This window comes from Actinokineospora bangkokensis (genome assembly GCF_001940455.1).
GTDB classification, from domain to species: Bacteria; Actinomycetota; Actinomycetes; order Mycobacteriales; family Pseudonocardiaceae; genus Actinokineospora; species Actinokineospora bangkokensis.
Genome location: NZ_MKQR01000007.1, coordinates 23378 through 254063 on the forward strand (window position 1 = coordinate 23378; position 230686 = coordinate 254063).

214 protein-coding genes and 1 riboswitch (1 of these 215 only partly in view) are annotated in these 230686 nt (G+C 74.3%); of the genes, 153 read left to right on the forward strand and 61 right to left on the reverse strand.

Features of this window, described 5'->3' with window-relative positions; genetic code table 11:
* The 5 genes from BJP25_RS04430 to BJP25_RS04450 form a co-directional block, all read right to left on the reverse strand.
* A partial coding sequence (locus BJP25_RS04430; RefSeq protein WP_075973494.1) for an MFS transporter occupies positions 1–1269 on the reverse strand: 1269 nt, incomplete at its 3' end.
* Positions 1266–2768, reverse strand: coding sequence for a GMC family oxidoreductase (locus BJP25_RS04435; RefSeq protein WP_075973495.1), 1503 nt, complete (start codon positions 2766–2768; stop codon positions 1266–1268). The genes BJP25_RS04430 and BJP25_RS04435, both read right to left, overlap by 4 nt.
* Before the next feature lie 228 nt (positions 2769–2996).
* A complete protein-coding gene (locus tag BJP25_RS04440; RefSeq protein ID WP_075973496.1) occupies positions 2997–4217 on the reverse strand; it encodes a beta-ketoacyl-[acyl-carrier-protein] synthase family protein in 1221 nt (406 codons plus the stop codon).
* Positions 4214–4474: a phosphopantetheine-binding protein gene (locus BJP25_RS04445; protein WP_198943342.1), complete on the reverse strand. Its 261-nt coding sequence runs from the start codon at positions 4472–4474 to the stop codon at positions 4214–4216. The genes BJP25_RS04440 and BJP25_RS04445 overlap by 4 nt, the downstream gene beginning before the upstream one ends.
* The gene (locus BJP25_RS04450; protein WP_075973498.1) at positions 4471–5502 is read right to left on the reverse strand and encodes a beta-ketoacyl-ACP synthase III; all 1032 of its coding nucleotides are present in this window, start codon (positions 5500–5502) and stop codon (positions 4471–4473) included. The genes BJP25_RS04445 and BJP25_RS04450 overlap by 4 nt, the downstream gene beginning before the upstream one ends.
* 179 nt (positions 5503–5681) lie before the next feature.
* Here BJP25_RS04450 and BJP25_RS04455 point away from each other — a divergent pair, with 179 nt between their 5' ends.
* Positions 5682–6197, forward strand: coding sequence for a MaoC family dehydratase (locus BJP25_RS04455; RefSeq protein ID WP_075973499.1), 516 nt, complete (start codon positions 5682–5684; stop codon positions 6195–6197).
* Positions 6198–6484: 287 nt separating this feature from the next.
* Here the strand turns inward: BJP25_RS04455 and BJP25_RS04460 are convergent, their stop codons facing one another.
* Entirely contained in the window at positions 6485–7282 is a 798-nt protein-coding gene (locus BJP25_RS04460) for an AfsR/SARP family transcriptional regulator (protein WP_075973500.1), read from the reverse strand.
* Positions 7283–7749: 467 nt separating this feature from the next.
* On the opposite strand from BJP25_RS04460, the gene BJP25_RS04465 reads away from it, so the two are divergent.
* From BJP25_RS04465 to BJP25_RS04500, 8 genes are read left to right on the forward strand one after another with little or no spacing between them, the layout of a single operon-like run.
* Entirely contained in the window at positions 7750–8604 is an 855-nt protein-coding gene (locus BJP25_RS04465) for a DUF5829 family protein (RefSeq protein WP_143218879.1), read from the forward strand.
* Positions 8605–8649: 45 nt separating this feature from the next.
* Entirely contained in the window at positions 8650–13698 is a 5049-nt protein-coding gene (locus BJP25_RS04470; RefSeq protein WP_075973502.1) for a non-ribosomal peptide synthetase, read from the forward strand.
* Entirely contained in the window at positions 13695–18119 is a 4425-nt protein-coding gene (locus BJP25_RS04475) for a MupA/Atu3671 family FMN-dependent luciferase-like monooxygenase (protein ID WP_075973503.1), read from the forward strand. The genes BJP25_RS04470 and BJP25_RS04475 overlap by 4 nt, the downstream gene beginning before the upstream one ends.
* Positions 18116–22324, forward strand: a complete 4209-nt coding sequence (locus BJP25_RS04480) for a type I polyketide synthase (RefSeq protein WP_075973504.1) — start codon at positions 18116–18118, stop codon at positions 22322–22324. The genes BJP25_RS04475 and BJP25_RS04480 overlap by 4 nt, the downstream gene beginning before the upstream one ends.
* Positions 22325–22327: 3 nt before the next feature.
* Positions 22328–23569 (forward strand): metal-dependent hydrolase family protein, encoded by a 1242-nt coding sequence (locus BJP25_RS04485; RefSeq protein ID WP_075973505.1) that lies wholly within the window; start codon positions 22328–22330, stop codon positions 23567–23569.
* Between the two features lie 32 nt (positions 23570–23601).
* The gene (locus BJP25_RS04490; protein ID WP_084793753.1) at positions 23602–23784 is read left to right on the forward strand and encodes an MbtH family protein; all 183 of its coding nucleotides are present in this window, start codon (positions 23602–23604) and stop codon (positions 23782–23784) included.
* Positions 23781–24371, forward strand: coding sequence for an NADPH-dependent FMN reductase (locus tag BJP25_RS04495; protein ID WP_075973507.1), 591 nt, complete (start codon positions 23781–23783; stop codon positions 24369–24371). The genes BJP25_RS04490 and BJP25_RS04495 overlap by 4 nt, the downstream gene beginning before the upstream one ends.
* Positions 24368–25999 (forward strand): acyl-CoA carboxylase subunit beta, encoded by a 1632-nt coding sequence (locus tag BJP25_RS04500; protein WP_084793681.1) that lies wholly within the window; start codon positions 24368–24370, stop codon positions 25997–25999. The genes BJP25_RS04495 and BJP25_RS04500 overlap by 4 nt, the downstream gene beginning before the upstream one ends.
* 467 nt (positions 26000–26466) lie before the next feature.
* Here the strand turns inward: BJP25_RS04500 and BJP25_RS04505 are convergent, their stop codons facing one another.
* Complete coding sequence (locus tag BJP25_RS04505; RefSeq protein ID WP_084793682.1) at positions 26467–29478, reverse strand: helix-turn-helix transcriptional regulator; 3012 nt, start codon at positions 29476–29478, stop codon at positions 26467–26469.
* Positions 29479–29808: 330 nt separating this feature from the next.
* Here BJP25_RS04505 and BJP25_RS04510 point away from each other — a divergent pair, with 330 nt between their 5' ends.
* Genes BJP25_RS04510 through BJP25_RS04520 form a run of 3 tightly spaced genes read left to right on the forward strand, consistent with a single transcriptional unit; the run spans position 29809 to position 33156 of the window.
* Positions 29809–30891, forward strand: a complete 1083-nt coding sequence (locus BJP25_RS04510) for a ferritin-like domain-containing protein (RefSeq protein WP_198943343.1) — start codon at positions 29809–29811, stop codon at positions 30889–30891.
* Positions 30892–30934: 43 nt separating this feature from the next.
* Positions 30935–32425 carry a DHA2 family efflux MFS transporter permease subunit gene (locus BJP25_RS04515; protein WP_075973509.1) on the forward strand — a complete coding sequence of 497 codons (1491 nt, stop codon included), beginning with the start codon at positions 30935–30937 and terminating at the stop codon, positions 32423–32425.
* Between the two features lie 2 nt (positions 32426–32427).
* Positions 32428–33156 (forward strand): SDR family NAD(P)-dependent oxidoreductase, encoded by a 729-nt coding sequence (locus tag BJP25_RS04520; protein WP_075973510.1) that lies wholly within the window; start codon positions 32428–32430, stop codon positions 33154–33156.
* Between the two features lie 96 nt (positions 33157–33252).
* Here BJP25_RS04520 and BJP25_RS04525 read toward each other — a convergent pair whose 3' ends face one another.
* Positions 33253–34149, reverse strand: coding sequence for a proline iminopeptidase-family hydrolase (locus BJP25_RS04525; RefSeq protein ID WP_075973511.1), 897 nt, complete (start codon positions 34147–34149; stop codon positions 33253–33255).
* Between the two features lie 121 nt (positions 34150–34270).
* Here BJP25_RS04525 and BJP25_RS04530 point away from each other — a divergent pair, with 121 nt between their 5' ends.
* A complete protein-coding gene (locus BJP25_RS04530; protein WP_075973512.1) occupies positions 34271–34726 on the forward strand; it encodes an acyl-CoA thioesterase in 456 nt (151 codons plus the stop codon).
* 224 nt (positions 34727–34950) lie between these two features.
* On the opposite strand, the gene BJP25_RS36070 is transcribed toward BJP25_RS04530, so the two are convergent.
* On the reverse strand, positions 34951–36132 hold the full coding sequence (locus BJP25_RS36070) for a helix-turn-helix domain-containing protein (RefSeq protein ID WP_075973513.1): 1182 nt from the start codon (positions 36130–36132) through the stop codon (positions 34951–34953).
* A 128-nt stretch (positions 36133–36260) separates the two neighbouring features.
* Between BJP25_RS36070 and BJP25_RS36075 the strand changes: the two genes are divergently transcribed.
* A complete protein-coding gene (locus BJP25_RS36075; protein ID WP_269844519.1) occupies positions 36261–36392 on the forward strand; it encodes a hypothetical protein in 132 nt (43 codons plus the stop codon).
* A gap of 10 nt (positions 36393–36402) precedes the next feature.
* Here BJP25_RS36075 and BJP25_RS04540 read toward each other — a convergent pair whose 3' ends face one another.
* Positions 36403–36918, reverse strand: a complete 516-nt coding sequence (locus BJP25_RS04540; protein ID WP_075973514.1) for a CGNR zinc finger domain-containing protein — start codon at positions 36916–36918, stop codon at positions 36403–36405.
* Between the two features lie 61 nt (positions 36919–36979).
* Between BJP25_RS04540 and BJP25_RS04545 the strand changes: the two genes are divergently transcribed.
* The 19 genes from BJP25_RS04545 (at position 36980) to BJP25_RS04630 (ending at position 52847) form a co-directional block, all read left to right on the forward strand.
* Complete coding sequence (locus tag BJP25_RS04545; RefSeq protein WP_075973515.1) at positions 36980–38281, forward strand: MATE family efflux transporter; 1302 nt, start codon at positions 36980–36982, stop codon at positions 38279–38281.
* 104 nt (positions 38282–38385) lie between these two features.
* Positions 38386–39750 carry an MFS transporter gene (locus BJP25_RS04550; protein ID WP_075973516.1) on the forward strand — a complete coding sequence of 455 codons (1365 nt, stop codon included), beginning with the start codon at positions 38386–38388 and terminating at the stop codon, positions 39748–39750.
* A 267-nt stretch (positions 39751–40017) separates the two neighbouring features.
* A complete protein-coding gene (truB, locus tag BJP25_RS04555; protein WP_075973517.1) occupies positions 40018–40890 on the forward strand; it encodes a tRNA pseudouridine(55) synthase TruB in 873 nt (290 codons plus the stop codon).
* Between the two features lie 52 nt (positions 40891–40942).
* On the forward strand, positions 40943–41887 hold the full coding sequence (locus BJP25_RS04560) for a bifunctional riboflavin kinase/FAD synthetase (RefSeq protein ID WP_075973518.1): 945 nt from the start codon (positions 40943–40945) through the stop codon (positions 41885–41887).
* A gap of 150 nt (positions 41888–42037) precedes the next feature.
* On the forward strand, positions 42038–42508 hold the full coding sequence (locus BJP25_RS04565; protein ID WP_075973519.1) for a transcriptional regulator: 471 nt from the start codon (positions 42038–42040) through the stop codon (positions 42506–42508).
* Complete coding sequence (locus BJP25_RS04570; protein ID WP_075973520.1) at positions 42505–43017, forward strand: 2'-5' RNA ligase family protein; 513 nt, start codon at positions 42505–42507, stop codon at positions 43015–43017. Before BJP25_RS04565 ends, BJP25_RS04570 begins: the two co-directional genes overlap by 4 nt.
* 132 nt (positions 43018–43149) lie before the next feature.
* Positions 43150–43419 (forward strand): 30S ribosomal protein S15, encoded by a 270-nt coding sequence (gene rpsO / locus BJP25_RS04575; RefSeq protein WP_075973521.1) that lies wholly within the window; start codon positions 43150–43152, stop codon positions 43417–43419.
* A 276-nt stretch (positions 43420–43695) separates the two neighbouring features.
* Positions 43696–45957: a polyribonucleotide nucleotidyltransferase gene (locus BJP25_RS04580; protein WP_075973522.1), complete on the forward strand. Its 2262-nt coding sequence runs from the start codon at positions 43696–43698 to the stop codon at positions 45955–45957.
* Positions 45958–46031: 74 nt separating this feature from the next.
* The gene (locus BJP25_RS04585; RefSeq protein WP_075974062.1) at positions 46032–47366 is read left to right on the forward strand and encodes a M16 family metallopeptidase; all 1335 of its coding nucleotides are present in this window, start codon (positions 46032–46034) and stop codon (positions 47364–47366) included.
* A gap of 41 nt (positions 47367–47407) precedes the next feature.
* Entirely contained in the window at positions 47408–48166 is a 759-nt protein-coding gene (gene dapB / locus BJP25_RS04590; RefSeq protein WP_269844520.1) for a 4-hydroxy-tetrahydrodipicolinate reductase, read from the forward strand.
* Positions 48167–48185: 19 nt separating this feature from the next.
* A complete protein-coding gene (locus BJP25_RS04595) occupies positions 48186–48626 on the forward strand; it encodes a tetratricopeptide repeat protein (RefSeq protein ID WP_075973523.1) in 441 nt (146 codons plus the stop codon).
* On the forward strand, positions 48623–49312 hold the full coding sequence (locus BJP25_RS04600; protein ID WP_075973524.1) for an alpha/beta fold hydrolase: 690 nt from the start codon (positions 48623–48625) through the stop codon (positions 49310–49312). Before BJP25_RS04595 ends, BJP25_RS04600 begins: the two co-directional genes overlap by 4 nt.
* A gap of 47 nt (positions 49313–49359) precedes the next feature.
* A complete protein-coding gene (locus BJP25_RS04605) occupies positions 49360–49848 on the forward strand; it encodes a GyrI-like domain-containing protein (RefSeq protein WP_075973525.1) in 489 nt (162 codons plus the stop codon).
* A 93-nt stretch (positions 49849–49941) separates the two neighbouring features.
* The gene (locus BJP25_RS33995) at positions 49942–50109 is read left to right on the forward strand and encodes a hypothetical protein (protein ID WP_158075597.1); all 168 of its coding nucleotides are present in this window, start codon (positions 49942–49944) and stop codon (positions 50107–50109) included.
* 354 nt (positions 50110–50463) lie between these two features.
* Positions 50464–50889 carry an RlpA-like double-psi beta-barrel domain-containing protein gene (locus BJP25_RS34000; RefSeq protein ID WP_075973526.1) on the forward strand — a complete coding sequence of 142 codons (426 nt, stop codon included), beginning with the start codon at positions 50464–50466 and terminating at the stop codon, positions 50887–50889.
* Between the two features lie 2 nt (positions 50890–50891).
* On the forward strand, positions 50892–51497 hold the full coding sequence (locus tag BJP25_RS04615) for a cell wall protein (protein ID WP_233157912.1): 606 nt from the start codon (positions 50892–50894) through the stop codon (positions 51495–51497).
* An 11-nt stretch (positions 51498–51508) separates the two neighbouring features.
* Positions 51509–52342 carry a MauE/DoxX family redox-associated membrane protein gene (locus BJP25_RS04620; protein ID WP_084793685.1) on the forward strand — a complete coding sequence of 278 codons (834 nt, stop codon included), beginning with the start codon at positions 51509–51511 and terminating at the stop codon, positions 52340–52342.
* 15 nt (positions 52343–52357) lie between these two features.
* Positions 52358–52567 (forward strand): DUF2277 family protein, encoded by a 210-nt coding sequence (locus BJP25_RS04625; RefSeq protein ID WP_075973527.1) that lies wholly within the window; start codon positions 52358–52360, stop codon positions 52565–52567.
* Between the two features lie 85 nt (positions 52568–52652).
* A complete protein-coding gene (locus BJP25_RS04630; protein ID WP_075973528.1) occupies positions 52653–52847 on the forward strand; it encodes a DUF397 domain-containing protein in 195 nt (64 codons plus the stop codon).
* Here BJP25_RS04630 and BJP25_RS04635 read toward each other — a convergent pair.
* From BJP25_RS04635 to BJP25_RS04645, 3 genes are all read right to left on the reverse strand, one after another.
* The gene (locus BJP25_RS04635; protein ID WP_075974066.1) at positions 52815–53339 is read right to left on the reverse strand and encodes a YqaA family protein; all 525 of its coding nucleotides are present in this window, start codon (positions 53337–53339) and stop codon (positions 52815–52817) included. The two genes, BJP25_RS04630 and BJP25_RS04635, sit on opposite strands and share 33 nt — an antisense overlap.
* A 158-nt stretch (positions 53340–53497) precedes the next feature.
* Entirely contained in the window at positions 53498–54052 is a 555-nt protein-coding gene (locus BJP25_RS04640) for an EF-hand domain-containing protein (protein ID WP_075974067.1), read from the reverse strand.
* A gap of 114 nt (positions 54053–54166) precedes the next feature.
* Complete coding sequence (locus BJP25_RS04645) at positions 54167–54724, reverse strand: GNAT family N-acetyltransferase (protein ID WP_075974068.1); 558 nt, start codon at positions 54722–54724, stop codon at positions 54167–54169.
* A 77-nt stretch (positions 54725–54801) separates the two neighbouring features.
* Here BJP25_RS04645 and BJP25_RS04650 point away from each other — a divergent pair, with 77 nt between their 5' ends.
* The 9 genes from BJP25_RS04650 to BJP25_RS04690 all read left to right on the forward strand — a co-directional run bounded on the left by BJP25_RS04650 (position 54802) and on the right by BJP25_RS04690 (position 63979).
* A complete protein-coding gene (locus BJP25_RS04650) occupies positions 54802–56007 on the forward strand; it encodes a winged helix-turn-helix domain-containing protein (RefSeq protein ID WP_143218924.1) in 1206 nt (401 codons plus the stop codon).
* 90 nt (positions 56008–56097) lie between these two features.
* Entirely contained in the window at positions 56098–56673 is a 576-nt protein-coding gene (locus tag BJP25_RS04655; RefSeq protein ID WP_075973529.1) for a toxin-antitoxin system HicB family antitoxin, read from the forward strand.
* The gene (locus BJP25_RS34005; protein WP_075973530.1) at positions 56670–57545 is read left to right on the forward strand and encodes a DUF4097 family beta strand repeat-containing protein; all 876 of its coding nucleotides are present in this window, start codon (positions 56670–56672) and stop codon (positions 57543–57545) included. Before BJP25_RS04655 ends, BJP25_RS34005 begins: the two co-directional genes overlap by 4 nt.
* 97 nt (positions 57546–57642) lie before the next feature.
* The gene (thyX, locus tag BJP25_RS04665) at positions 57643–58395 is read left to right on the forward strand and encodes an FAD-dependent thymidylate synthase (protein ID WP_075973531.1); all 753 of its coding nucleotides are present in this window, start codon (positions 57643–57645) and stop codon (positions 58393–58395) included.
* Between the two features lie 3 nt (positions 58396–58398).
* Entirely contained in the window at positions 58399–58794 is a 396-nt protein-coding gene (locus BJP25_RS04670) for an ACT domain-containing protein (protein WP_075973532.1), read from the forward strand.
* An 87-nt stretch (positions 58795–58881) separates the two neighbouring features.
* Complete coding sequence (locus tag BJP25_RS04675) at positions 58882–60411, forward strand: serine/threonine-protein kinase (RefSeq protein WP_075973533.1); 1530 nt, start codon at positions 58882–58884, stop codon at positions 60409–60411.
* A 32-nt stretch (positions 60412–60443) separates the two neighbouring features.
* Positions 60444–61061: a TIGR03085 family metal-binding protein gene (locus BJP25_RS04680; RefSeq protein ID WP_075973534.1), complete on the forward strand. Its 618-nt coding sequence runs from the start codon at positions 60444–60446 to the stop codon at positions 61059–61061.
* Positions 61062–61262: 201 nt separating this feature from the next.
* Positions 61263–62276, forward strand: a complete 1014-nt coding sequence (gene dapA / locus BJP25_RS04685; RefSeq protein ID WP_075973535.1) for a 4-hydroxy-tetrahydrodipicolinate synthase — start codon at positions 61263–61265, stop codon at positions 62274–62276.
* Positions 62273–63979, forward strand: coding sequence for a ribonuclease J (locus BJP25_RS04690; RefSeq protein ID WP_075973536.1), 1707 nt, complete (start codon positions 62273–62275; stop codon positions 63977–63979). Before dapA ends, BJP25_RS04690 begins: the two co-directional genes overlap by 4 nt.
* 359 nt (positions 63980–64338) lie before the next feature.
* Here the strand turns inward: BJP25_RS04690 and BJP25_RS04695 are convergent, their stop codons facing one another.
* From BJP25_RS04695 to BJP25_RS04710, 4 genes are all read right to left on the reverse strand, one after another.
* Positions 64339–66597 (reverse strand): SulP family inorganic anion transporter, encoded by a 2259-nt coding sequence (locus tag BJP25_RS04695; RefSeq protein WP_075973537.1) that lies wholly within the window; start codon positions 66595–66597, stop codon positions 64339–64341.
* Positions 66598–66940: 343 nt separating this feature from the next.
* Positions 66941–68581, reverse strand: a complete 1641-nt coding sequence (locus tag BJP25_RS04700) for a glycoside hydrolase family 13 protein (protein ID WP_075973538.1) — start codon at positions 68579–68581, stop codon at positions 66941–66943.
* A 57-nt stretch (positions 68582–68638) separates the two neighbouring features.
* On the reverse strand, positions 68639–69754 hold the full coding sequence (locus tag BJP25_RS04705) for a S1 family peptidase (protein ID WP_143218926.1): 1116 nt from the start codon (positions 69752–69754) through the stop codon (positions 68639–68641).
* Between the two features lie 241 nt (positions 69755–69995).
* The gene (locus BJP25_RS04710) at positions 69996–70829 is read right to left on the reverse strand and encodes a lysophospholipid acyltransferase family protein (RefSeq protein WP_075973540.1); all 834 of its coding nucleotides are present in this window, start codon (positions 70827–70829) and stop codon (positions 69996–69998) included.
* A 141-nt stretch (positions 70830–70970) separates the two neighbouring features.
* On the opposite strand from BJP25_RS04710, the gene BJP25_RS04715 reads away from it, so the two are divergent.
* From BJP25_RS04715 to BJP25_RS04725, 3 genes are all read left to right on the forward strand, one after another.
* Positions 70971–73496 (forward strand): FtsK/SpoIIIE family DNA translocase, encoded by a 2526-nt coding sequence (locus BJP25_RS04715; protein ID WP_075973541.1) that lies wholly within the window; start codon positions 70971–70973, stop codon positions 73494–73496.
* A 107-nt stretch (positions 73497–73603) separates the two neighbouring features.
* Positions 73604–74212: a DUF5684 domain-containing protein gene (locus BJP25_RS34500; protein WP_075973542.1), complete on the forward strand. Its 609-nt coding sequence runs from the start codon at positions 73604–73606 to the stop codon at positions 74210–74212.
* A gap of 116 nt (positions 74213–74328) precedes the next feature.
* Positions 74329–74718, forward strand: a complete 390-nt coding sequence (locus BJP25_RS04725) for a hypothetical protein (protein WP_075973543.1) — start codon at positions 74329–74331, stop codon at positions 74716–74718.
* A 22-nt stretch (positions 74719–74740) separates the two neighbouring features.
* Here BJP25_RS04725 and BJP25_RS04730 read toward each other — a convergent pair whose 3' ends face one another.
* From BJP25_RS04730 to BJP25_RS04745, 4 genes are all read right to left on the reverse strand, one after another.
* The gene (locus tag BJP25_RS04730) at positions 74741–75193 is read right to left on the reverse strand and encodes a phospholipase (protein WP_233157913.1); all 453 of its coding nucleotides are present in this window, start codon (positions 75191–75193) and stop codon (positions 74741–74743) included.
* A gap of 124 nt (positions 75194–75317) precedes the next feature.
* Positions 75318–75812: an amino-acid N-acetyltransferase gene (locus tag BJP25_RS04735; RefSeq protein ID WP_075973544.1), complete on the reverse strand. Its 495-nt coding sequence runs from the start codon at positions 75810–75812 to the stop codon at positions 75318–75320.
* 145 nt (positions 75813–75957) lie between these two features.
* Positions 75958–77253: a lytic transglycosylase domain-containing protein gene (locus BJP25_RS04740; protein WP_075973545.1), complete on the reverse strand. Its 1296-nt coding sequence runs from the start codon at positions 77251–77253 to the stop codon at positions 75958–75960.
* A 158-nt stretch (positions 77254–77411) separates the two neighbouring features.
* Positions 77412–77747 (reverse strand): MmcQ/YjbR family DNA-binding protein, encoded by a 336-nt coding sequence (locus BJP25_RS04745; RefSeq protein WP_075973546.1) that lies wholly within the window; start codon positions 77745–77747, stop codon positions 77412–77414.
* Between the two features lie 71 nt (positions 77748–77818).
* Here BJP25_RS04745 and rimO point away from each other — a divergent pair, with 71 nt between their 5' ends.
* The 7 genes from rimO to BJP25_RS04780 all read left to right on the forward strand — a co-directional run bounded on the left by rimO (position 77819) and on the right by BJP25_RS04780 (position 84798).
* Positions 77819–79276, forward strand: coding sequence for a 30S ribosomal protein S12 methylthiotransferase RimO (gene rimO / locus BJP25_RS04750; RefSeq protein WP_233157914.1), 1458 nt, complete (start codon positions 77819–77821; stop codon positions 79274–79276).
* Between the two features lie 86 nt (positions 79277–79362).
* Positions 79363–79995 carry a CDP-diacylglycerol--glycerol-3-phosphate 3-phosphatidyltransferase gene (gene pgsA / locus BJP25_RS04755; protein ID WP_075974071.1) on the forward strand — a complete coding sequence of 211 codons (633 nt, stop codon included), beginning with the start codon at positions 79363–79365 and terminating at the stop codon, positions 79993–79995.
* Positions 79992–80495, forward strand: coding sequence for a CinA family protein (locus tag BJP25_RS04760; RefSeq protein ID WP_084793686.1), 504 nt, complete (start codon positions 79992–79994; stop codon positions 80493–80495). The genes pgsA and BJP25_RS04760 overlap by 4 nt, the downstream gene beginning before the upstream one ends.
* Before the next feature lie 239 nt (positions 80496–80734).
* Complete coding sequence (locus BJP25_RS04765) at positions 80735–81196, forward strand: helix-turn-helix domain-containing protein (protein ID WP_075973548.1); 462 nt, start codon at positions 80735–80737, stop codon at positions 81194–81196.
* 448 nt (positions 81197–81644) lie between these two features.
* A complete protein-coding gene (locus BJP25_RS04770; protein WP_075973549.1) occupies positions 81645–82484 on the forward strand; it encodes a PspA/IM30 family protein in 840 nt (279 codons plus the stop codon).
* A gap of 25 nt (positions 82485–82509) precedes the next feature.
* Positions 82510–83301 (forward strand): phage shock envelope stress response protein PspM, encoded by a 792-nt coding sequence (pspM, locus tag BJP25_RS04775; protein WP_075973550.1) that lies wholly within the window; start codon positions 82510–82512, stop codon positions 83299–83301.
* Between the two features lie 228 nt (positions 83302–83529).
* On the forward strand, positions 83530–84798 hold the full coding sequence (locus tag BJP25_RS04780) for a uracil-xanthine permease family protein (RefSeq protein ID WP_332888624.1): 1269 nt from the start codon (positions 83530–83532) through the stop codon (positions 84796–84798).
* Here the strand turns inward: BJP25_RS04780 and BJP25_RS04785 are convergent.
* Entirely contained in the window at positions 84773–85819 is a 1047-nt protein-coding gene (locus BJP25_RS04785) for a quinone-dependent dihydroorotate dehydrogenase (protein WP_075973552.1), read from the reverse strand. The genes BJP25_RS04780 and BJP25_RS04785 overlap by 26 nt on opposite strands.
* 45 nt (positions 85820–85864) lie before the next feature.
* Between BJP25_RS04785 and BJP25_RS04790 the strand changes: the two genes are divergently transcribed.
* Together BJP25_RS04790 and BJP25_RS04795 are read left to right on the forward strand one after the other, a co-directional pair.
* Positions 85865–86686 carry a hypothetical protein gene (locus BJP25_RS04790; RefSeq protein WP_075973553.1) on the forward strand — a complete coding sequence of 274 codons (822 nt, stop codon included), beginning with the start codon at positions 85865–85867 and terminating at the stop codon, positions 86684–86686.
* Positions 86687–87147: 461 nt separating this feature from the next.
* Positions 87148–87546, forward strand: coding sequence for a hypothetical protein (locus tag BJP25_RS04795; protein WP_075973554.1), 399 nt, complete (start codon positions 87148–87150; stop codon positions 87544–87546).
* Between the two features lie 7 nt (positions 87547–87553).
* Here BJP25_RS04795 and BJP25_RS04800 read toward each other — a convergent pair whose 3' ends face one another.
* Together BJP25_RS04800 and BJP25_RS04805 are read right to left on the reverse strand one after the other, a co-directional pair.
* Positions 87554–88357: a DNA-formamidopyrimidine glycosylase family protein gene (locus BJP25_RS04800; protein WP_075973555.1), complete on the reverse strand. Its 804-nt coding sequence runs from the start codon at positions 88355–88357 to the stop codon at positions 87554–87556.
* A complete protein-coding gene (locus tag BJP25_RS04805; protein WP_075973556.1) occupies positions 88350–89216 on the reverse strand; it encodes a ParA family protein in 867 nt (288 codons plus the stop codon). Before BJP25_RS04805 ends, BJP25_RS04800 begins: the two co-directional genes overlap by 8 nt.
* A 34-nt stretch (positions 89217–89250) precedes the next feature.
* Here BJP25_RS04805 and BJP25_RS04810 point away from each other — a divergent pair, with 34 nt between their 5' ends.
* The 4 genes from BJP25_RS04810 (at position 89251) to BJP25_RS04825 (ending at position 92730) form a co-directional block, all read left to right on the forward strand.
* A complete protein-coding gene (locus BJP25_RS04810) occupies positions 89251–89952 on the forward strand; it encodes a class I SAM-dependent methyltransferase (protein ID WP_075973557.1) in 702 nt (233 codons plus the stop codon).
* 30 nt (positions 89953–89982) lie between these two features.
* Entirely contained in the window at positions 89983–91260 is a 1278-nt protein-coding gene (locus tag BJP25_RS04815) for a DNA polymerase IV (RefSeq protein ID WP_075973558.1), read from the forward strand.
* A gap of 256 nt (positions 91261–91516) precedes the next feature.
* Complete coding sequence (locus BJP25_RS04820; protein ID WP_075973559.1) at positions 91517–91948, forward strand: ATP-binding protein; 432 nt, start codon at positions 91517–91519, stop codon at positions 91946–91948.
* Entirely contained in the window at positions 91945–92730 is a 786-nt protein-coding gene (locus BJP25_RS04825; protein WP_075973560.1) for a SigB/SigF/SigG family RNA polymerase sigma factor, read from the forward strand. The genes BJP25_RS04820 and BJP25_RS04825 overlap by 4 nt, the downstream gene beginning before the upstream one ends.
* Positions 92731–92866: 136 nt before the next feature.
* On the opposite strand, the gene BJP25_RS04830 is transcribed toward BJP25_RS04825, so the two are convergent.
* Positions 92867–93166 carry a WhiB family transcriptional regulator gene (locus BJP25_RS04830; protein ID WP_075973561.1) on the reverse strand — a complete coding sequence of 100 codons (300 nt, stop codon included), beginning with the start codon at positions 93164–93166 and terminating at the stop codon, positions 92867–92869.
* Positions 93167–93355: 189 nt separating this feature from the next.
* Between BJP25_RS04830 and BJP25_RS34505 the strand changes: the two genes are divergently transcribed.
* From BJP25_RS34505 to BJP25_RS04855, 5 genes are all read left to right on the forward strand, one after another.
* Positions 93356–93667 (forward strand): STAS domain-containing protein, encoded by a 312-nt coding sequence (locus BJP25_RS34505; RefSeq protein WP_198943345.1) that lies wholly within the window; start codon positions 93356–93358, stop codon positions 93665–93667.
* A gap of 64 nt (positions 93668–93731) precedes the next feature.
* Positions 93732–94328, forward strand: a complete 597-nt coding sequence (locus BJP25_RS04840; protein WP_084793757.1) for an ATP-binding protein — start codon at positions 93732–93734, stop codon at positions 94326–94328.
* Positions 94329–94409: 81 nt separating this feature from the next.
* Positions 94410–95747 (forward strand): PP2C family protein-serine/threonine phosphatase, encoded by a 1338-nt coding sequence (locus tag BJP25_RS04845; RefSeq protein WP_084793688.1) that lies wholly within the window; start codon positions 94410–94412, stop codon positions 95745–95747.
* Entirely contained in the window at positions 95744–96787 is a 1044-nt protein-coding gene (locus tag BJP25_RS04850; protein WP_075973562.1) for a cobalamin B12-binding domain-containing protein, read from the forward strand. Before BJP25_RS04845 ends, BJP25_RS04850 begins: the two co-directional genes overlap by 4 nt.
* The gene (locus BJP25_RS04855; RefSeq protein ID WP_075973563.1) at positions 96784–97098 is read left to right on the forward strand and encodes an STAS domain-containing protein; all 315 of its coding nucleotides are present in this window, start codon (positions 96784–96786) and stop codon (positions 97096–97098) included. The genes BJP25_RS04850 and BJP25_RS04855 overlap by 4 nt, the downstream gene beginning before the upstream one ends.
* Positions 97099–97128: 30 nt before the next feature.
* Here BJP25_RS04855 and BJP25_RS04860 read toward each other — a convergent pair whose 3' ends face one another.
* Positions 97129–98280, reverse strand: coding sequence for a PP2C family protein-serine/threonine phosphatase (locus BJP25_RS04860; RefSeq protein WP_075973564.1), 1152 nt, complete (start codon positions 98278–98280; stop codon positions 97129–97131).
* Positions 98281–98334: 54 nt separating this feature from the next.
* Here BJP25_RS04860 and BJP25_RS36080 point away from each other — a divergent pair, with 54 nt between their 5' ends.
* Positions 98335–98832, forward strand: coding sequence for a MarR family winged helix-turn-helix transcriptional regulator (locus BJP25_RS36080; protein ID WP_075973565.1), 498 nt, complete (start codon positions 98335–98337; stop codon positions 98830–98832).
* Positions 98833–99237: 405 nt separating this feature from the next.
* Here BJP25_RS36080 and BJP25_RS04870 read toward each other — a convergent pair whose 3' ends face one another.
* A complete protein-coding gene (locus tag BJP25_RS04870; RefSeq protein ID WP_075973566.1) occupies positions 99238–100248 on the reverse strand; it encodes a PHP domain-containing protein in 1011 nt (336 codons plus the stop codon).
* Between the two features lie 91 nt (positions 100249–100339).
* Here BJP25_RS04870 and BJP25_RS04875 point away from each other — a divergent pair, with 91 nt between their 5' ends.
* Together BJP25_RS04875 and BJP25_RS04880 are read left to right on the forward strand one after the other, a co-directional pair.
* Positions 100340–102361: an acyl-CoA dehydrogenase family protein gene (locus tag BJP25_RS04875; RefSeq protein ID WP_075974076.1), complete on the forward strand. Its 2022-nt coding sequence runs from the start codon at positions 100340–100342 to the stop codon at positions 102359–102361.
* Positions 102362–102525: 164 nt separating this feature from the next.
* Positions 102526–102930: a DUF3040 domain-containing protein gene (locus tag BJP25_RS04880; protein ID WP_075973567.1), complete on the forward strand. Its 405-nt coding sequence runs from the start codon at positions 102526–102528 to the stop codon at positions 102928–102930.
* 305 nt (positions 102931–103235) lie between these two features.
* Here BJP25_RS04880 and BJP25_RS04885 read toward each other — a convergent pair whose 3' ends face one another.
* From BJP25_RS04885 to BJP25_RS04895, 3 genes are read right to left on the reverse strand one after another with little or no spacing between them, the layout of a single operon-like run.
* Entirely contained in the window at positions 103236–105695 is a 2460-nt protein-coding gene (locus tag BJP25_RS04885) for a transglutaminase TgpA family protein (RefSeq protein WP_084793689.1), read from the reverse strand.
* Positions 105692–106957 (reverse strand): DUF58 domain-containing protein, encoded by a 1266-nt coding sequence (locus BJP25_RS04890; RefSeq protein WP_075974078.1) that lies wholly within the window; start codon positions 106955–106957, stop codon positions 105692–105694. Before BJP25_RS04890 ends, BJP25_RS04885 begins: the two co-directional genes overlap by 4 nt.
* 35 nt (positions 106958–106992) lie before the next feature.
* Positions 106993–108228 carry an AAA family ATPase gene (locus tag BJP25_RS04895; protein ID WP_233157915.1) on the reverse strand — a complete coding sequence of 412 codons (1236 nt, stop codon included), beginning with the start codon at positions 108226–108228 and terminating at the stop codon, positions 106993–106995.
* A 696-nt stretch (positions 108229–108924) separates the two neighbouring features.
* Here BJP25_RS04895 and mraZ point away from each other — a divergent pair.
* The 4 genes from mraZ to BJP25_RS04915 all read left to right on the forward strand — a co-directional run bounded on the left by mraZ (position 108925) and on the right by BJP25_RS04915 (position 113457).
* A complete protein-coding gene (gene mraZ / locus BJP25_RS04900) occupies positions 108925–109356 on the forward strand; it encodes a division/cell wall cluster transcriptional repressor MraZ (protein WP_075973568.1) in 432 nt (143 codons plus the stop codon).
* 203 nt (positions 109357–109559) lie between these two features.
* Positions 109560–110516, forward strand: coding sequence for a 16S rRNA (cytosine(1402)-N(4))-methyltransferase RsmH (rsmH, locus tag BJP25_RS04905; RefSeq protein ID WP_075974080.1), 957 nt, complete (start codon positions 109560–109562; stop codon positions 110514–110516).
* Positions 110513–111295 carry a hypothetical protein gene (locus BJP25_RS04910; protein WP_075973569.1) on the forward strand — a complete coding sequence of 261 codons (783 nt, stop codon included), beginning with the start codon at positions 110513–110515 and terminating at the stop codon, positions 111293–111295. The genes rsmH and BJP25_RS04910 overlap by 4 nt, the downstream gene beginning before the upstream one ends.
* A 206-nt stretch (positions 111296–111501) precedes the next feature.
* Positions 111502–113457: a peptidoglycan D,D-transpeptidase FtsI family protein gene (locus BJP25_RS04915; protein WP_198943346.1), complete on the forward strand. Its 1956-nt coding sequence runs from the start codon at positions 111502–111504 to the stop codon at positions 113455–113457.
* 207 nt (positions 113458–113664) lie between these two features.
* Here BJP25_RS04915 and bla read toward each other — a convergent pair whose 3' ends face one another.
* Positions 113665–114453, reverse strand: coding sequence for a class A beta-lactamase (gene bla, locus BJP25_RS04920; protein ID WP_158075598.1), 789 nt, complete (start codon positions 114451–114453; stop codon positions 113665–113667).
* Between the two features lie 423 nt (positions 114454–114876).
* Between bla and BJP25_RS04925 the strand changes: the two genes are divergently transcribed.
* The 19 genes from BJP25_RS04925 to BJP25_RS05015 all read left to right on the forward strand — a co-directional run bounded on the left by BJP25_RS04925 (position 114877) and on the right by BJP25_RS05015 (position 137833).
* Entirely contained in the window at positions 114877–116448 is a 1572-nt protein-coding gene (locus tag BJP25_RS04925; RefSeq protein WP_075973571.1) for a UDP-N-acetylmuramoyl-L-alanyl-D-glutamate--2,6-diaminopimelate ligase, read from the forward strand.
* On the forward strand, positions 116445–117905 hold the full coding sequence (locus BJP25_RS04930) for a UDP-N-acetylmuramoyl-tripeptide--D-alanyl-D-alanine ligase (protein ID WP_075973572.1): 1461 nt from the start codon (positions 116445–116447) through the stop codon (positions 117903–117905). The genes BJP25_RS04925 and BJP25_RS04930 overlap by 4 nt, the downstream gene beginning before the upstream one ends.
* Positions 117902–118999, forward strand: a complete 1098-nt coding sequence (gene mraY, locus BJP25_RS04935; RefSeq protein WP_075973573.1) for a phospho-N-acetylmuramoyl-pentapeptide-transferase — start codon at positions 117902–117904, stop codon at positions 118997–118999. Before BJP25_RS04930 ends, mraY begins: the two co-directional genes overlap by 4 nt.
* 5 nt (positions 119000–119004) lie before the next feature.
* On the forward strand, positions 119005–120390 hold the full coding sequence (murD, locus tag BJP25_RS04940; protein ID WP_075974082.1) for a UDP-N-acetylmuramoyl-L-alanine--D-glutamate ligase: 1386 nt from the start codon (positions 119005–119007) through the stop codon (positions 120388–120390).
* Positions 120390–121853, forward strand: a complete 1464-nt coding sequence (gene ftsW / locus BJP25_RS04945; RefSeq protein WP_075973574.1) for a putative lipid II flippase FtsW — start codon at positions 120390–120392, stop codon at positions 121851–121853. The genes murD and ftsW overlap by 1 nt, the downstream gene beginning before the upstream one ends.
* On the forward strand, positions 121850–122983 hold the full coding sequence (gene murG, locus BJP25_RS04950) for an undecaprenyldiphospho-muramoylpentapeptide beta-N-acetylglucosaminyltransferase (RefSeq protein ID WP_075973575.1): 1134 nt from the start codon (positions 121850–121852) through the stop codon (positions 122981–122983). Before ftsW ends, murG begins: the two co-directional genes overlap by 4 nt.
* The gene (gene murC / locus BJP25_RS04955) at positions 122980–124398 is read left to right on the forward strand and encodes a UDP-N-acetylmuramate--L-alanine ligase (RefSeq protein ID WP_075973576.1); all 1419 of its coding nucleotides are present in this window, start codon (positions 122980–122982) and stop codon (positions 124396–124398) included. The genes murG and murC overlap by 4 nt, the downstream gene beginning before the upstream one ends.
* Positions 124395–125144, forward strand: a complete 750-nt coding sequence (locus BJP25_RS04960) for a cell division protein FtsQ/DivIB (RefSeq protein WP_075973577.1) — start codon at positions 124395–124397, stop codon at positions 125142–125144. The genes murC and BJP25_RS04960 overlap by 4 nt, the downstream gene beginning before the upstream one ends.
* A gap of 39 nt (positions 125145–125183) precedes the next feature.
* Positions 125184–125693 carry a DinB family protein gene (locus BJP25_RS04965; protein ID WP_075973578.1) on the forward strand — a complete coding sequence of 170 codons (510 nt, stop codon included), beginning with the start codon at positions 125184–125186 and terminating at the stop codon, positions 125691–125693.
* A 199-nt stretch (positions 125694–125892) separates the two neighbouring features.
* Positions 125893–127149, forward strand: coding sequence for a cell division protein FtsZ (ftsZ, locus tag BJP25_RS04970; RefSeq protein ID WP_075973579.1), 1257 nt, complete (start codon positions 125893–125895; stop codon positions 127147–127149).
* A 156-nt stretch (positions 127150–127305) separates the two neighbouring features.
* Positions 127306–128013, forward strand: a complete 708-nt coding sequence (gene pgeF / locus BJP25_RS04975) for a peptidoglycan editing factor PgeF (RefSeq protein WP_075973580.1) — start codon at positions 127306–127308, stop codon at positions 128011–128013.
* The gene (locus tag BJP25_RS04980) at positions 128010–128762 is read left to right on the forward strand and encodes a YggS family pyridoxal phosphate-dependent enzyme (RefSeq protein WP_075973581.1); all 753 of its coding nucleotides are present in this window, start codon (positions 128010–128012) and stop codon (positions 128760–128762) included. The genes pgeF and BJP25_RS04980 overlap by 4 nt, the downstream gene beginning before the upstream one ends.
* 108 nt (positions 128763–128870) lie before the next feature.
* Complete coding sequence (locus BJP25_RS04985) at positions 128871–129509, forward strand: cell division protein SepF (protein WP_075973582.1); 639 nt, start codon at positions 128871–128873, stop codon at positions 129507–129509.
* Between the two features lie 19 nt (positions 129510–129528).
* A complete protein-coding gene (locus tag BJP25_RS04990; protein ID WP_143218881.1) occupies positions 129529–129810 on the forward strand; it encodes a YggT family protein in 282 nt (93 codons plus the stop codon).
* Positions 129811–129850: 40 nt separating this feature from the next.
* Complete coding sequence (wag31, locus tag BJP25_RS04995) at positions 129851–130684, forward strand: DivIVA-like cell division protein Wag31 (RefSeq protein WP_075973583.1); 834 nt, start codon at positions 129851–129853, stop codon at positions 130682–130684.
* A 79-nt stretch (positions 130685–130763) separates the two neighbouring features.
* Positions 130764–131309, forward strand: coding sequence for a hypothetical protein (locus BJP25_RS05000; protein WP_075973584.1), 546 nt, complete (start codon positions 130764–130766; stop codon positions 131307–131309).
* An 87-nt stretch (positions 131310–131396) separates the two neighbouring features.
* Positions 131397–132755, forward strand: coding sequence for an MFS transporter (locus BJP25_RS05005; protein ID WP_075973585.1), 1359 nt, complete (start codon positions 131397–131399; stop codon positions 132753–132755).
* 127 nt (positions 132756–132882) lie between these two features.
* Entirely contained in the window at positions 132883–136020 is a 3138-nt protein-coding gene (gene ileS / locus BJP25_RS05010; protein ID WP_075973586.1) for an isoleucine--tRNA ligase, read from the forward strand.
* A gap of 241 nt (positions 136021–136261) precedes the next feature.
* Positions 136262–137833 (forward strand): penicillin-binding transpeptidase domain-containing protein, encoded by a 1572-nt coding sequence (locus BJP25_RS05015; protein ID WP_143218882.1) that lies wholly within the window; start codon positions 136262–136264, stop codon positions 137831–137833.
* Between the two features lie 9 nt (positions 137834–137842).
* Here BJP25_RS05015 and BJP25_RS05020 read toward each other — a convergent pair whose 3' ends face one another.
* From BJP25_RS05020 to BJP25_RS05030, 3 genes are read right to left on the reverse strand one after another with little or no spacing between them, the layout of a single operon-like run.
* Complete coding sequence (locus BJP25_RS05020) at positions 137843–138430, reverse strand: class F sortase (RefSeq protein WP_075973587.1); 588 nt, start codon at positions 138428–138430, stop codon at positions 137843–137845.
* Positions 138427–139251: a DUF4397 domain-containing protein gene (locus BJP25_RS05025; protein ID WP_075973588.1), complete on the reverse strand. Its 825-nt coding sequence runs from the start codon at positions 139249–139251 to the stop codon at positions 138427–138429. Before BJP25_RS05025 ends, BJP25_RS05020 begins: the two co-directional genes overlap by 4 nt.
* Before the next feature lie 22 nt (positions 139252–139273).
* A complete protein-coding gene (locus BJP25_RS05030; RefSeq protein ID WP_075973589.1) occupies positions 139274–141085 on the reverse strand; it encodes a hypothetical protein in 1812 nt (603 codons plus the stop codon).
* A 390-nt stretch (positions 141086–141475) separates the two neighbouring features.
* Here BJP25_RS05030 and BJP25_RS05035 point away from each other — a divergent pair, with 390 nt between their 5' ends.
* From BJP25_RS05035 to BJP25_RS05060, 6 genes are all read left to right on the forward strand, one after another.
* On the forward strand, positions 141476–141775 hold the full coding sequence (locus BJP25_RS05035) for a DUF167 domain-containing protein (RefSeq protein WP_075973590.1): 300 nt from the start codon (positions 141476–141478) through the stop codon (positions 141773–141775).
* A gap of 95 nt (positions 141776–141870) precedes the next feature.
* Positions 141871–143352, forward strand: coding sequence for a potassium/proton antiporter (locus BJP25_RS05040; RefSeq protein WP_075973591.1), 1482 nt, complete (start codon positions 141871–141873; stop codon positions 143350–143352).
* A gap of 86 nt (positions 143353–143438) precedes the next feature.
* A riboswitch (SAM riboswitch) is annotated at positions 143439–143550 on the forward strand.
* 41 nt (positions 143551–143591) lie between these two features.
* The gene (locus BJP25_RS05045) at positions 143592–144935 is read left to right on the forward strand and encodes an aminotransferase class V-fold PLP-dependent enzyme (protein ID WP_233157916.1); all 1344 of its coding nucleotides are present in this window, start codon (positions 143592–143594) and stop codon (positions 144933–144935) included.
* Between the two features lie 34 nt (positions 144936–144969).
* Entirely contained in the window at positions 144970–145551 is a 582-nt protein-coding gene (lspA, locus tag BJP25_RS05050) for a signal peptidase II (RefSeq protein ID WP_075973592.1), read from the forward strand.
* Between the two features lie 37 nt (positions 145552–145588).
* Positions 145589–146473, forward strand: coding sequence for an RluA family pseudouridine synthase (locus BJP25_RS05055; protein WP_075974086.1), 885 nt, complete (start codon positions 145589–145591; stop codon positions 146471–146473).
* Between the two features lie 85 nt (positions 146474–146558).
* Positions 146559–146783 (forward strand): hypothetical protein, encoded by a 225-nt coding sequence (locus BJP25_RS05060; protein ID WP_075973593.1) that lies wholly within the window; start codon positions 146559–146561, stop codon positions 146781–146783.
* 6 nt (positions 146784–146789) lie between these two features.
* Here the strand turns inward: BJP25_RS05060 and BJP25_RS05065 are convergent, their stop codons facing one another.
* Both BJP25_RS05065 and BJP25_RS05070 read right to left on the reverse strand, forming a co-directional pair.
* Positions 146790–147833 (reverse strand): AsnC family protein, encoded by a 1044-nt coding sequence (locus tag BJP25_RS05065; protein WP_408607098.1) that lies wholly within the window; start codon positions 147831–147833, stop codon positions 146790–146792.
* A gap of 98 nt (positions 147834–147931) precedes the next feature.
* Complete coding sequence (locus BJP25_RS05070) at positions 147932–148558, reverse strand: nucleoside/nucleotide kinase family protein (RefSeq protein WP_075973594.1); 627 nt, start codon at positions 148556–148558, stop codon at positions 147932–147934.
* Between the two features lie 100 nt (positions 148559–148658).
* On the opposite strand from BJP25_RS05070, the gene dnaE reads away from it, so the two are divergent.
* The 8 genes from dnaE to BJP25_RS05110 all read left to right on the forward strand — a co-directional run bounded on the left by dnaE (position 148659) and on the right by BJP25_RS05110 (position 158580).
* Positions 148659–152195, forward strand: coding sequence for a DNA polymerase III subunit alpha (gene dnaE, locus BJP25_RS05075; protein WP_075973595.1), 3537 nt, complete (start codon positions 148659–148661; stop codon positions 152193–152195).
* Positions 152196–152272: 77 nt separating this feature from the next.
* Positions 152273–153487, forward strand: coding sequence for a cytochrome P450 family protein (locus tag BJP25_RS05080; RefSeq protein WP_075973596.1), 1215 nt, complete (start codon positions 152273–152275; stop codon positions 153485–153487).
* A gap of 92 nt (positions 153488–153579) precedes the next feature.
* Complete coding sequence (locus BJP25_RS05085) at positions 153580–154302, forward strand: hypothetical protein (protein ID WP_143218883.1); 723 nt, start codon at positions 153580–153582, stop codon at positions 154300–154302.
* A 43-nt stretch (positions 154303–154345) separates the two neighbouring features.
* Positions 154346–155614, forward strand: a complete 1269-nt coding sequence (locus tag BJP25_RS05090) for an adenosylmethionine--8-amino-7-oxononanoate transaminase (RefSeq protein ID WP_075973598.1) — start codon at positions 154346–154348, stop codon at positions 155612–155614.
* A gap of 67 nt (positions 155615–155681) precedes the next feature.
* Complete coding sequence (gene bioD, locus BJP25_RS05095) at positions 155682–156395, forward strand: dethiobiotin synthase (RefSeq protein WP_075973599.1); 714 nt, start codon at positions 155682–155684, stop codon at positions 156393–156395.
* Between the two features lie 131 nt (positions 156396–156526).
* Positions 156527–157564 carry a biotin synthase BioB gene (gene bioB / locus BJP25_RS05100; RefSeq protein ID WP_075973600.1) on the forward strand — a complete coding sequence of 346 codons (1038 nt, stop codon included), beginning with the start codon at positions 156527–156529 and terminating at the stop codon, positions 157562–157564.
* Between the two features lie 67 nt (positions 157565–157631).
* Entirely contained in the window at positions 157632–157835 is a 204-nt protein-coding gene (gene bsaP / locus BJP25_RS05105; protein WP_075973601.1) for a biotin synthase auxiliary protein BsaP, read from the forward strand.
* A 130-nt stretch (positions 157836–157965) separates the two neighbouring features.
* On the forward strand, positions 157966–158580 hold the full coding sequence (locus BJP25_RS05110) for a DUF2567 domain-containing protein (RefSeq protein WP_233157917.1): 615 nt from the start codon (positions 157966–157968) through the stop codon (positions 158578–158580).
* A gap of 105 nt (positions 158581–158685) precedes the next feature.
* Here the strand turns inward: BJP25_RS05110 and BJP25_RS05115 are convergent, their stop codons facing one another.
* Together BJP25_RS05115 and BJP25_RS05120 are read right to left on the reverse strand one after the other, a co-directional pair.
* Positions 158686–159363, reverse strand: a complete 678-nt coding sequence (locus tag BJP25_RS05115; RefSeq protein ID WP_075973602.1) for an LON peptidase substrate-binding domain-containing protein — start codon at positions 159361–159363, stop codon at positions 158686–158688.
* A gap of 68 nt (positions 159364–159431) precedes the next feature.
* Positions 159432–160133 carry an NUDIX hydrolase gene (locus BJP25_RS05120; RefSeq protein WP_075973603.1) on the reverse strand — a complete coding sequence of 234 codons (702 nt, stop codon included), beginning with the start codon at positions 160131–160133 and terminating at the stop codon, positions 159432–159434.
* A 59-nt stretch (positions 160134–160192) separates the two neighbouring features.
* Here BJP25_RS05120 and nadA point away from each other — a divergent pair, with 59 nt between their 5' ends.
* From nadA to nadC, 3 genes are read left to right on the forward strand one after another with little or no spacing between them, the layout of a single operon-like run.
* A complete protein-coding gene (gene nadA, locus BJP25_RS05125) occupies positions 160193–161200 on the forward strand; it encodes a quinolinate synthase NadA (protein WP_075973604.1) in 1008 nt (335 codons plus the stop codon).
* The gene (locus BJP25_RS05130; protein WP_075973605.1) at positions 161197–162822 is read left to right on the forward strand and encodes an L-aspartate oxidase; all 1626 of its coding nucleotides are present in this window, start codon (positions 161197–161199) and stop codon (positions 162820–162822) included. Before nadA ends, BJP25_RS05130 begins: the two co-directional genes overlap by 4 nt.
* Positions 162819–163643 carry a carboxylating nicotinate-nucleotide diphosphorylase gene (gene nadC, locus BJP25_RS05135; protein WP_075973606.1) on the forward strand — a complete coding sequence of 275 codons (825 nt, stop codon included), beginning with the start codon at positions 162819–162821 and terminating at the stop codon, positions 163641–163643. The genes BJP25_RS05130 and nadC overlap by 4 nt, the downstream gene beginning before the upstream one ends.
* Before the next feature lie 408 nt (positions 163644–164051).
* Here the strand turns inward: nadC and BJP25_RS05140 are convergent, their stop codons facing one another.
* Complete coding sequence (locus BJP25_RS05140; RefSeq protein ID WP_075973607.1) at positions 164052–164630, reverse strand: TetR/AcrR family transcriptional regulator; 579 nt, start codon at positions 164628–164630, stop codon at positions 164052–164054.
* Between the two features lie 97 nt (positions 164631–164727).
* Here BJP25_RS05140 and BJP25_RS05145 point away from each other — a divergent pair, with 97 nt between their 5' ends.
* Positions 164728–166026, forward strand: coding sequence for a cytochrome P450 (locus tag BJP25_RS05145; protein ID WP_075973608.1), 1299 nt, complete (start codon positions 164728–164730; stop codon positions 166024–166026).
* Here the strand turns inward: BJP25_RS05145 and BJP25_RS05150 are convergent.
* The gene (locus tag BJP25_RS05150; protein ID WP_075973609.1) at positions 166007–166450 is read right to left on the reverse strand and encodes a MerR family transcriptional regulator; all 444 of its coding nucleotides are present in this window, start codon (positions 166448–166450) and stop codon (positions 166007–166009) included. The two genes, BJP25_RS05145 and BJP25_RS05150, sit on opposite strands and share 20 nt — an antisense overlap.
* A 153-nt stretch (positions 166451–166603) precedes the next feature.
* Here BJP25_RS05150 and BJP25_RS05155 point away from each other — a divergent pair, with 153 nt between their 5' ends.
* Positions 166604–167428, forward strand: coding sequence for an SDR family oxidoreductase (locus BJP25_RS05155; protein WP_075973610.1), 825 nt, complete (start codon positions 166604–166606; stop codon positions 167426–167428).
* A gap of 10 nt (positions 167429–167438) precedes the next feature.
* Here the strand turns inward: BJP25_RS05155 and BJP25_RS05160 are convergent, their stop codons facing one another.
* On the reverse strand, positions 167439–168212 hold the full coding sequence (locus tag BJP25_RS05160) for a carbon-nitrogen hydrolase family protein (protein ID WP_075973611.1): 774 nt from the start codon (positions 168210–168212) through the stop codon (positions 167439–167441).
* Positions 168213–168255: 43 nt separating this feature from the next.
* On the opposite strand from BJP25_RS05160, the gene BJP25_RS05165 reads away from it, so the two are divergent.
* The 6 genes from BJP25_RS05165 (at position 168256) to BJP25_RS34010 (ending at position 174223) form a co-directional block, all read left to right on the forward strand.
* A complete protein-coding gene (locus tag BJP25_RS05165; RefSeq protein WP_075973612.1) occupies positions 168256–169746 on the forward strand; it encodes an ABC transporter substrate-binding protein in 1491 nt (496 codons plus the stop codon).
* Positions 169716–170924 carry an aminotransferase class V-fold PLP-dependent enzyme gene (locus BJP25_RS05170; protein ID WP_332888625.1) on the forward strand — a complete coding sequence of 403 codons (1209 nt, stop codon included), beginning with the start codon at positions 169716–169718 and terminating at the stop codon, positions 170922–170924. Before BJP25_RS05165 ends, BJP25_RS05170 begins: the two co-directional genes overlap by 31 nt.
* A 75-nt stretch (positions 170925–170999) precedes the next feature.
* Positions 171000–172322, forward strand: coding sequence for a histidinol dehydrogenase (gene hisD, locus BJP25_RS05175; RefSeq protein ID WP_075973613.1), 1323 nt, complete (start codon positions 171000–171002; stop codon positions 172320–172322).
* Positions 172319–173422, forward strand: coding sequence for a histidinol-phosphate transaminase (locus BJP25_RS05180; RefSeq protein WP_075973614.1), 1104 nt, complete (start codon positions 172319–172321; stop codon positions 173420–173422). Before hisD ends, BJP25_RS05180 begins: the two co-directional genes overlap by 4 nt.
* Positions 173419–174045, forward strand: a complete 627-nt coding sequence (hisB, locus tag BJP25_RS05185; RefSeq protein ID WP_075973615.1) for an imidazoleglycerol-phosphate dehydratase HisB — start codon at positions 173419–173421, stop codon at positions 174043–174045. The genes BJP25_RS05180 and hisB overlap by 4 nt, the downstream gene beginning before the upstream one ends.
* A 13-nt stretch (positions 174046–174058) precedes the next feature.
* Positions 174059–174223: a hypothetical protein gene (locus tag BJP25_RS34010; RefSeq protein WP_158075599.1), complete on the forward strand. Its 165-nt coding sequence runs from the start codon at positions 174059–174061 to the stop codon at positions 174221–174223.
* 448 nt (positions 174224–174671) lie between these two features.
* Here the strand turns inward: BJP25_RS34010 and soxR are convergent, their stop codons facing one another.
* Together soxR and BJP25_RS05195 are read right to left on the reverse strand one after the other, a co-directional pair.
* The gene (gene soxR, locus BJP25_RS05190) at positions 174672–175127 is read right to left on the reverse strand and encodes a redox-sensitive transcriptional activator SoxR (protein WP_075973616.1); all 456 of its coding nucleotides are present in this window, start codon (positions 175125–175127) and stop codon (positions 174672–174674) included.
* A 102-nt stretch (positions 175128–175229) separates the two neighbouring features.
* Positions 175230–175772, reverse strand: coding sequence for an RNA 2'-phosphotransferase (locus BJP25_RS05195; RefSeq protein ID WP_075973617.1), 543 nt, complete (start codon positions 175770–175772; stop codon positions 175230–175232).
* An 82-nt stretch (positions 175773–175854) separates the two neighbouring features.
* Here BJP25_RS05195 and BJP25_RS05200 point away from each other — a divergent pair, with 82 nt between their 5' ends.
* A complete protein-coding gene (locus tag BJP25_RS05200) occupies positions 175855–176520 on the forward strand; it encodes a thiamine pyrophosphate-dependent enzyme (protein WP_075973618.1) in 666 nt (221 codons plus the stop codon).
* A 3-nt stretch (positions 176521–176523) separates the two neighbouring features.
* The gene (locus BJP25_RS05205) at positions 176524–177474 is read left to right on the forward strand and encodes a transketolase family protein (protein ID WP_084793696.1); all 951 of its coding nucleotides are present in this window, start codon (positions 176524–176526) and stop codon (positions 177472–177474) included.
* A gap of 7 nt (positions 177475–177481) precedes the next feature.
* On the opposite strand, the gene BJP25_RS05210 is transcribed toward BJP25_RS05205, so the two are convergent.
* Positions 177482–177751, reverse strand: a complete 270-nt coding sequence (locus BJP25_RS05210; protein ID WP_075973619.1) for a hypothetical protein — start codon at positions 177749–177751, stop codon at positions 177482–177484.
* Positions 177752–177899: 148 nt separating this feature from the next.
* On the opposite strand from BJP25_RS05210, the gene hisH reads away from it, so the two are divergent.
* Both hisH and priA read left to right on the forward strand, forming a co-directional pair.
* The gene (gene hisH, locus BJP25_RS05215; RefSeq protein ID WP_075973620.1) at positions 177900–178535 is read left to right on the forward strand and encodes an imidazole glycerol phosphate synthase subunit HisH; all 636 of its coding nucleotides are present in this window, start codon (positions 177900–177902) and stop codon (positions 178533–178535) included.
* A 10-nt stretch (positions 178536–178545) separates the two neighbouring features.
* The gene (gene priA, locus BJP25_RS05220; protein ID WP_075973621.1) at positions 178546–179277 is read left to right on the forward strand and encodes a bifunctional 1-(5-phosphoribosyl)-5-((5-phosphoribosylamino)methylideneamino)imidazole-4-carboxamide isomerase/phosphoribosylanthranilate isomerase PriA; all 732 of its coding nucleotides are present in this window, start codon (positions 178546–178548) and stop codon (positions 179275–179277) included.
* A gap of 75 nt (positions 179278–179352) precedes the next feature.
* Here the strand turns inward: priA and BJP25_RS05225 are convergent, their stop codons facing one another.
* Positions 179353–179733 (reverse strand): PPOX class F420-dependent oxidoreductase, encoded by a 381-nt coding sequence (locus BJP25_RS05225; RefSeq protein WP_075973622.1) that lies wholly within the window; start codon positions 179731–179733, stop codon positions 179353–179355.
* A gap of 99 nt (positions 179734–179832) precedes the next feature.
* Between BJP25_RS05225 and BJP25_RS05230 the strand changes: the two genes are divergently transcribed.
* Both BJP25_RS05230 and BJP25_RS05235 read left to right on the forward strand, forming a co-directional pair.
* On the forward strand, positions 179833–181464 hold the full coding sequence (locus tag BJP25_RS05230; protein ID WP_143218884.1) for an alkaline phosphatase D family protein: 1632 nt from the start codon (positions 179833–179835) through the stop codon (positions 181462–181464).
* 229 nt (positions 181465–181693) lie between these two features.
* Positions 181694–182224, forward strand: a complete 531-nt coding sequence (locus BJP25_RS05235) for a hypothetical protein (RefSeq protein WP_075973624.1) — start codon at positions 181694–181696, stop codon at positions 182222–182224.
* Here the strand turns inward: BJP25_RS05235 and BJP25_RS05240 are convergent.
* On the reverse strand, positions 182221–182802 hold the full coding sequence (locus BJP25_RS05240) for a TetR/AcrR family transcriptional regulator (protein WP_075973625.1): 582 nt from the start codon (positions 182800–182802) through the stop codon (positions 182221–182223). The genes BJP25_RS05235 and BJP25_RS05240 overlap by 4 nt on opposite strands.
* A 55-nt stretch (positions 182803–182857) precedes the next feature.
* On the opposite strand from BJP25_RS05240, the gene hisF reads away from it, so the two are divergent.
* The 3 genes from hisF to hisI are packed head-to-tail and all read left to right on the forward strand — an operon-like array spanning position 182858 to position 184324.
* A complete protein-coding gene (hisF, locus tag BJP25_RS05245) occupies positions 182858–183631 on the forward strand; it encodes an imidazole glycerol phosphate synthase subunit HisF (RefSeq protein ID WP_075973626.1) in 774 nt (257 codons plus the stop codon).
* Entirely contained in the window at positions 183628–183990 is a 363-nt protein-coding gene (locus BJP25_RS05250) for a hypothetical protein (RefSeq protein ID WP_075973627.1), read from the forward strand. Before hisF ends, BJP25_RS05250 begins: the two co-directional genes overlap by 4 nt.
* On the forward strand, positions 183983–184324 hold the full coding sequence (hisI, locus tag BJP25_RS05255) for a phosphoribosyl-AMP cyclohydrolase (RefSeq protein WP_075973628.1): 342 nt from the start codon (positions 183983–183985) through the stop codon (positions 184322–184324). Before BJP25_RS05250 ends, hisI begins: the two co-directional genes overlap by 8 nt.
* Positions 184325–184357: 33 nt before the next feature.
* Here the strand turns inward: hisI and BJP25_RS05260 are convergent, their stop codons facing one another.
* Positions 184358–184984 carry a TetR/AcrR family transcriptional regulator gene (locus BJP25_RS05260; protein WP_075974091.1) on the reverse strand — a complete coding sequence of 209 codons (627 nt, stop codon included), beginning with the start codon at positions 184982–184984 and terminating at the stop codon, positions 184358–184360.
* Positions 184985–185081: 97 nt separating this feature from the next.
* On the opposite strand from BJP25_RS05260, the gene BJP25_RS05265 reads away from it, so the two are divergent.
* The 6 genes from BJP25_RS05265 (at position 185082) to lgt (ending at position 191274) form a co-directional block, all read left to right on the forward strand.
* Positions 185082–186635: an anthranilate synthase component I gene (locus tag BJP25_RS05265; RefSeq protein ID WP_075973629.1), complete on the forward strand. Its 1554-nt coding sequence runs from the start codon at positions 185082–185084 to the stop codon at positions 186633–186635.
* A 53-nt stretch (positions 186636–186688) separates the two neighbouring features.
* Entirely contained in the window at positions 186689–187177 is a 489-nt protein-coding gene (locus BJP25_RS05270) for a Trp biosynthesis-associated membrane protein (RefSeq protein WP_158075600.1), read from the forward strand.
* 142 nt (positions 187178–187319) lie between these two features.
* Positions 187320–188129: an indole-3-glycerol phosphate synthase TrpC gene (gene trpC / locus BJP25_RS05275; RefSeq protein ID WP_075973631.1), complete on the forward strand. Its 810-nt coding sequence runs from the start codon at positions 187320–187322 to the stop codon at positions 188127–188129.
* A gap of 26 nt (positions 188130–188155) precedes the next feature.
* Entirely contained in the window at positions 188156–189400 is a 1245-nt protein-coding gene (gene trpB / locus BJP25_RS05280; protein WP_075974092.1) for a tryptophan synthase subunit beta, read from the forward strand.
* Positions 189400–190194 carry a tryptophan synthase subunit alpha gene (gene trpA, locus BJP25_RS05285; protein ID WP_075973632.1) on the forward strand — a complete coding sequence of 265 codons (795 nt, stop codon included), beginning with the start codon at positions 189400–189402 and terminating at the stop codon, positions 190192–190194. The genes trpB and trpA overlap by 1 nt, the downstream gene beginning before the upstream one ends.
* Before the next feature lie 33 nt (positions 190195–190227).
* A complete protein-coding gene (gene lgt / locus BJP25_RS05290) occupies positions 190228–191274 on the forward strand; it encodes a prolipoprotein diacylglyceryl transferase (protein ID WP_075974093.1) in 1047 nt (348 codons plus the stop codon).
* A 9-nt stretch (positions 191275–191283) separates the two neighbouring features.
* Here lgt and BJP25_RS05295 read toward each other — a convergent pair whose 3' ends face one another.
* The 4 genes from BJP25_RS05295 to BJP25_RS05310 all read right to left on the reverse strand — a co-directional run bounded on the left by BJP25_RS05295 (position 191284) and on the right by BJP25_RS05310 (position 195375).
* Positions 191284–192492 carry a hypothetical protein gene (locus BJP25_RS05295; RefSeq protein WP_143218885.1) on the reverse strand — a complete coding sequence of 403 codons (1209 nt, stop codon included), beginning with the start codon at positions 192490–192492 and terminating at the stop codon, positions 191284–191286.
* A 135-nt stretch (positions 192493–192627) separates the two neighbouring features.
* On the reverse strand, positions 192628–193401 hold the full coding sequence (locus BJP25_RS05300) for an ABC transporter ATP-binding protein (protein WP_075973634.1): 774 nt from the start codon (positions 193399–193401) through the stop codon (positions 192628–192630).
* Complete coding sequence (locus BJP25_RS05305; protein WP_075973635.1) at positions 193398–194426, reverse strand: FecCD family ABC transporter permease; 1029 nt, start codon at positions 194424–194426, stop codon at positions 193398–193400. Before BJP25_RS05305 ends, BJP25_RS05300 begins: the two co-directional genes overlap by 4 nt.
* Position 194427: 1 nt before the next feature.
* Positions 194428–195375, reverse strand: a complete 948-nt coding sequence (locus BJP25_RS05310) for an ABC transporter substrate-binding protein (protein WP_075973636.1) — start codon at positions 195373–195375, stop codon at positions 194428–194430.
* A gap of 288 nt (positions 195376–195663) precedes the next feature.
* Between BJP25_RS05310 and gltB the strand changes: the two genes are divergently transcribed.
* From gltB to tesB, 7 genes are all read left to right on the forward strand, one after another.
* Entirely contained in the window at positions 195664–200235 is a 4572-nt protein-coding gene (gene gltB / locus BJP25_RS05315) for a glutamate synthase large subunit (RefSeq protein ID WP_075973637.1), read from the forward strand.
* Between the two features lie 263 nt (positions 200236–200498).
* A complete protein-coding gene (locus BJP25_RS05320; protein WP_075973638.1) occupies positions 200499–202019 on the forward strand; it encodes a glutamate synthase subunit beta in 1521 nt (506 codons plus the stop codon).
* Between the two features lie 55 nt (positions 202020–202074).
* A complete protein-coding gene (locus BJP25_RS05325) occupies positions 202075–202593 on the forward strand; it encodes a DUF3558 family protein (RefSeq protein WP_075973639.1) in 519 nt (172 codons plus the stop codon).
* Between the two features lie 18 nt (positions 202594–202611).
* Positions 202612–203409, forward strand: coding sequence for an aminotransferase class IV (locus BJP25_RS05330; RefSeq protein ID WP_075973640.1), 798 nt, complete (start codon positions 202612–202614; stop codon positions 203407–203409).
* Positions 203406–204074 (forward strand): DUF2461 domain-containing protein, encoded by a 669-nt coding sequence (locus BJP25_RS05335; protein WP_075973641.1) that lies wholly within the window; start codon positions 203406–203408, stop codon positions 204072–204074. Before BJP25_RS05330 ends, BJP25_RS05335 begins: the two co-directional genes overlap by 4 nt.
* A 136-nt stretch (positions 204075–204210) precedes the next feature.
* Entirely contained in the window at positions 204211–205635 is a 1425-nt protein-coding gene (gene pyk, locus BJP25_RS05340) for a pyruvate kinase (protein WP_075973642.1), read from the forward strand.
* A 199-nt stretch (positions 205636–205834) separates the two neighbouring features.
* Positions 205835–206770 carry an acyl-CoA thioesterase II gene (tesB, locus tag BJP25_RS05345; RefSeq protein ID WP_075973643.1) on the forward strand — a complete coding sequence of 312 codons (936 nt, stop codon included), beginning with the start codon at positions 205835–205837 and terminating at the stop codon, positions 206768–206770.
* 466 nt (positions 206771–207236) lie between these two features.
* Here the strand turns inward: tesB and BJP25_RS05350 are convergent, their stop codons facing one another.
* Positions 207237–207560, reverse strand: coding sequence for a hypothetical protein (locus BJP25_RS05350; RefSeq protein WP_075973644.1), 324 nt, complete (start codon positions 207558–207560; stop codon positions 207237–207239).
* 304 nt (positions 207561–207864) lie between these two features.
* On the opposite strand from BJP25_RS05350, the gene BJP25_RS05355 reads away from it, so the two are divergent.
* Both BJP25_RS05355 and BJP25_RS05360 read left to right on the forward strand, forming a co-directional pair.
* Positions 207865–208725 carry a helix-turn-helix domain-containing protein gene (locus BJP25_RS05355; protein ID WP_075974094.1) on the forward strand — a complete coding sequence of 287 codons (861 nt, stop codon included), beginning with the start codon at positions 207865–207867 and terminating at the stop codon, positions 208723–208725.
* A gap of 16 nt (positions 208726–208741) precedes the next feature.
* Positions 208742–208948 carry a DUF397 domain-containing protein gene (locus BJP25_RS05360; protein WP_075973645.1) on the forward strand — a complete coding sequence of 69 codons (207 nt, stop codon included), beginning with the start codon at positions 208742–208744 and terminating at the stop codon, positions 208946–208948.
* Positions 208949–209115: 167 nt separating this feature from the next.
* Here the strand turns inward: BJP25_RS05360 and BJP25_RS05365 are convergent, their stop codons facing one another.
* Both BJP25_RS05365 and BJP25_RS05370 read right to left on the reverse strand, forming a co-directional pair.
* Positions 209116–210714 carry a succinic semialdehyde dehydrogenase gene (locus tag BJP25_RS05365; protein WP_075973646.1) on the reverse strand — a complete coding sequence of 533 codons (1599 nt, stop codon included), beginning with the start codon at positions 210712–210714 and terminating at the stop codon, positions 209116–209118.
* A 67-nt stretch (positions 210715–210781) separates the two neighbouring features.
* Positions 210782–211882 (reverse strand): GNAT family N-acetyltransferase, encoded by a 1101-nt coding sequence (locus BJP25_RS05370; protein ID WP_075973647.1) that lies wholly within the window; start codon positions 211880–211882, stop codon positions 210782–210784.
* Between the two features lie 127 nt (positions 211883–212009).
* On the opposite strand from BJP25_RS05370, the gene BJP25_RS05375 reads away from it, so the two are divergent.
* The 7 genes from BJP25_RS05375 (at position 212010) to BJP25_RS05405 (ending at position 217253) form a co-directional block, all read left to right on the forward strand.
* Complete coding sequence (locus BJP25_RS05375) at positions 212010–212588, forward strand: pyridoxamine 5'-phosphate oxidase family protein (RefSeq protein WP_075973648.1); 579 nt, start codon at positions 212010–212012, stop codon at positions 212586–212588.
* Between the two features lie 110 nt (positions 212589–212698).
* On the forward strand, positions 212699–212992 hold the full coding sequence (locus tag BJP25_RS05380) for a hypothetical protein (RefSeq protein ID WP_075973649.1): 294 nt from the start codon (positions 212699–212701) through the stop codon (positions 212990–212992).
* Positions 212989–213912: an FAD:protein FMN transferase gene (locus BJP25_RS05385; RefSeq protein WP_075973650.1), complete on the forward strand. Its 924-nt coding sequence runs from the start codon at positions 212989–212991 to the stop codon at positions 213910–213912. The genes BJP25_RS05380 and BJP25_RS05385 overlap by 4 nt, the downstream gene beginning before the upstream one ends.
* Positions 213912–214448: a ferric reductase-like transmembrane domain-containing protein gene (locus tag BJP25_RS05390; RefSeq protein ID WP_075974095.1), complete on the forward strand. Its 537-nt coding sequence runs from the start codon at positions 213912–213914 to the stop codon at positions 214446–214448. Before BJP25_RS05385 ends, BJP25_RS05390 begins: the two co-directional genes overlap by 1 nt.
* Positions 214445–215554 carry an NADH-ubiquinone oxidoreductase-F iron-sulfur binding region domain-containing protein gene (locus tag BJP25_RS05395; protein WP_143218886.1) on the forward strand — a complete coding sequence of 370 codons (1110 nt, stop codon included), beginning with the start codon at positions 214445–214447 and terminating at the stop codon, positions 215552–215554. Before BJP25_RS05390 ends, BJP25_RS05395 begins: the two co-directional genes overlap by 4 nt.
* The gene (locus BJP25_RS05400; protein ID WP_075973651.1) at positions 215551–215775 is read left to right on the forward strand and encodes a ferredoxin; all 225 of its coding nucleotides are present in this window, start codon (positions 215551–215553) and stop codon (positions 215773–215775) included. The genes BJP25_RS05395 and BJP25_RS05400 overlap by 4 nt, the downstream gene beginning before the upstream one ends.
* A gap of 230 nt (positions 215776–216005) precedes the next feature.
* Positions 216006–217253, forward strand: coding sequence for a lipase family protein (locus tag BJP25_RS05405; RefSeq protein WP_075973652.1), 1248 nt, complete (start codon positions 216006–216008; stop codon positions 217251–217253).
* A 63-nt stretch (positions 217254–217316) separates the two neighbouring features.
* Here the strand turns inward: BJP25_RS05405 and BJP25_RS05410 are convergent, their stop codons facing one another.
* Positions 217317–218453 carry a hypothetical protein gene (locus BJP25_RS05410; RefSeq protein ID WP_075973653.1) on the reverse strand — a complete coding sequence of 379 codons (1137 nt, stop codon included), beginning with the start codon at positions 218451–218453 and terminating at the stop codon, positions 217317–217319.
* 253 nt (positions 218454–218706) lie between these two features.
* Positions 218707–219312, reverse strand: coding sequence for a TetR/AcrR family transcriptional regulator (locus tag BJP25_RS05415; protein ID WP_075973654.1), 606 nt, complete (start codon positions 219310–219312; stop codon positions 218707–218709).
* Positions 219313–219467: 155 nt separating this feature from the next.
* Between BJP25_RS05415 and BJP25_RS05420 the strand changes: the two genes are divergently transcribed.
* The 7 genes from BJP25_RS05420 (at position 219468) to BJP25_RS05445 (ending at position 225199) form a co-directional block, all read left to right on the forward strand.
* Positions 219468–220589: an acyl-CoA dehydrogenase family protein gene (locus BJP25_RS05420; RefSeq protein ID WP_198943376.1), complete on the forward strand. Its 1122-nt coding sequence runs from the start codon at positions 219468–219470 to the stop codon at positions 220587–220589.
* Positions 220590–220680: 91 nt separating this feature from the next.
* The gene (locus BJP25_RS05425; RefSeq protein ID WP_075973656.1) at positions 220681–221820 is read left to right on the forward strand and encodes a CaiB/BaiF CoA transferase family protein; all 1140 of its coding nucleotides are present in this window, start codon (positions 220681–220683) and stop codon (positions 221818–221820) included.
* Between the two features lie 421 nt (positions 221821–222241).
* On the forward strand, positions 222242–222403 hold the full coding sequence (locus BJP25_RS34510; RefSeq protein ID WP_198943348.1) for a hypothetical protein: 162 nt from the start codon (positions 222242–222244) through the stop codon (positions 222401–222403).
* Positions 222404–222738: 335 nt separating this feature from the next.
* The gene (locus BJP25_RS05430) at positions 222739–223233 is read left to right on the forward strand and encodes a transcriptional regulator (protein ID WP_075973657.1); all 495 of its coding nucleotides are present in this window, start codon (positions 222739–222741) and stop codon (positions 223231–223233) included.
* A 363-nt stretch (positions 223234–223596) separates the two neighbouring features.
* The gene (locus tag BJP25_RS05435; RefSeq protein WP_075974097.1) at positions 223597–224412 is read left to right on the forward strand and encodes a lytic transglycosylase domain-containing protein; all 816 of its coding nucleotides are present in this window, start codon (positions 223597–223599) and stop codon (positions 224410–224412) included.
* 86 nt (positions 224413–224498) lie between these two features.
* The gene (locus BJP25_RS05440; RefSeq protein ID WP_233157919.1) at positions 224499–224849 is read left to right on the forward strand and encodes a hypothetical protein; all 351 of its coding nucleotides are present in this window, start codon (positions 224499–224501) and stop codon (positions 224847–224849) included.
* Positions 224846–225199, forward strand: coding sequence for a DUF3817 domain-containing protein (locus BJP25_RS05445; RefSeq protein ID WP_075973658.1), 354 nt, complete (start codon positions 224846–224848; stop codon positions 225197–225199). The genes BJP25_RS05440 and BJP25_RS05445 overlap by 4 nt, the downstream gene beginning before the upstream one ends.
* 60 nt (positions 225200–225259) lie before the next feature.
* Here BJP25_RS05445 and BJP25_RS05450 read toward each other — a convergent pair whose 3' ends face one another.
* The 3 genes from BJP25_RS05450 to BJP25_RS05460 form a co-directional block, all read right to left on the reverse strand.
* A complete protein-coding gene (locus tag BJP25_RS05450) occupies positions 225260–226108 on the reverse strand; it encodes a spermidine synthase (RefSeq protein WP_075973659.1) in 849 nt (282 codons plus the stop codon).
* A complete protein-coding gene (speD, locus tag BJP25_RS05455; protein WP_075973660.1) occupies positions 226105–226509 on the reverse strand; it encodes an adenosylmethionine decarboxylase in 405 nt (134 codons plus the stop codon). Before speD ends, BJP25_RS05450 begins: the two co-directional genes overlap by 4 nt.
* Positions 226510–226597: 88 nt before the next feature.
* A complete protein-coding gene (locus BJP25_RS05460) occupies positions 226598–227734 on the reverse strand; it encodes a type III PLP-dependent enzyme (RefSeq protein WP_233157920.1) in 1137 nt (378 codons plus the stop codon).
* Between the two features lie 88 nt (positions 227735–227822).
* Here BJP25_RS05460 and BJP25_RS05465 point away from each other — a divergent pair, with 88 nt between their 5' ends.
* Positions 227823–229112, forward strand: a complete 1290-nt coding sequence (locus tag BJP25_RS05465; protein WP_233157921.1) for an MFS transporter — start codon at positions 227823–227825, stop codon at positions 229110–229112.
* Here BJP25_RS05465 and BJP25_RS05470 read toward each other — a convergent pair.
* On the reverse strand, positions 229095–230681 hold the full coding sequence (locus BJP25_RS05470) for a solute symporter family protein (RefSeq protein WP_075973662.1): 1587 nt from the start codon (positions 230679–230681) through the stop codon (positions 229095–229097). The two genes, BJP25_RS05465 and BJP25_RS05470, sit on opposite strands and share 18 nt — an antisense overlap.
* Positions 230678–230686 carry the 3' portion of a DUF485 domain-containing protein gene (locus BJP25_RS05475; protein ID WP_075973663.1) on the reverse strand. It continues 396 nt past the right edge of the window, so 9 of the gene's 405 nt are visible here — the last part of the coding sequence; its start codon lies off the right edge, out of view — the gene reads right to left on this strand; it ends in the stop codon at positions 230678–230680. Before BJP25_RS05475 ends, BJP25_RS05470 begins: the two co-directional genes overlap by 4 nt.

Here is a 230686-nt window from a genome sequence, read left to right on the forward strand (position 1 = left end):
GCTGCACGTGTTCGACGCGGCCACCGGCGAGCGCCTGCCCGACTGACCCGCGAACGCCAGGCCCAGCAGGGCGGTGACGGTGAACAGCGCCGGGTAGCCGCCGAGGCTGCTCACCAGCGGCGCGGCGATGACCGGGCCCAGCACGTGCGGCAGCGAGTTGGCGATGCTGATGACGCCGAGGTCGCGGCCGTTGTCCGAGGCGGCGGGCAGCACCTGGGTGATCAGCGCCTGGTCGACCGAGACGTACACCCCGTACCCCAGGCCCAGCAGCACCGCCGAGAGCACGGTGACCGGCCAGGTGGGCCACACCGCCAGCGGCGCCGAGCCCGCCGCGATCACCAGGCCCGCGGCCGTCACCAGCCCCTTGCGGCGGCCGAGGCGGTCGGAGAGCCAGCCGCCCGCGAACGCCGAGACGACGATGCCGGTGGTGTAGATCAGCACGAGCAGCAGCAGGCCCTGCTCGGCGCGCTTGCCGGGGAACAGCGACTCGTAGCGGATCTCGTCGCGCAGGAAGTACAGCAGGTAGAGCGTGCCGGTGGCGTTGCCGAGCTGGATGAGGAACCGGGTGATCCACGCCCAGCGGAAGTCCGCGTGCCGCAGCGCCGCGGCGAAGGAGGCGAAGAACCCGCCCCGGCGCCGCTCAGCCCGCGGGCCCGGGACCGCGGGGGAGTCGGGCACCCACACCAGGAACGGCACCAGCAGCACCAGCACCACCCCGGCGACCAGCGCGTACCCGGCGGACACCGTGCTCACCACGACCGTCACCAGCGCCGTGCCCGCCAGCGTCGCCATCGGCTGCGTCGCCCCGACCCACGCGCTCACCACGCCGCGCTGGTTCTCCGGCACCCGGTCGGGCACCGTGGCGACCAACCCGGCCAGCATGGCGCTCAGCGCCACCTGCACCACGACCCAGCCCACCGCCACACCCGCCACGGAGGACTGGTTGAGCAGCAGGAGCAGACCCGCGGCGGCCAGCAGCGCGCCCCCGGCCACCCACGGCTTGCGGCGGCCGAACCGCGACGTCGTGCGGTCCGACAGCGCGCCCGCCACCGGGTTCGCCACCACCGCGACCAGCGCGCCGAGGCCGGTCACCAGCCCGAGCGCGGACTCCTTGCCCTCCGGGGTGATCACGGCGAGCTGCTGGGCGAGCAGCACCTGCACCGGGGTGTAGAGCGCCGTCCACATGCCCAGGCTCGCCAGCGCCATCCCGGTGACGAACCGGCCGCCCACCCGCGGCGGCGCGGTGGTGGGGGCGGCGACGGCGGTCACGACGCCTCCCCGATGAACGCCGCGGCACGCTCGCCCACCAGCAGCGCGGGGGCGTGGGTGTTGCCGGTGGTGACCGCGGGGAACACCGACGCGTCGGCCACCCGCAGGCCCTGCACGCCGTGCACCCGCAGCCGCGGGTCGACCACGGCGTCGGCGTCGATGCCCATCTTGCAGGTGCCGACCTGGTGGTGGTAGGTCGACACCGTGGAGCGCACGTAGTCGACGAGGTCACCGGTGCCGGGCAGCGCCTCGACCGAGCCCCACTCCTCGCGCAGCACCGCGGCGGAGCCCACCTCCCGGCACAGCTCGACCGCCGCCACCAGGCGGCGCAGGTCGGAGTCGGTGCCCAGGGTGTTCGGGTCGATGTCCAGCGGGTCGGCCGCCGAGGCGCCGGTGAGCCGGATCGTGCCGCGCGCGGTCGGGCGCACCAGCCCGGCCTGGAGCGTGAAGCCCGACATCGGGCCGGACGTGCCCGGCGGGTACATCGGCACCGGGAAGTGCAGCGGCTGCACGTCGGGGGTGGTCAGGCCGGGGGTGCTGCGCCAGAACAGGTGCGTCTGCGCCGGGCCCAGGCCCTCGCTCGGCCTGCCGGGGTTGCGCTCGGTGGTGAAGATGACCGGCACGAGGACGTGGTCGTGCAGGTTGCCGCCCACCCCCGGCAGGTCGACCAGCGGGTCGACGCCCACCGCGCGCAGGTGCGCCGCCGGGCCGATCCCGGACAGCATCAGCAGCTTGGGCGACTCGATCGCCCCCGCGCTGACCACCACCTCCGCCGCCGACGCCGTGCGCACCTGCCCGTCGCGCACGTACTCCACCCCGGTGCAGCGGGTGCCGTCGAACAGCAGCCGCGAGGCCAGGGCGTCGGTCTCCACCACCAGGTCGGGGTTGTCGTGCACGGGGGAGAGGTAGGCCACCGCCGCGCTGGCCCGCCTGCCGCCGGAGATCGTGAACTGCACCCGGGACACCCCGTCGGGGGTGCCGGAGTTGTAGTCCGGGTTCTGCTCGATGCCCGTCTGCACCGCCGCGGCGATGAGCGCGTCGTGGATCGGGTCGGTGGCGTACTTGCTCAGCACCGGCAGCGGACCGCCCGTGCCGTGCAGGTCCGACGCGCCCGCGTCGAAGTCCTCGATGTCGCGGAAGGTGGGCAGCACGTCCGCCCACGACCAGCCGTCGTTGCCCAGGTAGGCCCAGTGGTCGTAGTCGGCGGCCGCGCCGCGCGCGTAGATCATCGCGTTAAGCGAGCTGGACCCGCCCAGCACCCGGCCGCGCGGCCAGTGCAGCTGCCGGGTGGCCGCGTGCGCCTGCGGGGTGGTGCGGTACGCCCAGTCGCGGGGGCCGAACCACAGCTCACCGAAGCGGCGCGGGTCGTGGATCGTCTCGTCGGTGTCGCGCCCGCCCGCCTCCAGCAGCAGCACGCGGGCGCCGCGGTCGAGGCAGCGGCGCGCGACCGCGCAGCCCGCTGAGCCTGCGCCGACCACGATCACGTCGTATGTGGACATGGGAGTGCTCCTGTGTGCCGCTGGTGGGTGCGGGTGGTGGGGTCGCCTCGCCTTCGGCGTTGGCGGGGGAGAGCCGGTTTTCTTGTGGCGGGCTCGATGCGGTGGTCCTGTGTGGCCAGGCCCTTGGGGCGATCACGTGCTACCCCAGCCACGCAGGACCACCGCAACGAGCACTGCCGCAGCCGGGCTTCCTGGTTGGTGGGGTGGCGTGAGTGCGGGGTGCCGGTGTCAGGCGGTGAAGACCAGGGCGGCGTTCTGGCCGCCGAAGCCGAAGGAGTTGCTCAGGGCCACGTCGGTCTTCTGGTGGCGGGGGGTGCCGGTGACCACGTCGAGCTCGACCTTGGGGTCCTGCTCGGTGAGGTTGGCGGTCGGGGGGATGGTGCCGGTCTCGATGGTGAGGATGGTCAGGGCCGCCTCGATGGCGCCCGCGGCGCCGAGGGCGTGGCCCAGGACGCCCTTGGCGGAGGTGACGGCGGGGCGGCTGCCGAGCAGGTCGCGGACGACCTTGGCCTCCGTCTGGTCGTTGAGGGGGGTGGAGGTGCCGTGGGCGTTGACGTGGTCGACCTCGTCGGGGGTGATGCCCGCGGTGGCCATGGCCGCGCGGATGGCGGCGGTGGCGCCCTTGCCCTCGGGGTCGGGTTGGGTCATGTGGTGGGCGTCGGCGGAGGCGCCGTAGCCCGCGACCTTGGCGCGGACGCGGGCGCCGCGGGCGCGGGCGTCGGCCTCTCGCTCAAGGACGAGGATGCCCGCGCCCTCGCCGACGACGAAGCCGTCGCGGTCGACGTCGAAGGGGCGCGAGGCCGCCGCCGGGTCGTCCGTGCGCTTGGACACCGCGCCCATCTGGGCGAAGCCGGTGACGATCAGCGGGCTCACGCCCGCCTCGGCGCCGCCGGTGATGACCACGTCGCAGGTGCCCGAGCGCAGCAGGTCCAGGGCGGTGCCGATGGCCGTGGCGCCCGAGGCGCAGGCGGTGGCGGTGACGAAGTTGGGGCCGGTGGCGCCCAGGTCCATCGCCAGGTGGCCCGCCACCATGTTCGGCACCAGCATCGGGATCAGCAGCGGGGACACGGTGGTGGCGCCGGTGCCCAGGAGCTTGGCGTGCTGGGTCTCCCAGGTGGTGACGCCGCCGAGGCCGCAGCCGATGACGACGCCGACCCGCGCCCCGTCCCACGCCCTGGGGTCCAGGCCGGAGTCGGCGACCGCCTCGCGCGCGGCCACGATGGCCAGCTGCACGAAGCGGTCGTGGGACAGCGAGCTGCGCCGCCCCACCAGCTTGTTCGCGTCGAAGCCGGGCACCGTGCAGGCGATGTCGACCGGCAGGCCCGCCAGCGCGGGGGTGCGCGCGGCCGTGGACACGCCCGCGCACACCCCCGCCCAGCTGGCCTGCGCGCCGATCCCGGCCGCGGTCACCAGGCCGAGGCCGGTGACGGCGATGGGCGGCGTGCTCACGGGGTCGTCGCCGCCGTGGCCTCCAGCACCTGCGCGGCGATGGCCTCGGCCGCGTGCGCGATGGTGTCGCGCGGGGTGGCGGTGTCCTCGCTGATCTGCACCCCGGTCTCGGTCTGCACCACGACCAGCAGCTCCACCAGGAACAGCGAGTCCATGTCCAGGTCCTCGAAGGTGGCCTCGGGGGTGATCTCCGCGCGGTCGACCTCGAACCGGTCGACCAGGATGTCCACCAGCTTGTCGTACATGGGAGTGGTCACGTGCGCTCCTCGGTTCTCGTGGTGGCCTGCTCCGGCCAGGTCAGGGTGGTCGATCCCCAGGTCAGCCCGCCGCCGAAGGCGGTGAGCAGCACCCGGTCGCCCGCGCGCAGGCGACCGGCGGCCCTGGCCTGGTCCAGGGCGAGCGGGATGGAGGCCGCCGAGGTGTTGCCCACCTCGGCGATGTTGGTGATGCTGCGCTCGCGCGGGATGCCGATGTCGTCGGCGAGCCGGTTGAGGATGCGCAGGTTGGCCTGGTGGCCGACCAGGTGGTCGACCTCGTCCACGCGCCAACCCGCCTGGTCGAGCACGGCGCGCGCGGACTTCGACATGTTCCGCACGGCCTGCCAGAACACGCTCTTGCCCGCCATGGCGAAGTAGCGGTCGCCCGGCTCCGGCTCGCGGCCGGACAGCCGCTGCTCGGCGCCGCCGCCGCGGACGGTGATCAGGTCGACGCCGTCGCCGTCGCTGCCCAGGTCGAACGGTCCGACCGCGCCGGGCTCGCCCGGCTCGCCCGCGCGCAGCACCACCGCGCCCGCGCCGTCGCCGAAGATCACCGAGGTGGTCCGGTCGGCCGGGTCGAGGATGCTGGAGTAGGTCTCGGCGCCGATGAGCAGCACCCGGCGCGCCGCGCCCGCGGCGATCAGCCCGGTGGCGGTGGCCAACCCGTAGATGAACCCGGTGCACACCGCGGCCACGTCGAAGGCGGCCACCCCGGTGAGCCCGAGCTTGCCTGCCACCACCGGCGCGGTGGCCGGGCACGGCCGGTCCGGCGTCGTGGTGGCCACCACCACGGCGTCCACTTCGGACACCCCGGCGTCGGCGACGGCGCGCGCGCCCGCGGCGGCGGCCAGGTCGGAGGTGGTGGTGCCGGGGTCGGCCCAGTGCCGCGCGCCGATGCCGGTGCGCGAGCGGATCCACTCGTCGCTGGTGTCGAGCACCCGGCTCAGCTCGTCGTTGTCGACCCGGCGCGGGGGCAGGTGGCTGCCGGTGCCGCACAGGACCGCGGTGCGGGGCTGCGGTGACGGCACGGGTCCCCCTCTCGGTCGTCTGGTTGTCCCGGCAAGCCTCGTCGCCACCGCTGACGTGGCGGTGACGGCGGGGTGACCGGCGCCCCGCCCCGCCCCCGCATCACCCCCGCGTCAGCCCGGCGTCAGCGGCGGACCCGATAGTCCCCTTGCCCTGCCGCGCACCTCACCGGGAGTGACCCATGCGGACGTTCCACTCGGTCGCCGAACTGGCCACCGCCGAGGGCGACGACCTCGGCGCGAGCCCCTGGCACGACGTCACCCAGCACGTCATCGACCTGTTCGCCGAGGCCACCGGCGACCGCCAGTGGATCCACACCGACCCCGACCGCGCCCGCACCGGCCCCTTCGGCGGCACCATCGCCCACGGCTACTACCTGCTCTCCGCCCTGCCCACCCTCCTCGACCAGGTCTTCCGCACCGAAGGCGTCGGCTCGGTCGTCAACACCGGCGTCGACCAGCTCCGCTTCCTGCGCCCGGTCCCCGTGGGCAGCCGCATCCGCGCCACCGCCCGCCTCGACTCCGTCCGCGTCAGCAGACGAGGCGTCGCCGACCTCGCCGTCGCCGCCACCATCGAGGTCGAGGGCACCCCCGGCCCCGCCGCCACCGCCACCCTCCACAGCATGGTCCGTCCACCCAGGACCCCCGTTTCCCTCACCCCCCAACCGATTCCAGCCACAGCAACCCCCACCCCATAACCCATCCCCGAGCGCGAGCGCCCAACCCCACCCAACCCGCTCCCCAAAGAACAGCACCACAACGAACCCGGCGGCCCGGCTACGGGTCTGCCCGGGTGGGTGGTTGTGCTTGACAGGGGAAGGCGATCATGTGCTACCCACGGCCGGGGGGTGGGGCCGAAGGCCTCACCTTTTCCCCACCCCGAGCACATGATCGCCGCAGGGGCCCCTGTCAAGCAGAACCACCCACCCGGGCACGCCAACAAAATCCCGGATCTTTCAAGCTCTGCGCAGCAGAGCTCCCACCGTCACCGCACCACCGCCAACGACCGCACGTCCGGCCACAGCGCCGACGGCAGCAGCAACCCCGGCTCCTGCGCCAGGATCTCCGAGTGCAGCCGCCGCAGCGGCGCCGAGGGCTCCAGCCCCAGCTCCCCGCCCAGCCAGCTGCGCGTGCGCCGGAACAGCTCCAGCGCCTCGCACTGCCGCCCCGACCGGTACAGCGCCAGCATGAGCAGCTCGCAGAACCGCTCGCGCAGCGGGTGCTGCTCCACCAGCTGCGTCAGCTCGGCCACCGCGTCGCGCTCGCGGCCGACCAGCAGCCAGGCCGCGGTCAGGTCCTCCCACACGGTGAGCCTGCGCTCGTCGAACAGCGCGGCGGCGCCGCGGCAGCGCAGGCCGTCGCCCGCGTCGAGCAGCGCCGGGCCGCGCCACAGGCGCAGCGCCTCGCGGAGCAGGGCGATGGCGCGGTCGGGGTCGGTGCGCACCTCGGCGGCGCCGCGCTCGGCCAGGTCGAGGAAGCGGTTGGCGTCGACCGACTCGGGGGCGGTGTCGAGCAGGTAGCCGCCGCGCATGGCGCGCAGCCTGCTCTCCCGGCCCGGGGTGTCGATGACCTTGCGCAGCCGGGTGGCGTGCGCCTGCATGGCGTTGCGGGCGTTGCCGAGGCTGTGGCCCGCCCACAGCTCGTCGGCGAGCTCGCCGTGCGAGATGGCCCGCCCGACGTCGAGCGCCAGCGTGGCCAGCAGCGCGCGCACCTTGTGCGAGCCGATGCTGCGGCGCTCGCCGTCCACGGTGACCGTCACGGTGCCCAGGATGTCGATCTGCACGGCACTCCTCGAACTCGCGGCCGCATGCCAGGCCGGGTGTGGTGGGGCTGGGGTGTCCACGGCGGGGCCCGCCGACCACGACGTCGCGCAGCGCCTGCCCCCCGTGCCCGCAATGTTCTGCGCGGAATTGGCGGGCTGTCAAGCGGTCTTTCGCATTCCATCGCAGAATCGGACTTTTCGCGGAATGGTGTGGCACCCGCCACCGCCCGTTGCGTCATCCGCCGCAGCGCGCACCCCCGGACGGACCCAGGGGCCGTAGCCGGAACACCCCTGTGACCGGGGGTTTCCCAGGGGATTCCCCGGGGGTGTGCAGGGTTATCCCCAGTGCGACCCAGGGTGTGCCCTGCGGTAGGAATTCGGAGCCCGAAATACCGCGCCCGGTGCCGTGCGCGATTGTTGAGAAAGTCCCGTCGGGCCCGAGTTCGATTTCTCGCCGATTCGTTCGGCGCCGTACTGCGATCGGAGCAATGGCGATGACACGTGTGGCCCCGGCGGTCGGGAGCACGCCGGTCCCCCGGCTCGACCACGTGATGGTCCTGCTGGACGCCGAGACCCACCGGGCGGTCGAGGAGACCGCCTTCCTCGCCGAGCGGTTCGGCCGGATCAAGGTCAAGAAGGCCGACAGCTCGGTCGCCGGGCAGTACTCCACGCTGGGCGTGGCGGGCAACTCCACGCTGGTGGAGCTGTTCGGCGCGGCGCTGCCGAGCGAGGCGCCGCTGTCGGGCGGGCTGGTCTTCTCCTTCGAGGAGCCCGGGTCCTCGCCCGCGGCCCGCGCGCTGCTCGACGCGCAGGAGTCGGTGGGCTACCACCACGACCTCGTGCGCCGGGTGGTCGACGGGCACGACGAGCCGCAGCCCTGGTACCACCTGATCAGCGTCGACCTGGGCCAGGCGAACCCGCTGCTGCTCTTCCTCAACGAGGTCACCCCGGAGTACTACGCCTCGCTGGGCGCCCAGGCGGGCCCCGGGGGCGCGCTGCGCCGGGACTCCTACCTCGACGCCGTGCTCGGCCGCCCGGCCGCGCCCGGCTCGCTGCTGCGCGACATCGCCGCGGTGACCCTGCTCGTGGGGCCCGAGCGGGCGGCGAAGCTCACCGCCGCGCTCGCCCCGTTCGGCTGGGTGCCGCGCGGCACCGACCTGGTCGGCCCCGGCCTGACCATCGGCCTGCGCGTCGGCGACTGGCCGCGCGAGCGGGTCGCCGAGGTGCTGCTCGACCTCGACCCCACCGCCTGGACCGACGACATCCCGGCCGAGCTGGACTTCGGTCCGCGCTCGCGGCTGGTGTTCGAGGACCCGACCACCGCCAGGTGGCTCTTCAGCTGACAGCCCGGCCCGCCACCCGAGAAGACCTGGAGCGCTGACGCCCCCATGCCACCGCTGTTCCCGGACGTCGTCCGCCACCACGCCGAGCACACCCCCGACGCGCCCGCGGTCCGCTGCGCCGACCGCGCGCTGACCTACGCCGAGCTGGTCGCCGAGGCCGACCGGCTGGCCGCCGCCCTGGTCCGCCGGGGCGTGCGCCGCGGCGACCTGGTGGGCGTGGCCGCCCGCCCGTCCACCGACCTCGTCGTGTCCATCCTGGGCATCCTGCGCGCGGGCGCGGCCTGGCTGCCGCTCGACCCGGCCTACCCGGGCGAGCGGCTGCGCTACATGGTCGCCGACGCCGGGGTCGCCCTGCTGATCGCCGACGGCCCGACCGGGGACGTGCTCTCCGGCGGCGTGGTCGACGTGCTGGCCCCGGACGCGCGCGCCGACCTCGACGGCGCGCAGCTGCCGGAGCTGGCCGAGGACGACCTCGCCTACGTCATCTACACCTCCGGCTCCACCGGCCGCCCCAAGGGCGTGCGGCTGCGCCACGGCGGCCTGGCCAACCTCGTGCGGGCCCAGCTGGGCCTGTTCGAGGCCGGTCCGGGCGCGCGGGTGCTCCAGTTCGCCCCGACCAGCTTCGACGCGTCGGTGTTCGAGATCGCGATGGCGCTGGGCGCGGGCGGCGAGCTGCTGCTGGCCCCGCGCGCGGAGCTGGCCCCCGGGCCCGGCCTCGGCGACTTCCTGCACGCCCACGGCGTCACGCACGTGACGCTGCCGCCCTCGGTGCTGGCCACGATCGGCCGGGTCGAGGTGCCCGGCCTGCGGGTGCTGGTGTGCGCGGGCGAGGCGCTGCCGGAGCCGCTGGTCGAGCAGTGGGCACCGGGGCGGCGGATGTTCAACGCCTACGGCCCCACCGAGACGACCGTCTGGGCCACCACGGCCGAGGTGCGCGCGGGCGGCGGCAAGCCGGGCATCGGCACCCCGATCCCGGGCGCCACCGCGCACGTCCTCGACGAGCGGGGCCTGCCGGTGCCGGACGGCACGGCGGGCGAGCTGGCCATCGGCGGCGCGGGCGTGGGCCTGGGCTACCACGAGCGCCCGGAGCTGACCGCCGAGAAGTTCACCACCCACCCGACCACCGGCGAGCGCCTGTACCGCACCGGCGACCGGGCGGTGCGCGCCGCCGACGGCTCGCTGGACTTCCTGGGCCGCATCGACCACCAGGTGAAGCTGCGCGGCTTCCGCATCGAGCCGGGCGAGGTCGCCGCCGAGCTGGTCGCCCACCCCGAGGTCACCGACGCGGTGGTGGTCGTGCGCGACGACGGCGCGGGCGAGCAGCTGGTCGGCTACGCCACCACCTCCGGCCCGGTCACCGGGGACCGGCTGGTGGAGCACCTGGGCACCGTCCTGCCCGCGCACATGGTGCCCGCCGCGGTCGTGGTGCTCGACCGGATGCCGCTGACCCCCAGCGGCAAGGTCGACCGCGAGGCGCTGCCCGCCCCCGAGCGCTCCGGCGCCGAGCACGTCGAGCCGAGCACGCCCACCGAGCGGGCGCTGGCCGCGATCCTGGTCGAGCTGCTGGGCCTGCCCCGGGTCAGCGTGCACGACGACTTCTTCGAGCTGGGCGGGCACTCGCTGCTCGCGGGCCGCTACGCCGCCCGGGTGCGCGACGTGCTGGGCCGCGAGCTGCCGCTGTCGACGCTGTACGAGACCCGCACGCTGGCCGAGACCGCCCGCGCGCTCGACGCGGGCGCCGAGGGCGCCCCGCCGATCCCGCCGATCACCCCCGGCGCGGTGGCCGAGGGCGAGCCGGTGGCGCTGGCCCACCCGCAGGAGCGCATCTGGTTCCTGGAGCGGCTCTCGCCGGGCAACCTCGCCTACAACGCCCAGGCCACCATCCGGCTGCGCGGCGCGCTCGACCTGCCCGCCCTGCAGGCCGCGCTGGACGAGATCGTGCGCAGGCAGGCCATCTACCGCACCGCGTTCCTGCCGGTGGAGGGCAGGCCGATGCAGGTCGTGCGCCCGCCGGTGGCCGTCGACATGCCGCTGCTCGACCTCACCGGCGTGCCCGCCGACGAGCGCGAGGAGCGCGCCGACGCGATCGTGCGCGAGACGGTCAAGGACCCGTTCGACCTCGCGGTGCCGCCGCTGGCCCGCTGGGTGCTGGTGCGGGTGGCCGAGCAGGACCACATCCTCATCCACGTCGAGCACCACCTGGTGCACGACGGCTGGTCCTACGGGGTGTTCCTGGCCGAGCTCCAGGAGACCTACACCGCGATCACCGAGGGCCGCGCGCCCGAGCTGCCCGAGCTGCCGGTGTCCTACGTGGACTTCGCGGCCTGGCAGCGGGACTGGATGCGCGACGGGGTGCTGGAGAAGTACCTGGGGTACTGGACCAAGGAGCTGGCGGGCGCCCCCGAGGCCCTGGAGCTGCCCACCGACCGGCCGCGCCCGGCGTCGCAGTCCTTCGCGGGCCGCGCGCTCAACCTCGACCTGCCCGGCGACCTGTGCCAGGCGCTGCGCGCCTACAGCCACGGCCGGGGCGTGACCCTCTACGCCACCATGCTCGCCGGGTTCGCCGCGCTGGTCTCGCGCTACGCCCAGCAGGACGACGTGGTGGTCGGCAGCGGCGTGGCCAACCGGCGGCTGGCCTCGGTCGAGCAGGTCATCGGCATGATCGTCAACACCCTGGCGCTGCGCGTGCGGCTCGGCGGCGCACCCAGCTTCGACGAGCTGGTCGGCCGGGTGCACGCCACCGTCGGCCGCGCGCACGAGTGGCAGGACATGCCGCTGGACAAGCTGGTCACCGCGCTGCCGCTGCGCCACGACCCCTCGCGCAACCCGCTGTTCCAGGTGATGTTCAGCTTCCACGACTCCCAGGTGCCCAGCCTGGAGTTCGCCGGGCTGACCGGCACCGTGCGCGAGCGGCACAACAACTCGGCCAAGACCGACATCAACGTCGTGGTGGTGCCGCGCGCCGAGCAGCGCGCCGGTCGCGGCCTCGACGGCGCCGAGGGCGCGATCACCCTCATCTGGGAGTACGCCACCGACCTGTTCGACGAGGCCACCATGCGCGAGATGGTGGCCCGCTACCAGGTGCTGCTGCGCGCCGCGATCGCCGCGCCCGCCACCGCGGCGTCGCAGCTGCCGCTGGTGCCGCCCGCCGACGAGCAGCGGCTCATCGCCGCCGCCACCGGCGAGCGGGCGCCGTTCCCCGCGGACGCCACCGTCGCCCAGCTGTTCGCCGAGCAGGTGGCGGCGGCGCCGGACGCCGAAGCGCTGGTCGACGGCGACGTCTCGCTCACCTATGCCGAGCTCGACGACCGGGCGGGCCGCATCGCGACCCTGCTGCGCGAGCACGGCGTCGGCGCCGAGACCCCGGTGGGCGTCATGCTCGAACGCGGGCACGAGCTGCTGACGACGCTGCTCGCGGTGGCCAAGGCGGGCGGCTCGTACGTGCCGCTCGACCCCGGCTACCCCACCGAGCGGCTGCGCTGGATGCTCGACGACGCGGGCGCCCCGGTGGTGCTCACCCGCGCCGCCCTGCGCGACCGGCTCGGCGCGCGCACCGGCGTGCTGGCCCTCGACGAGTGGTCGGACGCGCTGGCGGCGGCGACCCCGTACACCGGCGACCCCGGTGTGGGCGCGGCGCACGTCGCCTACGCGATGTTCACCTCCGGCTCCACCGGCCGCCCCAAGGGCGTGCAGGTGACCCACCGGGCGATCGCCCGGCTGGTCAAGGGCACCGACTACGCCGCGTTCGGCCCGGGGGAGCGGTTCGCCCAGGTCGCCGACGCCGCCTTCGACGCGCTCACCTTCGAGCTGTGGGGCTCCTGGCTCAACGGCGGCACCGTCTGCGTCATCGGCTCCGACGACCTGCTCGCCCCCGGCGGCCTCGGCCGCGCGCTGCGGGCCAACCGGGTCACCGGGATGTTCCTGACCTCGGCGCTGTTCACCGAGGTCATGGCCGACCACCCGGACAGCTTCGCGGGCATGCGCACGCTCATGGTCGGCGGCGACGCGCTCAACGTCGGCCGGGTGCGGGCGCTGCTGGCCCTGCCCGCCGAGCAGCGGCCGGAGCGGCTGGTCAACGGCTACGGCCCCACCGAGACGACGACGTTCGCGGTGTGCCACACCATCGAGCACGTCGACGAGGGCGCCGCGTCCGTCCCCATCGGACGGCCGATCGCCAACACCACCGCGCACGTGCTCGACGCGCACCTGCGCCCGGTGCCCGAGGGCGTGCCCGGCGAGCTGTACCTGGGCGGCCCCGGTGTCGCCCGCGGCTACGCCAACCGCGCCGCGCTCACCGCCGACCGGTTCCTGCCGGACCCGTTCGCGGGCGACGGCTCGCGCCTCTACCGCACCGGCGACCGGGTGCGCAGGCTCGCCGACGGCACCATCGAGTTCCTGGGCCGCGCCGACGACCAGGTGAAGATCCGCGGCTTCCGGATCGAGCCGGGCGAGGTCGAGTCCGCGCTGGGCGAGCACCCCGACCTGGCCCAGGTCGCGGTGGTCGTCGACAGCCCGGCCTCGGGCAAGCGCCTGGTCGCCTACACCGCGGCCCGGCCCGGCAGCGACGTCGCCGCGACCGACCTGCGGGCGTTCCTGGCCGACCGGCTGCCGCCGCACCTGGTGCCGTCGGTGTTCGTGGCGCTGCCCGCGCTGCCGCTGACCGCCAGCGGCAAGCTCGACCGCCGCGCGCTGCCGCCGGTGGGCGACGAGCGGCAGGCCGACACCGAGTACGTGGCGCCCAAGCCCGGCACGCAGACCGACGTCGCCGCGCTGATCGGGGAGATGCTCGGCCTGGCGTCGGTGGGCGCCGAGGACGACTTCTTCGCCCTGGGCGGGCACTCGCTGCTCGCGATGCGCCTGGTGGCCAGGGCGAACGAGCTGTGGGCGTGCGACGTCGCGCTGCGCGACTTCCTGCACACCCCCACCGTCGTGCGGCTCGCCGCCCGGGTGGACGCCACCCGGGGCGGGGCCGCCGCCGCGATCGCCGCGGGGCCCAGCGACGAGGACCTGCTGGACCGGCTCGACGACCTGACCGACGAGGAAGTGGAAGCCCTGTTGCGCGAGACCGAGCTGGAGACGGAGACCGAGCGATGACCCAGGCGCCGAGCAACGGCACCGCGGCCGAGGACAGGCGGGCGCTGCTGGCCGCCCGCCTGCGCGAGCGGATGGCCACCCGCCACCGCGCGCTGTCCTACCCGCAGCAGCGGCTGTGGTTCCTGGAGCAGCTGGAGCCGGGCAGCGCGGTCTACATCGTCCCGCTGGTGTACCGGATCTCCGGGCCGGTCGACGTGCCCGCCCTGGAGCACGCGCTGACCGAGGTGGTGCGCCGCCAGCAGGTGCTGCGCACCGCGTTCCGCGACGTCGACGGCACGCCCCGGCAGTTCGTCGAGCCCGCCGCGCCCATCGCCATCCCGGTGCGCGACCTGTCCGGCGAGCCGGACCCGGCGGCGCTGGCGGCCGAGCTGGCCGACGCCGAGGCGCGCGCCCCGTTCGAGCTGACCGGCGGGCTCAAGGTGCGCCCGCTGCTGCTCTCGCTGGGCGGCGACGAGCACTGGTTCTGCCTGACCCTGCACCACATCGTGTGCGACGGCTGGTCCCTGGGGCTGCTCGACAAGGAGCTGTCCGAGCTGTACCGGGCGAAGCTGGCGGGCGGCGAGCCGGACCTGCCCGCGCTGCCCACCCAGTACGCCGACTTCGCCGAGTGGCAGGTCGAGGGCCTGACCGGCGAGCCGCTGGCGGAGGCGCTGGGGTACTGGCGGGACAAGCTGGCGGGCGCCCCGGCGCTGGCCACCCTGCCCACCGACTTCCCCCGGCCGCCGCAGCAGTCGCACGCGGGCGCGCACCTGGACTTCACCGTCGACCCGGCGGTGGCCGAGGGCGTCGCGGCGCTGGCCAAGGCGAGCGCGGCCACCCCGTTCGCGGTGCTGCTGGCGGCGTTCTCCGCGCTGGTGCACGCCTACACCGGCGCCGAGGAGGCCATCGTCGGCTCCCCGGCGGCGGGCCGCTCCCGGCCCGAGGTCGCGCACCTGGTCGGCTTCTTCGCCAACACCGTCGTGCACCGGCTCGACCTGTCCGGGCAGCCCACCTTCACCGAGCTGGTGGCCCGCGCCCGCGACGAGTCCCGGGCCACCATGGCCAACCAGGACCTGCCGTTCGAGAAGCTGGTCGAGGAGTTGCAGCCCAGCCGGGACCCGGCGCACAACCCGCTGTTCCAGCTGATGTTCAGCTACCAGGACGTCGACGCGGACGCCGGGCTCGCGCTGCCCGGCTGCGAGGTCGTCATGGTCCCCGGCGACACCGCCACGGCCAAGTTCGACCTCACGCTGAGCATGACCAACACCGGGCAGCGCCTGGGCCTGCGCCTGGAGTACTGCACCGACCTGTTCAGCGAGGCCACCGCCCGCCAGCTCGGCGAGCACTTCCAGACCCTGCTCGCGGACGCGGTGGCGCACCCGGACAAGCGCCTCGGCGCCCTCCGGGTGCTCACCGAGGTCGACCTGGACCGCCAGCTCGTCGACTGGAACCCCGCCGCCGAGCCGGTGGGCGACGAGCTGGTGCACGAGCTGATCAGCGCCCAGGCCGCCCGCACCCCGGACGCCCCGGCGCTGCTCGGCGCCGACCAGGACGCCGCCGACGCGCTCAGCTACCGCGAGGTCGAGGCCCGCGCCGACGCGCTGGCCGCCCGGCTGCGCGGGCACGGCGTCGGCCCCGGCACCCCCGTCGGGGTCTACCTCGACCGCTCGCCGGACCTGGTGGTGGCGCTGCTGGCCGTGCTCAAGGCGGGCGGCGGCTACCTGCCGCTGGACCCCGGCTACCCGCCGGACCGCATCGCCTACATGGTGGCCGACTCCGCCGCGCCGGTGATCATCACCCGCGGCGCGCTGGCCCGCCGGGTCACCGCCCTGCCCGCCACCGCGGTGCGCGTGGACGCCGAGGACCCGGCCGGGTCGCCCGCCCCCGTGGCCGGGGCGCCGCGCGGTTCGCAGCACGACATGGCCTACCTGATCTACACCTCGGGCTCGACCGGCAAGCCCAAGGGCGTGGTGATCTCCCACCGCAACGCGCTGAACTTCTTCGCGGCCATGGACCGCGTGCTCGGCGGCGACGACCCGGGCACCTGGCTCGCGGTCACCAGCATGTCCTTCGACATCTCCGTGCTGGAGCTGCTGTGGACGCTGGCCCGCGGCTACCGGGTGGTGGTGCGCGGCGACGAGCCGACCGCCACCACCGCTGCCGACTCCGCGCCGGTGCCCGCCTCTGTGCAGACCCGCCGGATGGACTTCAGCCTGTTCTACTTCGGCGGCGACAAGGGCGGGTCGGCCGACGACCGCTACCGCCTACTGATCGAGGGCGCGAAGTTCGCCGACCGCAACGGGTTCAGCGCGGTGTGGACGCCCGAGCGGCACTTCCACGAGTTCGGTGGCCTCTACCCCAACCCCTCGGTGACCGCCGCCGCGGTGGCCGCGATCACCGAGAAGGTCAAGGTGCGCGCGGGGTCGGTGGTGCTGCCGCTGCACGACCCGCTGCGGGTGGCCGAGGAGTGGTCCGTCGTGGACAACATCTCCCACGGCCGCGTCGGCATCTCCATCGCCTCGGGCTGGCAGCCCAACGACTTCGTGCTCGCGCCGGAGCAGTACCACGACCGCAAGAAGGTCATGATGGACCGGCTGGAGGAGCTGCGCGCGCTCTGGCGCGGCGGCAGCGCCACCCGCCGCAACGGCGTGGACGCCGAGGCCCAGGTGTCGGTGTTCCCCCGGCCGGTGCAGGACGAGCTGCCGGTGTGGGTGACCAGCGCGCGCAGCCCGGAGACCTTCCAGCTCGCGGGCGAGGCGGGCGCGGGCCTGCTCACCCACCTGCTCGGCCACTCCATCGAGCAGCTCTCGCACAAGATCGCCCTCTACCGGGAGGCCTGGCGCGGCGCCGGGCACCCGGGGGAGGGGCAGGTGACGGTGATGCTGCACTCGTTCGCGGGCACCGACACCGAGACCGTGCGCGAGGTCGTGCGCGAGCCGCTGTCGGCCTACATCAAGTCCTCGTTCGACCTGCTCAGCGGGCTCGGGCAGGCGATGGGCCGCGAGGTCGACCTCAAGGCGCTGCCCGAGGACGAGCTCGACGCGCTGGTGGCGCAGGCCTTCGACCGGTTCTTCGAGACCTCCGGCCTGCTCGGCACCCCCGAGCACTGCGCCGACATCGTCGACCAGCTCAAGCTCATCGGCGTCGACGAGGTGGCCTGCCTGGTCGACTTCGGCGTCGGCCACGACCAGGTGCTCGGCGCCCTGGACCAGCTCGCGGTCGCCAAGGAGATCAGCGAGGATCGGGCGCGCCGCGCCGCGGCCGACGAGCCGGTGGCCGCGCAGCTGCGCAGGCACGGCGCCACCCACCTCCAGTGCACCCCGTCGCTGGCGGGCATGCTGGTCGAGGACCCGGACTCGCGCGCGGCGCTGGGCGGGTTGCAGCGGCTGGTGGTCGGCGGCGAGGCGCTGCCCGAGCCGCTGGCGCACGCCATGGCCGAGCTGCCGAGCCGGGGCGCGCACAACATGTACGGGCCCACCGAGGCGACCGTGTGGGCGACCACCTGGGAGGTGAGCGCGGACAGCCCGGTGCTGATCGGCGCCCCGCTGGCCGGCTACCGCACCTACGTCGTCGACCAGCACCTGCGGCTGACCCCGGTCGGCGTCCCCGGTGAACTGCTCATCGGCGGCGACAGCATCGCCCGCGGCTACCTGGGCCGCCCGGGCCTCACCGCGGACCGGTTCATCCCGGACCCGTTCGGCGACACCCCCGGCGCCCGCCTCTACCGCACCGGCGACCTGGTGCGCCGCGGCCACGACGGCGCGCTGGAGTTCCTGGGCAGGCTCGACCACCAGGTCAAGCTGCACGGGCACCGGATCGAGCTGGGCGAGATCGAGAACGCCGTGCGCGCCCACCCCGGCGTGCGCGCGGCCGTGGTCGCCGTGCGCGGCGCCGACGCGGCCAAGCACCTGGTGGCCTACTGCGTGCCGGTGGCCGAGGACCCGACCGAGCTGACCGACGCCGCGGTGAAGGCGTTCGCGGCCAGGACCCTGCCGGACTACATGGTGCCGGTGGAGGTCGTCTTCCTCGACGAGCTGCCGCTGACCCCCAACGGCAAGGTCGACCGGGCCAAGCTGCCCGAACCGGGCCAGAAGCGGGAAGTGGCCTACCAGGCCCCCGAGTCCGACCGCGAACGCGCGGTCGCGGAGGTCTTCGCGGACGTGCTCGGCCTGGAGCGCGTGGGCGTGGCCGAGAACTTCTTCGCCAGCGGCGGCAACTCGCTGCTCGCCGTGCAGCTGCGGATGCGGCTGATCGGCGTGCTCGGCGACCGGCTGTCGCTGGTGGACATCTTCCGGTTCCCGACCGTCCGGGCGCTGACCACGGCGCTGGCGGACGAGGCGGGGCCGTCGGCGGAACTGGACGAGGCGCGCCAGGCGGCGGAGCGGCGGGCGGCCGCGCTCGGCCGCCGGGCCAGGGCGCGCGGGAAGCGGGGCGGTCAGTGAGCACGGCGAACGAGGTCGAGGCGCCCGACGACGGCGTCGAGCCCATCGCGATCATCGGTCTGGCCTGCCGGGTCCCCGGGGCCAGCGCCCCGGGCGACTTCTGGCGGGCGATGCGCGCCGGGGTGGAGTCGATCACCCGGTTCGGCCGCGACGAGCTGCTGGCCGCGGGCACCCCGGCCGAGGTGCTCGACGACCCCGACTACGTCCCCGCCTCCGGGCACCTGGAGGGCGCCGACCGGTTCGACGCCGGGTTCTTCGGGTTCAACGCCGGTGAGGCCGAGACCATGGACCCGCAGCACCGGCTGCTGGCCGAGGTCGCCTGGGAGGCGGTCGAGGACTCCGGGCACGACCCGGCCGACTTCGGCGGCACCGTGGGCGTGTTCGCGGGCACCTTCATGAACAAGTACCAGCTGACCAACCTGGCCACGAACCCGCGCTTCCAGCGCTCCCCGATGGCGCCGCTGGCGCGGATGTTCAACGACAAGGACTTCCTGGCCACCCGGGTCGCGCACCTGCTCGACCTCACCGGCCCGGCGCTGACCGTGCAGACCGCGTGCTCCACCTCGCTGGTGGCCACGCACCTGGCCTGCCAGTCGCTGCTCAACTACGAGTGCGACGCGGCCATCGTCGGCGGCGTGTCGGTGAACGTGCCGCTCAAGACCGGCTACCCAGTCGCGGACTCCGGCCTGTTCAGCCCGGACGGGCACTGCCGCCCGTTCGACGCCGACGCCCGCGGCACCGTCCCGGGCAACGGCGTGGTGACCGTGGTGCTGCGCAGGCTGTCTGACGCGCTGGCCGACCGCGACCACGTCTACGCGGTGATCCGCGGCTCGGCCATCAACAACGACGGCAGCGCGCTCAAGGCCGGGTTCGCCGCGCCCAGCGTGGAGGGCCAGGCCCGGGTCATCACCGCGGCGCAGGTGGTGGCGGGCGTCGAACCGGAGACCATCGGCTACGTCGAGGCGCACGGCACCGCCACCCAGGTCGGCGACCCCATCGAGATCACCGCGCTGACCCAGGCGTTCGGCACCGACCGCACCGGCTACTGCGCCATCGGCTCGGTGAAGGCCAACATCGGCCACCTCGACGCCGCCGCGGGCATCGCCGGGCTGATGCGCGCCGCGCTCGCGGTGCACCACGCCCAGATCCCGCCGAACGCGGGCTTCCGGGCGCCCAACCCGCTGCTGGGGCTGGAGACCACGCCGTTCTACGTCCCGGCCGACGCCTGCGACTGGCGGCCGGACGGGCACCCGCGGCGGGCGGGGGTCAGCTCCTTCGGCGTCGGCGGCACCAACGCCCACGTCGTGCTGGAGCAGGCGCCCGACGCCCCGGCGGCGCGCCCGGCCCGCCCGTGGCAGCTGCTGCCGCTCTCGGCGCGCAGCCGGCCCGCCGTGGACACCGCCACCGAGCGGCTGGCCCGGTTCCTGGAGCACACCAGCACGCCGCTGGCCGACGTCGCCTACACCCTGCAGAAGGGCAGGCGCGCCTTCGGCACCCGCCGGTTCGCCGTCTGCGCCGACGCCGCCGACGCGGTGCGCGCGCTGCGCGGCGAGGAGCCCAACCGGCTCGACACCCGGCAGGCCCCCGAGGGCGCCCGCGAGGCGGTGTTCGCCTTCCCCGGCGGCGGCATGCAGCACCCGGACATGGGCCTGGACGTCTACCGCTCCGAGCCGGTGTTCCGCGCCGAGGTCGACGAGTGCGCCCGGCTGCTGGAGCCCCGCCTGGGCTTCGACCTGCGCAGGCTGCTGTTCCCCTCGGCGTTCCCGCCGCTGGAGGGCAAGCGGGTCACCGGCGGGGTGATGATGGGCCGCGACCAGGGCGCAGGCGTGGTGTCGGCGTTGTTCGTCGTCGAGTACGCCCTGGCCAAGCAGCTCATGGCCTGGGGCGTGGCGCCCACCGCGATGATCGGCCACAGCCTCGGCGAGTACGTCGCGGCGTGCCTGGCCGGGGTGTTCAGCCTCGCCGACGCCCTGGAGATCACCCTGGCCCGCGGCGAGCTGTTCGCCCGCATGGACCCGGGCAAGATGCTGGTCATCCAGCTGCCCGAGGACGAGGTGCTGCGGCTGCCGCTGCCCGAGCGGATCTCGGTGTCGGCGGTGAACTCCCCGGACCTGACCGTGGTGGCCGGGCCCGACGCCGACATCGCCGCGTTCACCAAGGACCTGCGCGACCGCGGGGTCGACTGCCGCAAGGTCAGCGTCCCGGTCGCCAGCCACTCCTGGATGGTGGAGCCGTTCCTGGACGAGTTCGTGGCCAAGGTCGCGAAGCTGACCCTGAACACGCCCGCGATCCCGTTCGTCTCCAGCGCCACCGGCACCTGGATCACCGACGAGGAGGCGACCAGCCCCGAGTTCTGGGGCCGCCACCTGCGCAACCCGGTGCGCTTCGCCGACGGCGTGCGCACCGTGCTCGCCCGCGCCGACCGCGTGCTGCTGGAGGTCGGGCCCGGCCGCGCGCTGACCGCCCTGGCCGCGGGCCAGCGCATCGCCCCCGCGCCCATCGCCGTGCCCACCATGGGCCTGGCCCGCGACACCCTGCCCGACCTGGCCCACCTGGTCAGCGCCGTGGGCAGGCTGTGGCAGGCGGGCGTGCCGGTCGACTGGGACGCCTTCCACGGCGACACCGCGCCGCAGCGGGCGTCCCTGCCCACCTACCCGTTCGAGCGCAAGCGCTACTGGGTGGAGGCGGGCAAGCCGCGGGAGACCGCGGCCGAGCCCGACGCGGTCGTCGAGGCCGCCGAGCAGGAGGTCCCCGACGGCGCGCCGCGCACCGACCGGGAGAAGGCGGTGGCCGCCATCTGGTGCGACATGCTGGGCGTGGAGTCGGTCGGCGTCGACGACGACTTCTTCGACCTCGGCGCGCACTCGCTGATGGTCACCCAGGTCACCAAGGAGCTGCGCCGGATGGGCGCGACCTCGCTGACCGCCCGCGACGTCATGGGCGCGCCGACCGTGGCCGCCATGGCCACCCTGGTCGACAACGCCCTGGGCACCGGCACTGGCCGCGCGGTCGGCACCGGACCGGTCCTGGAGGACGAGGTCGTGCTCGACCCGGCCATCACCACCGAGGGCCTGCTCCCGGTGGCCGAGGGCGAGCCCAAGGCCATCCTGCTGACCGGTGCCACCGGCTTCGTCGGCGCGTTCCTGTGCGCGGAGCTGCTCCAGCGCACCAAGGCCACCGTGCACTGCCTGGTGCGCGCCGCGGACGAGGCGGCGGGCCTGGAGCGGGTGCGGGCCAAGCTCGACTCCTTCGGCCTCACCGGGCCGTGGCTGAGCAGGCTGCGCGTGGTCATCGGCGACCTGGCCCAGCCGCTGCTCGGGCTGGGCGAGGAGCGCTTCACCGAGCTGGCCGGGGTCATCGACGCGGTGCACCACTGCGGCGCGTGGGTCAACTTCGTGCGCCCCTACCGGGTGCTCAAGGCGGCCAACGTGCTCGGCACCCAGGAGGTGCTGCGCTTCGCCGCCACCACCCGGCTCAAGCCGGTGCACCACGTCTCGACGCTGGCGGTGCTGGCCGGGGCGTTCCTCACCGACACCAGGGTCATCGGGGAGAACGACCCGCTGCCCCCGCCGATCGGCCACGACACCTCCTACAGCCAGAGCAAGTGGGTGGCCGAGGGGCTGGTGGACCTGGCCCGCGAGCGCGGCATCCCGGTGTCGGTGTACCGGGCGGGCGGGGTGCTCTCCGACAGCCGCAGCGGCGCCACCAACGCCGACGACTACGTCACCAAGGTCATCCAGGGCTGCGTGCAGCTCGGGCTGGCGCCCAACCGGCGCTACCAGCTCTCGGTCGGCACCGTCGACCACCTGGTGCGGCTCATCGTGGAGATCTCGCTGCGCCCGGCGGCCACCGGCCGCAACTACCACGCCATCGACCCGGTGCCGCTGGAGTGGAACACCCTGTTCGAGGAGCTGCGCCACTACGGCCACGACGTGCGCCTGGTGCCCTTCGACGAGTGGCGCACCACCCTGGTCGAGCACGTCGACCGCGACGGCGAGGACAACGCCCTGGCCCCGCTGATGGCGATGATCGGCGAGACCCCCGACCGGGACATGCCGGTCATGGACTGCGGCAACGTGCTCACCGCGCTGCCGCCCGAGCTGGCGCGCGCGCCGCGCCTGGACCGCGAGTACTTCCACCGGATGCTCGACTTCTTCACCCGCGGCGGGTTGCTGCCGCCCGTTCCCACCACCACGGGGGTCTGACCGATGTCTCTGCTGCTCACCGGCGCCACGCTGATCGACGGCCTCGGCGGCGACCCCGTCGCGAACGCCGCGGTCGCCGTCACCGACGACCGGATCACCGCCGTCGACGCCTCGCCCGCCGACACCCCGGCCGACGCCGACCTGGTGGACCTGTCCGGGCTCACCCTGCTGCCCGGGCTGATCGACGCGCACGTCCACATGGGACACGCCAGCGAGATGCAGGCGGTGCTCACCCACCAGCTGTCGGTGGCCGAGCGCGCCGCGGACATCTTCCGCACCCTGCGCCAGACCCTCGACGCGGGCTTCACCGCCGTGCGCGACTGCGGCGGCATCGACCACGGCATCCTGCGCACCGTGGGCAAGGGCATGGTGCCCGGCCCGCGGATCTGGGCCTCGGCCTCGCCGCTGGTGCAGTGCGGCGGCCACGGCCACCTCGGCTCGCCGTTCCAGGCCCCGGACGAGTCCTTCGCCTTCCGGGTGCGCGGGCTGACCGCCGTCGGGCGCATCTCCGACGGCCGGGACGAGGTGCGCAAGGCCGCCCGCGAGTGCTTCCGGCAGGGCGCGACCTTCCTCAAGATGGCCGTCACCGGCGGCGTGGTGTCCATCGCGGACAACCTCGACGACACCCAGTTCTCCATCGAGGAGATCGAGGTCGCCGTGGAGGAGGCCAACGCCAGGCACACCTACGTCACCGTGCACGCGCACAACAAGTACGGCGTGCGCAACGCGGTCAAGGCCGGGGTCAAGTGCGTCGAGCACGGCACCGGCATCGACGAGGAGACCGCGGCGATGATGGCCGCGGGCGGCGTGGCCCTGGTGCCGACGCTGGCCATCGCGCAGGTGCTCACCGAGGACTTCGAGCACCACGGCCTGCCCCCGCAGATCCGCGAGCGGGTGTGCGGCACCACCGAGGGCATGATCTCCGCGATCGAGCACGCCAAGGCCGCAGGCCTGCTCATCGGCTCCGGCTCCGACCTCATCGGCCCCAAGCAGGACCGCCGCGGCCTGGAGCTGGCGCTCAAGGCCAAGGTGCTCAGCCCGATGGAGGCGATCGTCTCCGCCACCTCGGTCAACGCCAGGATCATGCGGGTCGCGGACAAGATCGGGTCGGTGGAGCGCGGCAAGCTCGGCGACCTCATCGCCGTCGACTTCGACCCGCTGACCCAGCCCGAGCTGTTCGACGACCCCGAGCGCGTCCGCCTCGTGGTCAAGGGCGGCAAGGTCGTCAAGGACACCCGCAAGTGAGCACCCCGACCACCGGCGAGGAGAAGACCGGCATGTCCACCGAATTCAGCGTGGTCGTCAACGGCGAGGAGCAGTACTCGGTGTGGGCCGACGGCCAGGCCGTGCCCGCGGGCTGGCGGGCCGAGGGCTTCCGCGGCTCCCGCCAGGACTGCCTCGACCACATCGAGCGGGTCTGGACCGACCTGCGCCCGGCGAGCCTGCGGGGTGGCGCGTGAGCCCCCTGGTCGTGGCCATTGGCGGCACCGGCCGCGCGGGGTCGAGCACCGAGCGCGCGCTGCTCACCGCGCTGGGCAGCGCCGAGCAGGCCGGGTGCCGCACCCGGCTGTTCGGCGGGGAGTTCCTGGCCGCGCTGCCGCTGTTCCGCCCCGGCGCCGCCCCGGACGACCCCGGCGTGGCCGACCTGGTGGAGACCGTGGGCCAGGCCAACGGGGTGCTGCTGGCCAGCCCCGCCTACCACGGCGGGGTGTCGGCGATGGTGAAGAACGCCCTCGACCACCTGGAGCACCTGGCAGGCCGGGAGCGGGCCTACCTCGACGGCCGCGCGGTCGGCTGCGTGGTCACCGCCGCGGGCTGGCAGGCGGGCGGGGCCACGCTCTCGGCGCTGCGCTCCATCGTGCACGCCCTGCGCGGCTGGCCCACCCCGCTGGGCATCACCGTCAACACCGCGCCGCCGGTCGAGGGCGACGGCGGCGCCGCGGCGCGCGAGCAGTGCGAGGTGCAGCTGCGCAAGATCGGCTGGCAGGTCGCGGAGTTCGCCACCCGGGCCGCCCAGTCGCGGGTGCTCGCCGGGATGCCGACATGACCGCCATCACCCCCGCGCTGCCGCTGCCCGAGCCGGTCGCGGTGCCGGTGCCGCTGTGCCCGCCGCGGCGGCCCACCACCGCCGAGCGCATCGCGGAGTTCCGCAGGCTGCGCGAGGTGGTGCGGCAGCCGGGGTCGCCGCGCGCGGCCAAGCGCCAGCACGTGCTGGGCAAGCTCACCGCCCGCGAGCGCATCGACCTGCTGCTCGACCCCGGCTCGTTCGTCGAGACCGACGCCTTCGTCCGGCACCGCTCCACCAACTTCGGCGCCGAGGCCACCCGCCCGGCGGGCGACGGCGTGGTCACCGGCTACGGCACGGTGGACGGGCGCAAGGTGTGCGTCTACGCCCAGGACGTCACCTCGTTCAACGGCAGCGTGGGGGAGATGTTCGGCACCAAGGTCGGCAAGGTGCTCGACCTGGCGGTGCAGACCGGGTGCCCGGTCATCGGCATCAACGACTCCAGCGGCGCGCGGATCCAGGAGGGCGTGCTGTCGCTGTCGGCCTACGGCCAGGTGGCCCGCCGCGTCGTGCGCGCCTCCGGCGTCGTCCCGCAGATCTCGCTCATCATGGGCGTGTGCGCGGGCGGGGCGGTCTACACCCCGGCGGCCACGGACTTCGTGGTGATGGTCGACAAGACCTCGCACATGTTCGTCACCGGCCCCGAGGTCATCAAGAAGGTCACCGGGGAGAAGATCAGCCTGGAGGCCCTCGGCGGCGGCAAGGTGCACGCCGACCGCACCGGCAACGCGCACTACCTGGCCACCGACGAGGCCGACGCCATCGCCTACGTGCGCGACCTGCTGGCCTTCCTCCCGGCGAACAACCTGGAGGACGCCCCCCGCTTCCACAACCCGGCCCCGCTGACCACCACCGCCACCGACGACCAGCTCGACACCCTCGTCCCCGACGACCCCGCGCACGGCTACGACATGCGCGAGGTCGTGGAGCGGGTGGTCGACGACGCCGACTTCCTGGAGGTGCACCCCACCTTCGCGCCCAACATCCTGTGCGGCTTCGCCAGGGTCGAGGGCGAGTCGGTCGGCGTCGTGGCCAACCAACCGCTGCACCTGGCGGGCTCGCTGGACATCGACGCGGCGGAGAAGGCGGCCAGGTTCGTCCGCTTCTGCGACGCCTTCGGCATCCCCATCCTCACCCTCGTCGACGTCCCCGGGTTCCTGCCCGGTGCCGTCCAGGAGCACGCGGGCATCATCCGCCGCGGCGCCAAGCTCGGCTTCGCCTACATCGAGTCCAGCGTCCCCAAGGTCACCGTCATCACCCGCAAGGCCTTCGGCGGCGGCTACGCGGTCATGGGCAGCAAGGAGCTCGGCGCGGACGTCTGCTTCGCCTGGCCGGTCGCCCAGATCGGCGTGATGGGCGCGCAGGGCGGGGTGGAGATGCTGTTCCGCAAGGAGATCATGGCCTCGGACAACCCCGAGGCCACCAGGGCGGCGCTGTCGGAGTCCTACGAGGACACCCTGCTGAGCCCGTACGTGGCCGCCGAGCGCGGGTGCATCGACGACGTCATCGCGCCCAGCGAGACGCGGGTGCAGGTGGTGCGCGCGCTGCGGGCGCTGCGGTCGAAGCGGGAGATCCTGCCGCCGAAGAAGCACAGCAACATCCCGTTGTGAGCGCTGCGCGGGCAGGTGGCTCGGCTGGCTGGCCGGTCAGCCGAGCTGCCTGCTCGCGCAGCTGCGTTGTGGTGCCGCCTCGCCTTGGGGTGCTGGGTCGCCTCGCCTTCGGCTTCGGCTCGTGGAAGAGCCGGGATTTTTGGGGCTGGCTCGATGTGGTGGTTGCGCTTGACCGGGGCCCCTGCGGCGATCATGTGCTCGGGGTGGGGAAAAGGTGAGGCCTTCGGCCCCACCCCCCGCCGTGGGTAGCACATGATCGCCTTCCCCGGACAAGCACAACCACCACATCGAGCAGGGGCGTAGCCGGGCCGCCTGCTGCGTAGGTGGTGGCGTTGTGGGAAGAGCAAGAGGACGCGTCAGCTCGTTGCGCGAAAAGCGGAGCTGGTGCCTGATGTGGAGAGCCGGGCCGGTCTGGTGACCGGCCCGGCTCTGTGTTCACCGTGGACTCGGGTGGTCCACCGCGGTGGTCAGGTGGTGGCTCCCTGGCGGGTCATGTAGGCGGCCACGCCGGAGCGGGAGGTGACGCCGAGCTTGGCGAAGACGTTGGAGAGGTGCATCTCGACGGTCTTCTCGGCGATGTGGAGCTTGCGGGCGATGAGGCGGTTGGTCATGCCCTCGCCCACGAGGGTGGCGACCTCGCGCTCGCGGCCGGTGAGGGTGGCGGTGCCGCCGGTGGTGGTGTCGGTGCGGGGGCCGCGGACGGTGGCGGTCTTGGCGGCGAGGCGGCGGCGTTCGGTGCGGGCGGCCCTGGCGAGGGTCTGGGCGCCCATCTGGGTGAAGGCGGTCTCGGCGGTCTTGAGCTCGCGCATGCCCTCGTCGTGCTCGCCCTGGTGCCACAGGGCGGTGCCGAGGACGATCCTGGCGCGCAGGGCGTCGACGGCCATGCCGGACTCCTCCAGGCCCAGCAGGGCGGCCCGGGCGTCGTCGACCGCGGCGCGGGGGCAGCGGGTGGCGTCGACCTGGGCGGTGGCGAGCTGGGCGAGGGCGATGCGGCCGGGCTGGTCGAGGTCGGCGGCCGTGGCGCGGGCGCGCTCGGCCCAGGCCGCGGCCGCGTCGTGGCGGCCCGCCAGCAGTTCGGCCCTGGTGAGGATCTCGTACCAGGCGACCCGGGTGCAGGCGTCGGCGGCGGGCAGGTCGGGGCCGCCCGCGGCGGCGACCATGGCCAGGCACTCCTCGTGGTTGCGGGTCATCAGGTGGACCTCGGCGAGCATGCGCACCGCCAGCACCTCGCACCAGCCGCTGGCCGACTCGCGGGTGTTGTCGGTGGCCACCATGGCGCTCTCCAGCGCCTGGTCGGTCTCGCCGAGCGCCACATCGATCCAGGCGAGCATGGAGTGCGCGCTGGTCAGCTGCTCGGGGCTGCGGGACTTCTCGGCCAGGTGCACCGCGTGCTCGGCGGCGGTCCTCGCCTCGCGCAACCTCCCCCGGTTGCGGAGCACGAAGACGTAGCCGACCAGCAGGTGCGGCAGCACCAGCCAGCTCTCGCCGCGGGTGGCGACCTCGACGGCCTTGTCGAAGTGCCGGAACGCGTCGTCGCGCTGCTCCAGGATCACCTCGCTCCAGCCGATCCACACCACCGCGGTGAGGCTGTGGGCGAACTCGCCGTCCAGCATCGCGTCGAGCAGGGTGGTGGCCCCGCGCAGCGCCTCGCGGGCCTGGGCGATGTCGCCCGCGGTGGCCCTGGCCATGGCGAGCAGGCCGAGGCAGGACGCGCGCAGCGGGTTGAGCGCGTGCTGCACGGCGACCCCGAGCGCCTGGGTGGCCAGCTCCTGGCAGCCCGCGGTGTCGCCGCGGCTGAGCGCGTTGCAGGCCAGCTCGAACTGGAGCTGGGCGCAGGCCGGGGTCTCCGGGGCGTCCAGCGCCTCGATCTCGGCGCGCACCAGCGCGTCGGTCTCGGCGTGCGCGCCGAGCAGCCGCTGCACCAGCGCGGTGAAGGCGACCGCGCGGGCGTGCGGCACCCGGGGCTCGGCGGGCAGGTGGCGCAGTGCCTCGTGCATGGTGTCGCGGCACTCGCGCAGGTAGCCGGAGGTGCCGCGGGCCTTGGCCAGCCGCACCAGCATCTCGGCGCGCCTGCCCGCCAGGTCCGCGGTCTGCGGCAGCACGCGCAGCGCGGTGCGCAGCCACACCGCCGCCCTGGTCGGGTCGGTGCCCATCACCGACGCCGCCGCGGCCTCCAGGACCTCCACCGCGTCCAGGTCGCCGTAGCGGGCCCACTGCTCCACGTGCGGGGCGCGCGCGGCCGGGGCCGCGTCGCGGGCCTGGAGCGCGGCGTCGGCGGTGGTGTGCAGCCGCACCCGCTGGCTCAGCTCGGTGGTGTCGCGGATCAGCCTGGCCACGACCGGGTGGCGCAGGGCGAAGTACTGCCCGGACACCACCGGGCGCACCAGGTCGTGCCGGATGAGCTCGCCGATGGAGGCCAGCACCCCGTCCTCGCGGCGCTGGAGCATGCGCGCCACCAGGGCGGTGTCGAACACGTCGCCGAGCACGGCGGCGGCCTCCACCACGGCGCGGGCGCCGGGGGACAGGCACTCCAGCTCGTCGAAGAACACCGGCGCGTCGCCGGGGCGCAGGTCGTCGAGCTGGCCGCCCGCCGGGCCACCGGGGAACGCGGCGCGCTCGGCGGCGAGCACCTTGAGGTAGGCGGGGTTGCCCTCGCTCTCGGCGTGCAGCTGCTGGGTCCAGCTCGCGGTGCCGCGGCCTGCCAGCAGCCGGGCGGTGTCCTGCTCGGTGAGCGGGGCCAGCCGGGCCGAGGAGACGGTGACCTGCCGCGAGCGGCCCGCGATGGCCTCGCGCAGCCGGGCGTCGGCCTGCCGGTCGCGGTAGCCGACCGCGATCATGACCGGCGCGCTCGGCGGGCGGCGCAGCAGGCTGCCGAGCAGGTCGATGGAGGCGGGGTCGGCGGCGTGCACATCGTCGAGCACGACCACCAGGGCCGGGACGGCGAGCCGCTCGAGCAGTTCCCGCACCAGGCGGTGGCCCACCGGTGCGGGGCGGGGTAATGGCACCTCCACCCCCGGCTCCGGGCGCAGCACCTGCTCGTGGGCGGCCAGGCCGGGGAACAGCCTGGCCAGCTCCGAGCGCTCCAGCACCGACCAGCTGGCCACCACGTCGCCGACCAGCCGGTGCTGGTCGTCGAACGCGTCGGCCCACACCCCGTAGCCCGTCCCGCGCAGCGGCCTGCCCGCGAGCACCACCGCGTGCCGGGAGCGCGCCTGGGCGACGAGTTCACCGAGAACAGCGGTCTTGCCGATCCCGGCGTCGCCCGTCAGCTCGACGAGTTGGCTGTCGGCGGCGCCATTCGTCAAATTGTCCAATGATCGGGTGATCAGACCGAGCTCGTATTCCCGCCCGACGAGCTGCCCCGTCCACCTCTTCCGGTTTGTACGATTTGTGAACCTCGTCCCCCGTGGCCGATCCAGTCCCGAAATGCTGAGGTCGTCCAGCGTGCCCAAGCCCTTCCCCCATCCGACGGTCCGCACCTCGTGGTGCTCAGGCCTTAGTTAATTTCCACCCGGCTCGCGCCGGGTGCCGGACCTTACCCACCCGTTTCGCACCGGGTTCCCTCCGCGGTCACCCGAGCCATTATGCGGCCTGCGGGAGGGGGAATCACGAATTTCACCGCATCGGTCCCCCGCTACTGCGGGTAATGGGCTAATGCGCAGGTCGGGCGGTGCCCCCCTGGGTCGCCCCAGGGTTATCCCCACTGCCTCCCCGGGGGTCGCGCGGCCAACACTGGTCCGCGGCGGCGACCAGCACCCCCCGGCGGGGTGCGGCGGGGTCGCGTTGACGAGATCCCCCTGGAGGAACCCGTGAGCACCCGGATGTACGCGTTACCCATCGACCAGACGAACTGGCAGGTGCCCACGGGGGGGACCACCGTGTTCGACTGGGAGTACGACGAGGGCCGCGACCGCCTGCTCAACCTCTACGAGAAGGGCAAGCAGAAGCAGTGGGACGCCGCGGAGCGGCTGGACTGGTCGATCGAGGTCGACTGCAACGACCCGATGGGCGTCCCCGAGCAGACCATCGCCATCTACGGCTCGCGGGTCTGGGACTCGCTGGGCCCCAAGGACCGCGGCATGGTGCGCCACCACCTCGCCGCGTGGCAGTTCTCCCAGTTCCTGCACGGTGAGCAGGGCGCGCTGATCTGCTCGTCGAAGATCGTGCACACCGTCCCCGGCCTGGACGCGAAGTTCTACGCGGCCACGCAGGTGATGGACGAGGCCAGGCACATGGAGGTCTACTCCCGGTACCTGCGGGAGAAGCTCCAGCTGGCCTACCCGATCAACCCGAGCCTGAAGTCGCTGCTCAACGACGTCATCTCCGACTCGCGCTGGGACATGACCTACCTGGGCATGCAGGTGCTCATCGAGGGCCTGGCGCTGGCCGCGTTCGGCCTGATCCGCGACAACGCGACCGAGCCGCTGGCGCAGGCGCTCAACACCTACGTCATGCAGGACGAGGCCCGCCACGTCGCGTTCGGGCGGCTGACCCTGCGCGAGTACTACCCGCAGCTCACCCAGGCCGAGCGCGACGAGCGCGAGGAGTTCTGCATCGAGGCCTGCTACGCGATGCAGGAGCGCTTCGTCGGCGAGGAGGTCTGGCGCAACCTCGACATCGACGCCGACGAGTGCATCGCCTACATGCGGGCCTCCGAGCACTTCCGGGCGTTCCGCAGCCACCTGTTCTCCCGGATCGTGCCCACCCTCAACGACCTGGGCCTGTTCGGCGACAAGATGCGCCACGCGTTCGCCGAGATGGGGATCATCGGCTACGAGCACCACGACCTCGACGCGCTCATCGCGCAGGACGAGCAGATCGCCGGTGACCTCGACCTGGCCCGCATCCAGCAGGTGGACCGCGTGATCGACTACGCGACCAACGACGACTGACCTTCCCGAACCGACACAACCGCAGCGGTACCAGGAGAGATGGATGACTGAGGAGACCAAGAGCGCGGGGCGCACCCGCGCGATCCTGCTGACCGCGTCGGGGGGCGCGTTCCTGTCGATGCTGGACTCGACCGTGGCGAACCTCGCGGTCCCCGACCTGCACAAGGCCTTCCCGACCGTGACGGTCAGCTCGCTGTCGTGGGTGATCAGCGCCTACGCGGTGATGTTCGCGGCGCTGCTCGCCCCGTCCGGGCGGCTGGCCGACGTGCTCGGCCGCCGGGCGCTGTTCGCCGGTGGCGTCGGGCTGTTCACCGTCGCGTCGCTGGCCTGCGCGCTGGCGCCCAACCTGCCGTCGCTGGTCGTGGCCAGGCTGGTCCAGGGCGCGGGCGCGGCGGCGATGATCCCGGCGTCGCTGACGATCCTGCTGATGGACGGCCCCGCCGACAAGCGGGCGCAGTCGATCGGCCTGTGGAGCGCGGCGTCGGCGCTGGCCGCGGCCGTCGGCCCCACCGTCGGCGGCGTGCTGGTCGACCTGTTCGGCTGGCGCTCGGTGTTCTACATCAACCTGCCCTTCGGCGTGCTGCTGGTGCTGGCCACCCTGCGCCTGCTCCCGCCGGTGGCCAAGGGCACCCGCGGCGCGCTGCCCGACCCGCTGGGCACGCTGCTGCTGGCGCTGGGCGTCGGCGGGCTGACCATGGGCGTCACCGAGGGCGGCACCTGGGGCTGGGCGGACGCGAAGACCCTGGGCTGCTTCGCCGTCGGCGTGCTGGCGCTGCTCGCGGCCGTGCTGCGCTCGCGCCGCCACCCGGTCCCGGCGCTGGAGACCTCGCTGTGGTCGAACCCGACGTTCGTGGCCACCAACACCACCTCGCTGTTCTACGGCATGGCGCAGTACCCGTGGCTGCTCGTCGGCGTGCTCTACATCATCGACGTGTGGTCGTACTCGCCGCTGCAGGCGGGCCTGGCGATGACCCCGGGTGCGATCGTGGCCTCCATCGCCGCGCTGCGCATGGGCAAGATCGCCCCGAAGATCGGTGGGCCGCGCGCGGTCACCCTGCTGGGCCTGGGCGCGTTCGTGGTGTGCGGTCTCTGGTTCAGCTTCGGGCTCACCGACGGCCCGGCGTTCCTGGCGCTGTGGCTGCCGGGCGGCTTCCTGGTCGGTTTCGGCATGGGTTCGGCGACCCTGGGCACCTCGCAGGCCGCCGCCGTGTCCGCCCCGCCGACCCGGTTCGCCTCTTCCAGCGGCCTCAACACCACCGCCCGCCAGTTCGGCGGCGCGCTGGGCATCGCGATGTGCGCGGTGATCCTGCAGCTCAAGTCGGGCCCCGACGGCTCGCTGGACGTGCCCGCCTACGCGGCGGTCTACCAGGCCTGCACCGTGCTGGTGATCATCGCCTTCCTGGTGGCCCTGGTGTGGCTGCGCTTCCCGGCGCCCGCCGCCCCGGCGCAGCAGGCCGCCCCGGCCAAGCCCGCCGAGACCCCCGCGGCCACCGCGGGCGGGACCCCGGCCGCCGTCGCGACCCCCGCGGAGTGACGGTGACCGACCCCACCGGCAAGGTGGCCCTCGTGACCGGTGCCGCCAAGGGCATCGGTCACGAGGTCGCCCGCCAGCTCGCGGCCCTGGGCCACACCGTGCTGCTCTCCGCCCGCAACCGCGAGGCGGGGGAGGCCGCGGCCGCGGCCATCGAGGGCGACGTCCGCTTCCTGCACCTCGACGTCACCGACCTGGGCAGCGTCCGCGCCGCGGGCGAGCACGTGGCCAGGGAGCACGCGGGCCTGGACATCCTCGTCAACAACGCGGGGGTGACCGGCATCCCGCGCGGCAGCGCCCGCGAGCTCGACGACCTCGACCCGGCCCAGGTCGCCGAGGTCACCGCCACCAACTTCACCGGTGTGGTGGCCGTGACGCAGGCGATGCTGCCCTCGCTGCGCAAGGCCGGTGGCCGCGTGGTGAACGTGACCAGCTCGCTGGCCACGTTCGAGCGGGTGGCCAAGGGGGCGCCGCAGCGGCCGGACCTGCTGGCCTACTGCGCGTCGAAGGCCGCGATGAACATGGCGACGGTGTTCTACGCCGCCGCCCTGGCGGGCTCGGGGGTGACCGTGCACGCGGTCTCGCCGGGCTTCGTCGCGACGGACATGAACAACTTCACCGGGCCCAAGTCGGTGCAGGAGGGGGCGGCCGTGCTCGTCCGCCACGCCACCGCCCCGGCGGAGAGCCTGCCCGACCGGGAGTTCCTGACCGAATCGGGCACCATCCCCTGGTGACACGTCCCCCCACGGTGCCACCAGGCGCGAACGGCCCCCGGCGATCCCGGGGGCCGTTCGTCGTCCCGCCCGTCGAGCGCAGGTCAGTCGTGCCGGTCAGTCGTGCTGGGCGAGGAAGTCGCCCACCACGGCGGCGAAGCGCTCGGGTTCCTCCACGTGGGACATGTGGCTGGAGCCCTCGAACAGCTCCCAGCGCGACCCGGGCACGGCCTCGTGCAGGGCGCGGGAGACCTCGGGGGTCACCTCGTCGTGCGCCCCGGAGACCAGCAGCGCGGGCACCCGCACCCCCGCCAGCCGGGTGGTCGCGTCCCAGTCCCGCAGCGACCCGGTGAGGGTGAACTCGCTGGGGCCCATCATCGCCGAGTAGACGGTGGACTCCTCGGCCAGCGCCGCCAGGGTCGCCAGCACCGCGTCCGGCACCGGCTTGGTGCGGCAGACGTGCGCCCGGTAGAACACCCGCACGGCCCGCTGGTACTCGGGGTCGTCGGTGGTGCCCGCCGCCTCGTGGTGCTCGATCGCGGCCCGGGTCTCCGGGGGCAGGGCGGCCACCAAGCGTGCCACCCCGGCGGCGAAGTCTGCTGCTTTCGCGAACGCGCTCACCGCCGTAACCGATTTCAGGCCGGGGTTCGAGCACGTAGCGTGATCGAGGGCGAGCATCCCACCCCACGAATGGCCCAACAGGTGATAACCGTCGGAAAATCCGACATGGTCGACAAGTTCTGACAACTCCGACAGGAACAGCTCGGGTGTCCACCGCTCGTCCACGGCGCCCCGGCCCGAGCGGCCCGCGCCGAACTGGTCGTAGTAGAGGCAGAGCCGGTCGGGCAGGCTGAACGGGAGCAGGTAGTCGTGGGTCATCCCCGGTCCGCCGTGGCAGAGCACGAGCGGGGCACCGGTCGCGCTGCCCGGGTCGCCGACGACGCGGAACCACGTCTCCCGCCCGCGCCAGGTCATGCTCCCCCCGGCGGACCGGCAGGGCTGGGCGGTCGTCATGGCCCACAGCGAACCCCCGCCCGCTGACCTGCCGCTGACGCCCCCCGAACGCCTGCCCGGGTGGTAGTCTGATCGGGCAAAACCGTTGCCCGGCAACGGTTCCCCCGAGGAAGGACCGCCCATGGCCGCCCCGGCACAGCCCACCGTGGAGTTCGGGCACGTCGAGCCCCTGTTCACCCACTTCGACGACCTCGACCTCATGGGCATGGTCCACAACACCCGCTACCCCGTCCTGGTGGAGCGCGCCCTCACCGGCTACTGGACCCGCCGCGGCTTCGACTTCACCGACGGCCGCTACAGCAAGCCCGACGTCGTCATCGTGGTCGCGGAGTTCGCCATCTCCTACCGCTCCCCGATCCGCGGCACCAACCCCATCGGCGTCCACCTCTGGGTCGAGAAGCTCGGCCAGTCCAGCGCCACCTACGGCTTCCGCGTCCTGTCCGCCGACGCCCAGACCGTCCACGCCGAGGGCAAGCGCGTCCACATCCGACTCGACCAGACCACCCACCGCCCGACCCCCTGGACCGACGAGGCCCGCGCCGTCCTGCGCGACCTCGCCGCCCCCGGCGCGGAGTAGCGGCTGGCGCCGCCCCGGCCACGCGGCTGGGGCGGCTTCGTCCTCCTGGGACAGTCCACAACGGCCCGCCCGGCAGCTCTCTGGTCCGGTTTGTCCCTTGGCTGAGCTGCTTGGTGATCCGGCTCCTGTCTGCCCGGCTGCTTGCTGGTCTGGCTGCCTGCTGGTCCGGGTGCCCGCGGATCGGTTCCCGCACGGTGCTCGGCAACGCCCGCCGCCGCGGTCGATCAGCGCCCCAGCCCGACCCACCGCGCGAACTCGGCCGTGCTCGGGCTGGTCCGCCGCTGCGCGACGGCGATGCCCCGCACCGTCTCCCGCACCCCCGGGTGCAACCGGGTCTGCTGCGGCGCCACCCGCCGAGCCCGGTGCAGCGCGTCGAGAGCCCGACCCGGGTCCCCGGCGAGCAGGAACCCCCGGGCCGTGTCCTGCCAGTGGTGGCCTGCTCGCGGCGGCGCGATCGCCTCGGGCAGCCGCAGCTCGGCCCCCACCCGCGCGGCCTTGCCCGGGTCCCCGGCCTCCAGTTCCACCGCGCACGCGTGGATCTCCACGTTCGCCGCCCCGAACAACGTGTCGTAGGCGTCGCTCTCCCCGTTCACCCGCCGCGCGAGCGCCCGCGCCTGCGCGATGTGCGCCCACGCGGTGTCCGCCCGCCGCCCCCGCGCGGCGGCGATGGCCCCGCACAGGTGCCCGTAACCCCGCACCGCCAGCGCCGCCTCGTCGTCCCCGTGCACCAGGTCGATGCCCTGCTCGGCCAACCCCAGCCCCACGTCGATCGAGTCCAGGTACATCAGCACCCGGCACCGCTTCACCCGGGCCTGCGCCGCGTAGAGCGGGTCGTCGGCCCGCTCCGCGGCCCAGTCGAGCCGGTCCAGCGCGGGCACCGCCAGGGCCGTGAACCCGAACCGCCTGCACAGCCGCTCGGCCGTCACGAAGGCCGACGCCAGGCACGAGTGGAGCCGCCCCCGTTCCCCGTCCGACGTCGTGTCCCGCAGCGCGCCGTGGAACTTCCGGATCAGCAGCGGGAGCCCCGCCAGCGCTTGCCGCCCCTTGTCGTTGCGGTACAGCAGGTTCACCCGTTCGAGGTCGTCCACCATCCGCGCCAGCGGGTCCGGCGCCACCGCTCGCACGTGCTCCCCCTCGGCCAGCACCGCCCGCAGGTCGGCGAGCCCCACCAGCGCCCCGTCCTGGTGGATCGTCCCCAGGAACGGCGTCCCCTCCAACTGCTCCGGCAGCACGTCCAGCGCCCGCGCCGCCTTCGCCACGAACTCGGGCGAAGCCGGGATCGCCCCCTGCTCCACCTTGCGCACCGTGGACACCGAGAACCCGATCAGGTCAGCGAAGCGCTGCTGCGTCCACCGCCGCACGGCCCGCCCGGCTTTGACGTTCTCGGCAACGCCGTCGCCCGTCATGGTCCGCCCTCCCTCGGCTCCGTCCACCGCCGAGGGTACCGGTCGCTTCCGGCAGCGGATTGGCGCTTTCCTTGCAGCTCAAGGACAAGTTGGCACCGAGGTTCACTCGGTCGTGCGCCCTTTACGGAGTGCAGGGCGTGGTCTACGGCGGGCTGCCGCCGCGGCCGGTGGGGGAGCGGGCCGTGCCGTTCGGGTCGCCGGTGCTGCGGTGGACGGTGGCGGTGAAGCTGCTGCGGGAGTTGCGGGGCATCGGCGGGTGACCGGGTGCGGCTACTCGGGGCGGGTGCGGGAGCGGAAGGCGGCGACGTGGACGCGGTTGGCGCAGCGGGGGGAGCAGAAGCGCTTGGCGCGGTTGGTGGACAGGTCGAGGAAGTGGTTGGTGCAGTCGTCGGCGGCGCAGGTGCCCCAGCGGGTCGTGCCGTGGTGGACGAAGGCCTGGGCGAGGCCCCAGCCCGCGGCGGCGGCGACCTCGGTGGCGGGGGGTGCGTCGGGGGAGGCGACGTGGATGTGCCAGGTGCCGCTGTGGCCGGAGAGGCGGGGGCGGGGCGGGTTGGCCGCCAGCAGGCGGTTGACGGTGGCGAGCACCTCGGCCTCGTCGTCGGCGACCGCGGCGTCGAGGGCGTGGTTGAGCTCGGCCTGGACGGCGCGGAGGGTGACCAGGTCCGTCTCGTCGCAGCGCTCGGACCACCAGGGCTCGTCGTGCAGGGCGGCCCGGAGGGCGGGGATGTCGGTCAGGTCCGCGTTGGCGAGGCGGAGGGCGATGTCGAGGTAAGTGGCGTTGTCCACTGGCGGTCCTTACCGTTACTGTCAGGGGCGCATCACTGGTGCGCACCTTACGGGAGGACGGATGGGCGCGGACGCCACCTGGCGGCAGGTCGTGCGGTTGGCGCTTCCCGCGTTGCCCGTGCTCGCCGCCGAGCCGCTTTACCTGCTGGTCGACACGGCTGTGGTCGGCCACCTGGGAGGCGTCTACCTCGGCGCGCTCGGGGTGGGCGCGATTGTGCTCGCGCAGGTGTCCACCCAGCTGACGTTCCTGTCCTACGGCACCACCTCCCGCGCGGCGCGGCTGCACGGGGCGGGCGACCGGGAGGCGGCCGTCGCCGAGGGGGTGCAGGCGACGTGGTTGGCCCTGGTGATCGGCGTGCTGCTGGTCGGGGTGGGGCAGGCCCTCGCCGGGCCGGTGGTGCGGGCGCTGGCCGGGTCGGGGCCGCTGGCCGACGCCGCGGAGTCCTGGGTGCGGATCGCGCTGATCGGCGTGCCGATGATCCTGGTGTCGCTGGCGGGCAACGGCTGGATGCGCGGCGTGCAGGACACCCGCACCCCGCTCAAGCTCGTGCTGCTCGGCAACGCCGTGTCGGCCGTGCTGTGCCCGGCGTTCGTGCACTACCTGCACTGGGGCATCGAGGGTTCGGCGATCGCCAACGTCATCGGGCAGGCCGTGGGCGGCGCGCTGTTCCTGCGGGCGCTGGCCCGCGAGCGCGTCCCGCTGGCCCCGGTGCCCGCGACCATGGGGGCGCAGCTGCGGCTCGCCCGCGACCTCGTGCTGCGCAGCCTGGCGTTCCAGGCGTGCTTCGTCTCGGCCGCCGCCGTGGCCGCCCGCACCTCGATCGGCGCGGCGGGCGCGCACCAGGTGGTGCTCCAGCTGTGGACGTTCCTCGCGCTCGTCCTCGACTCCATCGCGATCGCCGCGCAGGCGCTTGTGGGGGCCGCGCTCGGCGGGGGCGACGACCGGCGCGCCCGGCGGCTCGCGCGCACGCTGGCCGAGTACGGGCTTGTGTTCGGCGTGGTGCTGGGCGTGCTGTTCGCCTCGCTGGCCGCGGTGCTGCCCCGGGCGTTCACCGCCGACCCGGTGGTGCTGGCGGAGATCCCGCACGCGTGGTGGTTCTTCGTGGCGCTGCAACCGGTCGCGGGCGTCGTCTTCGCGCTCGACGGCGTGCTGCTCGGCGCCGGGGACGCGGCGTTCCTGCGCACGGCGACGCTCGCCTCGGGCCTGATCGGGTTCCTGCCGGTGGTGTGGGTGTCGTTCGCCCTCGGCTGGGGCCTGGTGGGCATCTGGAGCGGGTTGGCCCTGTTCATGCTGCTGCGGCTGGTGACCCTGGTGGCCAGGACCCGCTCGGGCCGGTGGGCGGTCGTCGGCGCCGTCCGGTGAACTGGACCGGTCATCGGATGACCTGTGAGCACCAGCACAGTTAGGCACGCTAACGACCCGTGGTCGCACCGCGATGCACCCGGTGGAGCGTGAGGAGGCGTTGCATGTCGTCGGTGGCCGCACCCCTGGGCGCGCGGACCGGCAGGCGCACCCTGCTCATCTGGACCGCCGCGGCGGTGGTCTACCTGCTGGCGGTGTTCCACCGCAGCTCGCTCGGCGTCGCCGGGCTGGAGGCCGCGGACCGCTTCCACATCGGCTCGGCCGCCCTGGGCACCTTCACCGTCCTGCAGATCGGCGTCTACGCCGCCATGCAGGTCCCCACCGGCCTGCTCGTCGACCGCTTCGGCCCGCGCGCGGTGCTCACCACCGCCGCGGCGTTCATGGGCGTGGGCCAGCTGCTGTTCGCCGTCGCGAGCGCCTTCCCGCTCGCCCTGCTGGCCAGGGCCACCCTCGGCATGGGCGACGCGATGACCTTCGTCAGCGTCCTGCGCCTGTGCGCGGCGCACTTCCCCCGCGACCGCTACGCCACCTACACCGCGCTCACCGCCGCCTTCGGCATGGTCGGCAACCTCGCCGCCACCGTCCCGCTGACCCTGCTGCTCGACAGCGCGGGCTGGACGGCCACCTTCGCCGCCGCGGGCGCCCTGACCTCCTGCTACGCCCTGGTCGTCGCCCTGCGCGTCCGCGACACCCCGCGCGGCACCCCCGCCCAGACCACGGCCCTGTCCGCCCGCGAGGTCGCCCAGCACGTGCGCGCGGCCTGGTCGGTGCCCGGCACCCGCCTGGGCTTCTGGGTCCACTTCAGCACCATGTTCGCCCCCAGCTCGCTCGGCCTGCTCTGGGGCTTCCCGTACCTCGTCCAAGCCCAGGGCATGACCGCCGCGCAGGCCGGGTCGGTGCTGAGCCTGCTGGTGCTGGTCGCCCTGGTGCTCGGCCCCGCCATCGGTGAGCTCACCGCCCGCCACCCCACCGCCCGCCTGCCGTTCGTGTGGGCCTACCTGGGCACCGCCACCGCCGTGTGGGCGGTGCTGCTGGGCTGGCCCGGCGGCGTCGTGCCCAAGCCGCTGGTGGTCGTCGCCATCGGTCTGCTGTCCATCGGCGGGCCCGCGAGCAGCATCGCCTTCGCGCTGGCCCGCGACTACAACCCGATCGCGCGGGTGGGCACCGCGACCGGCGTGGTCAACGTGGGCGGCTTCTGCGCCATCACGGTGACGTGCCTGTCGGTGGGCGTCCTGCTCGGCGGCAACACCGCCGACGCCACGCCAGCGGACTTCCGAGTGGCGTTCCTGGCCATCGCGGTGCTGCTGGTGCTGGGGACCTGGCGGACCTGGGTGTGGTGGCGGCGGGCCAGGGCGGCGGTGTTCGCGGCGCGGGAGCGGGGGGAGGCCGTGCCGGTGCGCATCCGGCGGCGGGTCTTCGACCTGCCCGCGCTGCCGGTCGCGGAGGTCCGGCCTGAGCGCGTGGCGTGAGAGCTTGCCCGGGGCTTGGGTGGTGGGCCCGGTTGGGGGGATCCGCTGTCCGGGCTCGGCTTGCTCGGGTGGGCACCTTCTTCAAGCAGGACCAACTCGTGTGAGTTGTTGTGGGGGTTTGCGGCAGGGGTGAGGAAGGGGGCGAGCGGGGGGAAATCCCCCTGCGCCGGGGCGGGGGGTGGGGTTCTAGACTCGCCGGTCGTGTCCAGCCCGCAGGTCCCTCGTTCAGCTGCCCGGTCCCAGGCCCCCCGGCCGCCCAAGCAGGTCGTGCCCCCTGGTCTTGTCGTGGTCGACAAGGCGCCGGGGATGACCAGCCACGACGTCGTGGCCCGGGTGCGGCGGATCATCGGGACGAAGAAGGTGGGGCACGCGGGGACGTTGGACCCGATGGCCACCGGGATCCTGGTGCTGGGGGTGGAGCGGGCGACGAAGCTGCTCGGGCACCTGGCGCTGGACCGGAAGGTGTACCTGGCCACGATCCGGCTGGGCAGCTCGACCAGCACCGACGACGCCGAGGGCGAGGTGACCGGGGGCGCCGACCCGTCCGGGGTGACCGACGAGGCCATCGCGGCCGGGGTCGCCGCGCTGACCGGGGAGATCATGCAGGTGCCCAGCTCGGTGAGCGCCGTGAAGATCGACGGCAAGCGGGCGTACGCGCGGGTGCGGGCGGGGGAGCAGGTGGAGATCCCCGCGCGGCCGGTGACGGTGTTCCGGTTCGACCTGCTGGCCACCACGCGCGGTGACGGGGTGGTGGACCTCGACGTCATGGTCGACTGCTCCTCGGGCACCTACGTGCGCGCGCTGGCCCGCGACCTCGGCGCCGCGCTGGGGGTCGGGGGGCACCTGGCCGCGCTGCGGCGCACCCGGGTGGGGCCGTTCGACCTGCGGATGAGCCGGACGCTGGAGCAGTTGGAGACCGACCCGGGGCTCTCCCTGGACATGGACGCCGCGGTGGCCACCGCCTTCCCGCGGCGCGACCTCGACCGGGTGGAGGCGCAGGCGCTCGGGCACGGCAAGCGGCTGCCCGCGGCGGGCATCGGCGGCACCTACGGCATCTTCGACCCGGCGGGCAAGGCCGTGGCGCTGGGCGTGGACGAGGGGCGCACGGCGCGCGCGCTCGTCGTGCTGAACGTGCCCTGAGCCACGCGGGCCGAGCCCGGCCGGGGGCACCCGCGGGTACTAGGCTTGCCGCGTGCAGCGTTGGCGCGGTCTGGCGGACCTCCCCGGGGGCTGGGGTCGCTGTGTGGCGACCATCGGCGTGTTCGACGGTGTCCACCTCGGACACCAGGCGTTGATCGGGCGGGCGGTGGAGCTGGCCGCCGAGCGGGGGCTGCCGTCGGTGGTGGTGACCTTCGACCCGCACCCGTCCGAGGTGGTGCGCCCCGGCAGCCACCCGGCCCAGCTGACCACGCTGCGGCGCAAGGCCGAGCTGGTCGAGGGGCTGGGCGTCGACGTGTTCTGCGTGCTGCCGTTCACCCCCGAGCTGTCCAAGGTGCCCGCCGACGAGTTCGTCCACGAGCTGATGGTCGAGCGGCTGCACGTGGCCGCGGTCGTGGTGGGGGAGAACTTCACCTTCGGCCACCGCGCGCAGGGCACCGTGGAGCTGCTGGCCGGCCTGGGCAAGCGCTTCGGGTTCACCACCGAGGGCGCCCCGCTGGTCACCGCGGGGTCGGCCGGGGACCTCACCTTCTCCTCGACCTACATCCGCGCCTGCATCGACGCGGGCGACGTGCGCGCCGCTGCGGTGGCGCTGGGCCGCCCGCACCGGTTGGAGGGGATCGTGGTGCGCGGCGACGGCCGGGGGCACGAACTGGGCTTCCCCACCGCCAACCTGTCCACCCCGCGGTTCGCCGCGGTGCCCGCCGACGGGGTCTACGCCTGCCGGTTCACCCTGCTCAACGCCCCCGACCGGGGGCCGCTGGACGCCGCGGTGTCGGTGGGCACCAACCCCACCTTCTCCGGCCGCGAGCGGCGGGTGGAGGCGTTCGTCCTCGACGTCGCCGAGGACTTCTACGGCCAGCGGGTCGCGCTGGACTTCGTCGAGCGGCTGCGCGGGATGGAGCGCTACCCCTCCTCGGAGGCGCTGGTCGAGCAGATGCACAAGGACGTCGAGCGGACCAGGGTCCTGCTCGCCTGAGCGGAAACGCGCCCGCCGCGCGGACCGATCCACCCGGTGACCCCCGCGCCGGGCCGTTCGCACCGGTTCCGCCCCCGCGATCGGGCCTGGCCTGGCAGGATGGCCCCGCGGAGCGACCGCTCGGGGCGGGAGCACAGGGGAGAGGCGCAGGTGGAGGACCACAAGATCGTCCAACGCAACATCGCCCTGCAGCGGGAGTGGTACGGCGAGCCGCTCGGCGACCGGGTGCGCAGGCTGGTCGTGGCCTTCGACGTCTCCCAGGCCAACCTGGCCGACGTGCTGGGCATCAGCGCCCCGATGCTCTCGCAGGTGATGTCCGGGCGGCGCGCGAAGATCGGCAACCCGGCCGTGCTGGCCCGGCTGATCATGCTGGAGCGCAAGGTGCTCACCCCCGAGGTCGCCTCCGGCCGCCGCGAGGCCCTGCAGCGCGCGCTGGAGGACGTCCGCAACTCCAAGCCCTCGGTGACCAGGGACAACCTGCCGGTGGACATCGGCCGCAGCGCGATCATGGCGCTGCGCCGGATCGCCTCCCCGGACGACCTCACCGCCGCGGCGGGCCTGCTCAGCGACCGCTACCCCGACCTGGCCGACCTGCTCCGCCGGGCGGGCAAGCGCGCGTGACGCGCCACTTCTCCGCCTTCCCCCTGCCCGACCCCGTCGCCGACCACCTCGCCGCCGCGCTGGACGCGCTGGACGTCCGCCCGCCGCTGCGCCGGACGCCGCGGGAACAATGGCACGTCACCGTCGGTTATTACGGTGCGGAAGACCCCCATGCCCGGCTGGCCTCCCTCCGGGAGAAGGTCGCCGGGTTGCGGGCGCCCAGGCTGCGGCTCCGCGGTTCGGGCACCTTCGCCTCGGTGGCCCTCCTGGTCGTGCGGGACAGCACCGGGGCGCTGGAGCCCCTGGCCGAGGCCGCGGACTTCGCGGTGGGCGGTCACCCCGCGTACTCCCCGCACGTCACCGTGGCCACGTGGTCGCGGCGGGAGGACCGGGGGCCGGGGGAGCGGTTGGCCGCCGACCTGGTCGACTACTCGGGCCCGTGGTGGAGCCCGTCCGCGCTGGTGCTCTACGCCAGCGAGGACGGCCGGTACACGCCGGTTGACCAGGTGGGACTCCGGGCGCCGGGGTAGCCCGGGGGGAGAACTGCTAACCTTGGGATTTGGGTGCGGCTGCGGTCCGTGGCGGCCGTCACCGACTTCCCGGGGACGGGGGTTTCCCGGCCCGGGCCGCACGGCACAGTCACGAAGCAGGAGTAGCACCCAGTGGCACTGACCACCGAGCAGAAGAAGTCGATCCTCACCGAGTACGGCGTGCACGACTCGGACACCGGATCGCCCGAGGCCCAGATCGCGCTGCTGACCAAGCGCATCAAGGACCTCACCGAGCACCTCAAGGAGCACAAGCACGACCACCACTCGCGTCGTGGTCTGCTGCTGCTTGTCGGCCGCCGCCGCCGGCTGCTCAACTACCTGACCAAGGTGGACATCGAGCGCTACCGGTCGCTGATCCAGCGGCTCGGCCTGCGCCGCTGAGCACGACCCGGGGGGAGGGGCCGCGAGGACCCTCCCCCCGGGTGTCCCGCCCCCGCGGCGGGACTCGAACCTGACAAGCAACGAAGAGGAACCAGGGCGAGCACGCCACACGCGCTGCGGGACCAGTTCGCCGGTCCTCGGTAGTGGTCTCCGGGACCGCCCCCGCACAGGGAGTGCGGGGAGCCCGAGGACTTCGATCGAAGACCGGCCTCGTCCGAACCGCGACCCCGTGCTCGGGTAGTGCGCGCGCCCAGAGGACCGAGGAGAACCAACTACATGACGGACACCACCGTCCACGAGTCGACCGCTGTCATCGACAACGGCAAGTACGGCTCCCGCACCATCCGCTTCGAGACCGGCCGCCTCGCGCGGCAGGCCGCGGGCAGCGTCGTGGCCTACCTCGACGAGGAGACCATGCTGCTGTCGGCGACCACCGCCTCGAAGCAGCCCAAGGAGCACTTCGACTTCTTCCCCCTCACGGTGGACGTCGAGGAGCGCATGTACGCCGTCGGCCGCATCCCGGGCGCGTTCTTCCGCCGCGAGGGCCGCCCGTCGACCGACGCGATCCTGACCTGCAGGCTGATCGACCGCCCGCTGCGCCCGTCGTTCGTCGACGGCCTGCGCAACGAGATCCAGGTCGTCATCACCGTGCAGTCGCTCAACCCGCAGGACCTCTACGACGTGGTGGCCATCAACGCCGCGTCCGCCTCCACCCAGCTCGCGGGCCTGCCGTTCTCCGGCCCGATCGGCGGCGTGCGCGTCGCGCTGATCGAGGGCCAGTGGGTCGCCTTCCCGACCCACGAGCAGCTGGGCGGGGCCGTGTTCGACATGGTCGTCGCCGGTCGCGTGGTCACCAAGGCCGACGGGTCCGCCGACGTCGCGATCATGATGGTCGAGGCCGAGGCCACCGAGAACGTCATCGACCTGATCGGCGAGGGCCAGCAGGCCCCCACCGAGGAGGTCGTGGCCGCGGGCCTGGAGGCCGCGAAGCCGTTCATCAAGGTGCTCTGCGAGGCCCAGGCCGAGCTGGCCGCGCACGCGGCCAAGGAGACCCGGGAGTACCCGACCTACCCGGCCTACCAGCCCGACGCCTTCGAGGCGGTGTCCGCCGCCATCTCCGACGAGCTGGCCCAGGCGCTGACCATCGCCGACAAGCAGGAGCGCGAGGCCCGCATCGACGAGGTCAAGGCGCTGTGCCTGGAGAAGGTCGGCGCGGTCGAGGGCGGCGCCTTCGACGGCCGCGAGAAGGAGGTCGGCGCGGCCTTCCGCTCGGTGAACAAGAAGCTGGTGCGCCAGCGCATCCTGCGCGACAAGGTGCGCATCGACGGCCGCGGCCTGACCGACATCCGGTCGCTGTCGGCCGAGGTCGCGCTCATCCCGCGGGCGCACGGCTCGGCGCTGTTCGAGCGCGGCGAGACCCAGATCCTCGGCGTCACCACGCTGAACATGCTGCGCCTGGAGCAGCAGATCGACTCGCTGTCGCCCGAGACGCACAAGCGCTACATGCACCACTACAACTTCCCGCCGTTCTCCACCGGTGAGACCGGCCGCGTCGGCTCCCCGAAGCGGCGCGAGATCGGCCACGGCGCGCTCGCCGAGCGCGCGCTGGTGCCGGTGCTGCCCAAGCGCGACGAGTTCCCCTACGCCATCCGCCAGGTCTCCGAGGCGCTGGGCTCCAACGGCTCGACCTCGATGGGCTCGGTCTGCGCGTCCACCATGTCGCTGCTCAACGCCGGTGTGCCGCTCAAGGCGCCGGTCTCGGGCATCGCGATGGGCCTGGTCTCCGACGAGGTCGACGGCGAGACCCGCTACGTGGCGCTGACCGACATCCTCGGTGCCGAGGACGCCTTCGGCGACATGGACTTCAAGGTCGCGGGCACCAAGCAGTTCGTCACCGCGCTGCAGCTGGACACCAAGCTCGACGGCATCCCCTCCGAGGTGCTGGCCCAGGCGCTCAGCCAGGCGCGCGACGCCCGGTACACCATCCTGGAGGTCATGGCCGAGGCCATCGACGGCCCGGACGAGATGAGCCCCTACTCGCCGCGGGTCACCTCGGTGAAGATCCCGGTGGACAAGATCGGTGAGGTCATCGGCCCGAAGGGCAAGATGATCAACTCCATCACCGAGCAGACCGGTGCCGACATCTCCATCGAGGACGACGGCACGATCTACGTCGGTGCCGCGGACGGCCCGTCCGCCGAGGCCGCGATCGACCTGATCAACGCCATCGCGAACCCGCAGCTGCCCAAGGTCGGCGAGCGGTTCCTGGGCACGGTGGTGAAGACGGCCGCGTTCGGCGCGTTCGTCTCGCTGCTGCCGGGCAAGGACGGCCTGGTGCACATCTCCAAGCTCGGCAAGGGCAAGCGCGTCGGCAAGGTCGAGGACGTGGTCAACGTCGGCGACAAGCTGCGCGTGGAGATCGCCGACATCGACCAGCGCGGCAAGATCAGCCTGGTCCTGGTCGACGAGGAGTCCGCCGAGGGCGGCGAGACCGCCCCGCAGGCCGAGGCCCCGGTCACCGAGGCGGCCAACGCCTAGTGGCCCCCCGCACGACGACGGCGGCCGCGGGTGCCCAGGGCACCCGCGGCCGCGGTCCCTCCCGGATCTCCCGCGTGTCCTCCCGGGTGCGCGGGCACGAGCAGAAGCCCGGCAGCACGGTCACCCTGGAGCGCTCGGCCGACGCCGAGGTCAAGCGGACCCTGCTGCCCGGCGGCCTGCGGGTGGTCACCGAGCAGGTGCCCGGCGTGCGCTCGGCGTCGGTGGGCATCTGGGTGGGCGTCGGCTCGCGCGACGAGCCGCTGCCGGTCGCCGGTGCCGCGCACTACCTGGAGCACCTGCTGTTCAAGGGCACCGCGAAGCGCTCGGCGGCGGCCATCGCGGAGGAGATCGACGCCGTCGGCGGCGAGCTCAACGCGTTCACCGCCAAGGAGCACACCTGCTACTACGCGCACGTGCTCGACGAGGACCTGCCGCTGGCGATCGACCTGGTCTCCGACGTGGTCTTCGACGCGCTGTGCGCCGAGCCGGACGTGGAGACCGAGCGCGGGGTGGTGCTCGAGGAGATCGCCATGCGCGACGACGACCCCGAGGACCTGCTGCACGACGCGTTCTGCGAGGCGCTGATGCCCGGGCACGCCCTCGGGCGCCCGGTGCTGGGCACCGAGGAGTCCATCACCGGCATGAGCCGGACCGCGCTCAACGGGTTCTACCGCCGCCGCTACACCCTGCCCCGCATGGTGCTCGCGGTCGCGGGCAACACCACCCACCGGCAGGTGCTCTCCCTGGTGCGCAAGGCGCTCGGGGACCGGCTCGCCGGTGAGCGCGCCCCCCTCGCCCCGCGCGTGGGCCGGGCCCGGTTCGCCACCGCGCCGTCGCTGGCCCTGCACACCGACGACACCGAGCAGGCGCACATGATGCTCGGCGTGCGCGCGCTCGACCGGCACGACGAACGCCGGTTCACCCTCAGCGTGCTCAACGCGGCCCTGGGCGGGGGCATGAGCTCCCGGCTGTTCCAGGAGGTCCGCGAGCGGCGCGGGCTGGCCTACCAGGTGTACTCCTCGGTGGCCTCCTACGCCGACGCCGGGCACCTGTCGATCTACACCGGGTGCCAGCCCGACCGACTGGGCGAGGTGGCGGGCGTGGTCCGCGAGGTGCTGGCCGACGTGGCCCGCGACGGGCTGACCGACGCCGAGGTCGCCCGCGGCAAGGGCCAGCTGCGCGGCGGGCTGGTGCTGGGGCTGGAGGACACGAGCTCGCGGATGTCGCGCATCGGCAAGGGCGAGCTGGCCTACGCCGACTACCTCACCGTCGAGCAGACCCTCGACCGGATCGCGGCGGTGACCGCCGAGGACGTGGCGCTGCTGGCCAAGGAGCTGCTCAACCGGCCCCTGGCGGGCGCGGTCGTCGGCCCGTACGAGTCCACCGAGGACCTCCCCGTCCGGCTCTGAGCGCCGGACCCACCCCGAGCCACCCAGGCAGGAGCAGCACGGTGACCGAGCCCACCCCCCTCCGCGTCGGCATCCTGGGCGCCCGCGGCCGCATGGGCGCCGAGGCCGCCCGCGCGGTCGAGGCCGCCGAGGGCATGGAGGTCGTCGCCCAGGTCGACGCGGGCGACTGGATGTTCGACCTCGCCGACGCGGGCGCGCAGGTGGTCGTCGACTTCACCCACCCGGACGTGGTGATGGACAACCTGCGGTTCTGCGTGGACCAGGGCATCCACGCGGTCGTGGGCACCAGCGGCTTCGACGACGCCAAGCTGGCCGCGCTGCGCGGGTGGCTGGCGGCCAAGCCGGAGCTGGGCGTGCTCATCGCGCCGAACTTCGCCCTCGGCGCGGTGCTGTCGATGAAGTTCGCCGCGCTCGCGGCCCGCTACTACGACACCGTCGAGATCATCGAGCTGCACCACAACCGCAAGGCCGACGCCCCCAGCGGCACCGCGGCGCACACCGCCCGGCTGGTCGCGCGGGCCAGGCAGGAGGCAGGGCTCGGGGAGGTGCCCGACGCCACGACGTCCGAACTGGACGGTGCGCGCGGGGCGCTGGTCGACGACGTGCGCGTGCACTCGGTGCGGTTGCAGGGGTTGGTGGCCCACCAGGAGGTCCTGTTCGGCGGTCCCGGTGAGACGCTGTCGATCCGGCACGACTCGCTGCACCGGGAGAGCTTCATGCCGGGCGTGCTGCACGGCGTGCGCGAGGTGGGCACGCGGCCGGGGCTCACCGTGGGCTTGGAGAACTACCTCGACCTGTGACAGCGGTTAGGATCCCCCCGTGTCCTCCCGCACCGTCTCGATCATCCTGACCGCCGTCCTGGTGGTCTACTTCGTGCTGCTGGGCGGCCGGGCGGTGGCGCTGTTCCGGGACGGGTCCCCCATCGCCGTCGGCCTGGGGGTCGGGGTCATCATCCTGCCCGTCGTCGGCGTGTGGATCGCCTGGTCGACCTTCCGCTTCGGGGTGCGCACCGAGAAGCTGGCCCGCGCGCTCGACGCCGAGGGCGGGTTGCCGGACACCTCGGACCTGCCCCGCATGCCCTCCGGCCGGGTGGACCGCACGGCCGCCGACGCCTGGTTCGAGACCCAGCGCGCCGAGGTGGAGCAGCGCCCGGAGGACTGGCGCTCCTGGTACCGCCTCGCGGTCGCCTACGACGTGGCGGGCGACCGCTCCCGGGCCCGCGAGGCCATGCGCAAGGCGCTCGACCTGGCGGGCGTGTGAGCACCTACGTGCTCGTGCACGGCGCGAGCTCCGACGGCACCCACTGGCAGCGCGTCACCCCGCTGCTCACCGCCCTCGGCCACCGCGTCCTGACGCCCGACCTGCCGATCAGCGACCCGCGCGCCGGGCTCACCGAGTACGCCGACGCCATCGTCGAGGCCATCGGGGAGCACCGCGACGTGGTGCTGGTGGCGCAGTCGATGGCGGGCTTCTCCGCCCCGATCGCCGCCGCGCGCGTGCCGGTGGACCTGCTGGTGCTGGTCGCGGCCATGGTCCCGGTGCCCGGTGAGACGGCCGGGCGGTGGTGGGCGGCGACCGGGCAGCCCGAGGCGCAGCGCGCGGTCGACCTGGCCCTGGGCCGCGACCCCGACGCCCCGTTCGACCCCGACTTCCGCTTCCTGCACGACCTGCCCGCGGACCTGCGCGCCAGGATGTCGGCCACCGAGCCGCCCCACCAGGCGGACACGCCGTTCACCGAGCCCTGGCCGCTCAGCGCCTGGCCGGACGTGCCCACCCACGCGCTGGTGGGCCGCGACGACCGCCTCTTCCCGCCGGACTTCCTGCGGCGGGTGACCCGGGAGCGGCTGGGGATCGACGCCGAGGAGATCCCCGGCGGGCACCTCCCGGCCCTGTCCCAGCCGGAGGCGCTGGTGGAGCGGCTGGAGGCCGCGCGCACCCGGTCGTGACGGCCGTCCTGCCCGGGGTTGTCGGTGCGCCTCGGTACGGTCCCGGCATGAGCAGCAGCGAGCCGCGGGTGGAGACCCGGTCGGCCCGGCCCTACGCCTGCATCCGCACCCGCGCGCCGCTGAGCGAGTGGGGGCGGGTCAACGCGCTGGTCGGTGAGGTGCGGGCGTGGCTCGACGAGCGCGGCGTCGCCGTGGTCGGCGCGCCGCAGTACCGGTACCACTCGGTCGACGTCGCCGGGGAGATCGACGTCGAGGTCGGGTGGTGCGTGGCCGAGCCGGTCGAGGGCGACGGGCGGGTGCGGCCGGGGGAGTGGCCCGCCGGGGAGTACGCCGTGTGCGACCACGTGGGTTCGCCGGACCGGATCACCGAGGCGTTCGCCCGGTTGGACGAGTGGTCCGCGCGGACCGGGCGCCCCTTCGCCAAGCGCGGCGAAACCTGGGTGGGCCGTTTCGAGACTTATCTCACGGACCCTGCCCACGAGCCTGACCTGGACCGATGGCGCACGGAGGTGGCGTACCTGCTCGGCACCGGGTGATCGCCCCGAATGATCTACGCCTGGGCGCCGCGACGGCCTAGCATCGGGTGCTCACGACCACGGCGCCCCGCCGCTCCCGGAGAAGGTGGACACGTGAACGCCAACGAAGCCCTGGCCGAGGCCGACGAGCGGTACGAATCCGTCGGCGTCTGCCTCTGCCCCGCGTACGCGCGCGTGCCGGGCAGGCGCGAGCTGCACGACATCGGCGCGCCCGGGTGCGCCCACGGCACCACCGACGCGGTCAGGGCCGACGTCGAGTGAGCGCCGCCGAATAGGCGATCAGGAGCAATCCGCTGCGGCGGAAAGGGGACCGGTGGGCGCGCGCCCGCCGGTCCCGCTTTTTCACTCACCGCGCCGACCAGGTGTGAATCCCACTTGACCCGGTGCTCCCGAGCTGGGGTTTGTTGCGGATAGCATCGATATCCAGCCCATTTCTCGCCCTCTGTCACCACCCTTTCGGGCGCGTGTGCGCTTTTGCGGGCGATCAGTAGCGTCGGTTCCCGTCAGAACTTGACATCCCCTGCGGGTACCACGGCAATGCCTCACGCCCACCGCTGCGCCCGGGGCGCCGTGGTCCGACGAGCACTGGTCCGACACAGCGAGGGAGCACACCGGATGACCACCCACGGATCTCTGGCGGCCACCACCGCCGAGGCGTCCTGGTTCTGCTGCGGCACGGCCTGGGGCCCCTGCGGCTCGGCGGGCGGCGGCGCCTGCGGCACCTGCAAGTCCGCCAGCATGCAGTGCGCCTGGCCGAACACCTCCGACGCCTGCTTCGCCATCACCCGCCCCGACAGCTGCGGCGACACCCTGCTGCGGCAGACCTGCGGCCACACCTTCTACATCAAAAATTTGTGTCGAACCACAGAGATCGGTGTGAAAATCGCTGACTGCGGCCCGCAGACCGACCTGTGGTGCGGGGAGAAGTCCTGCTGCTCGGGCAGCTGCGCCACCGACCGGCTGATCGACCTGACCCCCGCCGCGTACAGCAAGATCGGGTCGCTGTCGACCGGCATCATGCCCGTCCAGGTGAGGAGCTGACCGTGGACCTCGGACGCCGCAAGTTCCTGACCAGGGCCGTGCTCGGCAGCGCGGGCGCGGTCGCCGGGGCCACCGCCCTCGGCTCGCTCGCCCCCGAGGTGGCCCTGGCCGCCACCGGTGACCGGGTCGTGCCCGCTGGCGAGGTCGACCCCGACTTCGCCGAGGGGCGCGTCACCGCCATCAGCGGGTCGCTGCTGCTGGTCACCGGGTCGGACAAGGTCCTGCACCGGATCCACCTCACCGGCGGCACCAGCGTGTGGAAGCTCAGGCCGACGACGCTGGACGCGGCGGCGGTGGGCGACGGGCTCTACGCTCGCGGGGTGCGGTTACCCGACGGCACGCTCGCCGCGGACGCGGTGTGGCTGAACATCGTCAACCTGCAGGCGCACGTGGCCGCGATCACCAGCGACGCGCTGCACCTCGACCACGCGGGCAGCCGGGTCGTCGGCCACGTCGTCGCGGGCACCACCGCGGCGGTCTACAACGGCACCCCGGCCGTGCGCGACCTGTCGCTGCTCCAGGTGGGCAGGCACGTGCAGCTGGTCGGGGCGTGGCGGCCGGACACCAACGAGGTCGACATCGCCACGGTGTACGCGTCGGCGGCCTGAGGGAGGCGGAGATGGTGGGATCGCTGGGCACGGCCGGGCTGCTGGGCACCGGCCCCGCGGTGGCGCTGGCCGCGGTGCTGGCCTGGGCCGCCGGGTTCAAGCTGCTCTCCCGCGGCGCGGCCACCACGGCCCGCCGCTCGGCGCTGCGGGTGCTCGTGGGCGAGGGGCGGGTGCTGCCCGCCTACCGGGCGGTCGGCGCCGCGGAGGCCCTGGTGGCCCTCGCGCTGCTCGTCCCGGCCGCCAGGCCCGTCGGCGGGGTCGCGGCGGCGGTGCTGGCGGTCGGCATGCTGGCCTACCTGGGCTACGCGCGCTCGGCCGCCCCGGAGTCGTCCTGCGGGTGCCTGAGCGAGAAGGTGGCGCCGGTGGGCGCCCGCCAGTTCGCCAGGGCCGGGCTGATGGCCGTGGTCGGCGCGGCGGCGGTCCCGCAGGGGGCGTTCGCCGCGCTGCCCGCGCTGGTGCTGCTGCTGGCGGTCGTCGCGCTCTCCCCGGAGCTGGACGGCTGGTGGCTGCTGCCGCTGCGCAGGCTGCGGGTGCGGCTGAGCCACCCGCTCGCCCGCCGGACGACCTTCGAGGTGCCGGTGGACTCCTCGGTGGCGCAGCTGCTGCGCAGCGACGCCTACCGCTCGGTGGCCGGGCTGGTCCGCTCGGACCTGCTCGACTCCTGGGACGAGGGCGAGTGGCGGATCCTCACCTACGGCGCCCGCCGCGTCGACGGCACCCCGGCCACGGCCGTGTTCGCGGTGCCGCTGTACCGGTACGAGCCGGAGGACGTCCGGGTCGCCCTGGTCGATGACGCCGAAGCCGCCCCGGCCGCGGTCTCGGCGGCGGACACTGTCGTGGCGTAGGTGCACCATGGGGCCATGTGTCGCAGCATCAAGACCCTGAGGCCCCCGTTCACCGACGACGCGGACGAGGACGACGTCCGGGCGGCGGCTCTGCAGTACGTGCGCAAGATCTCGGGGTTCCGCGCCCCGGCCGCGCACAACGCCGAGGCCTTCGAGGCCGCGGTGGACGCGGTGGCCGCCGCCACGGCCGAACTCCTCGACCGGCTGGTCGTCAAGGGGCGGTAGACCACGGCGCGCCCCACCGGCCCGCGGGTGCGGCACCCGGCGCACCCGCGGGCCGGTCTTCGCCGTGCCCGGCAGGGGAGGGTCCATGCGGACGTGGAAGCGCAGCACCTTCAGCGGCGACAGCGGCAACTGCGCCGAGGTCGCCCTCGGCGCGCCCGTGGGCGTGCGCGACTCCAAGGCGCCCGGTGCGGTGCTGTGGGTCAGCCCGCGGGCGTGGACCGCCCTGCTGGGCGCGCTGTCAGGACTGTCAGAACAGCCACCCCGCGCACAGCGCGGGTGAGGCGGCCAGCAGGCTGAACCGGATGAACCGGCCCACCAGGCCCGCGCCGATGAACGTGCTCAGCCGCATCCGCACCAGGCCCGCCAGCACCACCGTGGCCATGTAGGGCGGCAGCCCGACCACCGAGCTGACGGTGTACGTGCCGACCATCCAGCGCGGGTGCTCCTGGCAGCGGGCCCGCACCGACTCCACCCACGCCCGCACCCGCTTGGTGCGCAGCTGCCAGGCCGCCCGGCGCGGGGTCAGCGGCTTGGGCTCGCGGGCGTGCAGCCTGCGGTGCAGGAACTCCGGCAGCCGGATCGAGCCGCGCCCGACGTAGTAGTGCACCAGCTTCCCGGCCACCTGCCCGACCGCCACCACCAGGCCGAGCAGCAGGAACGGGATGCCGGGCTCCTTGGCGGCCAGGCCGAGCACGAACAGCTCGATGCTGACGAAGGGCACCACGGCCGAGGAGAACGCGACACCCAGCGTGAGGCACAACCAGGTGAGCAGCACGCGGACGATCACCTCCCGACCCGACCAGCCGTCGACGGTACCCGACCCCGTCGGTGGGACGTCCCACCCACCGCCGGGGTTGCGGTCTGCCCTGGTAGTCGCCCGCCACGCCCGGAACGTCTCACCCCGGCGCGCGCCTCACCCCGGCGCGCGCCTCATCCCGGGAGCGGGCCGAGCAGGAACTCCCCGGCCGAGCCGGGGGAGTGGTCGAAGTAGAACTCCCGGATGGCCGAGAGGATCTCCGGCACCCCGATGTAGCCGTCCTCGTCGGTGTCCAGCCGCCGGTGCACCTCGCGGGCGTCGGCCTCGGGCAGGGCCATCAGGCTGCGGGTCCAGCGCACCTCGTCGTCGGCGGTGAGGCGGCCGTCGCCGTCGGTGTCGGCGATGGCCATGATCGCCTCCAGGAACGGCTGGTAGACCGCGTCGAAGTTCTCCGGGGTCTCCAGCAGCCCGTGCGCGAACGCCCGCTGGTACTCCGCCAGCGAGATCCGCTCGTCGCCGGTGGTGTCGGCCACCGACCGCAGGTGCCGCCACAGCCCGCCCATCAGCCCGCGCACCCGCACCAGCCGCGGGTCGTCGGGGCCCAGGTCGTACTCGGCGGCCAGGTTCGCGCAGGCCCGCTCGAAGTCCGCGCGCTCGACCAGGCCGTTGCCGTCGAGGTCGTAGGTCTGGAACCGGCGGGCCAGCTTGCGCTCCAGGTGACTGCGCACCGCGTCCTCCCCGTTGATCACCGGATGGCCCGAGTCAACCACGCCCCGGCCCCGGGCGCGGCGGGCCGCACGCCGGGGGCGGCACCGGGCGGGCGTGGTGGGAGGGGGAGCACCTCAGCCCAGGGCCAGCTCCAGCGACCCGGTCAGCCGCACCTCGCGCAGGGGCTGACCAGCGGCGTCGAGGGTGCGCACCACGCCGTCGGGCTCCCAGCCCGCGCGCCGGTAGAAGTTCACCGAGGCCGCGTTGCGCTCGGGCACCCACGCGATCCCCCGGGTGGCCCCGCCCGCGCGCAGCGCGGCGGCGGTGGTGGCCAGCAGCCTGCCGCCGTGCCCGCGCCTGCCCCACCTCGGCTCGACCAGCAGGGTGCCCACCAGGGCCACGGTGGCCGCGTCGGGCACCGGCACGTCGTTGGCCGCCGCGGACTCCGACTCCGGCGACGGGCCCGCCGAGCAGAACCCGACGACCCACCGGCCCTCCTCGGCCACGAACACCGACGCCGGGCCCTGGGCGATGGTCTGGCGCCACTGCTCGGCCGCCGCCGCCGCGTCGAACCCGTCGAGCACCTCGGCGGGCAGCACCGTGGCGAACCCGGTGCGCCAGGTCTCCAGCTGGAGCCGGGCGACCTCCTCGGCGTCCTCGGGCCGGGCGGGGCGGACGTGGGCTTCGGCCATGGCGGCGAACCTACCGGGGGGAGTGTCGGTGGTGGCCGGCAGCATCCACCACCGTGGCAGCCCCAGCACTGGAGACCATGACCGCCGACGCCGCGCGCCGCACCGCGCTGGCCGCCCAGGGCTTCGCGGACCCGCGGCCCACCGGCCCGCCGACGCGCAGGCACCTGCAGAAGGCGCTCTCGCGCGTGCAGCTGCTCCAGCTCGACTCGGTGAACGTGGCCGTGCGCGCGCACTACATGCCGCTGTTCTCCCGGCTGGGCGGCTACGACCCGGCGCTGGTCGACGACGCGGCCTGGCTGCACAGCGCGCGCAGGCCCCGGCTGCTGGTCGAGTACTGGGCGCACGAGGCGAGCCTGGTCCCGGTCGAGGACTGGCCGCTGTTCCGCTGGCGGATGCGCCGGTTCGAGGAGCGCTACGCCCGCCACGTCGACCGCGTCCGCCGGGAGTCGCCGGGGCTGGTCGAGGACGTGCTGGCCGCCGTGCGCGACCTGGGCCCGTCGACGGCGGGCGCGCTGCAGGCCGCGCTCGGCGGGGTGGGCCCGAAGGTCAAGGGCGGGTGGTGGAACCGCTCGGACGTCAAGGTCGTGTGCGAGTACCTGTTCGCCGTCGGCGCGCTGACCACCGGCACCCGCAAGGGCTTCCAGCGCCACTACGACCTGCCCGAGCGGGTGATCCCCGCCGACGTCCTCGCCCAGACCCCGGACGACGACGAGTGCGCGCGCAGGCTCACCCTGCGCGCGGCGCTGGCGCACGGCGTGGGCACCGAGAAGGACCTGCGCGACTACTACCGCTTGCAGCCCGCGCAGTCGCAGCGGGCGGTGGCCGAGCTGGTGGAGGCGGGGCAGCTGGAGCCGGTGGCCGTGCGCGGTTGGTCGCACGCCGCCTACCGCCACCCGCAGGCCAGGACGCCGCGCCAGGTGCGCGGGCGGGCGCTGCTGTGCCCGTTCGACCCGCTGGTGTGGGAGCGCGCCCGCACCGAGCGGATCTTCGACTTCCACTACCGGATCGAGATCTACGTGCCCGAGCCGCAGCGGGTGCACGGCTACTACGTCTTCCCGTTCCTGCTCGACGGGCACCTCGTGGGCCGGGTCGACCTCAAGGCCGACCGGGCGACGGGAACCCTGCGCGCGCAGGGGGCGTTCGCCGAGCAGGGGGTGGACACCCGCCGGGTGGCGGCCGAGCTGGCGGGCGAGCTGCACGCCATGGCCGCCTGGCTGGAGCTGGACCGGGTGTGGGTGGGTGAGCGCGGCGACCTCGCCGGTGACCTCGCCGCCGCGCTCTGACCGGCTCGACATCACTGTGACAGCGGTGATGACACCACCATGGTGTCATCACCGCTCGACAGATGTCAGATTCGGTGTCATGGTGGTGTCATGGATCTGAGCCCGTACATCTCCGCACTGCGGGATGACCTGACCACCACCGCCTCCGCGGGCGACGAGACCACCCGCCGGGCGGCCACCGTGCTCGCCGCCGCGCTGGAGCCCGCCGCCCGCCTGGCGATCATGACCGCGCTGGCCGACCTGGCCGCCGAGGTCACCGCCGAGCTGCCCGACCACGTCGTCGACGTCCGCCTCGACGGCCGCGACGTGCGGGTGGCCGTCACCGCCACCGCGGGCGCCCGCCGCCCCGAGCCGGAGCCCGAGCCCGAGCGGCCGCGCGCCGAGCAGCCGGGCCAGTCCGGGCCGTCCGGGCACCAGGGCCAGGGCGGGCCCGCGGGCGCCGCCGGGGACATGAGCCGGATGACGCTGCGGCTGTTCGAGGAGCTGAAGTCGCGCGCCGAGCAGGCCGCCTCCAGCCAGGGCGTCTCGCTGAACACCTTCGTCCAGCAGGCGTTGCAGGGCGCCCTCAGCGGCAAGGGCAGGCACGGCTTCGGCCACCACACCCCGCCCGCCGACGGCACCCCCGACGACGACGGCAAGCGCGTGCGCGGGTGGTACACCGGATGAGCACCCCCAGCCGCGTGGAGAGCTTCGAGGCGGGCTCGCCCGTCCACCTCGACCTCACCGCCACCTCCGGCCGGGTCGAGGTCCGGCTGACCGACGAACCCGGCGTGCACGTCGAGGTCCGGCACGCCCCGGACGCGGGCAGCGCGTGGGCCGAGGGCCTGGCCGGGCTGCTGAGCTGGGTGGGCGGCCAACTCGGCGAGCAGGCCGCCGAGGCGCCCGCCGAGGCCGTCCGCCGGACCCGCGTCGAGCTCGCCGCGGGCAGGCTCGTCGTGCGCACCCCCACTACCGCGCCGCTGCGCGCCGTCCCGCTGGGCATCACCGTGCTCGCCCCCGAGGGCTCGCGGATCACCGCCCAGACCGGTTCCGCCGCCTTCACCGCCACCGGCACGGCCGACGCGGTGGAGGTCACCGCCGGGTCCGGGACCGTCGACGTCGCCGGTGCCACCGGCGGGGTGCAGGTGACGGCGAACAACGGCACCGTGCGCATCGGCCCCACCGGGGGCGGCGTGCGCGCCCGCACCGGCTCCGGCGAGGTCGACGTGGCCGCCGTCGCCGCGCCCTCCACCATCACCACCAGCGGTGGCGACGTGCACCTGGCGTCGGTGGGCGCGGACGTGCTGGTGCGCACCGGCAGCGGCGCCATCACCGTCGCCGAGGCCACCGCGGGCAAGCTGGAGCTCACCACCGGCTCCGGCGCGCTGTCGGTGCTCGTGCGCCCGGGCACCCCCGCGGAGGTCGACCTCAGCAGCGGCAGCGGCGCCGCGACCGCCGAGCTGCCGCTGTCCGGCACCCGCCCGGACACCGCCCCCGGCCTGCGCGTGCGCGGCCGCAGCGGCTCCGGCGACGTCCGCGTCGGCCTCGCCCGGAGCTGATCACCGCTGGTCCCGGCCCGTGAGCCTGCCCTCCGCCGGGGCGGGCTCACGGGCTACTGTGGCGGCTGACCACCGAGGGCTAGTGGAGGACCAGCGCGTGACCGAGACGGTGCGGCCGAGGGTGCAGCTCATCGCCAAGACCGAGTTCTTCCCGCCCGCGGACGTGCCGTGGTCGACCGACGCCGACGGCGGCGAGGCGCTGGCGGAGTTCGCCGGTCGCGCCTGCTACCAGTCCTGGACCAAGCCCAACCCGGCCACCGCCACCAACGCCGGGTACATCCGGCACATCATCGAGGTCGGCCACCTCTCGGTGCTCGAGCACGGCAGCGTGTCGTTCTACCTCACCGGCATCTCCCGGTCGCTGACCCACGAGCTGATCCGGCACCGGCACTTCTCCTACTCCCAGCTCTCCCAGCGCTACGTGCCGGAGAAGGCCGCGGCCATGGTGGAGCCGGACGTCATCGCCGAGGACCCCGAGCTGCACGCGCGGTTCCTCGCCGCCGCCCAGGCCAGCCAGGACGCCTACAACGAGCTGCTGGCCGGGCTGGAGGCCAAGTTCGCGGACGTGGCCAGCCCGACGCTGCGCAAGAAGCAGGCCCGCCAGGCGGCCAGGGCGGTGCTGCCCAACGCCACCGAGACCCGCATCGTCGTCACCGGCAACTACCGGGCCTGGCGGCACTTCATCGCCATGCGCGCCTCCGAGCACGCCGACGTCGAGATCCGCGCGCTCGCCGTGGAGTGCCTGCGCCAGCTGCAGAAGGCCGCCCCCAACGCCTTCGCCGACTTCGCCATCACCGCGCTGGCCGACGGCACCGAGGTCGCCTCCAGCCCGCTGGTCGCCGAGGGCTGAGCCGTGAAGCGCCTGGTCATCGACGCGACCCCGGAGGAGTACGCGGTCACCCGGCTGGAGCGGGGCAGCCGCGTCGACCCGACGATCTTCTCCGCCCCCGGGCTGGTCTCGGTCACCAGCACCCCCGCCGAGGTCTCGGTGGTGAGCCCCGCCCCGCACGCGCCGTCCGGCGGGCGCACCGAGGTGGGCTGGCGGCTGCTCACCGTGCGCGGGCCGCTGGAGTTCACCCTCACCGGGATCATGGCCTCGCTGTCGGGGTCGCTGGCCTCGGCCGGTGTGACGCTCTTCGCGTTGTCCACCTTCGACACCGACCACCTGCTCGTCCACGCCCAGGACCTGCCCAGGGCGATCGCCGCGCTGCGCGCCGACGGACACGAAGTGCACCCCGCGAGCGACTGACCCGGCGGAGCGGGATTTTCGCGGCACCATCCGCCGACCGGGTGAGGCGCCGACTAGGATCGCCCGCACTTGCCAGGAGGTGGACGGGTGACGCAGGAGCAGGGGAACACCATCGCGGGCGGGCCCCGGGTGGTCGCGAGCCGGTACGCGATCCTCAACGAGCTCGGCCGCGGCGGCATGGGCGTGGTGTGGCTGGCCGAGGACCGGATGATCGGCCGCAACGTGGCCATCAAGGAGCTGCACCTGCCCGAGGGCGTCCCGCACGACGAGCGCAAGGTCTTCGAGGAGCGGGTGCTCCGCGAGGCGCGCACGGCGGGCAGGCTCAACGACCCCGCGGTGGTCACGGTGTACGACGTGGTGCAGGAGTCCGGCGCCACCTACATCGTCATGGAGCTGATCCAGGCGCCCACCCTGTCCGACGTGGTCAAGGAGCGCGGGCCGCTGCCCCCCGAGCAGGTCGCCACCCTCGCCGAGCAGCTGCTCTCCGCGCTGGAGGCCGCGCACCAGGCCGGGGTCGTGCACCGCGACGTCAAGCCCAGCAACATCATGCTGGCCCGCAACAGCCGGGTGAAGCTCACCGACTTCGGCATCGCCCAGTCCCTCGACGACCCCCGGCTGACCAGCAGCGGCATGCTCATCGGGTCACCGACCTACATGGCCCCCGAGCGCATCCGGGGCGAGGAGGCGTCGGCGGCCTCGGACCTGTGGGCGCTGGGCGCGGTGCTGTTCTTCGCCATCGAGGGCTACTCGCCGTTCGAGCGCACCACCACCGCGGCGACGATGCACGCCATCCTCGCCGAGGTGCCGTACCTGACCAGGGCGCAGGGCGCGCTCGCCTCGATCATCAGCGGCCTGATGAACCCGATGCCGCAGGCCCGGCTCACCGGCGGACAGGTCCGCGGCCTGCTCGCGCACGCGCGGACCATGCCCACCGGGCCGATGACCGGACCGCAGGGGATGGCGCTGCCCACCGCCCAGCACGGCGGACCGCCCACCGGCCAGGTGCCCACCGCGTTCGTCCAGCAGCCCCCGCACGGCGGCACCAGGACGGTGGCCGCGCCGGGGCCGAGGAAGATCGCGCTCAAGCCGGGCGTGCTCGCGGGCCTGGCGGGCGGGTTGGTGGTGCTCGCCCTCATCGGCGGCATCCTGCTCACCAACCTGTTCACCTCCTCGGGCACCGACACCCCGGCCGACCAACCCGCCCAGGCGTTCACCTACGGCGGCAAGGGCGACCTGACCGAGTTCGGCCTCTCCGAGGGCTACTGCTCCAACAACAGCCTGCAGAAGGGCGCGGGGTTCTCCTCCTCGTCGACCACCGACTGCGACAAGTCCTTCGTCATCCAGGTCTTCGCCAGCTTCAGCCCGCTGAACTCCAACTACGACCTGGCCTACGACGGCGACCGGCTCAGGGCGGTCGGCGAGAGCTACTGCGGCTGGATGTTCAACACCGAGCGGGTGCTGCCGAGCAAGCGCGACGCGCTGCGCTTCTCCGTGGTGTACCCCTCGCAGGACGAGTGGGGCGGCGACGACAGCTCCAACCACACGATCTCCTGCGTGCTGTCGGCCAAGACCGGGGGCCAGCTCACCGGCACCCAGGTGAAGGCCTACGACGAGTGATGCGGCGGGTGACCCGGCGGTAGGGTTCCCCCATGGGAGTCGCCCGCGACGAGCGCGCCGCGCTGTGCACACTGTTCACCGAGGTCGGGCCGGACGCGCCCACGCTGTGCGGCGGGTGGCTCACCCGCGACCTCGCCGCGCACCTGGTGGTGCGCGAGCGCAGGCTCGACGCCGCGCCGGGCATCCTGCTGCCCCCGCTGGCGGGCCACCTGGCGAAGGTCACCGCCTCCTACACCCGCCGCCCCTGGGCCGAGCTGGTCGACCTGGTGCGCGTCGGCCCGCCGGCCTGGTCGCCGTTCAAGCCGCTCGACGAGCTGATCAACACCACCGAGTTCTTCGTCCACCACGAGGACGTGCGCCGCGGCGGTGCCGAGTGGGAGCCCCGCCCGGCCGACCCGCGCCGCGACGGCGCCCTCTGGTCCACCCTCGGGCGCCAGGGCAAGGTGCTGCTGCGCAAGAGCCCCGTCGGGGTGAAGCTGCGCTCGGGCGACCGCGAGCTGGTCGCCAAGAAGGGGCCCGACGAGGTGACCCTGGTGGGCGAGCCCGGCGAGATCCTGCTGTTCGCCTTCGGCCGCGACAAGGCCGCCGTGACCTTCGAGGGCAGCGACGCCTCCGTCGCCGCCGTCAAGGGCATGCCCCGGGGCTTCTAGCGGCGCGGGCAGAAGTCCTCCGGTCGGGCGGTGGCGCGGGCGGACTTCCTCCACACCGGCCCGCTCGCGGCGCAGGATTTCGATCTTCGCCGCGCCGGGCCGCCGCGGCGGGTCCGCGCCGGGCACGACCGCGCGGCGGCCCGGCGCCGGAGGTGCAGGTGGGGAACGGCGGGAACCGGGCGAGCAGGTAGCGTTCTCCCCATGACCGCATGCCCCACCGCCGCCCCGGGACGGCCGTTCGGACGGGTGCTGACCGCCATGGCCACCCCGTTCACCGCCGCCGGGGCCCTGGACCTGGACCGGGCCCAGGCGCTCGCCGAGCACCTGGTCGAGCTCGGCAACGACGGGTTGATCGTCAACGGCACCACCGGCGAGTCGCCCACCACCACCGACCAGGAGAAGGCCGACCTGGTCCGGGCCGTGGTGGCCGCCGTGGGCGACCGGGCGACCGTGGTCGGGTCGGTGGGCACCTACGACACCGCGCACAGCGTGCACCTGGCCCGCGCGGCCGAGGCGGCCGGGGCGCACGGGCTGCTGGTCGTCACCCCCTACTACTCCCGGCCGCCGCAGGCGGGGCTGCTGGCGCACTTCACCGCCGTGGCCGACGCCACCGGCCTGCCCGTCATGCTCTACGACATCCCGCCGCGCTCGGTCGTGCCCATCGAGGTCGACACCCTGCGCAGGCTGGCCGAGCACCCGCGCATCCAGGCGGTCAAGGACGCCAAGGGCGACCTGTACGCGGGCGCCCAGGTGATCGCGAGCACCGACCTGGCCTACTACTCCGGCGACGACGCGCTCAACCTGCCGTGGCTGTCGCTGGGCGGCGTCGGCTGCGTCAGCGTGGTGGGGCACGTCGTCGCGGGCAGGCTGCGGTCCATGGTGGACAGCTACGACAGCGGTGACGTCACCAGCGCCCGCAACATCCACAACGGACTGCTGCCGGTGCTGCGGGCGTTCAGCCGGGTCGGCGGGGTGATCTTCGCCAAGGCCGCGCTGCGGCTGCGCGGCCAGGACGCGGGCGACCCGCGGCTGCCGCTGGTGCCCGCCACCGCCGAGCAGCTCACCGCCATCGCGGGCGACCTGGCCGAGGCGGGCGTGCCGCTGGCCGAGAGCCCCCAGCAGCACCTGGCGGGGGCCCGCATCGCGCACGCCGACGCCAACGCCGCCTACATCCCCACGACCACCCACACCAGCGCCGGGACGGTGCACCAGTGAGCCCCAGCAGCCAGCCCAAGTCCGGCAAGTGGCCGACCACCCCGCCGCCCCCGCTGCCCGATGGCGCCCTGCGCGTCGTCGCGCTCGGCGGCATCGGCGAGGTCGGGCGCAACATGACCGTGTTCGAGTACGGCGGCCACCTGCTCATCGTCGACTGCGGGGTGCTCTTCCCCGAGGACCAGCAGCCCGGCGTCGACCTGATCCTGCCCGACTTCCGGGCCATCGAGGACCGGATGGGCGAGATCGACGCCCTGGTCCTCACCCACGGCCACGAGGACCACATCGGCGCGGTGCCGTTCCTGCTGCGCCAGCGCCCCGACCTGCCGGTGGTGGGCTCGCGGTTCACCCTCGCCCTGGTCGCGGCCAAGTGCAAGGAGCACCGGCTCAACCCGGTGCTGCGCGAGGTCAGCGAGGGCGACCGGGTGGCCTACGGCGAGTTCGACTGCGAGTTCTTCGCCGTCAACCACTCCATCCCCGACGCGCTGGCCGTGGCCATCCGCACCCCGGCGGGGGTGGCCCTGCACACCGGGGACATCAAGCTCGACCAGCTGCCCCTCGACGGGCGGCTGACCGACCTGGCGGGCTTCTCCCGGCTCGGCGACGAGGGCGTCGACCTGTTCTTGGTCGACTCCACCAACGCCGAGGTGCCCGGCTTCGTCATCTCCGAGCGCGAGATCGGCCCGGTGCTCGACGGGGTCATCGCCCGCGCCGACCAGCGGGTGATCGTCGCCTGCTTCGCCAGCCACGTGCACCGCGTCCAGCAGGTGCTCGACGTCGCCGTCGCGCACGGCCGCCGGGTCGCCCTGGTGGGCCGCTCGATGGTGCGCAACATGGGCATCGCCGCCGACCTGGGCCTGCTCAACGTCCCGGCGGGGCTGCTGGTCAACCTCGACGAGGCGATGGCCATGCCCGAGGAGCAGGTCCTGTTCGTCTCCACCGGCTCGCAGGGCGAACCGCTGTCCGCCCTGTCCAGGATGGCCCGCGGCGAGCACCGGCAGATCTCCATCCGCCCCGGCGACACCGTCGTGCTGGCCAGCTCCCTCATCCCGGGCAACGAGAACGCCGTCTTCGGCGTGGTCAACGGCCTGGTCCGGCTCGGCGCCGAGGTCGTGCACCAGGGCAACGCCAAGGTGCACGTCTCCGGCCACGCCCCCGCGGGCGAGCTGCTGTTCCTCTACAACGCCGTGCGCCCCAGCAACGTCATGCCCGTGCACGGCGAGTGGCGCCACCTGCGCGCCAACGCCGCCCTGGCGGTCAAGACCGGTGTCCCCGAGGACCACGTCGTCATCGCCGAGGACGGCGTGGTGGTCGACATGGTCGACGGCCGGGCCGCGATCTCCGGGCGGGTCGACGTGGGGCACGTCTACGTCGACGGCCTGTCCGTCGGCGACGTGGGCGAGTCCACGCTGTCGGACCGGCTGGTGCTGGGCGAGGGCGGGTTCATCGCGATCACGGTGGTGGTGGAGTCCGCGACCGGGCGGGCGGTGTCGCCGCCGACGATCTCCGGGCGCGGCTTCTCCGACGACCCCAAGGCGCTGGACGCGGTGGTGTCGCTGGTGGAGATGGAGCTGTCGCACACCGAGAGCGAGGGCATCACCGACACCCACCGGATCGCGCAGTCGGTGCGGCGGGTCGTGGGGCGCTGGGTCGCGGACACCTACCGGCGGCGGCCGATGATCGTGCCCACGGTCATCCCTGTGTGAGGTGCCCTGGGGGGTGTGTCGCCCCCCGGACCAAGCACAACCACCGCATCGAGCACCCCCGTAACCGGCCGCCGGTTGCGGGGGTGGTTGCGTTGGGGGCAGGGAGAAGGACAGCGGGTGGCTGGGGGGTGGGGGTGCGGACAGGGCCGGCTTGGGTGGCTAGCGCTTGGCAGCGGCGATGACCACGGCGACGGTGGCCGCGGCCAGTTGGCGGAGGAGGGCGTTGCGGGCCCTGCGCTGGTCTCGGGTGCTGGACATGGGGTGACCCCCTTCACGGGTCCGGGTTCACGTGATGGGTGCATCGCGTGGGTCCCGGGATCCGTGACGGGGGTCACCCTGGGTGTCGTGCTGCTGTCAGGTCAGGAGACCACTGAGGGGGCCTGGCCGTTGGTGGAGGCGGGCAGGAGGGACGCCCGGTCGCCGGGCATGGGGGTGAACTTCTGGGCGTCGGCGTCGAGCATGAGCAGGGTGCCGGTGGGGATGTCGAAGAACAGGCCCACCAGGCGCACGTCCGCGTCGCGGACGTCCTGGATCTGCTTGAGGGATTCGAGCTGGACGGCGACGTTCACCATGGCGAGCTGGTCGACCTCGGACCAGCCGTCCTCGGCGGCGGCGGTGCCGAGGGGGTGGCCCGCCCGCCACTTGCTGACGCTGTCGGAGGCCCAGCGCAGCCAGCGGCCCACCGCGCCGTCGATGGCGTCGGAGGACAGGGCGGCGGTCATCGCGCCGCAGCGGGAGTGGCCGCAGACGACGATGGTGGGCACGCCCAGGTTGACCACCGCGTACTGCACGGCGGCGTGCACCGACTCGTCCTCGGAGTCCGGGCCGGGCACCAGGTTGCCGACGTTGCGGATGGTGAACAGGTCACCAGGGCCGGAGGTGGTGATCACGTTCGGCACGATCCGGGAATCGGCGCAGGTGAGGAACAGCGCGTGCGGGGCCTGCGAGGCGGCCAGCTTCTCCAGCTGCGGGCGCACCAGCGGCGCGCTGCGCCGGTGGTACTCGCGGGCACCGGCGACCAGCGGGTCGCGGCGCTCCTGCACCGGGATCTCCGGCTCCTCGTCCTGCCACTGCGACCAGGCCAGGAAGATCCGGTTGCCCGGCTTGTGCTGCTCCTTGGCCGCGGTGGTGCCGGGGCCGCCGATCTCCTCGACGACGACGGTGCCGCCCTGGCCGACGTGGGTGGCCCGCCAGGTGGCCAGGTGCTCGTAGGCGGCGTGGTCGAGGTAGTCGACCACCAGCTCCACGGTCACGTGGGCGCCGCTGGGGACCTGGGCGAGCACCCGGGAGAGCCGGGGCACCGACAGGAAGCTCAGCGTGCCCTCGACGATGACCGAGTAGTGGTTGGGCTCCTCGTCCTCCTCGACGCGGACCCGGGCCCACACGACGCGGCGCAGCATGCCCAGCACGGCCACGGCCACGCCGATCAGCACGCCCTCAAGCAGGTTCAGGAACACCACGCCGAGCACGGTGATGACGTAGACGTGCAGTTCGCCGTGCTTGCGGGCGACGCGCATGTCCGCGACCTTCACCAGCTGGATGCCGATGTGCACCAGCAGACCGGCCAGCGCGGCCATGGGCACCTGCTCCACCAGGCCGACCAGCAGCGCGGTGAACAGCAGCACCCACACGCCGTGCAGGATCGCCGAGGCGCGGGTGCGCGCGCCGACCCGGACGTTGGTCGAGGAGCGGACGATGACGCCGGTGATGGGCAGGCCGCCCAGCATGCCGGAGCCCAGGTTGCCCGCGCCCTGGCCGATCAGCTCGCGGTCGAGGTTGGAGCGGTGGCCCTCGCGCATCTTGTCGACCGAGACGGCCGAGAGCAGGCTCTCGACGCTGGCGATGATGGTCATGGTGACGACGCCGAGGGCGAACGCGCCCCACTGCCCGCTTTCGGGCAGGGTCGGCAGCGTGATCGCGGACAGCGGGTTGTCCGGCAGGTCGACGCGCGCGAGGGTCAGCGCGGCGAGCGAGGCGATGGCGGTGACGAGCGTGATGGCCACCAGCGGGCCGGGGATCGCCCGGACCTTGGGCGGCAGCTTCGGCCAGATGAGCAGCAGGGCGATCACGCCGAGGCCGATGAAGGCGGCGGGGCCGTGCAGGTTCACCAGCTGGCTCGGCAGCTCGGAGATGTTCTCCCAGGCGCTGGACCCGGCGGCGCCGCCGAGCAGGACGTGCAGCTGGCCCAGGACGATGGTGACGCCGATGCCCGCGAGCATCGCGTGCACGACGGTGGGGGAGATGGCCAGCGCGGCGCGGCCGACGCGGCAGGCGCCGAGCAGCAGTTGCAGCGCGCCTGCGAGGACGGTGATGAGGCAGGTGGTCGTCCAGCCGAACTGGTCGACCAGCCCGGCGACGACGACGGTCAGCCCGGCCGCGGGGCCGCTGACCGTGAGGGGGGAACCGCCGAGCGACCCGGCGACGATGCCGCCGACGACGGCGGCGATGAGCCCGGCCATGACCGGGGCGCCCGACGCCGCGGCGATGCCCAGCGAGAGCGGGACGGCGACGAGGAACACGACCAACGAAGCGGGGACGTCGTGGCGGGCGTCCCGCTTCAGCCACGTCCCGATGCCGCCCTGCGGCGGGGCGTGGGCGTCGGTGCGTGCTGCACCCATGGGGGTACCTCCTGAGCTTGCGGTGTCAGTGGTTGCTGTGCGTCGTTGCACGGGCTGCGAGTGACCGTGTGCACATCGTGACGAAGATGACACAGGGTGCCGCGTTCGTCGAGTAAACGGATCTTTACCCACGGAGGTTCCGGTTCGGCACATCTCCGGCCAGTATTCACCCCATTGGCCCAATGGAGTGTGTTCCAGCTCTCAGAAGTGTAGCCGTTCTTTTGTGACGGTCACGCAAACAAACGTGCGGCTGACAAGGCAACTCCGGCGCACCCCGGGGTCGGCGTGCCGCCATTCGCAACTTGCAACAACCACTGACTGAGTGATTGCCCTTCCTTTACCTTCACCGTCGGTAGACGCGGGCCTCCCACGGTCGCAGCTCGGGTCCGCCACCCGGGTGGTTCCCCAGCACCAACGTGGCCTCCCACCAGGGGAAACCGAGGTCGGGGCGCTGCGGCTCGACGCCGAAGTTGGCCAGCACCAGCAGCGTCGAACCGGCATGTGAACGCGAGAAGGCATACACGTTCGGGTCATTCGGGAGGAGCAGCTCGAAATCGCCGTGCACGACCGTCGGATCCGAGTGGCGCAACTCGATGAGCGCGCGGTAGTGGTGGTACACCGAATCTGCGTCGGCTCGCGCTGCGGCCGCGTTCACCTCGTGGTAGTTCGGATTCACCGGGAGCCACGGCGTGCCCGTGGTGAATCCCGCGTGCGCCGACCCGTCCCACTGCACGGGCGTCCTGGCGTTGTCCCGGCTCATCGCGCGCAGCCCGGGCAGCGCCGCGTCGCCCGCGAGCGCGTGGTGGTTCACCGACTCGATGTCGCGGAACTGCTCGCCGGAGGTGAACGGGTAGTTGGTCATCCCGATCTCCTCGCCCTGGTAGACGTAGGGCGTGCCGCGGTGCAGGTGCAGCACCGTGGCGAGGAGCTTGGCCGAGCGCACCCGGTGCTCGCCGTCGTCGCCGAAGCGCGAGACCACCCGCGGCTGGTCGTGGTTGTTCCAGTAGAGGCTGTTCCACCCCACGTCCGCGAGCCCGGCCTGCCAGCGCCCGAACGACGCCTTGAGGTCGCGCAGGTCCAGCCCGCGCACGTCCCACTTGGACGGGCCCTGGTCGAGCTGCACGTGCTCGAACTGGAAGACCATGTCGACCTCGCCGCGCGCCGGGTCGGTGAGCAGCCGCGCCTGGTCGACGGTCACCCCGGGCATCTCCCCGACGGTCATCGTGCGGCCCTGGTAGTGGGCGAAGACCTCGCGGTGCATCTCCTGCAGGAACTCGTGCAACCGGGGCCCGTGCAGGTAGTGGGCGGACCCGTCGCCCCCGGGGCCGTCGGGCAGCGCGGTGTCCTTGGAGATCATGTTGATGACGTCCATGCGGAACCCGTCCACGCCGCGGTCGAGCCACCACCGCATCATCGCGTGCACCGCGGCCCGCACCTCGGGGTTCTCCCAGTTGAGGTCGGGTTGCTTGCGGGAGAACAGGTGCAGGTAGTACTCACCGGTGGCCTCGTCCAGCTCCCACGCGGGGCCGGAGAAGAACGACGTCCAGTTCGTCGGCTCGGCCCCCGGCGCGCCCGCCGCCATGCCCTCCCGCGCAGGCCGCCACCAGTACCAGTCGCGCTTGGGGTTGTCCCGGCTCGACCGCGACTCGACGAACCACGGGTGCTCGTCGGAGGTGTGGTTGACCACCAGGTCCATCACCAGCTTCATGCCGCGGGCGTGCACGGCGGCCAGCAGCCGGTCGAAGTCGGCCAGGGTGCCGAAGGTGGGGTCGATGTCCTGGTAGTCGCTGATGTCGTAGCCGTTGTCGTCCTGCGGCGAGGGGTACACCGGCGACAGCCACACCACGTCCACGCCCAGCTCCGCCAGGTGGTCGAGCTTGGACTCCACCCCGCGCAGGTCGCCGACGCCGTCGCCGTCGGAGTCGGCGAAGCTGCGGGGGTAGACCTGGTACACCACAGCGCTCTTCCACCAGGGTTCGCTCATGCCCCCAGTGAACAGGGGCCCCGGGCGGTCCGCACCCGCCCGGGGCCCCGCGGTGGGTCAGGCGGTCTGCAGGGTCAGCCCGTACCGGCCCAGGATCTCGTTCACCGGCTGGTACCAGGTCTCGCCGCCGGAGGAGCAGTTGCCCCAGCCGCCGGAGGTCACGCCCTGGGCCTGGTCGCCGCTGATGAACGACCCGCCGGAGTCGCCCGGCTCGGCGCACACGCTGGTCTTGGTCATCTGGTAGACCGCGCCCTGGCTGTAGTTCACGGTCTCGTTCTTGGCCAGGACGGTGCCGCAGTGCCAGTGGGTCGTGGACCCGGAGCGGCAGATGGACGCGCCGACCGGGGCCTCGTTCGACCCGCGCACCAGCTGGTCGGACACCGCGCCCCAGCCCAGGACGACGGGCACGGTCCACCAACCGCCGCCCACCGGCACGTAGGCCATGTCGTCGCCGGGGAACTGCGAGGCGGCGAAGTTGCCGATCCGGGAGCCGTCCCACCCCGTCACCGACGCGCCCGCGCCGCCGCAGTGCCCGGCGCTGACGAACCCGCCGTGCACCGAGAAGCCGATGGAGCAGCGCACGTTGCCGTTGATGTAGTACGGGTCGCCGCCGACGGTGCCCGCGGCGAACGTCGTGGGCTTCTGACCACTTCGGACGGACACCGGCGCGACGGCCCCCGCCCGGGCCAGGAACGCGTCCACGTCGGCGCCCGGGGTGTTCACGGTGACCTCGACGGTGCCCGATCGTGGGTCGGTGCGCCACCCGCTCACGCCTGCGGGTGCGGCGAGGCCGTCAACGGCGGCCTTGGCCCGGTCCAACTCCGCCGCGGAGCGCGTGGCGGTGGTCGTCTCCGCGCCGGTGGCGCGCACCGCGGCCGCGGCGGACTGGTCGGTCAGGGCCACGACGAGCCTGCCGGAGCGGGGGTCGAACCACGAGCCGCCGTAGCTGCTGCCCGCGGCGGCCTTCGCGGGGCCCTCGACCGCGGCGGCCACCCGCTCCTGGTCGAGCCGGGCCACCGCCTGCTCGGCGGTGAGCCCGAAGGCCTGCTGCACGGCGGGCACCAGGCCGGTGGAGTACGCGGGCACGGCCGTCGCGGGGGACGCCGCGACGGCCGTCAGCGCGCCCGCGACCAGGGCTCCGGACGCGGCGGCGCGCGCCAGGGTCGTTCGCATCATGGGGGTTGCCTCTTTTCCTCAGCAGGGTGAGAGGAGGGGAGAGCGCGCTCACCTGCGAGGATGGTTAGCCGTTCACCAACCGGTCAAGCGCCGTTGCCGGGAATGGACCAGACCAATCCGAGTCGTTGCCCGAAAACCCCGGAGTCGGCCCCCGCCCCTGGACGGACCGGTCTGCGCCTGCGGGGTGGACTTGCACGTCAACGGCGGAAAATGAGGCTTCAACCTCTCGGTCGTCGGCCTACCGCGGTGCGGGCTTCCACGGGCTCGTGGCCGTCGTCGGCCGCGTCGGGTCGTGGAAGGCGGGCAGGTCCGGCTCGTCCGGGCGCAGCGGCACCAGGCCGTCGGTGATGGCCTGCATGATCCGCTTGTGCGCGCGCATCGCGTCGCCGGGCTTGGTGGCCGACAGGTCGGACAGGTCGACCTCGCCGCCGAAGTGCACCTTGAACACCGGGCGCCTGCGCACCGCCCGCAGGAACGAGGTCACCAGCGGTTTGACATCCTGCCACCCGCCGACCGACTCGGTCCCCCAGTACACCGCCTCGTGCGCGCCCCACTGGCTGATCGTCACCACCGGTACCCGACCGCCCAGCGCCATCCTGGCCACCCCGGTCTTGCCCTTCTCCGGCCACATCCCCGGGTCCAGGGTCACCCGGCCCTCGGGGTAGACCAGCAGCGGCACCTTGGCCGTCTTGAGCGTGTCCACCGCGACGGTGAACGCGTCGAGCACGGTGGCCTTGCCCCGGTCCACCCGCAGGTGGCCGCTGCGGCGCAGCAACCAGCCGACCACCGGGGCGTCGAGCAGGCCCGCGGTGAGCATGAAGCGGGGCAGGAAGCCCTGGGTCTTCGCCGCGGCCATGAGCACCATCGGGTCGAACATGCCGATGTGGTTGGCCGCCACCAGCACGGGCTTGCCGACCAGGTGGGCCGGGAACTCGCCGGTGACCTCCAGCCTGCCCACCCCGCGCACCAGCAGCCGGTCGACCACGTTGAGCGCCCGCCAGACCACCGGGGTGTCGGAGATCGCCCTCCTCCGGCGTGTCGGCTCGTCCACGTCGCCCCGCAGCGCAACCATGGCCGAAGCATGGCACGGCCCAGGTCAGCCGGGTCCGGCAGGGTTGCCGCGCGCCCGGCCGCCGGGCCACGGGACGCCTGCGCCGCACGTTGCGCGGGTGAAAGCCGGGGCAGGCGGGGCTGGTGCGACTACCGTGGGGGCATGTCCAGCCGCTCCACGACGCCCAAGAGCACCGGGAACAGCCGCGCGCGGGCGTCCGCGGGCGGCTCGCGCAAGCCCGCCGGGTCCACCACCCGCGCGGGTGGCGCCAAGTCCGGCACCAGGACCACCCCGGCGCGGTCGAGCGCCCGCAAGGCGCCCGCCCGCAAGGCGCCGCCGCCCCCGCCGGGCAAGGGCGTCATCGCGACGATCTGGGGTGGGCTGGCCAAGGGGGTCGGCTCGCTGGCCCGCGCCATCGGGCGCACCAAGGAGCTCGACCCGGCGCACCGCCGCGACGGCGTCGCCTTCGGCCTGATCGCCCTCGGCCTCGTCCTCGGCGCGGCGGTGTACTGGCACGCCGCGGGCGTGGTCGGCCTGGGCCTGGAGATCGGCGTGCGCACGGTGTTCGGCGCGCTGTCGGTGGCCGTGCCGCCCGCGCTGTTCGTCGTCGGCGTCATCCTCATGCGCACCGACCCGCAGCCGGACAAGCGCCCCCGCTACGCCGTGGGCACCCTGCTCGTCGTGCTCGCGCTGCTGGGCGTGCTGCACGTGTTCGACGGCCAGCCCACCGACAACGACGGCCGCATGCACGCCGGGGGCGCGCTGGGCTACTTCTCCGGCGGCCTGCTGGCCAAGGGCGTCACCGCCTGGGTCGCGATCCCGGTGCTGGTGCTGGTGCTCGGCTTCGGCGTGCTGGTGTTCACCGGCACCCCGGTGCGCGAGATCCCCACCCGGCTGCGCGAGCTGGGCCGCGACCCCGAGGACGACGAGGTCGAGCACCTCGGCATCGACGAGTTCGACCTCGGTGGCGACGACCTGGCCGAGCCGCCGCTCAAGCCCCGCAAGCCGCGCGCCAGGAAGGCCGACCCCGCCGAGGACCCCGCGCAGACCCTCGCGCTGGAACCGCCGCCGACCGAGCCCGCCCCGGCCAAGCCGCGCACCAGGCCCGCCCAGGTCAAGGAGACCCCGCAGGTCACCGAGGCGCCGCGCGACCCGGACACCATCACCGTCACCCGCGTCGTCGACGGCGACTACCGGCTGCCCGACCCGGGGCTGCTGGTCGCGGGCGACGCGCCCAAGGCCCGGTCCAAGGCCAACGACGCGATGATCGAGGCCATCACCGGCGTGCTGGAGCAGTTCAACGTCGACGCCCAGGTCACCGGCTTCACCCGCGGCCCGACGGTCACCCGCTACGAGGTGGAGCTGGGCCCGGGGGTCAAGGTCGAGAAGATCACCGCGCTCACCAAGAACATCGCCTACGCGGTGGCCACCGACAACGTCCGGCTGCTCGCGCCCATCCCGGGCAAGTCCGCGGTGGGCATCGAGGTGCCCAACGCCGACCGCGAGATGGTCCGCCTCGGCGACGTGCTGCGCTCGACCACCGCCGTGGGCGACGGGCACCCCATGGTGGTCGGCCTGGGCAAGGACATCGAGGGCCACATGATCACGGCCAACCTGGCCAAGATGCCGCACCTGCTGTGCGCGGGCTCCACCGGCTCCGGCAAGTCCAGCTTCGTCAACTCGATGCTCGTCTCGCTGCTGGCCAGGGCCACCCCGGACGAGGTCAGGATGATCCTCATCGACCCGAAGATGGTCGAGCTGACCCCCTACGAGGGCATCCCGCACCTGATCACCCCCATCATCACCCAGCCCAAGAAGGCCGCGGCGGCGCTGAGCTGGCTGGTGGAGGAGATGGAGCAGCGCTACCAGGACATGCAGGCCAACCGGGTGCGCCACATCGACGACTTCAACAAGAAGGTGAAGTCCGGCGAGATCACCGCCCCGCCCGGCAGCGAGCGCGAGTACCGGCCCTACCCCTACATCCTGGCCATCGTCGACGAGCTGGCCGACCTGATGATGACCGCCCCGCGCGACGTCGAGGACGCCATCGTCCGGATCACCCAGAAGGCCCGCGCCGCGGGCATCCACCTGGTGCTGGCCACCCAGCGCCCGTCGGTGGACGTGGTCACCGGCCTGATCAAGACCAACGTGCCGTCCCGGCTGGCCTTCGCCACCTCGTCGCTGACCGACTCCCGGGTCATCCTCGACCAGCCGGGCGCGGAGAAGCTCATCGGCATGGGCGACGGGCTCTACCTGCCGATGGGCGCCTCCAAGCCGGTGCGCGTGCAGGGCGCCTACGTCTCCGACGAGGAGATCATGTCCGTCGTCGCCTTCACCAAGGAGCAGGCGCAGCCGGACTACACCGACGGCGTCACCTCGGCCAAGGCGGGCGAGGCCAAGGAGATCGACCCCGACATCGGCGACGACCTGGACCTGCTGCTCCAGGCCACCGAGCTGATCGTCACCTCCCAGTTCGGCTCCACCTCGATGCTCCAGCGCAAGCTGCGGGTCGGCTTCGCCAAGGCGGGCAGGCTGATGGACCTGCTGGAGACCCGCGGCGTGGTGGGCCCCTCGGAGGGGTCCAAGGCCCGCGACGTGCTCATCAAGCCCGACGAGCTCGACGGGGTGCTCTACACCATCCGGGGCGGTGGGCCGGTGTCGGTGGCCGACGACGAGGACGGGGAGTGACCGGGGCGGGCCCCCAGGTCTCGATGGCATAACGGGAGAGCGGGTTTCCGTCACCCGGACGTCGTAGTGGGCGACCAACACCACGACGTCTCCGGAAGGACAGCCCCGTGACCCCCGACGACTACTACACGACCTCGGCGGCGGTGGATTTCCCGTGGGGGATCTTCATCGCCGTCATGCTGATCTCCCTGGTGTTCGCCGTCATCGGCGTCATCGCCCTGTGGAAGGTCTTCACCAAGGCGGGCGAGCCCGGCTGGGCCGCGATCGTCCCGATCTACAACACCGTCGTGCTGCTCAAGATCGCGGGCAAGCCGTGGTGGTGGCTCTTCCTGTTCCTCATCCCGGTCGCCAACATCGTCTTCCTGGTGCTCACCTACGCGGGCGTGGCCAGGGCGTTCGGCCGGGGCACCGGCTTCGTGGTGCTGATGGTGTTCCTGCCGTTCATCGCCTTCCTCGTCCTCGGCTTCGGCGACTCGCGCTACGTGGGCCCGGGCGGGGCGGGCCACCAGTACGGGAACCCCGGCGCGCCGCAGGGCTACCAGCCGCAGGGGTACCAGCAGGGCGGCTACCAGCAGGGCGGATACCCGCAGCAGGGCTACCAGCAGGGCGGCTACCCCCAGCGGGGCGGCTACCCGCAGCAGCAGGGCTACCCCCAGCAGGGCGGCTACGGCCAGCAGGGCGGTTACCCGCAGCAGGGCGGGTACGGCCGGGGCTGACCGCTGTCGTCCCGGACCGGGTCGGGCGCGCCCGCGCCACCCGGTCCGGGGGTGGCGCCCCACGAACAGGTGGCGCGCCGTGCAACCGGGCCCCGGCGCGAGTACGTCTTCACGGCATGAGGACCGTCGGTCTCGTCATCGCCGTGCTGCTGCTCGCCGCCTGCGGGCAGACCGCCACCGGGTCGCCCCTGCCCTCCGCGCCCGCCACCCCCGCCCCCAACGCGGGCGAGGAGTTCACCGTCGAGCGGGGCAAGGCCGTGACCCTGGCCGCGGGCGGCCCCCAGGTGGGCTACGCCCGGCTCGTGCAGGACAGCCGCTGCCCCCAGGGCAAGCAGTGCGTGTGGGAGGGCGACGCCACCGTCGAGGTGACCGTCGACGGCCGCGCCGCCGAACTGCACACCAGCGACCGCTTCGCCACCAGCGCCCAGGTCGGGCGGTCCACCGTCCGCCTGGTCCGCCTGGACGTCCCCGGCACCATCGCGACGCTGGTGGTGACCGGGGCGTGAGCGCCCCGGCCCCCACCCGGCCTCAGTTGTTGCCGAACTGGCGGACGGCGGCGTAGTAGACGTTCGCCGTCGCCTCGCAGGTCGAGCTGCCCGCGCAGATGGTGTAGAGGTCGGACTTGAAGTTGTTGTCGATGCGCAGGCGGTTCGACTCGGTGAACCGGCTCTGCTTCTTGTAGTTGCGGTAGCCGAAGTCGTGCCGGTAGCAGGCCTTGACGAAGTTCCAGCCGAACGGGTTGTCCGGGGAGTTGGAGCAGCCGTCGGACGACCAGTCGAGCTGGGAGGCGTAGGGCCGCGCCGCGCGGGTGCTCTGGAACGTCGACAGGCTCTGGCTGAACAGGTAGGTGTCGGTGGTCGACTGGAGCTGCGACTGGCTCAGGTCGGCGGACGCGGTGCCCGCGCCCAGGACGAGCGCCACCGCGGCGACGGCCGAGGCGACGGCACCGCGCTGGGCGCGGCGCAGGGGGGAGGTGGCCACGGTGACTCCTCGCGGAGAGTGGGGAAATCCGGCCCCCCATTGATCCCACCGCCGACCACGCCCCGGGAACCCCGCCGGACCCCTGTCCGGGCGGCCCCGCCCACTACCGCCGCGGCCCCACCCACTACAGCTTGAGCAGCATGCGGGTGTTGCCGAGGGTGTTGGGCTTGACGTACTCCAGGTCGAGGAACTCGGCCACGCCCTCGTCCATCGACCGGCGCATCTCCTGGTACACCTCGTCGGTGACCGGGGTCCCGTCGATCTCGACGAACCCGTGCCGGGCGAAGAAGTCGGTCTCGAAGGTCAGCACGAAGATCCGCTGCAACCCCAGCTCGCGCGCCACCGCGATGAGCTGCTCGGCCAGCGCGTGCCCCACCCCGTACCCCTTGGCCTCGGGCAGCACCGCGATCGTGCGGATCTCGGCGATGTCCTCCCACAGCACGTGCAGGGCCCCGCACCCCACCAGCCGCCCGTCCAGCTCCGCGACCCAGAACTCCTGGATGTCCTCGTACAGGGTCACCCAGGGCTTGGCCAGCAGCACCTTCCCGACGTAGGTGTCGATCACGGCCTTCATGTCCCGGACGTCGGTGGTCCTGGCCCTGCGCACGAGCGGTTTCACAAACCGCCAATCTAGTTGTGCGCGCGCCGCCACGACCCGCGGGAGGGCGGTGTCGCCCACCACGTGCCCGCCGCCCGCCCGGTTCGTCCCGCGTGCCGGGCCCGGACAGCGCTCCGCCCCGGTCGCGGCCGGGGCGGAGGGGGTCTCAGCGGATCCAGGGGACCCAGACGGTCCAGTCGTACCAGTCGGTGCCCGGCAGAGGGGGACGGGTGGTCGTCGTCGCCGGGGGCTTCGTGGTCGTCGCCGGGGGCTTGGGCGTAGTGGTCTGCACCGGCGGCTTGGTTGTGGTCGCCGGGGGCTTCGGCGTGGTGGTCTGCACCGGGGGCTTGGTGGTGGTGACCGGAGGCTTGGGCACCGTCGTCGGCTGCGTGGCGCCGGGGAGCTGCACACCGGGCACCTGGACACCGGGGAGCTGGACGCCCGGGACCTGCACGCCCGGCGCCACCGGCACCGTCACCGGCGGCACGGCGACCGGGGGGACGTTCACGCCGGGCAGCTTGCCCGCCTGCGGGGCCACCGTCGAGCCCGCCGCCGACAGGACGGCGCCGGGGTCGTGGACCGCGCCCGCGCGGACGTCGACGCCCGGGGGCGGGGACGCCGGGTTGGGCGGCGGGATGAGGGTGGGGGGCTGGGTCACGCCGCGGTCGTACGTGGTGGTCATCGTCAGGACCGAGCGCACGTAGTCGTCGGAGTGGTTGTAGCGGAAGATCGCCCGCGCCGCGTCCATCGGGTTCGACATGTCCGTGCCGCCCGCGCAGAGGAAGCGGGCGGCGGTGGCGGCCGCGTCGTAGAGGTTGTTCGGGTCGGCGGTGCCGTCCCCGCTGCCGTCGACGCCGTAGGTCTCCCACGTGGCGGGGATGAACTGCATCGGGCCCACCGCGCGGTCCCACTGGTCGTCGCCGTCCCAGCGGCCGTGGTCGGTGTCGGCGACCTGCGCGGTGCCGGTGCCGTCGAGCACCGGGCCCAGGATCGGGGTCAGGGTGCGCCCGGTGGCGTCCACGGCGCCGCCCGCGGCGTGGTCGGACTCGACCCGGCCGATGGCCGCCAGCACCGTCCACCGGACCTTGCAGCCCGGCTGGGTGGCCCGCAGCAGCTGCTCGGCGCGCGCGTAGGCGAGCTTGGCCACCTCGGGCATGTCCGCCTCGGTGAGGTCGAGGTCGACCGTCGGCCACTGCGGGGCGGGCACGTCCTGGCCCTCGACCACCGCGTCGACCAGCGCCGGGCTGAGGTTGGGGTCGGTGGGCATCGAGCCGTCCACGGCGAGCACGCTCAGCGACGCGGGCACCGGCACCGACAGCTCCGGCGGCACGGCCTGCACCCCGGTCATCCCGGGCAGCTGGACGCCGTCACCGGTCGTGGCGACCAGGACGATCGCCACCGGGACGACGACGGCCGCGGTGGCCGGGATCGCGCGCTTCTTGCGGTGCTTACCCCTGGGCATGGCGTGGAGCTCCCACTGGTCAGCCGACGATGAGCCCCGTCACTCTGCACCATCGGAGGCCGATCCTGTTAGTCACGATTGAACCTGGTCGCAAACCCGGTGGTGACCGATGAACCACTCATCCGGGTTTTGTACCTGACGGACAGTTTTGGCACGCCTCACCCGTCGAACTCCGCCACCAGCGCCGCCGGCGCGCGCAACCGCCACGCCTCCAGCAGGACGTCCGCGAGCCCGTCGAGGTCCACCGCGGCCATCCTGACCAGGACCGACGCGTACCCGTCGTAGTGCGCGGTCGTGAAGAACCGGTCCGGGTCGGCCGCGATGAGCGCGTGCTTCTCGGACTCGTCGGCCACCACCACCAGCAGGCTGCCGTCGCCGCGCAGCCGGGCGAACAGCTTGCCGCCCACCCGGAAGCCCGGGGTCCCGTAGGAGGGCTTCTCGCTCGTGCCGGGCAGGGCCAGCGCGGCCCGGCGCACGTCGTCCTCGGTCACCACCCCGCCGATTGTCACGCGGTGACAGGGCCGGGCGCGATCCGGGGGCGCAACCCGGCGGTTACCCTGTCGTCGTGCCTTCTCCGTCCACATCCCGCCGTGTCGCCATGCTCACCCTCGGCTGCGCCCGCAACGAGGTCGACTCCGAGGAGTTGGCGGGCAGGCTCGCCGGTGGCGGCTGGGAGCTGGTGGACGGCGAGGCCGACCCCGACGTCATCGTCGTGAACACCTGCGGGTTCGTCGAGTCGGCCAAGAAGGACTCCGTCGACACCCTGCTCGCCGCTGCCGACACCGGCGCCAAGGTCGTCGCGGTGGGCTGCATGGCCGAGCGCTACGGCACCGAGCTGGCCGAGAGCCTGCCGGAGGCCAGCGCCGTGCTGGGCTTCGACCACTACCCCGACCTGGCCGAGCGGCTGGGCGACGTGGTGGCCGGGCACGCGGTCGCCTCGCACGTCCCGGTGGACCGGCGCACCCTGCTGCCGATCAGCCCGGTCGAGCGCCAGCAGGCCGCCGCCGAGGTCACCGTCCCCGGGCACGCCTGGGGCCCGCGGATCGAGCGCAAGCGCCTCGACGACGCCCCGGTCGCCTCGCTCAAGATCGCTTCCGGCTGCGACCGGCGCTGCTCGTTCTGCGCCATCCCCAGCTTCCGCGGCTCGTTCGTCTCCCGGCTGCCCGACGAGGTCGTCGCCGAGGGCGCCTGGCTGGCCGCCCAGGGCGTGCGCGAGCTGGTCCTGGTCAGCGAGAACTCCACCTCCTACGGCAAGGACCTCGGCCGCGAGCACGCGGGCGACCGCGCGCTGGAGGCGGTGCTGACCCGGCTCGCCGCGATCCCCGGCATCGACCGGGTGCGGGTGTCCTACCTCCAGCCCGCCGAGACCCGGCCGAACCTGGTGCGCGCGATCGCCACCACGCCCGGGGTGGCGGACTACTTCGACATGTCGTTCCAGCACTCCAGCCAGCCCGTGCTGCGCCGGATGCGCCGCTTCGGCGACACCGACTCCTTCCTCAAGCTCGTCGGCCAGATCCGCGAGCACGCCCCCGCCGCGGGCATCCGGTCGAACTTCATCGTGGGCTTCCCCGGGGAGACCGAGGAGGACTTCGCCGAGCTGGTCCGCTTCGTCACCGAGGCGCGGCTGGACGCGGTCGGGGTGTTCGGCTACTCCGACGAGGACGGCACCGAGGCCGAGGACCTGCCGGGCAAGCTCGACGCCGACACCGTCGCCGCCCGGGTCGCGCGGCTGTCCGACCTGGTCGAGGAGCTGACCGCGCAGCGCGCCGAGGAGCGCGTCGGGTCCGAGGTCGTCGTGCTGGTGGAGCGCCTGGAGTCCGAGGAGGACGACTGCGCGGGCCGCGCCGCCCACCAGGCCCCCGAGGTCGACGGTGAGTGCGTGCTCGTCGCGGGCGGGCCGGTCGAGGTCGACGACCTGGCCGTCGGTGACCTGGTGCGCTGCCGGGTGGTCGACAGCGAGGGCGTCGACCTGCTGGTGGAACCGCTGGAGCTGCTGCCGCGCACCGCACCGGGCCCGGCGTGAGCCGGGCGGCCGGCGGGCCGGGCGACGCCGTGCCCGCGGTGACCGAGGTGGAGTGCACCGAGGTCCCGCCGGAGCAGGCGGCCGCGCTGGTGGCCGAGCCGGTCGCCGCCCCGGACCCCGGACCGCGCCAGCCCGCGCTGCCCGAGCCGACGCACGTCCCGGTGCTCAACATCGCCAACCTGCTCACCGTGTCGCGGCTGGTGCTGGTGCCGGTGTTCCTGCTGGCCCTGTTCACCGACGGCGGCACCGACCCGTTCTGGCGGCTGGTGGCGTTCGTGGTGTTCGCCGTCGCCTCGGTCACCGACCACGTCGACGGCAGGCTGGCCCGCAAGCACGGCCTCATCACCGACTTCGGCAAGATCGCGGACCCGATCGCGGACAAGGCGCTCACCGGGTCGGCGCTGGTGGGGCTGAGCCTGCTCGGCGACCTGCCGTGGTGGGTGACGCTGGTCATCGCCGTGCGCGAGGTCGGGGTGACCCTGCTGCGGTTCTGGGTCATCCGCCACGGCGTCATCCCGGCCAGCCGTGGCGGCAAGGCCAAGACCCTGGCGCAGGTGGTGGCCATCGGCTTCTTCCTGCTCCCGCTGCCCGCCTGGGTCGGCCCGGTGAACTGGGCGATCATGGCGGTGGCCCTGGTGCTCACCGTCGTCACCGGCGTGGACTACGTGGTGCGGGCGGTCCGGCTGCGGGCCAGGGGCAAGCGGGCGCTGGCCCCGTGAGCGGGCTGCTGGCCGGGCTGGACCCCGAGCTGCCCCGGTCCGTCGTCGCGGCCCTGCGGGCGCGCGGGGAGACCGTCGCCACCGCCGAGTCGCTGACCGCGGGGCTCGTCACGGCCGCGCTCACCGCCGTGCCCGGCTCCAGCGCCGTCGTCCGCGGCGGGGTCGTGGTGTACGCCACAGAGCTCAAGGCGGAGCTGGCCGGGGTCGACCCGGCGCTGCTGGCCGAGCGCGGCCCGGTGGACCCGGACGTCGCCCGCGCCCTCGCCGCGGGCGCCCGCGCCCGCTGCGGCGCCACCTACGGCCTGGGCCTGACCGGGGTCGCGGGCCCGGACCCGCAGGACGGCGCACCGGTCGGGACGGTGCACGTCGCGCTGGTCGGGCCGGGGTTCGGCGAGGTGGTCAGCCCGCTGTTCAGCGGCGGGCGGGAGGCGATCCGGACCGCTGCGGTGCGTGCCGCCCTTGACCTGGTCGCGGTCCGGCTCGGTACCCTCCAGGGGTGAGGTGCTGCTCACTGTCGGTGGCCGAGCGGGCGCGATCCGTGCCGGGAGCGGGTGCGGTACCCCGGGAACACCCGGGGTTCACCACTCGTTCGCTCTTGGCGGACTACCCGTGAAGCCGCTGCGCCGTGGCGGTGCCTCTCGGTAACGTTGTCCGCAGGACAGCCAGGTGCGGCCGCCGCTCCGAACAGGGGAGGCGGGGGTACCCGGACTTCACGTCCGCCGAGGAAGGGAGGTGCGCGATGACCGTGCTGTTGCGCGAGGCGATCGGTGATCGGCTCCGACACGCCCGCACCAACCAGCAGCGCACGCTGCGGGAGGTCTCGCGCTCCGCGCGCGTGAGCCTGGGCTACCTCTCCGAAGTGGAGCGGGGGCGCAAGGAGGCCTCCAGCGAGCTGCTGGCCGCCATCTGCGACGCCCTGGAGCTGCCGCTGTCGGAACTGCTGCACAACGTGGCCTCGGACATCGGGGCGCTCACCGCGGTGGCCGACGCCGTGCCCGAGCGCGTGGGCGGCGAGCCGCTCGACGAGCGCCGGGAGCCGCGCGAGCGGGAGACCGCGGCGCGCGCGAGCGCCGAGGGCGGCAGGCTGGTGCCCGCCGTCGTCGGGGAGAACCTCGCCGACCTGCGGTTGCAGCCGGTGCTGCACCACCGCATCGACTCGTCGCTGGGCGGGACCAGGGCCGGGGCGGTCTTCGCCGCCTGAGCCCGACCGCGACCCAGCCCGATCACGACCCAGCCGGACCGACCCGCAGCGGGCCCGGGAGCGCCACCGCGCTCCCGGGCCCGCTGCGTCCCGGTGGGCACGTCCCCGGTCCAGGGGTGCCGCGCGTCTCGGTTCACCGTCGATTCCGCCGTTCGCCGGGCGCGCGGGCGATCATCGGTGAGAATGGCGGCTGTGGCTGGCGCGCCGGGCGGCGGGCCCCGGGGCGGCTCAGGGTGAACCCTGAAATGCGCCGGGTCCTGTGGAACCGTCCCGGCGCACCTGACACGATGGTGAGCACAAGCCCGGTGCCCGCGGGCCCGCCGGAACCCGCGGCGGCGCCGGGACGTTGCCCTTTCGCGGCCGTCGTGGTCCTGAGTGCGGCAGCGGGCCCCCTCCCCAGGGGGCCGAACCAGTGGACCGGGAAGCACGGAGAAGGCAGGCGGAGGAGATGGCCAACCCGTTCGTGAAGTTCTGGAAGTACCTGATGGCGTCGTTCTCGTCGAAGATCGACGAGCACGCCGACCCGAAGGTGCAGATCCAGCAGGCCATCGAGGAGGCGCAGCGCCAGCACCAGGCGCTCTCGCAGCAGGCAGCCTCCGTGATCGGCAACCAGCGCCAGCTGGAGATGAAGCTCAACCGCCAGCTCGGCGACGTCGAGAAGCTCCAGTCCTCGGCCCGCCAGGCGCTGGTGCTGGCCGACGAGGCGCGGTCCAAGGGCGACGACGCCAAGGCCACCCAGTTCGAGCAGGCGGCGCAGTCCTTCGCCACCCAGCTGGTGACCGCCGAGCAGGGCATCGAGGACCTCAAGACGCTGCACGACCAGGCGCTGCAGGCCGCCGCGCAGGCCAAGCAGGCCGTCGAGCGCAACGCCATGGTGCTCCAGCAGAAGCTGGCCGAGCGCACCAAGCTGCTCAGCCAGCTCGAGCAGGCCAAGATGCAGGAGCAGGTGTCCAAGTCGCTCAACCAGATGAGCGAGCTGGCCGCCCCGGGCAACACCCCCTCGCTGGACGAGGTGCGCGACAAGATCGAGAAGCGCTACACCACGGCGCTGGGCTCGGCGGAGCTGGCGCAGAACTCCGTCCAGGGCCGGATGATGGAGGTCCAGGCCTCCACCACCGAGATGGCGGGCCAGTCCCGGCTCGACCAGATCCGCGCGTCGATGGCGGGCGGCCCGGTCGCGGGCCAGGTCACCAGCGGGTCCAGCTCGGCGCCCACGGCCAACATCCAGGCCGAGATCGCCCAGCGGGTCGCCCAGGAGCAGAAGGCGAACCCGCAGGCGGGCGCCTGAGCGGGACGAGGGTGGGGGGTCGTGGATGGGGTCGCGGCGGGATGAGTTCTTCCGGCTGAGCAGCCGCTTCCTGGAACGGGAGTTCCGCGACTTGTCCGCGCCCGTCCTCGCGCAGGTGCGCGCGGCCCTGGGCCGCCGCCGCGACGAGCGGGCGATCGCCCTGCGCAAGCGCAAGCGCTCCGCGCGCGCCACCCGGGCCTGGGGCGTCGGCACCGGCCTGGGTGGCGCGGGCGTGGCGGTCCAGGTGGCCGCCGCCGCGCCCGCCCCGACCCTGGTCGGGATGATCGCGCTGACCGCCGCGGCGGGCATCGGCACCGCCGCCGCGGGGGTGAAGTCCTGGCGGTTGCACCGCCAACCGCTGCCCGAGGCCCCGCCGCCGCCGGTGGCGCTGCCCGCCCGCGACTCCGCGGCCCGGGAGCCGGTGCGCAGGCTCACCGACGCCGCCGACACCCTCCGCGAGCTGCTGACCCAGCTCGGCCGCACCGCCGTGGTCCCGCCCGAGGACGTCGAGCACGCCCGCCGCTCCGGCGCCGAGGCCCACCGCGCCCTCGACGGCGTCGCCGCCCAGCTGCAAGCCGTCGAGCGGGCCCGCGACCACGCACCCGCCCGGGACAAGGGGCACCTCACCGAGGGCGTCCGCGCCCTGCGCAGGCAGCTCGACGAAGGCGTCGACGGCTACTGCGGCCTGGTGGCCGCCGCGGGCCGCGCCCTGGCCGAGAGCAGTGTCCACAGCCACCGCCCGGACCGCCACGAGCTCACCGACGCCTCGGACCGGCTCTCCGCGCTCGCCCTCGCCCTGCGCGACCTCGCCCGCTGAAACACGCCCGCTGACACACGCGCGCCGCGCGCCCGTGACGCGGCACGCCGCGCGGTCACGTCCGGTCACCGGACCCGGGCCGCCCGCGCGTTCCCGCAGCCCACGGCTGGGGCATCGGGGTGAACATCACGGTGTCGCATCGACTGGTCGACTACGTGCTGTGGCACCATGCTCGGCAACCGGTCGGGGGCACCGGGGCTGCGGAGGGGCGAGTTGACGGTGTGGTCCGTGCACGGGGACGGCCGTCGACTGCACGACGGCGAGGTCGTCGCGCCCGATGAGCGGCTGAGCTGGCCGTTGACCGCCGGGCTCGGCGTGCAGCACGTGGCCGCCATGTTCTCGGCCACCGTGCTCGTGCCCACCGCCACCGGCTTCCCGGTCACCAGCACCCTGCTGTTCTCCGGCCTGGGCACACTGCTCTTCCTGGTCGTGACCCGCAACCGCGTCCCGGCCTACCTCGGCTCGTCGTTCGCCTTCATCGCCCCGCTGACCGCCGCGAGCGGGGAGACCGCCGCCGCCAAGCTCGGCGGGGTGCTGGTGGCGGGGCTGCTGCTCATCGGCGTGGGCATCGCGGTCAAGGCGCTGGGCGTGCGGCTGCTGGAGTCGGTGATGCCCCCGGTGGTCACCGGCGCGGTCGTGCTGGTCATCGGGCTGGCCCTGGTCGACTCGGCCACCGTCGAGTTCGGCGCGCAGCCGTTGATCGGCGTGGTCACCCTCGCGCTGGTGCTGGGCTGCACCCTCGTCCCGCGCGGGCTGCTGTCGCGGGTGTCGATCCTGGTGGGCATGGTCGCCGGGTGGCTGCTGGCCGCGCTCACCGGCGGCATCGACCCGGTCAAGCTCGACCGGGTCGGCGCGGCGGCCTGGGTCGGGCTGCCGCAGCTGCAGAGCCCGGAGCTGCGCCCGTCGGTGATCCTGCTGGTGATCCCGGTGGTGCTGGTGCTGGTCGCGGAGAACGTCGGCCACGTCAAGGCCGTCGCCGCGGTGACCGGCCGCAACCTCGACGGCAACGTGGGCGACGCGCTCATCGCCAACGGCCTGGCGACCGCGCTGGCCGGGTCGGGCGGCGGCTCGGGCACCACCACCTACGCCGAGAACATCGGCGTCATGGCGATCAGCCGGGTGTACTCCACCGCCACCTACCTCGTCGCCGGGCTGATCGCGGTGCTGCTGTCGCTGAGCCCGAAGTTCGGCGCGGTGATCGACACCGTGCCGCCGGGCGTGCTCGGCGGGGCGTCGCTGCTGCTCTACGGCATGATCGGCCTGGTCGGCGTGCGGATCTGGCAGCGCGACGGGGTGGACTTCACCGACCCGGTGAACCTCGCGGTGGTCGCCGTGGCGGTGGCCGCGGGCGTGGGGGACCTGACGATCACCCTGGGCGGCATGACCATCGGCGGCATCGCCTGGGGCTCCATCGCGGTGGTCGCGGGCCACCCGCTGCTGCGCTGGCTGCGCCGCCTGGGCGGGGGCCGGGTCAGCGGGAGTCGGCCACCCGGTTGACCGCCCGCACCAGCGGCGGGCCGCCGTAGATGAACCCGGTGTAGAGCTGCACGAGGCTCGCGCCCGCGTCGAACATCCGCGCCGCGCTGTCGGCGTCGGTGATCCCGCCGACGCCGATCACGGGCAGCTCGCCCCCGGTCTGCGCGGTCACGAACGACACGACCTGCCGGGCGCGCTCGGCCAGCGGCCTGCCGCTGAGCCCGCCCGCCTCGGCCAGCCCGACCTCCCGGTCGGCGGGGGCCAGCCCGTCGCGGCCCAGGGTGGTGTTGGTGGCGATCAACCCGGCGACGCTGTGGTCGGCGCACACCTGGAGCACGTCGGAGACCGCCGCGTCGGTGAGGTCGGGGGCGATCTTGACCAGCAGCGGGGTCGGCGGCAGCTCGCCCGCCAGCGCCTCGACCTCCCGGCGCAGCTCGCCCACCAGCTCGCCCAGCTGCTCCTTGTCCTGCAACCCGCGCAGGCCCGGGGTGTTGGGGGAGCTGACGTTGATGGCGAAGTAGTCCGCGAAGCGGTGCAGGGCCCGCAGCGAGTACCGGTAGTCCTCGACCGCGTCCTCGACGGGGGTCACCTTGGACTTGCCGATCGAGACGCCCAGCGGCACCCCGGGCGGCCCCTGCCTGGTCAGGGTGGCGGCCAGCGCGTCGGCCCCGGCGTTGTTGAACCCCATCCGGTTGACGATCGCCCCGGACTCGACCAGCCTGCGCAGCCGCGGCTTCGGGTTGCCCGGCTGCGGGTGCCGGGTGACCGTGCCGACCTCGACGAACCCGAAGCCCAGCCCGCGCCACGCCCGCAGCGCCGTGCCGTCCTTGTCCGCCCCGGCGCCGAGCCCCACCGCGCCGGGGAAGCGCACCCCGAACACCGTGCGCGGCGTGCGCGGGCCGAACACCCTGGCCAGCGCGTCCACCGCGGGCGGCACCGCGCCCAGCCGCCCCAGGCCGCGGAGCACCTGCTCGTGGGCCACCTCGGGGTCGCCCCCACCGAGCTTGAACAGGACGCTGCGCGAGAACTGCCGGTACACCACGCGGCCAATCGTGTCACGCGCCGCGCGCGGGGCCAGGATGGACCCGTGACCGACGACCCCGACGAGGTTGACGACCTCTACGCCCTGCCGCGCGAGGAGTTCACCGCCGCCCGCAACCAGCTGGCCAGGGCGGCGCGCAAGGCGGGCGAGAAGGAGCGGGCCGCCGAGGTCGAGAAGCTGGCCAAGCCCACCACCGCGGCGTGGCTGGTCAACCGCCTGGTGCGGCAGCGCCCGGACGCCCTGCGCTCGCTGCTCGACCTGGGGCAGGACCTGCGCGCGGCGCACTCGGCGGGTGCGGGGGAGGACCTGCGGGCGCTGACCCGGCGCCGCACGGAACTGCTGCGCGAGCTGGTCGACGCCGCGGCGGACGGCGAGCAGCTCAGCGAACCGGTGACCCGGGAGCTGGAGGAGATGTTCACCGCGGCGATCACCGACGAGGACGCCGCCGCCCGGCTCGCCGCGGGTCGGGTCACCACGGTGAAGGACCTGCACGTCACGCAGGTGTGGCCGGGGTTGGCGGTCGCACCCGCCACCCGGCCCGCGCAGTCCCGCGCGGACAAGGCCGCGGCGCCGAAGAAGCCGAGGGCCGACGCGGCGCTGGTGAAGCAGGCGCGGGCGGCGGTCAAGGAGGCCGAGTCCACGCGCGCGGACGCCGACCGGGCGGTGACCGACGCGGAGTCCGCGATCGAGGCCGCCGAGCAGCGGGTGCGGGAGCTCAACGCGCTGCTGGACGAGGCGGAAAGCGCGGAACTCGAGTCCCGCCGGGCGTTGCAGGTGGCCCGCCGCGAGGCCAAGGCCGCCGAGCGCGCCGCGGGCCAGGCCTGGCGGCGCCTGCGCCAGGTCGAGGGCACCGACGCGGGGGAGTAGGGCGGGCGGGGGAGTAGGGCAGGCGGGGCATTCGGAAAGCCCCGGAAAAGGGCACAGCCCCTGGGCGACTCCTCCGCGAGGGAGGCCCGTGGCGGACTACCACGGAAGCCCAGGGGCCGGGTGACTGCCTGGTATTCGCCGACCACGCGCCGCGCCTACGGCACCGGGTACCCGGTGTCTGCCGTGGGCGGAGCCGGCGTCCATCGTTGATGGGTGGTCCTTAGCGGACAGCCACCTCACGCGTCCTACCGGAACTCACTGGTGGACCACCTCCTCTCTCGTGTACCTCGAATGTAGGCCGATTCGCGCCGCGTGACAACGCATTAAGACCTCACCCGTACGGCTGCTGCTAAGGTGATCAACCAAGTGCGGAGCGTGTAGGAATTTCACCCACGTGGGGCTTCGCCAGGCGCTCTGGGGGGAACGGGTCGGTGCGGAGCTCGCTCAGCAGGTCAAGCCGCGTGGCCCTCGGCGCCGTCGTCGGCGCCACCGCCGCGGCCCTGTTCTACGAGGGCGTGGCCGCCGACCCGCTCAGCGAGCTGCCCGCCTCCCGCCCGGCCGCCGAGGCCGTCCCCGAGCCCATCCCCGCCACCATCAGCGACGGCCCCACGATCGCCGTCGTCACCGCCGTCTCGCTGGTCAGCACGCCCGCGTCCAGCGCGCCCCCGACCACGACGACCGAGGCGGTGGCGACGACCACCACCACGACCGAGGTCGCGCCGCCGCCCCCGGCGCCGGTGACCACCACGACGACGACCACGGCCCGCCCGGTCCCGACGACGACCACGACCAAGCCGCCGCCCCCGCCGCCCACCACGACCACGACGACGAAGAAGCCGTGCGGGCTGCTGTGGTGCTGAGCGGGTCTCACCCCGAGGAGCGCGGCCCCGCCTGGCACACCGGGCAGAAGTAGGCCACGCGCTCCCGCACGTCCGCCCCCTGCACCCCGGCGACGACCGGTCCGCCGCACCGCAGGCACCCGCTGCGCCGCCGCCCGTACACCCACAGGTCCCGCCCGCGCCGCAGGTCCCCGGTCGTGTTCCGGTCCACCACGAGCTTGTTCTTGTCCAGCAGCTCCCGCGACAGCCGCACCGCCTCCCCGGCGTCCACGGCGGACACCGGCGACCACGGGGTGACCCCGAGGATGTGGCAGACCTCGGCCTTGTAGACGTTGCCCACCCCGGCCATCACCCGCTGGTCGAGCAGGGCCAGCCCCAGCGCCCGGTCGGGCTCGGCCGCCAGCCGCCGGACCGCCTCGGCCTCCAGCTCCGGGCCCCAACCCGGGTCCAGCAGGTCGGGCCCCAGGTGCCCCACGAGCCGGGACTCCTCGTCGGTGGGCACCAGGGCCATCTCGTGCAGGTTGAACCCCACCGCCTGCCGCTCGGCGTTGACCAGCAGGGCGCGGACCTGGTGCGCCGGGCGGCGCCACCGCATCCGCGGGGTGTAGACGTCCCAGGCGCCGTCCATCATGAGGTGGCTGCGCAGGCTGAGGTTGCGGTCGAAGCGGATGAACAGGTGCTTGCCCGCGCTGCGCACGCCCACCACCACCCGGCCCTTGAGGTCCACCGTGGACAGCCGGGGGTGGCGCAGCTCGCCGCGGGTCAGGGGGTGGTCGACCAGCGCCGTCCGCAGGCGGGCGGCGGCGCGGTAGACGGTGTCGCCCTCAGGCACCGGCGGCGTCCGCTGGGTCGGTGGAGCCCGCCTCGTCGTCGTCCGGCCAGGCGATCGCCTGGTGGCGGCCCCGGCCACCGGTGCGCAGGACGCGGGCCAGCAGCAGGTTGAAGGCCAGCGACACCTCGCGCGCGCCCGGGGTGTGCCACTGGTGGATGGGCATGCACGCGCCCTGCGCCTGCTGCACCGCGAGCCGGTCCGGCAGGGCGACCGGCATCACCAGCGACCCGAAGTTCTCCCGCAGCTCCGCGATCCGGAACTGGTGCTCGTAGGAGTGCGTGCGCACCTTGTTCACCACCACCCCGAGCGGCACCAGGTTCGGGTTGTGCTCCTCGCGGGTCTGCTCGACGGCCTCGAACGCCCGCTGCGCGCCGGAGACCGCGTACAGGGTGGGCTCGGTCACCAGCAGCGCGCCCTGCGCGGCCACCAGCGCCGAGCGGGTCAACCGGCCCAGCGACGGCGGGCAGTCCATGAGCACCAGCTGGTAGGGCAGCTCGCCCTCGGCCAGCAGGTTCTCCAGCTCGGCCAGGGCGCGGCCCAGCTTCTCCAGCCTGCGCTGCCCGGGGTCGGGGTCGTTGAGCGCCTCCAGCTCCTCCGAGCCCACCATCACGTCGACCTCGTCGCTCCAGGCCGACGGGGCGATGGCGGCGCGCAGCACCGCCGGGCGCGGGGTCTCCAGCACGTCGGCGAGGGTGGCCTCGGTCTCGGCGGGGTCGAGCGTGGCGGTCGCGTTGCACTGCGGGTCCAGGTCGACGACCAGGGTGCGCGCGCCCCGGCGGAGCGCGGCCGAGGCCAGGCCGAGCACCACCGTGGTCTTGCCGACGCCACCCTTGAGGCTGAGCACTGCCACCGTTCGCACGCCCTAGACCTTAGAGTCTCTAGAGTTCGTGTCCATGCGACCGGATGCTGTTCGCCAGGTGCTCGACGCCGAGCTGTCCGCCGCCCGCGCGCGCCGGGGCGGCGCGCCGCTGGTGCTCGACGTCGGCGCGGGCAGCGGTGTGCTCGCGGTCTCCCTGGCCGCCGACGGGTGCGCGGTCACCGTCGTCGAGCCCAGCCCGAACGCGCTGGCCACGCTGCACCGGCGGGCCGCGGAGGCGGGCGTGGCCGACCGCATCACCGCCGTGCAGGCCGACAGCGACACCGTCGCCGACCACGTGCCCGGCGGGGGCGCCGACCTGGTGCTGGCGCACGGCCTGCTGGAGGTCGTCGACGACCCCGCCGCCACCGCGGCCGCCCTGGCCGGGGCGGTGGCCCCCGGCGGCGCGCTGTCGGTGGTGGTCGCCAACCGGTTCGCCGCCATCGTCCAGCGGGCCATGTCGGGCAAGGTCACCGCCGCTAGGGCGCTGCTGGACGACCCAGCCAGCCCGGGGGAGACCCTGCTGCGCCTGTTCGACGTCGACGGGCTCGGCGCGCTGCTCACCGGCGCGGGCCTGGAGGTCGAGCTGGTGCAGGGCCAGGGCGTGCTGTCGGACCTGGTCACCGGCGCGGTGCAGGAGGCGAACCGGGCGGGGCTGGCCGAGCTGGAGCTGGCCGCGGCCCGCGTGCCCCCGCTGCGCGACATCGCCACCCGGCTGCACGCCATCGCCCGGCGCTGACTGTCGGTCCGCTGTGGTTCCCTGTGGGGTGTGGGGCGCAGCGCTGACCTGCCCAGGGGGCTGGTCGAGAAGTACCGGGCCGGGCCGGGCGGGTGGCCGGACGACACCGGCTGCCCGATGCTGCACGTCGACATGGACGCCTTCTACGCGTCGGTGGAGATCCGCGAGCGGCCCGAGCTGGCGGACCGGCCGGTGGTGGTCGGCGGGGTCGGGGTGCGCGGGGTGGTGTCCTCGGCCAACTACATCGCCCGCGAGTACGGCGTGCGCTCGGCGATGCCCACCGGCCAGGCGCGCAGGCTCTGCCCCACCGCGGTGTTCCTCCCGCCCACCTTCCCGCTCTACCAGGAGGTGTCCGCCGGGGTCCTGGCGATCTTCCGGGAGATCACCCCGCTGGTCGAGCCGCTGAGCCTGGACGAGGCGTTCCTCGACGTCTCCGGCGCGCTGCGCAGGCTGCGCACCACCCCGGCGGGCATCGGCGCGCTGGTCCGCCGCCGGGTGCGCGCCGAGCACGGCATCGTGTGCTCGGTGGGCGTGGGGCCGACGAAGTTCGTCGCCAAGCTCGCCTCCGGGCTGGCCAAGCCGGACGGGATGCTCGTGGTGCCCCGGTCCGAGGTGCTGGCGTTCCTGCACCCGCTGCCGGTCTCGGCGCTGTGGGGGGTGGGGAAGAAGACCGCGGAGAAGCTGCGCGACGTCGGCCTGGAGCGGGTCAGCGACGTCGCCGCCACCCCGCTGCCCCGGCTGCGGCGCATGGTCGGCGTCGCCATGGCCGACCACCTGCACGCGCTCTCGCACGGCCACGACGACCGGGCCGTGGTGCCCGAGAGCGCGGAGAAGTCGATCGGCGCCGAGGAGACCTTCGAGACCGACCACTTCGACCGCGAGCTGCTGCGCCGCGAGCTGCTGCGGCTCGCGGAGCGGACGGCGGCGTCGCTGCGCGCCCGCGGCCTGCGCGGGCGCACGGTGGCGATCAAGGTCCGGTACAGCGACTTCACCACCATCTCCCGCAGCCGCACGCTGCCGGTGGCCACCGACGTCACCCAGGAGATCTTCCGCACCGCCGCGCAGCTGCTCGCCGAGCAGGCCCCGCCCGGCGCCGTGCGGCTGATCGGGGTGCGGGTCGAGCAGCTCGGCGCGGACGGCACCGAGCAGCTGGCCCTCGACGCCCCGGAGCAGGGGTGGCGCGAGGCCGACCAGGCCGCCGACAAGGCCAGGCTCAAGTTCGGCAGCGCCGCCATCCGCCCCGCCGCGCTGCTGGGCAAGGCGCCGGACCGCTCGGGCGCCACCGAACCGCGGCCCCCGCGCGGGTAGCGGTCGACCGGCCGCCACCCGCGCGGGGTGTTCCCGGGCCGCCCACCAGGCATGATCGCCCCGCCGCGAGAAGTTCCGCCGGACCTGGTTTGCCGCCCCACCCGTTCGGGTAATAGGTCTCGGGCCTTGTCCCCCACGAGCCAACCGCTGTGGGGCGGGGTGGTGAAGGCACCGCGAGCGGTGTGCGTCCCGCCCCGTCCCACCACTTCGCCCGTGGCGGTACGGTCCGCGGGGACAACGGCGGCAGGAGGTAGGAGTGTCTGAGGTCGAAACCAGCCCGGTCGTCCGCACGCACGGGGTGCGGACCGTCGAGGTGAAGGTCTTCGCCGACGCCGAGCAGGTTCCCCTGGTGCGGTCGTTCGCCGCCGACGTGGCGATGCGCATGGACTTCGACCTCGACGCGATCGAGGACCTGCGGATGGCCGTCGACGAGGCCTGCTCGCTGCTCGTGCGCGCGGCCGCCCCCGGGGTCACCCTGGCGTGCGCGTTCGAGCCCGGCGACCAGCGGTTGGGCGTGCGCGCCAGCGTGGAGTCCGCCTCCGACGAGCCGCCCTCGGCCGACGCGATGGGCTGGCAGATCCTCACCGCGCTGGCCGCCGACGTCGACGAGCGGGTCGAGAGCACCGGGGCGGGCCACCGGCTCACCGTCGAGCTGACCTGCGGGCCGGACCGGAACGGCTCGCCGTGACCGGCCGCGGTGGTGAGGAGCGGCTCACCAAGGAGGAGCGCGACGCCCGGGACGCGGCGCGCTTCCGGGAGCTGGCCGGGCTGGCGACCACCGACCCCCGGCACGCCGCGCTGCGCGGCGAGCTGGTGGCCGACCACATGGACCTGGCGCGCAACCTCGCCCGCAAGTTCGACCGGCGCGGCGACCAGCTCGAGGACCTGGTGCAGGTGGCCACCATCGGCCTGATCAAGGCGGTGGACCGGTTCGAGGCCGAGCGCGGCAACTTCTACGCCTTCGCCATCCCGACGATCATGGGTGAGCTGCGCAGGCACTTCCGGGACACCGGGTGGGCGGTGCGGGTGCCGCGCCAGCTCAAGGAGCTGCACGTCACCGTCGCCGCGGGCCGCAACGAGCTGAGCCAGCGGCTGGGCCGCTCGCCCAAGCCCAGCGAGCTGGCCGAGCACCTGGGCCTGTCGCTGGAGCAGGTCTACGAGGCGCTGGTGGCCAGCGCGGGCAAGCAGGGCACCTCGCTCGACGCCCGGCTGGCCGAGCCCTCCGGGGACCGGTTCGGCTACGAGGACGAGCGGCTGGCGGAGGTGGACAACCGGCGCGCCCTCGGCCCGCTGCTGGCCGAGCTGCCCGAGCGCGAGCAGAAGATCATCGTGCTGCGGTTCTTCCGCGGCCTGAGCCAGGCCGACATCGCCCGCCGCGTCGGGGTCTCGCAGATGCAGGTCTCCCGGCTGCTGGCCAAGACGCTGGAGCGGCTGCGCGCCGCCCTCGGCGAGGACACCCTGGCGGGCTGAGCCGGTGACCGCGAGACAGCCGGGGACGTCCGCGGCCCTGGCCCCGCGCGAGCGGGACCAGGGCCGGGCGGTGCCCACGCCGCCGGGGCGCGGCCCCGTGGCGCCGGGCGGCGGGGCACCCGCCGTGCGGTCGGTCCTAGGAGACCACGCGCAGCGCCCGGCGGCGCTGGGCGATCAGGGTGCGGCGCTCGCCCTCGCCCATGGCGCCCCAGATGCCGTAGGGCTCCTGCACCGCCAGCGCGTGCTCGCGGCACTGCGCCAGCACCGGGCAGGCCCGGCAGATCTGCTTGGCGCGCTCCTCGCGGGCGTGCCTGGCCGGACCGCGCTCGGCGTCCGGGTGGAAGAACACGGTGCTGTCCACGCCCCGGCAGGACCCCTCGAGCTGCCACGCCCACTCGTCGGACACCGGCTTGGGCAGTCGGGTGATCTCGGCCATCGGGGCTCCCTCCTCATGTCCCCGCACCGCACCGCGGGGAGCGCGATCACGACTTACCCCGGCCCCCGAAGGGCGAAACCGGTCCGGTTGCGGCAGGATCCGGCGTCCGCCCGGAGGGTGGTCGGGGTCGGGCAGCACTACTGTCAGCAGCGAGCGGGCGGCGACCCGCAGGCACACGGAAGGATCGACGTGGAGATCAACAGCGAGGGCACCGACCCGGTCGTGGTGGCCGTCACCGGCGAGGTCGACCTGGCCACGGCGCCGCAGCTGGAGCAGGAGCTGGCCGACGCGCTGGCCACCCCCGGCGCCACCGGCGTGCGGGTGGACCTGTCCGGCGTGGAGTTCATGGACTCCGCCGGGCTGCGCGTCCTGGTCGCCGCGCTCAAGAGCGCCGAGGACGCGGGCCTCACCCTGACCCTGGCCGCCCCGCACGAGCGGGTGCGGCGGATCATCGAGATCACCGGTCTGTCCGAGGTGTTCGGCCTCGCGGGCAAGGCCTGAGGCCCCCGGTGCCCGCCCGGGCGGTTCACCCCGCCCGCGCGGGGGTACACCACAGCGCGTGGACATGGGGCACGCCCGGCGGACGCCGGTTCTCGACAGGCAGGCGCTCACCCGCGAGCGCGTCGTGTGGTCCGGTCGCACCCGGCGCCCCGCGGCGCCGGGGTGGCAGGACCGGAGGGCGGTGGGTGCGGCGGTGAACGCGGTGGCGCCCGAGGGCGGTCGGGTCCGGCGGCTGGCGACGAGGTTGCCCGCCGCGGAGTCCTCCGTCGCCGAGGCCAGGGACTTCGTGGCGGCCGCCCTCGCCTCCTGGTCGGTGGCCAGGGGCCCGGCGGGCGACATCGTGCTCGCCGTCTCCGAGCTGGTCACCAACGCCGTCGAGCACGGCTGCGGCGAGGTGGACGTGCAGGTCACCCAGGTCGGCGACCGGGTCAGGCTGCGGGTGGGCGACCGGTCCGCCGGGGTGCCGGTGCGCCGCTCGCCATCACTGCTGTCCGAGCGCAGCCGCGGGCTGGTCATCGTCGAGGCGCTGAGCACCGGGTGGGGCTACGAGGGCCTCGACGGCGGGCCGGGCACCGAGGGCGGCAAGTGGGTGTGGGCGGAGTTCGCCGTGCCCGCGCCCGTCGCCCCCGCCCAGGTCGCCGACGACCACGCCACCGCCTGACCCGCGCGACGCCCGCCCCCGCGCCCGGGTAGCAGTACGCTGGTACCACCTCCTGGCTTCGGAGGCGGAAGGCGTGGCGCGATGACCCCCGGGACCACGGGTCCCGCCCTCGGCGGACCTGTCCCCCTGCTCGGCGCGACCGGCGCCGGGGACGACACCCCCCACCACCGGCTCGGTGAGGCCCAGCGGCGCGCCGAGTTCGCGGGCGAGGTGTCCACCGCCCTCGCGGGTTCGCTCAACGTCCGCCGCACCGTGCTGCGGCTGCTCGACCTCATCCGGCCCGCGCTCGCGGACTGGGCGCTCATCGTCATGCCGGACGCCAAGCTCGGCCGCCTCGTGCTGCACGGCGGCGCCGACCCCCGGACCTCCCGCACCACCGCCCGCAACCCCGCCGAGGAGCTGGGCGTGGGCCGCATCCTGCGCTCGGGGCGCACCGAACTGCTGCACGTCGCCGTCGACGACGACACCGTCGACGGCCTGGACAGCCTCATCCCCGACGACGACCTGCGCGCCGAGGCCACCGACCTGCGCCCCGCCGACGTGCTCGGCGTCGCCCTCACCGCCCGCGGCAGCCACCTCGGCGTGCTCGTCCTCGTGCGCGGCGCGGGCCGCGGCTTCCCCGTCGAGGACGTGGCGCTGGCCGAGCAGGTCGCCTCCCGCGCCGCGGTCGCCCTGGACTCCGCCCGCCTCTACGAGGACCGCTCGCGGGTCGCCTCGGTTCTCCAGGCGGGCCTGCGCCCGCCCGCGCTGCCCAGCGTCCCCGGGCTGCGGCTGGCGGCCCGGTTCCGCGCCGCCGCCGAGCACGTCGACATCGGCGGCGACTTCTACGACGCGCACGGCTCCGGCGACGACTGGCTGCTCGCGCTGGGCGACGTCTGCGGCAAGGGGGTGGAGGCCGCGGTGCTCAACGGCCGCGCCCGGCAGAGCATCCGCACCGCCGTGCACTTCGACCGCTCGCCCGCGGCCGTGCTCGGCGCGCTCAACAGCGCCCTGTACGAGGAGGACTCCGACCGGTTCGTCACCGCCGTCTGCACCAGGGTGCGCCCCGGCCCGGACGGCGCGGACCTCACCGTGTCGGTCGCGGGGCACCCGGCGCCGCTGCTGCTGCGCGCCGACGGCACCCTGCGCGAGCTGGAGGTGGCGGGCATCGTGGCGGGTGTGCTGCCCTCCGCCGCCTTCACCGAGGTCCACGCCCGGCTCGACCCCGGCGACACGCTGCTGATGTTCACCGACGGCACCTACGAGGCCCGCGGCCAGCACGGCGTCTACGGCATGGACCGGCTGAGGGCCCTGCTGCCGGTGTACGCCGGGGCCGGGCCCGAGGCGGTGTGCGAGGCCGTGGAGCAGGACGTGGTCGAGTTCCTCGGTGGCCGCCCGCATGACGACATGGCCCTGTTCGCCGTGTCGAGCGCGCCGTGACCGCCACCGGGGCCGACGCGCCCCCCGACGCCTTCGCCGCCGCGCTGGTCGCCGCCGACCTCGACGCCGCCACCGCCGCGGTGACCGCCCTGCTCGACGCGGGCACCGACCCGCTGGCGGTGCTGGTCGACGTGATCGGCCCGGCGCAGCGGCGCGCGGGCGACCGATGGCAGCGCGGGGAGTGGTCGGTCGCCCAGGAGCACGCCGCCACCGCCGTCGCCGTCGCGGCCACCGAGGTCGTCGCCCGGCGGGTCGCGCGGACCCCCGCCACCCGGGGCCGGGTGGTGGTCGCCTGCGCCGAGCGCGAGTGGCACGCGCTGGCCGCCTCCCTGGTCGGCTGCGCGCTGCGCACCGCGGGCTGGGAGGTCACCCAGCTCGGCGCCAGCACGTCCCCGCTGCGGCTGAGCCAGTACCTGCACGACCTGGGCCCGGACGCCACGGCGGTGAGCGCGTCGGTGCTGGGCGCGCTGCCCAACACCCGCCGGTTCATCGAGGCCTCGACCACCGCGGGCATCCCGGTCGTGGTGGGCGGGCCCGCCTTCGGCCCGGACGCCACCCGCGCGCTGGCCCTCGGCGCGACCGCCTGGGCCCCGGACGCCCGGACCGCCATCGATGTCGTGGCCGGGCTGCCGCTGGTGGTGCCCGCCGCGCCCCCGCTGCCCGCCGACGCCGTGGCCGAGCAGGCGGCGCTGGAGCTGTCCCACCAGCGGCTCGTGGTCGACCTCGCGGCCCGCTGGATGCCCGGGGCGGCGGTCACCGGCACCCCGCCGCTGCACGGCATCGCCGCGGTCGTCGGCGACGTGGTCGCGCAGGCCCTGCACGCGGTCTCGGCCGCGCTGCTCACCGGCGACCCGCGCCCGCTGCCCGCGATCCGCGGCTGGGCCCGGGAGCTGCTGGTCGCCCGCGGCGCCGACCCCGAGCTGGCCACCGCCCTGGGCGTCGAACTGGCCGCGGTGCTGCGCGAACACCCCCTCGCCCTGGACCTCGTCGAGCGCCACTGGTGCGGCGCGCCCCTCACGTCTGGACCGCAGCCCTCATGAGCGACTTCCACCACACCACCGACACCAGCGGGGGCCGGGTCCTGGTCACCGCCGGGGGCGAGCTGGACATGCACACCTCGGTGGCGTTCCGCCAGGTGCTGCTCGACCTGCTCGACAAGGGCACCGAGGTCGTGGTGGACCTCGGCGGCCTCACCTTCATCGACTCCAGCGGGCTGAGCGCGTTCATCGCCGCGCACAAGCGCGCCGCGACCCTCGACGGCGCCGCGCTGGTGCTCGACCAGGTGCCGCCGTTCCTCGACCGCATCCTCGCGGTCACCGGCCTGGCCTCGGTGCTCCCGGTCCGGGGCTGAGCCCAGGCCCTTCGCCCGTCGTGCCGCGGCTCAGGCCTGCGGGCCGTGCCAGTCCAGGCAGACCACCACGGCGTCGTCGTCCAGCTCGCGGTTGTCGCGCAGCACGGCCAGCTCCGAGAGCACCGCGCGCACCGCCTGCGCGGGCGGCAACCCGCGGGTGGTGCGGGCGGTGCGGGGCAGCGCCACCTCGGAGTACCGCCGCTCCCCGTCGGAGGAGTCGAACACCCCGTCGCTGATCGCCAGCAGCCGGTCGCCGGGCCGCAGCGAGTCCGCCTGCACCCGGTACCGGGTCTCCTCCAGCGACCCCAGCGGCACCTGCTGCTCCACCTCGACGCGGGTGCACGCGCCCTCCCGCACCCGCCACAGCTGCGGGGACCCGCAGTCGACCACCGCCAGCGCCCCGGTGCGCAGGTCGACGGTCAGCAGCAGGCCCGCGACGAACCGCTCCCCGCCGAACTGCCCCCACACCGCCTGGTCGGCCAGCGCGGCCGCCTCCGCGATGCCGTGCCCGGAGCGGCGGGCGTTGCGCATCGCGGTGATGGCGATGGTGGTCAGCAGGGCCGCCTCCAGCCCTTCGCCCATGCCGTTGGTGAGGGTCAGGGTGAGCGAGCCGGGGTCCACGCTCCAGTCGAAGTTGTCCCCGCGCACCCCGTAGGCGGGTTCGAGCTGCCCCGCGAGGGTGAACTCCGGGCAGGCCAACCCGCGCCCGGGCAGCAGCTCCCACTGCATCTCGGCGGCCACGGTCATCCGCCGGTCGCGCCGCGCCCTGGCCAGCTCGTCGGTGCCCACCTCGGCCACCCGCAGCGCGTCGGCCACCGCGTCGGCCACCTCGGCCAGCTCCGCCAACCGCTCGATGCCCACCGGCTCGCCCGGCGTCCCCGACAGCACCCCCAGGCAGTCCCCCCGGCACAGCAGCGGCAGGTGCACACCCCCGTCCCCGTCGACCACGGCCCGCTGCTCGCGGAACGCCGCCCCGGGCGTGGAGGTGCTGGTCGGCACCACGTCCTCCGGGTCGGTGATCGACACCAACCGGGCGGCGGCGTAGTCCACCAACCGCACCCGCGGGTCGCCCAACCCGGTGTGCTCGGCGAGCAGCGGCCCCAATCGCCCGGCGAAGGCGTGCAGGGGCAGTGCTCTCAGGGTGGTCTCCAGCGCGCGCAGGGCTTCGGCGGCGGTGGTCACGGGCTCCTCCGGGGGAACAGGCAGGCGTGGCCGCCGGTGTGCGAGAGTTGAAGTATGGCTGCGCCGCTGGGCCCCGTGCCCCCGGGGCCGGATCGGGACGACCCCGCCGACCACACCCGGCTGGAGGCCGACGCCTCCGCCCTGACCCTCGTCCTGGCCAAGGCCACCGCCTCGGTCTACCCCAAGGTCCCCGCCGCCCAGCTCCGCGCCCTGCAGTTCATCGGCGACCACGAACCGGTCAACCTCACCCGCCTCACCGAGGAGCTGGGCACCATCCCCTCCTCCGCCAGCCGCATCTGCGACCGCCTCCAGGCCTCCGGCCTCCTCGACCGCCGCCCCGCCACCACCGACCGCCGAGAGGTCGAACTCCTCCTCACCAGCGACGGCCGCAGCCTCCTGCACCGCCTCAAGGAAGCCCGCCGCGAGGGCCTCGCCCACATCCTCGACGCGATGCCCGCCCCCGCCCGCACCGCCCTCCTCCACGGCCTCTCCGAGTTCGCCGCCATAGCCACCCCAACCCCCCAGCCCCACCCCCACCGCGACACAGCCTGACCTCACCCCCTCCCGCCCCCGGCAACCCCAAAGCCCCACCACCCTCCGCCACCCCCATGCCCCGTGGCAAAGCCCATCCCTAAAGCCGTCGTTTGGCCAGCCCCACCCCCACCCCGCAAACCATGGTGCCCAGCCCCACCACCAGCTCGGCACCCCCAACACCGCTCAGCTGAGCAAGAAGGCATGGGCTTTGCTCAGACCCCCGGCCTGACCCAGTCCCGGCCGCTCGTAGCTCGGGAGGTGGCGTGTCAAGGGTGGGCGAAGCCCATCGCGAAGCGACGCCGAAGGCGCCCTTGACTCGCCACCTCCCGAGTTACACACTCGCGGCCCCCGAGGACAGGCCCCCACTAAGCCACGCGAACAGGCACCACTGCGCCCCGCGGACCCCCAAGCACCACCCAACGCTCACCCCCGCCGAGCCACCCCGGCCAGCAACGCGTCCGCCGACCGCGTGTTGATCACCCGGTCCGCCTCGATCCCGCACTCCTCCGCCCGTTCACACCCGTACGGCAGCCAGTCCAACTGCCCCGGCGCGTGCGCGTCCGAGTCGATCGCGAACTCGCACCCCAGGTCCCGCGCCACCCCCAGCAGCCGCCGCGGCGGGTCCAACCGCTCCGGCCGCGAGTTGATCTCCACGGCCACCCCGAACTCCGCGCACGCGGCGAACACCGCCTCCGCGTCGAACTCCGACTCCGGCCGCGGCTTGCCGGTCACCAGCCGCCCGGTGCAGTGGCCGAGCACGTCCACGTGCGGGTTCGCCACCGCCGTCAGCATCCGCTCGGTCATCTCGGGCCCGGGCATCCGCAGCTTGGAGTGCACCGAGGCGACCACCAGGTCGACCCGCGACAGCAGGTCGTCGGTCTGGTCGAGGGAGCCGTCGAGCAGGATGTCGACCTCGATGCCGGTGAGCAGCAGGAACGGCGCCAGCTCCAGGTTCAGCTCGGCCACCTCCACCAGCTGCCGCTCCAGCCGCTCGGCGGACAGCCCGTTGGCCACCCGCAGCCTGGGGGAGTGGTCGGTCAGCACCATCCACTCGTGGCCGAGGGCGATGGCGGCCTCGGCCATCTCCCGGATCGGGCTGCCGCCGTCGGACCAGTCGGAGTGGGTGTGGCAGTCGCCGCGCAGCCGGGCCCGCAGCTGCGCGCCGCCGGCGACGGGTTTGCCCGCGGCCGCCTCCAGCCGCGTCAGGTACTCCGGCTCGCCGCCCGCCAGGCACTCGGCGATCACGGTGGCGATCGAGTCGCCCACGCCGGGCAGCTTGCGCAGCGTGCCGGTGCGGTAGCGCAGGTCCAGCTCGCCCTCGGGCAGGTTCGCGAGGGTCGACGCCGCCCGCCGGAAGGCCCGCACCTTCTGGGTGTGCTCGCCCGCCCGTTCGAGGAACAGGGCGATCTGCTTCATCGCGGCCACCGGATCCATGCCGACAGGAAACAGGACACACCCGTGTGATGCATGCCGGGACTCGCGGGTACTCCCCGGTGAGGAACGCGTGCACGACGAGGAGGGCCCCATGGACATCCCCACGACCCCGGCCGTGTCGACCGGACCGCTGACCGAGCTGCTCGACGGTCGCTGGGGCCACGTCCGCCGGGAGGCGCGCAAGCGCATGGCGGAGATGCCCCCGCCCGCCGCCTACGACCTCACCACCGAGCAGCACCGCGCCCAGGTGTTCGACGAGCTCAAGCTGCTCGCGGACGCGGGCTACCCCCGCATCGGGTTCCCCGAGGAGTACGGCGGCGACGGCGACACCGGCGGCTCGCTCACGTCGTTCGAAATGCTCGGCTTTGGTGACCTCTCGCTCATGGTCAAGGCGGGCGTGCAGTGGGGCCTGTTCGGCGGCGCGGTGGAGGCCCTGGGAACCCGGCGCCACCACGACGCCGTGCTGCGCGGGATCATGGACCTGGACATCCCCGGCTGCTTCGCGATGACCGAGACCGGGCACGGCTCCGACGTGCAGCACCTGCGCACCACGGCCACCTACGACCCGGGGACCCGCGAGTTCGTCCTGCACACCCCGCACGAGTCCGCCCGCAAGGACTACATCGGCAACGCCGCCCGCGACGGCCGCATGGCCGTGGTGTTCGCCCAGCTCATCACCGGCGGCCAGACCCGGGGCGTGCACGCGCTGCTGGTGCGCATCCGCGATGAGCAGGGCGCCACCGTGCCCGGGGTCACCATCGAGGACTGCGGGCGCAAGGCCGGGCTCAACGGCGTCGACAACGGCCGGATCTGGTTCGACCACCTCCGCGTCCCCCGGGAGTCGCTGCTCAACCGCTACGGCGACGTCGCCGAGGACGGCACCTACAGCAGCCCGATCGAGGGCGACGGCCGCCGCTTCTTCACCATGCTCGGCACCCTCATCCGCGGCCGGATCAGCGTCGCGGGCGCCGCGGGCAGCGCCGCGAAGTCCGCGCTGGCCATCGCCGTGCGCTACGGGCTGACCCGCCGCCAGTTCGAGGCGCCCGGCGGCGACGGCGAGGTCGTGGTGCTGGACTACCTGGCCCACCAGCGCAAGCTGCTGCCCGCCCTGGCGACCAGCTACGCCCTGCACTTCGCGCAGGAGGAGCTGGTGACGACCCTGCACGAGCTGGCCGGGGTGGAGTTCACCGACGGCGAGCGCTCCGGCGACGACGACCCCGACCACGAGCACCGCCAGCGCGAGCTGGAATCGCGCGCGGCCGGGCTCAAGGCGGCCGGGACCTGGCACGCCTCGCGCACCATCCAGGCCTGCCGGGAGGCCTGCGGCGGCGCGGGCTACCTGGCCGAGAACCGCCTGCCGCAGCTGCGCGCCGACACCGACGTGTTCACCACGTTCGAGGGCGACAACACCGTGCTGCTCCAGCTGGTCGCCAAGGGCCTGCTCACCGGCTACCGCCAGCACGTCGGGGAGCTGGGCAGCGTGGGGATGGCCCGGTTCATCGCCGACCAGGTGGTGAGCACGGTCGTCGAGCGCACCGCGGCCCGCTCCGCGATCGAGCGGTTGGTGAACGCGGTCACCCCGAACGACGAGGAGACCGATCTGCTCGACCGGGGCTGGCACGTCAAGCTGTTCGAGGACCGGGAGAAGCACGTCCTCGACACGGTCGTGCGCAGGCTGCGCCACGCGGGTGATGACGGCGCCGACCCGTTCGAGGTGTTCAACGACGCCCAGGACCACGTCCTGCGCGCGGCCCGCGTGCACGTGGACCGGATCGTGCTGGAGGCGTTCATCGCGGGCATCGAGCGCTGCACCGACGAACCCACCAAGCAGCTGCTCAACCGGGTGTGCGACCTGCACGTGCTGGCCAACGTCGAGGCCGACCTGGACTGGTTCCTCGGCCACGGCAGGCTCACCACCGCCCGCGCCAAGGCCGTCACCGGGGCGGTCAACGCGCTGTGCAAGCACCTGCGCCCGCACGCGGCCACCCTGGTCGACGCCTTCGCCATCCCGGAGGAGCTGATCGCGGCCCCGATCGCCACCGGCGCCGAGGCCGCCCGCCAGGACGCGCAGCGCGCCCACGAAGCCGAACAGCTCTCGGGTACCACCCGGTAACCGGGGGGTGGCCAAAACCCGATCGACCCCGATCCAGGATCGGGTAGTCGCCGGGCGCGGCGCACCGTATCCTGGGAGTCGACGCCCCCTACGGAGGGGGCCCGCCGGGTCCGGCGGCAACCCGTGATCGCCCGGCGCCCGCGACTGTGCCGGAGGAGGAACGCATGCCACTCTCCGAGCACGAGCAGCGACTGCTCGACCAGATCGAGCGCGCGCTCTACGCCGAGGATCCCAAGTTCGCGTCCACCGTCCGAGGTGCCCGCCTGCGCAGGCCGTCCCGGCGGCGGCGCCTGCTGGGCATCGCCCTGTTCATCGTGGGCGCGGCCCTGCTGGTCCTCGGAGTGGCGCTGAACCTCTGGTTCCCCGTCGTCAGCCTGCTCGGCTTCCTCGTGATGTTCGGTGGCGTCCTGCTGACGCTCACCTCCCTGCGCCGCGGCGCCGCCGACCCCGGCGGCGGCGAGGGCGGGACCGAGTCCCGCGGCGGCGGCGCCACCCCGGCCCGCAACCGCAGCTCGTTCTCCCAACGCATGGAGGAGCGCTTCAAGCGACGCTTCGACGAGGAGCGCTGACCCGGGTCCCACCCGGGTCACCCCGCACCACCGACACCGCCTGCTTCCCCCGGGAAGCAGGCGGTGTTGTTTTCCCCACGTCCCGCCCCGGCTGCCGGGGCTTTCCTCGCTGCTGAGCTGTTCCCAGCCGCCGTTGCCACCGGTTGATCCGCAACCCACCAGCTCACCCTCACCCGTGGCCGACCGCAACCGCCCATCCACAGGCCCGGGGGGACCCCCGTTTTCCACGTTTCCACAGCACCACGACAAAAGCAGGGCGGTGGCCAGCCGGGGTGTGGACAACCCCAGGCCAACGGCCGCGGGAGTCAGTCCTGGGGCGGGTCCTGCCGGGGCTTGCGGGGTGGGCGGACGACGGAGCGTGGCCAGAGGCGGGAGCGCCAGTCGAGGGGGGCGGTGCGGCGCAGGCCGCGGACCACCTCGTCGAAGGCGGTGGTGAGGTGGGGGTCGGGGGACTGGCCGCCGTACCAGGAGCGCTCGACGGAGGTGACGACGGTGCGCAGCGCGGTCTGGCCCTGTTCGTCGAGGCTGTGGGCCTTGACGAGGCGGCGGGCGGCGGTGCGGACGGTGTCGGACGGGGGGACCTCGGAGCCGCGGTCCCAGGATTCGGCCAGCAGCTCCTGCCAGGCGGCGCTGGCGGCGGACGGGTCCTGGTGGGTGAGGGCTTCGCGGTGCTCCCGGCGCTGCCAGCCGCGGACGGCGAGGGGGACCGCGAGCAGGACGGCGAGGACGAGGAGGGCGCCGAGGAACCAGGACAGGGCCGAGAGCAGGAAGAACAGCGCCAGCGCACCGGCAGCGGCGGCGGCCGCGGCGGGCAGGCGGGCGGCCCTGGCCCGGGTCCTGCTCGCCAGGACGGACAGCGCCGCGCAGACCGCGACCAGCGCGAGGGCGACCCAGACCTGCCAGGGGAGGGCGAAGCCGGTGGTGGTCGCGCCCTGGCCCGGCGCGGCCTCGTCGGTGGCGGCGGGGGCCTGCTCGCCGGTGGTGGTCGGGGCGTTCTCCGCGCTGCCGGTGGGGACCTGCTCCTCGGGCGCGGTCGTCGTCGCGCCGCCCGCGCTGGGGTCGGCGGCGTACGGGGGCTGGTAGCCGCGGCCGTCGCTGAGGGGGGTCGGGTCGAACAGGACCCAGCCGTTGTTGGGGAAGAAGACCTCGACCCAGGCGTGCGCGTCCTGGGTGGTGATCGAGCGGTAGTCGCCGGAGGCGAAGCCCGCCGTGTAGCCGATGGCCACGCGCGAGGGCAGGCCAGCCGCCCTGGCCAGCACGGCCATCGCCGACGCGTACTGCTCGCAGAAGCCGACCTTGGAGTCGAACAGGAAGTCGGTCAGCGCCGCCTCGTCGCTGGAGGCCGCGGTCTGGGTGCGGTACTCGAAGCCGTTGCTGCGGTCGAAGTACTGCAACAGCGCCATCGCCCGGTCGTAGGCGGTGGCCTTGCCCCTGGTCAGGGTCTCGGCCAGCTCGGCCACCCTGGGGCTGATGCCCTCGGCGTCGCGGTAGACCGGGTCCAGGCCGTCGTAGTCGGTTCCGGAGGCGCGCAGGTCCTCGACGCTGGGCTGGCTCAGGTCGGCGTCCTCGACGTACTGGTCGAGCTTGCGGGTGGTGCGCGAGTACACCATGCCGCCGCTCTGGTCGTAGTACATGTCCTGCGGCAGGTCCGCCATCCGCCGGGGGATGCCGTAGACGGGGGCCCACAGGTCGTTGGAGCCGACCGGTTCGATCTCGATCCGCGTCACCGAGCCGCTGCCGCGGTCGCCCAGGCCCGCGGGCAGCGGGCCGTTGGCCGGGATCGCGTCGGACAGGGTGTCGGCGGCGATCCAGCCACCGGTGGGCTCGAAGCGGGGCAGCGTCATCGCGCGCAGGTAGCGGTTCTCGTTGCCCAGCCCGCGCACCCGGAACAGCTCCACGTTGCTGCCCTGGTCGAGCATGCCGCGCAGCGAGGTGAACGGCTTGAGCGCCAACCCGCCCGCCCCGTTGCCGGTGCCGCCCGCGCCGGGCAGCCCGCCGACGGTGCCGATGCCGGTCACCGCCACGCCCGCGACCAGGCCCAGCGCCAGCGCGCCGGACACGACGGCGACCGGTGAGCCCAGGCCCCGGCCGCCCGCGGGGATGGACGGGCGGTTGCGCCACAGTTGGTGCCGGTGCGCGCCGTCGACCGCCAGCAGGCCCGTGAACGACAGCGCGCCCAGCACGAACGACCACCAGGGCAGCAGGTCGTCGGCCAGCGAGGCGGGCACCGCGTAGACGCACAGCAGCACCAGCCCGCACGCCGCGGGCGCGCCCGCGGCCACCGCGAGGGTGTCCACCAGCACCGCCACCAAGCCGATGGCGATCACCACCAGGCACAGCACCGGCGCCGAGGCGTCCACCGGCGGCACGCCCACGCGCACCGCCTCCACGGACCGGCCCAGCACCTCGCCGAGCGCGGCGATCGCGTCCGGCCCAGGCAGCACGCCCAGGATGCCCTCGTCGGTGAACAGCGCCACCACCAGCAGCAGCAGCGAGACCAGCTGCGCCAGGCCGACGGCCAGGGTGGGTGTGCGGATCGACCGCAGGCCCATGCCGACCGCGGCCACCACGATGATCGCGATGCCCGCGTAGCCGAGCCAGCGCAGGCCCTCGATCACCCCGGCGAGCGCCGTCGACGCGCACAGGGTGGTCAGCGCGGCCACCGCGGGGGTGACCGTCGTCGACCACTGCGCCGCGTCCGGGGTGCGCTCGTCCGGCGGCCCGGGGGCCAGCTGGGGTGCGGCGTGGTGCTGGGTCGTCGTCATGTGCCCGCTCCGGCGATCATCGTCCCGTCGCGGCGGGACCCGGTGCGGCCGAGGTTCGCCCACACGCGGTTCATCGGGGTGTCCGGCGTGGCCACGGTGACGCCCCACCCCGCGCCGCTGAGCAGCGCGGCGGCGGCCGCCGGGTCCGCGCCCGGCTGCTCACCGCGGCTCCACGCCCCGGTGTCGAGCAGGACGGCCAGGCTGCGCGAGCCCCGGCTGCGGAACCGCAGCAGCCTGCCCAGCTCGTCCGGGGTGGCCGAGCCGAGCACCGCGATCAGCTCCTGGCCCCCGCCCGGGTCCGCCGGGCAGGAGATCTCGCGCTGGTGGCCCGGTTGCAGCGCGGCCAGCGCGTCGAGCACCGCCGCGTCGCTGTGGCCGCCGTCGCCGGTGTCGGAGACCAGCACGGTGCCGGTCTCGGTGACCAGCCGCACCTGGTGGCCGTAGCGGTGTAGGTGCACGCACACGCTCGCGGCGAAGGACACCGCCCACTCCAGGCTGGAGTCCGCGCCGCCGCCGCGGTGGCCGTGCGCCCGGTGGTCGAGCAGGACCGTCGTCCCGCCCCGCCACGGGCTCTCCTCCACCCGCACCATCATCTCGTCGCGCTTGGCCGTCGAGCGCCAGTGCACCTTGCGCAGGTCGTCGCCCTGCCGGTAGGGGCGCACCACGGCGTCGTCCTCGCCCTGGCCCGCCGAGAGCCGGTGCGACCCGTCGTCGCCGGCGCCCAGCCCGGACCCGCCGGGCGCGCTGCTGAGCGGGAACACCCGGGGCACCACGACCAGCCGGGACGTGCCCGCCAGCTCGCGCTCGTACTCGGCCAGCCCGAACGGGTCGCTGATCGTCGCCTTGAGCGGTCCGAGCGCCTGGATGCCGCGCAGCATCGGCCGCACCGTGTACTGCAACTGCGTCCCGGAGTGCCGGGGCAGCCGCTCGATGAGGAACCGGGGCTTGCCGCCCAGCGCGTAGGGGACGCCGTCGGAGACCAGCAGGCCCACGGTGGGCAGCCTGCCGGTGCTGCGCACCGCGAGCACCACCTCGGCCCGCCCGCCCACCGGCACCCGGACGGGAGCGATGTACCGCCGCGCCTGCAGGCCGACCCTGGTCGCGGAGGTCAGCGCGGTCACCAGCAGCGGCAGCGCGACGACGAACACCGACACGCGCAGCAGGTCGCGCTCGTTGAGCACCACCGAGCACAGCGCCGCGGCCACCCCGGCGGCCAGCAGGCACCGGCCGCGGGTGGTCAGGCCGGACAGGGCGCCGCGCAGGCCACCGCGGTCGCGCGTCGGCGGGGGACCGGGTCTCAGCGCCGCACCCCTTGCCCCCGGGAGCCCGCGTCGACGGCACCCGCCTGCGGCACCGGCACCCGCTGGAGCAGCCCGCGCACCAGGTCGGCGGGGGAGCGGCGGGACGCCTGGGCCTCCGGGGTGAGCACGAGCCGGTGGGCCAGCACGGGCACCGCCACGGCCTGCAGGTCGTCGGGCACCACGTACTCGCGGCCGGACAGCGCTGCCTGCGCCCGGGCGGCCCGCACCAGGTGCAGGGTCGACCGGGGCGAGGCGCCGATCCGGATCTCGGCCAGCCGCCGGGTCGCGCTGACCACCTCGACGGCGTAGCGGCGCACCTCCTGGGCGATCTGCACCCCGCGCACCACCTCGATCAGGTCGCGCACCTGGTCGGCGTCGGACACCGGTTGCAGCGTGGCGAACACGTCGTGGCCCGCGTGCTCGTCCACCATGGCCAGTTCGGCCGCCGGGTCGGGGTAGCCGATGGAGACCCGCGCGGTGAACCGGTCGCGCTGGGCCTCGGGCAGGGCGTAGGTGCCCTCCATCTCGATCGGGTTCTGCGTGGCGATCACCATGAACGGCGAGTGCAGCGGGTAGGTCCTGGCGTCGACGGTGACCTGGTGCTCCTCCATGCACTCCAGCAGCGCGGACTGGGTCTTGGGGGAGGCGCGGTTGATCTCGTCGCCGACGACGATGTTGGCGAACACCGGCCCCGGCCGGAACTCGAACTCGTTGTTCTGCCGGTTGAAGATCGACACCCCGGTCACGTCGCTGGGCAGCAGGTCCGGGGTGAACTGGATGCGGCTCACCGAGCAGTCGATCGACCGCGCCAGCGCCTTGGCCAGGGAGGTCTTGCCCACCCCCGGCACGTCCTCGACCAGCAGGTGCCCCTCGGCCAGCAGCGTCACCAGGGCCAGGCGCACCACGTCGGGCTTGCCGACCAGCACGCGCTCGACGTTGGCGGCGATCCGCGCGGTGGTGGCGTGCAGCTCCGCGAGCTTGGCGGGCGGGGCCTGCTGGTAGGCGGGCTGCACGGGGTGGTGGGTGCCGGTGCCCTGGCCGAGGGCGGGGGCGCCGCGGCCGGGGGTGCTGGGGTGGGGAGCCGCGCCGGGGTGGTGGCCGTTCCCGGGGTGGCCGCCCGGCTGGTGGTACTGCTCCGCGCCCGGGTACTGCTCCGCGCCCCTCTGGAACTGCTCTCCGCCCATCCCGTGCGGACCGCCCGGGGGAGCGGTGGGCGGGGTGCTCGACGTCACGCGACCTCCTGCTGGTTCACGGCGGCCATCCAGGTCCGCTCGCCGCCGCCCCCCGAACCGGCGGCAGGGAGCGGTGCCGGACTCACGCCATCGCAAGTCCCGTGCCGAACGCCAGCCTGTCATCCAGTGTGTCAAACCGCGGCGAGGTACCCCACCCCTCCGGACAGGAGTGCTCATCCCGGACACGTCCCGGCCCGTTCGGCGGGAGGCCGTCCGGCCGCCGCCGAACGCGCGCCGGTTCGGCCGAAGGGCCGACCCCCGGGCCGGTCGGACGGTCCCCGAGGGCAGTTCCGGCGCCTGGGCCGAACGGGTGCCGTTGCAAACGCAACATCTCTGCGGGTTGACTCTGTGTGAACGAGTGGCGCGCGGCCCGGCCCGGCGACCCGCGTTCCCCCACCGCGCCCCACGGAGTCCCCCACAGCGCCCCACAACCCGCCCTGACGTGCGGCAGGAGGGGGCTCGCGGCCCCTCTGGAGGGCTGCTGGCGGCGCTTCGCCGGTAACCCTAGTCAGTGGTGCCCCCACCGCCCCCCACTCCGACCCCCACCCCTTCACCTGCGGAAACAGCGGATCTCGCGGCGCTGGACAGGCTCCGTTCGCGTTGACTGTGGGCGGAAGTGGGGTACTGTGGGGCCAAGTGGGGCGGCAGGGGGCTCCACGACCGATCCGACGGGTTCGGTGGGGAGGTGAGGGCCGGGTGTTCCTCGGCACGCACACCCCCAAGCTCGACGACAAGGGGCGGCTGACACTGCCTGCCAAGTTCCGAGACGCCCTCGCGGGTGGGTTGATGGTCACGAAGGGTCAGGACCACTGCCTCTTCGTGTTCCCGCGGGCGGAGTTCGAGGAGATGGCTCGCAAGGTCGCCGCCGCACCCCTGACGAACGAAGCGGTGCGCGCCTACCAGCGGTACCTGTTCGCCGGAACGGACGAGCAGCGACCCGATGGCCAGGGGCGAATCGCGATCGCACCGGAGCTGCGGCGCTACGCGGGCCTGTCCAAGGACTGCGTCGTCATCGGGGCGATCACCAGGCTGGAGATCTGGGACGCGCAGGCGTGGCAGACCTACCTGGACGAGCACGAGGAGGACTACTCCCAAGCGCGGGAGGAGGTCCTGCCCGGCGTGTTCTGAGGTCGACCCGGTCGACCTCGGCACCGGCGGGGACGAGGGGGACACGGGTGCCGCCAGGCCTCGGTCCGCTCGCCTTCGGCCTTGGCACACCTTCCCCGGTGCCAAGTCCGACGAGCGGGCGGGGACCTGGCGGCATCCGACCATCCGGCGCGTCGCGGGGAGAGCGCGGCGCGGGCCGGGAGTTCGGAGGAAGGGTTGTGCGCGTGACCGAACGGCCTCGGCACGTCCCGGTGCTGCTCGACCGCATCCTCGAGCTCTTCGCCCCCGCGCTGGCCGACCGCGACGCGGTCGTGGTCGACGCCACCCTCGGCCTCGGCGGCCACGCCGACGCGCTGCTCAGCGCCCACCCCCGGCTCACCCTGGTCGGCCTCGACCGCGACCCGCAGGCCCTGGCGCTCGCGGGCGAGCGGCTGGCCCGCCACGGCTCCCGGGTCCACCTGGTGCACACCGTCTACGACGGCCTCCCCGACGCGCTCGCGGGCCTCGGCCTGCGCCGGGTGCAGGGCGTGCTGTTCGACCTCGGCGTGTCCTCCATGCAGCTCGACGTCGCCGAGCGCGGCTTCGCCTACTCCCGCGACGCCCCGCTCGACATGCGGATGGACCCCACCACCGGGCAGACCGCCGCCGACGTGCTCAACACCTACTCCCACGGCGACCTCACCAGGGTCCTGCGCGACTACGGCGAGGAGCGGTTCGCCGCCAAGATCGCCAAGGCCGTGCTGGCCGAGCGCGACAAGGAGCCGTTCACCTCCAGCGCCCGGCTGGTCGAGCTGCTCTACGCCGTGCTCCCGGCGGCCAGCCTGCGCACCGGCGGCCACCCGGCCAAGCGCACCTTCCAGGCCCTGCGCGTGGAGGTCAACGCCGAGCTGGACGTGCTGCGCCGCGCCGTCCCCGCCGCGATCGCCGCGCTGGCCGTGGGCGGGCGCATCGTCGTGGAGTCCTACCAGTCCCTAGAGGACCGGATCGTCAAGCGCGCCCTCACCGAGCTGGCGCGCTCGTCGGCCCCACCCGACCTGCCCGTCGAGCTCCCCGAGCACGCCCCGCAGCTGCGCCTGCTCACCCGCGGCGCCGAGATGGCCGACGAGCAGGAGACCGAGCACAACCCCCGCGCGCAGTCGGTGCGCCTGCGCGCGGCAGAACGCGTCAAGGAGGCCCCGTGACCGCGCCCGCCAGGAAGACCGAGCAGGCGCCCGCCGCGGAGCCCGTCGACCAGCCGCGCAGGCCCGTGCGCCGCCGGACGACCACCGCCCGCCGCGGCACCGCCGAGGCGTTGCAGACCCCCCGGCGCGCGGCCGAACGCGCGACCGCGCCCGCCGAGGAGAAGGCGGGCCGCACCCGCACGGCCGCCGCCGAGCGCGCCTACGCCCGCCGCGCCCAGCGCGAGGGCCGTCCCCCGGCGCACAACTCCAACCACCGCCGCTCCACCGCGACCGCCACCACGACCGAGGCCACCCCCGGCCGCGCGTCGTTCGTGGTGCTGGTCATCGTGGTGCTGTGCGCGGGCGTGGCCGCGACGCTGTGGCTGACCACCCAGGCCATCGCGGACTCCTACCGGTTGGAGGCCGCCAAGCAGGCCGTCACCGAGCTGTCCGAGCGCGAGGCCCAGCTCCAGCGCGAGGTCTCCCGCGAGGAGTCGGCCTCGGCGCTGGCCGAGCGCGCCCGCGCCCTGGGCATGGTCCCCGGCGGCGACCCCGGGCACATCGTGGTCGGCGCGAACGGCGAGGTCACCGTGATCGGCGACCCCACCCCGGCCGCCACCCCGGCCCCCGTCCTGTCCCCGCAGGAGATCGCCGCCCAGCAGCAGGCAGCGCAGGAACAGGCAGCGCAGGAACAGGCCGCGCGGGACCAGGCAGCGCGGGACCAGGCCGCCCAGCAGCAGGCGAACCAGCCCGCGGGGCAGACCCCGCAGGGGCAGCCCGCCCCCGCGGCCGGTGGCTGATGCCGGTCAGCCACCGCGGTCCTGGTCGGTGCTCCCCGCCGCGCGGGGGGCGCGCCCCGGCGGGTCGGTCGTGACGTGATGGTGTCGATGGATCTCCTCTCCGGTGGGTGCCCGCCTGGAGTCCGGCGTGGAGCGTCGCGGTGCGACGGTCCACAGCGGCGGGTCGGTGCGCGGGTTCGAGTGGTGCGTGGGAAGGGTGACCGCTGATGGCGAACCAGTACCGGGGTGGACCCGGCGGCAGGCGGCCCGCGGTGCGCCGCGTCCCGGGCCCGGTGCGCCAGCGGCCGCGCCCCCCGGTGCCGCACGGCAAGCTCCGGCGGGTCGCCAAGCGCGCGGCGGGCACCGACCACCGGGTGCGGGTCGTCGTCGTGCGGTTCCTGCTCATCGCCTCCCTGGTCGCGGCGGGGATGAAGCTGGTCCAGGTCCAGGGGTTCGAGGCCGAGGCGCTGGCGTCGCGGGCCGAGCGCCAGCGGACCGAGACCATCCCGATCCCGGCGACCCGCGGGTCCATCCTCGACCGCGACGGCGTGCGGCTGGCGTTCACCGTCGAGACCCGGGCCATCGCCTACCGCCCCATCGCCCAGCGCGCCGAGATCGACAAGGCCAACGCCGCCGACCCCACCAAGCCCCTGTCGTTCGACCAGGAGACCGCCGACATCGCCCGGCGCATGCACGAGGTGCTCGGTGACCAGGTGAACGAGGCGGACCTGCTGACCAAGCTGCGCTCGGACACCAAGTTCGTCTACCTGGTCACCAACGCCGACCCCGCGGGCACCCGCGTCCTCAAGCAGGAGTTCCCGCAGCTCAACGTCGAGGACCGGGCGATGCGCGAGTACCCGGGCGGCAGCCTCGCGGCCAACGTCGTCGGCTACGCGAACTGGCGCAGCGACGACACCGACACCGACAAGCACAACCTGCACGGCCTCGTCGGCCTGGAGGCCCTGCGCGACAACGTCCTGTCCGGCACCCCCGGCAGCCAGGTCGTCGAGACCCAGAGCGGCACTGACGTGGTCATCCCCGGCACCGAGCGCGACCAGCACCCCGCCGTCGACGGGTCGGACCTGCAGCTCACCATCGACTCCGACCTGCAGTACTACGTCCAGCAGAAGGCCGCCGAGTACGCCAAGCGCTCCGGCGCGCAGAGCGCCAGCGTCGTGGTCATGGACGCCAAGACCGGTGAGGTCTACGCCCTGGCGAACGACAAGACGTTCGACCCCTCCCAGCCCGGCGGCCTCGACCCCGCCCTGCTGGCCAACCCGGCCGTCACCACCCCGTACGAGCCCGGGTCGGTGAACAAGATCGTCACCGCGATGGCCGCCATCGAGTACGGCATCACCACCCCCGACGCGGTGCAGACCGTGCCCGGCTCGATCAAGGTCGCGGACCGCACCGTGGGCGACGCCTGGTCCCACGGCCCGATCAAGCTGTCCACCACCGGCATCTTCGCCAAGTCCTCCAACGTCGGCACCCTGATGCTCGCCGACCAGGTGGGACCCGACCGCTACGCGGACATGCTCGCCCGACTCGGCATCGGCAAGCGCACCGGCATCGGCCTGCCCGGCGAGAGCCCCGGCAGCCTGCTGCCGCAGAACCAGTGGTCCGGCAGCACCTTCGGCAACCTGCCCATCGGCCAAGGCCTGTCCATGACGGTCCTGCAGATGGCAGGCATGTACCAGGCCATCGCCAACGACGGCGTCCGCGTCCCACCCCGGATCGTCTCCGCCACCATCGCCCCGGACGGCACCCGCACCGCCGAACCCCGCCCCGAGGGCGTCCGCGTCGTCAGCCCCGAGACCGCCAAGACGGTCCGCGACATGCTCCGCTCGGTGGTGCAGAAGGCCCCGCACCAGAACAGCGGCACCGCCCCCGACGCCGCCCTGACCGGCTACCAGATCTCCGGCAAGACCGGCACCGCCCAGCAGTACGACCCAGCCCTGGGCCGCTACAGCGACAGCAACTACTGGATCACCTTCGCGGGCATCCTCCCCGCCGACAACCCCCGCTTCGTCGTCGGCATGGTCTACGACAAGCCCGTCTACACCTCACCGCAAGGCCACTCCGCCGCCCTCTTCTTCCACGACATCGCCTCCTACATCGCGCAGCGGTACGACATCCCGCTGTCCAAGGAGCAGTCACCGGTGGTGCCGTTGCAACTGCCGTGATCGGTGGTGCTGGGACTCCGCTTGCGCAGAGCGTGAAAGAGCGCGGGAGTGCGGGGTTGAGCCCAGGTGGGTGGTGGGGTGCGCGGGCCAAGCAGCTGCCGGATGGTGGGGTCTGTCCTGACCGGTCAGGACAGACCCCCCTTACGGCTTGCGAAGGGTCGAGAAGTGGTTTCGGTGAGCGCATGGACCTCCTGGGGGTCGTGGCTGTCAGGTGAGGGCTCGCGCGATGGTGCGGGTTGCCTCGGCGAGCGTGGGGCGGGTGGTGGCGCCGGGTTTGGTGGGGGCGGTGAACAGGACGATGACCCAGGGGGCTCGGCCGGGGGGTTGGATGGTGGCCGCGTTGTTGACCTCGCCCTGGGAGCCTGAGCCGGACTTGTCGGCCACGTCCCAGGTCGGGGGGAGGCCTGCTCGGATCAGGTCCTTGCCGGTGGTGCTGGCGCGCATCCAGGTGAGGAGCTGGGTGCGGTTCTCCGCGGACAGGGCGTTCTCCACCGTCAGCTTGCGCAGGGTTGCCGCGTAGGCCGCCGGGGTGGAGGTGTCCCGGGTGTCGCCCGGGGTGGTGTCGTTGAGGGTCGGTTCTGTGCGGTCGCAGCGGCTGGTGGTGTCTCCCAGGGTGCGGAGGTAGGCCGTCAGGCCCTCGGGCTCCCCGACGAGGGGGAGCAGGAGGTTGTAGGCCGGGTTGTCACTGACTGTCAGGGCTGCCTCGCACAGGGCTGCCACGGTCATGCCCTCGGACACGTGCTGGGCGGTGGTGGGGGAGTGCGCCAGGAGGTCGGCCGGGGTGTAGCGGATCACGCGGTCCAGCAGGCCCGGCTGCCCCGACCGGGCCTGCAGCACTGCCGACGACACGAGGACCTTGGCCGTCGAGCACATCAGGAACCGCTCGTCCGCGCGGTGGCGGACCTCGGTGCCCGATCCGGTGTCCACCGCGTACACCCCGAGCCGACCCCCCATCACCTCCTCCAGGGCCGCCAGCTCGCGCTGCGCCGTCGCCACCGCGGGGGTCGGATCCCGTGGGGCGTCGGAGGTCGAGCCGGTCGGTCCCGGGGGAGCGGCCGGTGTGGACGGACTCGCACACCCGGCCAGCACCGCGCCCAGCCCTCCCAGGAGGACCGTGCGCCGGGTCGTGGACGGGTATCGCGCGTGGGTCACTGCGCACTCCTCGCGGTCGGTGTCGGTTTCCCACCGGAAGGACGCATGAATCGGTCGAACGTTGCCGCGAGCCCGCGGCTGCCGTAGTGAACATGTGTTCGACATTACCGCGTCCGCGCTGCTCCGGACGTGCGCGGAAGCTGCTCCAACCGATCGTGTCACGCACCGCCGGACGGGCTCACCCGCACCGCCGTACCCCATGCGCCCGGGGCGCGGTGATCGAGGGGCCGCGCGGTAGCCCTGCGTGCGCAGGTAGCCTTCCGCCCCGTGCCCGCCAAGCTCGACGGCAAGGCAGTCACAGCGCCGCCTCGCCCCTCCCGAACCCAGCCCGTGCCACTGGCCACACTGGCCTCCCGCGCCTCCGCGCGCCCACACGGGTCCGACCGCCCCGGTGCCGCACCGGTGTCCGATGTGGCCGTCACCGGCGCGACCCTGCGCGCCCAGCACGTGCTGCCCGGAGACCTGTTCGCCGGGCTGCCCGGCGCCCGCGCGCACGGGGCCGACTTCGCCGCCCAGGCAGCCGCCGCCGGGGCTGTCGCGGTGCTGACCGACGAGGCGGGCGCAGCGCGCCCCGCCGTGCGCGACAGCGGGCTGCCGGTGCTGGTGCACCCGGACCCGCGCGGCGTGCTCGGCCCCCTCGCGGGCTTCATCTACGGCGAGCCCTCGCTCGCGCTGAAGGTCCTGGGCGTCACCGGGACCTCCGGCAAGACCACCACCACGCACATGGTCGAGTCCGGCCTCGCCGCCGCGGGGCTGACGACCGGCCTGATCGGCACGGTGGAGACCCGCATCGCTGGGGAGCGGCTGTCCAGCGCGTTCACCACCCCCGAGGCCCCTGACCTGCAAGCGCTGTTCGCGGTGATGCTCGAACGCGGCGTCACGCACGTGCCGATGGAGGTCTCCAGCCACGCGCTGAGCCTCGGCCGGGTGGCGGGCACGCGGTTCGCCGCCGGGGCGTTCACCAACCTCTCCCAGGACCACCTGGACTTCCACCCCGACATGGAGGACTACTTCCAGGCGAAGGCGCTGCTGTTCGACGGCCGCTCCGCCCGCGAGGTCGTCTGCGTCGACACCGACTGGGGCCGCCGCCTGGTGACCCCGCGGACGGTCACCGTCGCCACCGGCGGCGACGCGCACTGGACCGCCTCCGGCGCGTCCACCTCGCTGTCGGGCGAGCAGTCGTTCACCATCCACGGCCCCGGCGGCCGCGAGCTGGCCGCGACGCTGCCCATCCCCGGCACCTTCAACGTGGCGAACGCGCTGGTCGCCGCCGCCGTGCTCGCCGAGGTGGGCATCTCCGACGAGGACATCGTGCGCGGGCTGGCCCGGGTGCGGGTGCCCGGGCGGATGGAGCGCGTTGCGCTCGGCCAGGACTTCACCGCCGTCGTCGACTACTCGCACAAGCCCGAGGCGGTCGCGCTCGCGCTGGACGCCATGCGCGCCCGCTCCGACGGCCGGTTGATCACCGTGCTCGGCTGCGGCGGCGACCGCGACACCGGCAAGCGCCCGCTGATGGGCGCCGAGGCGGCCCGGCGCAGCGACCTGCTGGTGGTCACCGACGACAACCCGCGCTCGGAGTCCCCGGCCGCGATCCGCGCCGCGGTGGTCGAGGGCGCCCGCGCGGTGCCCGAGGGCCAGCGCGGCGAGGTGCTCGACATCGGTGACCGCAGGCGGGCCATCGCCACCGCGGTCGCCGCCGCCCGCTCCGGCGACGTCGTCGTCATCGCGGGCAAGGGCCACGAGACCGGCCAGGAGGTCGCGGGCGTGGTCCACCCCTTCTCCGACCGCGACGAGCTGGAGGCGGCCATCCGCGAACGACTGGACTCGGTGACCCGGTGATCCCGCTGACGCTGCGCGAGGTCGCCGACGCCGTCGGCGGCACCCTGCACGACGCCGACCCGGGCGCGGTGGTGGCGGGGACGGTCGAGTTCGACTCCCGGGCCGTCACCGCGGGCGGGCTGTTCGTCGCCCTGCCCGGGGAGAAGGTCGACGGGCACGACTTCGCCGCCAAGGCGCTCGCCCAGGGCGCGGTCGCGGTGCTGGCCGCGCGCCCGGTGGGCGGCCCCGCCGTGGTGGTGCCGCCGGTGTCCGAGGCGCACACCCGCTCGGTGGCCCTGACCGGCGACACCGACGGCTCCGGCGCCGCCGTGCTGGCCGCCCTGGCCAAGCTGGCCAGGGTCGTGGTCGACCGGCTGACCGCCCGCGGCCTGACCGTGGTGGGCGTGACCGGGTCGTCGGGCAAGACCTCGACGAAGGACCTCATCGCGCAGGTGCTGGCCCCGATGGGCCCGACGGTGGCCCCGCCCGGCTCCTTCAACAGCGAGCTGGGCCACCCCTGGACCGCGCTGCGCGCCGACGAGGGCACCCGGTACCTGGTGCTGGAGCTGTCCGCGCGCGGGCCGGGGCACATCGCCGCGCTCTGCGACACCGCCCCGCCGCGCATCGGCGCCGTGCTCAACGTCGGCAGCGCGCACCTGGGCGAGTTCGGCACCCGCGAGGACATCGCCAAGACCAAGGGCGAGCTGGTGGAGAAGCTGCCCGAGGACGGCGTCGCCGTGCTCAACGCCGACGACCCGCTGGTCGCGGCCATGGCGAGCCGCACCAGGGCCAGGGTCGTGCTGGTCGGCGAGGCCGCGGGCGCGCACGTGCGGGCCGCGGACATCCGCCTCGACGAGCAGGCCAGGGCCACCTTCCGCCTGGTCAGCCCGCAGGGCGAGGCCGACGTCGCGCTGGGCCTGCACGGCGCCCACCACGTCGGCAACGCGCTGAGCGCGGCCGCGATCGCCCTGGAGCTGGGCGCGACGCCCGCCGAGGTGGCCGAGCGGCTCTCCGGCGCCCGCCGGGTCTCGGCGCGCCGGATGGAGGTGATCACCCGGCCGGACGGCGTCACGGTGGTCAACGACTCCTACAACGCCAACCCGGAATCGGTGCGCGCGGCGCTCAAGACGCTGGCGACGATGGCCCGCACGGGCAACCGCAGGCGGTCCTGGGCCGTCCTGGGTGTCATGGGCGAGCTGGGCGACGACCACGTCGCCGCGCACGACGAGGTGGGCAGGCTCGCCGTTCGACTGGACATCAACCGCCTGGTGGTGGTCGGCGCGGACGCCCGGCCGATGCACCAGGGGGCGAGCCTGGAGGGCTCGTGGGGAGAGGAGTCGGTGCTGGTGGCGGACGTCGATGCCGCGGTCGCGCTGCTGCGCGCCGAACTGGCACCCGGTGACGTCGTTCTCGTGAAGGCGTCCAAGGTCGCCGCCCTGTGGCGGGTCGCGGACGCGCTGCTGGAGGCGGGCGAGTGAAGAGCATCCTCATCGCGGCGGCGGTCGCGATGGTCGTGTCCATCCTGCTCACGCCGTACCTGATCCGGGTGTTCTCCCGGCAGGGCTTCGGGCAGGAGATCCGCGAGGAGGGCCCGGAGGGCCACAAGAGCAAGCGCGGCACCCCGACCATGGGCGGCGTGGCGATCATCATCGCGATGTGGGCGGGCTACGGCACCTCGCACGTCGTCAACGCCACCTCCTCCCCGCGCGGGGAATCCCCGACCGCCTCGGGCCTGCTGGTGCTGATGCTGGCCACCGGCCTGGGCCTGGTCGGCTTCCTCGACGACTTCATCAAGATCCGCAAGCAGCGGAACCTGGGGCTGAACAAGACGGCCAAGCTGGTCGGGCAGCTGGTGGTGGCGATCGCCTTCGCCGTGCTGGCGCTGCGCTTCCCCGACGAGCGCGAGCTGACCCCGGCCTCGGACAACCTGTCGTTCGTCCGCGACATCTCCATCGTGTCCTTCGGCGCGCTGGGCTTCATCGTCTTCTGCTACCTGGCGGTCTCGGCCTGGTCGAACGCGGTGAACTTCACCGACGGCCTCGACGGCCTGGCCGGTGGCTCCTCGGCGATGGTGCTGGGCACCTACGTGGTGATCGCGTTCTGGCAGTTCAGCCACGACTGCGGGCGGCTGCCCGAGGCGGCCTGCTACGACGTGCGCGACCCGCTGGACCTGGCGATCGTGGCGGCGGCGTCGATGGGCGCCTGCATCGGGTTCCTGTGGTGGAACGCCGCCCCGGCGAAGATCTTCATGGGCGACACCGGCTCGCTGGCCCTCGGCGGCTTGGTGGCGGGGCTGGCGATGGCCACCCGCACCGAGCTGCTGATGATCATCATCGGTGGCCTGTTCGTGGTCGAGATGGTGTCGGTGGTGCTGCAGATCGCGGTGTTCCGCACGACCAGGCGCCGGTTGTTCCGGATGGCGCCGTTCCACCACCACTTCGAGCTCGCAGGCTGGGCGGAGACCACCGTCATCATCCGGTTCTGGCTGCTGGCGGGCGTCTGCGCGATGTTCGGCCTTGGCCTGTTCTACGCCGACTGGTTGTCGGCGGGCGGTGTGGGCGGCGGTCTGTGACGGGGCTGCTGGCGGGCCGGTCGGTCCTGGTCGCGGGCGCGGGGGTCGCGGGCCGCGGGGTCGCGGCGGCCCTGGTCGCCGAGGGCGCGCGGGTGGTGGTGGCCGACGGCGACGCCGAGCGGCTGGCCGCGCTGGCCGACCTGGGCGTGGCCACCGCGCTGGCCCCGCAGGAGCCGCCGCCGGGCACCGAGCTGGTCGTGACCAGCCCGGGCTGGCGGCCGGACAGCCCGCTGCTGGCGGCGGCCGCCGCGGCCGGGGTCGAGGTGGTCGGGGACGTCGAGCTTGCCTGGCGGATCGCCCAGGAGCTCGCGGACCCGCCGACCTGGCTGGCGGTGACCGGCACCAACGGCAAGACCAGCACGGTGATGATGCTGGAGTCGATGCTGCGCGCCGCCGGGCTGGACGCGGTGGCCTGCGGCAACGTCGGCCTGCCCGTGGTGGACGCGGTGCGCTCGGGGCACTCGGTGCTGGCCGTGGAGCTGTCGAGCTTCCAGCTGCACTGGCAGTCCTCGATGCGCGCGCACGCCTCGGTCGTGCTCAACGTCGCCGAGGACCACCTGGACTGGCACGGCGGCATGGCCGACTACGCCGCCGCCAAGGGGAAGGTGCACACCGGCGCGAAGGTCGTCGTGCACAACACCGCCGACGAGTGGTCGCAGCGGTTGGCCGCCGAGCACCAGGGCACCCACGTCGGCTTCGGCCTGGGCACGCCCCGGCCCGGCGAGCTGGGCCTGGTCGAGGACCTGCTGGTCGACCGCGCCTTCGTCGACGACCCGCAGACGATGGCCGAGGAGCTGTTCACCCTCGCCGACGTGCGCCCGCAGGTGCCGCACGCGGTGGCCAACGCCCTGGCCGCCGCCGCCCTGGCCCGCGCGCACGGCGTGCCCGCCGACGCCGTCCGGCGCGGGCTGCTGGACTACCAGCCCGGCGCGCACCGCTCGGTGCCGGTCGGCGAGCTCGACGGCGTGCGCTACGTCAACGACTCCAAGGCCACCAACCCGCACGCGGCGGGCAGCTCGCTGCGCGCCCACGAGAGCGTGGTGTGGATCGCGGGCGGTCTGCTCAAGGGCGCCTCGGTGGACGAGCTGGTGCGGGAGGTGGCCGGGCGGCTGCGCGCTGCGGTGCTCCTCGGCCGCGACGCCGAGGTCGTGGCCGCCTCGCTGGCGCGACACGCCCCCGAGGTCCCCGTGCACCGGGTGCCGCCGGGAGACGATGACCCCATGACCGCCGCCGTCCGCGCCGCCCGCGCCGCGGCCCGACCGGGTGATGTCGTGCTGCTCGCCCCGGCCGCCGCCTCGATGGACCAGTTCCGCGACTACGCCCACCGGGGGGACGCGTTCGCCGGTGCGGTGCGCGACCTGCTCGCCGGCGGTGCCCCCGGGACCGGCTGATGGTCACCCAGGCCGAGGGCGGGTCCGCCGGGCGGGCGCGCAGGCCCGCGCGCGCCCCGGGCCGGGTCGCCGCCGTCCGCGTCGCGCTGACCGCGTGGCTGGGCAGGCCGCTGGCCTCCTTCCACCTCGTGCTGGCCGTGTTCGGCCTGCTCACCGTGCTCGGCCTGGTGATGGTGCTCTCGGCGTCGTCGGTGGTGTCCTTCCGCACCGGCGACGGGCTCTACACCGTGTTCATCAAGCAGCTGGTGTACGTCGGCGTCGGGTCGGTGGTGTTCTGGCTGGCGCTGCGCACGCCGCTGGAGAAGATCGCCTCGTACAGCGGGGCCGTGCTCATCGCCAGCATCGCCTGCCTGGCCGCGGTGCTGACGCCGCTGGGCGCCACGCTCAACGGCACGCGCAGCTGGTTCGTCCTCGGGCCCATCTCGTTCCAGCCGATCGAGGTGTGCAAGCTGGCGCTGGCGCTGTGGGGGGCGCAGGTGCTGGTCGCGAAGCGGGCCGTGCTGCACCGCTACCGCCACCTGCTCGTGCCGGTGGTCCCGGTGGCGCTGCTGATGTTCGCGCTGGTGATGCTGCAACCCGACCTGGGCGGCACGGTGACCCTGGGCGTGGTGCTGATCGCGCTGCTGTGGTTCGCCGGTGCCCCGCTGCGCATCTTCGGCGCGCTGGCCGCGGGCGGCGTCGCCGGGGTGGCCCTGCTGGCGGTGGGCACCGAGTACCGGCTCGACCGGGTGCTCAGCTTCCTCAGCCCGGAGGCCGACCAGCTGGGCAAGGGCTACCAGGCGGTGCAGGCGCAGCTGGCGCTGGCCGACGGCGGGCTGTTCGGCCGCGGCCTCGGGCAGGGCCCGTCCAAGTGGGACTTCCTGCCCAACGTGCACAACGACTTCATCTTCGCCCTGATCGGCGACGAGCTCGGGTTCCTGGGCTGCTCGCTGGTGCTGGGGCTGTTCGCCATGGTCGCGGTGGTCGGCATGCGGGTGGCCACCCGCAACATCGACCCGTGGGTCCGGATGGTGTCCGCGACGCTGACGGTGTGGCTGGTCGCCCAGGCCGCGATCAACATCGGCTACGTCGTCGGGCTGCTGCCGGTCACCGGGATCACGCTGCCGATGATCTCCTCCGGGGGTACCTCGGTGGTGGTGACCATGGCGGTGTTCGGCCTGCTGGCCAACTGCGCGCGGCACGAGCCCGAGGCCGTGTCCGCGCTGCGCTCGCAGGGCCCCGGCCGGTTCGGCAAGCTGCTGCGCCTGCCCGCCCCGGAGCCCTACAAGCCGCCGAAGAAGCGCAGGCCCGCTCGCCCGTCCGCACCGCCGCGGGCGGCGGGCAGGCCCGCGGGCCACCGGGGCGCGCCGCCGCAGGAGCTGCGCAGGCGCGCCGGGTACGGCCGGGCAGCGGGTGGTGCGCCCGTGGCCAGGCAGAAGAAGAGCCGCGGGGCACCGCGGACCGCTGAAGGAGGACGTCGTTGACCGTTGGTCCCACCGGTGGGAGCGCCGCGGGGCGCCGGGGCCCGTGCGTGGTGGTCGCGGGGGGTGGCACGGCGGGGCACATCGAGCCCGCGCTGGCGCTGGCCGACGCGGTGATGCGGTTGCGCCCGGACGCCAGGGTGGTGGCGCTGGGCACCGAGCGCGGTCTGGAGCGCACGATCGTCCCGCAGCGCGGCTACCCGCTGGAGATGATCCCGCCGGTCCCGATGCCGCGCAAGCCCAACGTCGACCTGCTCAAGCTGCCGCTGAAGGTGCGCTCGGCGATCAAGGACACCCGTGAGGTGCTCGACCGGGTCGGCGCCGACGTCGTGGTCGGGTTCGGCGGCTACGTCGCGCTGCCCGCCTACCTCGCCGCGCGCGGCCGGGTGCCGATCGTGGTGCACGACTCCAACGCCAAGGCGGGCCTGGCCAACAAGGTCGGCGCGCGCTTCGCCGAGCGGGTCGCGGTGGCGGTGCCGGACACCGGCCTGCCCGACGAGGAGGTCATCGGGATCCCGCTGCGGCAGTCGATCCTGGGCCTGGACCGGGTGGCGCTGCGCGCGGAGGCCCGCCGCTTCTTCGGCCTGCACCCCACCGCGCCGACGCTGCTGGTGACCGGCGGGTCGCAGGGCGCGCAGTCGATCAACGCGGCGGTGGCGGGCGCGGCGCCGGACCTGGCCGCGGCGGGCATCGGCGTGCTGCACGCCTACGGCCGCCGGAACACCCTCGCGGTGCAGCAGATCATGGGCGCGCCGCCGTACGTCGCGGTGCCCTACCTGGAGCGGATGGACCTGGCGCTGGCCGCCGCCGACGCGACCCTGTGCCGGTGCGGGGCGATGACCGTCGCCGAGGTGTCGGCGGTCGGCCTGCCCGCGGTGTACGTGCCGCTGCCGCACGGCAACGGCGAGCAGGCGCTCAACGCCCAGCCGGTCGTCGACGCCGGGGGCGCGGTGCTGGTGCCGGACGCGGAGCTGAGCCCGCGGCGGGTGGCCGAGGCGGTCATCCCGATCCTGCGCGACCGGGCCCGCACGCAGGCGATGGCCCAGGCCGCGCGCGGCAGCGGGCACCGCGAGGCCGCCGACGTGCTGGCCAGGATGGTGCTGGAGGCCGCGGAGCGGGGTGCCCGGCGATGACCGGACCGCTGGAGCCCGCGCTGCTCGACCGCGCGCACCTCGTCGGCATCGGCGGGGCCGGGATGAGCGGCATCGCCCGCATCCTGCTGGCCCGGGGCCTGCCGGTGTCCGGGTCCGACGCCAAGGAGTCCCGGGCCAACCTCGCGCTGCGCGCCCAGGGCGCCCGGATCGCGGTGGGCCAGGCCGCGGCGAACCTCGACCTGCTCGACGGCGGCCCGACCGCGGTGGTGGTGTCCACCGCGATCAAGCCGGACAACCCGGAGCTGGTGGCGGCGCGCGAGCGCGGCCTGCCGGTGCTGCACCGCTCCGAGGCGCTGGCCGCGCTGATGGCGGGCGACCGGGTGGCCTGCATCGCGGGCACGCACGGCAAGACCTCCACCACCTCGATGCTGACCGTGGCGTTGCAGCACTGCAGGCTCGACCCGTCGTTCGCCATCGGCGGCGACCTCAACGAGTCCGGCGCCAACGCCCACCACGGCAGCGGCGGGATCTTCGTGGCCGAGGCCGACGAGAGCGACGGGTCGTTCCTGGTGTTCTCCCCGTCGGTGGCGGTGGTGACCAACGTCGAGGCCGACCACCTCGACCACCACGGCACCGTCGAGGCCTACACCGAGGTGTTCGACCGGTTCGCCGCGCGGGTCGAGCCCGGCGGCGTCCTGGTGGCCTGCGCCGACGACCCCGGGTCGGCCGCGCTGGCCGACCGGGTCGAGGCCGCGGGCGCGCGGGTGCGCCGGTACGGGCGCACCGCGTCCGGGCCGGAGGACGCGGTGCTGCTGGACTACCGGGCCGAGGGCGGCCTGGGCGAGGCGCGGGTGTCGGTGTCCGGGCAGGAGCTGCTGCTGCGGGTCGCCCTGCCCGGCGAGCACATGGCCCTGAACGCGATCGCGGCGTTCCTGGCCGGGCTGGAGCTGGGCGCCCCGCCCACCGAGCTGGGCGAGGGCATCGCCGCGTTCGGCGGGGTGCGCAGGCGCTTCGAGCTCAAGGGCAGCGCGGCGGGCGTGCGGGTCTACGACGACTACGCCCACCACCCCACCGAGGTCGCCGCCCAGCTGGCCGCGGTGCGCCCGGCGGCGGGCGACGGCCGGGTCGTGGTGGTGTTCCAGCCGCACATGTACTCCCGGACCAGGACCTTCGCCGCCGAGTTCGGCGCGGCGCTGGCCGCCGCCGACGAGGTCCTGGTGCTCGACGTGTTCGGCGCCCGCGAGGAGCCGGAGCCGGGGGTCAGCGGCGCGCTGGTGGCCGACGCGGTGCCGCTGCCCGCCGACCGGGTCCACTACGAGCCCGCGTTCGACAAGGCGACGGCGCTGGTGGCGGGCCTGGTGCGCGACGGCGACCTGGTGCTGACCATGGGCGCGGGCGACGTGACGATGCTCGGCCCCGAGCTGCTCGCCGAGCTGGAGCGGCGCACCGGATGACCGGGACCGTCCACCAGCGGACCAGGGCGCGGCGCAGGCCACCGCGCGCCGGGGAGCGCCCGCCCCGCCGCGCGCGCAGGCGCACCCCGCGCCGGTACCTGGTCCGCCGGTGGACGGTGCTGGGGTCGTTCCTGCTGGTCACCGCGCTGGTGGTGGTCGTGTGGTTCACCCCGGTGATCGGTGTGCGGGACGTGCAGGTCAGCGGCACCAGCGGGCTCAGCGCCGACGCGGTGCGCGAGGCCGCCGCCGTGGCCGCGGGCACCCCGCTGGTGCGGCTGGACACCGACGAGGTGGCCGAGCGGGTGCGGCGGCTGCCCCGGGTCGACACCGTGCAGGTCACCCGGTCGTTCCCGGGGACCGTGCGGATCTCGGTCACCGAGCGCACCCCGGTGCTGGCGGTGGCCGAGCAGGACGGGGTGCACCTGCTCGACGCGTCGGGCTTCGACTACAGCACGGTCGCCACCGCGCCCGCCGGCCTGCCCGCCCTCACCGCCGCCGACCAGCCCAGCCGGGAGGCCGCGGCCATCGCGGTCGCGGCGCTGCCCGAGGCCCTGGTCCGCCAGGTCGCGGGCGTGGCCGCGCCCACCCCGGCCGACGTCCGGCTCACCCTGGGCGACGGGCGGGTCGTGGTGTGGGGCGGGCCGGAGGACTCCCCGCGCAAGGCCGCCGTGCTGGGCCCGCTGCTCACCCGTCCGGGCAAGACCTACGACGTGGCGGCCCCCGAGTTCCCCACGATCGCGGGATAAGCGCTCGAAACTGTCGGGGGTCTGCGCCAGGATGCCCCCATGACCTCCGCGCCCCCCGACACCCGCGTCGACCCGCCCGACGTCGGCGACGAGGTCGCGCAGGTCAACGGCTTCCTCGACTACCTGCGCGGCACGGTGGTGCGCAAGGCGCACGGGCTGTCGGAGGTCGACGCCCGCCGCGCCGTGCTGCCCTCGCCGCTGATGACGGTCGCGGGCCTGCTCGGGCACCTGCGGTGGGTGGAGGCGCACTGGTTCGGCGTGGTGCTCGACGGCCAGCACGACCGCGCGCCCTGGGACCCGGCCGACCCGGACGCGGAGTTCCGCGTCCCGGACGGGGTCCCGCTGGCCCGGCTGGTCGAGGAGTACGAGGCGGAGTGCGCGCACAGCCGGGGGGTCGCGGCCGGGATGGCCTTCGACGACACCGGCACGTTCGAGGGCCGCACGGTCTCGCTGCGCTGGGTGCTGCTGCACATGGTCGAGGAGACCGGCAGGCACGCCGGGCACCTCGACGCCATCCGCGAGCTGCTGGACGGTGCGACGGGGGAGTGACCGGGGCCCGACAGCGGGGGGCGTGCACGTCCCGTGACCAACAACCGCGACGCCGCTCGGCGTGGCGGCTGGATACCGCGTCCCGCTATGCCTACCTTCCTTGATTAGTCCGGGGTTGACATAACTCCCGCTCTCTGGTTGACGCCGAGGGCCGGCCCCGGCAGGCACACCGCAGGGCATCCGATCAGGAAGGCGGCTCATGACGCCCCCGCACAACTACCTCGCCGTGATAAAGGTCGTCGGCATCGGTGGCGGCGGCGTGAACGCCGTCAACCGCATGATCGAGGTCGGTCTCAAGGGTGTCGAGTTCATCGCGGTGAACACCGACGCGCAGGCACTGCTCATGTCCGACGCCGACGTCAAGCTCGACATCGGCCGCGAGCTGACCCGCGGCCTCGGCGCGGGCGCCAACCCCGAGGTCGGGCACAAGGCCGCCGAGGACCACCGCGAGGAGATCGAGGAGGTCCTCAAGGGGGCCGACATGGTCTTCGTGACCGCGGGTGAGGGCGGCGGCACCGGCACCGGCGGCGCCCCCGTGGTCGCCTCGATCGCCCGCAAGCTCGGCGCGCTGACCATCGGCGTGGTCACCCGGCCGTTCGCCTTCGAGGGCAAGCGCCGGGCCAAGCAGGCCGAGGACGGCATCCAGGAGCTGCGCAACGAGTGCGACACGCTCATCGTGATCCCCAACGACCGGCTGCTCCAGCTCGGGGACGTGGGCGTGTCGCTGATGGACGCGTTCCGCTCCGCCGACGAGGTGCTGCTCTCCGGTGTCCAGGGCATCACCGACCTCATCACCACCCCCGGCCTGATCAACCTCGACTTCGCCGACGTCAAGTCGGTGATGTCCGGGGCGGGCTCGGCGCTGATGGGCATCGGCTCCGCGCGCGGCGAGGGCCGGGCGGTGCAGGCCGCCCAGAAGGCGATCAACTCGCCGCTGCTGGAGGCCTCGATGGACGGTGCGCACGGCGTGCTGCTGGCCATCGCGGGCGGCTCGGACCTCGGCCTGTTCGAGATCAACGAGTCGGCGTCGCTGGTGCAGGAGGCCGCGCACCCCGAGGCCAACATCATCTTCGGCACGGTGATCGACGACTCGCTCGGCGACGAGGTGCGGGTGACCGTGATCGCGGCGGGCTTCGACGCCGGGGCGCCGACGCACAAGAAGCTGGACCCGTCGGCCATCGGCTCCCGGTCGTCGTCGGTCACCGCCTCGGCGCAGGCGGACCCGACGCCGCCCCCGCAGCCGCCCGAGCCGGAGCCCGCCGCGCCGCAGGTGCCCCCGCAGAGCACCTACACCCCGCCGCCGACCAGCTACAGCTCCTCGGTGTCGGCCACCCCGCCGCCGAGCGCCGTGCCGCGGCCGCTGGCGGGCGGCACCGGCAGCCTGCCCAGCCGGGCCGTGCCGGTGACCGACGACCCGGACGACGAGGTGGACGTGCCGCCCTTCATGCGGCGCTAGTCCCACCCGGCCCCACCACCGCCTCGCAGGAGGCGGTCGGCGCGGCCTCGACGACGACAGGCGGGCACCCCCGACAAGGGGGTGCCCGCCTTTGTCGGTCTGCCCGGATAGGTTGGTCCTCGGCAGGTGTCGGGCTTCAGCCGTGGAGAGTGCACAGTGCGCGTACGACGGGTGGTCACCACGCGCGAGGGCGGGGTCTCGCGGGCCCCGTACGAGTCGTTCAACCTGGGCGACCACGTCGGGGACGACCCGGCGGCGGTCGCCGCCAACCGCGGGCGCCTGGCCCGCGAGCTCGGCCTGGGGGCCGACCGGCTGGTGTGGATGGAGCAGGTGCACGGCCGCACCGCGCAGGTCGTCGACGGGCCGGTGGACGGGCCGCTGGAGGCCACCGACGCCGTCGTCACCGCCGAGCCGGGCCTGGGGCTGGTGGTGCTGGTCGCGGACTGCGTGCCGGTGCTGCTGGCCGACCCGGAGGCGGGCGTGGTGGCCGCGGTGCACGCGGGCAGGGTCGGCGCCAGGGTCGGGGTCGTCCCCGCCGCGCTGGCGGCGATGGCGGAGGCGGGCGCGGACGTCCAGCGGGTCGAGGTGCTGCTCGGGCCCGCGGTGTGCGGCGACTGCTACGAGGTGCCGCAGGCGATGCAGACCGACGTGGAGAAGCACCTGCCGGGCAGCGCGTGCCGCACCCGCCGGGGCACGCCGGGGCTGGACCTGCGCGCCGGGCTGTGGCGCCAGCTCGCGGACGCGGGCGTGGCGAAGATCGGCATGGACCCGCGGTGCACCCGCGAGGAGCAGGCGCTGTTCAGCCACCGCAGGGACGGCACCACTGGGCGACTGGCCGCGGTCACCTGGGTGGACCCGTCATGACCGCTGGGCGCACCGAGCCGGGGTCCGGGCGCAGCGCGGAGGTCGCGGCCAACCTGGCCGAGGTCCGGGCGCGCATCGAGGCCGCCTGCGCCGCCGCGGGCCGCGACCCGGCCGGGGTGCGGCTGCTGGGGGTCAGCAAGACCTGGCCCGCCTCGGACGCGGTGGCCCTGGCGGAACTCGGCGTGCTCGACCTCGCCGAGAACCGGGAGCAGGAGGCCGGGCCCAAGGCCGCGCTGATCGGCGCGGAGCGGCCCGACCTGGCGATCCGCTGGCACATGGTGGGCCAGCTGCAGCGCAACAAGGCCCGCGCGGTGGCCCGGTGGGCGCACGAGGTGCAGTCCGTGGACTCGGTGCGCCTGGCGGAGGCGCTGCACCGCGCTGTGGGCAACGCCCAGGACGCCGGGGAGCGCGCCGACCCCCTGGACGTGCTCATCCAGGTGAGCCTGGACGACGACCCGGCGCGCGGCGGGTGCCCGGTCGACGGGATCGGGGAGCTGGCCGAGGTCATAACTCGTTCGAGTGGACTTCGGTTGCGCGGGATCATGGCCGTGGCACCGCTGGGGGGACGACCCGAGGCCGCGTTCGCGCGCCTGGCGTCGGCGGGAGAACGGCTGCGGGAGACATATCCCACTGCTTCCGAGCTCTCCTGCGGCATGAGTAACGATCTTGAGGCGGCGATCGAGTACGGGTCGACGTGCGTGCGTGTCGGAACCGCTCTGCTCGGGAGGCGCGGTCTAGCCTTCCGGTGAGTCAGGGGTTCGGGGAACTCTGGACCCCGGTGTGACGGTTGAGACTCGTGAGGCACGGGTAGGTCGTCCCGCACGAGGACAGTCGCCGGGGAAGTCGCGGAGGATGGCATGAGCACGCTGCAGAAGCTGAAGGCCTACTTCGGCATGGTCCCTGCCGACGAGTTCGACGACTACGACCTCGACGACTACGACCGGCGCGGGTACGGGCACCGGCCCGAGTACCTGGCCGACGACGAGTTCGACGACTACGGCTCCGGCCGCGCCCGCCGCGGTGGTCGCTACCGGGCCGAGGCCGACCTCGACGAGGACTACGAGCCCGCCGAGCGGCCCCGGGTCCGCCCGGCGCCGTGGGTGCCCACCCCGGTGCCCGTGGACACCGGCACCCGCGGCTCGCTGGCCGTGGACGCCCGGCGCGAGCCCCCCGCGCGCACCCGCCCCACCGAGCAGCCGGTGCCCTCCGGCTACCCGCTGGGCCGCGTGGTGACCCTGCACCCCACCAGCTACCTGGAGGCCAGGACGATCGGGGAGCACTACCGCGACGGCCGCCCGGTGATCATGAACCTGACCGAGATGGAGGACGGCGACGCCAAGCGCCTCGTCGACTTCGCCGCCGGTCTGGCCTTCGCCGTGCGCGGTTCGATGGACAAGGTCACCAGCAAGGTGTTCTTGATCTCACCGCCCAACGCCGACCCCACCGCGGAGGACAAGCGGCGGTTGGCCGAGGGCGGGTTCGCGGGCCGCGCCTGAGTGATGGCAGAGTTGACCCGTGGATGTTCTGCGCATCGCCCTCTTCTGGGTGTTCTTCACGTTGTGGCTGCTGCTCACCGCCCGCGTGGTGGTGGAGTTCGTCCGGATGTTCGCCCGGGACTGGCGGCCCGCCGGTGGGGTTGCGGTGACGCTGGAGACCATCTACACAGTGACAGACCCCCCGGTGCGCCTGGTCCGTCGGATCATCCCGACGGTCCGCATCGGGGGGGTTGGGCTGGACTTATCGATTATGGTGCTGCTGTTCGTCGTATACATTGCGATGCAACTGGCCTATCCCTGACGGGACTTGGGTGCAGCCCTGGAGCGCGTGAGGTGATCAGATGTCGTTGACCCCCGCTGACGTGCACAACGTCGCGTTCAGCAAGCCTCCTATCGGGAAGCGGGGCTACAACGAGGACGAGGTGGACGCTTTCCTCGACCTGGTCGAGGTGGAGCTGTCCCGCCTGATCGAGGAGAACAACGACCTGCGTGCCCAGGTCGAGCAGCTCGACGCGCAGCTGGAGTCGGCCCGCGCGGACCTCGACGACGCTCGTTCCGGCGCGGCCCCGGCCTCCCCCGTGCGGGCGGTCGAGGAGCCCCGGCGGCTCAACCCGGTGCCCCCGCCCAGCTCGCTGGAGCAGACCAGCCCCGGCGGCGGTGGCGACCACCACGTGCAGGCGGCCAAGGTGCTCGGCCTCGCGCAGGAGATGGCCGACCGGCTGACCGGCGAGGCCAAGGCCGAGGCGGACACCATGCTCTCGGAGGCGCGGACCAAGTCCGAGCAGCTGCTCTCCGAGGCCCGGTCGAAGTCCGACACCATGGTCAACGAGGCGCGCGGTCGCGCCGAGACCATGCTGAACGACGCCCGCACCCGGGCCGAGACGCTGGAGCGGCAGGCCCGCGAGAAGGCCACCTCGCTGGAGCGCGACGCCCAGCGCCAGCACACCGAGATCCTGGGCGCGGTGCAGGCCGAGCGCACCACCCTGGAGAAGAAGATCGACGAGCTGCGCACCTTCGAGCGCGAGTACCGCACCCGCCTCAAGACGTTCCTGGAGTCGAGCCTGCGCGAGCTGGGCGACCGCGGCTCGGCCGCGCCGACCTCCGAGGGCGCCCGGGCGGCGAGCGGGCAGCAGAGCGGCGGCTACTCCTTCGGCCCGCGCGCCGAGGCGGGCTGAGCCGGAGCGCGACCGGGCACGGCGCCCGCGGGTGGGCTGACCACCCGCGGGCCGCACGACCCGGTCCACGGGACGCACAGTGCTGATCATCGTGCTGCTGCTGGTCCTGGTGGCGTTCGGCCTGCTGGTCGCCGCGCTCACCACGGCCAACACCCTGTTCGCCTGGATCTCCGTCGCCGTCAGCGTGGCCGCCGCCGTGCTGCTGGTGGTCGACTGGGTGCAGACCCGTCGCCGCAAGCAGGGGGACGCGGACGCGGGCCCCGCTGCCGCCGACGACGAGCCGGACGAGGACGACACCCCGGACGAGGACGAGCCGGAACCGCCCGCGCAGGCCGCGGTCGACCCGCCGGGTGACGAGCCCGCCGAGGAGGCCACCGACGCCGCCGACCGGCTGGTGGTGTCCGAGCTGACGGCAGAGGTGCGGGTGCTCGACGAGCGCCCGCGCTACCACCTGGCGAAGTGCGCGTTCATCTCGGGCAGGCCGTCGCTGTCGCTGCCGGTCTCCGAGGCGCGCGACCTCGGGTTCACCCCCTGCGCGCTCTGCACGCCGGACGCGGTCCTGGCCGCCCGGCACCGCAAGGAGGCCAAGGGCGCCGCCGAGGGGGCGACCCCGGAGGCGGAGTGACCCCTGTGGATGGATTCCCCCGCGCGGCGCGAGCCGGGTCTAACCTGGCCCCGCTCGACCGCACCAGGGGGATCACCAGGGGGAACCATGTCCACGTCCGGCTCCACGCGACCGCGGCTCGGCGGTGATTGCCGCAGGCTGCTCGTGGCCGCCGCCGCGACCAACCTCGCCGACGGCATCGCGCTCGCCGCGGGCCCGCTGCTCGTCGCCTCGCTCACCGGCGACCCGCTGCTCATCGCGCTCGCGGTGTTCGCCCAGCAGCTGCCGTGGCTGCTGCTGTCGCTGATCAGCGGCGCCCTCGTCGACCGGCTCGACCGGCGGCGGCTGGTCGCCGCGGTCAACGCCGCCCGCGCGCTGGTGCTGGGCGCGCTGGCGGTGGCCACCGCCACCGGTCACGTGTCGCTGCCGGTCGTGTACGCGGCGTTCTTCCTGCTCGGCACGGCCGAGACGCTCGCGGACAACGCCTCGTCGGCGCTGCTGCCCTCGGTGGTGCCCACCGCCGACCTGCCGAGGGCCAACGCGCGGTTCACCGCCGTGCAGCTGGTGACCAACCACTTCGCGGGGCCGCCGGTGGGTGCCGCCGTCTTCGTCTTCGCCGCGGCGCTGCCGTTCGGGGTCAACGCGGCCACCTTCCTGATCGCGGCGCTGGTGGTGCTGGGGATGCGGCACCGCCCCGAGCGCGTCGAGCGGGAGCCCGGCCGGATCCGGCACGAGATCGCCGAGGGCGTGCGGTACCTGTGGGACCAGCGGCTGCTGCGGTTGTTCGCGGTGTGCCTGCTGTTCATGAACTTCACCCTGGGCGGGGTGCAGGCCATCCTCGTGCTCTACGCCGGGCAGCGGCTGGGGCTGTCGAGCATCGGCTTCGGCCTGCTCACCACGGTGATGGCGGTCGGCGGGCTGGTGGGCACGGTGATCGCGCCGCCCCTGGTGCGCGCGGTGGGGGAGAGCCCGCTGATGCGCGCGGGGTTGGTGGTCGAGACGGCCACCCACTTCGTGTTCGCCCTGAACGCGCAGGCCTGGGTGGCTGTTGTGACGCTGTTCGTGTTCGGGGTGCACGCCGTGGTGTGGGGCACGGTGATGGTCTCGGTGCGCCAGCGGGTCGTGCCCGACCGGTTGCGCGGCCGGGTCGGCAGCTCGTCGATGCTGCTGACCATCGGGGGGACGGCGCTGGGCTCGCTGTCGGGCGGGCTGCTGGTCAAGGTCTTCGGGCTCGGGGCACCGTTCTGGTTCGCGGGCGGGGCGATGGTCGTGGTGGCGCTCGTCGCGTGGCGGGGGTTCGCGCCGCGGGCGTTCGCCGGGGAGGCGGCCGGGAACGCGGTTGCGGGAAGTGGGTATCCTGGGAGCACAGACATCGATCCGGCCATCACCGGGGAGTCTCCGGAAGAACGGGCGCGCGGGTCGGGCAGACCCCGGGCCCCAGTAGAACCGGACGGGTCAGGCCCGTGACAGCCTGGCAACGAGTGGCCACCGGGCACCCGGTGGCAAGCGGGGTGGTACCGCGGCGCGGACCGGCACGAGGCCGGTGCGGGTCGTCCCCGTGCGGGCCCGACGATCCGTACGAGGAGCACCAGCCATGGGCTACCCCAGGGCGAGCACCACCGGCGCCGCCGAGGTGCCGTCGCAGCCGTCCTTCCCCCAGCTCGAGACCGCCGTCCTGGACCACTGGTCGGCCGACCGCACGTTCCAGGCCTCTGTGGACGGGCGCCCGGCGGGCGACGGCGGCGGCAACGAGTTCGTCTTCTACGACGGCCCGCCGTTCGCCAACGGCCTGCCGCACTACGGCCACCTGCTGACCGGCTACGTCAAGGACGTGGTGCCGCGCTTCCAGACCATGCGCGGCAAGCACGTCGAGCGCCGCTTCGGCTGGGACACCCACGGCCTGCCCGCGGAGGTGGAGGCGGAGAAGCAGCTGGGCTTCTCGTCGAAGTCGGAGATCGAGGCCTTCGGCATCGAGAAGTTCAACGACGCGTGCCGCACCTCGGTGCTGCGCTACGCCGACGCCTGGCGGGCCTACGTCACCCGGCAGGCGCGCTGGGTGGACTTCGACAACGACTACAAGACCCTCGACCTCGACTACATGGAAAGCGTCATGTGGGCGTTCAAGTCCTTGTACGACAAGGGCTTGGTGTACGAGGGCTTCCGGGTGCTCTGGTACTGCTGGCGGTGCGAGACCCCGCTGTCGAACACCGAGACGAAGATGGACGACGCCTACCGCGACCGGCAGGACCCGGCGGTCACGGTGGGCCTGCGGCTGACCGCGCCCGGCACCGACCTCGACGGCGCGCAGGCCCTGGTGTGGACGACGACGCCGTGGACCCTGCCGTCGAACCTGGCGGCCGCGGTCAACCCCGAGGTCGACTACGTCGTGGTGCGCTCCGGTGACACCAAGTACCTGCTGGCCGAGGCGCGGGTGGCGGCGTACGCGCGCGAGCTGGGCGAGGACCTTCCGGTGCTGGCCCGCTACACCGGCGCGCAGCTGGTCGGGACCAGGTACCAGCCGCCGTTCGACTTCTTCGTCGGCCGGGAGAACGCCCACCAGGTGCTCGCCGCCGACTACGTCACCACCGAGGACGGCACCGGTGTCGTGCACATCGCGCCCGCCTTCGGCGAGGACGACAAGGCCGTCACCGATGCCGCGGGCATCGAGGTCGTCGTGCCGGTGGACAGCCACGGCCGGTTCACCGCGGAGGTGCCGCCGTACCAGGGCGAGCACGTCTTCGACGCGAACAAGCAGATCATCCGCGACCTCAAGGCCGCGGGGCTGCTGGTGCGCCACGAGACCTACGACCACCCGTACCCGCACTGCTGGCGCTGCGACAACGCGCTGATCCAGCGGGCGCTGTCGTCGTGGTTCGTCGCGGTGACCACGTTCAAGGACCGGATGGTCGAGCTCAACCAGCAGATCAACTGGGTGCCCGGGCACATCAAGGACGGCCAGTTCGGCAAGTGGCTGGAGAACGCCAGGGACTGGAACATCTCCCGCAACCGGTTCTGGGGCAGCCCGATCCCGGTGTGGGTCTCCGACGACCCCGAGCACCCGAGGGTGGACGTCTACGGGTCGCTGGACGAGCTGGAGCGCGACTTCGGCACCCGGCCCACCGACCTGCACCGCCCGGCCATCGACGAGCTGACCCGGCCCAACCCGGACGACCCCACCGGGCGCTCGACCATGCGCCGGGTGCCCGAGGTGCTGGACTGCTGGTTCGAGTCCGGGTCGATGTCGTTCGCCCAGGTGCACTACCCGTTCGAGAACCGGCAGTGGTTCGAGGACCACTACCCCGGCGACTTCATCGTCGAGTACAACGGGCAGACCCGCGGCTGGTTCTACACGCTGCACGTGCTGGCGACGGCGCTGTTCGACCGCCCCGCCTTCACCAACTGCGTGGCGCACGGCATCGTGCTGGGCGACGACGGGCAGAAGATGTCCAAGTCGCGCAAGAACTACCCGGACGTCAACGAGGTCTTCGACCGCGACGGCTCGGACGCGATGCGCTGGTTCCTCATGGCCAGCCCGATCCTGCGCGGCGGCGACCTGGTCGTCACCGAGCGGGGCATCCGCGACGCCGTGCGCCAGGCCGTGCTGCCGCTGTGGAACAGCTACTACTTCCTCGCCCTCTACGCCAACGCCGCGGGCAAGGAGGGCACGTGGCGCACCGACAGCGCGCACGTGCTCGACCGCTACGCGCTGGCCAAGACCCGGCAGCTGGTCGAGTCGGTGACGACCGCGCTGGAGACCTACGACATCTCCGGTGCCTGCCAGTCGGTCCGCGAGTACCTGGAGGTGCTCACCAACTGGTACGTGCGGCGCTCGCGCGACCGGTTCTGGGCCGGGGACAGCGACGCGGTCGACACCCTGCACACCGTGCTGGAGGTCGTCTCGCGGGTGGCGGCCCCGCTGCTGCCGCTGACCACCGAGGAGGTGTGGCGCGGGCTGACCGGTGAGCGCTCGGTGCACCTGGCCGACTGGCCCGCCGCCGAGGAGCTGCCCGCCGACGACGCCCTGGTCGCGGGCATGGACCGGGTGCGGCAGGTGTGCTCGGCCGCGCTGGCCCTGCGCAAGGCGAACAAGCTGCGGGTGCGCCTGCCGCTGGCGTCGCTGCTGGTGGCGGCGGAGGACGCCGACGTGCTGGCCCCGTTCGTGGACCTGATCCGCGACGAGGTCAACGTCAAGCGGGTCGAGCTGACCGCGGACGTGGCCGCGCACGGCCGCTTCGAGCTGGCGGTCAACGCCCGCGCCTGCGGGCCGCGGCTGGGCAAGGACGTGCAGCGGGTCATCAAGGCGGTCAAGGCGGGCGAGTGGTCCACCGCGGAGTCCGGCGCGGTCGTGGCGGCGGGCATCGAGCTGCTGGACAACGAGTACGAGCGCAAGCTGGTGGCCGTCGACGCCGGTGCCACCGCGGAGCTGCCGGGCAGCTCCGGGCTGGTCGTGCTCGACACCGAGGTGACGCCGGAGCTGGCGGCGGAGGGCGTGGCGCGCGACCTGATCCGGGTCGTGCAGCAGGCCCGCCGCGACGCCGGGCTGGACGTCTCCGACCGGATCTCGCTGGTGGTGCAGGCGCCCGAGGACGTCGCCGCCGCCGCGCGGGCGCACGAGCAGTTCATCGCCGGGGAGACGCTGGCGGACTCGGTGTCGCACGGCCCGGTCGACGGCGGCTCGGAGGGCACCGTCGGCGACGGGCTCACCGTGGCCGTGGCGGTGGCCAAGGTGTAAGCCCCGGCCTGAGTATTTGATCATTGGCTGTGTGGCCCCGCGGAGGGATCCGCGGGGCCACACCATTTTTCCGTGGTGCCGTCGGGGTGGTTGTGGGGATGTTCCGCGCATCCCATGGTTTTTGTCGGTGGGTGCCGGCAAGCTGGGGACCAGCACGGATGACGTGCTTCGGGGGACTGGGGATTTCACACACTGGGGGGCAGGCGTGTCCAGAGCGCGCAAAACGTGGACTGTGGTGGTGATGGCGGGTGCCGTCGTCTTCACCGTGATGTTGTCGTACTTGGTGTTGTTGCCGAACGCGTCGAACCCGGCGGTCGAGCCGCAGGCGCAGGCCGTTTTGCTGTCGGCGCCGGAGACGGCGGAGGCGTTCCTGGACGCCGTGCACCTCGGGGACTTCACCCGGGCCGCGGCCCTGACCGACGACCCGGCGGGCGCGGCGAAGGTGCTGGGCGAGAGCACGGCGGGGATGGCGGCGCGCGGGGTGGCCTTCGTGCTCGACGCCACCGCGCCTGCGCCGGACGCCGTCGAGGCGCAGCAGCGGTGGACGACGACGTGGGCGCTCGGGTCCGGGCAGAGCTGGAGCTACCCCAACGCCATGGCGTTGGTCCGCAACGGGGGCACCTGGGTCATCAGGTGGTCACCGGCGATCGTGCACCCGCAGTTGGCGCCGGGGCTCAGGCTGGGTTACCGGCAGACCCAACCCGGGTCGGTGGCGGTGCAGGACAGCGCGGGAAGGCCGATGTTCGCGTGGTCGGGCACCGCGCTCGTCCCGGTGAGCGAGGTCCCGCTGGACTCGGCGATCACCACGGCGATCGAGGCGGGCGCGCGGCCGGTGTCGGCGGGCACCGGGCAGGTCGTGCTGGTCGACGCGGGCGGCGCGGACGTGGCGTCGCTGTTCGGGACGCCGCCCCAGCACCCCGGACCCGCCACGGCGTCGATCGACCTGGACGTGCAGCGCGCCGCCAACGCCGCTGTCGCCGGGGCGCAGAAGCCGACGCTGCTGGTGGCCATCCGGCCCTCGACCGGGGGCATCCTGGCGGCGGTGGGTGGCGGTTCCGCCACCGCGCAGACGGCGTTCAACGGGCTCTACCCGCCCGGGTCGACGTTCAAGGTCGTCACCGCGAACGCCGTCCTGGGCGCTGGGCGGGCGACGCCGGGCAGCACCGTGCCCTGCCCCGGTGTGGTGACCGTGGGGACGCGGACGATCCGCAACGCGGGGTTCCAGCTGGGCGAGGTGCCGCTGCGGACGGCGTTCGCCCAGTCCTGCAACACCACCTTCGCCGCGCTGGCGGGTGACCTGCCGCCGTCCGCGCTGACCCGCTCGGCGGGGGAGTTCGGCTTGGCCGCGGACTTCGACGTGCCCGGCCTGCGCACCCAGACGGGGCGGGTCACCTCGGCGGACAGCCCGGAGGAGCAGGCGGAGAACAGCATCGGGCAGGGCACCGTGCAGGTGAGCCCGTTCGGCTTGGCACTCATGTCGGCCACCGTGGCCCGGGGTTCAGCGGTGACCCCGTTCGTCGTCGACGGCGTGCCGACGGAGGTGGACCAGGGCTACCAGGGGCCGAGCGCGGCGAACGTGCAGGCGCTGCGGTCGATGATGCGGGAGGTCGTGACCTCCGGGCGGGCCACCGCGCTCACCAGGTACGGCGCGTCGGGCAAGACCGGGACGGCCCAGTACGGCGACGGGTCCACCGCGCACGGCTGGTTCACCGGGTACCGCAAGGACGTGGCCTTCGCCGTGCTGGTCGAGGGAGCGGGGTCGGCCACGCCCGCGGTGGACGTGTCCGGTCGGTTCCTGGCCGGGTTGGGCTGAGGGCCCGGATCAGGCCCAGCGGCGGGAGGCGTAGACGACGATGTTGTCCACATAGGACCGGGTGGTGCGGTCGAAGTCGCCGCCGCAGGTGATCAGGCGCAGGGCCGCGCCCGGGGTGGGGCCGTAGACGTCGTCGGTGGGGAAGGCGCTCTTGGGGTAGCGCCGCACCTCGTCGACGGTGAAGGTGACGGTCGTGCCGTCGGAGCGGCGCACCACCACCGCGTCGCCGGGGCGCAGGTCGCGCAGTCGGTAGAACACCGCGGGGCCGCGGTGGGAGTCGACGTGGCCCGCCAGGACGGCGGGGCCGGGGTCGCCGGGGGTGGGGCCGTCGGCGTACCAGCCGACGCGGGCGAAGTCGGTCGGCGGGAGGAGCTGGCCCGCGCCGCCCAGGTGCAGCGGGACCAGCTCCCCCTCCGCGACGCCGATGGTGGGGACGTCGAGGCCGGTCGGCACCACCCGCGGGGGCATCACGGGTGGCGCGGTGACCGGTGTGGTGGCGGGCGGTGCGGTGCCGGGTCCGCCCGCGGTGGACCCGGACGGGTCGGGTGCCGCGCACCCGGCCAGCAGCACCAGCAGCGCCAGCCACCGGGCCGTCACGCGCGGTGGGCCCGGAACCGGGTGGCGCCCACCGCGACCACCGCCGCGCACAGCAGCAGCGGCACCCACACGGGCAGGCCGCCGGCGGCGCCACCGCCGCCGGTCTCCACGCCCAGCAGGGGCTTGACCCCCGGGCCCGCCGCGTCGACCAGCGGGGTGGCCTTGAGCTGCCCGTCGACCTCGGTGACCAGCAGCGTCGTCTTGGACCCGGCCGCGACGTCCACGGTGGCGGGGCTCTGGGCGGCGGTGCCGCGCAGCAGCAGCTGGTGCGCGCCGGGCGGCAGGTCCTGGTACGGGGTCGTGACGCCGTAGGCGGCGGTGTCGGCGAGCGGCCGGTGCCCGGTGACGTCGACGCTCACCGGCGCCTGCGCGGCGGCGCCCTGCACCACGCGGACTCGACCGGTGCCCTGCGCGGGCGGGCGCTGGTCGTCGACGACGAGGTCGCCGCGCAGGGTGCCGCCGGAGCCGGTGGCGAACACCAGCAGCGAGTAGGTGGTGCCGCCGGTGATGTCGACGGTGGCGCTGAGCGCGGGCGGGGTGGTCGGCGCCGCGTCCGCCGGGCGCATGGCCACGGTGTAGGCGCCGGGGGCCAGCGACGAGTACGGGGTCACCGCGCCGTACCCGGCCTTGCGCACGACGACCTGCTCCGGCTGCCCGAACTCCGACAGGTAGATGTCGACCGGGGGGACCTCGGGCGACAGGTGGCCCAGGCGCACCCACCCGATGCCCGCCCCGGGGGCCGCGGTGGCGCTGGGCACCGGGAGCGCGGTGCTCAGCAGCAGGAGTGACGCGGTCGCGACCACGCGGCGCAGCACGCCCATCTTCGTGGTTGTCCTCTCTGGGTCAGGGGTTGTCGAACGGGGTGAGCAGCCCGGCGGGGGCTCCCGGCGGGTAGCGCACCAGGACGCCGTCGGGCGTCGTGGTCACCGACAGCGGGCGGTAGACGCCGCGCTGGCCGGAGAAGTAGAGGGCGATCTGGTCGGCCTGCTCGCCCGCGGCGGTCACGAGCAGCTGGCGGCGCGGCTGCCCGGCGGCGTCCTCGCCCGCGACCTCGGGCAGGGCGGCGACCCGCACGGGTCGCGACGAGGCCAGCGCGGCCAGGGTGGTCAGCAGCCGGGGGTCGGCGCGGCCGTCGCGCAGCAGGGCCGCCACCTCCGGGCGGGCGGCCACCCGCCGCGACCCGGCCAGGGCGTACCCGGCGCGGGTGCGCGCCTGGGCCTCCTCGGCGTCCGCGTCGGCGTCGTGGGCGGCGCTGGGCCGGGCGATGGTGACCCGCTCGGCGCCGGTGCCGAAGGCGGCCACCACCTCACCGGCGGGGAAGCCCCGGTCCAGCCCGGGGGTGCGCAGCAGCCAGGCGCCCTCCGGCGCGGTCGCGTCCGGGCACGTCGCCGCCCGCACCGCCAGCGCCGGGTCGCGGCCCGAGCGCAGCAGCTCGACCCAGGCGTCCTCCTCGGCCACCACCGGCGTCGAGGGCAGGTTGTCGCGCAGCCAGCGCGTCGCCGCGGCGAGCGGGCCGGGGTCGCCGCGGCGCTCGGCCACGGCGTCGAGCGCCCCGGGCCAGACCACCAGCGCCGCCGCGGTCGCGCACACCGCGGCGAGGACGGCGGGGGCGAACAGCACCCGGGTCCGGGTGTGCCTGCCGACCCGGAACCGGCGCGACAGCGCGCGCTCGGCGCCCCCGGCCACCAGCAGGACGCCCGGGGCGGCGGCGACGGCGAGCGCCCCGGACCCCGGCCCGCCCGGGATGGTCGACACCGCGAGCAGCCCGAGGACGCCGACCGCCAGCGGGCGCAGCCGGTGGGAGAGCAGGCCGCCGAGGGCCGCGGCCACCACCGCCACGGCCAGCACCGGGTCGGCGGCGAACCACTCGGCGGGGGTGCGGCCCTCGCCCGCCAGGTGCAGGCCGCTGAGCGCGGCCGAGGCGCCCAGGCCGATGCCGGTGCCCAGGGCGAAGGCGGTGCCGAGGATGAGCGCGAGCCGCTGCCTGCCGCGCCGGTGCACCAGCCAGAAGCCGGTGGCGGCCAGCAGCAGGGTGATCGGGGCGGTGATCACGGCGACGACCAGCAGCACGGTGGCCCACACGTCCGGGGCGAGGCCGCGGTGGCGGTGGTGGGTCCACAGCAGCACCAACCCGCCCAGCGCCCACGGCACCGCGAGGTTCTCCGCGCGCACCGCCAACTGCCCGCTCACCGCGGCGGGGGACAGGGCGAGCACCAGCACCGCCGCGGCGGCCGTCCAGTGGCTCAGCCCGATGCGCCTGGCCAGCAGCCACACCAGCACGGCGGTGACGGCGGCGGCGACCACCACGGCCTCGCGGGCGGCGGCCAGCGCGGTGCCGTGCCGGGTGAAGGCGTCGGTGATCGAGGCGTAGGAACCTGCCTGCAACCAGGCCAGCGGGGAGCCGCCCGCGCCGTCGAGCAGCAGGTCGAACCGGGCCACGGCGAAGACCTGCGCCACGTGCAGGCCCTCCCCGGCCTGGGCGGGGGAGGCGGTGGCGGCGAACCGGACGGCGGCGGCGAGCAGCGCCAGCGCGCCGCCCGCGGCGACCACCAGCAGCCTGCGGTCGGTGGCCCGGTCGCGCTCGTCGGCGCTCCAGCGCCAGGTGCGCAGCGCGAGCCGCGCGGCGGAGCGGTCGCTCCAGCGGTGTGAGGTCATGGCAGCGCCCGCTCGGCGAGCCCGGCCGGGGGCCGGGGGCGAGCCGGAAACCTCCTTCGCGGGGAAGGCTGGGAAGTCGGGGGTCGTCATGCTAGACCGGCGCCACGCAATTGCGAAGTGCAACTTCACGTGCAGATGCGCACGTCAAACGGGTGCTCGCCCGGTCTCCGCTGGGCCGTTCGGGTGGTCGGTTGCGGCGTTCGGGCGGTGCCCGGTGGGCGCTGGTGCTCAGCGTGCCGGTGATCGGCAGGTGGAGGGGGCGGCGTCGCGGGTCCGAACACGATCGGGTGAAGTCGAGGGTGCCGCTCCCGGGGTGCCGCCGAACAGGTCAACTTCGTACCCCGTCCGCCGCAACGCCCGCGCGGCTACCGTTCCGGTGGACGGGAGGGGGTGGGCGTGCGGTTCGCGATCAGGGTGCGGCCGGGTGCGCGGCGCACGGCGGTCGGCGGTGCCCGCGCGGGTGCGCTGCTGGTGTCCGTGGCCGCGCCCGCGGTGGAGGGCAAGGCGAACGAGGCCGTCCGTGCGGCGGTCGCGGACGCCTTCGGCGTGCGCCGCCGCGACGTGGTGATCACCGCGGGGGAGCGGTCGCGGGACAAGGTCGTCGCCATCGATCCGGAGCCCCCCGGCGCGCGGGCGGTGCTGGAACGGCTGCTCGCGGGCGGCGACGCCGGGGGGTCGTCCGGGCGGTGACGGTCGCCTCACCCGACCTGCGCGATTGCGACGTTTCGCCCCCGGTCGGGGAGAATGGTGGGCACAACCAACTTTCCCGCGCCCGGAGGTGATGGGTGGACGACCTGACGGTGGCGCTGGGCACCGGGGCGGCCGTGCTGCTGGTCGCGGTGCTCGCGGTGCGGTTCTCGGTCCGCCTCGGACTGCCGTCGCTGCTGCTGTACCTGGGGATCGGCGTGCTGCTCGGCGAGGCGGGGCTGGGCATCCAGTTCTCCGACGCCACCCTCACCGAGGCGCTCGGGCTCGCCGCCCTGGTCATGATCCTCACCGAGGGCGGGCTCACGACCCGCTGGGCCGAGGTCCGGCCCGCGCTCTGGCCGGGCGTCGCACTGTCCACAGTGGCCGTCGGCATCTCCATCGGGGTCACCGGCCTCGGCCTGCACCTGGTGCTCGGCTTCGACTGGCGGCTGGCCCTGCTCTGGGGCGCGGTGCTCGCCTCCACCGACGCCGCCGCGGTGTTCAGCGTGCTGCGCAACCTCTCGGTCACCCGCAGGCTGGTCGGCTCGCTGGAGCTGGAGTCGGGCCTCAACGACGCGCCCAGCTACATCGCCGTGGTGGTGCTGGCCTCCACCGACCCGGTCAGCTGGTCGCTGCCCGGCCTGCTGGTCTACGAACTGCTGGCGGGCCTGGCCATCGGCGTCGGCCTGGGCTGGCTGGGCGCCCAGGCGCTGCGCCGCGCTGCCCTGCCCGCCACCGGCCTCTACCCGCTGGCCACCGTCGCGGTGTGCGTGCTCGCCTTCGCCTGCGGGCAGGGCGCGCACGCCTCCGGCCTGCTCGCCGCCTACGTCGCGGGCCTGGTGCTGGGCAACTCCAAGCTGCCGCACCGCGCCGACACCGTCTCCTTCGCCGAGGGGCTGGGCTGGTTGGCCCAGATCGGCCTCTTCGTCCTCTTGGGACTGTTCGCCTCGCCGTCGCGGTTGCTGGAGGCGGTGATCCCCGGCCTGGTGGCGGGCGCCCTGCTGCTCTTGCTGGCCCGGCCGCTGTCGGTGCTGGTGTCGGTGGCGCCGTTCCGCATGCCGTGGCGGGAGCAGGCGTTCCTGTCCTGGGCGGGGTTGCGCGGCGCCGTGCCCATCGTGCTGGCCATGATCCCGCTGTCGGAGGGCGTGCCGGGCGCCCAGCAGCTCGTCGACGCGGTGTTCGTCCTGGTGGTCGTGCTGACCCTGGTGCAGGGCACCACGCTGGGCCTGCTGGCCAGGGTGCTGGGGCTCGACTCCGGCGCCCAGCCCAAGGAGGTCGACGTCGACGTCGCCACCCTCGACGAGCTCAACGCCGAACTGCTCCAGGTCACCATCCCGGAGGGCTCCAAGCTGCACGGCGTCTACCTGACCGAGCTGCGCCTGCCCCCGGGGGCCACGGTCAGCCTGGTGGCCCGCGGCGGCGGCGCCTTCACCCCCGTGCCCACCACCCGGTTGCAAGAGCACGACCAAGTGCTCGTGGTGACCACGCAGGACGCGCGCGCCGCCACGGAGAAGCGCATCCGCGCGGTCGACCGGGCGGGCCGCTTCGCCAAGTGGCGCGGGGAGACCGGCGCGGGCTGAGCGGGTGTGGGCCGCGTCGCAGGTGTCCCAGACGGTGGGCGCGGGGTTTGCGGCGCCCGCCGGGGTGCGGTTATGGTCTGTCGCAAGGTCATGAGCGCCAGCGTCAAACCCCGGTTTGCTGGCCGGCAACCCTCCTCCGCGGTGGGGTGCCCCGGGTGAAGACCTGGTCCACCCGCACGTGGTGGGCAAGCGCGGACCCACCTCGCACGGCCAGGGTCCCGGAGACCCTGGAGGTTGTCGTGACCGCCGTCCTTCCCCCGCAGACCGCCGTGTCCGTCCCGCCGGTCGTCGGCGCCCGCCTGGAGGTCCCGCTCGTCGACGGGACCCGGGTGCGCTACGCCAACCTCGACCACGCCGCGAGCGCCCCGGCCCTGGAGGCCGTGCGCGACGCCGTGGACGAGCTGCTGCCCTGGTACGCCAGCGTGCACCGCGGCGCGGGCTTCGCCTCCCAGGTCTGCACCCGCGTCCACGAGCAGGCCCGCGCCGTGCTGCGCCGGTTCGTCGGCGCCCGCCCGACCGACGCGGTGGTGTTCACCCGCAACACCACCGACAGCCTGAACCTGCTCGCCAGGGCCGTCCCCCGGGGCACGGCGGTGGTGCTGTTCGACACCGAGCACCACGCCGCGCTGCTGCCCTGGCGCGGCCCCGCCGTGCGCCGCCTGCGCACCCCGGCAGGCAGCGGTGACGCCGTGCTCGCCCTCGACCGCGCCCTGGCGGAGGCCCCGGTCGGGCCCCGGCTGGTCGTGCTCACCGCCGCCTCCAACGTCACCGGCGAGGTCTGGCCGGTGGCCGAGCTGGCCGCGGTCGCCCGCAGGCACGGCGCCCGGATCGCCCTCGACGCCGCCCAGCTCGCCCCGCACCGCCGGGTCGACATCGGCGCGCTCGACGTCGACTGGGTGGCGCTGTCCGGCCACAAGCTCTACGCCCCCTACGGCGCGGGCGCGCTGGTCGGGCGCGGCGACTGGCTGCGCGCGGCCGAGCCCTACCTGGTCGGCGGCGGGGCCACGGCCGCGGTGTCCGAGCGCGGCGAGCAGGTGTCGGTGTCCTGGGTGCCCGGCGCCGAGCGGCACGAGGCCGGGTCGCCCAACGTCGTCGGCGTGCACGCGCTGGCCACCGCCTGCGAGGTCCTGGGCAGGCAGTTCGACGGCGTCGTCGAGCACGAGCGGGCGCTGCTGCGGCAGCTGCGGGCGGGGCTGGCCGCGGTGCCGGGGCTGCGCGAGCTGGCGCTGTTCGGCGCCGACCACGACCGCGTGGGCGTCGTCAGCTTCACCGTCGACGGCCTCGACTCCGGCCTGGTCGCCGCCGTGCTGTCGGCCGAGCACGGCATCGGGGTGCGCGACGGGCTGTTCTGCGCGCACGTCGCCACCGCCCGCCTGCTCGGGCGCGCGGGCAGCCACGAGCGGCGCGCGGTGCGGGTGAGCGTCGGCCTGGGCACCACCGCCGAGCACGTCGACCGGCTCGTCGGCGCGCTGCGCTCGCTGGTGGCCGACGGGCCCGCCGCCGAGTACGCCCTCGTCGACGGCCGCTGGGCCCCGGTCGACGACCCGCGGCCGCTGCCCCCGTTCGTGCACGAGGTGCGCTGACCGGTCGCGACCCGCCACCGTGGACAATGGGTCCGTGAGCGGTGAGGGAACGGACCGGGACGGGTCGGCGGCGCTGCCGCCGCGCAGGGGCATCCTGCTGGCGGGCACGGCGCTGCTGGTGTACGCGCTGGACCTGGTCACGAAGGTGCTGGCGACGGCCAACCTGGAGGGGCGGCCGCCGGTGCGGGTGCTCGGCGGGCTGGTCTACCTGGACCTGGTGCGCAACCCGGGGGCGGCCTTCTCGATGGCCACCGGGATGACCTGGGTGCTGACGCTGGTGGCCATCGGCGTCGTGGTCGCGATCGTGTGGATCGTGCCGAAGCTGCGGTCGGTGGGCTGGGCGATCGGCCTGGGCCTGGTGCTCGCGGGCGCCCTGGGCAACCTCACCGACCGGCTGTTCCGCGCGCCCGGCGCGTTCGAGGGCCACGTCGTCGACTTCGTGTCGGTGTTCGGCCCCGGCGGGCAGTACTTCCCGGTGTTCAACGTCGCCGACTCCGGCATCAGCGTCGGCGGGGTGCTGATCGTGCTGCTGGCCGTCCTCGGCCGCGAGTACGACGGCACGCTGACCAAGACCAAGAAGCAGCGCGCGCAGGAGCAGGAGGCCGCCGGTGAGTGACACCCGCACCCTGCCCGTCCCCGACGGCCTCGACGGCATGCGCGTCGACGCGGGCCTGTCCAAGCTGCTCGGCCTGTCGCGCACCGTCGTGGCCACCCTCGCCGAGTCCGGCGACGTGCTGGTCGACGGGCGCCCGGCGGGCAAGTCCGACCGGCTGCTGGCGGGCAGCTGGCTGGAGGTCACCCTGCCCCAGCCCGAGCGCCCGGTGGAGGTCAAGGCCGTCGAGGTCCCCGGCCTGGTCGTGCTGTTCGAGGACGACGACGTGGTGGTCGTGGACAAGCCCGTCGGCGTGGCCGCCCACCCCAGCCCCGGCTGGAGCGGGCCCACCGTCATCGGCGGCCTGGCCGCGGCGGGCCTGCGCATCTCCACCTCGGGGGCGGCCGAGCGGCAGGGCGTGGTGCACCGCCTCGACGTGGGCACCACCGGTGTCATGGTGGTCGCCAAGAGCGAGCACGCCTACTCGGTGCTCAAGCGGGCGTTCAAGGAGCGCACCGTGGAGAAGCGCTACCACGCGCTGGTGCAGGGCCACCCGGACCCGAGCGTGGGCACCATCGACGCGCCCATCGACCGGCACCCCCGCCACGACTACAAGTGGGCCGTCGTCGCGGGCGGCAAGCCCAGCGTCACCCACTACTCGACCATCGAGGCCTTCCGCGCCGCGTCGCTGCTCGACGTCAAGCTGGAGACGGGCCGCACGCACCAGATCCGCGTGCACTTCAGCGCCCTGCGCCACCCCTGCGTGGGGGACCTCACCTACGGCGCGGACCCCACCCTGGCCAAGCGGCTGCACCTGACCCGCCAGTGGCTGCACGCCCGCACCCTCGGCTTCCACCACCCCGCCGACGACCGGTGGGTGGAGTTCACCAGCGAGTACCCCGCCGACCTCGCGGCGGCCCTGCACACCCTGGGCGACGACCACTGAGCGGGTGACCTGGCGCGTCGCAGGTGCCGGGCGCGCCAGGTCCGGTTACCGTGGGGCCGCCGCACGCCCCCCTGGGAGGTCGCCCATGAGCACGCCGGAGCAGGACCAGGTCGTCGACAGCACCGTCGACAGCACCGCCGCGCAGAGCGTCGTCGTCGGGGGTGTCATCGGCGGGCCCGCCACCGCCGACCCGGGCGACCCGGTCGCCCCGGCACCGGAGTACGACCGCGACCCGCCCACCTCACCGATCCCGGCGCAGCGCGCCGAGCCCAAGAAGGGCCTGCTCGCGCGCCTGTTCTCCCGCTCCTGAGCGCGGTCAGGCCTCCACGGCCCAGGTGAGGGCGAGGTCTTCGGAGTCCGGCCTGGGCGTCCAGCGGACCGAGGTCACGGCCGTCTCCTCCGGGACCACGTAGACGGTGTGCCCGCCCGCGGTCTCCCCGGGCGCCACGCCGATGCGGTGCGGGGGTCGGGAGGACAGCGACACCGGGGCCTTGCCGATGGTCTCGCCGGAGGCGGTGACCAGGACCAGGTAGAGGTCGGGCAGGGTGCCGAAGGGCACCGTGCCGCGGTTGGTCAGCTCGGTGTGCACGACGATGGAGCGCTCGCCCTCCTGCAGGCGGTAGCCCGCCGCGGTGAACAGGTAGTCCGCCGGGTCGACGACCTCGACCAGGCGGACGGCCAGGCGCTCGCCCTCCAGGCCGGTCGTCTCCAGGGTCGCGCCCGCGACGCCCTGGCGGCCCGCGGTGACCCGGGTGGTGGGCTGGGTGCGGTCGACCGGGGCGGTGGACGCGGGCGGCTGGTCGCCCCGGGCCCAGGTGGCGACCTGCGGCGGGCCCCAGGTGCTCATCGGCTCGTTGGTGACCTGGAACGGGCCGCTCGGCGGGTTGATCGCCTGGGTGGCGCCCTGGGCGGCGACGGCGTGGTTCACCTGCTGGCTCTGCGCGGGGTGCACCGGCGGGGCCTGGGCGGGGAAGGGCTGGCTGGGCGGGCCGACGGGGGACTGGAAGGGCTGGCTCTGCGGGTTGACCTGGTAGGGGCCGCTCTGCTGGCCGGGGTAGGACACCGGCTGCTGCGGGTAGGGCTGCTGGTGCGGCGGGGGGTACTGCTGCGGCTGCGGCGGGTAGGGGCCGGGCACCGGCGGGTAGCCGACTGGCGCCGCCTGCCTGGCCAGGGCCATCCGCAGGCCGTTCGGGTCGCACTCCACCCCGACGAGCAGGGGCAGCCCGGAGCCGGACAGCGCGACCAGGCGGGAGGCCACCTCGCGCGGGTCCATGCCCAGGCGCGCGGCGACCTCGTGCACCGCCGCCCTGCCCATCTCGGCGACCACGCCGAGCAGGCGGGCGTCTACTGGATCGACCACGGGCAGCACGCTACCCGGTCGACCGGGGCACCGCGCCGGAAGCCGGTGCCGACACGGGCATGATCACGACCCACCCGCGCCCGCGGCGGGACCGGTGCTCACGCCACCAGCAGGGCGGGGTGGCGCGGGTCGTCGGCGCGGACGCCGGTGCCCGCGGCGCGCAGCGGGTCCACCTCGTCCTCGTAGCGGGCGAAGGCGGGCAGCGCCCAGTGCTCCTCGGCGGCCAGCCGCCGGGCCAGGGCCGCGGGGGAGAGCCACAGGTGCACCGACAGCTCGTGCGGCAGGCCGCGGCCCAGCAGCAGCTCCCCGTCGAGCACCAGCACGCCACCGGGCGGCAGCACCGCGTAGTCGGCCCGGGTGGCCCGGTCGGCGGCGGCGTCCCACAGCGACGGCAGGACGCGGCCGGTGCCGCCCGGGTCGAGCGGGTCGAGCACCTCCCGGCGCAGCGCCCCCTCGTCCAGCCACAGGTCGAGGCGGGCGTCCGGGTCCTGCTTGCCGTGCTCGAAGCGCAGCGAGGCCGGGCGCAGGAAGTCGGCCGCGCGCACCCGCAGCACGGGGTGGCCGAGCACCCGCAGCGGTTCCACCAGCGCCGCCGCGAGGTCCCCCGTCCCGGCGGGCGGGGCGCCGTCGACGAGCAGCCGCGTCCAGCCGCCGCGTCCGCGCGCGGCGACCGCGTCGACCAGCCGCTCGACGAGCGCGTCGGGGGACACCGGGCGGAAGCGCATGGTGGTTGTTGTATCAGCTTTCCGGATACCGCAAAGGGTCCGCGGACACGCGCCTCCCCAATGCGGCGGGCTGTCGGCCCCCATCGCTAGGGTGTTCGACGTGGCCGACTCCTTCGCTCATCTGCACGTGCACACCGAGTACTCGATGCTCGACGGGGCGGCCAAGCTCAAGGACATGTTCGCCGAGTGCGAGCGGCTGGGGATGGACTCGGTGGCGATCACCGACCACGGCCACACCAACGGCATCTACGACTTCTTCAAGCAGGCCAAGGGCGCCGGGATCAAGCCCATCCTGGGCATCGAGGCCTACGTCGCGCCCGCCTCGCGGTTCACCAAGGACCGGGTCCGCTGGGGCGACCCCGGGCAGAAGTCCGACGACGTCTCGGGTTCCGGTGCCTACACCCACCAGACCATCTGGGCGCGCAACGCCACCGGCCTGGGCAACCTGATGAAGCTGTCCAGCCGCGCGTCGCTGGAGGGGCAGCTGGGCAAGTGGCCGCGGATGGACCGGGAGCTGATCGCGGAGCTGTCCGACGGGCTGATGGCCACCACCGGCTGCCCGTCCGGCGAGGTGCAGACCCGGCTGCGGCTCGGCCAGGACGCCGAGGCCTACGAGGCCGCCGCGGCCTGGCAGGAGATCTACGGCAAGGAGCACTTCTTCGTCGAGCTGATGGACCACGGGCTGGAGATCGAGAAGCGGGTGCGCACCGGGCTGGTGGACATCGCCCGCAGGCTCAACATCCCGTTCGTGGTCACCAACGACTCGCACTACACGTTCAAGGAGGACAGCTCCTCCCACGACGCGCTGCTGTGCGTGCAGACCGGCAAGACGCTGCAGGACCCGACCCGGTTCAAGTTCGACGGCGACGGCTACTACCTCAAGTCCCCGGACGAGATGCGCGCGGTCGACGCCTCCGACCCGTGGCAGGAGGGGTGCCGCAACACCCTGCTGGTGGCCGAGAAGGTCGACCCCGCCGGGATGTTCGAGTTCCGCAACCTCATGCCGCGCTTCCCGATCCCCGAGGGCAAGACCGAGGACGAGTTCTTCCGCGAGCAGGTGTGGGCGGGCATGCGCCGCCGGTTCCCCGAGGGCATCGACGAGCGCCACCGCGACCAGGTCGAGTTCGAGATCGGCGTCATCACCCAGATGGGCTTCCCGGCCTACTTCCTCGTGGTGGCCGACCTGATCGGCTGGGCCAAGTCCAACGGCATCCGGGTCGGCCCCGGCCGCGGGTCGGCCGCGGGCGCGCTGATCGCCTACGCGCTGGGCATCACCGACCTCGACCCGCTGGCGCACGGGCTGATCTTCGAGCGGTTCCTCAACCCCGACCGGGTCAGCCCGCCCGACATCGACATCGACTTCGACGAGCGCCGCCGCGGCGACGTCATCCGCTACACCACCGAGAAGTGGGGCGCGGACAAGGTCGCCCAGGTGATCACCTTCGGCACCATCAAGGCCAAGGCGGCCATCAAGGACTCGGCCAGGGTGCTCTACGGCCAGCCCGGCTACGCCATCGCCGACAAGATCTCCAAGACCTACCCGCCCGCGGTGATGGCCAAGGACATCCCGCTCAACGGGCTGTTCGACCCGCAGCACAAGCGCTACGCCGAGGCCACCGAGATCCGCGCGCTCTACGAGCAGGACCCGCAGGTCAAGGAGATCATCGACACCGGCCGCGGCCTGGAGGGCCTGATCCGCAACGCGGGCGTGCACGCCTGCGCGGTCATCCTGTCCGCCGAGCCGCTGATGGACACCATCCCGCTGTGGAAGCGGCCGCAGGACGGCGCGATCATCACCCAGTTCGACTACCCGACGTGCGAGTCGCTGGGCCTGCTCAAGATGGACTTCCTTGGCCTGCGCAACCTCACCGTCATCGACGACGCGCTGCGCAACATCGAGACCAACGGCAAGCCGGTGCCGGACCTGGAGACCCTGGGCCTGGAGGACAAGCCCACCTACGAACTGCTCTCCCGCGGCGACACCCTGGGGGTGTTCCAGCTCGACGGCGGGCCCATGCGCGACCTGCTGCGGCTGATGCGCCCGGACAACTTCGAGGACATCTCCGCGGTCGGCGCGCTGTACCGGCCGGGCCCGATGGGCGCCAAGTCGCACACGAACTACGCGCTGCGCAAGAACAAGCAGCAGGAGATCACCCCGATCCACCCGGCGCTCGCTGAGCCGCTGGAGGACATCCTCGGCACGACCTACGGCCTGATCGTCTACCAGGAGCAGGTCATGGCGATCGCGCAGAAGCTGGCGGGCTACACGCTCGGCCAAGCGGACCTGCTGCGCCGGGCGATGGGCAAGAAGAAGAAGGAGGTGCTGGACGCGGAGTTCGTCAACTTCTCCGGCGGCATGGAGAAGAACGGCTACCCCAAGGACGCGATCAAGACCCTGTGGGACATCCTCGTCCCGTTCGCCGACTACGCGTTCAACAAGGCGCACTCGGCCGCCTACGGGCTGGTGTCGTACTGGACGGCCTACCTCAAGGCGAACTACCCCGCCGAGTACATGGCCGCGCTGCTGACCTCCGTGCGCGACGACAAGGACAAGGCCGCGGTCTACCTGGCCGAGTGCCGCAAGATGGGCATCACCGTCCTGCCGCCGGACGTCAACGAGTCGGAGAAGAACTTCGCCCCGGTCGGCGACGACATCCGCTTCGGCCTCGGCGCGATCCGCAACGTCGGCGCGAACGTCGTCGACTCGATCATCAAGGCGCGCACGGACAAGGGCGAGTTCGTCGACTTCTCCGACTACCTGCGCAAGGTCGACCAGGCCGCGTGCAACAAGAAGGTCGTCGAGTCGCTGGTCAAGGCGGGCGCGTTCGACTCGCTCAAGCACCCGCGCAAGGGCCTGTTCCTCATCCACACCGACGCCATCGACGCGGTGATGGAGACGAAGAAGGCCGAGGCGGTCGGCCAGTTCGACCTGTTCGGCTCCGGCGGCGGCGACGAGGGCGACAGCGCCTCCAGCGTCTTCGACGTCCGGGTGCCCGACGAGTTCTGGGAGTCCAAGCACCAGTTGGCCCTGGAGCGGGAGATGCTGGGCCTCTACGTCTCCGGCCACCCGCTCAACGGCGTCGAGCACATCCTCACCGCGCAGTCGGACAGCTCGATCCCGGCGATCCTGGAGGGCAGCGTCCCCGACGGCGCCCAGGTCGTGCTCGGCGGCATCCTCGCCTCGGTGAACCGGCGGGTGAACCGCAACGGCGAGCCGTGGGCCTCCGCGCAGCTGGAGGACCTGACCGGTGGCATCGAGGTGCTGTTCTTCCCCAAGACCTACGCGGTGGTGGGCATGGGGGTGCTCGAGGACGCCATCGTGCTGGTGAAGGCGCGGGTGGCCAAGCGCGACGACCGCACCTCGCTCATCGCCAACGACCTCGCGGTGCCGGACCTGTCCAACGCCGCGGGCGCGCCGTTCCGGCTGAGCATGGCGGCGACCAAGTGCACCCCGCCGCTGGTGGCCCAGCTCAAGGACGTGCTGGCCGGGCACCCGGGCAGCACCGAGGTGCACCTCAAGCTCATCAACGGCCCGCGGCAGACGCTGCTCAAGCTCGACGACGCGCTGCGGGTCAACCCGTCGCCGTCGCTGATGGGCGACCTCAAGGCGCTGCTGGGCCCCGGCTGCCTGTCCTGAGCCGTCACCGCCGGTGACCGACCGGTCGCGGTACGGTGGTGGTGAACCCTGTTCACCACCACCGCGAGGGAGCGGCGATGTCCGTGCAGACCGGTCCGGTGCAGCTCGACACGGCCGACTTCCGCCAGGACCCCGAGGCGCTCTACGCCCGGCTGCGCCGCGGCGCGCCGGTGTGCGAGGCGCTGTTCCCGCGCGGCTTCCGCGGCTGGCTGGTGACCCGCTACGACGACGCCAAGGCCGCGCTGACCGACCCGCGGCTGAGCAAGGACATGTCGCGCTTCGCCGAGCTGATGACCCGCCACCACCACGGGTCGGGAAGGTTCACCCCGTTCCCCGAGGACGTCACCGCGCACATGCTCAACTCCGACCCGCCCGACCACACCCGGCTGCGCAGGCTGGTCAACCGGGCGTTCACGATCCGGGGCGTGGCGAAGATGGCCGAGGGCATCGAGGCGATCACCGACGAGCTGCTCGACGGCCTGGCCGGGCGCACCGAGGTCGACCTGCTCGACGCGTTCGCCTTCCCGCTGCCCATCACCGTCATCAGCGACCTGCTCGGCGTCCCGCACGCCGACCGCGAGGACTTCCGCGCCTGGACCTCGGCGGTGATCAGCAAGGGCGCCCCCGGTGCCGCCGCCGCGGCGGCGCGGGCGATGGGGGAGTACCTGGGCGGGCTCATCGAGGCCAAGCGCGCGCACCCCACCGACGACCTGCTCTCGGCCCTGGTCGAGGCCCACGACGACGGCGACCGGCTCAGCGCGGGGGAGCTGCGCTCGATGGCGTTCCTGCTGCTCATCGCAGGCCACGAGACGACGGTCAACCTCATCGGCAACGGCGTGCTGGCCCTGCTGCGCAACCCCGACCAGCTGGCCGCGCTGCGCGCCGACCGCTCGCTGCTGCCCGGCGCGGTGGAGGAGTTCCTGCGCTACGAGGGCCCGGTGAACGTGGCCACCTTCCGCTACACCACCGAACCGGTGGAGCTGGGCGGGGTGCGGATCCCCGAGGGCGAGTTCGTCATGGTCGCGCTCGCCTCGGCCAACCGCGACGACGCCCACGTCGCCGACGCGGGCACCCTGGACATCACCCGCCCGCAGACCCCGCACCTGGCGTTCGGGCACGGCATCCACTACTGCGTGGGCGCGCCGCTGGCCCGGCTGGAGGCCACGACGGCGATCGGCGGGCTGCTCGACCGCTTCCCGGACCTGGCGCTGGCCGCCGAGCCCGAGGAGCTGCTCTGGCGGCCCAGCACCCTGGTGCGCGGGCTGGAGACCCTGCCGGTCCGCCTGGCCTGATCCCCGCCGGGCCGGGGCCGCCCCACACCGCTGGGCGTGGCGCGCTGCGTCAATCCGACGGCCACGGGACCCGGTCGGCTAGCGTGACCGGCGTGCGGGGGCAGCTGGAGCGGAAGGGGCGCGACGTCGTGGACGCGCGCCTGCGCGGCGTCCGCCCGCACCTGGCGGCGATCGTCCTCGTCGGACCCGCGCTCGCCGCCGCCGCGACCGCCCTCAGCGGCAGGCTCGCGCTGCTGGCGGTGCCCGCGCTGCTCGTCGCCGCCTCCGCCTGGTACTTCCGCACGTCCGCGCTGCGCCCGCGCCGGTGGCCCGCCGCCGCGGCCGCCTTCGGCGCGCTGGCGGGCGCGCACGCGGGCGCGGGCGCCGTGCTGTTCTGGCCCGCGTTCCCGGTCGCCGCGGCCGCGTTCGCCGTCGCCGCCCACCGCCTCGCCGCCGGCGCGCGGCGCCGGGTGCTGGAGCCCTACACCCCGGAGCTGGCCGACTCGCGGGTCGAGGTGCCGTGGCAGGCGCGCGGCGACCGCGGGTTGCAGCTGCTGGTGGGCCACGACCGGATCACCCTGGCGGGCTCGCGCGGGCCGTTCCGGCTGGTGCGGCCGATGGTGGCGCTGAGCGGGGTGGGCGCGGTGGAGCAGATCCTCGTCGCCCGCCGCGCCACCCTGGAGGTCCCCGGTGTCGGCGAGCTGCGGGTCACCGTGACCCCGGGCCCCGCCGTGCGGATCACCGTGCCGCCGGGGCAGTGGATCGTGCCCACCGACCACGGCCGGGAGATCGCCCGGCTCGTCGCGCGCCGCAAGGAGCTCGCGGGCGTCGACTGAGCGCGCCACCGGGTCCACCGTGGACACCGCTACGCTCGCCCGCGTGACCCCCGAGGAGCTGATCGCGCTCGACCGCGCGCACGTCTGGCACCCCTACGGGCCCATGCCCGGCACGCAGGAGCCGCTGGTGGTCGCCGGCGCCCGGGGTACCCGGTTGGCGCTGGCCGACGGGCGCGAGCTGGTCGACGGGATGTCGTCGTGGTGGTCGGCCATCCACGGCTACCGGCACCCGGTGCTCGACGCGGCGGCCAAGGCGCAGCTGGACACCATGAGCCACGTGATGTTCGGCGGCCTCACCCACGAGCCCGCCGTGGCCCTGGCGAAGAAGCTGGTGGACATCACGCCCGCGCCGCTGGAGCACGTGTTCCTCTGCGACTCGGGGTCGGTCAGCGTCGAGGTCGCCATCAAGATGTGCTTGCAGTTCTGGCGGTCGCTGGGGAAGCCCGCGAAGTCGAAGCTGCTCACCTGGCGCGGCGGCTACCACGGCGACACCTTCCACCCGATGAGCGTGTGCGACCCCGAGGGCGGCATGCACGGCCTGTGGCGCGGCGTGCTGCCGGTGCAGGTGTTCGCCGACGCCCCGCCCGCCGCGTTCGAGCACGACTACGTCGCCCACCTGGCCCGCGTGGTCGAGGAGCACGCCGACGAGCTGGCCGCGGTCATCGTCGAGCCGGTGGTGCAGGGCGCGGGCGGGATGCGCTTCCACGACCCCCGGTACCTGCACGTGCTGCGCGAGCTGTGCCTGACCCACGACGTGCTGCTGGTCTTCGACGAGATCGCCACCGGGTTCGGGCGCACGGGCGAGCTGTTCGCCGCCGACCACGCGGGCGTCAGCCCGGACGTCCTGTGCGTCGGCAAGGCCCTCACCGGCGGCTACCTCACCCTGGCCGCCGCGCTGTGCACCGGCCGGGTGGCCGACGGGATCTCCCGGGGTGAGCTGCCGGTGCTCGCCCACGGCCCCACGTTCATGGGCAACCCGCTGGCCTGCGCCATCGCCAACGCCTCGATCGACCTGCTGCTCTCCGGGGACTGGCGGGGCACCGTGGCGAGGATCCAGGGGGAGCTGGGCGCCGGGCTGGCTCCCGTGCGCGAGGTGCCGGGCGTGCGCGACGTGCGGGTGCTGGGCGCCATCGGGGTCGTGCAGCTCGACCACGAGGTCGACGTGGCCGCCGCGACCGCCGCCGCCGTGGCAGCCGGGGTGTGGCTGCGCCCGTTCCGCGACCTCGTCTACACCATGCCGCCGTTCGTCAGCACCACCGAGGACGTCGCCACCATCACCCGCGGGGTCGCCGCCGCTGCCGCCGCCGGGTGAGCGGTCGCCCGCCGGGACGAGGGGGCGGGTGGCGGCAGGCGCAAAACACGGCCTAGCCTGCTACCCCGTGAGCGTGCTCGTGATCAGCGGGACCGGCACCGACGTGGGCAAGACGGTCGTCACCGCCGCGGTCGCCGCCCTGGCCCTGGCCGCCGGGCAGCGGGTGGCCGTGCTCAAGCCCGCGCAGACCGGGGTGGCGGTGGGGGAGCCGGGCGACCTGGCCGCGGTGGCGGCGCTGGCGGGCGGGGTGACCACGGCGGAGCTGCGCCGCTACCCCGACCCGCTGGCCCCGGAGACCGCCGCCCGGCGCGTCGGCATGCCGCCGGTGCGGCCCTCGGAGGTGGCCGCGGCCGCCTCGGAGCTGGCCCAGACCCACGACCTCGTGCTGGTCGAGGGCGCGGGCGGGCTGCTGGTGCGGTTCGACCCGGACGGCGGGACGCTGGCCGACGTGGCGTGGGCGCTGGGCGCCCCGGTGCTGGTGGTGGCCTCGGCGGGGCTGGGCGTGCTCAACACCGCCGCGCTCACCGCCGAGGCGCTGCGCACCCGCGGCGTGGCCTGCGCGGGCGTGGTCGTGGGCGCCTGGCCCGCCGAGCCGGACCTGGCCGCGCGGTGCAACCTCGACGACCTGCCGCTGGTCACCGGCGCCCCGCTGGTCGGGGTGGTCCCGCAGGGCGTCGGGTCGCTGGACCGGGCCGCGTTCACCGCCGCGGCGTGGCGGTGGCTGGACCCGAGCCTGGGTGGGGAGTTCGACGCCAAGGAGTTCGCCGCGCGCGCCGGGTGACCGGGCGGATGCCCGGTGCGTGAGATTGCTCGCGCCGTGCGGCGCCGGGCATGCGGCACACTGTCCCCTCGGACACGTACCGCACAGGGTGCCCCGGCTCGCAGCGGGGCGCCGGTTCGAGGAGGAACACCGTGACGGCTGCCGCCGAGCGCACCCACGAGGCCGACACCGCAGGCGACATCCTCGCCGTGGCCCGCGAGCGGGTCCTCGACCGCGGGGAGGGCCTGACCGAGGAGCAGGTGCTGGCCGTGCTGCACCTGGGCGACGACCGGCTGGAGGACCTGCTCGCCCTGGCCCACGAGGTGCGCATGCGCTGGTGCGGCCCGGAGGTCGAGGTCGAGGGCATCGTCAGCCTCAAGACCGGCGGCTGCCCCGAGGACTGCCACTTCTGCTCGCAGTCGGGCCGCTTCCCCACCCCGGTGCGCTCGGCCTGGCTGGACATCCCCGGCCTGGTCGAGGCCGCCCGGCAGACCGCGGCCACCGGCGCCACCGAGTTCTGCATCGTCGCGGCCGTGCGCGGCCCGGACCAGCGGCTGCTGTCGCAGGTGCGCGACGGCATCAAGGCCATCCGCGACTCCGGCAACGACATCCAGATCGCCTGCTCGCTGGGCATGCTCACCCAGGAGCAGGTCGACGAGCTGGTCGCGATGGGCGTGCACCGCTACAACCACAACCTCGAGACCGCGCGCTCGCACTTCCCGAACGTGGTGACCACGCACTCCTGGGAGGAGCGCTGGGACACCCTGCGGATGGTGCGCGAGGCGGGCATGGAGGTCTGCTCCGGCGGCATCCTGGGCATGGGCGAGACGCCGGAGCAGCGCGCGGAGTTCGCCGTGCAGCTGGCCGAGCTGCGCCCGGACGAGGTGCCGATGAACTTCCTCATCCCGCAGCCGGGCACCCCCTACGCCGAGTACACCCCGATCGAGGGCCGCGAGGCGCTCAAGCTGGTCGCGGCGTTCCGCCTGGCCATGCCGCGCACGATGCTGCGGTTCGCGGGCGGGCGCGAGCTGACCCTGGGCGACCTGGGCGCCGAGCAGGGGATGCTGGGCGGCATCAACGCCATCATCGTCGGCAACTACCTGACCAACCTGGGCCGCCCCGCCCAGCAGGACCTCGACATGCTGGCCGACCTGAAGATGCCCATCAAGGCCATCAGCGACACGATCTGACAGCGGCACGATCAGACAGCGACACCAGCTGACAGCGACACCAGCTGACGCGGCAGGAGGAACGACGGTGTACTGCGTGCACTGCGGCGGCGCGGCGGGCACGGGCGACCACGGCCCGTGCTCGGGCGCCCGGGCCGCGCTGGAGCCCCCGCGCTTCTGCGCCGAGTGCGCCCGCCGGATGGTCGTCCAGGTCACCCCGACCGGCTGGTCGGCGCTGTGCAGCAGGCACGGCGCGCTGACCAGCGGACCCGCCGCCGCGCTCACCGACTAGGGGCCGTCCCCCGGGGGCACCGCCGGGTCGGGGCGGTGCCCCCTGGGGGCGGGTGGCGGGTTGTTGAACATGGCCTAGTCTCGGACCCGGGGCCGACCACCGGGGCGGCCGGGACCGAAGGGCGGGCCGCGTGGCGGACGACGCTGTGGACACCCCCACCGCCGACACCCCAACGGCCAGCACCCCCGACTACCAGCCGCCCGTGCTCACCGGCGGCTGGACGCACCGGCGCAAGCCCAAGGCGGTCGTCAAGCGCGACCTGCTGCCCGCGGTCGGGGTGCTGGGCGCCCTGGCGGTGTGCGGGGTCGCCTTGGCGTTCGCGTGGTCGCGCTTGGCCCCCGGCGAGTTGGTGCAGGTCGTCGACGGCAACCAGTTGGCGCCGCTGCGCGCGGAGAGCTACCACCGCTACGACGACCTGGTGCTGTTCGTGCTCATGACGCTCGGCGCCGGGTTGGTGTCGGGCTCGGCGGTGTGGGCGCTGCGCGAGCGGCGTGGCCCGGTGTTCCTGGTCGCGCTCGTGCTGGGCTCGGCGCTGGCCGCCTGGCTGGCGACCCGGGTGGGCCCGGCGTGGGCGGACGCGCACTACGCCGCCGCGTCCGCCCCGCAGGTGGGCGACGTGCTGACCCTGGCGCCGCGGCTGGAGAGCCCCTGGCTGTGGGTCGCCTGGCCCTTCGCCGCCGCCCTCACCTACACCTTCGCCGCCGCCTGGAACGGCCTCGACGACCTGGGCCGCCGCCTGGGCTAGGCCTTGTCGCACCACCCCACCCGTCCCACGCGGCAACCCGGCACAACGACAACGTGCTGACGCCGACCCTCTTCCGAGGCGCGACCTGAGAGCCCTGCCCGTCGCCTAGTTCAGGCAGATGGGCTCGCTGAAGTGGGACGGTGGGGCGGGGACGGCCCGCAGCGCTGTCAGGAAGCCCGCTTCGCGGTTGAGCAGGCGGCCGACCAGCCGCAGGCGGTGCAGGGGGCGCACCTCTTCCAGCAACTCCTGGCGGTCCTCCACGCTGAGCAGGCAGTCCGCGGCGAGCGCGTGCGCCAGTTCGCGGGTCTCGGTGTCGTCGGCGGGCTCGGACCAGTCCTCGGTGCGCCAGGCCGCCGTGCAGTAGCGGCGGTGCGCCGAGCGGGCCGACTCGGCCAGCATCGACACCGACTCCGCCGCGAGCGCCTGCTCGGCGTCGGGCACCCACTCCACCTCGCCCATCAGGTAGGGCGCGCTGGTGGAGTCCAGCGCCAGCAGGCGGAACCGGCGCTCCCCGGTGGTGATGATGTCGAACCGGCCGTCGGGCAGCGGGTCGACGTGGCGCAGCACCGCCGAGCACCCGATGGCGGTGAGCTGCTCGACCGAGGTGACCTCCCGCTCCATGGACGGCTTGAGCGCGATGACCCCGAACCGGCGGTCCGGCAGGGCGCCGCTCATCAGGTCCGCGGTCAGCTGGCGGTAGCGCGGTTCGAAGATGTGCAGGGGGAGGTTCGCTCCGGGAAGCAGCACCGCCCGAAGCGGGAACAGCGGAAGCGAATCAGCCACCCGACCACGCTACGACGAAGCGCCGCGCCCCGCCGGTTGATTGCGGCGTCCGGCCGATGCCCGCGCGCTCAGCGCGGCGCCGCGGGCGGCCGGAGCACGGCGAAGGCGTCGGTGACGGCGACGCTGTCCTGCGCGAAGCGGAACTCCGCGGCGGGGCGGCCGCCGGAGCGCCCCGGTTTCGTGGTGCGGCCGGTGGGTTCGAGCAGGCCGCGGCGGGACAGCACGCGCTGCAGGTTGGTCGCCGAGACCCGGTGGCCCAGCGCGCCGGAGTAGATCTCGCGCAGTGCGGAGATGGTGAACTCCGGTGGCGCGAGGGCGAAGCCGATGTTCGTGTAGGACAGCTTGGCGCGCAGCCGGTCGCGGGCGCGCAGCACGATCGCGCCGTGGTCGAAGGCGGTGTCCGGAGGGGACTCCACCGGGTGCCAGCCGGTGTCGGCGGGCACCTCGGGGTCGAGGTGCTCGGGGACCAGGCACAGGAACGCGCTGGCGATGACCCGGTCGCCGGGCATCCGGTCCGGGGCGCTGAAGACGGCGAGCTGCTCGACGTGCGAGACCTGGCCGAGGTCGACCTTCTCGGCGAGCTGGCGGCGGATGGAGGCCTCCACGCCCTCGCCGACGCCGAGCGCGCCTCCGGGCAGTGACCACCTGTGCGCGTGCGGTTCGCGGGCCCGCTCCCAGAGCAGCACCTGGAGTGATCCCTGCCTCACCCGCAGCACCGCGGCCAGCACTTCGTGGCGGATCGGGCCGGGTGCGGTGATACCATCCGTCATGTTTTCGATCCTAAGGCGAAAACCTCGGGAGCGGAAATCGGACATCTGAGGAGGACCCCATGACCGCGGAGCTGATCGACCTGACCCCCCTGGGCGGGGTGGTGGCGGACGCCGCGTGGCGGGACGAGGTGCGGCGGCTGGTCGACGAGCGCGACGCCGTGCTGCTCGCGCACAACTACCAGCTGCCGGAGATCCAGGACATCGCCGACCACACCGGCGACTCCCTGGCGCTGAGCCGGATCGCCGCCGCCAGCGAGGCGTCGACGATCGTCTTCTGCGGCGTGCACTTCATGGCCGAGACGGCGAAGATCCTCGCCCCGGACAAGACGGTGCTCATCCCCGACGCGCGGGCGGGCTGCTCGCTGGCGGACTCGATCACCGGCGCCCAGCTGCGCGCCTGGAAGGCCGAGCACCCCGGCGCGGTCGTGGTCTCCTACGTCAACACCACCGCCGAGGTGAAGGCCGAGACCGACATCTGCTGCACCTCCTCCAACGCCGTGGACGTGGTGGCCTCCATCCCGGCCGACCGGGAGGTGCTGTTCTGCCCGGACCAGTTCCTCGGCGCGCACGTGCGGCGCGAAACCGGGCGGGACAACATCCACATCTGGGCGGGGGAGTGCCACGTGCACGCGGGCATCAACGGCCCCGAGCTGGCCGAGCGCGCCGCGGCCAACCCCGACGCCGACCTGTTCATCCACCCCGAGTGCGGCTGCGCGACCTCCGCGCTCTACCTCGCGGGCGAGGGCATCGTGCCCAGCGAGCAGGTCAAGATCCTCTCCACCGGCGACATGGTGGCCCAGGCCAAGGCGACCAAGGCCAAGTCCGTCCTGGTCGCCACCGAGGTCGGCATGCTGCACCAGCTGCGCCAGGCCGCCCCGGGCATCGAGTTCAAGGCGGTCAACGACCGCGCCTCGTGCGGCTACATGAAGATGATCACCCCGGCGGCCCTGCTGCGCGCGCTGCGGGAGAACCGCGACGAGGTCCACGTCGACCCCGAGACCGCCGCCCGCGCCCGCGGCGCCGTGCAGCGCATGGTCGAGATCGGCAACCCCGGCGGTGGCGAGTGAGCGCGCGCTGGGCGGCCGGGGCCGACCTGGTCGTTGTCGGCAGCGGTGTCGCCGGGTTGACCGCGGCGTTACGGGCCCAGTCGCTCGGCCTGCGGGTCCTGGTGGTCACCAAGGGCGAGGTCGACGACGGCAACACCCGCTGGGCGCAGGGCGGCGTCGCCGTCGTCCTGCCCGACCAGCACGACGAGGGCGACTCGGTGCAGGCGCACATCACCGACACCCTCACCGCGGGCGCGGGCCTGTGCGACGAGGCCGCCGTCCGCGCGATCGTCGGCGGTGGGCCGGAGGCGGTCACGGCGCTGCGCGCGCTGGGCGCCGTCTTCGACGCCCGGCCGGACGGGCGGCTCGCCCGCACCCGCGAGGGCGGGCACAGCGCGTTCCGCGTGGTGCACGCAGGCGGCGACGCCACGGGTGCCGAGGTGGAGCGCGCCCTGGTGACCGCCGCGCGCGACGGGCGCGTCGCCGTGCTGGAGCAGCACGTCGCCGTCCAGGCGCTGCGGACCCCCTCGGGCGCCGTGGCGGGCGTGCAGGTGCTCGACGACCGGGGTGTCCCGGGTGTGATCACCGCCCCGGCCGTGCTGCTGGCCACCGGTGGGCTCGGGCAGCTCTACCAGGCCACGTCCAACCCGGAGGTGGCCACCGGGGACGGCCTGGCGCTGGCGCTGCGCGCGGGCGCCCCCGTGGCGGACCTGGAGTTCGTGCAGTTCCACCCCACGGTGCTCTACACCGGCGAGGGCGCGCGCGGCCGCTGCCCGCTGGTCACCGAGGCGGTGCGCGGCGAGGGCGCCGTCCTGGTCGACGCGACCGGCGCCCGGGTGATGGCGGGCGTGCACCCGCTGGCCGACCTGGCCCCGCGCGACGTCGTGGCCGCCGCGATCACCCGGCACATGGCGCGCGGCCGCGGCGGCGTGGACGACCACGTCTTCCTCGACGCCACCCACCTGGGCGCCGAGGCGTTCCGCACCCGCTTCCCGACCGTGCTGGCCGCGTGCCTGGCGGCCGGGGTGGACCCGGCGGTCGAGCCGATCCCGGTGGCCCCGGCGGCGCACTTCTCCTGCGGCGGCGTGGTGACCGATGTGGACGGTCGCACGGCCGTCCCCGGCCTCTACGCCGCGGGCGAGGTCGCCAGGACGGGCCTGCACGGGGCGAACCGGCTGGCCTCCAACAGCCTGCTGGAGGGCCTGGTCGTGGGCGCCCGCTCCGCCGAGGCGGTGGCGGCCGACCTGCGCGGCGGCAGGCTGGCCGACGCGCGGCTGGCGGTCGTGCCCGACCTGCCGTCCGCGCCGGTGGCCGACCGCGACTCCCTGCAGCGGGTGATGTCGCGCTACGCCGCGATCGGGCGCGAGGCCGAGGGCCTGGCGATCGTCGGCTCGGTGCTGGACGTGACGACGGCGAACCGGGTGCTCGACACCCGCGCGGCGGTGGAGGACGCGGCGCTGACCCTGGTGGCCCGCGCGCTGCTCGCCGCGGCCGCCACCCGCACCGAGTCCCGCGGCTGCCACGTGCGCACCGACTTCCCCGAGCGCGACGACCGGGCCTGGACCCACCCGACGGTGCTGCGCATGACCCCGTCCGGCCAGCCCGTCCCGCTCTACCCGGCAGAACTGCGAGGAGTGGCGTGACCACCCACGACATCATCGGCATCGCCCTGGCCGAGGACCTGGCCTGCGGCCCCGACGCCACCACGGTGGCCACCGTCCCGGAGGACGCGGTCGCGGTGGCGGAACTGACCCCGCGCAAGCCCGGCGTCCTCGCGGGCGTGGACGTCGCGCGCGAGGTGTTCACCCGGGTGCTGCCGTCGGTGGAGGTGCTGTCCTCCCTGGAGGACGGCGCCGACCTGGAGCCGGGCGTGCCCGCGCTGGTCGTGCGCGGCGCGACGCGCTCGCTGCTGACGGCCGAGCGCACCGCCCTCAACTTCCTCTGCCACCTCTCGGGCGTCGCCACCGCCACCCGCGCCTGGGTCCGCGCCGTCGAGGGCACCGGCACCCGCATCCGCGACTCCCGCAAGACCCTGCCCGGCCTGCGCGCCCTGGAGAAGCAGGCCGTCCGCAGCGGCGGCGGCACCAACCACCGCATGGCCCTGGGCGACGCCGTCCTCATCAAGGACAACCACGTCCTCGCCGCGGGCGGCGTCGCCAAGGCCCTCGCCGCCGCCCGCACCCACGCCCCCGACCTGCCCTGCGAGGTCGAGGTCGACACCCTCGCCCAGCTCGACGAAGCCCTCTCCGAGAACGCCGACCTGGTCCTGCTGGACAACTTCACCGTCGCCGACTGCGCGGAAGCCGTCCGCCGCGCCTCGGGCACCCCCACCCGCCTGGAGGCCTCGGGCGGGCTGACGCTGGACGTGGCCCGCGCCTACGCGGAGACGGGCGTGCACTTCCTGGCGGTGGGCGGGTTGACGCACTCGTCCCCCGCGCTGGACCTGGGCATGGACCTGCGCTGAGCGCCCGCCGTGGTGCCGGGCTGAGGGGATCCGGCACCACGGTCGGCTTCGCCGTCCCGGCTCACCCCGCCGGGCCAACCTGCGCAACCGCCGCCCGCTGCCGTCACCTGCGCGGCCACCGTCCTCGCCGCGAACACCGTCGCCGCCCGTGTTGGCGGCGCGTCCGATACCCCTTGCGTGCCTTGGGAACCCTTGCGTGCCTTGGGAACCAAGGCTCCCGCTCGGGTACCCCGCCCGAGGGGACCCCTGTTTTCAACGTTACCGGCGTGGGGCGACAGTTCCCGGCCGTCTGGTGGCACCTGTGGACAACTGCGGCTCGGGCGTGTTCCGCACGAGGGCGGCCTCAGCTCGTTCGTCGTCGTGCCAGGTTGCCTCGGGTGGGACAAGCGGCCGGGGGTGGGACACGGCCTAGCGGGAGGCGGAGAGGAGGTCGGCCAGGCCGGACAGGAGGTGGTCGGGGCTGGGGGAGCGGGTGGGGTCGAGGAGCCACTGGAGGGCCAGGCCGTCGCAGACGGCGAGGATGAAGCCCGCGACCGCGGTGCAGCGGGGGTCCTCGGGGGAGACGTCGTCGGGGTAGGACGAGGCGACGATGGTGGCGATGCGGGTGCGGGTGCGGTGCTGGAGGGCGGCGAGCTGCTCGCGGAGGGCGGGGTCGCGCTCGGCCTGGGCGAGGGCCTCGACGAAGCTGAGCAGCAGGGCGCGCTTGTCGGCGAGGTGGCGCAGGACGGTGGCCCAGGTCAGGTGGGCCCGCTCGACCGGGGAGCTGGCCGGGTCGGCCAGGGCGACCTCGGCCAGCGCGTCGGTCCACTCCTCGAACACGGCGCCGAGGGCGGCGTTGAGCAGGCCGTTCTTGGAGCCGAAGTGGTAGCCGATGGAGGCCAGGTTCGTGCCCGAGGCGGCCACCAGGTCGCGGGCGGTGATGTGCGCGTAGCCCTTGTCCTCCAGCAGGCGGCGGGCGGCGGTGAGGAGCAGTTCGCGATGTCCCACCCGTGGATCGTAGTTGCCCCGTCCATCCGGTTGCCCCAGCCATCTATACGGATGTATAAATCGGGGGTCAGGGTGACCGAGACCACGGGAGGCCCCGTTGACCGCCGACGTCCGCACGCCCGTCGAGGGCCTGCCGCCCGGGCCCCGGCTGCCCAAGGTCGCCCAGACCGCGCTGTTCCTGCGCTCGCGCGCCCGGGTGTCGCCGCGCTGGCGGCGGCGCTACGGCGACGCGTTCACCGTGCGGCTCGCGGGCGGGCGCACGGTGGTGACCATCAGCAGGCCGGAGGACATCCGCGCGGTGTTCGCGGGCGCGCCGGAGGTCTACCACGCCGGTGAGGGCAACGCGATCCTCGCGCCGGTGATGGGCCAGGAGTCCCTGCTGATCCTCGACGAGGACGCGCACCTGGCCGCGCGCAAGCGCTTGATGCCCGCCTTCAACGGCGCCGCGCTGCGCGGGTACGCGGACATGATGGCCGAGCTGGCCGAGGCCGAGGTGTCCCGCTGGCCGCTCGACCGTCCCTTCCGGACGCACGCGAGCATGAACGCGGTGACGCTGGAGATCATCCTGCGGGTGGTGTTCGGCATGGCCGAGGGCGAGCGGCTGGCCGCGCTGCGCCCGCTCATCAACAAGGTCACCGACATCGGTCCGATCGACGTGCTCGGCTGGAGCTTCCCGAAGCTCAAGCACGTCTGGCCGTGGAAGCGCAACGTCGAGAACCTCAAGGCGGCCGACGCCCTGCTCTACGAGGAGATCGCCGAACGCCGCGGCGCGGACCTCACCGACCGCAACGACGTGCTTTCCCGGTTGCTCAAGGCCGACCCGGACGCGCGCGCGGTGGAACTGCGCGACCACATGATGACCCTGCTGCTCGCCGGTCACGAGACGACCGCGACCGCGCTGGCGTGGTCGCTGCACGAGCTCTCGCGCAACCCGGACGTGCTGCGCAAGGCGCAAGCCGCGGCCGACGCCGAGGACCACGAGTACCTGCAGGCGGTCACCAAGGAGGCGATGCGCAGCCGCCCGGTGATCTACGGCGTTGGCCGCCGGATCACCGAGCCGCAGGTGATCGCGGGCCACCGCATCCCCGCGGGCACGGTCATCTCCCCGTGCATCGGCCTGGTGCAGGACGACCCCGAGCACCACCCCGACCCGCGGGCGTTCCGGCCGGAGCGGTTCATCGGCGCCTCGATGGAGTCGGGCACGTGGATCCCGTTCGGCGGCGGGGTGCGGCGCTGCATCGGCGCCGGGTTCTCCTTGCAGGAGGCCGGGATCATCCTGCGCGCGATCCTGCTGCGCTACGACCTGGAGCCGGTGGGCGCGCCGGAACCCCAGCAGGCCCGCAACATCACCCAGGTGCCGCGCCGGGGTGCCCGGGTCATCGCCCGCCGTCGGTGACCGCGCACTCGGGTCCGCCGCGCCAGAGGGTGTCGGCGGACCCGGCGGCGAGGTGGCGCTCGTAGGTCTCGACCTTCCAGCGGATGACGTCGAGGGCGTCCTGCAGCTCGGCCATCTGCCGCACCACCTTCGCCTCGTGCGCGCGCAGGATCTCGAAGCGCTCCCGCTCGTTGCCCGCGCCCGCCCGCGCCAGCTCGGCGTAGCGGCGGATGTCGGCCAGCGACATGCCCGAGGACCGCAGCCGCGTGCACACCCGCAGCCAGGCGACCTCCTCCTCCCCGAACACACGGCGCCCGGCGGAGTTGCGCTCGACGGGCCCGACGAACAGGCCCTCCTTCTCGTAGAAGCGCAGCGTGTGCGTCGACAGTCCGGTCATCTCGCTGACCTCACCGATGGTCAGCGCCGTGCTCGGTGCAGCTGTCATGCCCCCCAGCGTAGGCCGTGCCGCACGAGGTGGCCGCGCCTGAGCGCTCGCCCTGGTGGCGGTGGGAATCGCGAACCCCGGCCCTGGGCGCGCTTGACCTAGAGGCGGCTCCAACTCCTAGCGTCGGCGGCGTTGTCGACGAAAGGCTGGACAGTGAGCACCACGTGGTTCATCACCGGGACGTCCTCGGGCTTCGGCAGGCTGCTGACCGAGCAGCTGCTGGAGCGCGGCGACCGGGTCGCCGCCACCCTGCGCAGGCCGGAGGCGCTGGACGACCTCACCGGGTACGGCGACCGGCTGTGGGTGCGGCAGCTGGACGTCACCGACACCGACCGGGTGCGCGCGGTGGTCGACGAGGCGTTCGCCGAGCTGGGCACCATCGACGTCATCGTGAACAACGCCGGGTACGGGGTGTTCGCCTCCGTGGAGGAGGCCACCGACGAGCAGGTGCGCGCGGTGGTCGAGACGAACCTGCTCGGCTCCATCCACGTCGTGCGCGCCGCGCTGCCGCACCTGCGGGCCCAGGGGTCGGGCCGCATCCTCCAGGTGTCCACCGCGGGCGGGCAGACGACGTACCCGAACTTCGCCTACTACCACGCGTCGAAGTGGGGCATCGAGGGCTTCTGCCAGACCGTCGCCGCCGAGGTCCGCCCGTTCGGCATCCACCTGACGATCGTCGAACCCGGCGCGACCCCCACCGGCTTCGGCACCGGCCTGGCCACCGCCCCCGCCATGCCCGAGTACGACGCCACCCCCGCGGGCGACACCCGCCGCGCGCTGGCCTCCGGCGCGTTCGCCCTGCCCAACGACCCGGCGAAGATCGCCCGCGCCATGGTCGAGCTGGTCGACAGCGGTGAGACCCCGCTGCGCCTGCCGCTGGGCCAGGACACCTACGACGACGTCCGCGCCGACCTGCGCGCCCGGCTGGCCGAGCACGAGGCCCACGAGCGGGTCGCCCGCTCGGTCGCGGCGGGCTGAGCCCGCTCGCTCAGAGCCGGCGGTTGGCCAGGACGGGCAAGGCCTCGCGGGTCCTGGCCACCACGTCGGTGTCGACGTCCCACAGCAGCATGTCCGGCTCGGGCCCGAGGGCGGCCACGACGGCCCCGGTGGGGGAGGCGACGACGCTGTGGCCGACGCCCAGCGGGGCCTTGCTCTCCAGGTCGGAGAAGGCCTGCCCGCAGGCCAGGACCCAGGCGGTCGAGTCCAGGGCCCTCGCGCGCACGAGCAGTTCCCACTGCTCGACCTTGCCCGGCCCGGAGCCCCAGGACGCGGCGACGACGATGGCGTGCGCGCCGCCCGCGGCCAGCGCCCGGTACAGCTCGGGGAAGCGGACGTCGTAGCAGGTGGTGATGCCGACCACGACGCCGTCCACCTCGACCGAGACCAGCTCGGTGCCGGGGGCGACGGTGCGCGACTCCTCGAACCCGAAGGCGTCGAACAGGTGGATCTTGTCGTAGCCCCGGTGCTGCCCGCGGCCGGTGACCAGCAGGGTGTTGCGCACCCGGTCTCCCGCGGGGGTGAACATGCCCGCCACCACGACGACCCCCGCGGCGTCGGCGGCCTCGGCGACCGCGGTGGCCCACGGGCCGTCGAGGGGTTCGGCCACCGGGCCCAGCGGGACGCCGAAGCGGCACTGGGTGGCCTCCGGGAACACGACCAGGTCCGCCCCCGCCCCGGCGGCGGCGCGCACCCCGGCGCGGACCCGCTCCAGGTTCTCGGCCGGGTCGGTCGTCGAGCTGATCTGGCAGAGCGCGGTACGCAATCCGCACACCCTCCTCCTCGGGGCCCGACTACCCTCGGGCCTCGTGCCGTTCCCACCTTCGCACCGCGGCCGCGTCGCCGCGGTGCTCGCCGCCGTCGCGCTGCTGCCCGGGTGCACCGGGGAGCCGAGCAGGCCCGCGTCGGGCGACCCCGGCGGGACCTCGCTGATCCTCGGCACCACCACCGAGCCTGCCACGCTCGACCCCCGGCAGGGGTACGCGCCGCACGGCGCGGCGCTGGTCTACGACGGGCTGGTCGAGCACCAGCCCGACGGCGGGCTCAAGCCGACCCTGGCCGCGGCCGCCCCGGTGCCCGCCGCCGACGGCCGGTCGTGGACGGTGGCGCTGCGCAACGACGTCAGCTTCACCGACGGCAGCGGGTTCGACTCGACCGCCGTGGTGGCCACCTACCGCAGCGTGCTGGAGCAGACCTCGCCGCTGCGCGCGGAGTACGAGGTGCTGGCCGGGGTGCAGGCCGTGGACAAGACCACCGTGCGGTTCGACCTCGTGCGCCCGGACCCCGACTTCCCCGACCTGCTCACCCTCGGCGTCGTCGCCACCGACGCGCAGGGCCAGCTCGTCGGGACCGGTCCGTACAAGGTGGCGTCGTGGGTGCGCCAGGACCGGTTGGAGCTGGTGGCGAACCAGGCCTACTTCGCCGGGCCGCCCGCCATCACCAAGGTGACGATCCGGTTCCTGCCCGACGACGACACCCGGGCCGAGGCCATGCGCGCGGGCGAGCTGGACGGCACCGTGCTGCCGCCCGCCCTCGCCGAGGGGTTCGAGACCGCCGACGGGCTGGCCGTGGTCGAGCACGGCAGCACCGACCTGCGGGCCGTCGCGCTGACCGGCTCCCCGGTGGCCGCCGACCCGGCCGTGCGCAAGGCGCTCAACCTCGCGGTGGACCGCGAGGCGCTGGTGCGCGACGCGCTGCGCGGCAAGGGCGAGGTCGCCTCGCTGCCGGTGCCGCCGCAGGTCGCGGAGCTGGTCGAGCCCACCGCCGCGCTCACCCGCGACGTCGCCGCGGCCAACCAGCTGCTCGACGCCGCGGGCTGGGTCGTCGGCGCGGACGGCACCCGGGCCAGGGCCGGGCAGCGGCTGGCCTTCCCGGTGTCCTACGACCAGCGCGACCAGGTCGACCGCGACCTGGTGACCGCCTTCGCCAAGCAGGTCGGGGCCATCGGTGTCGAGGTCACGCCCACCCCGGCGGCGGCCCAGGCCGCGCAGACCCCCTCGGTCACCTCCTTCGGCGACCCGTTCCGCACCGTCGGCGACCTGCGCCCGCGGTTCACCGGGGCCGTCGCCCAGGCGCTGGCCTCGGCCGACGCGGCCACCGACCCGGCGCAGCGGGCCGTGGAGGCCCGCGCCGCCCAGCGCGCGTACGCGGTGGACCCGACGCTGGTGGTGCTGGCCCAGGTCGACCACACCTACGTCCTGCGGCAGAACTGGACCGGCTACCGGCCGGTCGTGGACGCGACCGGCACCGACCAGACCTGGGGGCCGTGGTGGAACCTGGCGACCTGGACGCCCCGGTGACCGGGCCGCTCGACCTCGACCGGCTGCGCGCGGACACCCCCGGCTGCCTCGACCACGTCTTCCTCGACAGCGCGGGCTCCTCGCTGCCGCCCACCCCGGTGCTCGACGTCGTGCACGCGCACCTGCGCCGCGAGGCCGAGGTGGGCGGGTACCGGGCGCACGACGAGCGCCTCGACGACCTGGAGGCGGGCTACGGGGTGGTCGCGGAGCTGCTGGGCTGCGTGCCCGGCGACGTCGCCTTCACCGAGAGCGCCACCCGCTCCTGGCTCACCGCCGTCGACTCGGTGCCGCTGGCCGCGGGCGACCGGGTGCTGGTCACCGAGGCCGAGTACGCGGGCAACGCCATCCCGCTGCTGACCCTGGCCGAGCGCACCGGGTTCACCGTCGAGGCGGTGCCCTCCGACGGCACCGGCGCGGTGGACGTGGACGCGCTGACCGGGCTGCTCGACGAGCGGGTCAAGCTCGTGTCGCTGGTGCACGTGCCCACCAACGGCGGCCTGGTCAACCCCGTCCGCGAGGTCGTCGACGCCGCGCACGCGGTGGGGGCGCTGGTGCTGCTCGACGCCTGCCAGTCGCTCGGGCAGCTGCCGCTGGACGTGCGCGCGATGGGCGTGGACATGCTCAGCGCCACCGGGCGCAAGTGGCTGCGCGGGCCCCGGGGTACCGGGGTGCTGGTCGTGCCCGAGCACGTCCGCGCCCGGCTGCGCCCCCGGCTGGTCGACCTGCACAGCGGCGAGTGGACCGGGACGTCGCAGGTCGAGCTGCGCGCCGACGCGCGGGTGTTCGAGCTGTGGGAGCACAGCGCCGCGAGCAGGCTCGGGTTCATCGCGGCCGCCCGCTACGCCCTCGACCTGGGCGTCGACCGGATCGCCGCCGCCGTGTCCGACCGGGCCGAGCGGCTGCGGGCCGGGCTGCGCTCGGTGCCGGGCGTGCGGGTGCGCGACCTGGGCACCACGCGCAGCGGGCTCGTCACCTTCACCGTGGACGGCGTGGCCGCCGACGCCGTGCGCGACGGGCTGCGCGCCCGGGGCGTCACCACGACCGTCAGCAGGCTGGGGTCCACCCGGCTCGACATGACCCGACGCGGCCTCGACGAGCTGGTGCGGGCCTCCCCGCACTGCTTCGTCAGCCCCGAGCAGGTCGACGCGGCGGTGGCGGCGGTGGCCCGGCTGGCGTGAGCCGGGGCACCGGGGGCGGGGGTGGGCGGGCCGACGCCCTAGTCTGGACGGGTCAACCACCACGGAAGGACCCCCGTGCTCTCGCGTACCGACCTGCGCTCCGCGACCCCCTCCACCGCCGAACTGCGCCACGCGCTGCCGCGGGCCGAGGTCGACGTGGACGCGGCGCTGCATCTGGTGCGGCCGATCGTCGAGGACGTGCGGGCCAGGGGCGTCGAGGCGGCCCTGGAGCTGACCGAGCGGTTCGACGGGGTGCGCCCGCAGACCGTGCGGGTGCCCGCGGGCGAGCTGACCTCGGCGCTGGCCTTCCTCGACCCGGCGGTCCGCGCGGCGCTGGAGGAGTCCATCGCCCGCGCCCGGCTGGTGCACGCCGACCAGCGGCGGGTCGACAAGACCACCCAGGTCGTGCCCGGCGGCACCGTCACCGAGCGGTGGGTGCCGGTCGACCGGGTCGGCCTCTACGCCCCCGGCGGCCTGGCCGTCTACCCCTCCAGCGTGGTCATGAACGTCGTCCCGGCGCAGGCCGCGGGCGTGCGGTCGCTGGTCGTGTGCTCGCCCCCGCAGGCGGAGTTCGGCGGCAAGCCGCACCCGGCGATCCTCGCCGCGGCCGAGCTGCTGGGCGTCAGCGAGGTGTGGGCGGTCGGCGGCGCGCAGGCCCAGGCGCTGCTGGCCTACGGCGGCACCGACACCGACGGCCGCGAGCTGGAGCCGGTCGACGTGGTCACCGGCCCCGGCAACATCTACGTCGCCGCCGCCAAGCGGCTGCTGCGCGGCCTGATCGGCATCGACGCCGAGGCGGGCCCCACCGAGATCGCCATCCTGGCCGACCACACCGCCGACCCGGTGCACGTCGCCGCCGACCTGATCAGCCAGGCCGAGCACGACCCGATGGCCGCCAGCGTGCTCGTCACCACCTCCGAGCAGCTCGCCGACGCCGTCGACGCCGAGCTGGAGCGGCAGGTCAAGGCCACCAAGCACACCGAGCGGGTCACCACGGCGCTGTCCGGCCCGCAGTCGCGCACCGTGCTCGTCGCCTCCCTCGACGACGGCCTGCGCGTGGTCGACGCCTACGCCGCCGAGCACCTGGAGATCCAGACCGAGGACGCGAGCGCCGTCGCGGCCAGGGTGCGCAACGCGGGCGCGGTGTTCGTCGGGGCGTACTCGCCGGTGTCGCTGGGCGACTACTGCGCGGGCTCCAACCACGTGCTGCCCACCGGCGGCTGCGCGCGGCACTCCTCGGGGCTGTCGGTGCAGACCTTCCTGCGCGGCATCCACGTCGTCGACTACTCCGCCGACGCGCTGCGCGAGGTGGCCGGGCACGTCGTCGCCCTCGCCGACGCCGAGGACCTGCCCGCGCACGGGCAGGCGGTCACCGCGCGCTTCCGGGACGGGTCGTGAGCACCCCCGGCGCGGGCGCGCGCCTGTCCGACCTGCCGCTGCGCGAGGACCTGCGCGGCCGCTCCCCCTACGGGGCGCCGCAGCTGGACGTGCCGCACCAGCTCAACACCAACGAGAACCCGTACCCGCCGCCGCCGGAGCTCGTCGCGGACATCGCGGAGGCCGCCCGGGAGATCGCCGCCACCCTGCACCGCTACCCGGACCGGGACGCGGTGGCCCTGCGCACCGACCTCGCGGCGTACCTGTCCGGCGCCACCGGGCTGGGGCTGGGCGCGGCGAACCTGTGGGCCGCCAACGGGTCCAACGAGGTGCTCCAGCAGATCCTGCAGGCCTTCGGCGGCCCGGGGCGCTCCGCGCTGGGCTTCGAGCCGTCGTACTCGATGCACCCGATCATCGCCGCGGGCACCCGCACCGAGTGGGCGCCCACCCCGCGCCGGGCGGACTTCTCCCTCGACGTCGACGCCGCCGTGGCCGAACTCGCGCGGCGCAAGCCCGACGTGGTGTTCGTGACCAGCCCCAACAACCCGACGGGGCAGTCGATCCCGCTGGAGGACCTGCGCGCGCTCGTCACCGCGGCCCCGGGCATCGTCGTCGTCGACGAGGCGTACGCGGAGTTCTCCCCGCAGCGCAGCGCCGTGCACCTCATCGACGAGTTCCCCACGCAGGTCATCGTCAGCCGCACCATGTCCAAGGCGTTCGCCTTCGCGGGCGGGCGGCTGGGCTACCTCGCCGCCGCGCCCGCGGTGGTCGACGCGCTGCTGCTGGTGCGCCTGCCCTACCACCTGTCGTCGCTGACCCAGGCCGCCGCCCGCGCCGCCCTCCGGCACGCCGAGGGCACCCTCGCCTCGGTGCACCGGCTCGCGGGGGAGCGCGACCGGGTCGTCGAGGCGCTGCGCGGCCTCGGCGCCAGGGTCGTGCCCAGCGACGCCAACTTCGTCCTGTTCGGCCACTTCGCCGACCCGGCCGCCACCTGGCAGTCCTACCTGGACAGGGGCGTGCTCATCCGCGACGTTGGCATCCCCGGCCACCTGCGCGCCACCATCGGCACCCCCGAGGAGAACGACGCGTTCCTGGCCGCCACCAAGGAGGTCGTGCAGTGACCACACCGTCCACCCCGGACTCGCCCGCCCGCGTCGGCCAGGTCGAGCGCAGCACCCGCGAGTCGTCGGTGCTCGTGCGCGTCGACCTCGACGGCACCGGCCAGGTCGAGGTCGCCACCGGCGTCCCCTTCTTCGACCACATGCTCACCGCCTTCGGCAGCCACGGCAGCCTCGACCTCACCGTCCGCGCCACCGGCGACGTCGAGATCGACGCCCACCACACCGTCGAGGACACCGCCATCGTCCTCGGCCAGGCCCTGCGCCAGGCCCTCGGCGACAAGCGCGGCATCCGCCGCTTCGGCGACTGCTGGATCCCGATGGACGAGACCCTCGCCCACGCCGCCGTCGACGTCTCCGGCCGCCCCTACTGCGTCCACGTCGGCGAACCCGAGGTCATGGTCGGCTTCACCGTCGGCGGCAACTACCCCACGGTCCTCAACCGCCACGTCTTCGAGTCCATCGCCTTCCACGCCCAGATCGCCCTGCACCTGCGGGTCATCCACGGCCGCGACCCCCACCACATCACCGAGGCCGAGTACAAGGCCTTCGCCAGGGCCCTGCGCGCGGCCACCGAACCAGACCCCCGGGTGGGCGGCATCCCCTCCACCAAGGGCACCCTGTAGGAGGAGCGGCCCCGTGCCCACAGAGTTCGTCGTCGTCCTGCTCGCCGCCCTCGCGGGCATCCTCATCGGCGGGGCGTACTCCGCGTACAAGAACAGCTCCACGGTCGCGGCCGCCGTCCTGGGCGTCTTGGCGCTCCTGGCCGCCGGCGGTGCCGTCGCGTGGTTCGCCTCTTCCTGACCGTTGCGCTCGGCCCTCCGCTGCGCTCGGCTCTTGGCCGGCTTCGCCGGTTCTCCGCTGCGCGGGGCTCTTGAACAGCGGGGGCTTGGGTGGGTGGCCCGGTTGGGTGGATCCGCTTGGTCGGGGCCCCTATGACGATCATGTGCTGTCGGGCGGGAAAAGGCGGGCTGAAAAGACGCCCGCCCGTCCCGTTTGGGTAGCACATGATCGTCACCCCCGACCAAGCGAATCCACCCAACCGGGCAGTGCTCGCTGCCTGGGCTCGGCTTGTGGGGGTGGTCGCCTTGGTGCCTTCTCGTGCCACTTTGACCCAGGCTGGCGCGGGGGTAGCCCGGGCAAGGGGACCCCTGTTTTCAACGTTACCGGTGGGGGGTGACGGAACGGGAGTCCTGGGGAAGTGGCTGTGGACAGCCTGGCGGGGTGTGGACAACCGGCTGCACCAAGGGGGTCAGTCCTCCGCGGTGGTGCGCAGGCCCGGGGCGCCGGGGCCGAAGCGGGCCAGGCGGTCGTCGGTGTTGGCGAGGAGGCAGGACTTGAGGGAGAGGCAGCCGCAGCCGATGCAGGACTCCAGGTTGTCGCGGAGCTTCTTCAGGGCTTCGATGCGGGCGTTGAGCTCTCCGCGCCAGGTCTTGGAGAGGCGGTGCCAGTCGGACTTGGTGGGGGTGCGCTGGTCGGGGAGGGTGGCGAGGGCGTCGCGGATCTCCTCCAGGGAGAGGCCGACGCGCTGGGCGGTGCGGATGAAGGCGAGCCTGCGCAGGACGGCCCGGGGGTAGCGGCGCTGGTTGCCCGCGGTGCGGACCGAGTGGATGAGGCCGCGCTCCTCGTAGAAGCGCAGGGCCGTGTGGGGGACACCGCTGCGGTCGGCGACCTCGCCGATGGTCAGCACCTCGGGCAGCTTGGACACCCCGCCGAGACTACCTCCGGTCCGGGGGTGGGTGGGCCAGGGCTTCTCCCGCGCGAGGGGGCGGCAGCTCGCCAGTGGTGGTGGCGGGCCGCGGAACGCGGCCTAGCGGTGACCTCCAGGTAGGTCGAAGTACCGCGGGGGGACCTCGTCGGTGAGCCACACGCCGTTGGCGGTGCGGAAGAACTGGTGGCCCTCGGCGGCCATGGCGGCGGCGCGGACTTCCAGGACGACCGGCTTGCCGCGGCGGGCGCCGACGGCGGTGGCGGTGTCGCGGGTGGGGGACAGGTGCACGTGGTGGCGGGACATGGGTCTGATGCCCTCGACGGCGATGGCGCCCAGGGCCGCCGCGACGGTGCCGTGGAAGAGCACGTCAGGCGGGGCGGTGGGGGTCAGGCCCAGGTCGACCGGGACGGTGTGGCCCTGGCTGGCGCGGATGCGCAGGCCGTCGGGGTCGTACTCGAAGCGCTTCTTGTTGTTGGTCGCGACCACCTCGTCGAGGGTGGCGCGGTCCAGGCCCAGGGCGCGCAGCACGTCGGCGACGGGCACCCAGCCCGCCGGGTCCAGTTCCAGGCCCACGCCCGCCGGGTCGTGGCGCAGCGCCTTCGCCAGCCGCTTCGAGCGGCGGGTGATCTGCTTGTCGTCCATGTCGCCGCCGAGTCCACCACACCGCGGCCCCCCGGCGCCACGCAGTTGACCTCCAGCGCACTGGAGGTCGCAAGGTGGTGGCATGACGAAGGCATACGCGGACCTGCCCGCCCTCTACGGGCGGCTGACCGGCGACGAGAAGCACGACTGGGCGGCCGCCTCCACCCTCGACGTGCTGTGGGTGCTCTACGACCGCGTCCTGCGCGTGGACCCGGCCCACCCCGACGACCCCGGGCGCGACCGGTTCCTGCTCTCCAAGGGGCACGGGCCGATGGCGTTCTACTCCGTGCTGGCCGCCAAGGGGTTCATCGAGGAGTCCACTCTGGACGACTGGCTGTCATTCGGCTCGGTGCTCGGCTATCACCCCGACCGCACCCTGGTGCCGGGGGTGGAGATCGGCTCCGGCTCGCTCGGGCACGGGTTGCCCATCGGTCTCGGGCAGGCCATCGGGCTCACCGCGGGCCAGCGGGTGTTCGTGCTGCTGGGCGACGGCGAGCTGGACGAGGGCAGCAACCACGAGGCGATCGCCGTGGCCGGGCGGCGCGGGCAGGCCAACCTCACCGCCGTCGTCGTCGACAACGGCTCGGCCACCCACGGCTGGCCCGGGGGCATCGCCGCCCGCTTCGCCGTGGAGGGCTGGGCGACGGCCACCGTCGACGGCCGCGACCACGCCGCGCTCGAACGCGCGCTCACCACCGACCACCCCGGCGCCCCGCTCGCGGTCGTCGCCGAGATCGAGAAGGGCTGACCCATGACCACGACCACCACTTCCGGCGCCGCGACCACCACCACCACCACGACCACGACGACCGGCATGCGCGAGGAGTTCGTCCGCGTCACCACCGAGGCCATCGAGCAGGACGAGCGGGTCGCGCTGGTCATCGCAGCCATCTCCGCGGACCGGTTCACCTCAGCCCTGGCCCGCCACCCCGACCGGGTGGTCGACGTCGGCATCCGCGAGCAGGCCATGGTCGGCGTGGCGGCCGGGCTCGCGCTCACCGGGCACCGGGCCGTCGTGCACACCTACGTGCCGTTCCTCATCGAGCGCCCCTACGAGCAGGTCAAGCTCGACTTCGGCCACCAGGGCGTGCACCCGGTGCTGGTGAGCATCGGCGCCTCCTACGACGAGCCGTCCACCGGGCGCACCCACCAGGCGCCCGCCGACGTGGCGCTGGTCGACGCGCTGCCCGGCTACACCATCCACGTCCCCGGCCACGCCGCCGAGGTCGAACCGCTGCTGCGCGCCGCCCTCGCCTCCGACGAGCCGGTGTACCTGCGGCTGTCGCAGCGGCAGAACAGCGCGCCGATGCCCGCGACCGGCGGGCTCGTCCCGGTGCGGCACGGGTCGCTCGGCGTGGTGGTGGCCGTGGGGCCGGTGCTCGACCAGGTGCTCGCCGCGACGGAGGGGCTGGACGTGGCAGTGCTCTACACGGCGACCGCGCGGCCCTTCGACGCCGCCGGGCTGCGCGCGGCGGTGGACTCCGCGGCGCCGAACGTCGTCGTGGTGGAGCCGTACCTGCGCGACACGTCGGCTGGGGTGGTGGCCGCCGCGCTGCGCGACCTGCCGCACCGCCAGCTCGGGTTGGGCGTCCGGCGCGACGCCGAGGTGCACGCCTACGGCACGGTCGAGGAGCACGACGCCGTGCACGGGCTCGACCCGGCGGGCATCCGGGAGGCCGTGCGCGGGTTCCTGGGGGCCTGACGGCGGGTCAGGCGAAGGCGCGGGAGGGGGCTGGCTCGTCGGCGGTGAGGGCCAGCGCCTCCCGCGCGGTGGTGGGCAGCTCCTCCTCGACGGCCTCGCCACCCGCCTGGGCGACCAGCACCGCCACGGCCAGCGCGAGCCACACCACGATCAGCGGCACCGGCCACAGCACGGCCTCGCTGATCGCCAGGTAGGTGTTGACCGCGGCGGCCACCACCAGCGCCCCCGCGATGGTCCAGCGCGCCGGACCGCCCTCCAGGGCCCGGGTCAGGGTCATCCGCCGCACGATGCCTCCACTCCGCACAACCAGCCCCGACAGCGAACGTCAGGTACCCGCCCGGTGGGGTCGGCTACCCGCGCAGCGGTAACGATGTGGTTACAGAGGTCAGGTGTGCCGCGCGGCGCCAGGCGATTAGGCTGGAGGGGTGGCAAGCGTCGTCGTACTGGACTACGGGTCCGGCAACCTCCGCTCCGCTGAACGCGCCCTGCGCCGGGTCGGCGCCGACGTGGAGGTCACCTCCGACTTCCGCACCGCCGTCGAGTGCGACGCGCTCGTCGTGCCGGGCGTGGGCGCCTACGCGGCGTGCATGGAGGGGCTGCTGGGCGTCAAGGGCGACCGGATCATCGGCCGCAGGCTCGCGGGCGGGCGGCCCGTGCTGGGCATCTGCGTCGGCATGCAGGTGCTGTTCGAGCGCGGCATCGAGCACGGCGTGGAGACCGAGGGCTGCGGGCAGTGGCCCGGCACCGTCGACCGGCTGCGCGCCGAGATCGTGCCGCACATGGGCTGGAACACAGTGCGCTTCCCGGAGAAGTCCGTGCTGTTCCAGGGCATGCCCGAGGACACCCGCTTCTACTTCGTGCACTCCTACGCCGCGCGCTCCTGGGAGTTGCACCCCGAGCCGCCGATGCCCACCCCGCTGGTCACCTGGGCCGACCACGGCGGCGAGTTCGTCGCCGCCGCGGAGAACGGGCCGCTGTCGGCCACCCAGTTCCACCCGGAGAAGTCCGGGGACGCGGGCGCCCAGCTCCTGGAGAACTGGCTGCGGGAGTGGGCCCGATAGGCTCACCCGGGTGAGCTTCTACCTCCTCCCGGCCGTGGACATCTCCGACGGCAAGGCCGTCCGCCTCCACCAGGGGGAGGCGGGCACCGAGACGGTGTACGGCACCCCGCTCGACGCCGCCCTCGCCTGGCAGGCCGCTGGCGCCGAGTGGGTCCACGTCGTCGACCTCGACGCCGCCTTCGGCACCGGCGACAACCGCGCCATCACCGCCGAGATCGCCGGCACCCTCGACGTCAAGGTCGAACTCGCGGGCGGCATCCGCGACGACGCCACCCTCGCCGCCGCCCTGGCCACCGGCTGCGCCCGGGTCAACATCGGCACCGCGGCCCTGGAGAACCCCGACTGGTGCCGCCGCGTCCTGGCCGACCACGGCGACCGCATCGCCATCGACCTCGCCGTCAAGGGCACGCCCGGCTCCTACCGCCTCGCCACCCGCGGCTGGACCACCGAAGCGGGCGACCCCTGGGAAACCCTCACCCGCCTCGACGCCGACGGCTGCCCCCGCTACGTCGTCACCGACGTCAGCAAGGACGGCACCCTCGCGGGCCCGAACATCCCCCTCCTGCGCGAGTTCGCCGCCCGCACCACCGGCGCCATCGTCGCCTCCGGCGGGGTGTCGTCGGTGGCGGACCTGGAAGCCCTGGCCGCGCTGGAGCCCGAGGGCATCGAGGCCGCGATCATCGGCAAGGCCCTGTACAACGGGAACTTCGCGCTGGAGGACGCCCTCGCCGCCGTGCGGTGATCAGTCTCTGAACGCGTTCCGACGGGGGCGGTGGCGCGAGTGCCACCGCCCCCGTCGTGCCCTCGGCCCCGCAGCTCAGGTCAGCGAGACCGAGACGCCCACGGTGCCCTTGTCGCCGCGGCGGAGTTTGCTGCCGGTGGTGGTGAGCCAGCCCATGAGGCCGTAGCGCTTGCTGATCTTCCGGCGGACGGTGGCCGTCTCGGCTGCGGGCAGGAGGGTGGCGGTGGCCTTGCGGAAGGGGCCGGTGGGGGTGCCGCGCAGGGTGCAGGGGGCCACTTCGACCTCGGGGTTGTTGCGGATGCGCTTGACCTTGCCGGAGTCGGAGACGGTCCAGAAGAGCAGGTGGTCGCCTTCTCGGACGTGCCAGACGGGGGTGTCGACGGGCTTGCCGGTGCGGCGGAAGGTGCGGACGAGGAGGTACTTGCTGTCCGCCAGGGGGGTGAGGGCGTCGGCCATGGGGGGACGGTAGCGGGGTGGGGGTGGTGCCGCGTGTTCACCGCAAGTTCCGCCGAACAGGGGGTGTGACACCTCCTGGTGCGGTGTACCAATGATCCCGTGACCGTGGACCGCCGCAGATTCCTGAAGTCCTCCGCCGTCGCCGGTGGGGTGCTGCTGATCCCCGCGGGGGTGGTCGGGGCGGCGAGCGCCGCGGCCGGGCCCGCGCAGTTCGCCCACGGGGTCGCCTCGGGTGACCCGCTGCCGGGGGGTGTGCTGCTGTGGACGCGGGTGACGCCGACGCCGGAGGCGACGCCCGGGTCCGGGGTGGGGCCGGAGGTCGACGTGCGCTGGGAGGTGGCCACCGACGCGGCGTTCACCGCCGTGGTGGCCGCCGGCACCGCGCGCACCGGGCCCGCCGCCGACCACACCGTCAAGGTCGACGTGCGGGGGTTGGCGCCCGCCACGGCCTACCACTACCGGTTCAGCCTCGACGGCGCCACGTCCGCGGTCGGGCGCACCCGCACCGCCCCCGCCGCGGACGCCGCGGTGGGCAGGTTGCGGCTGGGGCTGGTGTCGTGCTCCAACTGGCAGGCGGGCTACTTCTCCAGCTACCGGCACCTGGCCGCGCGGGCCGACCTCGACGGCGTGCTGCACGTCGGTGACTACCTCTACGAGTACCGGGCGGGCAGCTACACCGCGCGCGGGGTCACCATCCGGCCGCACGAGCCCGCGAACGAGGTCGTCACCCTGGCCGACTACCGGCGCAGGCACGCCCAGTACAAGACCGACCCGGACCTGCGCGCGCTGCACGCCGCGCAGCCGTGGTTCATCACCTGGGACGACCACGAGTACGCCAACGACACCTGGTCCGGCGGGGCGGAGAACCACCAGCCCGACACCGAGGGCGACTGGGGCGCGCGCAAGGCCGCGGCGCGGCAGGCGTACTTCGAGTGGATGCCGGTGCGCCAGGGGCCGGGTGGGGAGATCTACCGCCGGTTCCGCTGGGGGCGGCTGGCCGAGCTGTCCATGCTCGACCTGCGCAGCTACCGCTCGTTGCAGACCACGCCGTCCTCGGGCGACCCCGCCGACCCGGCGCGCACCATCACCGGCGACCCGCAGATGGCGTGGCTCAAGTCCGGGCTCTCGGGCACCGACGCGCAGTGGAAGCTGGTCGGCAACTCGGTGATGATCACCCCGATCTCGGTGGGCAACCTGGAGGCGCGCTTCCTCGAAGCCGTCGGGGAGCTGATCGGGCTGCCGGTGGGCAACGTCGCCGCCAACTCCGACGCCTGGGACGGCTACACCGCAGACCGGCAGGAGCTGCTCGGGCACCTGCGGGACAACAAGGTCAAGAACACCGTCTTCCTCACCGGCGACATCCACTCCTCGTGGGCCGCCGACGTGCCGGTCGACCGGTCGAGCTACTGGTGGAACGGCAACAGCGCGGCGGTGGAGTTCGTCGGCACCTCGGTGACCAGCGACAACATCGACGACATCCTCAAGGTCGACCCGCGCACGGTGTCGCTGCTGGCCGAGGGCGGGCTCCAGCTCGGCAACCCGCACCTGAAGTACGTCGAGCTGGACAGCCACGGCTACTCGGTGGTCGACGTGACCCCCGAGCGCGTGCAGACCGACTGGTACTACCTGGCCGACCGCACCAGCCCGACCTCGACGGCCAGGTACGCCAAGTCCATGGCCACCCTCAGCGGCACCCAGAAGGTCCGCACCGCCTCCGGCCCGGTCGCCTGACCAGCGGGCTCCGGGTGGGCGACATGGCGCAGCTCACGCCGGGGCCCGCGCCGGGTCGGCGCCGTCCCGCAGCGGGCTGTTCCCGGGTGGCCGGCGGGAATCCGCTGCTCAGCGACCTGCGCACAATTGGCCGAGTGTTCAATTACCGGGGCAGGGGATTCGCCCGGTCGCCCCTGTCGGGCACCGCCGCGCGTCGCTAGCGTGGCCGCGTCGGCAGAAGTGAGGTGCCATGCGAACGGGTGAGCCCCTGTCCCACGCGCTGTCGACCCTGCGCGCCGACCGGCACGCCCTGCGCGGGGAGCACGCCCCCGCCCTGGTCGTCGCCGCGCTGCACCAGGGTGCCGTGCTGTGGGAGATGGCCGTGTCCGCCTTCGACCAGGGGGCGGGGGCGCTGGACGTGGTCGACGGGGTGGACCGGGCGCTGGCCCCCGGCCCGGAGCTGGCCGGGGAGTTCGCCAGGGCCAGGGAGCGCGCCGAGCACGCGCTGCCGGTGGCCGTCGACCGGTTCATGCTGGCGGTGGAGCCGGTGCTGGGCGAGCTGGAGGCGCGCTCGCAGGCGGTGGTGGGCAAGCTGCGCAAGGCCGCGGGCATGGAGCGCAAGTCGCAGAGCCGGTGGCGGGGCAGCGAGCGCCGGGCCACCCTGCTGGTCGAGCGCGACCTGGTCGTGGAGGAGGTGCGGGTCGCCATCGCCGCGCTGCTGGACGAGGTCGGCGCCGCGAAGTCCGCTTTGGACAAGTTCCTCGCCCGCAGCCCCCGCTAGGGTGGCCCACCGCCCAGGTACGCCTGCACCACCGGGCCCACCAGCGCGACGACCTCCTCGTCCGGGGCAGAGGCCAGCGGCTCCACCCGCACGACGTGGCGCAGCACCGCGAGACCGACCAGGTGCGCCGACATCGCCGTGGCGGCCAGCCGGGACACCCCCAGCGCGTCGGTGACCCTGGCCAGCACCGCCTCCTCCAGGAAGTCGCGCAGCATCGTCGCGGCGCGCTCGGTCGTGGCCACCGAGCGCAGCACCGCCAGGAACGCCTGCGCCGCCTCGGGGGTCGACCACAGCCGCAGGAACAGCCGCACCACCCGCTCGCCCGCCTGCTCGCGCGGTCCCTGCACCACCGTGGCCACCACCGCCTCGGGGTCCAGCGGCAGGCGCATCGCCTCCGCGAACAACCGGTCCTTGCCGCCGAAGAAGTGGTGCACCAGCGCGGGGGTGACGCCCGCGGCCTCGGCCACCGCGCGGATCGTCGTGCCCGCGAACCCGTGCTCGGCGAAGCGCGCGCGGGCCGCCCGCAGCACCGCGGCCCTGGTCCGCGTCGGCCCCGGCCTGCGCCCGCTGCCCGGCATCCGCGCCCTCCCCACTCCCGGCGGCCCGAGTATGGCCAACCCGTAGGCTCGCGGCATGCCAGTAGCGGTCCGTGTCATCCCCTGCCTCGACGTCGACGCCGGGCGGGTGGTGAAGGGCATCAACTTCACCGACCTGCGCGACGCGGGCGACCCGGTGGAGCTCGCCGCCGCCTACGACGCCGAGGGCGCCGACGAGCTGACCTTCCTGGACGTCACGGCCTCCTCGGCCGACCGGGAGACCACCTACGACGTGGTGCGCCGCACCGCCGAGCAGGTGTTCATCCCGCTCACCGTGGGCGGCGGCATCCGCGAGGTGGGCGACATCGACAAGCTGCTCCGCGCGGGCGCGGACAAGATCAGCATCAACACCGCGGCCATCGCCCGCCCGGACTTCCTGCGCGAGGCGTCGCACCGCTACGGCGCGCAGTGCATCGTGCTGTCGGTCGACGCCCGCCGGGTGCCCGCCGACCAGCCGCAGACCCCGTCCGGCTTCGAGGTCACCACGCACGGCGGGCGGCGCGGCACCGGCCTGGACGCGGTGGAGTGGGCCGAGCGCGGGCAGGAGCTGGGCGTGGGGGAGATCCTGCTCAACTCCATGGACAACGACGGCACCGAGGTCGGGTTCGACCTGCCGCTGATCGAGATGGTGCGCGGGCGCATCGACGTGCCGCTGATCGCCAGCGGCGGCGCGGGCGAGCTGGAGCACTTCCCGCCCGCGATCGGCGCGGGCGCGGACGCGGTGCTCGCCGCCAGCGTGTTCCACTTCGGCAGGTTGCGCATCGGCGAGGTCAAGGACGTGCTGCGCGGCTCGGGGGTCGAGGTCCGGTGACCAGGCCGCTGGAGGTGCGGCTGGCGCTGGCGCTGCTGTCCGGCGCGGCGCTGGTCTTCCTGCTGGAGGGCCTGGTGCTCCAGCTCACCTCCGACCCCGGGTTCCTGCGGCTGCCGCTGGTGGCGACCCTGCTCGCCGCCCTGGTGGTGGGCACCCTGTGGGCGCGGTGGCGGCTGGCCAGGCTCGCGGGCGGGGTGTTCGGGGTGCTCGTCGCGGTGCTGCACGTGATGATCGCGCTCAGCGACCAGGTGTGGTGGCTGCGGGTCGTGTCCGGGCTGCTGGCCGCCGCCAACGTCTACGCTGTCGTCCTGCTCCTGACCCGACCGGCCGACCTGCACTTCGGAGGACCCCGTGACTGACCGGCTCGACCCGGCGATCGCCGCGCGGCTCAAGCGCAACGCCGACGGGCTGGTGTGCGCGGTGGCCCAGCAGCACGACACGCGCGAGGTGCTGATGGTCGCCTGGATGGATGACGAGGCGCTGCACCGCACGCTGACCACCGGCCGGGCGACCTACTTCTCCCGCAGCCGCCAGCGGCTGTGGGTCAAGGGCGAGACGTCCGGGCACACCCAGGCGGTGCGCGACGTGCGGATCGACTGCGACGGCGACACCGTCCTGCTGCTCGTCGACCAGGAGGGCGGCGCCTGCCACACCGGCGACCGCACCTGCTTCGACGCGGGCCCGCTGCTCTGACGCGGCTGGTCGGCGCTGGTCCGACGAGGCTGGTCAGGCCAGGGGGCCGGTGAGGTAGCGCTGCACGGTCGGGGCCACCGACGCCACCAGCGCGTCGACGCCCGCGTCGGCCACCGGCCCGAACCGCACCAGGTAGCGCACCACGCCCAGCCCGATCATCTGGCTGGCCACCAGCCCGGCGCGCAGCTCCTGCCGGTCGTCGGCCACCCGGTCGGCCAGCTGCCGGAACAGGTTGGCCAGGAAGAAGTCGCGCAGCGACGAGGCCGCCTCCTCGTGCGAGGCCGCGCTGCGGATCAGCGCCGAGAAGTGCGCCCCGTCCGCGGCGTCCCAGGCGCCGAGGAACCCGCGCACGATCCGCTCACCGAGCTCCTCGGCGGGCGCGGCGCGCATCCGGGCGACGTACTCCGGCAGGTCGAACGGCAGCTTGAGCACCGCGGCGGCGAACAGCTTCTCCTTGCCGCCGAACCAGTGGTTGACCATCGCCGGGTCCACCCCGGCCCGCCCGGCGATCGCCCGCACCGTGGCGTCGCGGTAGCCGGACTCGCCGAAGACCTCCCTGGCCGCGGCCAGCAGCGCGGCCCGGGTGTCCGCGCCGCCGGGGCGGCGGCCCCGGCGCCGCCCGCCGCCGTCGCCCGCCGTGCTCGCGCTCACCGCCGACATCATGCCGCATGCCCCCCGCGCACCCGGATCCGCGCTGGTCACCAAGGCCATCACCCCGGTGCCGGGTGGCCGCCGGGGCACACGGCAGAATGTCGGCATGGTGAGTGCGATCGGCGTCCCGTCCACACCCGCCGCGGCGTCGGTGGGCATGGGGAGCGTCAGCCCCACCCGCGAGCGGTTCCACGCGCTGGCCCCCGACCGCCGCGTCATCCCGGTCGTGCGCCGGGTGCTGGCCGACGCCGAGACCCCGCTGTCGGTGTACCGCAAGCTCGCGGGCGACCGGTCCGGCACCTTCCTGCTGGAGTCGGCGGAGAACGGCCGGTCCTGGTCGCGCTGGTCGTTCATCGGGGTGAACAGCCCCGCCGCGCTCACCGCCACCGGCGGCGAGGCGCACTGGGTGGGCACCCCGCCGGTCGGCCTGCCCACCGGTGGTGACCCGCTGGACGCGCTGCGCGAGACCGTCCGCGCGCTGCACACCGACCCGCTGCCCGACCTGCCGCCGCTGACCGGCGGGATGGTCGGCTACATCGGCTACGACGCGGTGCGCAGGCTGGAGCGGCTGCCGGAGCTGGCCGAGGACGACCTGCGGCTGCCGGAGCTGGTCATGCTGCTGGCCACCGACCTCGCCGCGCTCGACCACCACGAGGGCACCATCACCCTCATCGCCAACGCGGTGAACTGGGACGACTCGCCCGAGCGCGTCGACGCCGCCTACGACGACGCGCTGGCCAGGCTGGACGCGATGACCGAGGCGCTGAGCCGCCCCGCGCCCTCCACCGCGGCGGTGTTCGACCGCCCGCCCGCCGACTACACCCGCCGCCGCACCCCGGAGGACTACCAGGGCGCGGTGCTCGCGGCGAAGGAGGCGATCCGGGCGGGCGAGGCGTTCCAGGTGGTGGTGTCGCAGCGGTTCGAGATGCGCACCGAGGCCGACCCGCTGGACGTCTACCGGGTGCTGCGCACCACCAACCCCAGTCCGTACATGTACCTGCTGCGGCTGGACGGGTTCGCCATCGTCGGCTCCAGCCCGGAGGCGCTGGTGACCGTGCGCGACGGCAAGGTCACCACCCACCCCATCGCGGGCACCCGCTGGCGCGGCGCGGACCCCGAGGAGGACCTGGTCCTGGAGAAGGACCTGCTGGCCGACACCAAGGAGCGCGCCGAGCACGTGATGCTCGTCGACCTGGGCCGCAACGACCTGGGCCGGGTGTGCGCGGCGGGCACCGTGCAGGTGGTCGACTTCTTCCGGGTGGAGCGCTACAGCCACGTCATGCACATCGTCTCCACCGTCAGCGGTGAGCTGGCCGAGGGCAAGACCGCCTTCGACGCGGTGGCCGCCTGCTTCCCGGCGGGCACCCTGTCCGGGGCGCCCAAGCCCCGGGCGATGGAGCTGATCGAGGAGCTGGAGCCGACCCGGCGCGGGCTCTACGGCGGCGTGGTGGGCTACCTGGACTTCGCGGGCGACGGCGACACCGCCATCGCCATCCGCACCGCGCTGGTCCGCGACGGGGTGGCCTACGTGCAGGCGGGCGCGGGCGTGGTCGCCGACTCCGACCCCGCCGCCGAGGACGCCGAGTGCCGCAACAAGGCGGGCGCCGTGCTGGCCGCCATCGCCGCCGCGGGCACCATGCGGGGGGCGACCCGCGGGTGAGCGAGCGGCCGAGCGACCAGGAGCCCCCCTCTCGACGTCCTCTGTGGATCGTCGTGGGGCTGCTGCTGGTCGGGGCCGCCTTCCTGTGGGGCGCGTCCGCGCTGACCTGGGCGACGACCACCGCACCGGTGCCCGGTACCGGCGCCGGTCGCAGCACGGCGCAGACTGTGGGGGACGCGCTGGCCCCGGTCCTGCCGATCGCGGTGCTGTCGGTGGCGGGCGTGGCCGCGGCGCTGGCGTTCGGGCCGCGGATGCGGCGGGTGACCGGCGTGCTGCTCGCCGCGGCGGGCCTGGTGCCCGCCGTGGCCGCCGTGGCGACCTCAGGCGGGCAGTGGTGGGCCAGGGCCGCGGTGGTCGCCGCGGGCCTGGTGGTCGCGGCGGGCGGCGCGCTGCTGCTCGCGGTGGCCGGGCGGGTGCCCGGGATGGGGTCGCGGTACGCCGCGCCCGGCGCGGCGAAGGGGTCGGCGCGCACCGAGGACGACCTGTGGCAGGCCCTGTCCGAGGGGCAGGACCCGACCGCGGGTGGGGAACCCGGGCGGTGAACGGGCGGGGACCCGGTGCCTCCTGGCCGAAAGGTCCGGAGTTAGCATCGAAACGGCGGGAAGGGGCAGTGCTTGTGAGCGAGTACACCAGCGCAGCGGTGCGCGTCTCGGGTCACTCCGGCGTCGTGCTCGGGGGCGTGCGGTGAACGTCCTGGAGTCGATCGTCGCGGGGGTCCGCGAGGACCTGGCCGCGCGCGAGGCCGTGGTCACCTTCGACGAGGTCAAGGCCAGGGCCGCCGCGGCGCCCCCGCCGCGCGACGCCTACACCGCGCTGCGCGGCACCGATGTCGGGGTCATCGCGGAGGTCAAGCGGCGCAGCCCGTCCAAGGGCGACCTGGCCGCCATCGCGGACCCGGCGGCGCTGGCCCGCGACTACGAGGCCGCGGGCGCCCGGGTCATCAGCGTGCTCACCGAGCAGCGCCGCTTCGGCGGCTCGCTGGCCGACTTCGACGCCGTGCGCGCCGCGGTCGACGTGCCGTTGCTGCGCAAGGACTTCGTGGTCAGCCCCTACCAGGTGCACGAGGCCCGCGCGCACGGCGCCGACGTGGTGCTGCTCATCGTGGCCGCGCTGGAGCAGCCCGCGCTGGAGTCGCTGCTTGACCGGGTGGAGTCGCTGGGCATGACCGCCCTGGTCGAGGTGCACACCGCCGAGGAGGCCGACCGCGCGCTGGAGGCGGGCGCGAAGGTCATCGGCATCAACGCCAGGGACCTGCGCACCCTCCAGGTGGACCGGGACGCCTTCGGCAGGCTGGCCCCCGGCCTGCCGCAGGACGTGGTCAAGGTCGCCGAGTCCGGTGTGCGCGGTCCCAGCGACCTGATGACCTACGCCGGGGCGGGCGCCGACGCGGTGCTCGTCGGCGAGGGCCTGGTCGCCACCGACGACCCCAAGGCCGCGCTCGTGCAGCTGGTCACCGCCGGGTCGCACCCGGCGTGCCCGAGGCCGAGCCGGTGACCGAGCACGACCGGCAGGAGCAGCAGGTGGGCGCCCACGACGAGATCGACCCGCACGCGCCGGGGCCGCACGACCCCGACGCGCGCGGCCACTTCGGCCCCTACGGCGGGCGGTTCATGCCCGAGGCGCTGATCGGCGCGCTCGACGAGCTGTCCGCCGAGTACGACAAGGCCAGGCTGGACCCGGAGTTCACCGCCGAGTTCACCCGGTTGCTGCGCGACTACGCGGGCCGCCCCTCGCTGCTGACCGAGGCCCCCCGCTTCGCCGAGCACGCGGGCGGGGCGCGGGTCTTCCTCAAGCGCGAGGACCTCAACCACACCGGCTCCCACAAGATCAACAACGTGCTGGGCCAGGCGCTGCTCACCAAGCGGATGGGCAAGAAGCGGGTCATCGCCGAGACCGGCGCGGGCCAGCACGGGGTGGCCACCGCCACCGCCTGCGCGCTCATGGGCCTGGACTGCGTGGTCTACATGGGCGAGGTCGACACCCAGCGCCAGGCGCTCAACGTCGCGCGGATGAAGCTGCTCGGCGCCGAGGTCATCCCGGTCAGCTCCGGCTCGCGCACGCTCAAGGACGCCATCAACGAGGCGCTGCGCGACTGGGTGACCAATGTGGACACCACGCACTACCTGCTGGGCACCGCCGCGGGCGGGCACCCGTTCCCGCTCATGGTGCGCAACTTCCACAAGGTCATCGGCATCGAGGCCCGCGCGCAGGTGCTGGAGCAGGCGGGCAGGCTGCCCGACGTGGTGACCGCCTGCGTGGGCGGCGGGTCGAACGCGATCGGCATCTTCCACGGTTTCGTCGACGACCCTTCGGTCCGCCTCGTCGGCATCGAACCGGGTGGCAAGGGCATCGACTCCGGCGAGCACGGCGCGACCCTGGGCCACGGCACGCCGGGGATGCTGCACGGCGCGATGTCCTACCTGCTGCAGGACGAGGACGGCCAGACCACCGAGGCCTACTCCATCAGCGCGGGCTTGGACTACCCCGGCGTGGGCCCGGAGCACTCCCACCTCAAGGACACCGGCCGCGCGGAGTACCGCTCGGCCACCGACGCCGAGGCGATGAACGCCTTCCGGCTGCTCTCGCGCACCGAGGGCATCATCCCGGCCATCGAGTCCTCGCACGCCCTCGCGGGCGCGCTGGAACTGGGCCGGGAGCTGGGCCGGGACGGGCTCATCGTGGTGAACCTGTCCGGTCGCGGTGACAAGGACATGGACACCGCGGCCACGTACTTCGGCTTCTACGACGAGGCGGGGGAGTCCTGATGAGCGGGCTCGACGAGCTGTTCGCGGGGACGAGGGCCGAGGGCCGCGCGGCCCTGGTGGGCTACCTGCCCGCCGGGTTCCCCACCGTCGACGGCGCGGTCGACACCCTCAAGGCCATGGTGGACTCCGGCTGCGACCTGCTGGAGGTCGGCGTCCCGTACTCCGACCCGGTGATGGACGGCCCCACCATCCAGGCCGCCGCCGACGAGGCGCTGCGCGCGGGCTTCCGGCTGCGCGACGTGTTCCGCACCGTGGAGGCCGTCACCGCCGCGGGCGGGCGCGCGGTGGTCATGACCTACTTCAACCCGGTGCTGCGCTACGGCGTGGACGCCTTCTCCCGCGACCTCGCCGCCGCCGGTGGGCTGGGGATCATCACCCCCGACCTGATCCCGGACGAGGCCGGGCCGTGGCTGGAGGCCTCCGCCGCGCACGGGCTCGACCGGGTCTTCCTGGTGGCGCCGTCGTCCTCGGCCGAGCGGATCGCCAGCACCACCGCGGCCTCCTCCGGGTTCGTCTACGCGACCGCGGTCATGGGCGTCACCGGCGCCCGCGACGCGGTGGGCAGCGACGCCGCGGGCCTGGTCGCCCGCACCCGCGAGCACACCGACCTGCCGATCGGCGTCGGCCTGGGCGTGCGCTCCGGCGAGCAGGCCGCCCAGGTGGCCGGGTTCGCCGACGCGGTCATCGTCGGGTCGGCGTTCGTGTCCGCGGCGCGGGCGGGCGAGGGCGCGGTGCGCGCGCTGGCGGCCGAGCTGGCCGAGGGCGTGCGGCGCTCGCCCGCCCCGATCGGCTGAGGTCGGGGCGCCCCCGATACCGTGGTGGCCGTGATGCGCGCCTCCACGCAGTTCCTCGCGACGATCCCCAGCCCCGACCGCGGCGTGTGGCAGATCGACCTGGGCTTCCTCACCGTCCCGATCCGCGCGTACGCGCTGTGCATCATCCTCGGGATCGTCGTGGCGATCTGGTGGGGTGAGAAGCGCTTCCAGGCCCGCGGCGGCGCGCCCGGCGCGGTCATCGACATCGCGGTGTGGGCGGTGCCGTTCGGGCTGGTCGGCGGCAGGCTCTACCACGTCGCCACCGACTACTACCGGTACTTCGGCGCGGGCAAGAACCCGGTCGACGCGCTGCGCATCTGGGACGGCGGGCTGGGCATCTGGGGTGCCATCGCGCTGGGCGCGGTCGGCGCGTGGATCGGCTGCCGCCGCAAGGGCATCCCGCTGCCGGTCTTCGCCGACGCGATCGCCCCGGGCATCGTCACCGCGCAGGCCATCGGCCGCGTGGGCAACTACTTCAACCAGGAGCTCTACGGCGGGCCGACCAGCCTGCCCTGGGGCCTGGAGATCTACCAGCGGGTCAACGCCAACGGCATCGAGGACCCGCTCAACGGCGTCGCGGTCAACCACGACCTCGTCGCGGGGTCCCCGGTGCACCCGACGTTCCTCTACGAGCTGATCTGGAACCTGCTGGTGGCCGCGCTGGTCGTCCTGCTCGACCGCAGGCTGCGGCTGGGCCACGGCCGCGCGTTCGCGGTGTACGTGGCCGGCTACACCCTGGGCCGCGGGCTCATCGAGCTGATGCGCACCGACCCGGCGACGCAGGTCTTCGGCGTGCGCATCAACGTGTGGGTGTCGCTGCTGGTGTTCCTGGGCGCGGTCGCCTACTTCGTGCTCGCCGCCAAGCGCGGCCCGCGCGAGGTGCTGACCCCGGCGGGCGGCCCGGTGGACACCGACGAGGCGGGTGCCCACCGGACCGGCGCCGAGCCCAAGGGCTCTCCGGCCGCCGATTCCACCAGCGCCGACGCCGACAGTGCGAACACCAAGGCAGACAGCGCGGACGGCAAGCCGAAGGAGAAGGCAGGCGGTTCCGGCGACTGACCCGGCGGGTCAGCGCAGGCCGACGTCCACCTGGTGCCACAGCGCCAGGTTCGGCGCGCGGGTGCAGGTGATGGGCAGCGGCGCGAGCGCGGTGCCGTCCGCCAGCAGCGGTTCGACCACGAGCAGCTCGCCCGGCTTGGCGTCGTAGAACAGCGCCGGGGCCTGCGGGAACGGCAGCAGGAAGGTCAGCGGCGGCAGCTCACCCCTGGCGACGGTGGTCAGGCCGTTGGAGTCGACCGGCTGCGTGCCGCTGGCGGTGATCCGCTGCGGGGTCGTCCAGGGGAAGTTGTAGTGCAGGCGGCCGGTGACCGTCATCCGCAGCGAGGTCGCCCCCGCCGCCACCAGTTCGTCGTGCAGCGCCCCGGAGCGCAGGTCCAGCTCGGCCACCGGGTAGTTCGACGACCAGGACAGCGGGCCCGTCGGCGTGCCTGCCACGGCCTTCTTCGGCACGCGCAGCGTGACGGGGAACCGCAGCGCGAACTCCTGCCGGGGGTGCTGGGCGGTCGCGGCGAGCACGCAGCGGCTCGTGCCCGCCTCCCGGGACACCGTGGTGAAGCCCGCGGGCAGGACCAGCACGCTGCGCCAGAGGAAGAAGCTCGGCAGCGAGTAGCAGCTGACCGCCAGCGGGGCCAGGGCGGTGCCGTCCGCGGTGACCGGGGTGAGCTGCGCCCAGGACGAGGAGAACCAGATCGCCGGGGTGGTCTCGCCGGGCCTGCTGGGCTCGGTGAACCGCAGCGGCGTCAGCGAACCGGACCCGGTGGCGGTCAGCGCGGTGCCGCCGAGGTCCTGCTCGCCGGTGGTGCGCAGCGTGGCCGGGACGCCGCCGCCGCTGAAGGAGTAGGAGAAGATGCTGGAGGTCGTCTCCACCCGCAGCTTCGCCGCCCCGCGCGCGTGGAGCGCCGCGCCCAGCGGGGTGCCGGGCCGGGTGTCGAGGCCGATCGACGCGGTCGCCTCCCACGGGACGGCGGGGGAGGGCGTGCCGACCTCCAGCACCTCCGGCACGTCCAGGGTCACCGGGATCGCGGCGTCGAACCGCAGCGCCGGGTACTCCGGGGTCTCCCGCAGCTCGCAGGGGACGTTGGCGTTCTCGGTCTCCACCGACGCCGGTCTGGGCGGCGCCGCCGCCCCGGTCGTGCCTGCTCGGGCGGGGCCGACCACCAGCAGCGCCGACGCGGCCGCCACCACCACCCCCGCCACTGCCCACCTGTACTCGCGCACGCGACACCCTCTCCTCGACAGCAGGTCGCGCAGGGGTACCACGGGGCGAATCCGCTGCTCAAGGGCCACTTCGTACAGGGTGCGATTCGTGCTAACCCCGCTACTGCGGCACCCGGGAAAACCTGCGCGGAGCGCTCAAACCGGACGGCTGGGCACCACCGCGGGGTGGCCGCCGCGGGTGCGCAGCACCTCGACCTCGGCGGCGTAGTGCCGGGCGACGACCTCCTGGGTGAGCACGTCGGCGGGGCTGCCGTGCGCGACCGGGCCACCGCCGTCGACGAGCAGCAGGCGGTCGGCGTACTGGGCGGCCAGCACGAGGTCGTGCAGGGTGCTGACCACGGTGGTGCCGTCCTCGGCGCGCAGCCGGTCGACCAGGTCGAGCAGCGCCTGGGCGTGGCCGATGTCCAGGCCGGTGGTGGGCTCGTCGAGCAGCAGGACCCCGGTCTGCTGGGCCAGGACCCTGGCCAGCACCGCGCGCTGGCGCTCCCCGCCCGACAGCGCCCGCAGCGGCCGGTCGGCCAGGTGGGCGAGGTCGAGCCGGTCGAGCACGCCGGCGACGACCTCCCGGTCGGCGCGGCCCTCGCGGGCCAGCGGGTCCAGGTGCGGGGTGCGGCCCAGCAGCGCGTAGTCGGCCACCGCCAGCCCGTCGGGCACCACCGCCACCTGCGGGGCGTACCCGATCAGCCGGGCCCGCTCGCGCGCCCGCAGCCCGCCCACCGCGCGCCCGCCGACCTCGACCACCCCGGTCGAGCGGACCAGCCCGGCGACGGCCTTGAGCAGCGTCGACTTGCCCGCGCCGTTGGGCCCCACCACGGCCAGCCACCCGCCCGCGGGCACCTCGGCGCTCACCCCGCGCACCACCGGCGCCCCGCCGTACCCGGCCGCCACGTCCCGCAGCTCGACCCTCACCGCACCCGCCCCCGCTGCGCGCGCAGGACGAACGCGAAGAACGGCGCCCCGGTGAACGCGGTGATGACCCCCAGCGGCAGCTCCGCCGGGGCCACCACCGTGCGCGCCACCTGGTCGGCGACCACCAGGAACACCGCCCCGCCGATGAACGACAGCGGCACCACGACCCGGTTGCCCGAGCCCGCCAGCAGCCGCACCAGGTGCGGGACGACCAGGCCGACGAAGCCGATCAACCCGCTCACCGCCACCGCCGCGGCGGTCGCCAGCGAGGCGGCCAGCAGCACCACCAGCCGCACCCGGCCCGGCCGCACGCCCAGCGAGGCGGCCTCCTCGTCGCCGAGGGCGAGCACGTCGAGCAGCCGGGCGCACAGGCACAGCACCAGCCCGGCGACCACCAGGTAGGGCAGCACCAGCAGCACCTCGCGCCACCCGGAGGCGTTGAGCCCGCCGAGCATCCAGGTGTAGACCTGCCTGACCGTGTCGGTGTCGAGCTGCTGGACCGAGGTCTGCACCGCGGTCAGGAACGCCGCCACCGCCACCCCCGCCAGCAGCAGCACCGCCGTGCCGCCGCCCGCGGCGCGCGACAGCGCCCAGGTCAGGCCGACCCCGCCCAGGGCGCCCGCGAAGGCGGCCAGCGGCAGCGGGCCCACCACCCAGCCGGTCGTGGTCGGGGCGAGCACCACGACCAGGGTCGCGCCCAGGCCCGCGCCCGCCGCCGCGCCGAGCAGGTACGGGTCGGCCAGCGGGTTGCCGAACACGCCCTGGTAGGCCGCGCCCGCCCCGGCCAGCGCGGCGCCGACCAGGGCGCCCAGCAGCACCCGGGGCAGGCGCACCTGCCAGACGATCGCCGCCTCCCGCTCCGACAGCGGCGACACCCCGCCGGTCAGCTGCGCCCACACCTCGCGCAGGACCCTGGTCCAGCCCAGCTCGGCGGCGCCCAGCAGGGTCGCCACCGCGACCGCGGCGAGCAGCACCAGCAGCGCGACCGCGAGCGCGCCGGGGGACAGCCGGGTCCTGGTGGGCACCTCAGGCCTTCGCGACCGCGTCGGCGACGACGCGCACCAGGTCGACCACGCGGGGACCCCAGCGGGAGGCGATGTCGTCGTCGAGGGCGGTGACGCGGCCCGCGCGCACGGCGTCCACGGTGGACCAGCCGGGCCGGGCGGCGACGGTCTGGGCGCTCTGCCCGCAGCACTTGACGTCGGCCAGGAACACCAGCGAGGGGTTGGCCGCGATGACGTACTCGGCGGACAGTTGCGGGTAGCCCGAGCCGGTGGCGTCTGCGGCGTCGGCGATGTTGGTCAGTCCGAACAGGCCGTAGACCTGGCCGATGAACGTCGACGAGGTCGCGGAGTACAGCGTCTGGTCGAGCTCGTGGTAGTAGGTCAGCCGCTTCTTCGGCGTGGCCGCCACGACCCGCTCGATGTCGGACCGCATCCGCGCCACGAGGTCGTCGGCGGGGTGGCCGGTGGCCCTGCCGAGCACGTCGAGTTCGGTGTAGACGTCGTCGAGGGTCTTGGCGGACGCCAGCACCAGCACCGGGACCCGGAGCTTGGCCAGCCCCGCCACGAGCCCACCCGGGTCACCCGAGGCCACCACGAGGTCGGGCGACTTCGCGGCGATGGCCTCGACGTTGGGCGTGAGCCCGGACAGGTCCGTCCGCGGCGCCTCCGCCGGGTAGCTGGACTGGTCGTCCACCGCGACGACCTGGCCGCCCGCGCCGAGGGCGAACAGGCCCTCGGTCGCCGTGGAGGACAGCGAGACGATCCTCTCCGGCCGCGCCGGGACCGTCAGCGGCGCGCCGCCGGGCGGGGTCACCGTGACGGGGAAGCTCACCTGCGCCGCGGTGGGGGCGGGGGTGGCGGGCTGCTCGCGGGTCGCGCACGCGGCGGTGGCGGCGAGGACGGCGGTCAGCAGGGCCGCGGCGCGCCGGGTCCACCCGCGCGCGGGCCGGGACTGTTTCGGGCTGGTCACGGTCGAAGAACGCTAGCAGCCGCAAGCGGTTCGCGTGCGGGCGCCACCGGGGTGCGCTGGGTATGCTGCTCGGAGCAACGCACGCGGTGGCCGCGCACGCGGGCACCGGCACGGCGAAGTCCGGGTGTGACGACGGTTTCTTGTTCGTTTCAGGACTGTTAAGCTCGGACCACTCCCCGCGGGCCGCTGCCGTCCCGTGCCCAGACCCCAGGCACCGCCGCCGAGGTACCCCCACGACCCAGGCGACCGCCCGATCCTGAGCGCGAGACGCTGAAGGAGGACCCGCGCATGATCTTCTCCGCACTGCCGCGCACCCAAGGCCTCTACGACCCGGCGCAGGAGCGCGACGCGTGCGGTGTCGCGATGGTCGCCGACATCAAGGGCAGGCGCTCGCACGGCATCGTCACCGACGCGCTGACCGCCCTGGCCAACCTGGAGCACCGCGGCGCCGCGGGCGCCGAGCCGACCAGCGGCGACGGCGCGGGCATCCTGATCCAGCTGCCGGACGCGCTGCTGCGCGCCGAGGTCGGCTTCGCGCTGCCCGAGCCCGGCGCCGACGGCGCCCTGGCCTACGCCACCGGCCTGGCCTTCCTGCCCGCCGACGCCGACGAGCGCGCCAAGGCCGTCGCCCTGGTCGAGCGCGTGGCCGCCGAGGAGGACCTGGTCCTGCTCGGCTGGCGGGAGGTGCCGGTGGCCCCGGACGCCGCCGACGTGGGCCCCACCGCCCGCTCGGTGATGCCGCACTTCGCCATGCCGTTCCTGGTCGCCGCCCAGCCCGGCCAGGACGGCGGCCCGGTCGCGGGCGTCGCCCTGGACCGGCTGGCCTTCTGCCTGCGCAAGCGGGTCGAGCGCGAGTCGGCCGCCGCGGGCTGCGGCACCTACTTCCCGTCGCTGTCCTCGCGCACGATCGTCTACAAGGGAATGCTGACCACCGCGCAGGTGCCCGCGTTCTTCCCCGACCTCACCGACCAGCGGCTCACCAGCGCCATCGCCCTGGTGCACTCGCGCTTCTCCACCAACACCTTCCCGTCCTGGCCGCTGGCGCACCCGTTCCGCTACGTCGCGCACAACGGCGAGATCAACACCGTGCGCGGCAACCGGAACCGGATGCGCGCCCGCGAGGCGCTGCTGGCCTCGGAGCTGATCCCGGGCGAGCTGAGCAGGCTCTTCCCGATCGTCGACCCGTCCGGTTCGGACTCCGCCAGCTTCGACGAGGTGCTGGAGCTGCTGCACCTGGGCGGGCGCAGCCTGCCGCACGCGGTGCTGATGATGGTCCCCGAGGCGTGGGAGAACCACCGCGCCATGGACCCGCGCAGGCGGGCCTTCTACCAGTTCCACGCCAGCCTGATGGAGCCGTGGGACGGCCCGGCGTGCGTCACCTTCACCGACGGCACCCTCGTCGGCGCCGTGCTCGACCGCAACGGCCTGCGCCCGGCGCGCTGGTGGCGGCTGGCCGACGACCGGGTGGTGCTGGCCAGCGAGACCGGCGTGCTCGACGTCGCCCCCGACCAGGTGGTCGCCAAGGGCAGGCTGCGGCCCGGCCGGATGTTCCTGGTGGACACCGCGGGCGGCAGGCTCGTCGACGACGACGAGGTCAAGACCGCGCTGGCCCACCAGCACCCCTACGACCAGTGGCTGCACGCGGGCCTGCTCAAGTTCTCCGACCTGCCCGACCGCGAGCACGTCGTGCAGACCCACGAGTCGGTGCTCCGCCGCCAGCTCACCTTCGGCTACACCGAGGAGGAGCTCAAGGTCCTGCTGGCCCCGATGGCGGTCACCGGCGCCGAGCCGATCGGGTCGATGGGCACCGACACCCCGCCCGCGGTGCTCTCCCAGCGCTCGCGGCTGCTCTACGAGTACTTCAAGCAGAACTTCGCCCAGGTGACCAACCCGCCGCTGGACGCCATCCGCGAGGAGGTCGTCACCTCGGTGCGGCGCATCATGGGCCCGGAGCAGAACCTGCTCGACCCCGGCCCGGCGTCCTGCCGCCACATCCAGCTGTCCTACCCGGTGGTGGACAACGACGAGCTGGCCAAGCTCATCCACGTCAACGACGACGGCGACCTGCCCGGGTTCGCCTGCACCGTCCTCAGTGGCCTGTTCGAGGCCGACGGCGGCGGGCCCGCGCTGGCCGCGGCGATCGAGCGGGTGCGCCGGGAGGCCTCCGAGGCCATCGCCGCGGGCGCGCGCACCCTGGTGCTCTCCGACCGCGACTCCGACCACCGGATGGCGCCGATCCCGTCGCTGCTGCTGGTCTCCGCGGTGCACCACCACCTGGTGCGCACCAAGGAGCGGCTGCGGGTCGCGCTGGTCGCCGAGACCGGCGACGCCCGCGAGGTGCACCACGTGGCGCTGCTGCTGGGCTACGGCGCGGCGGCGGTGAACCCGTACCTGGCGTTCGAGACGATCGAGGACCTCATCGCCCAGGGCACCATCACCGGCACCGAGCGGCACAAGGCGGTCCGCAACTACGTGCAGGCGCTGGTCAAGGGCGTCCTGAAGATCATGTCCAAGATGGGCATCTCCACCGTCGGCGCCTACACCGGCGCCCAGGTCTTCGAGAGCTTCGGGCTGGCCCAGGACGTGCTCGACGAGTACTTCACCGGCACCAGCTCCAAGCTCGGCGGCGTGGGCCTCGACGTCATCGCCGCCGAGGCCGCCGCCCGGCACCGCCGCGCCCACCCGGACAACCCCACCGAGCGGGTGCACCGGCGGCTGGAGGTCGGCGGCGAGTACGCCTACCGCCGCGAGGGCGAGCTGCACCTGTTCACCCCGGAGACGGTGTTCCTGCTCCAGCACGCCACCAGGACCGGCCGCGCGGACGTGTACCGGCAGTACACCGCCGAGGTCGAGCGGCTCAACCGCGAGGGCGGCGCGCTGCGCGGCATGTTCGCCCTGCGCACCGGGCAGCGCCCGCCGATCCCGCTGGACGAGGTCGAGCCGGTGGAGGCGATCCTCACCCGGTTCAACACCGGCGCGATGTCCTACGGGTCGATCTCGGCCGAGGCGCACGAGGTGCTGGCGATCGCGATGAACGAGATCGGCGGCCGCTCCAACACCGGCGAGGGCGGCGAGGACCCCGAGCGCCTGCACGACCCCCGGCGCCGGTCGGCCATCAAGCAGGTCGCCTCCGGCCGCTTCGGCGTGACCTCGGAGTACCTGGTCAACGCCGACGACATCCAGATCAAGATGGCCCAGGGCGCCAAGCCCGGCGAGGGCGGGCAACTGCCGCCGAACAAGGTCTACCCGTGGATCGCCCGCACCCGGCACTCCACCGCGGGCGTCGGGCTGATCTCCCCGCCGCCGCACCACGACATCTACTCCATCGAGGACCTCGCCCAGCTCATCCACGACCTCAAGAACGCCAACGAGCACGCCCGCGTGCACGTGAAGCTGGTGTCGGAGCTGGGGGTGGGCACGGTCGCGGCGGGGGTGTCCAAGGCGCACGCCGACGTGGTGCTCATCTCCGGGCACGACGGCGGCACCGGCGCCTCCCCGATGAACTCGCTCAAGCACGCGGGCACGCCCTGGGAGGTCGGCCTGGCCGAGACCCAGCAGACGCTGGTGCTCAACGGCCTGCGCGACCGGATCACCGTCCAGGTCGACGGCGCGCTCAAGACCGGGCGCGACGTGGTGGTCGCCGCCCTGCTGGGCGCCGAGGAGTACGGCTTCGCCACCGCGCCGCTCATCGTCGAGGGCTGCGTGATGATGCGGGTGTGCCACCTCGACACCTGCCCGGTCGGCGTCGCGACGCAGAACCCGGTGCTGCGCAAGCGGTTCACCGGCCAGGCCGAGCACGTGGTCAACTACTTCCGGTTCGTCGCCGAGGAGGTCCGCGAGCTGCTGGCCGGGCTGGGCTTCCGCACCCTCGACGACGCCATCGGCCACGCCGAGCTGCTCGACACCGACGCCGCCGCGGCGCACTGGAAGGCCCAGGGCCTCGACCTGTCCCCGGTGTTCGCGGTGCCCGACAACCCCTACGGCGGGGCGCGGCGGCGCGTGCGCGCCCAGGACCACGGGCTCGCCGAGGCGCTGGACCGCACCATCGTCGCGCTCGCGGAGGCGGCGCTGGAGGACGCGCACCCGGTGCGGCTGGAGCTCCCGGTGCGCAACGTCAACCGCACGGTGGGCACGCTGCTCGGCTCCGAGGTCACCCGCCGCTTCGGCAGCGAGGGGCTGCCGCCGGGCACCATCCACCTCACCCTGACCGGGTCGGCGGGGCAGTCGCTGGGCGCGTTCCTGCCGCAGGGCGTCACCATCGAGATGGTCGGTGACGCCAACGACTACGTCGGCAAGGGCCTCTCCGGCGGCACCATCGTCGTGCGGCCCGACCCGGCGGCCCGCTTCGCCGCGGAGAAGCAGGTCATCGCGGGCAACGTCATCGGCTACGGCGCCACCTCGGGCGGGATCTACCTGCGCGGCCAGGTGGGGGAGCGGTTCGGGGTGCGCAACTCCGGCGCGGTCATCGTCGCCGAGGGGGTGGGCGACCACGCCTTCGAGTACATGACCGGCGGCCGCGCGGTGGTGCTCGGGCCCACCGGCCGCAACCTCGCCGCGGGCATGTCCGGCGGCATCGCCTACGTGCTCGACCTGGACCCCAAGCGGGTCAACACCGACATGGTGGAGCTCCAGGCGCCCACTGGCGACGACCTCAAGTGGCTGCGCGAGACCGTCCAGGCCCACCACGACCTCACCGGCTCCCCGGTCGCCGCCTCGCTGCTGGGCGACTGGACCCGGCGGGCGGCGGGCTTCGCCAAGGTCATGCCGCGCGACTACCAGCGCGTCCTGGAGGCGATGCGCCTCGCCCGCGCCGAAGGCCGCGACGTCGACACCGCCGTCATGGAGGCCTCCCGTGGCTGAGCGGTGTTTGATTTCTCCCGCCACCCGCCCCCTCGTCCCCGCCCGGCATCGTCCCCGGCTCGCGGGGGACGGGTTCGCCTTGCGTCGTTCTGCGGTTGAGCGGTATTTGATTTCTCCCGCCACCCGCCCCCTCGTCCCCGCCCGGCACCGTCCCCGGCTCGCGGGGGACGGGTTCGCCTTGCGTCGTTCTGCGGTTGAGCGGTGTTCGACCTCTCCCGCTGCCCGTCTGCTCGTCCCCGCCTGTCCCGCACCGGAGGTGTCCTGTGGCTGACCCGAACGGCTTCCTGAAGGTGCCCAGGGCCGACGCGGCCAAGCGGCCGGTGGACGAGCGGGTGGGGGACTGGGGCGAGGTCTACGCCGAGCTCGAACCCGCGGTGCGCGACGGGCAGGTGCGCGAGCAGGCGACCCGGTGCATGGACTGCGGCATCCCGTTCTGCCACAGCGGTACCGCGGGCTGCCCGCTGGGCAACCTCATCCCGGAGTGGAATGACCTGGTGCGCCGCGGCGACTGGTCGCTGGCGGCCGAGCGGCTGCACGCCACCAACAACTTCCCCGAGTTCACCGGGAAGCTGTGCCCGGCGCCGTGCGAGGCGGCGTGCGTGCTGTCGATCAGCCCCGACTCCGGCGGCCCGGTCACCATCAAGCGGGTCGAGAGCACCATCGCGGACGTGTCCTGGGAGCGCGGCTACGCCCAACCGGTCAGCCCCGGGGTGGCCACCGGCCGCACGGTCGCGGTCGTCGGCTCCGGGCCCGCGGGCCTGGCCGCGGCCCAGCAGCTGACCAGGGCGGGCCACGAGGTCACCGTCTACGAGCGCGACGACCGGCTGGGCGGGCTGCTGCGCTACGGCATCCCCGAGTTCAAGATGGAGAAGAAGGTCCTCGACCGCAGGCTGGCCCAGCTGCGCGCCGAGGGCACCCGGTTCGTCACCGGCTGCGAGGTCGGCGGCACCGGCCCGGGCAGCCTGTCGGTGGCGGACCTGCGCGCCCGCCACGACGCCGTGGTGCTCGCCGTGGGCGCCCTGCGCGGGCGCGACGCGCCGGAGGTGCCCGGCCGCGAGCTGCGCGGGGTGCACCTGGCGATGGAGCACCTGGTGCCCGCCAACCGCCAGTGCGAGGGCGACGAGCCCACCCCGGTCGACGCCGCGGGCAAGCACGTGCTGGTGATCGGCGGCGGCGACACCGGCGCCGACTGCTACGGCACCGCCGTGCGGCAGGGCGCCGCCTCCGTCACCCAGCTCGACCAGTACCCGCAGCCGCCGGAGGCCCGCGACAGCGGCCGCTCGCCGTGGCCGGTGTGGCCGGTGGTGCTGCGCACCTACCCCGCGCACGAGGAGGGCGGTGAGCGGCAGTTCGCCGTCGCCGTCGAGCGCTTCGTCGGTGACGAGGACGGCAACGTGCGCGCCGCCGTGCTGCGCGAGGTCACCGTCAGCCGCGACCCGCAGACCGGTGCCCGCCAGGTGGTGCCGGTCGACGAGCAGGGCCGCGAGGTGCCCGCCGACCTGGTGCTGCTGGCGATCGGGTTCGAGGGCGTCGAGCACATGCCCCTGCTCGGCGACCTCGGCTTGGAGCTGACCAGGCGCGGCACGCTGTCCTGCGGCCCCGACTGGCAGACCACCACCCCGGGCGTGTTCGTCTGCGGCGACGCCCACCGGGGCGCCTCCCTGGTGGTGTGGGCGATCGCGGAGGGGCGCTCGGTGGCGCACGCCGTGGACGCGCACCTGATGGGCCACTCGCAGCTGCCCTCGCCGGTGCACCCCACCGCGCTGCCGCTCGCCGCCGTCTGACCGGCAAGATCCGTTCCGACCTGCCGGGGGCGGGCTCGCGCGCCAGAATGTCGGCGTGCAGCCAGCCCCCGCGGTCGTCGCCGCCCTCCTGCTCCTGCTGTCCGCTTGCGGCTCCGCGCCGGACGACGCCCGCGCCACGGCGGCCCCGGCCGACCCCGCCGCCCCGTCGGTGTCGGCCCCGGCGCCCACCCAGCCCGGTCCGGTGCACGAGCTGACCGCGGCGCCCGACCCGTGCACGCTGCTCACCCCGGCGCAGCTCGCCCCCGTCCTGGGCACCACCCCCGCCGAGCCCACCCCGCAGACCGGGGACGGGCAGCGGGCGTGCGCCTGGGGCGACGGGGAGTTCCACGGCGTGCAGCTGTCGATGACCGAGGAGGGGCCCGCGCAGGGCCGGGCCGTCGACGTCGGCGGGCGGCCCGGGGTGGTCGAGCAGCAGGACGAGTACATGTGCCAGGTGCAGGTGCACACCGGCGGCCTGGCGGTGAGCACCAGGGCGATCGCCTCCGGCGGCGCGGAGCTGTGCCGACACGCCGCCACCGAGCTGGACGCCGCCTTGGACACCGCCGGGTGGTGACGTGAGAGAGTGGCGCCGATGAGCACGGAACTCTCCGCCACCCCCACCGCGGCGACGGGCGGCCTGCCGCTGGGCACCACCGGGTACGGCCACTACACGACCATGCGCGTCGAGGCGGGCCGCGTCCGCGGCCTGGCCCGCCACCTGGAGCGGCTGGACCGCGACTGCTGGGTCGTGTTCGGGCAGGGCCTGCCCGAGGACGACGTGCGCGCGGCCGTGCGCCGCGCCATCGAGGGCGCCACCGGCGCGGTGGCGGTGCGGGTCACCGTCGTCGCCGCGGACCTGGTGCCGCGCGCCCCGGAGGCCGCCGCCACCCCGCAGGTGCTGGTCGACGTCTCGCCGGTGCCCGAGCGCGCGGCCGGGCCGCTGCGCGTGCGCACCGCCGGCTACCAGCGCGACCTGCCGCAGGTGAAGCACGTCGGCACCTTCGGGCTGTTCTACCAGCGGCGGCTGGCGCGCCTGGCCGGGTTCGACGACGTGCTGTTCGAGAACCGCGACGGCCACATCAGCGAGGGCGCCACCTGGAACGTCGGCTTCGCCACCGCCGACGGGACCGTCGTGTGGCCGAGCGCGCCGGTGCTGCCCGGGGTGTCGATGGGGTTGGTCCAGAGCGGGATGTCGCGCGCGGGCCGGGCGTTCGAGGTGCGGCCGGTGCGCACTGAGGAGCTGGGGGACTTCGCGGCCGCCTTCGCCACCAACGCCCTCGAACCGGTGCGGATGATCGGTGCCGTGGACGAGGTCAGCTACGAGCCGGACGAGGACTTGGCGGCGGCGCTGCTGCGCTGGCACGACTCGACCGCCGCGGAGCGGGTGTGACCGCGGCGTTCACCGGGTTCGGGGAGTACGCCGTCGACTTCTACGACGGCCTGGTCGCCGACAACTCCAAGGCCTACTGGGACGCCCACCGGGCCACCTACGACAGCGACGTCCGGGCGCCGATGGAGGCCCTGCTGGCCGCGCTGGAGCCGGAGTTCGCCGACGGCGGCAAGCCCAAGGTGTTCCGCCCGTACCGCGACGTGCGCTTCGCCAAGGACAAGACGCCGTACAAGACCCACTGCGGTGGTGTCGTCGAGCACGGCAGGGGCGCCGGTGCCTACTACGCCGAGGTCGGCCCGGACGGGCTGCGCGTCGGCGGCGGCTGCTTCTACCTCCAGTCCGACCAGCTCGCCCGCTTCCGCACCGCGGTGGCCGAGGACATCCACGGCGAGCAGTTGCAGAAGCTGCTGACCACGCTGGAGGAGCAGGGCTGGCAGCTGCTGGGCGACAAGCTCAAGACCTCCCCGCGCGGGGTCGACAAGGACCACCCCCGCCTCGACCTGCTCAAGCACCGCAGCATCTACGCGGTCAAGGTGTGGGAGCCCGACGACGTGCTGCACGAGCCCGGCTGCCTGGACCGGGTGCGCACGGCGTGGCGGCAGCTGCGGCCGTTCAACGAGTGGGCCCGCGACCACGTCGGTGTGAGCGAGAAGCCGCGCCGCTGACCTGCGGCGCGACGACCGCGGGGGTGGGTCAGCCGGGGCAACGCGAGTGGAGCTCACTCGAACACCACCCTAATTTCTGCACCTACCGCCCGGTACATCGGGATCGGTCAAGCTGACCGGACTACGCTGTCCCGGTGTGAGCCGACGAGCGAAGATCGTGTGCACCATGGGCCCCGCCACCGCCACCCCCGAGCGGGTGCGCGAGCTGGTCGCGGCGGGCATGGACGTGGCGAGGATGAACTTCAGCCACGGCGCCCACAGCGACCACAAGCAGGTCTACGACCTGGTGCGGCAGGCCAGCGACGAGTCGGGTCGCGCGGTGGGCATCCTGGCGGACCTGCAGGGCCCCAAGATCCGGCTGGGCACCTTCGCGGGCGGCCCGGTGGAGTGGCGCACCGGTGACGTCGTGCGCATCACCGTCGAGGACGTCGCGGGCACCCACGACCGGGTCTCGACCACGTACAAGGGCCTGGCCGACGACGCCAAGGCGGGCGACCGGCTGCTGGTCGACGACGGCAAGGTGGGCCTGGTGGTCACCGCCGTCGAGGGCCCGGACGTGGTCTGCGAGGTCACCGAGGGTGGCCCGGTGTCGAACAACAAGGGCCTGTCGCTGCCCGGCATGAACGTCTCGGTGCCCGCGCTGTCGGACAAGGACATCGAGGACCTGGAGTTCGCCCTGCAGCTGGGCGTGGACTTCATCGCGCTGTCGTTCGTGCGCTCCCCGGCCGACATCGACCTGGTGCACCAGGTGATGGACCGCTCCGGCCGCGGCAGGCTGCCGGTGGTGGCCAAGCTGGAGAAGCCGGAGGCGGTGGACAACCTGGAGGCCATCGTGCTGGCCTTCGACGGGGTCATGGTCGCCCGCGGCGACCTGGGCGTCGAGCTGCCGCTGGAGCAGGTGCCGCTGGTGCAGAAGCGCGCGATCCAGATCGCGCGGGAGAACGCCAAGCCGGTCATCGTGGCCACCCAGATGCTCGACTCCATGATCAACAACTCCCGGCCGACCCGGGCCGAGGCCTCCGACGTGGCCAACGCGGTGCTCGACGGCGCCGACGCGCTGATGCTCTCCGGCGAGACCTCGGTGGGCCGCTACGCCATCGAGTCGGTGCAGACGATGAGCCGCATCATCGAGGCGGTCGAGACCGAGTCGCCCACCGTGCCGCCGCTGACCCACGTGCCGCGCACCAAGCGCGGGGTGCTGTCCTACGCCGCGCGCGACATCGGGGAGCGGCTCAACGCCAAGGCCCTGGTCGCCTTCACCCAGTCCGGCGACACCATCCGCAGGCTCGCCCGGCTGCACACCCACCTCCCGCTGCTGGCCTTCACCCCGGAGGCCGAGGTGCGCAGCCAGCTCGCGCTCACCTGGGGCACCGAGACGTTCCTGGTGGAGGAGGTCGACTCCACCGACCGGATGGTGCGCCTGGTCGACCACGCGATGCTCACCATCGGCCGCTACCAGCCGGGTGACCTCGTGGTGATCGTCGCGGGGTCGCCGCCCGGCACCGTCGGCTCCACCAACCTCATCCGCGTGCACCGGCTGGGTGAGGAGGACCACGCCTAGGGCGTGTTCCCGGCGGGACCGGCGGTGATCGCGCCGTGGGCGTGGTCTCGTTGCCCAGCGCGGTCCCGCCGTCGGTGTGATCTCGTTGTCGGTGTGATCTCGTCGTCTGCGGGATCTCGTTGTCGTACCGGGTCGCGGTGCGCGTGGCGGCCGGGCGTGGTGCCGGTCGGGTACGGTGCCGGGCGAGGAGAGGGTGAGGATGACCGAAGCCGCCAGGATCGCCGCCGGTTCCGAGGTCCCCGCCGACGCGCCGCGCGCGGCCGACGGGGTCCCGCACGGGCAGCCGGTGCTCGACCGGCTCGTCGCGCTGCTGGACCTGGAGCGGGTGGAGCAGGACATCTTCCGCGGCGTGAGCCCGAAGCACTCCCCGATCCGGGTGTTCGGCGGGCAGGTCGCCGGGCAGGCGCTGGTGGCCGCGGGCCGCACCGTCCCGGCCGAACGGTCGGTGCACTCGCTGCACGCCTACTTCATCCGCCCCGGCGACCCGAGCGTGCCGATCGTGTACCAGGTGGACCGGGTGCGCGACGGGCGCTCGTTCACCACCCGCCGGGTGCTGGCGATCCAGCACGGCAAGCCGATCTTCTCGCTGTCGGCGTCGTTCCAGCTGCCCGAGGAGGGCGCCGAGCACGCCGAGGGGATGCCGGACGTGCCCGGCCCGGAGGGCCTGCCGTCCCAGGCGGACCTGGTGACCGACGAGCTGCGCGCGACCTTCGCCAACGTCACCACCCGGCCCCGGCCCATCGACATCCGCTACGTCACCGAGCCCGCCTGGGTGTCCCGGGCGAACGGGCCGCGGGAGGCGCGCAACCAGGTGTGGATGCGCGCCGACGGGGTGCTGCCGGACGACCCGCTGCTGCACGTGTGCGTGCTCGCCTACGCCTCGGACATGACGCTGCTGGACGCGGTGCTGGCCCGGCACGCGGTCTACTGGGGCACCGACGACGTGCGCGGCGCGAGCCTGGACCACGCGATGTGGTTCCACCGCCCGTTCCGCGCCGACGAGTGGGTGCTCTACGACTGCGCCTCGCCCAGCGCGTCGAACGGGCGCGGGCTGGCCACCGGCCGGTTCTTCACCCGCGACGGCAGGCTCGTGGCCACCGTGGTCCAGGAGGGCCTGGTGCGCTTCCCCCGCTGAGGTCCGGGGGAGCGCCCACCGCCGCTGCCGGGTTGTCACCTGCGACGCGGTTCACGCATGTCGTTCAGCACGCGCTTAGCAGTTGGTGCGTGAAGAAAGTGATAAGTCGCACTCATTGGGACGCAGCCGCGTTCCCATTGGTCCGTCAGGGTGAAACCGGGGGAGGTTCACCCGGACGGTCCGGCCTCCGAAGCCCCACCGGGGAGCCGAGACGGTTCGTGTCCACTTGGGTGTGCGCGCCCGGCGCACGCCCCCGCGCGGCCCGTCCACCCGGGGCGCAACTTCCCGATCGGGAGTGCACGGTGCGCACGCCGCCCGCGGGCGGGGTGCGCGGCGGGACCGGCGCCGTCGGGGAGGCGCCGGTCCCGCCGCGGGGTCGCGGCCGGTCGCGGGGGTGGCCGTCGACCCCGGCCGGAGCGCGGGGGAGGGGTGGGTGACCGCGCGCTCCGGGGTCTGCCCCGGCGGGTCAGCTCGGCGGGAGCACGTGCTTGGCGTAGGCGCTGCCCGGGTCCTCGGCGCGCTCCTCCTCCAGCGCCAGCAGGCACAGGTGGGTGGTGAGCAGGGCCCGGCAGGGTGCGGGCGCGCGGGAGAACAGCCTGGTCCGGCAGGTGGGGCAGCGCCCGTCGGCGTCCGGGTGGTGCTCGGCGAGCAGCGCGCGCAGCGCCGAGACGACCCGGGGCAGCTCCAGCCGCGCGAGGTCGCGCAGGCCGCTGCCGGTGGCGGCGCGGGTGCTCAGCTCGGCGAGGTAGCCCCGCAGCGACGACTCCATCTGACCGAACGCCGTGCTCACCGCGCGCCTCCCGTGTCGTGTTGCCGCCAGGCCCTCAAGTGCCCGCGGCCACCGGCCGATGAACCCGACAGCGACCCGGGGAGGGGCGCGGACCGCGAGGTCTATGCAGCTTGCGGCCCGAAACCCGCAGAATGCAAGTTGCATTACACGAACGGGTGACAACCCCTCCGGTCACAGTTAGCCCCTAACACGCTCAACCCCCGGACTGGGGGAAGATCCCTTGTGCTCTCGGGCGATCAGTGCTGACACTGGCGAAACCACTGGCCGCGACGGGACGACTTCAGGGCAGGAAGGGGTGAGGATCGTGGTTCGTGGACACAGCCCGACGGTCCGCCGTCGCAGGCTCGCCAGCGAGCTCCGCAGGTTCCGCGAGGCGGCCGAGCTGACCATCGACGAGGTCGGCGAGAAGCTGGAGTGCTCCGCCTCGAAGATCAGCCGCATCGAGACCGGCACCGTGGGGGTCACCCCGCGCGACGTCCGGGACATGCTGGAGCTGTACGGCATCGACGAGGACCGGCGCGAGGCGCTGGTGCAGCTGGCCAGGGAAGCGCGGCAGAAGGGGTGGTGGCACGCCTACAACGAGGTGTTCACCGGCTCCTTCGTCGGCCTGGAGGCCGAAGCGTCCTCGCTGCACGCCCACCAGGCACTGCTGGTGCCCGGACTGCTGCAGACCGAGGACTACACCAGAGCCGTCATCCGGGCCATCCGCCCGGATGTCGAGGAGGCCGAGGTCGAGAAGCGGGTCGCGGGCAGGATCGAACGGCAACGCCTGCTCACCGACCCCAACCCACCCGAGTACTGGGTGGTGCTCGACGAGGCCGTGCTCCACCGCGTGACCGGCGGACCCGGGGTCATGCACGCGCAGCTGACCCGGCTCGTCGAGGCGTCGACCATGCCGCACGTGACGCTCCAGGTGGTCCCCTTCGGGGCCGGGGCGCACGCGGGCATGGAGGCTCCGTTCCTCATCCTGGGCTTCCCGGAGCAGGCGGACCCGGACGTCGTCTACGTCGAGAACTCCATGTCGGGCGTCTACTTGGAAGAGGCGTCCGACGTCCGCAGGTACACGCTGTTGTTCGACCACCTGCGCGCGGCGGCGTTGAAACCCGATGACACCGTCGACGTGGTCGCGCGGGCGGCCGAGCGGCTGTCCCGCTTGAACGGATGAACGAGAGGAGTGGGGCGTGACCGTTTCTGAGCTGGCAGGCGCCGAATGGCGCAAGAGCAGCCACAGCGGTGCCGGTAACGACTGCGTGGAGCTCGTCGTCAGCAGAAGCGGCGCAGCGGTGCGCGACTCGAAGAAACCCGAGTCCGGGCACCTGGCGTTCGCGGACGTCGAGTGGGCCGAGTTCCTCGGCGCGGTGAAGGGCGACCTGCTCTGCGACCGCTGAGGCGGTCCACCCGCCCGCAGGCCGGCTGATCGACAGCACCCGGTCGTCGCGGGCTGATCGACGGCGGGGCCACGGTCGTGGCCGTGGCCCCGCACCCGGGCACCACCCGCTCCACGAACCCCCCGAGGGCAGCGCCCCGCCCCCGGGGTGGTTCGCCCTGCCCGGGGTCAGCGCGGGAGGCGCTTGAGCGCCTTGAGGCCCGCGGTGAGCCCGGCCGTCCACGCGCGCGCGGGCACGCCCTTGTACGGGCGCAGCGGGATCACCCGCTGCGCGGCGATGGTCTGCGCCTCGGTGTACTTGAGCAGGCCCTCGGCGCCGTTGCGCCGCCCCACCCCGGACTCGCCCATGCCGCCCATCGGCGCGTCCACCGACGCGAACGCCGCGCCGAAGCCGTCGTTGACGTTGACCGTCCCGGCGTGGATGCGCGCGGCGACCCGCTCGCCCGCGCGGGTGTCGCGGGTCCACACGCTGGCGTTGAGCCCGTAGCGGGTGTCGTTGGCCCGCGCCACGGCCTCGTCGAGGTCGGTGTAGCCGTAGATGGACACGACCGGGCCGAAGGTCTCCTCCTTGTGCGGCAGCATGCCCTCGCGCACGTCGGTGAGGATGGTGGGCTCGTAGAACATCGGGCCGAGATCGGGGCGGGCCTTGCCGCCCGCGAGCACGGTGGCGCCCTTGTCCCTGGCGTCGTCGACGTGCTCGGAGATCGTCTTGAGCTGGTCGGTGGACGACAGCGAGCCCATGTCCACCCCGTACCCGAGCGAGGTGCCCAGCTTCATCGCCCTGGTGCGCCGGACGAACGCCTCGGTGAAGGTCTCCCGGATGCTCTCGTGGACGTAGATGCGCTCCACCGACACGCACAGCTGGCCCGCGGAGGAGAAGCACGCGGTGACCGCGCCCGCCGCGGTCTTGTCCACATCGGCGTCGGGCAGCACGATCATCGGGTTCTTGCCGCCCAGCTCCATCGAGTAGCTGGTCAGCCGCGCGGCGGCCTGGGCGGCCAGGCCCTTGCCGGTCTCGGTGGAACCGGTGAAGGCGATGTAGTCGCCCTCCTCCAGCAGCGCGTTGCCGATGCGCGAACCGCGGCCGAGAACCACCTGCCACACGCCCGCGGGCAGGCCCGCCTCCTCGGCGAGCTCCTGGATCCACAGCGCGGTCAGCGCGGTCTGGTTGTCCGGCTTCTGCACCAGCGCGTTGCCCGCCACGAGCGCGGGGATGGCGTCCAACCCGGTCAGCGCGAGCGGGTAGTTCCAGGGGGAGATCATCGACACGACGCCCTTGGGGTGGCGCACCTCGGTGGTCCTGGTCAGCACCGGCAGGGCGCCCGCCTTGCGCTGCGGGGCGAGCAGCTTGGCCGCCTTGCGCCCGTAGTAGGCCGCGGCCATGGCCACCACGGCGACCTCGTCGTAGGCGTCCAACCGGGACTTGCCGGTCTCCACCTGCATCAGGTCCAGCGCTTCGTCCTGGCGGGCGAGCAGCAGGTCGTGCAGCTTGAGGAACACCCGCGCCCGCGCGGCCACCGGCGTGGCCGCCCACCGCGCCTGCGCCTCGCGCGCGGTGGCGAAGGCGGCCCGCACGTCGGCGTCGTCGACCTGCGGCAGGGTGGTGATGGGCCGACCGGTGAACGGCGCCGCCATCTCCACCGAGGTGGGGTTCGCCCCCCGCACCGCCCGCGCGGTCAGCGCCGCGGCCCTGGCGGCCGAGGGTGCGCCGGGCACGCCCCCGATGGTGCCTGCGGACGCGGTGCTGCTGGACACGGCGGCGGACATGGACGCTCCCTCGGGTCGGCTGGAGAGCCCATGCTACTTCGCAGTAGGTATCCGCGACAGGGGTAACTTACTCCGAGTCAGGAACGCCGACGCCGACCGCGCCCGCGCCGACCCTGGCGGCCACCGACAGCGAGACCCGCACCATCCCGTCCTCGCGGCGCAGCGTCACCGGCAGCCCGGAGGCCACCGCGGCCCGCTCGAAGCCGACCTCCGAGGGCAGGCACCAGGCCACCACCCGCCGGTGCCCGGCGCCGCGGGCCACCGCGCCCAACCGGGCGATCATCGACGAACCCAGGCCGGTGCGCTGCCAGCTGTCCTCCACCAGCACCGAGATCTCGGCCTCGTCGGGGTCGTTGGTGCGGATCAGCTGCGCCATCGCCACCACCCGGGTGCCGCACACCGCCAGCAGCGTGGTGCCGCGCGGGGGCTGGAGCAGCCGGTGCAGCCAGCGCTTGGGCAGCGTGCGCAGCCCGGCGTGGTAGCGGGCGAACAGGGTCTTCGCCGAGCAGCGGGAGTGCAGGTCGGCCACCGCGTCGGCGTCCTCGGGGGTGCCGGTGCGCAGCACCACGCCCGCCCCGGCCGAGGTCAGCACGGCGGCGGGGGCGATCGCGGTCACCTCGCCCGCGGTCAGCACCTCCCCGAGCGCGGACACCCTGGCCAGTTCCACGTCGGTGAACGGCGCCCACCCGCGCCGGGCGATGAGCACCGCGCCGCCCACCCGGACCACCGCGCGGTGCCTGCCGTCGGGGTCGGGGGCGGCGTCGTCGACCCCCGGGTCGGCGACCTGGACCGCGTCGGCGCCCAGCAGCACCCGCACCGACTCGGCGGTGGCCGACGGGTCGCGCAGCGCGGCCGCGGCCGCCCGCAGCGCGGCGGTCGTCCTGTCCACCACCTCGCGCAGGTCGGCCCTGGTCAGCCCGACGCACTGGCCGCCCTCGGCGCGGATGTCGTCGAGCACGTCGTCGGCGGCGGTGCCCGCCGGGGTGGTCACGACGATCTCGTCGACGACGCCGCCGGGCACCGGCAGCACCGAGAGCCCCAGGACGTTGCAGTCGCGCGCGGCGAGCCGGGTGGTGGTCCTGGCGAGCGCGCCGGGGCTGTCCTCCAGCCGCACGCGCAGGCGCCACGTCGTGCTGGTGTTCACCGGGGTGTGGGCGGTGCTGTCCATGGGGCACAGCCAACCGCGGGGAGGTTGCCTGGGCTGTCCGTTCGTGTTTCGGCCTTGTGAGCATCCCCGCCCCCGGTGCACCCGGGCGGACCTAGGAAAGCGCTCGACCGCCGGGGACCATCGGGGGATGGGGAAGACCTTCGACGCGATCGACGGCAGGCTGCGCGAGCTGATCGAGCGCCAGCCGCTGTTCTTCGTGGCCACCGCGCCGCTGACCGGCGACGGCCACGTGAACCTCTCGCCCAAGGGCCGGTCCGGGTCGCTGCAGGTGCTCGACGAGCGCACCGTGGCGTACCTGGACTTCGGCGGCAGCGGCGCCGAGACCATCGCCCACCTGCGCGAGAACGGGCGGATCACGGTCATGTGGTGCGCCTTCGACGGCCCGCCCGCGATCGTGCGGGTGCACGGCCGCGGGTACCCGGTGTTCCGCGACGACCCGCGCTGGCCGGACCTGGTGGCGAGGTTCCCCGACGGGGACGCCCCCGCCATCCGCGCGGTCATCGTGGTCACCGCCGACCGGATCAGCGGCACGTGCGGGTTCGCCGTGCCGTTCATGGACTACCGGGAGGAGCGGACCCTGCACGCGGAGTACTTCGAGCGCAAGTCCGACGAGGAGTTCCGCGCCTACTGCGAGGCCAAGCCGAACGTGCCCACCAGCCTCGACGGCCTGCCCGCGCTCCCGGTGCCGGTGCCGCCGCGCCCGTGAGCCGACCGCGCCGCACGGCCGCCGCTCACCGGCGGCACACCCGGCTCACAGCGTAGTCAAAGATTCAACCGGCATCGTCGTCCCCGAGACCAGCGGAGAGGACGACAGCCATGGACCAGACCCGACGTGGCCGGGCGCACTGGCGGGACGCGGTGAGCGGCAGGGTCGCCGCCATCACCGCGGGGGTGGCGATCGGTGCCACCGCCTTGGCCGGGGTGCTCGGCGTGGCCCTGACCAGCACGGCCGCCGCCGACGAGAGCACGTCCACCAGCAGCACCTCCACCGACAGCACCTCGACCGGCAGCACGGGCTCGGACACCGGGTCCGACGGCGGGCTGTCGTCGTCGGACCAGGGCGTGTCCTCGGGGTCGGGCCACCCGCACGCCGGGTCCGGTGGCTCGTGAGCGCCCGGACCGACTTCCCGGTGTGGGGCAGCACCGCCACGCTCGTCGTGGCCGACCCCGCCCGGCTGCGCGCGGCCGCCGCCGTGCTGCGGGCCCAGTTGGCCGAGGTCGAGCAGGCGTGCAGCCGCTTCCGCCCCGACACCGAGATCTCCGTGCTGCACCAGCACCGCGGCCACGCCGTCGCGGTGAGCCCGCTGCTGGCCGAGGCCCTCGGCGTCGCGCTGCGGGCCGCCCGGCTCACCCGGGGCCTGGTCGACCCCACCGTGGGCACCGCCATGGTCGAGCAGGGCTACGACCGCGACTTCGCCGACCTGCCCGCCGACGACCCGCGCCCGGCCACCGCGAGCCGGGTCCCCGGCTACCACCGCGTGCACCTCGACGAGCGGGCCCGGCGGGTGCTGCTGCCGCGCGGCGTGCGGCTCGACCTGGGCGCCACGGCGAAGGCGTTCGCCGCCGACCGGGCCGCCGGGGCCATCGCGCTGCGCACCGGCACCGGCGTGCTCGTCGGCCTCGGCGGTGACATCGCCACCGCGGGCCCGGCGCCCGGGGGCGGCTGGCAGGTCGCCGTCGGCGACGACCACCGCACCGCCGAGCACGAGCCCGTGTCGCGCATCGGGCTCAGCGCCGGGGGCGTGGCCACCTCCAGCACCACCCAGCGCGCGTGGCGGCGGGCCGGGCACCCCGTGCACCACGTGATCGACCCGCGCACCGGGCGCAGCGCGGAGGTGGTGTGGCGCACCGCGGCCGTGCACGCCAAGTCCTGCGTGGACGCCAACACCGCCGCCACCGCCGCGATCGTGCTCGGCGCCGACGCCCCGGCGTGGCTGGCCGAGCGCAACCTGCCCGCGCTGCTGGTGGCCGCGGACGGCACACCCCGGCCGGTCGGCTCGTGGCCCGCGGCGGGGCAGGCGGTGGCGTGATGGTGCTCTGGTACATCAGCCGCGCCACCGGCCTGGTGTCGCTGGCCCTGTTCACCGCCACCCTGGTGCTGGGGCTGCTCACCGCGGGCAGGTTCGCGGCGGCGGGCCTGCCGCGCTTCGCCGTGCAGCGGCTGCACCGCAACCTGTCCCTGCTGAGCCTGGCGTTCCTCGTCGTGCACGTCGTGAGCGCCGTCTCCGACGGCTACGTCGAGATCGGCCTCGTCGACGCCGTCGTGCCGTTCGCCTCCGCGTACGACCCGTTCTGGCTCGGCCTCGGCGCGGTCGCGTTCGACCTGCTGCTGGCCGTGCTCATCACGAGCCTGCTGCGCACCCGCCTGCCGCTGGAGGTGTGGCGGGGCGTGCACCTGGCCTCCTACGCCTCCTGGCCCGTCGCGCTCGTGCACGGCTTCGCCATGGCCGGCGACGACACCGCCTGGGTGCTGGGCTTCGACGTGGTCTGCGTCGCCGCGGCCGCGGGCGCCCTGCTCTGGCGCACCACCCGCCTCCACCCCGACACCCCGGTGAGGACCCCGTGATCACCGCGACCCGGCGGCTGCTCGCCACCGCCACCCCCGACCTGGCCGCCCACGCCGCCGTGCACGGCCCGCTGCCCCGGCCCCGCCCGGACGACCTGCTCGCCGCCGTCGACGCCGCCGGGCTGCGCGGCCGCGGCGGTGGCGGGTTCCCCACCGGGCGCAAGCTGCGCGCCGTCGCCGCGGGCCGCAGGCCGGTCGTGGTGGCCAACGGCTGCGAGGGCGACCCGGCCAGCGCCAAGGACAAGGCGCTGCTCGCCACCGCGCCGCACCTGGTGCTCGACGGCGTGGAGCTGGCGGCGCACGCCGTCGGCGCCCGCGAGGCCATCCTCTGCGCGCACGACGGGACCGCCCTGCGCCAGGCCGTGGCGGCCCGCGCGCTGTCGATCGCGGTGTCCGTCGTGGACGTCCCCAGGCGGTACGTGGCCAGCGAGGAGACCTCGTTGGTCAACTTCCTCAACACCGGTGACGCGCGGCCGCTGGTGAAGCTCGTCCGCCCCGCCGAGCGCGGCGTCCGCGGCAGGCCGACGCTGGTGGACAACGTCGAGACGCTGGCGCAGCTGGCGCTGCTCGCCCGCACCGGCCCCGAGGCGTTCCGCCGCGACGAGACGCGCCTGTCCACCGTCCTCGGGGCCGCGGCGCACGGCGGGGTCTTCGAGGTGCCCGCCGCCGCGACCGTCGGCGACCTGCTGCGGATGGCCGGTGCCGATCCCGAGGGCCCCGTCCTCGCGGGTGGCCTCGGCGGCGAGTGGCTGGTGCGCGCGGGTCACCTGCGCGTGGCGGACGTGCCCGGGGTGAGCGCCTTCCGCGTGCTCGGCGGGTGCGGGGTGCGGGAGACCGCGCACGTCCTGGGCTACCTGGCCGGGGAGTCGGCCCGGCAGTGCGGGCCCTGCGCGTTCGGCCTGCCCGCCATCGCCGCCGACCTCGCCGCCCTGGCGGCAGGCGGTGCCCCCGCCGAGGTCGTCGCCCGGTTGCGGCGCAGGCTCGGCGTGATCCCCGGGCGCGGTGCCTGCGCCCACCCCGACGGCGCCGTGCGGCTCGCGGCGAGCGCGCTGCGGGTGTTCTCCGACGACATCGCCGCGCACGCGCACGGGAGGTGCCTGGCATGAGCGGGAGCGCGGTGGGCGGGGCGGTGGTGCTCCGCGTGGACCCGATCGGCTGCCGGGCGCACGGCCTGTGCGCGCAGGTGCTGCCGGAGCTGGTCGACCTCGACGAGTGGGGCTACCCGGTGGTCGGCGGCGAGCCGGTCCCGGCGGCGCTGCTCGCGCAGGCCAAGCGCGCGGCGGCGGCCTGCCCGGTGCTGGCGCTGCGGTTGTCCCGGCGGTCCTGACCGGAACGTCCGTTCCGGACGCCGGCCTCCGGTGGGCCGCGAAGCCCTTGGCGGAGCTGGGAAATCGGGAAACATGGGCGTTCCCAGGTCTTTTCGTGCGCATCGGGAGACGCGTCGCGGCGGCGCCGGTTGTCACGCCCCCACGAATTGCCCGGCGGCCATTGACCCGCGGACCGGGTGGTCGAGATGGTGAATTTGTCACCACCCGCACCACCTGACGGAGGTCAACGTTGACCCGGACGAAACGGCGCCTCGCGCTGTTCGCGGCTGCCGCGGTCGCGGTCACCGGCGCCGCGGTCGCGACCACCGGCGTGCTGCCCGCCACCGCGGGTGCCGCGCCGCTGGCCGCGGCGGCCACCGCCCCCACCCTGCCCGGCCCGCTGGACGACAGCTTCTACCTGCCGCCCTCCCCGCTCCCGGACGGCCAGCCCGGCGACGTCATCCGCTGGCGCCCGTCGCTGGCCCCGCTCAACGGCCTCAACGCGAACGCCTGGCAGGTCATGTACCTGTCCACCAACGCCCTCGGCGAGCGGGACGCGGTCACCGGCACCGTCTTCACGCCCAAGGGCGCGGACCCGGCCAAGACCCCGGTCGTCGGCTTCGCGGTGGGCACCCAGGGCCCGGCCTACAAGTGCACGCCGTCGAAGGCGCTGGAGCGCGGCACCCTCTACGACCAGCCCGCGATCAACGACAGCATCAGCTCCGGCTACGCGGTCGCGGTCACCGACTACGAGGGCTACCGCCCCGGCGAGGCCAACCGCCCGACCTACATGACCGGGCAGTCCATGGGCCCGGCCGTGATCGACTCGGTGCGCGCGGCCCAGCGCCTGCCGCAGACCGGGCTCAGGGCCGACGCCAAGGTGATCTTCCAGGGCTACTCCCAGGGCGGCGGCGGATCGCTGTGGGCGGCGGAGAAGCAGCCCACCTACGCCCCCGAGCTGAACCTCGTCGGCGTCGCGGCGGGTGGCGTGCCCGCTGACCTGACCGAGGTCGCCAAGGGCCTCGACGGGTACCTGGGCTTCGGCTTCCTCGCCTTCGCGGCGGTGGGCCTGGACTACGCCTACCCCGACCTCCAGCTGGACTCCTACCTCAACGAGACCGGCAAGAAGGAGATCGCCGACGCCAAGGCCAACGCCTGCGTCATCGAGCTGCTCACCAACTACCCGTTCAAGAGGATCAGCGACTACACCACCAGCAACCCGCTCCAGGACCCGAAGTGGCAGGCGCGGCTGGCGCAGAACAAGCTGGGCCAGACCCCGCCGCGGGTGCCGGTGTTCCAGTACCACGCGCTGACCGACGAGATCGTGAACACCCCGCAGGCCGAGGCGCTGCGCAAGACGTACTGCTCGGCCGGGGTCGAGGTGCAGTGGAACACCTACATCTCCGACCACCTCACCGGGATCCTGGCGGGCAACGGCGACGCCCACAAGTGGATCGTCGACCGCTTCGCGGACAAGCAGGCCCCCAGCAACTGCTGACCGTCCACACATGACAGTGCCCCCGGCGGGAACTCCCGCCGGGGGCACTGCGCGTTCACTGGTCTATTCCTTGCTGCTGCTGGTGTCCACGGCCGCCTTCTCGATGTGGTCCTTGTCCGTGGCGTCCTTCTCCGCGGTGTCCTGTTCCGCAGTGGCTTTTTCCGCGGTGTCCTTCTCCGACGGGGCGGCCTCGGGGGCCGCCACCGCGACGTCTTCCCCAGCGTCCACCGCAGCGCGCTCTTCCGACGGCTTCTCCGCGTCGTCAGCCGGGGCGTCCGGCTTGAGCGCGCTGACCTCGGTCGTCTTGTCGTCGGGGTTCTCGTCGAGGGTGGTGGCGGGCATGTCCGCCCGATCGATCTCCGGGTGCTGCCCGGCGGCCGCGGCCCCGCCGACGACCTGCGTCGTCTCCCCGTCGTCCCCGGCCGCCTCCGCCTTGGCGGGAGGAGGACCCCAGGCGGGCCCCTGCTGCTGGAACCCCGCGGGCGCGTAGCCCTGGTGGGGAGCAGGCGCTCCGGGCTGCTGCGCCACCACCTGGGTGGGCCCGGCCTGCGCCCGCGGGATCGCCACCGTCGCCCCGGTGTTCGGCGCGCCCGCCTGCGGCCGGTGCTGCGCCGCCCCCGGGTGCTGGAACTGCGGTGCGCGCTGCACGGGGAACCCCATCGACGGGGTCAGCGGCTCGGCGGGCGCAGCCTTGGGCTCCTTGCGGATGAGCGCGGGGACCACCGCCAGCACCCCGACCCCGGCCCCGACCAGCAGCAGCACCAGCCCCGGCCCGGTGCCGACCGTGATCTCCACCTGCTCGGACTGCTCGGGCCGTGCCCGCAGGACCTGGTCCACGACGTCGGAGAGCAGCAGCAGGGTGAAACCGGCGATGCCCGCCAGCGCCCCCGCCCCGAGGGCGCCCGCCACCCGCACGGTCGTCAGCAGCGCCCGCGCGGGCCGGAGGGCGGCCACCAACCCGACCAGCGCCGCGATCGCGAGGAACCCCGCGGCCGCGACGACGAGCCACCCCGTCCCGGCAGGCACCGGCGCGCCCACCACCCGCTCATCGTTCGCCACCTCCCAGAGGTTCTGCTCCAGCGTGCTCGTGGCGCCGTCCGCGCGGACCTCGAACCGGTAGAACTGCTGGAAGCTGCCCACCACCGCGAGCACGGCGGCGGCGGTGAACCCCAGGACGGCGATCAGCCCGGAGGTCCACACCCCCCGCGACGGCGCTCGGCCGCTGGGCGGCGGGGGTCCGTAGGGACCGGGGGAGTGGGGGGCAGGGGGGACCCGACCGGGTCCGGACGCGTGAGGCGCAGACACCCGCGAATCTTCGCAGCACCGGGGCCGCGGGTGTGGGACCCCGCACTATTCGCGAACGCGAACGTCACGATCGGCGCCCCCGCCCCTCTACCCCTGTGCAGCGGCCGACCCGAGCGAGGGCCGGGTCGGCCGCTGCACGGCACGCCGGTCACCGGGCGAGCCGGGCGAGCACCTGGCCCTTCCACTCGTCGAGCAGGCGGGCGCGCCGCTCGGCCCCGCCGCCCATCATCGCGTCGAGCGCGAGCCCGCGGACGAGGTTCACGCTCAGCAGCATCAGCGTCTCCACCTCGGCCTCGGGCAGCTCCGCCCCCGCGGCCTCGCGGTAGAGCTCCAGCGTCGCGTGCCCCAGCGCCCGGTCGACCGGGCGCAGCACCGCGCGCAGCTCCGGGTCCGTGCGCGCGGCCACCCACAGCTCCACCGCCGCGGTCGACAGCGTCCCGGAGTAGGCCTCCCAGAGCAGGTCGATCCCGCGGGCGACCCGCGACGGCCCCGGCGGCAGGGAGGCGGCCATGGTGCGCATCTCGCCGATGAGCCGCGCGAACAGGTGCTCCAGCGCGGCGGTCATCAGCTCGGCCTTGGTGGTGAAGTGGTGCTGCTGCGCGCCGCGCGACACCCCGGCCCGCGCGGAGATCTCCTGCACGGTGGTGCGCGCGTAGCCGAGTTCGACCAGGGCGGAGATGGTGGCGTCGAGCAGGGCCTCGCGGGTCTGCTCCCGGCGTTCCCGCTGCGTGCGGTGGGTGCGGGCGGTGGTCACGGGCCTCGGTCCTCCCTGGTCGGGTCACCACTTTACGGGCCGGGCGGATCGTGTGTACCTTCACGGGTGAACTTACATGCACGCCTGATTGTTTCTTGCGCGGCTGACAACCGCCGGACTGGAGAGGCCCCGCCGTGACCGAGCGCGCACCCTGGATGGACGAGGACCTGGACGCCTTCCGGGACCTGGCCCGCACCTTCTGCGAGAAGGAGCTCAGCCCCAACGTCGAGCGGTGGATCGAGCAGAAGCAGGTCGACCGCGAGCTGTGGCGCAAGGCGGGCGAGGTCGGCCTGCTGTGCCTGTCCATCCCCGAGGAGTACGGCGGCGGTGGCGGCACCTTCGCCCACGAGACCGTGCTGCTGGAGGAGCAGGCCCGCTCCGGCGACAGCGGCTGGGGTGTGTCGCTGCACAACGGCATCGTCGCCCACTACGTGCTGGCCTACGGCACCGAGGAGCAGAAGCACGCCTGGCTGCCCAAGCTCGCCTCCGGCGAGTGGGTCGGCGCCATCGCGATGACCGAGCCGGGCACCGGCTCGGACCTGCAGAACGTCAAGACCAAGGCGATCCGGGACGGCGACACCTACGTCGTCAACGGCGCCAAGACCTTCATCACCAACGGCGGCCAGGCCGACTTCGTCATCGTCGTCGCCAAGACCGACCCCGCCGACCGGGCCAAGGGCATCTCGCTCATCGGCGTGGAGACCTCCCGGGAGGGCTTCCGCCGCGGCCGGGTGCTGGACAAGATCGGCCTCAAGGCCCAGGACACCGCCGAGCTGTTCTTCGACGACGTGCGGGTGCCGGTGGCGAACCTGCTGGGCACCGAGGAGGGGCAGGGCTTCGTCCAGCTCATGCAGCAGCTGCCCCAGGAGCGCCTCATCATCGGCGTGTCCGCGGTGGTGTGCCTGGAGGAGGCGCTGCGCGAGACGCTGCGCTACACCAAGGAGCGGCAGGCCTTCGGGCGCCCGGTGTTCGGGTTCCAGAACACCAAGTTCACCCTCGCCGAGGTGGCGACCGAGGCCAAGGTGTGCCGGGTGTTCCTCGACCACTGCATCGAGAAGCACCTCGTCGGCCAGCTCGACATCCCGACGGTGGCGATGCTCAAGTACTACACCAGCGACCGCGCGATGAAGGCCGTCGACGAGTGCCTCCAGCTGCACGGCGGCTACGGCTACATGAACGAGTACCCGATCGCGCGGATGTACACCGACCTGCGGGTGCAGCGGATCTACGGTGGCACGAACGAGATCATGAAGGAGATCATCTCCCGTTCGCTGTGACACCCCCGGCCCCCGCCCGCCCCGGCGGGGGCCGCCCCGGCGGGCGGGGGAGCAGCCCGCGCCGCACACCCGCACACCAGCTGGAGGAACGATGGCAGGACCGCTCACCGGGATCAGGGTCGTCGAGCTGGCGGGGCTGGCGCCCGCGCCGTTCGCCTGCACGGTGCTCGCCGACCTGGGCGCGGAGGTCGTCCGGGTGGACCGGGCCGCGCCGGGGGCCGACGTCCTGTCCTTCCCCGACGACCCGCTGACCCGCGGCCGCCGGTGGATCGGGGTGGACGTCAAGGACCCCGAGGGCCTGGACCTGGTGCTGCGCCTGGTCGACGACGCCGACGTGCTGGTGGAGGGCTTCCGCCCGGGGGTGGCCGAGCGGATGGGCCTGGGCCCGGACGCGCTGCTGGCCCGCAACCCCCGGCTGGTCTACGGGCGCATCACCGGCTGGGGCCAGGACGGCCCGCTGGCCCCGACCGCCGGGCACGACATCAACTACATCGCCATCGCGGGCGCGCTCGACCCGATCGGGCCCGCGGGCGGCAAGCCGGTGCCCCCGGTGAACCTGCTGGCCGACTTCGGCGGCGGCGGCCTGGTGCTGGCGATGGGGGTGCTGGCCGCGCTGGTGGAGCGGCAGACCTCCGGCCGCGGCCAGGTCGTCGACACCTCCATGGTCGAGGGCGCCGCGCTGCTCACCACCCACCTGCACGGGCTGCGCGGCATCGGCGCCTGGCCGCACCCGCGCGGGGAGAACATGCTCGACGGCGGCGCGCCCTTCTACGACACCTACGAGACCGCCGACGGCAAGCACGTGGCCGTGGGCGCGATCGAGAACCGGTTCTGGGGGGCGCTGCTGGGGGTGCTGGGCTGGGACCCGGCGACCACGCCCGCGCACGTCGACCCCGCCAACTGGCCGCGGCTGCGCGCGATGCTCACTGAGACCCTCAAGACCCGCACGAGGGACGAGTGGGCCAAGCTCGCGGAGGGCACCGACGCCTGCTTGAGCCCGGTGCTCACGCTGGAGGAGGCCACCGCGCACCCGCACAACGTCGCCCGCGGGTCGTTCGTCGAGGTCGGCGGGCGGGTGCAGCCCGCGCCCGCGCCCAAGTTCAGCCGGTCGGCGGCAGGCGTGCCGACGCCGCCGAGCCAGCCGCGGGCGGACACCGCCGAGGTGCTGGCCGGGCTGGGGGTCGCGGACGACGACCTCGCGCGGCTGCGCGGGAGGGGTGTCATCGCCTAGCGCGTGAGCTGGGGCACGGGTGGCTGTGAGGACGCTTGTGGCGCCCTCACAGCCTCGTGTGCTCTCGCGCGCCTGCTGGGCGCGCGGGGGCCGGCTCCAGGAGCCAGCAGCCGAGGAGATCCTGCCCCGGTCCTCCCCATTCTTATCGGTCGCGGACAAGCCGTGGTGTCGGACCCGGGACAGTTGCGCAGAAGTGCCACCTCCCGTGGGATCGGCTAGCGCTCGTTCACCGGCGCCCGCGCGGCGCGGCGGGTGCGCGCCCGCCCCGCCGGTACGGTGATCATCGGGTGACCGCGGCGGCGCCCGGCGGACCGCGCCGGGGGCCGCCCCGCGTGCGGAAAACGGCCCCCGCCACCACCCCGGTGGTGGACGATGGAGGGGGCGCGGGCCCCGGCCCGCGCGGGAGTGGACGGAGTTGCCGATGGACGTCAAGAAGGCCGCGATCCTCATCGGGGTCGCCCTGGTGCTGTTCTACGTGATCACCCAGCCGACGCAGGCCGCGGGCATGGTCGGCAGCATTATCGACTGGCTCCGCAGCGGTGCCGAGGCGATCATCACCTTCCTGAAGAACCTGTTCGCGTGACCGGTCGGCGGCGGGCCCACCGGCCCGCCGCCGCCACCGGCGACCCCGCGTTCCCCGCGCCGACCGGTGCTACCGCCCGGTACTACCGGCGGGTAGTCCGTCCAGGCGGGTGGTGGTTCCCCCACGGGCAGCCCTCGGGGCACCGGCGGCGCCGAATCCGGTCACCGTCGGTGATGGGAGCAGGTCGGGAGAAGATCCAAACTGGACCGTCCGGGTGGATTCAGCGGCCATCCGACCCAATCCGGGAAACAGGGCGGTCCGGGGTCTGGCGAACTGTCGGTCCGTGGCCCTACGGTTTCAGCCATCGAGTGATCATGAGACCTCCAGGAGGCAGAATGCTCGACGATCCCGGGGTCGACGCCCTGGTCCGGCAGTGGACCGCCGAGCGCGCCCAGGACGCGGAGGCCGTGGAGGCCAGCCGCATCGCCTCGCAGTGGTTGGCCGACGCCCCGGTGCCCGCCGCGGCCCCCGGCATCCCCGGCCAGCGCGCGCGGGCGGGCGCCCACTCCTGGGCGTCGGTCGAGGCCGCCGACCCGGCCTACATCGCCGCCATGCGCGTGCGCCTGCCGGAGGTGCCGCACGAGCTGCTGGCCGCCGCCGCGGGCTGGTGGCAGATGGTGGGCGGGGTGGCCGAGGCCGAGGAGTGGTGGGACGCGGGCATGAGCCCGCTGGACCAGCGCGCCCTGGACTACCGCGCGGCGGGCCTGGCCCCGTCCGACCTGTCCCGCAGGCTGGGACCGCTCACGGTGCTGGAGCACCTGCGCCGCGGCAGCGCCCCGGCCTGGTGCGTGGCGCGCCTGCAGCGCCAGCGCCGCGACGGCGCCGCCTGACCCGCGACCCGACCTGCGCGGGCCCGCCCCGCGCGGCGCGGTCCCGCCCCGCCCGCCCGCCACACCGGACGGTCCCGGCCCCGCACCGACCCGCCGGGTGGTCGACCGCCCACGGCACCCGCCGGTGCCGTGTGGACGTTTCACCATCCGGAACGGTGTCACCCGGACGTGACAGCGCCCCCCGCGTATCGGCAGGGTGGGCCCGTCGTTGATGCTGGGTGTCCCCGACGCGCCGCGTGCGCCCGGGGGCGGTGGCGGAACCAGGGCTGGAGCGCGGTGGCGGACGTGGAGACCCCGATCGAGGCGGAGCGGGACGAGCAGGGGCCGGACCCGGCGCGGTCGCGCCGGTCGACGGCCACCCGGCTGCGCGCCGCCCTCACCCGGCTGCGCCCGACCGGCGTCGCCGCCCGGTTGACCGTGGTCGCGCTCGTGCTCGGCCTGGCCGCCGGGTCGGTGCTGCTGGTCCGCGCGCTGGTCACCCCCGCGCCCGGCCCCGCACCGGAGGTCCCGGCCGAGCAGGTCACCGCCGCGGACGTGCGCCCCAACTCGGCGGCCCCGCCCGAGGTGACCGCGCAGGCCGCCCCGCAGCCGCGGGCCGCCGCGGGCGCCGACCCGCTGCGCGCCTGGGCGGACCGGCTCGCCGGGCCCACCGGCATCCCGGCCAGGGCGCTGATGGCCTACGGCAACGCCGAGCTGGTCGTGCGCTCGACCACGCCCGGCTGCCACCTGTCCTGGCCCACGCTGGCGGGCATCGGCCGGATCGAGTCCAACCACGGCCAGTACGGCGGCGCCACCCTCGGCGCGGACGGCCGCCCGTCGAAGCCGATCACCGGCGTGCCGCTGGACGGCTCGGCCGGGGTCAAGGCCATCGGGGACACCGACGGCGGCCTGTTCGACGGCGACGCCACCGTCGACCGCGCCGTCGGCCCGATGCAGTTCATCCCCTCGACCTGGCGCGCCTGGTCCTCCGACGCCAACCTCGACGGCCGCGGCGACCCGCAGCAGATCGACGACGCCGCCCTGGCCGCGGGCCGCTACCTGTGCGCGGGCGGGCGCGACCTGGGCACCCCCGCGGGCTGGTGGGCCGGGGTGTTCTCCTACAACAACTCGGTGCCCTACGGGCAGAAGGTCTTCGGCCTGGCCGACGGGTACGCCAGGACCGCCTCCGCCCAGGGCTGACCCGCCCCCGCGCGCCCGAGTGGCGCAGCTCATGCGGCGGGCACGCGCCCGCTCCCCCTCAGCCGACCCGGGCTAGCATCGGGGGCGTGCCCGGCCTGCGGAAGTTCGCGGTGGTGGCGGTCAGCGCCCTCTCGCTGCTCGCCTGCTGCGGGCTGGCCTACTGGCAGTGGCAGCGGTTCGAGTCGGCCAACGGGACCTTCCAGAACCTCGGCTACGTGCTGCAGTGGCCGCTGTTCGGCATCGCGCCCGCCTACATGTTCTGGCGGCTGCGCAAGCTCCGGGCCCAGCAGCCCGCGGCACCCCCCGCGCCGCCGCCCCCTCCGCCCCCACCACCCCCCGCCCGCCCGCGCGCGGCCGCGCAGCCGCACGAGGACGATGACGAGCTGGCGGCCTACAACCGCTACCTCGCAGGACTCAACGCCCAGGAGCCCCGATGAGCATGACCGACGAGGAGAACCCCGGCCAGGCGGTCGCCGCCAAGGGCACCCGGGGGGCGCTGGCCCGCTACCGCATCCTCGCCTACGTGGTGGGCGTGGGCCTGCTGGCGCTGGTCGCGGCCATGGTCGTCAAGTACGGGTTCGACAACGCGACGCCGGTGGCCGTGGTGGGCCCCGCGCACGGGTTCCTGTACGCGGTGTACCTGGTGTTCGCCTTCGACCTGGCGCTCAAGGCGCGCTGGTCGGTGAAGGGCACGCTGCTGGTGCTGCTGGCCGGGACGCTGCCGTTCGTGTCGTTCGTCGTCGAGCGCAAGGTCACCGCGAAGGTGCGCGCGGGCGAGAAGCTCTGAACCGGACCTGAACGCGGGAGGGGCCCGGCTCACCGCCGGGCCCCTCCCGCGTGCACCGCGCTACCCCAGCGACTTGCGCACCAGGTACGGCGGGATGGTGTTGCCCTGCAGGGCCAGGTCGTCGATGGACTCCGGGCGGTAGGGCAGCGTGGTGAGGCGCTGCCGCATCCGCGCGGTGGGGTCGTCCACGGCGTCGGCCATGCCGAACAGGAACGCCCACTCGTGCTCGTCGGAGCCGTAGTAGACGGTCGTGGCGAACACGTCGTTGAACCGCTTCCACGAGCGGATCAGCGTCTCGTTGCGCCACATCGTCTGGCAGCCCGCCTGGCACACCACGACCCCGCCCGGGGCCAGCAGCTCGCGGCAGCTGGTCAGGAACTCGGCCTCGTACAGGCGGTTGTGCTGGGCGAACTCGGGCCGCTCGTCGGGCAGGTCGACCACGACGACGTCGTAGCGCTGCGCGGACTCCCGCACGTGCTTGAAGCCGTCGGCGTAGTGCACGTGGACGGGACCGTCGCCCGCCACCGCCGCGGCCAGCTCCTGCGGGGTGTAGCCGTAGGGCAGGTGCTCCGCGCACAGCTCGACGGCCTGCTGGTCGATGTCGACGTGGTCGACCAGGGTGGCGCCCGCGGCCACGGAGAGCTGGCTGGCCACGCCCTCCGACGAGCCCACCACGAGCACCCGGCGCACCTCGGGCACCAGCAGGAAGGCCGGGACCATCAGGGCCTCGTGGTAGGTCAGCTGCGTCTGCTCGGTGCTCTGCCGGTCGTCGTCGCAGAACAGCGAGCGGCCCTGGGCGGTGTCGGCGATGACCAGGTGCTGGAACTCGGTCTTGGTGTCGACGACCACCTCCCCGACCGACCAGGTGCGGGTGAGGCCGGGGCCGAGGGGTTCGAGGATGTCGCTCACGCCGCCGACTCCGCGGTCACGCCCGCACGTCCCCTGTGGACCGTGGTGATCCGCGCGTCGCGCGCGCCGAGGCCGTCGCGCAGCAGGGCCGCGGCCAGCTCCGGGTCGGCGGTGTCGCCGCAGGTGAAGATGTCGACGAACATCGAGCCGATCTCGGGGTAGGTGTGGATCGAGGCGTGCGACTCCGACAGCAGCGCCAGGACCGTGACGCCCTGCGGCTCGAAGCGCTTGGACACCACGTCGCAGACGGTGGCACCGGCGGACTTCAGCGCGCCCTCCAGGGTGGTGCGCAGAAAGCCGAGGTCGTCCAGCAGCGACGGATCGACACCGTCGAACTCGGCGAGCACGTGCCTGCCCGCGAACTGGCCGACGCCCTGGTCGGGCGCGCCGTCGTACGACATTAGACCTCCAACGGGGGGTGTGGTGGGGGGTGTGCCTGGGGGCTATTGCGTTGTCCGGCGCCGCGTCGCGCGGCCCCCGCGGGGTCGCTCAGCCGACGACGTGCACCGGCAGCGGCGGGAAGCCGTTGAACGACACCGAGGAGTAGCTCGCGGTGTACGCGCCCGCGTCGAGGATGTCGACGTGGTCGCCCGCGCGCAGCGCCAGCGGGAGACGATACGGGGTCCGCTGGTAGATCACATCATCGCCGTCGCAGGTCGGCCCGGCGATGGTCACCGGGCCGTCCGGTCCGCCGTCGTGGGGGGTGCGCAGCCGGTAGGCGATGTACTCGTTCTCCGTCTCGGCCAGCCCGGAGTAGCGGCCCACGTCCAGGTACACCCAGCGGCGCTCGTCGCCGTCGGACTTGCGCGAGACCAGCACGACCTCGCTGCGCAGCACCCCGGCGGTGGCCACCACCGCCCGGCCGGGCTCCACCCACAGCCGCGGCGGGGTGGGGAAGTGCTCGGCCACGGCCGCGCGGATGGCGGCGGCGTGCTCGTCGAGGGGCGGCGCGGGGGTGCGGTAGCCGGTGGGGAAGCCGCCGCCGAGGTTGAGCGCGGGCGCGGGCACCCCGGCGGCGCGGGTGATCGCGGCGGCCTGCTCGACCCCCGCCACCCACGCGGCGGGGTCGGTGTGCTGCGACCCGACGTGGAAGCACAGCCCGTCGACGCGCAGCCCCAGCTCCGCCGCGCGCCGCAGCAGCCGCGCCGCGGTGGCGGGGGAGCAGCCGAACTTCGCCCCGAACGGCGTGCCGGAGGCGGGCGCGTCCACCAGGAACCGCACGGCCACCCGCGCGCCAGGGGCGTGCTCGGCGATGGCCTCCAGGTCGCCGTCGGAGTCGGTGGTGAACCGGCGGACGCCGCGGGCGTGGGCGTACGCGACGTCGACGGCCTTCTTGATCGGGTTGCCGTAGGACAGGTCGGCCGGGTCGGCGCCCTGCGCCAGGCACAGGTCGACCTCGCCGGTGCTGGCGACGTCGAACCCCGACCCCTCGGCGGCCAGCGCGGCCACCACCTCCGGGGCCGGGTTCGCCTTGACCGCGTAGAGCACCCCCGCCTCCGGCAGGGCCGCCCGCAGCCGGTGGTAGTTGGCCCGCACGGTGGCGAGGTCAAGCACCAGGCACGGCGTGGCGGGGGCGCGTTCGTCGAGGTACGCGCGCACCGCCGCGTCGGAGGGGGAGTGCAGCACGGCGAGCAGCGTAGTACCGGGCGGGGCGCCGGGGGGCGTCCCGTGTCCGTCGCAACACCCGGCGCCCCTGCCCGTAGCATCCCCGCCTGTGAACAGCCGGATCCGTGCGTCCTACGCCATGGGCTCGTTGGCCACCGGGTCCTTCGGGACGGTGCCCGGCCTGCTGCTCCTGCCCTTCCTCACCGACGAGCTGGCCGTGCCCGCCGCCGTCGCCGGGGTGCTGGTGCTGCTGCCCAAGGCCTGGGACGTGCTGCTCAACCCGGTCGCCGGGCGGATCAGCGACGCCTCCCGGCACCCGCTGGGCCCGCGCAGGCCGTTCCTGCTGCGCGCCGGGCTGGCGCTGGCGGTGCTGTTCGCGCTGATGTTCCTGCCCCCGCTGTTCGGCTCGCCGTGGCTCGACGGCGGCTACGTCACCGCGCTGTTCCTGTTGTGCGCCACGGCGTTCGCCTTCTTCCAGGTGCCGTTCAACGCGATGACCCCGGAGCTGACCGCCGACACCGGCGAGCGGACGCGGCTGACCGCGTGGCGCATCGCCGTGCTGGCCGTGGCGATCCTGCTCTCCGGCGCCGGGGCCCCGCTGCTGCGCGACGCCTTCGACGGCTACCGGGCCATGGGCGTGGCGGTGGGCGCGCTGATCGCGGTGGGCGTGCTCAGCGTCTACTTCGGCACGAAGGACGCCCCGGTGGTGCGCTCGACCTCGGCGGGCATGGGCTACCGGGAGCTGTTCGCGGCGGTGCGCGGGGCCCCGGTGTTCCGGGTGGTGTTCGCCGGGTTCGTGGTGCAGGCGGTGGGGATCGGCACCCTGCTGGCCGGGGTCGACTACGTGGCCCGCGTGGTGCTGCGCGACCCGGGCGCGCAGACGCTGCTGTTCGCCGCGTTCGTCGCGCCCGCGCTGGTGGTGATGCCGCTGTGGCGGCGGGCGGCGGCCCGGTGGGGCATCCGGGCGGGGTGGCTGGCGTCCACGGCGCTGTTCGCCCTCGCCCTGCTCGGCGCGGCCCTGCTGCCGCCCACCCCGGTGCTGGTGGCGCTGGTGGCCTGCTGCGGCATGGGGTACGCGGGCCTGCAGGTCTTCCCGATCACGCTGCTCGCGGAGATCATCAGCGCCGAGGAGCGGCGCACCGGCGGCACCAGGGCGGGGGCGTTCTCCGGGGTCTGGACGGCGGGGGAGACCCTCGGGCTGGCGCTCGGGCCGGGGGTGTTCGGCCTGGTGCTCGCCCTCGGCGGCTACCGGGCGGGCGCCGACCCGGCCACCCAGCCAGGGTCGGCGGCCACCGCGATCACCCTCGGGTTCTCCGTGCTGCCCGCGGCGCTGGTGCTGGCGACGCTGCCGCTGCTGCGCCGCGCGCAGGCGCCCGCGGCCTCAGAGCCCGGTGAGTGAGCGGACCTCCATCTCCGCCTGCCGCCGCGGGTCGGCCTCCTCGCGGCCGAGCACCGTGCCCAGCCAGCCGCAGGCGAACGACACCGGGATCGACACCAGCCCGGGGTTCGACAGCGGGAACACCGCGAAGTCCACCCCGGGCAGGATCGAGGTCGGCTCGCCCGACACCACCGGCGACAGCACCACCAGCAGCAGGCACGAGCCCAGCCCGCCGTACATCGCCCACAGCGTGCCGGAGGTGGTGAACCGCTTCCAGAACAGGGAGTACAGCAGGGTCGACAGGTTGGCCGAGGCGGCGAACGCGAACGCCAGGCCCACCAGGAAGGCGACGTTCTGCCCGTTGGCCAGCACCCCGCCCGCGGTGGCGAGCAGGCCGATGACGACGGCGGTGGCGCGCGCGACGCGCACCTCCGACCCGGGCGCGGGCTCGCCGCGGCGCAGGATGTTGGCGTAGACGTCGTGGGCGAAGGAGGCCGATGCGGTGATCGTCAGCCCGGCCACCACCGCCAGGATCGTCGCGAAGGCCACCGCGGCCACCACGCCGAGCAGCACCGTGCCGCCGATCTGGAAGGCCAGCAGCGGCGCGGCGGAGTTCTCCCGGCCGGTGGAGTTGAGGATGCGGTCCGAGCCCACCAGCGCCGAGGCGCCGTAGCCGATCACCAGGGTGGCCGCGTAGAACACGGCCATGATCCCCACCGCCCACACCACCGAGCGGCGCGCCTGGCCGGCGTCGGGCACGGTGTAGAAGCGCATGAGCACGTGCGGCAGACCCGCCGCGCCGAGCACCAGGGCCACCGACAGCGACAGGAAGTCCACCGCGCTCGTGGTGGTGTGGCCGTACTGCACGCCGGGGGCGAGCACCTTCTCGCCCTTGGCGTTGCCCGCGGCGGCCTGCTCCAGCAGCGCGGAGAGGTCGAAGCCGAACTTGCCGAGCAGGAACACCGTCATCAGCACCGCGCACAGCACGAGCATGGTGGCCTTGATGATCTGCACCCAGGTGGTGCCGCCCATCCCGCCCACCAGCACGTAGACGATCATGACCAGGCCGACGCCCGCGATCACCAGCGCCTGCCCGCCCGCGCCGTGCACGTCGAGCAGCAGCGCCACCACCGCGCCCGCGCCCGCCATCTGCGCGAGCATGTAGAACAGCGAGATCACCAGCGTGGAGGTGGCCGCGGCGGCGCGCACCGGGCGCTGGCGCATCCGGTGCGCGAGCACGTCGCCCATGGTGAACCGGCCGGTGTTGCGCACCGGTTCGGCGACCAGCAGCAGGATCAGCAGCCACGCCACCAGGAAGCCCACCGAGTACAGGAACCCGTCGTAGCCGTTCACCGCGATCGCGCCCGCGATGCCCAGGAACGACGCGGCGGACAGGAAGTCGCCGGAGAGCGCGAAGCCGTTCTGCGCGCCGGTGAACCGGCTGCCCGCGGCGTAGTAGTCGTCGGTGGTGCGCCCGCGGCGGCTGACCCGGTAGACCACCAGCAGCGTGGCCACGACGAACGCGGCGAACACCGCGCCGTTGACCAGTGGGTCCCCGACGCCCTGCGCGGGCTGGGCCAGCGGGCTCACCGGCG

What these genes read in the sequence shown, in the direction of transcription:
- BJP25_RS05265 (WP_075973629.1), top strand. Translation starts at nt 185,082, where the DNA reads ATGGTGAGTGCGATCGGCGTCCCGTCCACACCCGCCGCGGCGTCGGTG.
- BJP25_RS05430 (WP_075973657.1), top strand. Translation starts at nt 222,739, where the DNA reads ATGCTCGACGATCCCGGGGTCGACGCCCTGGTCCGGCAGTGGACCGCC.
- BJP25_RS34005 (WP_075973530.1), top strand. Translation starts at nt 56,670, where the DNA reads ATGAGCACCCCCAGCCGCGTGGAGAGCTTCGAGGCGGGCTCGCCCGTC.
- BJP25_RS05400 (WP_075973651.1), top strand. Translation starts at nt 215,551, where the DNA reads ATGAGCGGGAGCGCGGTGGGCGGGGCGGTGGTGCTCCGCGTGGACCCG.
- BJP25_RS04545 (WP_075973515.1), top strand. Translation starts at nt 36,980, where the DNA reads ATGGGCGCGGACGCCACCTGGCGGCAGGTCGTGCGGTTGGCGCTTCCC.
- BJP25_RS04680 (WP_075973534.1), top strand. Translation starts at nt 60,444, where the DNA reads ATGGGAGTCGCCCGCGACGAGCGCGCCGCGCTGTGCACACTGTTCACC.
- BJP25_RS34000 (WP_075973526.1), top strand. Translation starts at nt 50,464, where the DNA reads ATGACCACCCACGGATCTCTGGCGGCCACCACCGCCGAGGCGTCCTGG.
- BJP25_RS05060 (WP_075973593.1), top strand. Translation starts at nt 146,559, where the DNA reads ATGAGCACGCCGGAGCAGGACCAGGTCGTCGACAGCACCGTCGACAGC.
- BJP25_RS05235 (WP_075973624.1), top strand. Translation starts at nt 181,694, where the DNA reads ATGCGAACGGGTGAGCCCCTGTCCCACGCGCTGTCGACCCTGCGCGCC.
- BJP25_RS05420 (WP_198943376.1), top strand. Translation starts at nt 219,468, where the DNA reads ATGGACGAGGACCTGGACGCCTTCCGGGACCTGGCCCGCACCTTCTGC.
- BJP25_RS05210 (WP_075973619.1), bottom strand. Translation starts at nt 177,751, where the DNA reads ATGACCCTGACCCGGGCCCTGGAGGGCGGTCCGGCGCGCTGGACCATC.
- BJP25_RS04490 (WP_084793753.1), top strand. Translation starts at nt 23,602, where the DNA reads ATGTCCACCGAATTCAGCGTGGTCGTCAACGGCGAGGAGCAGTACTCG.
- BJP25_RS04580 (WP_075973522.1), top strand. Translation starts at nt 43,696, where the DNA reads ATGACGGACACCACCGTCCACGAGTCGACCGCTGTCATCGACAACGGC.
- murC (WP_075973576.1), top strand. Translation starts at nt 122,980, where the DNA reads ATGACCGGACCGCTGGAGCCCGCGCTGCTCGACCGCGCGCACCTCGTC.
- pspM (WP_075973550.1), top strand. Translation starts at nt 82,510, where the DNA reads ATGGGGTCGCGGCGGGATGAGTTCTTCCGGCTGAGCAGCCGCTTCCTG.
- BJP25_RS04740 (WP_075973545.1), bottom strand. Translation starts at nt 77,253, where the DNA reads ATGCCCAGGGGTAAGCACCGCAAGAAGCGCGCGATCCCGGCCACCGCG.
- BJP25_RS04705 (WP_143218926.1), bottom strand. Translation starts at nt 69,754, where the DNA reads ATGCGAACGACCCTGGCGCGCGCCGCCGCGTCCGGAGCCCTGGTCGCG.
- BJP25_RS04960 (WP_075973577.1), top strand. Translation starts at nt 124,395, where the DNA reads ATGACCGGGACCGTCCACCAGCGGACCAGGGCGCGGCGCAGGCCACCG.
- BJP25_RS04880 (WP_075973567.1), top strand. Translation starts at nt 102,526, where the DNA reads ATGCCACTCTCCGAGCACGAGCAGCGACTGCTCGACCAGATCGAGCGC.
- BJP25_RS04765 (WP_075973548.1), top strand. Translation starts at nt 80,735, where the DNA reads ATGACCGTGCTGTTGCGCGAGGCGATCGGTGATCGGCTCCGACACGCC.
- BJP25_RS05425 (WP_075973656.1), top strand. Translation starts at nt 220,681, where the DNA reads ATGGCAGGACCGCTCACCGGGATCAGGGTCGTCGAGCTGGCGGGGCTG.
- dapA (WP_075973535.1), top strand. Translation starts at nt 61,263, where the DNA reads ATGACCGCATGCCCCACCGCCGCCCCGGGACGGCCGTTCGGACGGGTG.
- BJP25_RS05375 (WP_075973648.1), top strand. Translation starts at nt 212,010, where the DNA reads ATGGGGAAGACCTTCGACGCGATCGACGGCAGGCTGCGCGAGCTGATC.
- BJP25_RS05365 (WP_075973646.1), bottom strand. Translation starts at nt 210,714, where the DNA reads ATGTCCGCCGCCGTGTCCAGCAGCACCGCGTCCGCAGGCACCATCGGG.
- BJP25_RS04715 (WP_075973541.1), top strand. Translation starts at nt 70,971, where the DNA reads ATGTCCAGCCGCTCCACGACGCCCAAGAGCACCGGGAACAGCCGCGCG.
- BJP25_RS05260 (WP_075974091.1), bottom strand. Translation starts at nt 184,984, where the DNA reads ATGTCGGCGGTGAGCGCGAGCACGGCGGGCGACGGCGGCGGGCGGCGC.
- BJP25_RS05390 (WP_075974095.1), top strand. Translation starts at nt 213,912, where the DNA reads ATGGTGCTCTGGTACATCAGCCGCGCCACCGGCCTGGTGTCGCTGGCC.
- BJP25_RS36070 (WP_075973513.1), bottom strand. Translation starts at nt 36,132, where the DNA reads ATGACGGGCGACGGCGTTGCCGAGAACGTCAAAGCCGGGCGGGCCGTG.
- BJP25_RS04695 (WP_075973537.1), bottom strand. Translation starts at nt 66,597, where the DNA reads ATGGGTGCAGCACGCACCGACGCCCACGCCCCGCCGCAGGGCGGCATC.
- BJP25_RS04515 (WP_075973509.1), top strand. Translation starts at nt 30,935, where the DNA reads ATGACTGAGGAGACCAAGAGCGCGGGGCGCACCCGCGCGATCCTGCTG.
- BJP25_RS04605 (WP_075973525.1), top strand. Translation starts at nt 49,360, where the DNA reads ATGAGCAGCAGCGAGCCGCGGGTGGAGACCCGGTCGGCCCGGCCCTAC.
- lgt (WP_075974093.1), top strand. Translation starts at nt 190,228, where the DNA reads ATGCGCGCCTCCACGCAGTTCCTCGCGACGATCCCCAGCCCCGACCGC.
- BJP25_RS04435 (WP_075973495.1), bottom strand. Translation starts at nt 2,768, where the DNA reads ATGTCCACATACGACGTGATCGTGGTCGGCGCAGGCTCAGCGGGCTGC.
- BJP25_RS04655 (WP_075973529.1), top strand. Translation starts at nt 56,098, where the DNA reads ATGGATCTGAGCCCGTACATCTCCGCACTGCGGGATGACCTGACCACC.
- BJP25_RS05380 (WP_075973649.1), top strand. Translation starts at nt 212,699, where the DNA reads ATGGACCAGACCCGACGTGGCCGGGCGCACTGGCGGGACGCGGTGAGC.
- BJP25_RS05205 (WP_084793696.1), top strand. Translation starts at nt 176,524, where the DNA reads ATGACCACGACCACCACTTCCGGCGCCGCGACCACCACCACCACCACG.
- BJP25_RS04500 (WP_084793681.1), top strand. Translation starts at nt 24,368, where the DNA reads ATGACCGCCATCACCCCCGCGCTGCCGCTGCCCGAGCCGGTCGCGGTG.
- BJP25_RS04885 (WP_084793689.1), bottom strand. Translation starts at nt 105,695, where the DNA reads ATGACGACGACCCAGCACCACGCCGCACCCCAGCTGGCCCCCGGGCCG.
- BJP25_RS04620 (WP_084793685.1), top strand. Translation starts at nt 51,509, where the DNA reads ATGGTGGGATCGCTGGGCACGGCCGGGCTGCTGGGCACCGGCCCCGCG.
- BJP25_RS04550 (WP_075973516.1), top strand. Translation starts at nt 38,386, where the DNA reads ATGTCGTCGGTGGCCGCACCCCTGGGCGCGCGGACCGGCAGGCGCACC.
- BJP25_RS05370 (WP_075973647.1), bottom strand. Translation starts at nt 211,882, where the DNA reads ATGGACAGCACCGCCCACACCCCGGTGAACACCAGCACGACGTGGCGC.
- BJP25_RS05120 (WP_075973603.1), bottom strand. Translation starts at nt 160,133, where the DNA reads ATGACGGATGGTATCACCGCACCCGGCCCGATCCGCCACGAAGTGCTG.
- BJP25_RS04700 (WP_075973538.1), bottom strand. Translation starts at nt 68,581, where the DNA reads ATGAGCGAACCCTGGTGGAAGAGCGCTGTGGTGTACCAGGTCTACCCC.
- BJP25_RS04470 (WP_075973502.1), top strand. Translation starts at nt 8,650, where the DNA reads ATGCCACCGCTGTTCCCGGACGTCGTCCGCCACCACGCCGAGCACACC.
- BJP25_RS04845 (WP_084793688.1), top strand. Translation starts at nt 94,410, where the DNA reads ATGACCCCCGGGACCACGGGTCCCGCCCTCGGCGGACCTGTCCCCCTG.
- BJP25_RS36080 (WP_075973565.1), top strand. Translation starts at nt 98,335, where the DNA reads ATGGCTGCGCCGCTGGGCCCCGTGCCCCCGGGGCCGGATCGGGACGAC.
- BJP25_RS04525 (WP_075973511.1), bottom strand. Translation starts at nt 34,149, where the DNA reads ATGACGACCGCCCAGCCCTGCCGGTCCGCCGGGGGGAGCATGACCTGG.
- ftsZ (WP_075973579.1), top strand. Translation starts at nt 125,893, where the DNA reads ATGACGCCCCCGCACAACTACCTCGCCGTGATAAAGGTCGTCGGCATC.
- BJP25_RS04985 (WP_075973582.1), top strand. Translation starts at nt 128,871, where the DNA reads ATGAGCACGCTGCAGAAGCTGAAGGCCTACTTCGGCATGGTCCCTGCC.
- BJP25_RS04530 (WP_075973512.1), top strand. Translation starts at nt 34,271, where the DNA reads ATGGCCGCCCCGGCACAGCCCACCGTGGAGTTCGGGCACGTCGAGCCC.
- BJP25_RS04630 (WP_075973528.1), top strand. Translation starts at nt 52,653, where the DNA reads ATGCGGACGTGGAAGCGCAGCACCTTCAGCGGCGACAGCGGCAACTGC.
- BJP25_RS05030 (WP_075973589.1), bottom strand. Translation starts at nt 141,085, where the DNA reads ATGACCTCACACCGCTGGAGCGACCGCTCCGCCGCGCGGCTCGCGCTG.
- BJP25_RS05200 (WP_075973618.1), top strand. Translation starts at nt 175,855, where the DNA reads ATGACGAAGGCATACGCGGACCTGCCCGCCCTCTACGGGCGGCTGACC.
- BJP25_RS04915 (WP_198943346.1), top strand. Translation starts at nt 111,502, where the DNA reads ATGGCGAACCAGTACCGGGGTGGACCCGGCGGCAGGCGGCCCGCGGTG.
- gltB (WP_075973637.1), top strand. Translation starts at nt 195,664, where the DNA reads ATGATCTTCTCCGCACTGCCGCGCACCCAAGGCCTCTACGACCCGGCG.
- ftsW (WP_075973574.1), top strand. Translation starts at nt 120,390, where the DNA reads ATGGTCACCCAGGCCGAGGGCGGGTCCGCCGGGCGGGCGCGCAGGCCC.
- BJP25_RS05225 (WP_075973622.1), bottom strand. Translation starts at nt 179,733, where the DNA reads ATGGCCGACGCCCTCACCCCCCTGGCGGACAGCAAGTACCTCCTCGTC.
- BJP25_RS04475 (WP_075973503.1), top strand. Translation starts at nt 13,695, where the DNA reads ATGACCCAGGCGCCGAGCAACGGCACCGCGGCCGAGGACAGGCGGGCG.
- BJP25_RS04455 (WP_075973499.1), top strand. Translation starts at nt 5,682, where the DNA reads ATGCGGACGTTCCACTCGGTCGCCGAACTGGCCACCGCCGAGGGCGAC.
- speD (WP_075973660.1), bottom strand. Translation starts at nt 226,509, where the DNA reads ATGTCGTACGACGGCGCGCCCGACCAGGGCGTCGGCCAGTTCGCGGGC.
- ileS (WP_075973586.1), top strand. Translation starts at nt 132,883, where the DNA reads ATGGGCTACCCCAGGGCGAGCACCACCGGCGCCGCCGAGGTGCCGTCG.
- BJP25_RS05240 (WP_075973625.1), bottom strand. Translation starts at nt 182,802, where the DNA reads ATGCCGGGCAGCGGGCGCAGGCCGGGGCCGACGCGGACCAGGGCCGCG.
- BJP25_RS04645 (WP_075974068.1), bottom strand. Translation starts at nt 54,724, where the DNA reads ATGGCCGAAGCCCACGTCCGCCCCGCCCGGCCCGAGGACGCCGAGGAG.
- wag31 (WP_075973583.1), top strand. Translation starts at nt 129,851, where the DNA reads ATGTCGTTGACCCCCGCTGACGTGCACAACGTCGCGTTCAGCAAGCCT.
- BJP25_RS05005 (WP_075973585.1), top strand. Translation starts at nt 131,397, where the DNA reads ATGTCCACGTCCGGCTCCACGCGACCGCGGCTCGGCGGTGATTGCCGC.
- hisF (WP_075973626.1), top strand. Translation starts at nt 182,858, where the DNA reads ATGCCAGTAGCGGTCCGTGTCATCCCCTGCCTCGACGTCGACGCCGGG.
- BJP25_RS05070 (WP_075973594.1), bottom strand. Translation starts at nt 148,558, where the DNA reads ATGCGCTTCCGCCCGGTGTCCCCCGACGCGCTCGTCGAGCGGCTGGTC.
- BJP25_RS05330 (WP_075973640.1), top strand. Translation starts at nt 202,612, where the DNA reads ATGAGCACGGAACTCTCCGCCACCCCCACCGCGGCGACGGGCGGCCTG.
- BJP25_RS04875 (WP_075974076.1), top strand. Translation starts at nt 100,340, where the DNA reads ATGGACATCCCCACGACCCCGGCCGTGTCGACCGGACCGCTGACCGAG.
- BJP25_RS04980 (WP_075973581.1), top strand. Translation starts at nt 128,010, where the DNA reads ATGACCGCTGGGCGCACCGAGCCGGGGTCCGGGCGCAGCGCGGAGGTC.
- BJP25_RS05015 (WP_143218882.1), top strand. Translation starts at nt 136,262, where the DNA reads ATGGCGGGTGCCGTCGTCTTCACCGTGATGTTGTCGTACTTGGTGTTG.
- tesB (WP_075973643.1), top strand. Translation starts at nt 205,835, where the DNA reads ATGACCGAAGCCGCCAGGATCGCCGCCGGTTCCGAGGTCCCCGCCGAC.
- BJP25_RS05025 (WP_075973588.1), bottom strand. Translation starts at nt 139,251, where the DNA reads ATGGGCGTGCTGCGCCGCGTGGTCGCGACCGCGTCACTCCTGCTGCTG.
- BJP25_RS04485 (WP_075973505.1), top strand. Translation starts at nt 22,328, where the DNA reads ATGTCTCTGCTGCTCACCGGCGCCACGCTGATCGACGGCCTCGGCGGC.
- BJP25_RS05445 (WP_075973658.1), top strand. Translation starts at nt 224,846, where the DNA reads ATGAGCATGACCGACGAGGAGAACCCCGGCCAGGCGGTCGCCGCCAAG.
- BJP25_RS05195 (WP_075973617.1), bottom strand. Translation starts at nt 175,772, where the DNA reads ATGGACGACAAGCAGATCACCCGCCGCTCGAAGCGGCTGGCGAAGGCG.
- BJP25_RS04650 (WP_143218924.1), top strand. Translation starts at nt 54,802, where the DNA reads ATGACCGCCGACGCCGCGCGCCGCACCGCGCTGGCCGCCCAGGGCTTC.
- BJP25_RS04710 (WP_075973540.1), bottom strand. Translation starts at nt 70,829, where the DNA reads ATGGTTGCGCTGCGGGGCGACGTGGACGAGCCGACACGCCGGAGGAGG.
- BJP25_RS04870 (WP_075973566.1), bottom strand. Translation starts at nt 100,248, where the DNA reads ATGGATCCGGTGGCCGCGATGAAGCAGATCGCCCTGTTCCTCGAACGG.
- BJP25_RS04855 (WP_075973563.1), top strand. Translation starts at nt 96,784, where the DNA reads ATGAGCGACTTCCACCACACCACCGACACCAGCGGGGGCCGGGTCCTG.
- trpA (WP_075973632.1), top strand. Translation starts at nt 189,400, where the DNA reads ATGAGCGGGCTCGACGAGCTGTTCGCGGGGACGAGGGCCGAGGGCCGC.
- BJP25_RS04830 (WP_075973561.1), bottom strand. Translation starts at nt 93,166, where the DNA reads ATGGCCGAGATCACCCGACTGCCCAAGCCGGTGTCCGACGAGTGGGCG.
- BJP25_RS04965 (WP_075973578.1), top strand. Translation starts at nt 125,184, where the DNA reads ATGACCTCCGCGCCCCCCGACACCCGCGTCGACCCGCCCGACGTCGGC.
- BJP25_RS05150 (WP_075973609.1), bottom strand. Translation starts at nt 166,450, where the DNA reads ATGACAGCTGCACCGAGCACGGCGCTGACCATCGGTGAGGTCAGCGAG.
- BJP25_RS05080 (WP_075973596.1), top strand. Translation starts at nt 152,273, where the DNA reads ATGTCCGTGCAGACCGGTCCGGTGCAGCTCGACACGGCCGACTTCCGC.
- BJP25_RS05055 (WP_075974086.1), top strand. Translation starts at nt 145,589, where the DNA reads ATGCGCGTCGACGCGGGCCTGTCCAAGCTGCTCGGCCTGTCGCGCACC.
- BJP25_RS04465 (WP_143218879.1), top strand. Translation starts at nt 7,750, where the DNA reads ATGGCGATGACACGTGTGGCCCCGGCGGTCGGGAGCACGCCGGTCCCC.
- BJP25_RS04625 (WP_075973527.1), top strand. Translation starts at nt 52,358, where the DNA reads ATGTGTCGCAGCATCAAGACCCTGAGGCCCCCGTTCACCGACGACGCG.
- BJP25_RS34510 (WP_198943348.1), top strand. Translation starts at nt 222,242, where the DNA reads ATGGACGTCAAGAAGGCCGCGATCCTCATCGGGGTCGCCCTGGTGCTG.
- BJP25_RS04810 (WP_075973557.1), top strand. Translation starts at nt 89,251, where the DNA reads ATGCGACCGGATGCTGTTCGCCAGGTGCTCGACGCCGAGCTGTCCGCC.
- BJP25_RS04725 (WP_075973543.1), top strand. Translation starts at nt 74,329, where the DNA reads ATGAGGACCGTCGGTCTCGTCATCGCCGTGCTGCTGCTCGCCGCCTGC.
- BJP25_RS04840 (WP_084793757.1), top strand. Translation starts at nt 93,732, where the DNA reads ATGGGGCACGCCCGGCGGACGCCGGTTCTCGACAGGCAGGCGCTCACC.
- BJP25_RS04770 (WP_075973549.1), top strand. Translation starts at nt 81,645, where the DNA reads ATGGCCAACCCGTTCGTGAAGTTCTGGAAGTACCTGATGGCGTCGTTC.
- nadA (WP_075973604.1), top strand. Translation starts at nt 160,193, where the DNA reads ATGACCGCGGAGCTGATCGACCTGACCCCCCTGGGCGGGGTGGTGGCG.